General features: G+C 36.1%; 213 protein-coding genes, 2 tRNA genes, 1 pseudogene and 2 riboswitches. Of the genes and pseudogenes, 109 read left to right on the top strand and 107 right to left on the bottom strand.

Going from position 1 to position 227,242, the window contains the following annotated elements:
• From GWK10_RS16850 to GWK10_RS16840, 3 genes and pseudogenes are all read right to left on the bottom strand, one after another.
• Positions 1 to 543, bottom strand: a pseudogene (locus GWK10_RS16850) (hypothetical protein); the annotation flags it as partial.
• 85 nt (positions 544 to 628) lie between these two features.
• Complete coding sequence (locus GWK10_RS16845; RefSeq protein ID WP_164033564.1) at positions 629 to 2,449, bottom strand: M56 family metallopeptidase; 1,821 nt, start codon at positions 2,447 to 2,449, stop codon at positions 629 to 631.
• A gap of 2 nt (positions 2,450 to 2,451) precedes the next feature.
• The gene (locus GWK10_RS16840; protein WP_164033563.1) at positions 2,452 to 2,817 is read right to left on the bottom strand and encodes a BlaI/MecI/CopY family transcriptional regulator; all 366 of its coding nucleotides are present in this window, start codon (positions 2,815 to 2,817) and stop codon (positions 2,452 to 2,454) included.
• Positions 2,818 to 3,043: 226 nt separating this feature from the next.
• Between GWK10_RS16840 and GWK10_RS16835 the strand changes: the two genes are divergently transcribed.
• On the top strand, positions 3,044 to 4,633 hold the full coding sequence (locus tag GWK10_RS16835) for a DUF4139 domain-containing protein (protein WP_164033562.1): 1,590 nt from the start codon (positions 3,044 to 3,046) through the stop codon (positions 4,631 to 4,633).
• Positions 4,634 to 4,669: 36 nt separating this feature from the next.
• Here the strand turns inward: GWK10_RS16835 and GWK10_RS16830 are convergent, their stop codons facing one another.
• The 4 genes from GWK10_RS16830 to GWK10_RS16815 form a co-directional block, all read right to left on the bottom strand.
• On the bottom strand, positions 4,670 to 5,908 hold the full coding sequence (locus GWK10_RS16830; RefSeq protein ID WP_164033561.1) for a DoxX family protein: 1,239 nt from the start codon (positions 5,906 to 5,908) through the stop codon (positions 4,670 to 4,672).
• An 82-nt stretch (positions 5,909 to 5,990) separates the two neighbouring features.
• Positions 5,991 to 7,379 carry a dipeptidase gene (locus tag GWK10_RS16825; RefSeq protein WP_164033560.1) on the bottom strand — a complete coding sequence of 463 codons (1,389 nt, stop codon included), beginning with the start codon at positions 7,377 to 7,379 and terminating at the stop codon, positions 5,991 to 5,993.
• 4 nt (positions 7,380 to 7,383) lie between these two features.
• Positions 7,384 to 8,784: a pyridoxal phosphate-dependent decarboxylase family protein gene (locus GWK10_RS16820; protein WP_204263162.1), complete on the bottom strand. Its 1,401-nt coding sequence runs from the start codon at positions 8,782 to 8,784 to the stop codon at positions 7,384 to 7,386.
• Between the two features lie 66 nt (positions 8,785 to 8,850).
• Positions 8,851 to 9,534, bottom strand: a complete 684-nt coding sequence (locus GWK10_RS16815) for a helix-turn-helix transcriptional regulator (RefSeq protein WP_164033575.1) — start codon at positions 9,532 to 9,534, stop codon at positions 8,851 to 8,853.
• 137 nt (positions 9,535 to 9,671) lie between these two features.
• On the opposite strand from GWK10_RS16815, the gene GWK10_RS16810 reads away from it, so the two are divergent.
• Positions 9,672 to 9,753 (top strand) — tRNA-Leu (locus tag GWK10_RS16810).
• 192 nt (positions 9,754 to 9,945) lie between these two features.
• On the opposite strand, the gene GWK10_RS16805 is transcribed toward GWK10_RS16810, so the two are convergent.
• Positions 9,946 to 11,055 (bottom strand): LytTR family transcriptional regulator DNA-binding domain-containing protein, encoded by a 1,110-nt coding sequence (locus GWK10_RS16805; protein WP_164033559.1) that lies wholly within the window; start codon positions 11,053 to 11,055, stop codon positions 9,946 to 9,948.
• A 271-nt stretch (positions 11,056 to 11,326) separates the two neighbouring features.
• Between GWK10_RS16805 and GWK10_RS16800 the strand changes: the two genes are divergently transcribed.
• The 12 genes from GWK10_RS16800 to GWK10_RS16745 all read left to right on the top strand — a co-directional run bounded on the left by GWK10_RS16800 (position 11,327) and on the right by GWK10_RS16745 (position 22,326).
• The gene (locus GWK10_RS16800) at positions 11,327 to 11,692 is read left to right on the top strand and encodes a hypothetical protein (protein WP_164033558.1); all 366 of its coding nucleotides are present in this window, start codon (positions 11,327 to 11,329) and stop codon (positions 11,690 to 11,692) included.
• A 30-nt stretch (positions 11,693 to 11,722) separates the two neighbouring features.
• A complete protein-coding gene (locus tag GWK10_RS16795; protein WP_164033557.1) occupies positions 11,723 to 12,292 on the top strand; it encodes a YceI family protein in 570 nt (189 codons plus the stop codon).
• Positions 12,282 to 12,677, top strand: coding sequence for a hypothetical protein (locus GWK10_RS16790; protein ID WP_164033556.1), 396 nt, complete (start codon positions 12,282 to 12,284; stop codon positions 12,675 to 12,677). Before GWK10_RS16795 ends, GWK10_RS16790 begins: the two co-directional genes overlap by 11 nt.
• Before the next feature lie 22 nt (positions 12,678 to 12,699).
• Positions 12,700 to 13,548: a DUF5777 family beta-barrel protein gene (locus GWK10_RS16785; RefSeq protein WP_164033555.1), complete on the top strand. Its 849-nt coding sequence runs from the start codon at positions 12,700 to 12,702 to the stop codon at positions 13,546 to 13,548.
• 11 nt (positions 13,549 to 13,559) lie between these two features.
• Positions 13,560 to 13,853, top strand: coding sequence for a hypothetical protein (locus GWK10_RS16780; protein ID WP_164033554.1), 294 nt, complete (start codon positions 13,560 to 13,562; stop codon positions 13,851 to 13,853).
• Positions 13,854 to 13,967: 114 nt separating this feature from the next.
• Complete coding sequence (locus GWK10_RS16775) at positions 13,968 to 15,164, top strand: hypothetical protein (protein WP_239540785.1); 1,197 nt, start codon at positions 13,968 to 13,970, stop codon at positions 15,162 to 15,164.
• A 91-nt stretch (positions 15,165 to 15,255) separates the two neighbouring features.
• Entirely contained in the window at positions 15,256 to 15,681 is a 426-nt protein-coding gene (locus tag GWK10_RS16770; RefSeq protein WP_164033553.1) for an OB-fold protein, read from the top strand.
• A 20-nt stretch (positions 15,682 to 15,701) separates the two neighbouring features.
• Positions 15,702 to 16,226 carry a YceI family protein gene (locus GWK10_RS16765; protein WP_239540784.1) on the top strand — a complete coding sequence of 175 codons (525 nt, stop codon included), beginning with the start codon at positions 15,702 to 15,704 and terminating at the stop codon, positions 16,224 to 16,226.
• Positions 16,216 to 17,106, top strand: coding sequence for a DUF5777 family beta-barrel protein (locus tag GWK10_RS16760; RefSeq protein ID WP_164033551.1), 891 nt, complete (start codon positions 16,216 to 16,218; stop codon positions 17,104 to 17,106). Before GWK10_RS16765 ends, GWK10_RS16760 begins: the two co-directional genes overlap by 11 nt.
• A 93-nt stretch (positions 17,107 to 17,199) precedes the next feature.
• The gene (locus GWK10_RS16755; RefSeq protein WP_164033550.1) at positions 17,200 to 18,228 is read left to right on the top strand and encodes a ligase-associated DNA damage response exonuclease; all 1,029 of its coding nucleotides are present in this window, start codon (positions 17,200 to 17,202) and stop codon (positions 18,226 to 18,228) included.
• 31 nt (positions 18,229 to 18,259) lie between these two features.
• Entirely contained in the window at positions 18,260 to 19,861 is a 1,602-nt protein-coding gene (locus GWK10_RS16750) for an ATP-dependent DNA ligase (protein WP_164033574.1), read from the top strand.
• Positions 19,861 to 22,326 carry a ligase-associated DNA damage response DEXH box helicase gene (locus GWK10_RS16745; protein WP_164033549.1) on the top strand — a complete coding sequence of 822 codons (2,466 nt, stop codon included), beginning with the start codon at positions 19,861 to 19,863 and terminating at the stop codon, positions 22,324 to 22,326. The genes GWK10_RS16750 and GWK10_RS16745 overlap by 1 nt, the downstream gene beginning before the upstream one ends.
• Before the next feature lie 71 nt (positions 22,327 to 22,397).
• Here GWK10_RS16745 and GWK10_RS16740 read toward each other — a convergent pair whose 3' ends face one another.
• The 3 genes from GWK10_RS16740 to GWK10_RS16730 form a co-directional block, all read right to left on the bottom strand.
• Entirely contained in the window at positions 22,398 to 23,234 is an 837-nt protein-coding gene (locus GWK10_RS16740; protein ID WP_164033548.1) for a DUF4886 domain-containing protein, read from the bottom strand.
• A gap of 47 nt (positions 23,235 to 23,281) precedes the next feature.
• Complete coding sequence (locus GWK10_RS16735; RefSeq protein ID WP_164033547.1) at positions 23,282 to 23,800, bottom strand: GNAT family N-acetyltransferase; 519 nt, start codon at positions 23,798 to 23,800, stop codon at positions 23,282 to 23,284.
• A gap of 171 nt (positions 23,801 to 23,971) precedes the next feature.
• Positions 23,972 to 24,613, bottom strand: coding sequence for a DMP19 family protein (locus GWK10_RS16730; RefSeq protein ID WP_164033546.1), 642 nt, complete (start codon positions 24,611 to 24,613; stop codon positions 23,972 to 23,974).
• 166 nt (positions 24,614 to 24,779) lie between these two features.
• Between GWK10_RS16730 and pdeM the strand changes: the two genes are divergently transcribed.
• Positions 24,780 to 25,409, top strand: a complete 630-nt coding sequence (gene pdeM / locus GWK10_RS16725) for a ligase-associated DNA damage response endonuclease PdeM (protein WP_164033545.1) — start codon at positions 24,780 to 24,782, stop codon at positions 25,407 to 25,409.
• 1 nt (position 25,410) lies between these two features.
• On the opposite strand, the gene GWK10_RS16720 is transcribed toward pdeM, so the two are convergent.
• The 3 genes from GWK10_RS16720 to GWK10_RS16710 all read right to left on the bottom strand — a co-directional run bounded on the left by GWK10_RS16720 (position 25,411) and on the right by GWK10_RS16710 (position 29,228).
• A complete protein-coding gene (locus GWK10_RS16720) occupies positions 25,411 to 27,372 on the bottom strand; it encodes a tetratricopeptide repeat-containing sensor histidine kinase (protein WP_164033544.1) in 1,962 nt (653 codons plus the stop codon).
• 146 nt (positions 27,373 to 27,518) lie between these two features.
• The gene (locus GWK10_RS18310; protein ID WP_204263161.1) at positions 27,519 to 27,881 is read right to left on the bottom strand and encodes a hypothetical protein; all 363 of its coding nucleotides are present in this window, start codon (positions 27,879 to 27,881) and stop codon (positions 27,519 to 27,521) included.
• 105 nt (positions 27,882 to 27,986) lie between these two features.
• Entirely contained in the window at positions 27,987 to 29,228 is a 1,242-nt protein-coding gene (locus GWK10_RS16710; protein ID WP_164033543.1) for a 3-deoxy-D-manno-octulosonic acid transferase, read from the bottom strand.
• 59 nt (positions 29,229 to 29,287) lie between these two features.
• Here GWK10_RS16710 and GWK10_RS16705 point away from each other — a divergent pair, with 59 nt between their 5' ends.
• The 4 genes from GWK10_RS16705 (at position 29,288) to GWK10_RS16690 (ending at position 36,196) form a co-directional block, all read left to right on the top strand.
• Entirely contained in the window at positions 29,288 to 30,421 is a 1,134-nt protein-coding gene (locus GWK10_RS16705; RefSeq protein ID WP_164033542.1) for a DegT/DnrJ/EryC1/StrS family aminotransferase, read from the top strand.
• Positions 30,422 to 30,428: 7 nt separating this feature from the next.
• Positions 30,429 to 31,454, top strand: a complete 1,026-nt coding sequence (galE, locus tag GWK10_RS16700) for a UDP-glucose 4-epimerase GalE (protein ID WP_164033541.1) — start codon at positions 30,429 to 30,431, stop codon at positions 31,452 to 31,454.
• Positions 31,455 to 31,524: 70 nt separating this feature from the next.
• Entirely contained in the window at positions 31,525 to 32,799 is a 1,275-nt protein-coding gene (locus GWK10_RS16695; RefSeq protein ID WP_164033540.1) for a metal-dependent hydrolase family protein, read from the top strand.
• A gap of 124 nt (positions 32,800 to 32,923) precedes the next feature.
• Positions 32,924 to 36,196 (top strand): S41 family peptidase, encoded by a 3,273-nt coding sequence (locus GWK10_RS16690; protein WP_164033539.1) that lies wholly within the window; start codon positions 32,924 to 32,926, stop codon positions 36,194 to 36,196.
• A 9-nt stretch (positions 36,197 to 36,205) separates the two neighbouring features.
• On the opposite strand, the gene GWK10_RS16685 is transcribed toward GWK10_RS16690, so the two are convergent.
• The 5 genes from GWK10_RS16685 to GWK10_RS16665 all read right to left on the bottom strand — a co-directional run bounded on the left by GWK10_RS16685 (position 36,206) and on the right by GWK10_RS16665 (position 39,081).
• Positions 36,206 to 36,592, bottom strand: a complete 387-nt coding sequence (locus GWK10_RS16685) for a pyruvate kinase (RefSeq protein WP_164033538.1) — start codon at positions 36,590 to 36,592, stop codon at positions 36,206 to 36,208.
• Positions 36,593 to 36,743: 151 nt separating this feature from the next.
• Positions 36,744 to 37,244, bottom strand: coding sequence for a signal peptidase II (gene lspA, locus GWK10_RS16680; protein WP_204263160.1), 501 nt, complete (start codon positions 37,242 to 37,244; stop codon positions 36,744 to 36,746).
• A gap of 21 nt (positions 37,245 to 37,265) precedes the next feature.
• A complete protein-coding gene (gene fabD / locus GWK10_RS16675; RefSeq protein WP_164033537.1) occupies positions 37,266 to 38,159 on the bottom strand; it encodes an ACP S-malonyltransferase in 894 nt (297 codons plus the stop codon).
• A 35-nt stretch (positions 38,160 to 38,194) separates the two neighbouring features.
• The gene (locus tag GWK10_RS16670) at positions 38,195 to 38,677 is read right to left on the bottom strand and encodes a dihydrofolate reductase (protein ID WP_164033536.1); all 483 of its coding nucleotides are present in this window, start codon (positions 38,675 to 38,677) and stop codon (positions 38,195 to 38,197) included.
• The gene (locus GWK10_RS16665; RefSeq protein WP_164033535.1) at positions 38,674 to 39,081 is read right to left on the bottom strand and encodes a 2TM domain-containing protein; all 408 of its coding nucleotides are present in this window, start codon (positions 39,079 to 39,081) and stop codon (positions 38,674 to 38,676) included. The genes GWK10_RS16670 and GWK10_RS16665 overlap by 4 nt, the downstream gene beginning before the upstream one ends.
• 44 nt (positions 39,082 to 39,125) lie before the next feature.
• Between GWK10_RS16665 and GWK10_RS16660 the strand changes: the two genes are divergently transcribed.
• Both GWK10_RS16660 and GWK10_RS16655 read left to right on the top strand, forming a co-directional pair.
• On the top strand, positions 39,126 to 40,184 hold the full coding sequence (locus tag GWK10_RS16660) for an aminotransferase class V-fold PLP-dependent enzyme (RefSeq protein ID WP_164033534.1): 1,059 nt from the start codon (positions 39,126 to 39,128) through the stop codon (positions 40,182 to 40,184).
• A gap of 160 nt (positions 40,185 to 40,344) precedes the next feature.
• Positions 40,345 to 40,641 carry an isoamylase early set domain-containing protein gene (locus GWK10_RS16655; RefSeq protein ID WP_164033533.1) on the top strand — a complete coding sequence of 99 codons (297 nt, stop codon included), beginning with the start codon at positions 40,345 to 40,347 and terminating at the stop codon, positions 40,639 to 40,641.
• Positions 40,642 to 40,702: 61 nt separating this feature from the next.
• Here the strand turns inward: GWK10_RS16655 and GWK10_RS16650 are convergent, their stop codons facing one another.
• From GWK10_RS16650 to GWK10_RS16605, 10 genes are all read right to left on the bottom strand, one after another.
• Entirely contained in the window at positions 40,703 to 40,984 is a 282-nt protein-coding gene (locus tag GWK10_RS16650) for a DUF427 domain-containing protein (protein WP_164033532.1), read from the bottom strand.
• 10 nt (positions 40,985 to 40,994) lie between these two features.
• The gene (locus tag GWK10_RS16645; RefSeq protein ID WP_164033531.1) at positions 40,995 to 41,549 is read right to left on the bottom strand and encodes a hypothetical protein; all 555 of its coding nucleotides are present in this window, start codon (positions 41,547 to 41,549) and stop codon (positions 40,995 to 40,997) included.
• The gene (locus tag GWK10_RS16640) at positions 41,546 to 42,517 is read right to left on the bottom strand and encodes an L-histidine N(alpha)-methyltransferase (RefSeq protein ID WP_164033530.1); all 972 of its coding nucleotides are present in this window, start codon (positions 42,515 to 42,517) and stop codon (positions 41,546 to 41,548) included. The genes GWK10_RS16645 and GWK10_RS16640 overlap by 4 nt, the downstream gene beginning before the upstream one ends.
• A 13-nt stretch (positions 42,518 to 42,530) precedes the next feature.
• Positions 42,531 to 43,691: an ergothioneine biosynthesis protein EgtB gene (gene egtB / locus GWK10_RS16635; protein WP_164033529.1), complete on the bottom strand. Its 1,161-nt coding sequence runs from the start codon at positions 43,689 to 43,691 to the stop codon at positions 42,531 to 42,533.
• 84 nt (positions 43,692 to 43,775) lie between these two features.
• Positions 43,776 to 44,636, bottom strand: coding sequence for an energy transducer TonB (locus GWK10_RS16630; RefSeq protein WP_239540783.1), 861 nt, complete (start codon positions 44,634 to 44,636; stop codon positions 43,776 to 43,778).
• 9 nt (positions 44,637 to 44,645) lie between these two features.
• Positions 44,646 to 45,470, bottom strand: a complete 825-nt coding sequence (locus tag GWK10_RS16625; protein WP_164033528.1) for a thymidylate synthase — start codon at positions 45,468 to 45,470, stop codon at positions 44,646 to 44,648.
• A gap of 169 nt (positions 45,471 to 45,639) precedes the next feature.
• Entirely contained in the window at positions 45,640 to 47,406 is a 1,767-nt protein-coding gene (locus GWK10_RS16620; protein WP_164033527.1) for a NupC/NupG family nucleoside CNT transporter, read from the bottom strand.
• Positions 47,407 to 47,416: 10 nt separating this feature from the next.
• Entirely contained in the window at positions 47,417 to 48,037 is a 621-nt protein-coding gene (locus GWK10_RS16615; RefSeq protein WP_164033526.1) for a bifunctional nuclease family protein, read from the bottom strand.
• A gap of 80 nt (positions 48,038 to 48,117) precedes the next feature.
• Positions 48,118 to 49,086 carry an electron transfer flavoprotein subunit alpha/FixB family protein gene (locus GWK10_RS16610; RefSeq protein WP_164033525.1) on the bottom strand — a complete coding sequence of 323 codons (969 nt, stop codon included), beginning with the start codon at positions 49,084 to 49,086 and terminating at the stop codon, positions 48,118 to 48,120.
• Between the two features lie 22 nt (positions 49,087 to 49,108).
• Positions 49,109 to 49,855 (bottom strand): electron transfer flavoprotein subunit beta/FixA family protein, encoded by a 747-nt coding sequence (locus tag GWK10_RS16605; RefSeq protein ID WP_164033524.1) that lies wholly within the window; start codon positions 49,853 to 49,855, stop codon positions 49,109 to 49,111.
• 171 nt (positions 49,856 to 50,026) lie between these two features.
• Here GWK10_RS16605 and GWK10_RS16600 point away from each other — a divergent pair, with 171 nt between their 5' ends.
• From GWK10_RS16600 to GWK10_RS16580, 5 genes are all read left to right on the top strand, one after another.
• Positions 50,027 to 51,004, top strand: a complete 978-nt coding sequence (locus tag GWK10_RS16600) for a pyruvate dehydrogenase complex E1 component subunit beta (RefSeq protein WP_164033523.1) — start codon at positions 50,027 to 50,029, stop codon at positions 51,002 to 51,004.
• A 138-nt stretch (positions 51,005 to 51,142) separates the two neighbouring features.
• Entirely contained in the window at positions 51,143 to 53,665 is a 2,523-nt protein-coding gene (locus GWK10_RS16595; protein WP_164033522.1) for a DUF5686 and carboxypeptidase-like regulatory domain-containing protein, read from the top strand.
• Positions 53,666 to 53,798: 133 nt separating this feature from the next.
• On the top strand, positions 53,799 to 54,326 hold the full coding sequence (locus GWK10_RS16590; protein WP_164033521.1) for an inorganic diphosphatase: 528 nt from the start codon (positions 53,799 to 53,801) through the stop codon (positions 54,324 to 54,326).
• Positions 54,327 to 54,515: 189 nt separating this feature from the next.
• Positions 54,516 to 56,930 carry a sodium-translocating pyrophosphatase gene (locus GWK10_RS16585; protein WP_164033520.1) on the top strand — a complete coding sequence of 805 codons (2,415 nt, stop codon included), beginning with the start codon at positions 54,516 to 54,518 and terminating at the stop codon, positions 56,928 to 56,930.
• A 207-nt stretch (positions 56,931 to 57,137) separates the two neighbouring features.
• A complete protein-coding gene (locus GWK10_RS16580) occupies positions 57,138 to 58,148 on the top strand; it encodes an App1 family protein (RefSeq protein ID WP_164033519.1) in 1,011 nt (336 codons plus the stop codon).
• 5 nt (positions 58,149 to 58,153) lie between these two features.
• Here the strand turns inward: GWK10_RS16580 and GWK10_RS16575 are convergent, their stop codons facing one another.
• The 4 genes from GWK10_RS16575 to GWK10_RS16560 all read right to left on the bottom strand — a co-directional run bounded on the left by GWK10_RS16575 (position 58,154) and on the right by GWK10_RS16560 (position 62,673).
• Positions 58,154 to 58,768, bottom strand: coding sequence for a deoxynucleoside kinase (locus tag GWK10_RS16575; RefSeq protein ID WP_164033518.1), 615 nt, complete (start codon positions 58,766 to 58,768; stop codon positions 58,154 to 58,156).
• A gap of 176 nt (positions 58,769 to 58,944) precedes the next feature.
• Complete coding sequence (locus GWK10_RS16570) at positions 58,945 to 60,291, bottom strand: cytochrome-c peroxidase (RefSeq protein WP_164033517.1); 1,347 nt, start codon at positions 60,289 to 60,291, stop codon at positions 58,945 to 58,947.
• A 226-nt stretch (positions 60,292 to 60,517) separates the two neighbouring features.
• Positions 60,518 to 61,198 (bottom strand): response regulator transcription factor, encoded by a 681-nt coding sequence (locus GWK10_RS16565; protein WP_164033516.1) that lies wholly within the window; start codon positions 61,196 to 61,198, stop codon positions 60,518 to 60,520.
• An 8-nt stretch (positions 61,199 to 61,206) separates the two neighbouring features.
• Positions 61,207 to 62,673: a sensor histidine kinase gene (locus GWK10_RS16560; protein ID WP_164033515.1), complete on the bottom strand. Its 1,467-nt coding sequence runs from the start codon at positions 62,671 to 62,673 to the stop codon at positions 61,207 to 61,209.
• A gap of 126 nt (positions 62,674 to 62,799) precedes the next feature.
• Between GWK10_RS16560 and GWK10_RS16555 the strand changes: the two genes are divergently transcribed.
• From GWK10_RS16555 to GWK10_RS16460, 20 genes are all read left to right on the top strand, one after another.
• Positions 62,800 to 63,177 carry a hypothetical protein gene (locus GWK10_RS16555; RefSeq protein WP_164033514.1) on the top strand — a complete coding sequence of 126 codons (378 nt, stop codon included), beginning with the start codon at positions 62,800 to 62,802 and terminating at the stop codon, positions 63,175 to 63,177.
• Positions 63,178 to 63,194: 17 nt separating this feature from the next.
• Positions 63,195 to 64,031 (top strand): GLPGLI family protein, encoded by an 837-nt coding sequence (locus GWK10_RS16550; protein WP_164033513.1) that lies wholly within the window; start codon positions 63,195 to 63,197, stop codon positions 64,029 to 64,031.
• Between the two features lie 95 nt (positions 64,032 to 64,126).
• Positions 64,127 to 64,993, top strand: a complete 867-nt coding sequence (locus GWK10_RS16545; protein WP_164033512.1) for a GLPGLI family protein — start codon at positions 64,127 to 64,129, stop codon at positions 64,991 to 64,993.
• A 48-nt stretch (positions 64,994 to 65,041) separates the two neighbouring features.
• Complete coding sequence (locus GWK10_RS16540) at positions 65,042 to 67,723, top strand: outer membrane beta-barrel protein (RefSeq protein WP_164033511.1); 2,682 nt, start codon at positions 65,042 to 65,044, stop codon at positions 67,721 to 67,723.
• Positions 67,724 to 67,928: 205 nt separating this feature from the next.
• Positions 67,929 to 69,188 (top strand): methionine adenosyltransferase, encoded by a 1,260-nt coding sequence (metK, locus tag GWK10_RS16535; protein WP_164033510.1) that lies wholly within the window; start codon positions 67,929 to 67,931, stop codon positions 69,186 to 69,188.
• A 178-nt stretch (positions 69,189 to 69,366) separates the two neighbouring features.
• Positions 69,367 to 69,472, top strand: a riboswitch (SAM riboswitch).
• A gap of 106 nt (positions 69,473 to 69,578) precedes the next feature.
• Entirely contained in the window at positions 69,579 to 70,871 is a 1,293-nt protein-coding gene (locus tag GWK10_RS16530; RefSeq protein ID WP_164033509.1) for an O-acetylhomoserine aminocarboxypropyltransferase/cysteine synthase family protein, read from the top strand.
• Between the two features lie 50 nt (positions 70,872 to 70,921).
• Positions 70,922 to 71,905: an alpha/beta fold hydrolase gene (locus tag GWK10_RS16525; RefSeq protein WP_164033508.1), complete on the top strand. Its 984-nt coding sequence runs from the start codon at positions 70,922 to 70,924 to the stop codon at positions 71,903 to 71,905.
• A 23-nt stretch (positions 71,906 to 71,928) separates the two neighbouring features.
• Entirely contained in the window at positions 71,929 to 72,348 is a 420-nt protein-coding gene (locus tag GWK10_RS16520; protein ID WP_164033507.1) for an OsmC family protein, read from the top strand.
• 9 nt (positions 72,349 to 72,357) lie between these two features.
• Positions 72,358 to 73,524 (top strand): trans-sulfuration enzyme family protein, encoded by a 1,167-nt coding sequence (locus tag GWK10_RS16515; protein WP_164033506.1) that lies wholly within the window; start codon positions 72,358 to 72,360, stop codon positions 73,522 to 73,524.
• Positions 73,514 to 74,095 carry an O-methyltransferase gene (locus GWK10_RS16510; RefSeq protein WP_164033505.1) on the top strand — a complete coding sequence of 194 codons (582 nt, stop codon included), beginning with the start codon at positions 73,514 to 73,516 and terminating at the stop codon, positions 74,093 to 74,095. Before GWK10_RS16515 ends, GWK10_RS16510 begins: the two co-directional genes overlap by 11 nt.
• A gap of 152 nt (positions 74,096 to 74,247) precedes the next feature.
• Positions 74,248 to 76,344: a HEPN domain-containing protein gene (locus tag GWK10_RS16505; RefSeq protein ID WP_164033504.1), complete on the top strand. Its 2,097-nt coding sequence runs from the start codon at positions 74,248 to 74,250 to the stop codon at positions 76,342 to 76,344.
• Complete coding sequence (cobA, locus tag GWK10_RS16500; protein ID WP_164033503.1) at positions 76,331 to 77,113, top strand: uroporphyrinogen-III C-methyltransferase; 783 nt, start codon at positions 76,331 to 76,333, stop codon at positions 77,111 to 77,113. The genes GWK10_RS16505 and cobA overlap by 14 nt, the downstream gene beginning before the upstream one ends.
• A 12-nt stretch (positions 77,114 to 77,125) precedes the next feature.
• On the top strand, positions 77,126 to 77,698 hold the full coding sequence (locus tag GWK10_RS16495) for a precorrin-2 dehydrogenase/sirohydrochlorin ferrochelatase family protein (RefSeq protein ID WP_164033502.1): 573 nt from the start codon (positions 77,126 to 77,128) through the stop codon (positions 77,696 to 77,698).
• Positions 77,699 to 77,763: 65 nt separating this feature from the next.
• Entirely contained in the window at positions 77,764 to 78,819 is a 1,056-nt protein-coding gene (locus GWK10_RS16490) for an NAD(P)/FAD-dependent oxidoreductase (RefSeq protein ID WP_164033501.1), read from the top strand.
• Between the two features lie 184 nt (positions 78,820 to 79,003).
• Positions 79,004 to 79,107: riboswitch (SAM riboswitch) on the top strand.
• A gap of 170 nt (positions 79,108 to 79,277) precedes the next feature.
• The gene (locus GWK10_RS16485; protein ID WP_164033500.1) at positions 79,278 to 80,279 is read left to right on the top strand and encodes a homocysteine S-methyltransferase family protein; all 1,002 of its coding nucleotides are present in this window, start codon (positions 79,278 to 79,280) and stop codon (positions 80,277 to 80,279) included.
• A gap of 1 nt (position 80,280) precedes the next feature.
• Positions 80,281 to 80,562 carry an antibiotic biosynthesis monooxygenase family protein gene (locus GWK10_RS16480; protein WP_164033499.1) on the top strand — a complete coding sequence of 94 codons (282 nt, stop codon included), beginning with the start codon at positions 80,281 to 80,283 and terminating at the stop codon, positions 80,560 to 80,562.
• Complete coding sequence (gene metH / locus GWK10_RS16475; protein ID WP_164033498.1) at positions 80,562 to 83,267, top strand: methionine synthase; 2,706 nt, start codon at positions 80,562 to 80,564, stop codon at positions 83,265 to 83,267. The genes GWK10_RS16480 and metH overlap by 1 nt, the downstream gene beginning before the upstream one ends.
• A gap of 33 nt (positions 83,268 to 83,300) precedes the next feature.
• Complete coding sequence (gene metF, locus GWK10_RS16470; RefSeq protein WP_164033497.1) at positions 83,301 to 84,254, top strand: methylenetetrahydrofolate reductase [NAD(P)H]; 954 nt, start codon at positions 83,301 to 83,303, stop codon at positions 84,252 to 84,254.
• 72 nt (positions 84,255 to 84,326) lie between these two features.
• Positions 84,327 to 85,418, top strand: a complete 1,092-nt coding sequence (locus GWK10_RS16465; RefSeq protein WP_164033496.1) for an acyloxyacyl hydrolase — start codon at positions 84,327 to 84,329, stop codon at positions 85,416 to 85,418.
• Positions 85,419 to 85,450: 32 nt separating this feature from the next.
• A complete protein-coding gene (locus tag GWK10_RS16460; protein ID WP_164033495.1) occupies positions 85,451 to 86,206 on the top strand; it encodes a head GIN domain-containing protein in 756 nt (251 codons plus the stop codon).
• 5 nt (positions 86,207 to 86,211) lie between these two features.
• Here GWK10_RS16460 and GWK10_RS16455 read toward each other — a convergent pair whose 3' ends face one another.
• From GWK10_RS16455 to rsgA, 9 genes are all read right to left on the bottom strand, one after another.
• A complete protein-coding gene (locus tag GWK10_RS16455) occupies positions 86,212 to 87,189 on the bottom strand; it encodes a polyprenyl synthetase family protein (protein ID WP_164033494.1) in 978 nt (325 codons plus the stop codon).
• A 54-nt stretch (positions 87,190 to 87,243) separates the two neighbouring features.
• Positions 87,244 to 88,296, bottom strand: coding sequence for a 23S rRNA (adenine(2503)-C(2))-methyltransferase RlmN (gene rlmN / locus GWK10_RS16450; protein ID WP_164033493.1), 1,053 nt, complete (start codon positions 88,294 to 88,296; stop codon positions 87,244 to 87,246).
• An 87-nt stretch (positions 88,297 to 88,383) separates the two neighbouring features.
• Entirely contained in the window at positions 88,384 to 89,433 is a 1,050-nt protein-coding gene (queA, locus tag GWK10_RS16445) for a tRNA preQ1(34) S-adenosylmethionine ribosyltransferase-isomerase QueA (protein ID WP_164033492.1), read from the bottom strand.
• 116 nt (positions 89,434 to 89,549) lie between these two features.
• On the bottom strand, positions 89,550 to 90,794 hold the full coding sequence (gene aroA / locus GWK10_RS16440) for a 3-phosphoshikimate 1-carboxyvinyltransferase (RefSeq protein WP_164033491.1): 1,245 nt from the start codon (positions 90,792 to 90,794) through the stop codon (positions 89,550 to 89,552).
• Positions 90,795 to 90,866: 72 nt separating this feature from the next.
• Positions 90,867 to 91,193: a nucleotide pyrophosphohydrolase gene (locus tag GWK10_RS16435; RefSeq protein WP_164033490.1), complete on the bottom strand. Its 327-nt coding sequence runs from the start codon at positions 91,191 to 91,193 to the stop codon at positions 90,867 to 90,869.
• Positions 91,194 to 91,196: 3 nt separating this feature from the next.
• On the bottom strand, positions 91,197 to 93,137 hold the full coding sequence (locus GWK10_RS16430) for a DUF3857 domain-containing protein (protein WP_164033489.1): 1,941 nt from the start codon (positions 93,135 to 93,137) through the stop codon (positions 91,197 to 91,199).
• A 7-nt stretch (positions 93,138 to 93,144) separates the two neighbouring features.
• Positions 93,145 to 95,046 (bottom strand): DUF3857 domain-containing protein, encoded by a 1,902-nt coding sequence (locus tag GWK10_RS16425; protein ID WP_164033488.1) that lies wholly within the window; start codon positions 95,044 to 95,046, stop codon positions 93,145 to 93,147.
• Between the two features lie 55 nt (positions 95,047 to 95,101).
• A complete protein-coding gene (dtd, locus tag GWK10_RS16420; RefSeq protein WP_164033487.1) occupies positions 95,102 to 95,554 on the bottom strand; it encodes a D-aminoacyl-tRNA deacylase in 453 nt (150 codons plus the stop codon).
• An 11-nt stretch (positions 95,555 to 95,565) separates the two neighbouring features.
• Positions 95,566 to 96,516 carry a ribosome small subunit-dependent GTPase A gene (rsgA, locus tag GWK10_RS16415; RefSeq protein ID WP_164033486.1) on the bottom strand — a complete coding sequence of 317 codons (951 nt, stop codon included), beginning with the start codon at positions 96,514 to 96,516 and terminating at the stop codon, positions 95,566 to 95,568.
• 104 nt (positions 96,517 to 96,620) lie between these two features.
• On the opposite strand from rsgA, the gene GWK10_RS16410 reads away from it, so the two are divergent.
• Complete coding sequence (locus tag GWK10_RS16410; protein WP_164033485.1) at positions 96,621 to 97,076, top strand: hypothetical protein; 456 nt, start codon at positions 96,621 to 96,623, stop codon at positions 97,074 to 97,076.
• A 56-nt stretch (positions 97,077 to 97,132) separates the two neighbouring features.
• On the opposite strand, the gene GWK10_RS16405 is transcribed toward GWK10_RS16410, so the two are convergent.
• Genes GWK10_RS16405 through GWK10_RS16390 form a run of 4 tightly spaced genes read right to left on the bottom strand, consistent with a single transcriptional unit; the run spans position 97,133 to position 101,098 of the window.
• Complete coding sequence (locus tag GWK10_RS16405) at positions 97,133 to 98,215, bottom strand: bifunctional 3-deoxy-7-phosphoheptulonate synthase/chorismate mutase type II (protein ID WP_164033484.1); 1,083 nt, start codon at positions 98,213 to 98,215, stop codon at positions 97,133 to 97,135.
• Between the two features lie 13 nt (positions 98,216 to 98,228).
• Positions 98,229 to 99,086, bottom strand: coding sequence for a prephenate dehydrogenase (locus tag GWK10_RS16400; RefSeq protein WP_164033483.1), 858 nt, complete (start codon positions 99,084 to 99,086; stop codon positions 98,229 to 98,231).
• Positions 99,087 to 99,128: 42 nt separating this feature from the next.
• Entirely contained in the window at positions 99,129 to 100,274 is a 1,146-nt protein-coding gene (locus GWK10_RS16395; RefSeq protein WP_164033482.1) for a pyridoxal phosphate-dependent aminotransferase, read from the bottom strand.
• Positions 100,271 to 101,098: a prephenate dehydratase gene (locus GWK10_RS16390; RefSeq protein WP_164033481.1), complete on the bottom strand. Its 828-nt coding sequence runs from the start codon at positions 101,096 to 101,098 to the stop codon at positions 100,271 to 100,273. The genes GWK10_RS16395 and GWK10_RS16390 overlap by 4 nt, the downstream gene beginning before the upstream one ends.
• Before the next feature lie 320 nt (positions 101,099 to 101,418).
• Here GWK10_RS16390 and gldA point away from each other — a divergent pair, with 320 nt between their 5' ends.
• The 5 genes from gldA (at position 101,419) to GWK10_RS16365 (ending at position 105,522) form a co-directional block, all read left to right on the top strand.
• Positions 101,419 to 102,312 (top strand): gliding motility-associated ABC transporter ATP-binding subunit GldA, encoded by an 894-nt coding sequence (gldA, locus tag GWK10_RS16385; protein WP_164033480.1) that lies wholly within the window; start codon positions 101,419 to 101,421, stop codon positions 102,310 to 102,312.
• A 315-nt stretch (positions 102,313 to 102,627) separates the two neighbouring features.
• Positions 102,628 to 103,200 (top strand): RNA polymerase sigma factor, encoded by a 573-nt coding sequence (locus tag GWK10_RS16380; RefSeq protein ID WP_239540782.1) that lies wholly within the window; start codon positions 102,628 to 102,630, stop codon positions 103,198 to 103,200.
• Positions 103,187 to 103,897, top strand: coding sequence for a hypothetical protein (locus tag GWK10_RS16375; protein ID WP_164033479.1), 711 nt, complete (start codon positions 103,187 to 103,189; stop codon positions 103,895 to 103,897). Before GWK10_RS16380 ends, GWK10_RS16375 begins: the two co-directional genes overlap by 14 nt.
• Positions 103,898 to 104,000: 103 nt before the next feature.
• Positions 104,001 to 105,104 (top strand): coiled-coil domain-containing protein, encoded by a 1,104-nt coding sequence (locus tag GWK10_RS16370; protein ID WP_164033478.1) that lies wholly within the window; start codon positions 104,001 to 104,003, stop codon positions 105,102 to 105,104.
• Positions 105,105 to 105,162: 58 nt separating this feature from the next.
• Positions 105,163 to 105,522, top strand: a complete 360-nt coding sequence (locus GWK10_RS16365) for a hypothetical protein (protein ID WP_164033477.1) — start codon at positions 105,163 to 105,165, stop codon at positions 105,520 to 105,522.
• Positions 105,523 to 105,534: 12 nt separating this feature from the next.
• Here the strand turns inward: GWK10_RS16365 and GWK10_RS16360 are convergent, their stop codons facing one another.
• The 9 genes from GWK10_RS16360 to miaB form a co-directional block, all read right to left on the bottom strand.
• Positions 105,535 to 106,197 (bottom strand): DUF6090 family protein, encoded by a 663-nt coding sequence (locus GWK10_RS16360; RefSeq protein ID WP_164033476.1) that lies wholly within the window; start codon positions 106,195 to 106,197, stop codon positions 105,535 to 105,537.
• A gap of 276 nt (positions 106,198 to 106,473) precedes the next feature.
• Complete coding sequence (groL, locus tag GWK10_RS16355; RefSeq protein ID WP_164033475.1) at positions 106,474 to 108,105, bottom strand: chaperonin GroEL; 1,632 nt, start codon at positions 108,103 to 108,105, stop codon at positions 106,474 to 106,476.
• Between the two features lie 125 nt (positions 108,106 to 108,230).
• Positions 108,231 to 108,506: a co-chaperone GroES gene (locus GWK10_RS16350; protein WP_164033474.1), complete on the bottom strand. Its 276-nt coding sequence runs from the start codon at positions 108,504 to 108,506 to the stop codon at positions 108,231 to 108,233.
• A gap of 157 nt (positions 108,507 to 108,663) precedes the next feature.
• Positions 108,664 to 109,005 (bottom strand): preprotein translocase subunit SecG, encoded by a 342-nt coding sequence (gene secG, locus GWK10_RS16345; RefSeq protein WP_164033473.1) that lies wholly within the window; start codon positions 109,003 to 109,005, stop codon positions 108,664 to 108,666.
• 11 nt (positions 109,006 to 109,016) lie between these two features.
• Positions 109,017 to 109,976 carry a hypothetical protein gene (locus GWK10_RS16340; protein WP_164033472.1) on the bottom strand — a complete coding sequence of 320 codons (960 nt, stop codon included), beginning with the start codon at positions 109,974 to 109,976 and terminating at the stop codon, positions 109,017 to 109,019.
• A complete protein-coding gene (locus tag GWK10_RS16335) occupies positions 109,977 to 110,483 on the bottom strand; it encodes an LptE family protein (protein WP_164033471.1) in 507 nt (168 codons plus the stop codon). It abuts the gene before it with no gap.
• Positions 110,484 to 110,509: 26 nt separating this feature from the next.
• Positions 110,510 to 111,013: an LPS assembly lipoprotein LptE gene (gene lptE / locus GWK10_RS16330; RefSeq protein ID WP_164033470.1), complete on the bottom strand. Its 504-nt coding sequence runs from the start codon at positions 111,011 to 111,013 to the stop codon at positions 110,510 to 110,512.
• Positions 111,014 to 111,069: 56 nt separating this feature from the next.
• Complete coding sequence (locus GWK10_RS16325; RefSeq protein ID WP_164033469.1) at positions 111,070 to 112,344, bottom strand: sigma-54 interaction domain-containing protein; 1,275 nt, start codon at positions 112,342 to 112,344, stop codon at positions 111,070 to 111,072.
• 5 nt (positions 112,345 to 112,349) lie between these two features.
• Positions 112,350 to 113,795 (bottom strand): tRNA (N6-isopentenyl adenosine(37)-C2)-methylthiotransferase MiaB, encoded by a 1,446-nt coding sequence (miaB, locus tag GWK10_RS16320; protein WP_164033468.1) that lies wholly within the window; start codon positions 113,793 to 113,795, stop codon positions 112,350 to 112,352.
• A gap of 267 nt (positions 113,796 to 114,062) precedes the next feature.
• Between miaB and GWK10_RS16315 the strand changes: the two genes are divergently transcribed.
• From GWK10_RS16315 to porN, 7 genes are all read left to right on the top strand, one after another.
• Entirely contained in the window at positions 114,063 to 115,316 is a 1,254-nt protein-coding gene (locus tag GWK10_RS16315) for an LVIVD repeat-containing protein (RefSeq protein ID WP_164033467.1), read from the top strand.
• Between the two features lie 164 nt (positions 115,317 to 115,480).
• A complete protein-coding gene (gene topA, locus GWK10_RS16310) occupies positions 115,481 to 117,979 on the top strand; it encodes a type I DNA topoisomerase (protein ID WP_164033466.1) in 2,499 nt (832 codons plus the stop codon).
• A 36-nt stretch (positions 117,980 to 118,015) separates the two neighbouring features.
• Positions 118,016 to 119,170, top strand: coding sequence for a formimidoylglutamase (locus GWK10_RS16305; protein ID WP_164033465.1), 1,155 nt, complete (start codon positions 118,016 to 118,018; stop codon positions 119,168 to 119,170).
• Between the two features lie 175 nt (positions 119,171 to 119,345).
• A complete protein-coding gene (porK, locus tag GWK10_RS16300) occupies positions 119,346 to 120,701 on the top strand; it encodes a T9SS ring complex lipoprotein PorK/GldK (RefSeq protein ID WP_164033464.1) in 1,356 nt (451 codons plus the stop codon).
• Positions 120,702 to 120,748: 47 nt separating this feature from the next.
• Positions 120,749 to 121,414, top strand: a complete 666-nt coding sequence (porL, locus tag GWK10_RS16295) for a type IX secretion system motor protein PorL/GldL (RefSeq protein ID WP_164033463.1) — start codon at positions 120,749 to 120,751, stop codon at positions 121,412 to 121,414.
• A 31-nt stretch (positions 121,415 to 121,445) separates the two neighbouring features.
• Positions 121,446 to 123,005 carry a type IX secretion system motor protein PorM/GldM gene (gene porM / locus GWK10_RS16290; protein WP_164033462.1) on the top strand — a complete coding sequence of 520 codons (1,560 nt, stop codon included), beginning with the start codon at positions 121,446 to 121,448 and terminating at the stop codon, positions 123,003 to 123,005.
• A 21-nt stretch (positions 123,006 to 123,026) separates the two neighbouring features.
• Positions 123,027 to 123,911 carry a type IX secretion system ring subunit PorN/GldN gene (gene porN / locus GWK10_RS16285; RefSeq protein ID WP_204263159.1) on the top strand — a complete coding sequence of 295 codons (885 nt, stop codon included), beginning with the start codon at positions 123,027 to 123,029 and terminating at the stop codon, positions 123,909 to 123,911.
• Between the two features lie 69 nt (positions 123,912 to 123,980).
• Here porN and GWK10_RS16280 read toward each other — a convergent pair whose 3' ends face one another.
• A complete protein-coding gene (locus tag GWK10_RS16280; protein WP_164033461.1) occupies positions 123,981 to 124,652 on the bottom strand; it encodes a DUF4386 family protein in 672 nt (223 codons plus the stop codon).
• Positions 124,653 to 124,755: 103 nt separating this feature from the next.
• The gene (locus tag GWK10_RS16275) at positions 124,756 to 125,880 is read right to left on the bottom strand and encodes a serine hydrolase domain-containing protein (RefSeq protein WP_164033460.1); all 1,125 of its coding nucleotides are present in this window, start codon (positions 125,878 to 125,880) and stop codon (positions 124,756 to 124,758) included.
• A gap of 88 nt (positions 125,881 to 125,968) precedes the next feature.
• Here GWK10_RS16275 and GWK10_RS16270 point away from each other — a divergent pair, with 88 nt between their 5' ends.
• On the top strand, positions 125,969 to 127,015 hold the full coding sequence (locus GWK10_RS16270) for an NAD(P)/FAD-dependent oxidoreductase (protein WP_164033459.1): 1,047 nt from the start codon (positions 125,969 to 125,971) through the stop codon (positions 127,013 to 127,015).
• Positions 127,016 to 127,126: 111 nt separating this feature from the next.
• Here GWK10_RS16270 and GWK10_RS16265 read toward each other — a convergent pair whose 3' ends face one another.
• Positions 127,127 to 127,507 (bottom strand): DUF983 domain-containing protein, encoded by a 381-nt coding sequence (locus GWK10_RS16265; protein WP_164033458.1) that lies wholly within the window; start codon positions 127,505 to 127,507, stop codon positions 127,127 to 127,129.
• Positions 127,508 to 127,618: 111 nt separating this feature from the next.
• Here GWK10_RS16265 and GWK10_RS16260 point away from each other — a divergent pair, with 111 nt between their 5' ends.
• The 5 genes from GWK10_RS16260 to GWK10_RS16240 all read left to right on the top strand — a co-directional run bounded on the left by GWK10_RS16260 (position 127,619) and on the right by GWK10_RS16240 (position 135,687).
• Positions 127,619 to 129,529: an ABC-F family ATP-binding cassette domain-containing protein gene (locus GWK10_RS16260; protein WP_164033457.1), complete on the top strand. Its 1,911-nt coding sequence runs from the start codon at positions 127,619 to 127,621 to the stop codon at positions 129,527 to 129,529.
• Between the two features lie 134 nt (positions 129,530 to 129,663).
• Positions 129,664 to 130,839, top strand: a complete 1,176-nt coding sequence (locus GWK10_RS16255) for an efflux RND transporter periplasmic adaptor subunit (protein WP_239540781.1) — start codon at positions 129,664 to 129,666, stop codon at positions 130,837 to 130,839.
• A 5-nt stretch (positions 130,840 to 130,844) separates the two neighbouring features.
• The gene (locus GWK10_RS16250) at positions 130,845 to 134,135 is read left to right on the top strand and encodes an efflux RND transporter permease subunit (protein WP_164033456.1); all 3,291 of its coding nucleotides are present in this window, start codon (positions 130,845 to 130,847) and stop codon (positions 134,133 to 134,135) included.
• Positions 134,125 to 135,489 (top strand): TolC family protein, encoded by a 1,365-nt coding sequence (locus tag GWK10_RS16245; RefSeq protein WP_164033455.1) that lies wholly within the window; start codon positions 134,125 to 134,127, stop codon positions 135,487 to 135,489. Before GWK10_RS16250 ends, GWK10_RS16245 begins: the two co-directional genes overlap by 11 nt.
• A gap of 18 nt (positions 135,490 to 135,507) precedes the next feature.
• The gene (locus GWK10_RS16240) at positions 135,508 to 135,687 is read left to right on the top strand and encodes a CPXCG motif-containing cysteine-rich protein (protein WP_164033454.1); all 180 of its coding nucleotides are present in this window, start codon (positions 135,508 to 135,510) and stop codon (positions 135,685 to 135,687) included.
• A gap of 3 nt (positions 135,688 to 135,690) precedes the next feature.
• Here GWK10_RS16240 and GWK10_RS16235 read toward each other — a convergent pair whose 3' ends face one another.
• Positions 135,691 to 136,458 (bottom strand): XRE family transcriptional regulator, encoded by a 768-nt coding sequence (locus GWK10_RS16235; protein ID WP_164033453.1) that lies wholly within the window; start codon positions 136,456 to 136,458, stop codon positions 135,691 to 135,693.
• A 101-nt stretch (positions 136,459 to 136,559) separates the two neighbouring features.
• Between GWK10_RS16235 and GWK10_RS16230 the strand changes: the two genes are divergently transcribed.
• From GWK10_RS16230 to GWK10_RS16220, 3 genes are all read left to right on the top strand, one after another.
• Positions 136,560 to 137,822 carry a putative DNA modification/repair radical SAM protein gene (locus GWK10_RS16230; RefSeq protein ID WP_164033452.1) on the top strand — a complete coding sequence of 421 codons (1,263 nt, stop codon included), beginning with the start codon at positions 136,560 to 136,562 and terminating at the stop codon, positions 137,820 to 137,822.
• 11 nt (positions 137,823 to 137,833) lie between these two features.
• Positions 137,834 to 138,598, top strand: coding sequence for a TIGR03915 family putative DNA repair protein (locus tag GWK10_RS16225; RefSeq protein ID WP_164033451.1), 765 nt, complete (start codon positions 137,834 to 137,836; stop codon positions 138,596 to 138,598).
• A gap of 92 nt (positions 138,599 to 138,690) precedes the next feature.
• Complete coding sequence (locus GWK10_RS16220; protein WP_164033450.1) at positions 138,691 to 140,421, top strand: patatin-like phospholipase family protein; 1,731 nt, start codon at positions 138,691 to 138,693, stop codon at positions 140,419 to 140,421.
• A 9-nt stretch (positions 140,422 to 140,430) separates the two neighbouring features.
• Here the strand turns inward: GWK10_RS16220 and GWK10_RS16215 are convergent, their stop codons facing one another.
• Complete coding sequence (locus tag GWK10_RS16215) at positions 140,431 to 141,189, bottom strand: sulfite exporter TauE/SafE family protein (RefSeq protein ID WP_204263158.1); 759 nt, start codon at positions 141,187 to 141,189, stop codon at positions 140,431 to 140,433.
• A 91-nt stretch (positions 141,190 to 141,280) separates the two neighbouring features.
• The gene (locus tag GWK10_RS18585) at positions 141,281 to 141,412 is read right to left on the bottom strand and encodes a hypothetical protein (protein WP_262886666.1); all 132 of its coding nucleotides are present in this window, start codon (positions 141,410 to 141,412) and stop codon (positions 141,281 to 141,283) included.
• Positions 141,413 to 141,695: 283 nt separating this feature from the next.
• Here GWK10_RS18585 and GWK10_RS16210 point away from each other — a divergent pair.
• Positions 141,696 to 141,768: transfer RNA gene (locus GWK10_RS16210), tRNA-Met, on the top strand.
• 159 nt (positions 141,769 to 141,927) lie between these two features.
• Here GWK10_RS16210 and GWK10_RS16205 read toward each other — a convergent pair.
• Entirely contained in the window at positions 141,928 to 142,173 is a 246-nt protein-coding gene (locus GWK10_RS16205; protein WP_164033449.1) for a hypothetical protein, read from the bottom strand.
• 303 nt (positions 142,174 to 142,476) lie between these two features.
• On the opposite strand from GWK10_RS16205, the gene GWK10_RS16200 reads away from it, so the two are divergent.
• From GWK10_RS16200 to GWK10_RS16190, 3 genes are all read left to right on the top strand, one after another.
• Entirely contained in the window at positions 142,477 to 143,433 is a 957-nt protein-coding gene (locus GWK10_RS16200; RefSeq protein WP_164033448.1) for a hypothetical protein, read from the top strand.
• 474 nt (positions 143,434 to 143,907) lie between these two features.
• Positions 143,908 to 144,402: a hypothetical protein gene (locus GWK10_RS16195; RefSeq protein ID WP_164033447.1), complete on the top strand. Its 495-nt coding sequence runs from the start codon at positions 143,908 to 143,910 to the stop codon at positions 144,400 to 144,402.
• A complete protein-coding gene (locus GWK10_RS16190) occupies positions 144,402 to 144,911 on the top strand; it encodes a hypothetical protein (RefSeq protein WP_164033446.1) in 510 nt (169 codons plus the stop codon). The genes GWK10_RS16195 and GWK10_RS16190 overlap by 1 nt, the downstream gene beginning before the upstream one ends.
• A 259-nt stretch (positions 144,912 to 145,170) precedes the next feature.
• Here the strand turns inward: GWK10_RS16190 and GWK10_RS16185 are convergent, their stop codons facing one another.
• The 3 genes from GWK10_RS16185 to GWK10_RS16175 all read right to left on the bottom strand — a co-directional run bounded on the left by GWK10_RS16185 (position 145,171) and on the right by GWK10_RS16175 (position 147,532).
• Positions 145,171 to 145,392 carry a hypothetical protein gene (locus GWK10_RS16185; RefSeq protein WP_164033445.1) on the bottom strand — a complete coding sequence of 74 codons (222 nt, stop codon included), beginning with the start codon at positions 145,390 to 145,392 and terminating at the stop codon, positions 145,171 to 145,173.
• A gap of 404 nt (positions 145,393 to 145,796) precedes the next feature.
• Complete coding sequence (locus tag GWK10_RS16180) at positions 145,797 to 146,402, bottom strand: nucleotidyltransferase family protein (protein ID WP_239540786.1); 606 nt, start codon at positions 146,400 to 146,402, stop codon at positions 145,797 to 145,799.
• On the bottom strand, positions 146,402 to 147,532 hold the full coding sequence (locus GWK10_RS16175) for an NTP transferase domain-containing protein (RefSeq protein ID WP_164033443.1): 1,131 nt from the start codon (positions 147,530 to 147,532) through the stop codon (positions 146,402 to 146,404). Before GWK10_RS16175 ends, GWK10_RS16180 begins: the two co-directional genes overlap by 1 nt.
• Positions 147,533 to 147,615: 83 nt before the next feature.
• On the opposite strand from GWK10_RS16175, the gene GWK10_RS16170 reads away from it, so the two are divergent.
• On the top strand, positions 147,616 to 148,803 hold the full coding sequence (locus tag GWK10_RS16170) for a cysteine desulfurase family protein (protein WP_164033442.1): 1,188 nt from the start codon (positions 147,616 to 147,618) through the stop codon (positions 148,801 to 148,803).
• Here the strand turns inward: GWK10_RS16170 and GWK10_RS16165 are convergent.
• Entirely contained in the window at positions 148,800 to 149,912 is a 1,113-nt protein-coding gene (locus GWK10_RS16165; RefSeq protein ID WP_164033441.1) for an XdhC family protein, read from the bottom strand. The genes GWK10_RS16170 and GWK10_RS16165 overlap by 4 nt on opposite strands.
• A 123-nt stretch (positions 149,913 to 150,035) precedes the next feature.
• Between GWK10_RS16165 and moaA the strand changes: the two genes are divergently transcribed.
• The 7 genes from moaA (at position 150,036) to GWK10_RS16130 (ending at position 155,020) form a co-directional block, all read left to right on the top strand.
• A complete protein-coding gene (gene moaA, locus GWK10_RS16160; RefSeq protein WP_164033440.1) occupies positions 150,036 to 151,022 on the top strand; it encodes a GTP 3',8-cyclase MoaA in 987 nt (328 codons plus the stop codon).
• Between the two features lie 6 nt (positions 151,023 to 151,028).
• Positions 151,029 to 152,243, top strand: a complete 1,215-nt coding sequence (locus tag GWK10_RS16155; protein WP_164033439.1) for a molybdopterin molybdotransferase MoeA — start codon at positions 151,029 to 151,031, stop codon at positions 152,241 to 152,243.
• Between the two features lie 5 nt (positions 152,244 to 152,248).
• Positions 152,249 to 152,491, top strand: coding sequence for a MoaD/ThiS family protein (locus GWK10_RS16150; protein ID WP_164033438.1), 243 nt, complete (start codon positions 152,249 to 152,251; stop codon positions 152,489 to 152,491).
• Position 152,492: 1 nt separating this feature from the next.
• Complete coding sequence (locus tag GWK10_RS16145) at positions 152,493 to 152,909, top strand: molybdenum cofactor biosynthesis protein MoaE (RefSeq protein WP_164033437.1); 417 nt, start codon at positions 152,493 to 152,495, stop codon at positions 152,907 to 152,909.
• A gap of 4 nt (positions 152,910 to 152,913) precedes the next feature.
• Positions 152,914 to 153,387: a cyclic pyranopterin monophosphate synthase MoaC gene (moaC, locus tag GWK10_RS16140; RefSeq protein WP_164033436.1), complete on the top strand. Its 474-nt coding sequence runs from the start codon at positions 152,914 to 152,916 to the stop codon at positions 153,385 to 153,387.
• Positions 153,388 to 153,393: 6 nt separating this feature from the next.
• The gene (locus GWK10_RS16135) at positions 153,394 to 154,488 is read left to right on the top strand and encodes a HesA/MoeB/ThiF family protein (RefSeq protein ID WP_164033435.1); all 1,095 of its coding nucleotides are present in this window, start codon (positions 153,394 to 153,396) and stop codon (positions 154,486 to 154,488) included.
• A gap of 145 nt (positions 154,489 to 154,633) precedes the next feature.
• Entirely contained in the window at positions 154,634 to 155,020 is a 387-nt protein-coding gene (locus GWK10_RS16130; protein ID WP_164033434.1) for a rhodanese-like domain-containing protein, read from the top strand.
• Between the two features lie 69 nt (positions 155,021 to 155,089).
• On the opposite strand, the gene GWK10_RS16125 is transcribed toward GWK10_RS16130, so the two are convergent.
• Positions 155,090 to 155,779, bottom strand: a complete 690-nt coding sequence (locus GWK10_RS16125) for a DUF2490 domain-containing protein (RefSeq protein WP_164033433.1) — start codon at positions 155,777 to 155,779, stop codon at positions 155,090 to 155,092.
• Positions 155,779 to 156,354, bottom strand: coding sequence for a hypothetical protein (locus GWK10_RS16120; protein WP_164033432.1), 576 nt, complete (start codon positions 156,352 to 156,354; stop codon positions 155,779 to 155,781). The genes GWK10_RS16125 and GWK10_RS16120 overlap by 1 nt, the downstream gene beginning before the upstream one ends.
• Positions 156,355 to 156,552: 198 nt before the next feature.
• On the opposite strand from GWK10_RS16120, the gene GWK10_RS16115 reads away from it, so the two are divergent.
• On the top strand, positions 156,553 to 157,929 hold the full coding sequence (locus GWK10_RS16115) for an alanine/glycine:cation symporter family protein (protein WP_164033431.1): 1,377 nt from the start codon (positions 156,553 to 156,555) through the stop codon (positions 157,927 to 157,929).
• A 37-nt stretch (positions 157,930 to 157,966) separates the two neighbouring features.
• Here the strand turns inward: GWK10_RS16115 and GWK10_RS16110 are convergent, their stop codons facing one another.
• Positions 157,967 to 158,134, bottom strand: coding sequence for a Lacal_2735 family protein (locus GWK10_RS16110; RefSeq protein ID WP_164033430.1), 168 nt, complete (start codon positions 158,132 to 158,134; stop codon positions 157,967 to 157,969).
• 103 nt (positions 158,135 to 158,237) lie between these two features.
• On the opposite strand from GWK10_RS16110, the gene era reads away from it, so the two are divergent.
• The gene (gene era / locus GWK10_RS16105) at positions 158,238 to 159,119 is read left to right on the top strand and encodes a GTPase Era (protein ID WP_164033429.1); all 882 of its coding nucleotides are present in this window, start codon (positions 158,238 to 158,240) and stop codon (positions 159,117 to 159,119) included.
• A 3-nt stretch (positions 159,120 to 159,122) separates the two neighbouring features.
• On the opposite strand, the gene GWK10_RS16100 is transcribed toward era, so the two are convergent.
• Complete coding sequence (locus GWK10_RS16100; protein ID WP_164033428.1) at positions 159,123 to 159,647, bottom strand: GTP-binding protein; 525 nt, start codon at positions 159,645 to 159,647, stop codon at positions 159,123 to 159,125.
• Positions 159,648 to 159,791: 144 nt separating this feature from the next.
• Between GWK10_RS16100 and der the strand changes: the two genes are divergently transcribed.
• Positions 159,792 to 161,093, top strand: coding sequence for a ribosome biogenesis GTPase Der (gene der, locus GWK10_RS16095; protein ID WP_164033427.1), 1,302 nt, complete (start codon positions 159,792 to 159,794; stop codon positions 161,091 to 161,093).
• Positions 161,094 to 161,158: 65 nt separating this feature from the next.
• Positions 161,159 to 161,584, top strand: coding sequence for a DUF4174 domain-containing protein (locus GWK10_RS16090; protein WP_164033426.1), 426 nt, complete (start codon positions 161,159 to 161,161; stop codon positions 161,582 to 161,584).
• A 29-nt stretch (positions 161,585 to 161,613) separates the two neighbouring features.
• Here GWK10_RS16090 and GWK10_RS16085 read toward each other — a convergent pair whose 3' ends face one another.
• Positions 161,614 to 162,516 carry a Brp/Blh family beta-carotene 15,15'-dioxygenase gene (locus GWK10_RS16085; RefSeq protein WP_204263157.1) on the bottom strand — a complete coding sequence of 301 codons (903 nt, stop codon included), beginning with the start codon at positions 162,514 to 162,516 and terminating at the stop codon, positions 161,614 to 161,616.
• 100 nt (positions 162,517 to 162,616) lie between these two features.
• Between GWK10_RS16085 and GWK10_RS16080 the strand changes: the two genes are divergently transcribed.
• On the top strand, positions 162,617 to 163,354 hold the full coding sequence (locus GWK10_RS16080; RefSeq protein WP_164033424.1) for a bacteriorhodopsin-like: 738 nt from the start codon (positions 162,617 to 162,619) through the stop codon (positions 163,352 to 163,354).
• Between the two features lie 127 nt (positions 163,355 to 163,481).
• Here GWK10_RS16080 and GWK10_RS16075 read toward each other — a convergent pair whose 3' ends face one another.
• The gene (locus GWK10_RS16075) at positions 163,482 to 164,414 is read right to left on the bottom strand and encodes an alpha/beta hydrolase (protein WP_164033423.1); all 933 of its coding nucleotides are present in this window, start codon (positions 164,412 to 164,414) and stop codon (positions 163,482 to 163,484) included.
• A gap of 109 nt (positions 164,415 to 164,523) precedes the next feature.
• Here GWK10_RS16075 and GWK10_RS16070 point away from each other — a divergent pair, with 109 nt between their 5' ends.
• A complete protein-coding gene (locus GWK10_RS16070; RefSeq protein WP_164033422.1) occupies positions 164,524 to 165,030 on the top strand; it encodes a MarR family winged helix-turn-helix transcriptional regulator in 507 nt (168 codons plus the stop codon).
• A 1-nt stretch (position 165,031) separates the two neighbouring features.
• Here GWK10_RS16070 and GWK10_RS16065 read toward each other — a convergent pair whose 3' ends face one another.
• From GWK10_RS16065 to GWK10_RS16045, 5 genes are read right to left on the bottom strand one after another with little or no spacing between them, the layout of a single operon-like run.
• Positions 165,032 to 165,856, bottom strand: a complete 825-nt coding sequence (locus GWK10_RS16065; protein ID WP_239540780.1) for a TPM domain-containing protein — start codon at positions 165,854 to 165,856, stop codon at positions 165,032 to 165,034.
• Entirely contained in the window at positions 165,837 to 166,277 is a 441-nt protein-coding gene (locus tag GWK10_RS16060) for a TPM domain-containing protein (RefSeq protein WP_164033421.1), read from the bottom strand. Before GWK10_RS16060 ends, GWK10_RS16065 begins: the two co-directional genes overlap by 20 nt.
• Positions 166,278 to 166,279: 2 nt before the next feature.
• Entirely contained in the window at positions 166,280 to 166,882 is a 603-nt protein-coding gene (locus GWK10_RS16055) for a LemA family protein (protein ID WP_164033420.1), read from the bottom strand.
• Positions 166,883 to 166,898: 16 nt separating this feature from the next.
• A complete protein-coding gene (locus GWK10_RS16050) occupies positions 166,899 to 167,228 on the bottom strand; it encodes a MerR family transcriptional regulator (RefSeq protein WP_164033419.1) in 330 nt (109 codons plus the stop codon).
• Positions 167,228 to 168,202, bottom strand: coding sequence for a M23 family metallopeptidase (locus GWK10_RS16045; RefSeq protein WP_164033418.1), 975 nt, complete (start codon positions 168,200 to 168,202; stop codon positions 167,228 to 167,230). The genes GWK10_RS16050 and GWK10_RS16045 overlap by 1 nt, the downstream gene beginning before the upstream one ends.
• Before the next feature lie 130 nt (positions 168,203 to 168,332).
• On the opposite strand from GWK10_RS16045, the gene alaS reads away from it, so the two are divergent.
• Genes alaS through GWK10_RS16030 form a run of 3 tightly spaced genes read left to right on the top strand, consistent with a single transcriptional unit; the run spans position 168,333 to position 172,618 of the window.
• The gene (gene alaS, locus GWK10_RS16040) at positions 168,333 to 170,948 is read left to right on the top strand and encodes an alanine--tRNA ligase (protein ID WP_164033417.1); all 2,616 of its coding nucleotides are present in this window, start codon (positions 168,333 to 168,335) and stop codon (positions 170,946 to 170,948) included.
• 41 nt (positions 170,949 to 170,989) lie between these two features.
• Positions 170,990 to 171,943 (top strand): GSCFA domain-containing protein, encoded by a 954-nt coding sequence (locus GWK10_RS16035; protein WP_164033416.1) that lies wholly within the window; start codon positions 170,990 to 170,992, stop codon positions 171,941 to 171,943.
• A 54-nt stretch (positions 171,944 to 171,997) separates the two neighbouring features.
• Positions 171,998 to 172,618, top strand: a complete 621-nt coding sequence (locus tag GWK10_RS16030; protein ID WP_164033415.1) for a DUF4230 domain-containing protein — start codon at positions 171,998 to 172,000, stop codon at positions 172,616 to 172,618.
• On the opposite strand, the gene GWK10_RS16025 is transcribed toward GWK10_RS16030, so the two are convergent.
• The 5 genes from GWK10_RS16025 to GWK10_RS16005 all read right to left on the bottom strand — a co-directional run bounded on the left by GWK10_RS16025 (position 172,619) and on the right by GWK10_RS16005 (position 176,437).
• Positions 172,619 to 173,503 carry a hypothetical protein gene (locus GWK10_RS16025; RefSeq protein ID WP_239540779.1) on the bottom strand — a complete coding sequence of 295 codons (885 nt, stop codon included), beginning with the start codon at positions 173,501 to 173,503 and terminating at the stop codon, positions 172,619 to 172,621.
• A complete protein-coding gene (locus GWK10_RS16020; protein WP_164033414.1) occupies positions 173,451 to 173,768 on the bottom strand; it encodes a rhodanese-like domain-containing protein in 318 nt (105 codons plus the stop codon). The genes GWK10_RS16025 and GWK10_RS16020 overlap by 53 nt, the downstream gene beginning before the upstream one ends.
• A gap of 1 nt (position 173,769) precedes the next feature.
• Positions 173,770 to 175,530, bottom strand: a complete 1,761-nt coding sequence (locus GWK10_RS16015) for an aromatic amino acid hydroxylase (RefSeq protein WP_164033413.1) — start codon at positions 175,528 to 175,530, stop codon at positions 173,770 to 173,772.
• A gap of 98 nt (positions 175,531 to 175,628) precedes the next feature.
• Positions 175,629 to 176,201, bottom strand: a complete 573-nt coding sequence (locus tag GWK10_RS16010; protein WP_164033412.1) for a DUF4136 domain-containing protein — start codon at positions 176,199 to 176,201, stop codon at positions 175,629 to 175,631.
• Positions 176,202 to 176,284: 83 nt separating this feature from the next.
• On the bottom strand, positions 176,285 to 176,437 hold the full coding sequence (locus GWK10_RS16005; RefSeq protein WP_164033411.1) for a DUF5522 domain-containing protein: 153 nt from the start codon (positions 176,435 to 176,437) through the stop codon (positions 176,285 to 176,287).
• Between the two features lie 134 nt (positions 176,438 to 176,571).
• Here GWK10_RS16005 and GWK10_RS16000 point away from each other — a divergent pair, with 134 nt between their 5' ends.
• Genes GWK10_RS16000 through hemL form a run of 4 tightly spaced genes read left to right on the top strand, consistent with a single transcriptional unit; the run spans position 176,572 to position 179,924 of the window.
• Complete coding sequence (locus tag GWK10_RS16000; RefSeq protein ID WP_164033410.1) at positions 176,572 to 176,913, top strand: hypothetical protein; 342 nt, start codon at positions 176,572 to 176,574, stop codon at positions 176,911 to 176,913.
• Complete coding sequence (locus GWK10_RS15995; RefSeq protein ID WP_164033409.1) at positions 176,900 to 177,820, top strand: 1-aminocyclopropane-1-carboxylate deaminase/D-cysteine desulfhydrase; 921 nt, start codon at positions 176,900 to 176,902, stop codon at positions 177,818 to 177,820. The genes GWK10_RS16000 and GWK10_RS15995 overlap by 14 nt, the downstream gene beginning before the upstream one ends.
• Before the next feature lie 8 nt (positions 177,821 to 177,828).
• Positions 177,829 to 178,626 carry a glucosaminidase domain-containing protein gene (locus GWK10_RS15990; protein ID WP_164033408.1) on the top strand — a complete coding sequence of 266 codons (798 nt, stop codon included), beginning with the start codon at positions 177,829 to 177,831 and terminating at the stop codon, positions 178,624 to 178,626.
• Positions 178,627 to 178,631: 5 nt separating this feature from the next.
• Positions 178,632 to 179,924, top strand: a complete 1,293-nt coding sequence (hemL, locus tag GWK10_RS15985; RefSeq protein ID WP_164033407.1) for a glutamate-1-semialdehyde 2,1-aminomutase — start codon at positions 178,632 to 178,634, stop codon at positions 179,922 to 179,924.
• Positions 179,925 to 179,981: 57 nt separating this feature from the next.
• Here hemL and GWK10_RS15980 read toward each other — a convergent pair whose 3' ends face one another.
• The 4 genes from GWK10_RS15980 to GWK10_RS15965 all read right to left on the bottom strand — a co-directional run bounded on the left by GWK10_RS15980 (position 179,982) and on the right by GWK10_RS15965 (position 184,208).
• The gene (locus GWK10_RS15980; RefSeq protein ID WP_164033406.1) at positions 179,982 to 180,335 is read right to left on the bottom strand and encodes a hypothetical protein; all 354 of its coding nucleotides are present in this window, start codon (positions 180,333 to 180,335) and stop codon (positions 179,982 to 179,984) included.
• A 93-nt stretch (positions 180,336 to 180,428) separates the two neighbouring features.
• Entirely contained in the window at positions 180,429 to 180,887 is a 459-nt protein-coding gene (locus GWK10_RS15975) for a hypothetical protein (RefSeq protein ID WP_164033405.1), read from the bottom strand.
• 155 nt (positions 180,888 to 181,042) lie between these two features.
• A complete protein-coding gene (locus GWK10_RS15970; RefSeq protein WP_164033404.1) occupies positions 181,043 to 181,576 on the bottom strand; it encodes a hypothetical protein in 534 nt (177 codons plus the stop codon).
• Between the two features lie 139 nt (positions 181,577 to 181,715).
• The gene (locus tag GWK10_RS15965) at positions 181,716 to 184,208 is read right to left on the bottom strand and encodes a zinc-dependent metalloprotease (RefSeq protein WP_164033403.1); all 2,493 of its coding nucleotides are present in this window, start codon (positions 184,206 to 184,208) and stop codon (positions 181,716 to 181,718) included.
• Between the two features lie 247 nt (positions 184,209 to 184,455).
• On the opposite strand from GWK10_RS15965, the gene GWK10_RS15960 reads away from it, so the two are divergent.
• Positions 184,456 to 184,914: a hypothetical protein gene (locus GWK10_RS15960; protein ID WP_164033402.1), complete on the top strand. Its 459-nt coding sequence runs from the start codon at positions 184,456 to 184,458 to the stop codon at positions 184,912 to 184,914.
• A gap of 93 nt (positions 184,915 to 185,007) precedes the next feature.
• On the opposite strand, the gene GWK10_RS15955 is transcribed toward GWK10_RS15960, so the two are convergent.
• Positions 185,008 to 186,900: an alkaline phosphatase D family protein gene (locus GWK10_RS15955; RefSeq protein ID WP_239540778.1), complete on the bottom strand. Its 1,893-nt coding sequence runs from the start codon at positions 186,898 to 186,900 to the stop codon at positions 185,008 to 185,010.
• Between the two features lie 394 nt (positions 186,901 to 187,294).
• Between GWK10_RS15955 and GWK10_RS15950 the strand changes: the two genes are divergently transcribed.
• The 3 genes from GWK10_RS15950 to GWK10_RS15940 all read left to right on the top strand — a co-directional run bounded on the left by GWK10_RS15950 (position 187,295) and on the right by GWK10_RS15940 (position 189,505).
• Positions 187,295 to 188,167, top strand: coding sequence for an alpha/beta hydrolase (locus GWK10_RS15950; protein ID WP_164033400.1), 873 nt, complete (start codon positions 187,295 to 187,297; stop codon positions 188,165 to 188,167).
• Complete coding sequence (locus GWK10_RS15945; RefSeq protein ID WP_164033399.1) at positions 188,164 to 188,973, top strand: alpha/beta hydrolase; 810 nt, start codon at positions 188,164 to 188,166, stop codon at positions 188,971 to 188,973. The genes GWK10_RS15950 and GWK10_RS15945 overlap by 4 nt, the downstream gene beginning before the upstream one ends.
• A gap of 67 nt (positions 188,974 to 189,040) precedes the next feature.
• The gene (locus GWK10_RS15940; protein ID WP_164033398.1) at positions 189,041 to 189,505 is read left to right on the top strand and encodes a hypothetical protein; all 465 of its coding nucleotides are present in this window, start codon (positions 189,041 to 189,043) and stop codon (positions 189,503 to 189,505) included.
• A gap of 134 nt (positions 189,506 to 189,639) precedes the next feature.
• Here GWK10_RS15940 and GWK10_RS15935 read toward each other — a convergent pair whose 3' ends face one another.
• On the bottom strand, positions 189,640 to 191,136 hold the full coding sequence (locus tag GWK10_RS15935; RefSeq protein ID WP_164033397.1) for a hypothetical protein: 1,497 nt from the start codon (positions 191,134 to 191,136) through the stop codon (positions 189,640 to 189,642).
• Between the two features lie 164 nt (positions 191,137 to 191,300).
• Between GWK10_RS15935 and yiaA the strand changes: the two genes are divergently transcribed.
• The 3 genes from yiaA (at position 191,301) to GWK10_RS15920 (ending at position 192,697) form a co-directional block, all read left to right on the top strand.
• Positions 191,301 to 191,783: an inner membrane protein YiaA gene (gene yiaA / locus GWK10_RS15930; RefSeq protein ID WP_164033396.1), complete on the top strand. Its 483-nt coding sequence runs from the start codon at positions 191,301 to 191,303 to the stop codon at positions 191,781 to 191,783.
• 87 nt (positions 191,784 to 191,870) lie between these two features.
• Positions 191,871 to 192,287 carry a hypothetical protein gene (locus GWK10_RS15925; RefSeq protein ID WP_164033395.1) on the top strand — a complete coding sequence of 139 codons (417 nt, stop codon included), beginning with the start codon at positions 191,871 to 191,873 and terminating at the stop codon, positions 192,285 to 192,287.
• Positions 192,288 to 192,349: 62 nt separating this feature from the next.
• Complete coding sequence (locus tag GWK10_RS15920; protein WP_164033394.1) at positions 192,350 to 192,697, top strand: hypothetical protein; 348 nt, start codon at positions 192,350 to 192,352, stop codon at positions 192,695 to 192,697.
• A 59-nt stretch (positions 192,698 to 192,756) separates the two neighbouring features.
• Here the strand turns inward: GWK10_RS15920 and GWK10_RS15915 are convergent, their stop codons facing one another.
• The 4 genes from GWK10_RS15915 to GWK10_RS18665 all read right to left on the bottom strand — a co-directional run bounded on the left by GWK10_RS15915 (position 192,757) and on the right by GWK10_RS18665 (position 198,660).
• Positions 192,757 to 194,835 (bottom strand): hypothetical protein, encoded by a 2,079-nt coding sequence (locus GWK10_RS15915; protein WP_164033393.1) that lies wholly within the window; start codon positions 194,833 to 194,835, stop codon positions 192,757 to 192,759.
• A gap of 189 nt (positions 194,836 to 195,024) precedes the next feature.
• Complete coding sequence (gene lysS / locus GWK10_RS15910) at positions 195,025 to 196,713, bottom strand: lysine--tRNA ligase (protein ID WP_164033392.1); 1,689 nt, start codon at positions 196,711 to 196,713, stop codon at positions 195,025 to 195,027.
• 272 nt (positions 196,714 to 196,985) lie between these two features.
• Positions 196,986 to 197,501: a thioredoxin family protein gene (locus tag GWK10_RS15905; RefSeq protein WP_164033391.1), complete on the bottom strand. Its 516-nt coding sequence runs from the start codon at positions 197,499 to 197,501 to the stop codon at positions 196,986 to 196,988.
• A gap of 106 nt (positions 197,502 to 197,607) precedes the next feature.
• Positions 197,608 to 198,660, bottom strand: a complete 1,053-nt coding sequence (locus GWK10_RS18665; RefSeq protein WP_317164699.1) for a response regulator transcription factor — start codon at positions 198,658 to 198,660, stop codon at positions 197,608 to 197,610.
• A 102-nt stretch (positions 198,661 to 198,762) separates the two neighbouring features.
• Here GWK10_RS18665 and GWK10_RS15895 point away from each other — a divergent pair, with 102 nt between their 5' ends.
• The gene (locus GWK10_RS15895; RefSeq protein ID WP_164033390.1) at positions 198,763 to 198,921 is read left to right on the top strand and encodes a YqaE/Pmp3 family membrane protein; all 159 of its coding nucleotides are present in this window, start codon (positions 198,763 to 198,765) and stop codon (positions 198,919 to 198,921) included.
• Positions 198,922 to 199,000: 79 nt separating this feature from the next.
• Positions 199,001 to 199,711, top strand: coding sequence for a lipoyl(octanoyl) transferase LipB (gene lipB, locus GWK10_RS15890; protein ID WP_164033389.1), 711 nt, complete (start codon positions 199,001 to 199,003; stop codon positions 199,709 to 199,711).
• Here lipB and GWK10_RS15885 read toward each other — a convergent pair.
• The 6 genes from GWK10_RS15885 to GWK10_RS15860 form a co-directional block, all read right to left on the bottom strand.
• Positions 199,708 to 200,400, bottom strand: a complete 693-nt coding sequence (locus tag GWK10_RS15885; RefSeq protein WP_164033388.1) for a collagen-like protein — start codon at positions 200,398 to 200,400, stop codon at positions 199,708 to 199,710. The genes lipB and GWK10_RS15885 overlap by 4 nt on opposite strands.
• Positions 200,401 to 200,501: 101 nt before the next feature.
• Positions 200,502 to 200,972, bottom strand: coding sequence for a hypothetical protein (locus tag GWK10_RS15880; RefSeq protein ID WP_164033387.1), 471 nt, complete (start codon positions 200,970 to 200,972; stop codon positions 200,502 to 200,504).
• 112 nt (positions 200,973 to 201,084) lie between these two features.
• Complete coding sequence (locus tag GWK10_RS15875) at positions 201,085 to 201,660, bottom strand: hypothetical protein (protein WP_164033386.1); 576 nt, start codon at positions 201,658 to 201,660, stop codon at positions 201,085 to 201,087.
• A 31-nt stretch (positions 201,661 to 201,691) separates the two neighbouring features.
• Entirely contained in the window at positions 201,692 to 202,246 is a 555-nt protein-coding gene (locus tag GWK10_RS15870) for a hypothetical protein (RefSeq protein WP_164033385.1), read from the bottom strand.
• A gap of 112 nt (positions 202,247 to 202,358) precedes the next feature.
• Complete coding sequence (locus tag GWK10_RS15865) at positions 202,359 to 202,958, bottom strand: hypothetical protein (protein WP_164033384.1); 600 nt, start codon at positions 202,956 to 202,958, stop codon at positions 202,359 to 202,361.
• Between the two features lie 19 nt (positions 202,959 to 202,977).
• Positions 202,978 to 203,601: a hypothetical protein gene (locus GWK10_RS15860; RefSeq protein WP_164033383.1), complete on the bottom strand. Its 624-nt coding sequence runs from the start codon at positions 203,599 to 203,601 to the stop codon at positions 202,978 to 202,980.
• A 108-nt stretch (positions 203,602 to 203,709) separates the two neighbouring features.
• On the opposite strand from GWK10_RS15860, the gene GWK10_RS15855 reads away from it, so the two are divergent.
• Together GWK10_RS15855 and GWK10_RS15850 are read left to right on the top strand one after the other, a co-directional pair.
• Positions 203,710 to 204,270: an RNA polymerase sigma factor gene (locus GWK10_RS15855; RefSeq protein ID WP_164033382.1), complete on the top strand. Its 561-nt coding sequence runs from the start codon at positions 203,710 to 203,712 to the stop codon at positions 204,268 to 204,270.
• A 2-nt stretch (positions 204,271 to 204,272) separates the two neighbouring features.
• Positions 204,273 to 204,998, top strand: coding sequence for a tetratricopeptide repeat protein (locus GWK10_RS15850; protein WP_164033381.1), 726 nt, complete (start codon positions 204,273 to 204,275; stop codon positions 204,996 to 204,998).
• Here the strand turns inward: GWK10_RS15850 and GWK10_RS15845 are convergent.
• From GWK10_RS15845 to GWK10_RS15805, 9 genes are all read right to left on the bottom strand, one after another.
• The gene (locus tag GWK10_RS15845) at positions 204,995 to 207,676 is read right to left on the bottom strand and encodes a CHAT domain-containing protein (protein WP_164033380.1); all 2,682 of its coding nucleotides are present in this window, start codon (positions 207,674 to 207,676) and stop codon (positions 204,995 to 204,997) included. The genes GWK10_RS15850 and GWK10_RS15845 overlap by 4 nt on opposite strands.
• Positions 207,677 to 207,755: 79 nt before the next feature.
• Positions 207,756 to 208,406 carry a hypothetical protein gene (locus tag GWK10_RS15840; RefSeq protein WP_164033379.1) on the bottom strand — a complete coding sequence of 217 codons (651 nt, stop codon included), beginning with the start codon at positions 208,404 to 208,406 and terminating at the stop codon, positions 207,756 to 207,758.
• 67 nt (positions 208,407 to 208,473) lie between these two features.
• The gene (locus tag GWK10_RS15835) at positions 208,474 to 209,784 is read right to left on the bottom strand and encodes an OmpA family protein (protein WP_164033378.1); all 1,311 of its coding nucleotides are present in this window, start codon (positions 209,782 to 209,784) and stop codon (positions 208,474 to 208,476) included.
• A gap of 92 nt (positions 209,785 to 209,876) precedes the next feature.
• On the bottom strand, positions 209,877 to 210,416 hold the full coding sequence (locus GWK10_RS15830) for a hypothetical protein (protein WP_164033377.1): 540 nt from the start codon (positions 210,414 to 210,416) through the stop codon (positions 209,877 to 209,879).
• Between the two features lie 476 nt (positions 210,417 to 210,892).
• A complete protein-coding gene (locus tag GWK10_RS15825) occupies positions 210,893 to 213,700 on the bottom strand; it encodes an ATP-binding protein (RefSeq protein ID WP_164033376.1) in 2,808 nt (935 codons plus the stop codon).
• Between the two features lie 101 nt (positions 213,701 to 213,801).
• Positions 213,802 to 214,323 carry a hypothetical protein gene (locus tag GWK10_RS15820; protein ID WP_164033375.1) on the bottom strand — a complete coding sequence of 174 codons (522 nt, stop codon included), beginning with the start codon at positions 214,321 to 214,323 and terminating at the stop codon, positions 213,802 to 213,804.
• Positions 214,324 to 214,403: 80 nt separating this feature from the next.
• Positions 214,404 to 215,102: a TapB family protein gene (locus GWK10_RS15815; protein ID WP_164033374.1), complete on the bottom strand. Its 699-nt coding sequence runs from the start codon at positions 215,100 to 215,102 to the stop codon at positions 214,404 to 214,406.
• A 39-nt stretch (positions 215,103 to 215,141) separates the two neighbouring features.
• Complete coding sequence (locus GWK10_RS15810; RefSeq protein WP_164033373.1) at positions 215,142 to 217,550, bottom strand: hypothetical protein; 2,409 nt, start codon at positions 217,548 to 217,550, stop codon at positions 215,142 to 215,144.
• Positions 217,551 to 217,739: 189 nt separating this feature from the next.
• On the bottom strand, positions 217,740 to 218,339 hold the full coding sequence (locus GWK10_RS15805; RefSeq protein ID WP_164033372.1) for a ribonuclease HII: 600 nt from the start codon (positions 218,337 to 218,339) through the stop codon (positions 217,740 to 217,742).
• A 208-nt stretch (positions 218,340 to 218,547) separates the two neighbouring features.
• Here GWK10_RS15805 and GWK10_RS15800 point away from each other — a divergent pair, with 208 nt between their 5' ends.
• From GWK10_RS15800 to GWK10_RS15780, 5 genes are all read left to right on the top strand, one after another.
• Positions 218,548 to 221,607: a SusC/RagA family TonB-linked outer membrane protein gene (locus GWK10_RS15800; RefSeq protein ID WP_164033371.1), complete on the top strand. Its 3,060-nt coding sequence runs from the start codon at positions 218,548 to 218,550 to the stop codon at positions 221,605 to 221,607.
• A gap of 12 nt (positions 221,608 to 221,619) precedes the next feature.
• Positions 221,620 to 223,041 carry a RagB/SusD family nutrient uptake outer membrane protein gene (locus GWK10_RS15795; RefSeq protein WP_164033370.1) on the top strand — a complete coding sequence of 474 codons (1,422 nt, stop codon included), beginning with the start codon at positions 221,620 to 221,622 and terminating at the stop codon, positions 223,039 to 223,041.
• An 18-nt stretch (positions 223,042 to 223,059) separates the two neighbouring features.
• Entirely contained in the window at positions 223,060 to 223,857 is a 798-nt protein-coding gene (locus GWK10_RS15790; RefSeq protein WP_164033369.1) for a hypothetical protein, read from the top strand.
• A gap of 118 nt (positions 223,858 to 223,975) precedes the next feature.
• Complete coding sequence (locus GWK10_RS15785) at positions 223,976 to 224,632, top strand: hypothetical protein (protein ID WP_164033368.1); 657 nt, start codon at positions 223,976 to 223,978, stop codon at positions 224,630 to 224,632.
• A 132-nt stretch (positions 224,633 to 224,764) separates the two neighbouring features.
• On the top strand, positions 224,765 to 226,765 hold the full coding sequence (locus GWK10_RS15780) for a putative porin (RefSeq protein WP_164033367.1): 2,001 nt from the start codon (positions 224,765 to 224,767) through the stop codon (positions 226,763 to 226,765).
• Positions 226,766 to 227,242: the final 477 nt, after the last annotated feature.

Raw genomic sequence — 227,242 nt, 5'->3', positions numbered from 1 at the left:
GAATAGAATGTCATAGGAGTGTTTTTGCTTCACATGCTCGTATTCGTGTAATAGCAACTCTTCATTAATTTTATCTTGTTCATACTCCGCTTTATTTATAAAAATATAGTTTAAAAAAGTGTGCGGCACCAATGGTTTAAGCAGAAGAATAAGCGAAGCATTATTCCATTTCTTAATTGGGTTTTTACGAGTGCTATGCAGTAGAGTAATAACTCCAACACAAAACCTGATTGCCAGTATTAAAGCAATAGTCCAATACAAAGAATATAAAGTTAACTGCCAGTCGAAAACCTCTTTTTTAACTATTATTGGGTCAATGCTTTCTACAATTTCGACACTCGACCAATCGGGAATTTCTACAACAGGTTGTGGATCGACATAGGTAACGGTTTCAAACACAATACTTGGTGCCACTAACGAAAAAACGATGGACGCTAATAAGTAAAAGCGATTGAATTTAAACAGCTGTTCTTTAGACAACCAAAAGTGATAAACGGTCCAAAGGATACCCAAGCATAGAATTGATTTTAAAATGTAAAGCATAATAGTTAATATCTTATAGTTGTTTTCAATTGTCTTTTGAACGTGCTTAAGTTAATTTAAGTTGAGGTTTTTTTGTAGTTAGACATCATTTTTGGTTGGTGATAGGAGTATATTCAGGAAACGGTTCAGCATTTCTTTTTTGGACAATTGTCATATAACTATATACTCTTTCTAAAAACTGTAAATCCTTTGTAGGAATAACTCTGGACTCAACCTGTTGATTGTTGTATTTTCTGGCAAGTCTGTTGTACAGTTTTATTTGTTTTTGTGGTACTTTTTCTTTTTTCTCAAGATTAATAATTTTTGGAAAACCATATTTTACATGAGAGTTTATCTGTTGTTCTTTATTCATTTTTGATTGGAGTTTGTACATTAAATTCATTTCTTTGGCTAAAATCCTCGATTCGCCATAATGATTCTTTTTATACTTCGAGGCCAATTCATTATATACTAATAGCTGAGAATTAGTTAGTCCTATTCCGGTTGTTTTTTCATACAAATTAGTTGATGAAGGAGGTTTGATTATTCTTGAATAAGTTATTCCGTTTGAATCTACTAAAAGTCCATTTTCAATTTTGAATTTCCAAATGTCATGACCGTAACCAAAGAGAAAACCCTCTTCACTTTTTTTCGGATAATAAGAATTGGTTTTTCCGTTTTTAGTTATACTCCAGATAAATGCATCAGTATAATTTTCAATTTTTATCTTAATATATTCATCCGAACTTATCCAGTAACCTTCAAACTTATTTCTATGGCTATTCGTTTCTTTAACGTACCTTCTATTTCCAATAGATAAAAAACCAGTTTTTTTATTTAGTTGTAATGGAAAATCTAGTTTGTTTGTGATTGCGTAGTACCTGTTTCCAAATTTTTCAATTGGAAAACTTGTATAATGCCAATGGAGATATAGTTTATTGTTATTAGATAAAATTGAGAATCCAAAATCTTCGGTTTGCGCATCTAACCATACTCCTACTAATTCTGACGCTGGCTGCATTTCTCCGTTGTTATCTTTGAAAGACTTCTCTTTAATTATGCTTTGATGTGAACTAAAGGAATACAAAAGCACTGCAAACATTGGAACTAACAAGAAAGGGAATCCCCAACGTCTAGCTTTTGCTGTTGATTTTGACATCATTTCTAGTCGTTTTTTGGTAATGTTATAATTGATGGAACTACTTAAAAAAGTAGGATGTGCTAAGCCGACGGTTTTCAAAAGTAACTCTTGGTATTTCTGAATTTCTATATCCGTTTTTAAAACGGCATTATCGGCTAAAAATTCATGATTTAACTTGATCGATTTTTTGACTAGATGTAAGAAAGGATTAAACCAAAAGAACAGCTGTAAAAACTCTATGAATAGAATGTCATAGGAGTGTTTTTGCTTCACATGCTCGTATTCGTGTAATAGCAACTCTTCATTAATTTTATCTTGTTCATACTCCGCTTTATTTATAAAAATATAGTTTAAAAAAGTGTGCGGCACCAATGGTTTAAGCAGAAGAATAAGCGAAGCATTATTCCATTTCTTAATTGGGTTTTTACGAGTGCTATGCAGTAGAGTAATAACTCCAACACAAAACCTGATTGCCAGTAATAAGGCAATAGTCCAGTACAAAGAATATAGGGCCAATTGCCAATCGAAAACCTCTTCAGTTACTATGGTTGGATCGATGCCTTGCACAATTTCAACACCCGACCAATCGGGAATTTCTACAACAGCTTGTGGATCGACATAGGTAACGGTTTCAAATACAATACTTGGTGCCACTAACGAAAAAACGATGGACGCTAATAAGTAAAAGCGATTGAATTTAAACAACTGTTCTTTCGATAACCAAAAATGATATACCGCCCAAAGAACACCTAAGCATAAAACGGACTTTATAAGATAAGCAACCATAACTATTTCTTTTGAATTTGGTTATCAATTAGCTCACGAAGTTCTTCAAGCTGCTCTTTACTTAAATTGGTCTCCTCAGTAAAAAATGAAGCAAACTGTGTTGTTGAGTTATTGAAGAAATTCTTGATCAATCCGTTAAGGTGTTTAGAGAAATAATCTTTCTTTTTTACCAAAGGATAGTATTGTCGCGACTTACCAAAAACCGTATAGCCCACAAAACCTTTATCGGTCATTCTTTTTAATAAAGTTGCAATGGTGGTGTTTGCTGGTTTCGGATCTGGATAGGCATCTAAAAGGTCTTTCATAAAAGCTTTTTCCTGTTTCCAGAGGTGATTCATTAATTCTTCTTCAGTTTTTGAAAGCTGCATGTTCTACAAGATTAGAATTGTCTCTACAAACATAGAACAATAATTTTGATTCTACAAGTGTAGAGGCCAAATTACTGATAGAGGTAGTAAGTTGTTGGTTTGAAAAGATTCGATCCTCAATTAAATAAGTAGTTAACTATTGTTCTGTACATGTTTACTCATTTGTGTTTTGTGAGCCCCGGTCGCTGGGTTATCTTTGGAACTATTAATAACCTAAATTTCTATCATGCGACAACTACTTTTAATAATCTTTTTAGGAGTCTTTACCAATGGATATTGTCAGGAAAAAACAGTAGCCACCACTCCAACTGATGTTACGGTCTATCTGCGATCGGCCAAAGTTGCAGAGCAAGGTAAGGTGTCGTTGCTAAAGGGTAAAAATACACTGAAAATTAAGAACCTCTCTAACTATATCGATAGTAATACCTATCAAATCGGACTTTCAAATGGAGCTACACTTCTTTCAGTAACCCCTGCAACGGACTATTTGAAGGCTGATGAGTTTACTGATGAAGAAAAAGAGCTTATCAATCAAAAAGAGACGCTACAAGTATCATTAGAGATAAAGCAAGCTACCGAAAAGACCTTGGCTGGAGAGCTTAATTTAATAGAGGAAAACCGAAAAATCGGGAATAATGAACAAGGATGGACCAGTACCCAACTAGCCAACCTTGCCGATTTTTATGCAAAACGAACGCTGGAGATTCACAAAAAAAGAATCGGATTAAAAAAGGAAATCAGTGATTTGAAAAAGAAAATAGGAAAAATTAATAAACAACTACAAGAGACCAGTTCGCAACGCAATGAAAACCGTCAAGTTTTGACCTTAGAAGTAGAGGCCTCACGAAATACTACTGCAACGCTTTTATTGACCTATGTTGTCAATAATGCAGGCTGGCAACCCTATTACGATATCAGAGCCAAATCGCTTGAAGATCCTTTATCGCTTGTTGTTAAAGGAAAAATATATCAAAATACTGGAAAAGATTGGAATCAAGTAGCGATGAAAGTTTCTACCTATTTACCAAAGGCGAATCAAAATCGTCCCATTTTAAATCCCTTTTTTATTAGAGAACAGCCAATGTATAATAGGAGTGAAGACGATTTGGAAGAAGTAGTTATGGAAGCTCCGTCTGTTGCTAATTCCATGCAAATGCGAAAAGGAGCTGCTTTGGCAGATGTCGCAGTGACACAAGTCGTAGAGCAACAGTTTAATGTAGCTTACGAACTGAATTCTCCTCAGTCCATTGCATCTACAGGAAAAGGACAGACTATTATTCTTGACAAGAAAGAGGTGGCAGCCGACTATGTATATCATTCCGTACCAAAACTAACGGAAGAAGTATTTTTATTAGCGAATATTAAAAATTGGCAATCGCTTAACCTGATGCTAACAGAAGCCAATATTTATTTTGAGGGCAATTTTATAGGCAAGACGACAATTAATCCGAATTACACTAAAGATAAATATCCACTATCACTTGGTGTTGATGAGCGTATTGTTATTAAAAGACGCTTGTTGGATAATCTTTCTTCTAAAAGGACATTAAGTAGCAAAAAGGTGGATAATTTTGCCTATGAAATGAGTATTCGCAACAATGGTCCAAAAGCGATTGAATTGGAAATTTTAGATCAATTACCCATTTCCCAAAACAATAAAATTGAAGTAGGAAAGACGGAGCTTGCAGGTGGTGATTATGACAAAGGAACCGGAAGTATCCTTTGGAAAAAATCAATCGCGCGAGGAGGAACTGAAAAAATCCAATTTTCCTACGAGGTGAAGTATCCTAAAGAGATGGTGCTTCAGTACTACTAAGGAAGTTTTTCAAATCTAATACAAAATTGTGGAGTGCTATTTATTTCTAGGATATTCATTAATCCAATGAAAACCTCGATTACGCAGTTCGAACTTATGGTCCTTTCGAACAAAATGAATTTTTAGTGAATCGTAATAGAATGAGCCATCAAGAATTAAGGCGTTCTTTCCTTTTCTTTCATAAGAAAAGTAATGTCCATCCTCTCGATTATCAATGGTTAGTTTTTTAGATGTGGTGTCAATTTCAAAATTAAAACTGGTAACGCCACCATTCATCATTTTTGCTGAGGCTCGATCTTTAAAATCGACTACTAAATAGCGCCAACGTTTTTCATCAGTGATTAATGGAGGAAGTGTGTCGTTATTTTTGATAAAAGTGTGAGCCTCCCAAATTCCGTAAAGGGCGGGTTTTTCTCTTAGGTCTCCTCTAGATTTCTCCGTTTCATGCATTTGCCAGCTCAAACCCGCAAAGATTAATACTGTTAAGCCAATTTTCAACCAGAATATAACCTTGTGGTATAGCTTGTCATCAATGGGATTGTAATATTGATACGTGCGAGTTTCTTTATTCGTGATAAATACATTTATAAATCGCCTAGCATCGGTCATAAAAATGATAGCTGCAAATAAGATAAGGTGAACCGAAAATATTTTTACTGGAATATCGAACATAAAGTTCATTACCGCTACCTGTAGCATCACTCCCATAACAACCAAGGCACCCAAGGTTTGTGTACGTCGCGGAATTAGAAGCAATCCTCCAAGCACTTCCATACCACCTGCAAACAGGTTAAAGCCTTTAGAATAACCCATATAGGTCCAAGCTAATCCCATAGGAGAAAAATCGCCTAATGGTTGCAATAAGCGCATTAATGAAGGGCTAGGGAATTGGACCTTAAATACTTTTACAAACCCATAAAAAAACATGAATAGCACTAGATATATTCTTACAATAACCAGGAACCAATAGAAGAGTTTGTTGTATGCTGGTCGTTTTCTATCTAAAATTGACCATATAGTCCCAATAATTAATGCACCAACGAGGTTGATAAACAAAGTGACATATGCAAAAGTAGTATCGCCACTACCTCGGCCATTGGCTACAAATTCATAATTGATACCTAGTAGACCTTTACCAATTGAAACGATAACAGATTCTAGACTACTACTTAAAAACATCAAAATGATGTATAGCATGACATAACTAAAAATAAATCGAAATGTGATTTTAGTGGTTGCGTTCCAGTCAGATCGGTATTCTTGAGATAAAAGCATCGGTTAGTTTTTTTAATTAGAACAGCTAATACCTAAAATGTTACAAATCAGATGTTCTTTTTCACCGCGTTAGGGGAACGTCCTAATTACTCATCTCAGTAAAATACTGATAGAAATACGGGATGGTCTCAATCCCTTTTAGATAATTCCAAACTCCAAAATGCTCGTTCGGAGAGTGAATGGCATCGCTGTCGAGGCCAAAACCCATTAAAATAGTTTTACTTTTTAAATTTTCTTCGAATAATGACACAATAGGAATACTACCCCCGCTGCGTTGTGGAATTGGTTCTTTCCCGAAAGTTTGCTCATAGGCTTTGGCGGCAGCTTTATAACCGACACTATCAATTGGTGTGACATAGCCCTGACCACCGTGATGTGGAGTCACTTTAACTCGTGTGCCGGCTGGTGCGATGTTTTCAAAATGGGATTTAAATAGTTGGGTAATCTCTTCCCAATCTTGATTAGGAACCAGTCGCATTGATATTTTAGCATAGGCTTTGCTAGCAATAACCGTCTTTGCCCCTTCACCAATATATCCACCCCAGATTCCGTTTACATCGAGTGTTGGTCTAATGGAATTTCGTTCGTTGGTCGAATAGTCTTTTTCACCGTAAACAGCATCGATATCTAGAGCTTCTTTATACGCATCTAATGAGAAAGGTGCTTTTGCCATTTGAGCGCGCTCCCTGGCAGATAGTTCTTCTACTTTGTCATAAAATCCGGGAATGGTAATATGATTATTATCGTCATGCAACGAAGCGATCATCTTGGTCAAAATATTGATTGGGTTGGCGACTGCACCACCATATAAGCCAGAATGTAGGTCCCGATTGGGTCCGGTTAATTCAACTTCAACATAACTCAAACCACGAAGTCCAGTGGTGATACTTGGCACATCGTTAGCGATCATGCCAGTATCGGAAATAAGAATGACGTCGTTTGCTAATTTTTCTCGATTATTTTGAACAAAGGTTGCAAGGTTGGCGCTACCAACTTCCTCTTCTCCCTCGATCATGAATTTGACATTGCACGACAGTTGATTATTTGAGGTCATAAACTCCAGCGCCTTTACATGCATATATAGCTGGCCTTTGTCATCGCAAGCCCCTCTGGCAAAAATGGCGCCATCTGGATGTTTCTCTGTTTTTTTGATGATTGGTTCAAAAGGAGCACTGTCCCAAAGGTCTAATGGGTCGGGTGGTTGCACATCGTAATGCCCATATACTAGAACCGTTGGTAATTTTGGATCAATTATTTTTTCACCGTAAACAATAGGGTATCCTTCAGTTTCACAAATTTCAACTTTATCACAGCCGGCTTTTTCTAAGCTCGATTTAATGGCATTTGCCATAGTGGTCATGTCATTTTTATATGCGGAGTCTGCACTTATTGAAGGAATTTTTAAGAGTTCGACTAGCTCATTAATAAATCGATCTTTGTTGTTTTCTATATACTCTTTTATGGTGCTCATATTTTTATGTGGTAACTGTTTTGGTTAATTGTGATAGTGCTTTCTCAAAGATATTGATAGTTTCTGCAATATCGTTCTCATCCGTCATCCAGGAACAGACACTTAGCCTTATTGCGGAATTTCCTTGCCATATAGTGCCCCCACACCACATGTTGCCAGATTGTTGGACATTGTTTAAAATAGCATCGGTAGTTTCATCGTCGTGGTAGCTTACTAATACTTGATTAAAAACTACATCATTATGTATCGTAAATCCGATTTTTTCTAATCCCTGAGCCAATTGATTAGCTCGTTGATTAAATCCAGTTATCATCTCGTCAATTCCATTTTTCCCTAGATATTTCATTGCCGCCCAAAGTTCAACCGATCGGCATCTTTTTGACATTTCTGGACCATATAGATAGGGGTCCTTGTGTTCACTATGTATTAAGTAATCTCCTGTAGCATGAATGGCGCTTACAAGAGCATCTGGATGCTTACACAATACAATACCACTATCGTACGGGGCATTCAGCGTTTTATGCCCATCTACTGCCCATGAAGATGCTTTTTCCATTCCCTTAGTTAAATATGACATCGATTTTGTAGCTGCTGCCCATAGGCCAAAAGCCCCATCAATATGCACCCAGGCATTTACCTCATTCGCAAGATCACAAACGGCATCAAAATTGTCAAATGCTCCTGTATTTACATTACCTGCTTGAAGTAATACGATACAACTTTTATCTAATTTTGGCAGGGCTTCCACTATAACACGACCTTGATCGTCAGCTGGAACTCTTTCGACATTATCGGTGCCAAAACCGAGAATTGTCAAGGTTCTTTTAACGCTAGCATGTACTTGGTCATGGGCAATAATTCTGATTTTAGGAGCTCCATTGAGCCCTTTTTTATTAATATCCCAACCTAGGTTTTTTAGGATTTGAAAACGAGCTGCTGCTATCGCACTTAAATTGGCCATAGAGGTTCCGCTTACAAATCCTGCAACTGTACTTTCTGGCAAATTAAATAAGTCCTTTAGCCATTCCTCACATACTGATTCCAATTTCGAATTAATAGGAGAGGAGACATACAAGCCTCCAACCTGATCCCAAATATCTGCAAGCCACTTTGCACCCAATGATGCCGGAATAGCATTGCCATTTACAAATCCGAAATAGCGGCCTCCTGTTTGAGCAACGGTCGCTTGGGAACCATACCTATGGAGTTTGTTCAAAAGAATATCACCTGAACATCCATTATCATTTAATTCTTCATCAAATTGAATAAGATTTTTAAGGTTTTTATCAGAAGGAAATACATCCATTTCTTCAATCTGATCGATATATTCAAATGCATGATCTCGTGCTTGGTTGAGGATTTTTTTATCCTGCATTTCTGCCTTCATCTTCTTTTTTAGACTCATTATTTTCTTTGGTTTTTGACAAATATAGTACCCACCTGTGTCATGAGTATGTCATACCTTATCTTCTTATCCATATTTATTGAAATATTCCTGAAGGGTCATTTTATGCGGAGTGAAGCGTTCGTTCTTAAAACTGAACGATGTAATACAATCTACACGGAACTTTCGGTACTCCTTTCGCATCCTGCAAAAAGCAATTAATAACCAATTATCCTGCGTGCTATATACCGCAAAAGGCTCAATATCCCTTTTGGTAGTTTCATTTTGCAAAGAGTTATAGGTTAGATGAATTAAATCAAAATTGGTAATTGCGGTTTGAATTTCCATTACCAAATTACTAGTGTGGTTGTTTTCAAGATTATTTTTAAAGGTCAATCTATCGGCTAACAATTCAACTTTTTGTTTTTGGTCTAATTTAAGTATGGATTTGACTTTACTCATTGCCTTACCATAATAATCAACCAACGAAAGGTCCTTATTCTTATTAATAAACTGCTCAGCTGTAATTAATGCCAACGCTTCTTTTTCAGAAAAGGAAACTGGTGGTAAGTAATATCCTGGCATTATACTAAAACCTTTTCCTTCTTCGGTTATGATGGGGATTCCTGAATTTTCCAGTGTTCGAATATCACGATATACCGTGCGCGTACTAACCTCATATTTTTCGGATATTTCACGTGCTGTAATGAGTTGTTTTGATTGTAATTGTGTTAGGATAGCAGTTAATCGGGATAGCCGTGGTTTTTCCATAGTACTCATTTACTTTACTGGTATTAAAAGGACCTAAAATTATCAAATTATAGCTCTCTTTTTTGAATAGAAAAGAATTTGAAATTAAAAATGAATATGTATATTTGCACCCGCCTACAAATAAAGGCGATTCTATTGCGGATGTGATGGAATTGGTAGACATGCCAGACTTAGGATCTGGTGCCGCGAGGCGTGGGGGTTCGACTCCCTTCATCCGCACTTTAAAACCCTTCACTTTTAGTGAGGGGTTTTTCGTTTGATTCAGTGGTCGAACAGTCCCGATTGCTATCGGGACATCATCTGGCAGCACGCTACAAAAGGTCTACTAGACCTTTTTTCGTTCGCTCCCCTTCATCCGTAAAATGAGCTGTCAATATCTGAGGGGGTTTTTTTATGCTCGCAAAATATTAACTACATATTAAGCCATTGCTTAAACTGTGAAGCTCGATTTTTGCTAATTATAATAGCAGTGTCTGAATCGGGTTTAACTAATATCTTGAGCTGGTTATTCCCATATTTCACAATCTTATCAATACTTGAAATGGCAATAATAAATTGCCTGTTCGCTCTAAAGAAATATGATTCATCGAACTGAGAGAATAGTTCGTCAAGACTTAAATTAGTGGTAGAACGCTTCCCGTCAATACAAACTACATAGGTAATGGTGTTTTCCATATAGATATATGCTATTTCTTCGATAGGAATAGGGACCAACTCGTTTCTAATATAGGTCAGAATTCGTTTTTTAGGATTATTGACGTCTGTTTCTGTAACCGTTTCTTTTTCAATAACTTTTTGTTGATAATCTCCAACGGCACGATTTAGTTTTGAAAGGTTGATGACTTCGTCTTCTAACTTTTCATTTTTAAGTTCAAGGCGCTTTTCATATTTACTGCCTAATAGACGTAGCACCATTACCGATGATAGCACGACCAAAGCTCCCATCATCAAGAAGATGATTAAAAATTGCCGTTTAAAATCGCTCATCTGCTGGGCAATACTATCAATGTTCGCATGCGCAGCGACAATCCAATCAGAGTTTTCGACAGATGATAGCGCTATTACTTTTGAAGCTTCTAAATCGTTTTCACCACTATTTTGTTCACCTTTCTCAAGGTCTTCTAATAACAATGTATAAAATGATTCAGCGTCAAGATCATCAGTGACCGACGTCACAAAGGCATTGTTAGGACTTGCAAACTGACCAACGTTTTTAATATCGGGATGCGCGATAATCTTTCCAGACCAATCGTACATGCTTAAGAACCCCATTTTTAGATCGGTGCCCGTCAAACTTTGTTGAATATTTCCGGTAATGGAATCTTTTGCAATACCATAGGCCATTTGTTGACCAACCAAAATAGAAAAGGACTTGGCTTCTTTCTTGCTAAATTCTAGATGAGTCTCCAGCAAACGATAACTACTTTCCTTAACCAGATATTGAAATGCAATACTGGCTATTATGATATAAATAACCGTAATGGATAAAAAAGTGAAAAAATAGAGCCTATCCTTTCTCATAAATCGACCTGAAAATTTCGTCTAAGATAGCAAATAGCTTTTCAAAGTGCATCTCAATTTCCTCTTCAAGTCGAATCATTCCATTTTATCAAAAAGCGGGTTCCTTTCACATCAAAATATTCCCTTTTAAGTATCAAATTATCCCTTTCGCATAGGTTTTTAGTATAAAGCAGATTTTTTAATAGTTGCTTTGGGGTGTAGAAAGAACAAGGGATACAGCGATTTTAGAGATCTCTATTCTGCATAAAAACCTATTTAAAACTATTTAAACATGAAAAGCACATTAAAAACAATTTTTACTGTCTCAATTCTGCTACTAATTGGTTGTAGTAATGATAGTGAAAGCGATTTAATTGAGAGTATTGATGAAGAAACACCTGTTTCTTACAATGCTACTATTAGATCGATCATTAACAACAATTGTGTTGGTTGTCATTCTGACCCCACCCAAAATGGAGCACCATTCCCATTAATTAATTACGATCAAGTATTGGTTCGAGCTGAAAACGGACAATTGTTAAGAGCAATAAGTAGACAAACAGGAGAGGCTAGGGCTATGCCACCTTCCGGAAGATTACCACAGGCGACCATCGATGCAATTGATAAATGGATTCAAGAAGGAGCAATTGAACAATAACAATTAATCTAAAAACAAAACAACATAATCATGGAAAAAACTAAAAATCAAATCACACAATTCGTCATATGGTTCGCACTACTATTTGGTGTAGTTGTATTTACAACGGCAGTGGCACAAACTAAATATTTAGATAAAAACGGAGTCTTAATATTTGAAGCTTCTGAAAAGCTTTTTGAGGAAGTAAAAGCAGTTAACGAATCGGTTACTGTCATCTTTAACGAGGAAACAAATGAAATCGCTTCACTTGCGCTAATTAAAGGTTTTCGCTTCAAGAATTCGTTGATGCAGGAGCATTTTAATGAAAACTATATTGAATCTGGGAAGTATCCGAAGGCAATTTTTAAAGGAAAACTAGTTGACTTTAACCCGGATGCTAAAAAAGTTACGGTTAAGGGAACACTTGAAGTTCGAGGGAAGAAAAAAGAGATAGAGACCACTTTAAATATGCAAAAAGTTGATGGGATGATCTCCATGACAGGTGAATTTGTAGTAAGTCCTTCCGATTTTGATATTGAAATACCAAAAATAGTTCGAAATAAAATAGCAAGGGAAGTAAACGTGAAGTTGGACTTTAAGCTGGAGCGAAATGATACTTAGAAAAAAATATAGCATTGCAGGTTTTCTTGCGCTCTTATTCACCATTATAGGCATTGTTGCATACAATTATATGTATCAAGACCATCGGGACATCGCATCAGAAAAATTTGATTTTGAACTCAAACCATCGCTATTAAGTGTTGCTATGAGTAACACAAATGAAGCAGCGAATTATGTTGATAGGGTAATACAAACTGAAGGAATCATAACTGCTATCGAACAGAATTCGGTAATACTAGATGACGTAGTGCAGGTAAATTTTAGTGCTGATGATTTAAATGCATTGTCAATTAAAAAAAAGGTCACTATTAAAGGAAGATGTGTCGGTTATGACGATTTACTAGAACTAGTAAAAATTGATCAGGCAACCTTAGTAAATAATTAAATAACACTTAGTACCAACTAACATGAAAAAATTAGTAATCATACTATTAACAATTCCGTCGTTCATCATGGCGCAAGACGATCTATTAAATGAGATAGACACCTATGATACCGGAAATGACTTCGAAACAGCAGCCTTTAAAGGATTAAAAATCGTGAATTTTGAGTCGACAAAAATGGTCTCAAAGAAAGAGCTCTACTTCGTAGTTTCTCATAGATTCGGATCGATTGAAACAGGAATAAAAGACTTTTTTGGTCTCGACCAAGCTGTTACTCGATTGAACTTTATCTACGGTGTAAGCGACGGAATCAATATAGGTGTTTCAAGAAGTTCTTTTCAAAAAACATATGAAGCTTCGTTAAAGCTTCGACTTTTAAGGCAGAAAAAGGAAGGTATACCAATTAGTTTGGTGCTCTTTAATAGCGTTTTGATAAACACTTCGTTAGACAAAGACGAACTTCCAAAATTAGAGTTTGATAATAGGTTGGGTTATGCAGTGCAGGCCTTAATCTCCAGTAAGTTGAGTGATAATCTATCACTTCAATTAGTGCCAACATTATTTCACGATAATTTGGTTGCGTTTGAACCACAGGAAAACACACAGTATGCGCTGGGCTTTGGGGGCAGGCAAAAACTGACTAAAAGGTGGTCAATTAATGTTGATTATGGTCTGCATTTTAACAGAGCTTCAAACTCTCCGTTTACCAATCCCTTGTCAATTGGATTCGATTTAGAAACGGGCGGACATGTTTTTCAACTTCATTTTACCAATGCACAGCCAATGAATGTAAACACATTTTTAGGCCAAGCAACAGGTGATTGGAGCGAGGGCGATATTTTCTTCGGATTTAACGTTTCTAGAATATTTTAAAGCAGCTTATTATGAGAACAGGTATCGCAAAAATCCCAGTACAAAATGCATTCTGCGAACGGTGTGCAGATGTAATTAGAAATAGAATATTAAAAGATCAAAGTGTTCAAAATCTGATGCTATTTCCAAGTGAATCGATGATCACATTCAATTTCAATTGGGCAAATCAAGTTTCTGAAGTATTGAATATTCTAACAAGACTAGGGTATCCTCCAGAAGGAGATGAGGTTACTACATCAAGTTACACCCTTCCTTTTTGTAAATGCGAAAACAAGAACGAGAATTATGGTTTAATGGCATCTTAAAACACATAAACAGATTAGATAATAGATGGATGAATGAACTCGCCATCAACTCAAAAATAAGGCCAAAAAAATGGCTAGTATTAATTAAAACTTTAAACACTAATAAGAAAGATCATGAAAAATTTAATTCTATTTACATTAACCTTAGGGCTACTTTTTAGTTGTAGCGATGATGATTATGGTTCAGACCCAGTTGATCCACCTGTAGATCCGCCAGTGTCCGAAGCCAATGCTGTTCGATTGGCTAACAATGCAACTTTTGGCAGTGTAATGACCAATTCTGAAGGCTTCACCCTCTACTTTTTTGCACCTGACACCAAAGACGAGTCTAACTGTAACGGAACTTGTGAAGGCGCATGGCCAGCATTCTACGCTGAAACTTTAACACTAGACAACGGGCTAAATGCTAGTGATTTTGGCGAGATAACTAGAAATGATGGTTCTAAACAAACCACATACAAAGGCTGGCCAATGTACCTTTTTTCTAGTGATACTGCTGCAGGACAAATTAACGGTGATGGCTCTGGAGGTGTTTGGTTTGTAGCCAAGCCAGACTATACAGTAATGGTTGCGCGCTCACAACTAGTAGGGCGAGATGTCGATGGTAATGAAACGAACCTTACCAGTGCCTATGAAGAAGGCGAAGAAGATACGTTTTATATCACTGATGCAGAAGGCAACACCTTGTACAGCTTTATTAATGATAAAGAGGATACAAATACCTTTACTGCTGATGATTTTAGCAATAATGGTGCTTGGCCAATTTTTGAGGCAACTTTAGAAAGCCTACCAAGTATTCTTGATAATGCAGATTTTGGTAAGATTACCGTAGGCAATAGAGAACAATTAACGTATAAAGGTTGGCCATTGTACTTTTTCGGTCAAGATGTTGAAAGAGGTGATAACTATGGTGTAGGTTTCCCACAAGCTGGAGCTTGGCCGGTGTTATACATCGATTCTGATCCTGCTCCTGAAGCTGTTGAGCCTACAACCAAAAAGTATACTATTACAAACCAAGGTGCAACTGCCTATGTTTTTAATGGTGAAGGACTAACTGATGAGGTGAATCCAGACCTTACTTTAAAAAGAGGAGAAACGTATGAGTTTACAGTAAATACACCCGGACATCCGTTTTTTATTAAATCTGCCCAAACCACAGGAACGGGAGATCAGTATAACGCGGGTGTTACCGAGAACGGAGCTTCACAAGCAACAATTACATTTACGGTGCCTAATGATGCCCCTAATACCTTATTTTACATTTGTGAGTTTCACAGTCCGATGACAGGAACTTTTACAATTGTAGATTGAAAAAGAGAGAATTAGTTTGATTAGCTTAAGACCTAGGGTGTAAACTGCCCTAGGTTTTAGTAATTTTATAATCGGGAATCGCTAAAGAGAAATGAGAAAATTTAGATTTTTAATTGGTATTGTACTTTCGTTAATTGGAGTTTTGGCTCTTGTTTACGTAGCAATGTCTCATCTAAATAGTCCTGATTTCGTTGATATTGCCAAGGTAGAGCCCAATTATCGACTAGAAGCTAAAACCATTATAGATCTGGGCAAAAACCAGGATAGTAACTATTTGAGGACCGAGAATGTGGTCGAAATACGTGGGGTAGTCAAAGAAATAAATGACCTCAATGACAGAATTACCATTTTGTTAGGTACTAATAAAAACGAATTGTCTTGCATTATTTGTGATATGCAAAGCAATCAAAAAGAAAAAATAACCAAACTAAAACCAAACGACACAATTAAAATTAAAGGAGTTTTTAAAGGATTCCTGCAAGATGCGATTTTTTTAAACTGTGTCATTTCTGAATAAAGATGAATAAACTAGTAATTATGCTATTACTACCTTTCTTGATCGATCAACCACCTACTGAAAGGGTGATTGCTAGACAGGGTAAGGTATCTTTTTTCTCCTATACATCCGTTGAACATATTAAAGCAGAGAATAATCAGGTGTTTAGTATCATAGATTTAGATTCTGGAGAAATTGCAGTAAGTATGTTAATGAACGCTTTTGTGTTTGAAAAAGCCTTAATGCGTGAGCATTTTAACGAGAGTTATGTCGAATCGGATATTTATCCAAAGGCAACTTTTAAAGGAAAGATTGTTGATTTTGATCCCAATATGGAAGAGGTGCAGACCCGAATAGTTAAAGGTGTTTTCAAAATGCATGGGGCTACAAAAGAGTTGGAAATCAAAACTAAAATTGAAAAAACAGGGAACGATTTTGTTATAACCGGCACCTTCGAAGCAATGGTAAAAGATTATAATATTAAAATACCTCCATTATTAAGAGGAAATATAGCCAAAACCATTTCTATTGACTTTAACTTTAAATACGAACCTTATGAAAGCTAGAAAAATACTACTCTTTCTGTTTTTAGGTATGCTATCTTCGTATTTAAAAGCACAAGACTTATTAGATATACTTGATCAAGAACAACCGGATTCACCATTGTATGCAAACGCAACTTTTTCTTTCTCAAGAATTACTTTCGGGCAGTCAGTAGAAACACGAAAAACAGGGACACTTGATATTTTTACATCAAGTCGATTTTGGAATACGCCTGCACCTCGGTCTCAAAGTTTTGTTGCCGACCGAATGAGTTCAAGAATTGCATTAGAATATGGACTTTCAGATAGGTTATTATTTGGCGTTGGAGGGACAACATTCGATGGACGTTTTGATGGATTTTTGAAATTTAGATTAGTAAAACAACGTACTGATGGCAACGGATCGTCAGTTAGTATTTCATTGTTTCAAAATGCAGGCTATTTCAGTGAACGATTTGCTGGAGTGAATGTTGACCGTTCAACTCGACTTTCATACACATCTCAATTAATAATCGCTAAAAAGTTTTCACCCAATTTTTCATTACAAATAACACCCACTTTTGTTCATAGAGGTTTATTATATGATGATGAAGATTCTCAAAACCATATTGCAGTAGGTGTTGGTGGACGCTATAAATTGGGAGGACATGTTTCACTTGTTTCAGAATACTACTATGTTGCGAATCCGATCAAATCACAGACTACATTTGGTGCGTTTGCTTTAGGTATTAATTGGGAATTAAGCGATGTGATGCTTCAATGGATGTTAACCAATGCACGTAGCACTGTAGAAGACGCTTTTATTCTTGAGACGAGAAACAACTTCAATTTTAAGAATCCAAATTTTCATTTCGGATTTAATTTTACCTATACCTTTCATTTGAAGAATAGGTTGAAAAAGTAGGTTTAGAATTTCGCGTATAGAAAAATAGTAGAAAAGGCTTAACTTTTTTAGGTATCAATTGAAGTCCGTACCTTTAAAAGGAAAAATTCGCTATTGAAAACTCCACTTTTACAATTCACAAAAAAGGGCATTTACTGCAAAGAAGCCGATGTTTATCTTGACCCTTGGAGGCCAGTAGATAAGGCTCTAATTACACATGGTCATGCTGATCATAGCAGATGGGGACATAAACAGTACATTACTTACAATAAGAATGTACCAATTATAAAACATAGACTTGGTGATATCAATGTGTCTGGTGTCGATCACAATGAATCGATTCTTGTGAATAATGTAAAATTCTCATTTCATCCCGCAGGTCACATACCTGGTAGTAGCCAAATTCGTGTAGAGCATAAAGGTGAAGTTTGGGTGTTTACCGGTGATTATAAAACAGAAGATGATGGCATATCAACGCCCTTTCAACCTATAGAATGTAATACATTTATTACGGAATGTACTTTCGGGCTTCCTGCTTTTAAATGGATTCCGCAAGATCAGGTTATGAATGACATTAATCAGTGGTGGGCAGAGAATAAAGCTGATGGACAAACGTCAATTGTTTTTGCATATAGTTTGGGAAAAGCACAGCGTGTTTTAAAACATCTCGATCCTTCAATAGGAAAAATATACACCCATGGAGCTATCGAAAACATGACAAATGTGCTAAGAGAGCTAATCGATTTTCCGGAAACTGAATTGATAACTAAAGACACTAAAAAGGAAGCTATTAAAGGCAGCCTTGTATTGGCACCGCCAAGCGCACATGGTAGTACTTGGATTCGTAAAGTGGTGCCATATGTAACAGCTTCGGCAAGTGGATGGATGACTTTTCGAGGTGCACGAAGAAGGCGCGCCATCGATAAAGGCTTCGTGTTAAGCGATCATTGCGATTGGAATGGTCTTTTAGAAAGTATCGAAGCGACGGGAGCTGAAAAAGTGATTTGTACACACGGATACACTGATATTTTCTCAAGATATCTTAAAACCTTAGGCTACGATGCAAGAACAGAGGAAACCCAATATGAAGGAGAGGTGCCTGAGGGAGAAATTGCTAAAAATGATCTTTTAAATGTCGATTAAACATTCTAAGTCAATGAAAAAGCAAGGTGGTATGGCCATTTTTGCAGCCTTAATCAAGACACTAGACAGCACTAATAAAACAAATCTAAAAGTAAAAGCCTTGGCTTCTTATTTTAAAAGTGCTACGGACGAAGATAAGGTATGGACAATTGCCATTTTATCGCATAGAAGACCACCCAGACCAATAAACACTAAGTTACTTCGAGAATGGGCTAGTGAACTTGCCAATATACCACTTTGGTTGTTCGAAGAAAGCTACCATATTGTAGGTGATCTTGCGGAAACTATTGCATTGGTTGTTCCAAACGCAATTGAAGAAACGCCAAAGTCATTAACCGATTTCCTCCAGGAGATGATCTGGTTAAAAAAGCAGGAAGAAAATGAAAAGAAATACTATTTATTTAAAAATTGGTCAAAGCTAGATTACTATCAGCGTTTTGTTTTCACCAAACTAATTACTGGGGGTTTTCGTATTGGTGTTAGTCAAAAATTAATGACACGTGCATTGTCACAAGCAACAGGAATAGATGAAGACATTTTGGCTTTTAAATTGATGGGAAATTGGGATCCGAATAAAATAAGCTATCAAGAACTCATTTTAGAGGAGAATGAAGCCGACTATTTATCAAAACCCTATCCGTTTTATTTAGCATATGCAGTAGAGAGTGAAGTGAAAGATTTGGGCGATGTTACCGATTGGTACGTTGAGCATAAATGGGACGGAATCCGTTCGCAAGTCATCGTTCGAAAGGACGAATTATTTGTTTGGAGTCGTGGTGAAGAGCTGGTAACTGATAAGTACCCAGAATTTGCTGCTTTTATAAAAACCTTACCTTCAGGGACTGTTCTTGATGGAGAGTTACTGCCATATCCTAATAGACAAATTGGAACTTTTAATGACTTGCAGACCAGAATTGGAAGAAAGAATGTAAGTAAAAAATTACTCGAGACAACTCCTGTAATTTTAAAAGCATACGATTTGTTAGAGTGGGACGGAGTCGATATTCGAGATCGACCTTTTTCAGAACGCAGAGAAAAACTAGAGGCATTGTATGCCAAAGTGAAATCGGCTGATTTACCACTACATCTTTCAGAAAAAATGGAATTTAATTCGTGGGGTGAGGTTGAAAAAGAAAGAGCGTTATCTCGGGAAAAAAGATCTGAGGGATTAATGTTGAAACGGAAAGAGTCACCATATTTGGTAGGTCGCAAAAAAGGAGATTGGTGGAAATGGAAAGTAGATCCACTTACAATCGATGGTGTCTTGACCTACGCAATGCGCGGACATGGAAGACGAAGTAATTTATTTACTGATTATACTTTTGGATTATGGAATCAGGATAAAACGGAATTGGTCACTTTTGCAAAAGCCTACTCAGGTTTAACCGATAAAGAATTCAAGGAAGTTGATGCCTGGATTAAAAAAAACACTTTAGAGCGTTTTGGTCCAGTACGAAGTGTGACCCCACATCATGTATTTGAAATTGCTTTTGAAGGAATTGCGTTATCAAAAAGACATAAAAGTGGGATTGCTACTCGCTTTCCTCGAATTTTACGATGGCGAAAAGATAAAAAGATTGAAGAAGCGAATACATTGGAAGATTTAAAAAGTCTAATCCCGAATAAGGAGTAGTGAGAAGAACAGAACTACTTGATATAGCCAACGGTTGGTTTAAATCCCAACAATGGAAACCTTTCAAGTTCCAAAGAGATACCTGGAATGCATTTTTACAAGGTAAAAACGGTTTGCTCAATGCGCCAACTGGCAGCGGTAAAACCTATGCACTTTGGTTTCCTATTGTTCTCGATTACATCAAACGAAATCCTGAATATAAAACCAAACATAAAAAAGGCTTAAAAGCTATTTGGATTACACCGCTTCGTGCACTTTCAAAAGAGATTGAACTTTCAGCATTGCGTATTACGGAGGATTTGGGAACTCAAATGACGGTAGGCATTCGTACGGGAGATACTTCTCAAAAAGAGCGAGCTGCTCAAAAAAGAACCATGCCCGATCTACTTATAACAACACCCGAAAGTCTAATGCTGTTGTTAGCTTCCAAGGGATATGATAAAACATTTAAAGATTGCTCAGCGATTGTTATTGACGAGTGGCATGAATTATTGGGAACGAAAAGAGGTGTTCAAGTAGAATTAGCCCTATCTCGATTAAAAACAGTAGCACCACAGATGCGAATTTGGGGTATTTCTGCGACCATTGGTAATCTTGAGGTAGCTCGTCAAGTATTATTAGGTCCTTCTTCAGAAACTTGTGAAAATTCAGTTTTGATTCGAGCAAATATCAAAAAGAAGATTACCGTAAAAAGCATTATCCCCAAAGAAATGGAAACCTTCCCATGGCGTGGTCATCTTGGACTTCGTTTACTCGATGAGGTTGTCCCTATTATAAATAATAGCAAAACCACTTTGTTATTCACCAACACCCGAAGTCAATGCGAAATTTGGTTTCAAAAAATTCTAGAAAAGTATCCGGAATTTGCGGGTGAACTGGCGATGCACCACGGGAGCATTAATAAGGAAACTAGACTTTGGGTCGAGCAAGCTATTAGAAATGAATCACTAAAAGCGGTTGTGTGTACCTCAAGTCTAGATCTTGGGGTGGACTTTGCACCAGTTGAAACCATAATTCAGATCGGTGGACCGAAGGGAATTGCGCGATTTTTACAACGGGCCGGCCGAAGCGGACATCGACCAGGAAAAGAAAGTGTCATCTACTTTTTACCTACCCATGCAGTTGAGTTGATCGAAGCCTCTGCTTTGCAAACTGCCGTAAAAGAAATGGTAGTTGAAGATCGTATGCCGTATTTAAATAGCTATGATGTATTGGTTCAATATTTAAATACACTAGCAGTTTCTGATGGGTTTTTACCGGATGAGATTCTACCAGAAATTCAACAAACTTTTTGCTATCAAACATTGACCAAAGATCAATGGCATTGGTTATTAAACTTTATCACTTTAGGCGCGCAATCATTACAGGTGTATGATGAGTACAAAAAGGTTGAAGTCTTGGAGGATGGGAGATTTAAAATCAATAATCGAAGTGTAGCGATGCGGCATCGATTACAAATAGGTACTATAGTAAGTGATACTAATTTGATGGTAAAATATCAAAAGGGGGGCTATATCGGTATGATCGAAGAGTATTTCGTAAGCAAATTAGAACGAGGAGATGTCTTTACATTTGCAGGTCGTAATTTGGAGTTCATTCGTATAAAAGAAATGCAAGTGCATGTTCGAAATAGCAGTAAAAAAACAAGCAAAGTCCCAGCTTGGATGGGAGGTCGATTAACCTTGTCGTCCCAAATGTCTAAAATACTGCGTGAAGAAATGTATAAGGCAAATGCTGATTTTTCTAGACAGCCTCCTGAAATAAGAGCATTGAAACATATTTTTGATCAGCAACGATTAGAAAGTATTGTTCCTAATGAGAATCAATTTTTAATAGAATCTTTTAAGACCAAAGAAGGACATCATCATATTTTTTACCCCTTTGAAGGGCGGTTTGTACATGAAGCTATGGGGAGTTTACTTTCTTATCGTATTAGTCTTCTTGATCCCATTTCATTCTCAATTGCATTTAATGATTACGGGTTTGAGTTACTATCCGATAAACCAGTCGATATCCAACAAGTTATCGATAATGATCTTTTTACTACTGAATATTTATTAAGCGACCTTCAAAAGAGCCTGAATTCAACAGAGATGGCAAGACGAAAGTTTAGAGATATAGCTGTTATTTCTGGCTTAGTGTTTACAGGCTATCCCAAAAAGGTGATTAAAATGAAACACTTACAAAGCAGTTCTCAGCTTATTTTTGATGTTTTTCGAGATTATGAACCAGATAATATCTTGTTTCAACAAGCATTTACTGAGACTTTTGAGCACCAATTAGAAGAAGGTCGTTTGCGTATTGCGCTAGAGCGTATCGCCAAGCAAGAAATCGTTTGGAAACAATGTCAGAAACCAACGCCACTAAGTTTTCCTATAATTACCGATAGACTACGAGAAAAAATGAGCAGCGAAAAACTTGCGGATCGTATTCGGAAAATGACAGCTATTTTGATGAAGAACTAATCTATACCGAAGTTTGATCTTTATAACGCTCAAATTGGAGACAAACTAAATGCCGGGTTAAAAACCCTTTGTCAGTTATGTGCAAGTTTCTTTAAAGTTGTACTAATGTTCTGGTGTAGGTCTCTTTTGTAATCTAATTTTCTGCAATCGCGATTGGTCAACATTTCATAAAATATACACGCATTTAAAAAAGCACCATTTTTGTTAGGATGTATATCATCTTCATACAATTCGAGTTCAGGATTATTTTTTAAATTTTGATAGAACTTCTCACCGTTGTAAGAAATTTTAAGACTTAATTTCTTTCCAAGAATACTATAAGAATCGGAAATCAACTCATATTCCTGTTTCAAATTTTCAATAGTGGGCGAACAAGATTCAGTCTTTTCTAGAGACTTGTCGATAGATCTTGAGGAATAGCAATATTTCTTAGGGTAGGCTTCTTTCGATGGCCATGTTTGAAACAAAATAAACTCACAGTTGGGATTTGTAACCATTGATTTGATTTGCTCAATTGCTTTCATTGTTTTAAATGCTCTGTTTTCAGGAATTAAAACTGCCACGGTACCTGTTTGAAGAATAATTACATCCCAATTTTTCTCCACGATCTTTTTTTCCGTTTCTGTTAGTTCTCCTTCATACTTCATTCTTGTGCTAATACCGTTTTCCGTTCTCGATTTAATGATGTTTGTTAAATGAGAAGACAATGACATTCCAGGAAAGCTTATCTGCTCAATATTCATTTCAGGATTAGTTTCATTCGTCATTCCTTGCAGCATTTCTGGCATTTTATGAAAGTAGGTTAGACTGTTCCCAATGAATAGTATGTTCCTTACTTCCGAAGTTTTTTTCTGCGAGTTGCAGCTCGAGATAAGTAATAAGAATGAAATAAGAATAATTTTCCTCATGAATTATGGGTAACGGTTTTATACACTTTCTTGTGCTCTTGTACTTTTTATTTCAATAGTTTATTCATTACTAAGTTTTCATAAGTATTAAATTCCATTGGGAAATCCACATTGCCTATTGAGGTATAGCCTTGTCTTTGGTAAAAAGCTATTGCTCTGGCATTGTTGATATAAACTTCCAGATTAAATTCCGTGAATCCATTTTTCCGCACTTCTTTTTCCGCTTCATTCATAAGTTCGAATCCAATCCCTTTTCCATAAAATCTTTCTAAAACATACAATTTGCTCAATTCGGGAACGGCCTTTTTTCTTATAGGACAAGTACTGTCATAAATTATTTCGGCAACTCCTATTGGATTCCCATTTTGGTAAGCAATAATCAATCGACTTGGATTTTTCTCTATTATATTTTCAATACTTTGAGTGGAGAATCTTTTTGTAATAAAGTTGGCAAATTCAAAAGTTACGCCATCGACTGCGTACGTCTGGACATATACAGTTTTAAGTAAGACAGATATTCTTAGAGAGTCCGACAGTTTGGCTTTTCCAAATGAAATTTCGTTCATTTTTTTTATTACGATTATTTTTGGATTGACTATTATTATGTAGGACCCAGAACGGTCTCGGCTATTAGTTGTTGCGTGATTTAGCAGTTAATTTTGCAAGTACACACCAAACTGAAAATCTGTCAGAATTTTCAGAATTAGGCAAGGACAAGTAATTGCTTATAGCCATTGTTAGCTACTATTTTTTTTAGTTATAAATTCTTTTTTGTTTTCACGAATATATTTAATTCGTAATTCCCTTATACTTTCAATATCTCCCAAATCATAAAATTCATCATCAAGTTTGTTGAGAGGGTTGTCTTTGTAAGATTCGCTAAAGCTTTCAAGCGTACCATCGTCAAACTCTGCTAATCGTTCTTTATTTTCCTCATAAATTTTATTCGCTCGTTGAGTTAAATCAGCATATTTTTCAGCTCCTATTACTTTGAATCCGCTTTCAGCCATTTTCCAATATTGTCCGCTAGAATTGAAATAGAATTGATTAAATCCACCATTATTCACTTCTCCTTCAATTATCCAAGTCGACCAAAAGGATTGTTGCCCTTTTGATAGTTTCTCGACATTCGCCAACTCATTTTTATAGTCGTTGCCAATGATTTCGTAGATATTGTCAAAAATTGTTTGTTCAAGAATGTCATCAGAGACAGAATCTATAATTTCAGATGTCAGAACCTTATAAATTTTTCGATTATTCCATTCCTCGAAAGCCTTATCGATTTCTATTTCTTCATTGGACTTTTGGGGTTTCTGTTTGCAACTAAAAAAACTTAAAATTGATGATAGTGTCATTATTAAAAGTAGGTTCTTGTTCATTATATGTTCAACATTGTAGCTAACTCGTTATATCACCACTAAATATAATCATATCCCATTAAACACTTCCGGATAACAGTGTAAAACCTATAAGTTATTCGAGCGACCGCAGTCGGCGCCAGTTTTATAAAATGGCACTTGCTTAAATTCCCTATTTTTATCCCCAATGCAAATTAATATACTCGATAATACCTTTACATTACACCAACTAGGTGCGGCCTATTGGCACGAACGACAAATGCTATTGGTGGCTGATGTGCATTTTGGAAAAATTGCCCATTTTAGAAAGTATGGAAGTGCCTTGCCTAAAAAGGCCATCATTAGAAATTTTGAGCGCTTAAATGAATTATTACAGCTATTCAAACCAAAAAAAACCTGCTTTTTGGGTGATCTGTTTCACTCCGCTTTTAATATTGAGTGGTTTTATTTTGAAAATTGGGTAAAACAACAAACTTGCCAATTTTCGCTTATAGTTGGTAATCATGATATCATTTCGCCATTGCGGTTTGAAGCCATTGGTTTTTTGCTGTACGAAGAATTGATTATCGATAGATTTCTATTAACGCATCACCCTGAAGAACGAAAAAACTACTTTAATTTTTGCGGGCATATACATCCCGGAGTTAAACTTGCTGGACAAGCTAGACAAATCTTAAAATTACCTTGCTTTTTAAAGAAACCAAATCAGCTAATTTTTCCCGCTTTTGGCGAGTTTACGGGTAATTTTATAGTGCAGCCTGAAGATGATAATCAGGTGTTTGTGATTACGCCAGAAGAGGTTGTCTTAATTGAGTAGTCTATTTCATCGGTATACGCAACACAACCTTTGTTCCTGTAGGTTGTTGTGCATCATCAAAAAGATCGAGTATTGATAAGGAATGCATATTCTTAAAGTGCCTAAAGAAGTTACGTAAACGTTCCTTAGTCAAGTTAATTCCGATCGATTTTCTATTTTCGATACCATCTTTAATCTTGACAGTATTTTGACGACCTATCCCGTTGTCGATTATAGAAATCTCGATAAAATTCTCTTCTTCTTTACTAACATTAAGCTTTAATGATTTTTTACCATCTTTTGCTGAGAGTCCATGCCAAAGAGCATTTTCAATAAAAGGTTGTAAGGTTAATGAAGGTATCTTGACGTTTTCCAATGCTATGTTTTTATCTACATTCACTTCGTAATTTACCTCATTATTAAGTCGTATGTTTTCAATATTTACATAAAGTTTCATGGTCTCTAGTTCCTCTTTTAAGCTAATTTCTTTTTCAAGAGAGGTGGCCAAAATAGTGCGAACTAGTTTCGAGAATTTATTGAGATATTCTACCGCGCTATCTCGATCATTATTCAGCATATAAATCTTGATAGATAGCAGAGAATTAAAAATAAAATGCGGATTCATTTGCGTACGAAGCAACTTTTGCTCGATAGTAAGCAGCCTTTTTTGATGCTCTAACTTCCGCTGTCTATATAATAAAAAGGTCGATATAGCAACCATTAAAAAAAGTAGCGAACCGTAAAGAAAAATACGTTGATTTTGACTCAGCTTGATTTTTACAATCTCATTTTCTTTTTCTAATAATTCAATTTTAGCTTTTTGCTTATCGCTCTCATATTTTATAAGAAGATCGGAGATATATCTGCTGTTATTTTCATTAAGAACTTTGCCTTCTTCTTCCTGATAGTACTTGTTGTATTGCAATGCGCTGTTATAACGCTGCTGTTTTTCCATTAGCCTAGATAGCCTGTGATAGGCTTCTGCGGTCATTGTCTGTAAGCCGTGTTTTTGTGATACTCGAAGCCCCTCTTTGAGGTATTCTTCAGCTTTTGTGTAGTCGCCTAATTCGGTATAAGCCCAACCTGTGTTTATGGTCGCGATAGCGATATAAAAATGATCTCCTAGCTCTTTAAACTCATCAATTGTAGGAGATATTAACTTTAGTGCTTCTTCGGCATTATCCTGTTTTAAATACACTTGGCCAATACTGTTGTTACATATGGCTTTACCGAGTTTAGAGTTAATCTCCTTATTATAACCCATCGATTTTCGATAGTTTGTTAAGGCCTCATCAAAAATGCGACGTTGTTCATAGCAATAACCTATGTTTTGAAAGTTAATCGCTAATCCCAGCTTATTATCAAGCTCGCGCTCATATACCATGGCTTTTAAAAACTCTGCTTCGGCCAAGTCATATTGCTTTAGCGATATATAGATGTTACCAATACTATTTAAAGATACCGCAGTACTATATTTAATTTCGTTTGACTTATTCTCAATTTTTTCTGCAATTGTAAGTGCTTGTTGGTGGTAATCTAAAGCCGATCTTACGGCGTCCATTCGCCTGTAGACAACCCCCATTCCGTTTAAAGCTCTAATTTTTTGCGAATCATTATTAAGTTCTTCACTTAGTTTAATTGCTTTTTTATGATTTTCGATTGCCCGTTTGTAGTGCGATTTATCCCTAAAATAATAGCCCAGCGCATTGTGCCCATAAATTTGTCCGGGTAGGTAATTATTTTTAGCGCTTATTTCGATAAGCATTTGCATTTTTAATGTGTCTCGACGGTAGTCTCTAAACTTCTTTGCAACAGTGCCACCTGAAGTATCTCTTTTTTTAACAAACCCTTCAACAAATGATTTATACGGATCATTCTGCGCAGAAATAGTAAGGGAAAATAAAAATATAGGAAGCCCAATGACCATTAGGCGAATCCAAACAACCAAGTGTCTTTTGTAAATAGAAAACAAGTTAAAGGCCATAAAAAGTATTGTTGGCAGATAGTGTTCAGAGGAGGGTAAATATACTAAATTTCCGAGCCACTCAAATGAGATTTTGATAGCTTAAGTCATAGAAAAAGCCTCAGATAGTAATCTATCTGAGGCTTAATTTTGTTAGGAGGTTCCTCTTACTGCTTCACTTCGTTCTTAATGTCTTCAGCGGCGTTCTTAAGTTCTGTGCCTGTTTTTTTCACAGCATCTTTTGTTTTTTCAGCACCCTCTTTTAAGTTTTCGGCAGCTTCTTTAACTTCACCTTCCACTTTTTCAGCACCTTCTTTCAATTCCTCAATTGCGTCAGTGGTTGCTTCTTTCGCATCTTCTAAAGTCTCTCCGGCTTTGTTTGCAAGCTCCTCAGCTTTTTCAGTACCTTCTTCAATTACTTGCTCTGTACCATCTACTACGTCTTCAGCTTTCTTTTTCGTTTCTCTACAAGAAGTTACGCTTAAACCAATTGCCGCCACTAAAACAGCACACATTACTAGTTTTTTCATCTTACTAAGTTTTGTTAATTGTTATTTCATCAATATTATTAAACCTTCTCTTTTTTGTCATTTAAAAATATGCGAGAAAGTTAAAATGTCAATTTAATCGATGATTTACAGTAAAGTACGAGCGTAATCTGCTATTTGGATGACTGCCCCCTTGTTTTTTTGAACGTAGTTTTTAGTGATTAGCGATTTTTGCTGGTATTGTTCGTCAAAAATAGTAAGCGTGTTTAATGCATTATTAAATGAAGATTGATCGGATATAACCGTAATTCCATTCAGTTTTACTAAATCTAAAACCTCCTGAAACTTGCCATAGTTTTTTCCTATAATAATGGGAATTCCGAAAGTGGCCGGTTCTAAAGTGTTGTGTAAACCACTGGTTCTCATTCCGCCACCCACATAAGCAATATTAGCATAGCTATAAATTTTAGTAAGTAGGCCTATGGTATCAATTATCAATACATCTAGTGTTTTTAAGTCTAGTTGATCTTTTTCGGAATATAAACCTACTTTTTTAGTGATTGATTTTTTTAGTTGATTAATATTCTTTGGTTTCATCGTATGCGGTGCGATGATAAATTTTAAGCCTTCACCACCAATACCATTAATATAATTAACGAGTAAAGTTTCATCTTCTGGCCAAGTGCTGCCCGCCACAATGCAAGGAAGATCATTTTTAAAACTCTCAACAAAATCAAGTGTATTGTCTTGTTCCAATATTTTGGCAACACGATCAAAACGGGTGTCTCCGTTTATGGTGCTATTATCATATCCAATTGAGGTTAAGAGCTGTTTGGAAAGATCATTTTGAACAAAAAAGTGATTAAAAGTGTCTAATGATTTTCGCATCCAGCTGCCATACCATTTAAAAAAGGCTTGATTTTTCCTAAATATGGTTGAAATTGAAATAGTTTTTATCGACCTCTTTTTTAATTCCTTTAGCATGTTAGGCCAAAACTCATACTTTACAAAAACAGCCAAGTCTGGATGAACGACATTCAAAAAGCGTTTGGCATTCTTCTCGCTATCTAGCGGAAGGTAGGTTATGACATCTGCAACCTTGCTATTTTTTTTAACCTCGTATCCGGAAGGACTAAAAAAAGAAACCACTATTTTATGAGTAGGATAATCTGCCTTAAGAGCTTCAATTAGAGGTAAGCCTTGTTCAAATTCACCTAAAGAAGCACAATGAAACCAGATTACAGAATCGGCGGGCTTAATTTTGGTTGAAATATTATCAAAAACTTGCTTTCTTCCTTCGACAAATAATTTGATTTTTGGATTGAACAAAGCCACCAATTTTAGCAGTCCGCCAGCGATAAAAATCAGGATGTTGTAAAGTAAATACAAGCCTTAGTTTGTTTCATACAAACATACGTTTCTTTATGTTTATTTCGTAATTTCGTGACATGCGAAAAATTCAAATGGTCGATCTTCAAGGCCAATATCAAGATATAAAAGAACGAGTTGATGCCTCAATTATGGAGGTGATAAATTCGGCGGCATTTATTAACGGACCCGAGGTTCATGCGTTTCAGAAAGAGCTAGAGGATTATCTTAATGTCAAGCACGTAATACCCTGTGCAAACGGAACCGACGCCCTGCAAATTGCGATGATGGGTCTGGATTTAGAACAAGGTGATGAAGTAATTACAGCCGATTTTACATTTGCAGCTACAGTAGAAGTTATAGCACTTTTAAAATTAACTCCTGTATTGGTAGATGTCGACCCTGTTAATTTCAATATCGACCTAGAAGCACTAGAAAATGCCATAACACCAAAGACAAAGGCAATTGTGCCTGTACATTTATTTGGTCAGGTAGTCAATATGGAAGCCATTATGGAAATTGCTGAAAAACATAACTTGTATGTAATTGAAGATACGGCGCAAGGCATTGGAGCCGATTATACCTATAAAGATGGTTCGAAAAAGAAAGCTGGTACGATAGGTCATGTTGGCGCTACCTCATTTTTTCCATCTAAAAATTTAGGTTGCTATGGCGATGGTGGTGCTATTTTTACTAATGATGATAAATTAGCACATACCATAAGAGGAATCGTAAATCATGGGATGTATACTCGTTATTATCACGATGTCGTGGGGGTAAATTCAAGATTAGATTCAATTCAGGCAGCCGTTTTACGAGCCAAACTTCCAAAGTTAGATGATTACAATAAAGGAAGACAAGATGCGGCCAGAAAATACACAGCTGCCTTTGCTGATAGCGATAAGATAATCACACCTTTTATTTGTGAAAATTGCGATTGCCATGTATTTCATCAGTATACGTTGCGATTAAAAGATGTTGATCGTGATGCTCTGGTTCAGCATTTAAATGAAAAAGGAATTCCGTGTGGTGTTTATTACCCTGTACCTTTACATTCGCAAAAAGCATATGCGGACTCACGATACAATGAAGCTGATTTTAAGATCACCAATCAATTAGTAAAAGAAGTAATTTCTCTCCCAATGCATACGGAGTTAGATGATGAACAAATTGATTTCATCACTAACACCATACTAAATTTTATAAATAACTAATCACATAATGGCAAAAATTCTTGTAACAGGAGGACTTGGTTTTATTGGTTCTCATACTGTCGTAGAACTTCAAGCAGTTGGGTTCGATGTTGTAATTATCGATAACTGTTCAAACTCTTCAGAAGATGTTTTAGAAGGCATTACCAAAATCTCCGGTAAAACACCAGCTTTTGAAAAACTAGATCTTCGGGATAAATCAAAAGTGATTGATTTTTTCTCAAGATATCAAGATATTGAAGGAATTATTCATTTTGCAGCTAGCAAAGCTGTAGGGGAAAGCGTTGAAAACCCTTTATTATATTACGAGAATAACATAACAACATTGGTCTATATACTTCAGGAACTTCAAAAAAGAGATACATCTAATTTCATTTTTAGTTCGTCTTGCACAGTGTATGGTCAGGCTGACGAACTACCAATTACTGAAGATGCACCAGTTAAACCAGCTGAATCGCCTTATGGAAATACCAAACAAATAGGAGAAGAAATTATTTCTGAAACCTGCAAAGTAACACCAAGCTTAAATGCAATTGCATTGCGTTATTTTAATCCGATTGGCGCGCATGCAAGTGCTAATATTGGAGAGTTACCGCTAGGAGTTCCTGCTAATTTAGTGCCATTTATTACGCAAACCGGAATAGGATTGAGAGAGCAATTGGCCGTTTATGGTAATGATTACGACACTAGAGATGGAACCGCTATACGTGATTATATTCATGTTGTAGACCTAGCGAAAGCACATGTAGTGGCGCTTCAACGTATTCTTGAAGGTAAAAACAAGTCGAATTACGAAGTTTTTAATGTAGGTACCGGAACTGGTAGTACTGTATTAGAAGTAATCAATTCTTTTGAAAAAGTTTCGGGAGACTCACTAAAATATAAGATCGTCGGGAGAAGAGAAGGTGATGTTGTCGCTGCTTATGCTGATACACATAAGGCAAATAATGAGTTAGGTTGGAAAGCAGAATCCACCTTAGATGACGCCATGGAGTCTGCTTGGAAATGGGAAAAAAAAGTAAGAAATAAGAACTAGTTTGTAACCTATATAGTAAATTTTAAGTCTTAGACTTAAACCAATTAACCAATAATCTAAAACCAAAAGCATGAGAATGTTACTTCTTGGGTTGTCATTATTTATGATGACCATCTCTAATGCACAACAAAGTTATTTGCATTGCGGAAAATTAATTGACGTAAAAAATGGAAAAGTTTTAAAAGAACAAACCATTATTGTTGAAGGCAACATGATTGTTGATGTGAAAAAAGGATATTTAAATCCACGATCTAAAAACATCCAATTAGTCGATTTAAAAAAGAAAACTGTAATGCCTGGTTTTATTGATATGCATATTCATATTGAAGGGGAGACAGGACCCAACAAATATTTAGAGCCATTTACTTTAAATGATGCTGATGTGGCATACAATGCGGCAGAAATAGCAGAAAGAACCTTAATGGCTGGATTCACAACAGTACGTGATCTTGGTGGAAGTGGTGTAAACGTTTCACTTAAAAAAGCTATTGCTAGAGGAAAAGTTAGAGGCCCAAGAGTACTAACTGCTGAAAAAGCACTTGGAACAACCGGCGGTCATGCCGATCCTACCAATGGATATAGAAAAGAGTTAATGGGTGATCCGGGACCAAAAGAAGGAGTGGTAAACGGTGTTGACGATGCACGAAAAGCGGTCCGTCAGCGCTATAAGAACGGAGCGGATTGGATTAAAATTACAGCAACAGGTGGTGTTTTAAGCGTAGCGAAGAGTGGACAGAATCCGCAATTTACTGAAGAAGAAATTCTTGCAATTACATCAACAGCAAGAGAGTATGGAATGCAGGTGGCTGCACATGCTCATGGAGATGAAGGAATGCAAAGAGCAGTAAGAAATGGCGTAAAAACCATCGAACACGGAACCTTGATGAGTGACGAAACGATGGAATTGATGAAGCAGAAAAACTCCTATTATGTGCCAACAATTTCCGCTGGAAAGTATGTGGCAGAAAAAGCCAAGATCAAAGGTTTTTATCCGGAGATTATTGTTCCTAAAGCATTAGAGATAGGGCCCCAAATTCAAAACACCTTTAAAAAAGCATATAAAAAAGGTGTTCCAATTGCATTTGGTACTGACGCTGGTGTTTTTCCTCATGGAGAAAATGGAAAAGAGTTTGGTTATATGGTCGAGGCTGGAATGCCAGCAATGGAAGCATTACAATCAGCTACATTAACAAACGCAAAGGTTTTAAAAATGGAAAAACTAGGGCAATTGTCAGCTGGTTTTCTAGCGGACATTGTGGCTAGTGATGACGATCCTACCAAAAATATTGAGACTTTAGAGAATATCTCTTTTGTAATGAAAGACGGAAAAATTTATAAGCAGTAGTGATAGTGCTTACCTGCGAGGTTTAAAAACACTTGCAGATTCATAAACTTAAAGTTTGTCCCCATATTAAACGGTCTTCTAGATTGTATATGGGGATATTTATTAATCATCAAAATCAAAAAACATGAAAAAAATTGGCATTTTAATTATCTCCTGCTTACTTGGGTTATCATTCAGTTATGGGCAAGGAACGCGTCTATTAAGGCAGCCAGATATTAGTAAAAATAATATCGTATTTACCTACGGAAGTGATATCTGGATAAGCTCAATAAATGGTGGTAAAGCAACCAGAATTACAAGTACGCCAGCCGTCGAGAGCAATCCAACCTTTTCACCCGATGGGAAGTGGATAGCCTTTAGTTCGAATCGTTCTGGAGGTAATTCAGTATACATTGTTTCCATCGATGGAGGTACTCCAAAAAGACTTACTTGGCATCCAAGTTCTTCAAATGTTCGAGGGTGGACGCCAGATGGGAAGCATGTGCTTTTCGCATCTACACGCGAAACGGCGCCAAACGGTTACAATAGATTATGGACAGTCTCAGTAGAAGGAGGTCCAGCAAGTTTGCTCAATAAACAATGGGGTGCAGATGGTTCATTTTCTAAAGACGGCAAGCAAATTGTAGTAGATCGTGTAAGTAGATGGGATGGAGAATGGAGAGCATACAGAGGTGGTCAAAATACACCTTTGGTGGTTTTGGATCTTGAATCTAATGAAGAGCAATTATTTCCCAATCAAAAAACCACAGATATAAAACCTCTTTGGTTAGACGATACGATTTACTTTTTGTCAGATAGAGATTATGTTGCTAATATTTGGTCTTTTAAACCCACGTCAAATGAATTAAAACAAATTACAACTTATACCGGGTCGGATATTAAATCTGTTGCTGGGATAGACAAGATGCTCATTTTTGAAAGAGATGGATATTTACATCTTTTAGATCTTAATAATAATAGTACGAAGCAACTTTGGATAGAAGCAAAAGGAGATTTTCCGTGGGCTGAAACCAAATGGGAGGATGTCTCCGATATAGCACGTTCTGTTTCAATTTCGGCAACAGGTAAACGAGCTATTATGGAATCGCGAGGGGAGATTTTTACGGTGCCAGTGGAGTTTGGAGATGTGCGAAATCTTACCAAAAGTAATAATGCGGCCGATAGATCACCAATATGGTCTCCAAAAGGAGATAAGGTTGCATGGTTCTCGGATGCTGGAGGAAAAGCGTATTCTTTGATGATTGCAGATCAAGATGGACTATCAAAGCCTAAGAGCATTTCAATAGGAGAGTCGAAACTAGGTTGGAGCCCAGCTTGGTCGCCGGATGGAAAACACATTGCTTTTGTTGATGATGATGTTCGAGTTCGTGTATTAACTATTGCAAGTGGCACCGTTAAAACCGTTGATACAGGGAATACTAATATGGAACGCGGCCGAATGGGACTAACTTGGTCACCAGATTCAAAATGGTTGGCGTATTCTAAAAGTGCGACGAACAGTTTTAGGCAAATTACAGTTTGGTCTATGAATAGCGGTACTAGTACTTCGCTAACCAATAATTTCGCTGATTCTTTTTCTCCTTCATGGGATCGTGACGGCCGTCATTTATACTTTTTGTCAAGTACTGATCTTGCACTTAGATCGGGTTGGGCAAATACTAGTTCGATAACAGCACAGCCAGAGTATAGTGCTTATGTTATGAATTTAAGAAAGGATGATAAATCTCCGTTTGTTCCAAAAAGTGATGAAGAATCTACTCCTAAAAAGGAAGAACCTTCTAAAGAGAAAAAATCACCTAAGAACAAAAAGAAAAAGGAATCGGGTAAGAAAGAAGATAAGGAGAAGAAGGATGTTTTTGTAAAAATAGATTTTGATGGAATTGATAGAAGAATTATTCCATTGACGATTCCAGAACGAAACTATGCTTTTACTGTTTCTGGCCCTAAAGGAGTTGTCTTTGTTGCTGAGAGAATTCCTAATAGTCGAGGCTTGACAATCCATAAATATAATCTTGAAAAAAGAGAAGCAAAAGAGTTTATTTCAGGTGCTGGAGGAGTTTCCGTTTCAGCGGATGGAAAGAAAATGCTCGCTAGGGTTAATGGTAGTTGGAAAGTAATTGACGCTGGAGGTCCTAATGGCAAAAATGGGAAATCGGTTAAAGTTAACCTAAAAGTTAAATTAGATAGATCCGTTGAGTGGGCTCAAATGTTTGAGGACGCTTGGCGCTATGAGCGTGATTATTTTTATGATCCTAATATGCATGGTCGTGATTGGAACTTAGTTCACGAACGTTATGCTCCATTAATCCCATTTGTAAAACATAGAGCTGATTTAACCTATGTATTAGATCAAATGAATGGTGAGCTTTCGGTAGGTCATAGTTTTGTGTTTGGTGGAGATTATCCGGATACTGAACGATCTTATGTGGGCTTACTAGGTGCGGATTTGGTAGAAGAAAATGGTTACTGGAGAGTTAAAAGAATTTTTACAACGGAGAGCTGGAATCCAGGATTATCTAGTCCATTAGATCGACCGGAACTTAAAGTAACTGCGGGAACTTATATTGTAGGAGTAAACGGAGTTGAATTAAAAGGATCGGAGAATCCTTATAAGTTATTCGATGGTACAATGGGTGTTCAGACGACCTTACATGTGAATTCAAAACCAAGTTTTGAAGGATCTCGAAAAATTATTGTAGAGCCAATTCGAAGTGAAAATGCATTGCGACAACGCGCCTGGGTAGAAGATAACCGACGATTAGTGGATAAACTATCTAATGGGAAATTAGCTTATGTGTGGGTGCCAAATACCAGTACACCAGGCTTTGTATCATTCAATAGGTACTATTTTGCGCAACAAGATAAACAAGGTGCCATTATTGACGAACGCTTTAACGGTGGCGGCTTGTTAGATGATTATATGGTAGATTTGATGACGCGAAGTTTGAGAGCTGCTTTAACTAATGAAGTTCCAAATCCGAAATCAATGCGACTTCCCGCAGGAATTTTAGGACCAAAAGTATTATTGATTAATGAGATGGCAGGATCGGGAGGAGACTTCTTTCCATGGGTATTTAGACAACAAAAAGCTGGCCCGTTAATTGGCTCAACGACTTGGGGCGGATTGGTAAAATCGTCTGTGCATTATGGTTTAGTTGATGGTGGAGCCCTTACTGCTCCTGATAATGCAGTATTTGATCCTATAAACAATAAATGGATTGCAGAAAATGAAGGTGTGACCCCCGATATTGCAGTGCGTCAAGATGCAAAATCACTTGCTGAGGATCGCGACCCACAACTAGAAAGGGCTGTTAAAGAAGCGCTGAGATTATTGCAAGAGCAGGGTGAGATTAAAGTAAGTCCACCACCTTTTTCAACACCAGTTAAGAAAAATTAAGATTGAATTCTAACCTGCAAGGTCTTGCTGACCTTGTAGGTTTTCAAGGTTATCATTTTTTACGAAACTTCGATAAATGAGTTGTTTTTCTTCGAGGCTAAACTCTTTTGCCTCAAACCAATCGTGAGCAGCTATTTTCTCATTTTCTATTTGAGCTTTGCGTATGGCGTTAAGTGATACTAAATGCCAATGAACACCTTTTTTCCTAAAAACGTTGTACCCAATATCTTCTATAAGATAAGAAGGATATGGCCTATTATATAATCGGGTACCATCTTTCAAAATGGCTAAAGTCTTGGTTAGTCTAACTACTTCGGAAAAAGTATAACGTGCGAAATCGGCAAAACCATCTCGACTTACATTATACATTTTATCACCAACAACAAGTTCTCGCATATACTTTAAAAGCTTGCTAAAATAATTGGATTTTTAGGTTCAAAACGAAAAGTAGAAATTGATTTATTAACAAAACATGAGTTGCTTTGTTTCTATGCTTGTCGTTTATAAGAAGGCACTTTTATCTATCGAACTAGTGCCGTCTTCTGAATCAAAGTCCCAGGCTCTGCTTCTTAATAATCGAACTATATAGCACAAACCCCATTCCCACCATAACGGAAACATCGGCCATATTAAAAATGCCTGTTTTAAAAACACCGCCAAGATCTATGTGGAAAAAATCAATGACTCTTTTATGCATAAGACGGTCGTAAATGTTTCCGATACCACCTCCAAGCAAAAAGGCAAGTCCTATAACTGCTGTCATGGATAGGTCTTTTTTTACTAAAAGATGTCTAAAAACTAGAATAAGCACAATAGATGGCAAGATCAATAGGAAAATATATTTTAGGACAGGAGACATTTCAGAGCCCATACCTAAAAATGCGCCATAATTATACACATTGGTCATTACAAAATAATCACCAATCAATTCAATGTTGGCATTTTTATCAATATTGTCGCGAACGATGATTTTTGAAACTTGGTCGCAACCAATATTCAAAAACACCAGCAATAAAATAAATGGAATTCTATATTTTTTGATAGTCAATTAAAGTGATGTTTATAGATACTAACTTTCTGCTTCAAAAACAGCAGATGCCGTTTGTGCATCGCGATTGATTTTGCGAACTAGTCCTTGTAGCACTTTTCCTGGGCCGACTTCTGTAAAATGAGTAGCACCATCGGCAATCATGTTTTTAACGGACTGTGTCCACTTTACAGGAGCGGTTAATTGTGCCATAAGATTCGCTTTGATTTCATCGGCACTCGTAATTGCAGTGGTGGATACATTTTGATATATCGGACAAGTAGGTTCACTAAATACAGTTTCTTCTATTGCTGCTGCCAATTCCTCGCGCGCAGGTTCCATTAGTGGACTATGGAATGCACCTCCTACAGGTAAAACCAAAGCGCGTCTTGCGCCTTCTTCTTTTAAAGCTTCACATGCATTATTAATTGCATCAACCTCACCAGAAATAACTAGTTGCCCTGGGCAATTGTAGTTAGCTGCTACCACGATTCCCGGAGTAACTGCACATATTTTTTCAACAACATCATCATCCAGACCTAAAACGGCGGCCATCGTACTTGGCTGTAATTCACATGCTTTTTGCATGGCTAGTGCTCGTTTAGAAACTAGTTTTAAACCATCTTCAAAAGTCAAGGTGTTATTGGCGACCAAGGCCGATAATTCTCCTAATGAATGACCTGCAACCATATCTGGTTTGAATGAGTCGCCTAAGGTCTTTGCCAAGATTACTGAATGCAAAAATATAGCAGGCTGCGTAACTTTTGTTTGCTTTAATGCGTCAGCTTCACCTTCAAACATGATATCGGTAATATGAAATCCAAGTATATCATTTGCTTGCTCGAATAAGGCTTGCGCTTCGTGAGACTTTTCGTAAAGATCGAGTCCCATTCCTGTAAATTGCGCCCCTTGTCCTGGAAAAATATATGCGTTCATTAGGTTTAATATTGTTTAGTAGGCAAAAATAAAGATTATTTGCGGTGATACGTTAAATAGCTAAAATCAAAATCGTGCCGTTCGTCTTTTGGGTGAAATTCTTCTTTAACCAAATCCCATTTTGATTCATCTATTTCTGGAAAAAAGGTATCGGCTTCCACGGTGCCATGAACTCGTGTAAGCTCAATGGCATCAGCAACATCTAATCCCAATTTATAAATCTCTCCACCACCAATAATAAAAGGTTGTTTATCTTCTTTTGAAACTTCAAGTGCTTTCTCTAAAGAGTTAACTACAATGGTGTTTTCTGGTTGATAGTCTTTTTGACGTGTAATAATAACGTGTGTTCTATTAGGTAGTAATTTTGGGAAAGACTCAAAAGTCTTGCGTCCCATGATAATAAAATGTCCAGTAGTTAGTTGTTTAAAACGCTTAAAATCATTGGGTAAATGCCAAACAAGATCATTGTCTTTACCTAATGCATTATTCTCGGCCGCTGCCGCTATCATTGTGATCATTCTTTTTTTTTTAATCCCGCTTCAAAAGGAGGAGGGAATTCTTTTTCAACTTGCTCTTGAAGTTGAGCAATTTTCTTTTTTTGTTTTTCAACCAGTTTAGTACGTTGTTTTTCTTCCCACTGTTTTCCCATAAATTTTTGAGAAAACAAAACATTTAAGGCATGCACTAAAAACAAAAATGCCCATATTAAGATTGCCCAAACGAACCAAGGCGTATTGAATGGTGTAAATTCACTACCATATCCTAGAACGACATTGAGAACAATTAGAAAAACACAACCTACAAGAAAAAGGACAAAGTGTAGATTCAAGCGCTTTTTTTGGTTGATGCGTAATTGGGCGTGCTCAAAAAGTGCTTGTTGATCAGGATCTACTGTTGATTTGTCATCAGTTTTAGAAAACATCTCGTACTTTAGTTTCGCATAAAATTACACAATTTCATACTAGTATGTTTCTTGATCCAAAAGAAGATTTTCCCATTTTAAATAACACTACTTACTTGAATACCGCACGCTCTGGACTGCTTAGTAGATCGCTTAAAAAATGGCGAAGTGAACATGATGAATGGTTTTTAAATGAAGGAAGTGAGTACCGTAAAAACCAAGAAGATTTTTTAATCAGTGTTCGAAAAGACCTAGGAGGGTTTTTTAACTGTGCCTGGGATCAAGTTGCATTAACACCTAATTTTTCAATCGGATTTAATATCCTGCTTGATCGTGTAAGAACACCCAAGAAAGTATTGATGATTGCGGATGACTATCCGTCTATTAATAATGCCATTGAAGCTCGTAATTTTGAGGTTTCCTATATTCAACTTAGTGAAGATATAGAAGAGAAAATTGCCCAGACAGTAGAAAAGGAACAACCTGATATATTGGCTGTTGGTGTTGTTCATTATAAAACCGGATTGAAGATTGATCTTGAATTTATACGTAACCTAAAAAAACAATATCCAAACCTCTTGATTTTTGCCGATGGGACCCAGTTTTGCGGAACGGAATCTTTTAGTTTTGATGACTCTGGTATCGATATATTAGGTGCGAGTGGTTATAAATGGCTTTTAGCCGGCTATGGTAACGGATTTATGTTATACAGTGAAAAGGCGATAGATTTATTGTCTTTACATAATAACGACAGAATGAGCGAGACGTATAAACAACATGAAAGTTTATTACAATTCTATAACCAACCTGGTCATTTAGATACGCTGAACTTTGGTAGCCTACAGTTTGCGATAAAAAAACTAACTAGTCAAAATGTTGAAGAACAAATCAATCAAGTTTCAAACATAGCTAAAGAAAGACTATTGGAAAAAGGAGCGCTTCAGGATTTCGTTTCTAAGAGAAGAAAACACAGCAGTATTTTTTTACTTGAAGGCGGAGCAAAATTACATTCCAAATTAGAAGAAAATGGGATTTTAACGGCACTATGGGAAGATAAGGTTCGTATAAGTTTTCATTACTATAATACCGAAGAAGATGTTGATAGATTGTGTTCTTTTTTATAACACAAGATTGAGAAACTGTTATTTTTTCATAGCTCAAATTTAGATATTGCTTTTTTGTAACGCCTGTATTATCAAACTCATAATTCTTTAATCCATAATTGGTTGCCCCAATTTAATTGAGTTAGTTTACACTATAATTCAATCATTAAAACCTCAAATTATGGCAATTTCAAAGCAATATTTAAAATCGAAACCAGTTTGTAAAGTTACTTTTACTGTACCTGCAAAAGAAGCATCTAAAGTTTCAGTTGTAGGTGATTTTAATAACTGGGACACTAGTTCTGCTTCACTTCGAAAATTAAAAAACGGAACATTTAAAGGAATCATCAATCTTGCTAAAGATGTAGCATACGAATTTCGTTATGTGGTAGATGGGACTTATGTAAATGACGATCAAGCTGATCGTTTTCAGTGGAATGATTATGCTGGTGCCGAAAATGGAGTTTTAGAACTTTAATTTTTAGAACATAGAACAAGGAGAAAAGACAGTCTATTTTCTTTTCTCTTTGTTCTTTTTTCTATTCAACAACTTGGACACCCTTCCAGAATGCAACATAATTTTTTATGCCTTTAGCAAGCTCGCTTACTTCAGGATAAAACCAAGCAGCGTCTGTATTTTCTTTACCATTTACCTCCAAAGAGTAATAATGTGCCTGTCCTTTCCATGGGCAGACGCTATGCGTATTCGATGATTTATAAAACTCTTTTTTAATCGAGTCATGTGGGAAGTAATGATTGTTCTCTACTACAACCGTCTCATTACTTTCTGCTATTACTGTATCATTCCAAATTGCTTTCATAGTTATTTTATTAAACGTTGTTCTTTAAGTCGATATAGGTTAGTTTTCCTTCCAAATCAATATAAATTTGATGATCGGTATATCGATCGGCTATCGGATCATACATAGCATATTGTATCACTAGCTTTTCTTCTGAGGATGCCAGTTCGTCTAACCAAACGTATTGTAAGATCTTAGATCTGTTCGTTTTTACAATGGGCAATTCAAAATGAACTAGTTGATCATCATCTTTCAAAACTTTAATTGAAGAAGTGAACTTTCTGTAATACGTTTCATTACCGCCATTTATGATCAGGTCTTTTTTGACTATTGATCGGTCCATCAAGCTTTTATACTTTATAGTAATATGATAGCCGTTTGCTAAGGTTGTATCTGTAACACTTTCAGTGTATTCTTTTGGTAAGAATCGTACTTTTTTGAAAGCTTGATTAAGTTTTATTGGGTCAGCATCCAATTGCTTATGTTCGTTAGCGATAACCTCTTTTTTACCATCATTCATGATAAAAAATAAGCCTATTAATACGATTGTTATGGCGGCTATGTTTTTAAAAAATCGAATTTTCATTTTATTTTAAAAAGATAGTTAGTATAATAGTTTTTACTGTCAGAAAACTGATCTATTACTTGAAGCTCAGACTCGTCTGCAAGCCATTTAATAATATTGTGGTCGTATTTCTGAGAGATTTCCGTATGAATGCTTTCCCAAGCATCAAAGGACACCTTTAAATTAAGATTTTTAATAGTAACCTCCTGTTTTTCAGCACTCAATAAATAGCTTTTAGCTGTTCCAGTTTCAGGATCATATACTTCCCAATGTTTGAATTTGTCAGGATTAAAATCAGCATCTAGCTCCCGATTAATTCTGACTAGAACATTTTTATTAAATGCTGCCGTAATTCCATTGAGGTCGTTATAAGCATCTAGAATTGTTTGCGGATTCTTTTTAAGATCAAATCCCATAAAAAGCAGATCGTTTGGATTCATGGCTTCCTGAATGTTCTTCAAAAAATCAATGGCTTGAGGGTGTAGCAGGTTCCCGATATTCGATCCTAAAACCATGATCACTTTTTTGCGTGAGCTCATGGATTTTAGTTGTTTTAAAATATCGAAATAGGTGCCTCTTTCAGCTTCTACAATCAAACTCGGTATTTCCTCTTGTAATGATTTCTTAAGTCCGTCGAGGGCATTTTGACTTATATCGACGGGTTTATAATGAACATCATGATTGCCCGCAATAGCATGTTTCAACAATATTTTTGTCTTTAAGCCATCACCTGCGCCAAGTTCGATAAGATCGAAACCTTCTTTTTTAAGATCGAATGCCCCTAAAATAGCTTTTGTATGAGATGAAAGCACTTCATGCTCGCTATTGGTCAAGTAGTATTCTGGCATTGCCATAATATCTTGAAATAGCTGGTCGCCAGCTTTATCGTAAAAGTATTTTGATGAAAGGTGTTTTGGGAAGTCGGTTAAACCGTTATAAACATCCTCTTCAAATTGGGTGGTAAAGGTCACCGTATTGTCAGTATTCATTTGTGTTTTTTGATTATTTGGCCAGTCTAATTCCTGTAAACTGCCATCGTAGTTCTGGTTGAAAAAAGTTTCGATAGGTTGGGCGGGTATGTTTTATTGGTGTCGCAACCGATCCACCACGAAGAACTTTTTGATTCACCATAAATTTGCCATTATATTCGCCTAAAGCACCATCGGCTTTGGCGTATCCTGGGTAGGGGAGGTACGCACTTTCGGTCCATTCCCAGCGGTGTCCCCAGTTGAATTGGTTTTGCGCGATTTCCCATTCAAATTCTGTAGGCAATCGCAATCCTTTATATTGAGCAAAAGCAAAGGCTTCAAAATAGGAGATGTGTGTGACCGCAGCATTCATATTAATTGGCTGAAGTCCATTCAGGCTATATTGCTGCCATTGGTCATCGACTTTATGCCAATACATGGGTGAAGCAATATTGTTATTTTGTAGCCAATCCCATGCTTCAGCATGCCAAAACTTATGGTTTTTATAGCCGCCGTCTTTAATAAATTCAAGGTACTCCGAATTTGTAACGAGTCTATTGGAAATAAGAAAATCTTCTAAATAAACAGTATGTCTACCAAGTTCATTGTCATAGCAGAAATCATTGCTGTTATGACCTATTTCATAGTTTCCAGTTTCAATCTCAATCCAATGTTGATTCGTGTCAAGAGTTTTGTTTTCCTGGAAAGTGTCAGAATATACAGGAAGTAGCGGATTGTGCCCTAAAATATATTTTATATCGGTTAATAGCAGTTCTTGATGTTGTTTCTCATGATGAATTCCTGTTTCTATAACTTCGAGCAATTCATCGGTAATTTCTGATTCAAAAAGTTGCTGCATGGCCTGATCAATGTGAGAACGGTATGAATAGACTTCTTTTACTGTAGGGCGTGATAAATTACCACGATCGGTTCGAACAACCCTTTCGCCCATACTTTCGTAATAACTATTAAAAACGAAAGCGAAATTTTGATCGTATTGTTGGTAGTCCTTTAAGTATTTTTTCAGAATAAACTCCTCAAAAAACCATGTAGTGTGACCAAGGTGCCATTTAGGTGGGGAAACATCTACAATTGGCTGGACTACATAGTCTTCGGTTTGCAAAGGTTGACAAATTTCCTCCGATCTTTTTCTGGTTTCAAGAAACAAATCGAGCAGGGTATCGGTAACGACCATGTGTTGATTTTTGGCTTTCGTTACAAGTTACTAATTTTTAAGAAATGATGTTTTAAGTGAAGTTAAATGAGTGTTAAAGTGGGGTTATTGAAGGCGAAAAGTGATAGGGATGGAAAATGGCACTTTTACTGGTTCGCCATTCCGTAAACCAGGGCTAAATTTTGGAAGTAGTTCGATAATTCTTCTAGCTTCAGCTTTCAAAAATGGGTGTGGCCCTCTCATTCTAATATTTTCAATATCACCTTCTTTATTTATTAAGAAGTTAATATATACCCTGCCCTGAATTCCTAATTTTTGGGCCTCTTTGGGGTATTTGAAGTTCCTCCTAATGTGATTCTGAATCTTTAGTTGAAAACAGCTTGCTGATTTTTTTCGAGGAAATTCCGTTTCGCAACCGGGATACAAAGGAGTTCTTTCTATAAAGCCTCCTTCATAATGTTCGTTACCGTTTAGTAATGTGATTTTATTATCATTTTCAACATCGATCTTAAAAAGAAAATTAAGGCTATGGCGAGGTGCATATTTGTCTAGTTTCTTATTCAATAGTTGAACATTAGGAATTTCGAAAAGCACTTTTTTTATTTCATCTTTCAACAAATCAGCATGTTTTTTATATGCCTTTGCCTGATACTTTTTTGCATATATTCTGGCACTTCCGTACGAATCTTTGATGCTTAATTTGCTGTTAGATTTCATTTTTAATCCAAAATAAACGGAAATGGTATCGTTTACGGTAATATCACGAAAATGCCTTTTGAAGTTGAATGATTGCAGCTTTTTCATTGCTTCTTCTCGCAAAAATGTTTCTAAACAGTTGCTGTTCTCCATCTCTGCGCACTCAGCTAAAACAATTTTTTCTTGTGGGAAATATGGTATTTCTTCTTCAGTTTGTGCAAACGAAAGTGTTGAGCTTATTAGTATGCTCAATAAAAAAAGATACTTCATAGTTGCCTGTTAAACCGCAACAACCCCCTTAATATGAGGGTGTGGATTATAGTCAACTAAAGTAAAATCTTCGAAGGTAAAATCAAAAATATTCTTCACCTCTGGGTTTAAAACCATTTTTGGTAGTGGTTTTGGATCACGACTCAGTTGCGTTTCTAACTGCTCCATATGATTGTTGTAGATATGGGCGTCACCGAAAGTGTGAATAAAATCGCCCGGTTGGTAGCCACATACCTGCGCCATCATCATGGTGAATAATGCATAGGATGCAATATTGAAAGGAACGCCTAAAAAGATATCAGCGCTACGTTGATATAGTTGGCAAGATAATTTACCATCGGCTACATAAAACTGAAAGAATGCGTGGCAGGGTGGCAATGCCGCTTTACCATTCGCTACGTTCTCTGAAAATGAGACCGAAGTATCGGGCAGCACACTCGGATTCCATGCTGAAACCAACATCCTTCTGCTGTTAGGATTGTTTTTTAAGGCATTAATTACTTCCGTAATCTGGTCGATTTCATCACCATTCCAGTTACGCCATTGGTAGCCGTATACTGGACCTAAATCCCCTTTTTCATCTGCCCACTCATTCCAAATGCGAACGCCGTTTTCTTTTAGATACTCAATGTTAGTATCGCCTTTTAGAAACCAAAGCAGTTCATATATAATGGACTTTAAATGCAGTTTTTTGGTTGTAACCATCGGGAAACCTTCGCTTAGATCAAAACGCATTTGATATCCAAAAACACTCTTAGTTCCCGTTCCCGTGCGATCTCCTTTTTCATTTCCATGCGCCAACACATGCTTCACTAAGTCGTGGTACTGCTTCATTTTAATTGGAATTTAATGACTGGCAAAGTATTAAAATGCTAGAAAAAGAAAGCCTTTTTTAGGAGTGATTTATTCAGAGGTTATTAACTTTAGTTGACGGTTGACGGTTGACGGTTGACGGTTGTAAATGAAAGACTGCTTACTGAAGACTGAATACTGCTTACTAAATTTATCCAATAATCATTCCTGCAATAGTAGCTGAAAGTAACGAAGCAATCGTACCACCAATCATGGCTTTGATTCCGAATTCGGAAAGGGTTTTTCGTTGGCCTGGAGCTAATGAGCCGATGCCGCCAATTTGAATACCAATCGAGGCGAAGTTGGCGAAGCCGCATAACATATAGGTCGCCATAATAACTGATTTGTTATAGTTTAGGTGAATGGCGTTACCAAGGTTTTTAAGTTCTGCTAATTGAATATATCCAATAAATTCGCTTGCCGCTAGCTTGATTCCTAATAACTGCCCCATTAAGGCCATATCTTCCGTTGCTACTCCGATTAACCACATAAGCGGTGCAAAAACATATCCTAAAATAAATTCTAGCGATAGTCCATCATAAGGAGTATTGGCTGCTATAATCTCATTTAATGAAGTGAAATGCCAATTAATATCCCATTTTTCTATTACAATACCATCAAAGCCTGCAATTCCACCTAAAATCCCATTAATCATTGCTATAAAAGCAACAAATACTAACAGCATTGCACCTACATTCACAGCCAGTCTTAATCCTTCAGTTGTTCCGTTGGCAATGGCGTCTAGAATATTTGATCCTATTTTTTCTTGAGATACTTTAATGTCATTATTAATAGGTTCTGTTTGCGGATATAACATTTTAGAAATAACTATTGCTCCTGGAGCCGCCATTACCGATGCCGCAAGTAAATGTTTGGCAAAAGTTAATTGCAGCACTGGATCGTCTCCGCCTAAAAATCCAATATAGGCAGCTAAAACGGCACCAGCTACGGTGGCCATTCCGCCGATCATTACTAACAAGATTTCAGATCGATTCATTTTTTCTAGGTAAGCCTTGATTAGCAATGGTGCTTCAGTTTGGCCAAGAAAAATATTTCCGGCAACGGATAGACTTTCCATACCCGATATGTGCAATACTTTGGTAAGAATCCAGGCCATCGCTTTAACTATTTTCTGAATAATACCTAGGTAAAATAAAACAGAAGTTAAGGCCGAAAAGAATAAGATAGTAGGTAATACTTGAAATGCAAAAATGAATCCGTAGGTACTTACATCCATAAGACCTTCGAACAAAAATGTGCTACCTGCTCTTGTGAATTCTAGTACCTGAATAAATATTCCTCCAACAAATTCAAATACACTTTGAATAAATGGAATACGCAAAACCCCAATTGCAATAAGTAATTGAAATCCTAGTCCAAGTCCGACCGTTTTCCAATTAATCGCTTTTCGATTGCTGCTTAATAAAAATGAAATTACAATTAGAACAAACATACCAAGCATTCCGCGAAGTAAACTGTTCATTGTAAAACCCTGACTAGGGATCATGCCATCTGTTGTTCCTGATAGTTCAGTATTTGCCGAAGAAGTTGGAACTGCACTTGCATCACTTTTAAAACTATAAAAAGCTCCTTTTTCTTTAAATATTAAAGTAGAATCTGTGAGCTGTGTTATTTTGTAAGTGCGAACCGTATCAGAAGGTTGTTCGTAATAAAATAGCAATAATTTATTTTGATATAGGTAATTCCCTGAGGCTTTTAAGTTGTTTTTCGCAGCTAATTCGTATTGAAATTCACCATTTTCAAACGTAAGAAAATCAGTTTCTGGATTAACAGAAATAAGTGATTCACCTTGTTCATTTTCGATGGAATCAAAAATCCATTTCTTATTTATTTCTTGAGCATTAGTTAATGCGAGACCGCATATAACCATGAAAATGGATATTATTTTTCTAATCATCTAATGGGAGTTAGTTTTGTTCGCGACGAGATATTTCGTCTCGTATATTTGCTGCTTTTTCGTAATCTTCGTTAGCCACAGCACTATCCAAACTATTATAAAGTTCTTGTAGGGATAGTTTTTTATAGTCAGTAGATTCGGAAGTGCTTTCTGCAAAAACTTCGTCAACAACTAAGGCTTCGTCGTTTTCTTCCTCGCCCTCTTCTTTTTTAGGAGTTGCTTTTAAATAAATGCCTGCTTTGTCAAGTATTGTTTTGTAGGTGAAGATTGGAGCATTAAATCGCAATGCCAGAGCGATGGCATCAGATGTTCGAGCATCGATGATTTCTTCGGCTTGCTCATTTTCGCAAATGATACTGGAATAGAAAACACCATCAACTAATTTATGTATGATTACTTGCTTAACCTTGATCTTAAAGCGATCAGAGAAACTTTTAAAAAGATCATGGGTAAGTGGTCTCGGTGGTTTTATTTCTTTTTCTAATGCAATGGCAATAGATTGGGCTTCGAAAGCACCAATAACTATGGGCAATTTTCGTTCACCATCAACCTCGCTTAAAATAAGAGCGTAGGCTCCATTTTGAGTTTGGCTGTACGAAATTCCTTTGATGTTTAGTTTTACTAGACTCATTCAACATAAAAAAAAGGCTCGCAAAACTAGGGGGAAACCCGAATTTTGCAAGCCCCATTTACAGGCACAAGTTAGCAAATTTATGCGTTTTGCGCTTTAAATTGTTTTAATTTTTCAATTAGCGAGGGTACTATCTCAAAGGCATCACCAACAACACCATAATCAGCTGCTTTAAAGAAAGGAGCTTCGGCGTCATTATTAATAACAACTTTCACTTTTGAAGAGTTAATTCCCGCTAAATGCTGAATCGCACCAGAGATACCGATGGCGATATATAAGTTAGAAGCTACAGGTTTTCCTGTTTGCCCTACGTGCTCTCCGTGAGGTCTCCATCCCATATCAGAAACGGGTTTAGAACAGGCAGTCGCTGCACCAAGTACATCTGCTAATTCTTCGATCATTCCCCAGTTTTCAGGACCTTTCATTCCACGACCTGCTGATACCACAACTTCGGCATCGGCAATGGTTACTTTATCGGTAGCTTTATCAACTGAAGTTGTTTTTACGCCAAAATCACTATCCGCTACAGATGGCTCAAAAGCTTCTTCAGCAGCAGCGCCACTAGCTTCTACTAAACCAAAGGCATTTTTAGAAAGTCCGATTAATTTTACGTCGGTATTGATTTCTGTAAAGCTAAATGCTTTGTTTGTAAAAGCAGTTCTTTTAACAGTAAACGGACTTGCGCTTTCTGGGGCCGAAACAACGTTAGAGGCATATCCTGCGTTTAATCCAATTGCTAGTAGTCCAGCTAAGAACTTACTATCAGCACTAGAGCTGATAATTACAACTTTTGCATCTTCTTTTTGAGCAGCTTGTTTAATGGCATTTGCGTACGCTTTGGCATTAAAATCGCTTAACTGATCATTTTTTATATTTAACACTTTGTCTGCACCATAAGCTGCAAGATCGCCAGTACTATTGGCGTTAAATGCCACAGCAGTTACGGTAGTGCCCAGTGTATTTGCAACGGCTTTTGCATAAGACGCAACTTCAAAAGCTGCTTTCTTAAATACTCCGTTTTCTGTTTCTGTATATACTAAAACTGACATATTTCTTTTTCTTTTTATTGAGTTATATCACCTTTGCTTCAGTATGCAAAAGATTTACCAGTTCGTCTAAATTTCCAGCATCAACTAATTTGACAGCACCTTTAGGAGCAGGTTTTTCAAATTTTGTTGCGGATGAGTCTGCACTTGCATCAGTAGCTTCAACCACGTTTAGGGGCTTCTTACGAGCCATCATAATTCCTCTCATGTTAGGAATACGAAGATCACTTTCCTCAACCAATCCTTTTTGTCCGCCAACAACTAGTGGTAACGAAGTGGTCGAAGTTTCTTTTCCGCCATCGATCTCACGAGTAGCAGTTGCATTAGATCCATCAACTTCAAGACCAATACAGGTATTTACAAAGTTGGCACCAATTAGTTCTGCTAACATTCCAGGAACCATACCACCATTATAATCGATAGACTCACGTCCAGCAATAATAAGGTCGTAACCTCCGTCTTGCGCTACTTTAGCTAATTGTTTTGCTACAAAAGCCCCGTCGGTAGCTTCTGCGTTTACTCTTATTGCGGTATCCGCGCCAATTGCTAGTGCTTTACGAAGTGTAGGTTCAGTTTCTGCACCACCGACATTTACGACATCAACAGAGGCTCCTTGTTTTTCTTTAAACCACATTGCTCTTGTCAAACCGAATTCGTCATTTGGGTTTATAACAAATTGAACACCATTCGTGTCAAATTTGGTATCACCATCAGTAAAATTGATTTTGGAAGTGGTATCAGGAACATGGCTAATACAAACTAGTATTTTCATTATGCTCTTTATTATTAAATTGACAATTTTTGAGGTGGCAAATTACGAATTTATTTGCCAATTTACTATGCATGCATAATATTTTTTTAAATAAGTTGATTTCAATTCTTGTTGCATTAATTGTTATTTTTGCTTTTCGTTTTTTGACCGACTAATCTTTGAGAACAACGTATGAGAACAATACAATTTAGAGAAGCAATCGCTGAGGCAATGAGTGAGGAAATGCGCAAGGATGAGCGTATTTATCTAATGGGTGAAGAGGTTGCTGAATATAATGGTGCTTACAAGGCATCTAAAGGAATGCTTGACGAATTTGGCGAGAAGCGCGTTATCGATACGCCGATTGCTGAGCTTGGTTTCGCAGGAGTGGCTGTAGGGTCTACAATGACTGGTTGTCGTCCTATCGTTGAGTATATGACTTTTAACTTCTGTCTGGTTGGTATCGATCAGATTATTAATAATGCTGCAAAGATTCGTCAAATGTCCGGTGGACAATTTCCTTGTCCTATTGTATTTAGAGGGCCGACTGCTTCTGCAGGTCAGTTAGCAGCTACGCACTCTCAGGCATTCGAAAACTGGTTTGCAAATACTCCAGGTTTAAAAGTAATAGTTCCTTCTAATCCTTACGATGCAAAAGGGCTTTTAAAAGCGGCCATTCGCGATGATGACCCAGTTATTTTTATGGAGTCGGAACAAATGTATGGTGATAAGGGAGAGGTGCCAGAAGAAGAATATGTACTACCTATTGGTGTAGCCGAAATTAAGAGAGAAGGTAAAGATGTAACCATCGTTTCTTTTGGTAAGATTATTAAGGAAGCGTACAAAGCAGCAGATGAATTAACAGAAGAAGGAATAAGTTGTGAGATTATCGATTTACGTACTGTACGTCCGTTAGATCAAAAAACGATTCTTGATTCGGTTAAAAAAACAAATCGTTTAGTAATTCTCGAGGAAGCATGGCCATTTGGTAATATTTCTACCGAGATAACCTATCAAGTACAATCGCAGGCATTTGATTATTTAGATGCTCCTGTAGAAAAAATAAATACAGCTGATACCCCTGCTCCGTATTCACCGACTTTATTGGCCGAGTGGTTGCCAAATAAAGATGATGTGATTAAGGCGGTAAAAAAGGTATTGTATAAATAGTATAGTACAGACTGTTAACACGGTCATAAACTTCATTGGCATTGTTGTTGATGAAGTTTTTTGCTTTAACCGCATTGTATGTTTTCTTAAACGAATCGACTAAGGCGATATATTTAGCGGAAAACCAAAAACAATTACATGAGGCATAAACATTTTCTAACCTACTTGCTAATGCTCTTCAGTAGCGCCATACTTTTGGCTCAAACGAAAGTTAGCGGGTACGTTTTTGATGAGTTTAATGAGCCGGTTCCCTTTGCTAATATCTTATTCAAAGGCTCGACTGAAGGAACTACCAGTAATGAAAACGGCCGTTTTTACCTGGAGTCAGATAACACTTATAACACCTTAGTCATTTCTTTTATCGGGTTTGATACTCAAGAATTACCGCTTACAAAGAAGGTGAATTACGATCTAAAAATTACACTTACTGCTGGCGGAGAACAGTTAAAGGAGGTAGTTGTTTATAGCGGAAAACAATCTAAAAAGAATAATCCTGCGATCGATATCCTTCGAAAAATCTGGAAGCGAAAGCGGCAAAATGGACTTCGACAGTTCAATCAATATCAATACAACAAATACGAAAAAGTAGAATTCGATCTTAATACAATCGATAGCAGTGTTATTAAAAGTAAGCTCTTTAAGGGTATGGAGTTTGTATTTCAGCAAGTCGATACCTCAAGAATTACGGGAAAAACCTATTTGCCAATTTTTATCAATGAGGCTGCCAGCGAAGTATATGGAGATAATACAATTAATAAGGAGAAAGAAAATCTGATAGGAAACAAAAATTCTGGTTTCAGCAATAATCAAGTAATTATTGGTTTTATAAAGGATTTGTATAACGAATACAATGTATATGATAATTACATTAAAATATTCGATAAAAGTTTTACAAGTCCCATTTCCCGAACGGGAATCGATACCTATAATTATGTATTAACCGACAGCGCTTTTGTAGATAATAAATGGTGCTACAATATTACATACTACCCAAGGCGTAAAAATGAGCTGACCTTTAAAGGCGATTTTTGGGTGAATGATACTACCTATGCCATTAAAGAGATTAATATGCAAGCCAGTAAAAGTGCTAATATTAATTGGGTAAAGGAACTGTATATCGAACAAGAATTTGACGTCTTGAATGACTCTGTTTTTCTCATAAAACGTGATTATATACTTTCTGATTTCGTTTTGAATAAGAAGGAAAAATCGCGTGGTGTTTATGGTAAGCGTACTACCTTATTTAATAAGTACAAATTCGATGTTAAAAAGCCACGTAAATTTTATGAAGCCCAGATCGATCCTTATAATGAGACGGTCTATAATCGAGATGATGCCTTTTGGGAAACGAATCGGCTAGAGGAATTAAATAAGGACGAGCGAGGGGTTTATAAAATGCTAGATACCTTAAAAACTGTTCGCAAGTTCAAAAACTTATATAATATCGGGTCGGTTTTAGCATCGGGCTATATTGAGTTCGATAAGCTTAATTTTGATTACGGTCCCATATTTTCCACATTTGGTTTTAATGATGTAGAAGGTATTCGAGTTCGCGGTGGTGGTAGAACATATTTCGGTCCAAATGATCCTTGGCGTATAGAGGGCTTTGGTGCTTACGGTTTCAGAGATGATAAGTTTAAATATGGACTTTCGGGTAAATGGCTACTCGATCGTAAAACGAGACTAACTATTTCTGTGGGTACAAGGCGAGATGTTGAGCAAACGGCATTAAATCTAACACCTACTACCGATGTTTTAGGCCGAAGTTTTGGCTCATCTTCATTGTTTGCATCAGGTGACAACAGCCGACTTACGAACATCAACTTAACTAGGGCTCAAATCGACTTTGAACCTTGGAAAAACTTCCAAGTACAATTTGGTGGCTCATTTCGTAAATTAAAATCAGCATCGCCAAGTACATTTAGTTTAGATTATATTGATTCAAGTGAACCTTCAGGGATTTCATCGGAAATCAATCAAGGAGAGCTTACAGCTTCTTTGACATACACACCTGGTAGGGTGAATATTGGTTACGGTGTCGAGCGCAGAATTTCTGATGATGATTATCCGACAGTTTTTATCAATTATGCTAAAGGAGATCGTTCTTTGTTAGATAGCGATTTTGATTATGAGCGTTTGCAATTATTTTACCGACAGCCATTGTTAGTTGGTGGTTTTGGTCGAAGTTGGTTTACGCTGGAGGCAGGTAAGACTTTTGGAGATGTGCCTTTAGGGCTATTATCGGTAATTCCTGGGAATCAATCCTATTTTTCGGTATTCAATACCTTTCCTACGCTTAATTTTTACGAGTTTATAACAGATACATATACGACAGTCCATCTAGAGCATAATTTTAATGGACGACTGTTTTCTCGAATCCCATTTTTAAGAAAGCTAAATCTTCGAGAAATTGTTGGTATTCGTGGCGCGTGGGGATCTATATCAGATGCTAACATTGCATTGAATCAACCAGCTTTTAGCACTTTGGGATTAAACCCAAATTCAATAGCGCCCAATGATAAGATCTATTGGGAGTATTCAGTAGGCGTAGGGAATATTTTTAAGTTGCTGCGTATCGATGTCAACTTCCGTGGAAACTACTTTGACAATATTGATGCTAGAAGAGTAAGTGTCACAGGTGGTATCGGATTTTATTTCTAGTTTTTTATCTAAAACTAAACACTCTTTTTATTGCGTCAAGGACTACAAATATGTACTTTTGCACCCCTTTTAATAAAACAATTAAAGCGTTGATAATTAAGTAAGGACGCGCATAATATAAGATAGACATAACATGGCAAAAAAAGAGAGAAAGACCTTTGATGTGCTAATTGAGATTCCTAAAGGAAGTAGAAATAAATACGAATATGATTTCGTATTGAATAAAGTAAGATTCGACCGTATGTTATTTTCATCAATGATGTATCCAGCGGATTACGGTTTTATTCCTGAAACGTTGGCTCTAGACGGTGATCCTTTAGATGTATTGGTGTTGGGTTCTCAGCCTACTTTCCCGATGTGTGTTATGGAAGTAAAAGCTATTGGAGTATTCCATATGGCAGATGAAAAAGGTCCTGATGAAAAAGTAGTTTGCGTTCCGGTTTCCGATCCTATTTGGAATCAACTAAATAAATTAGATGATATGAATCCCCATTTAAAAAGGGAGATCACACATTTTTTTCAAGTATATAAAGATTTAGAGAAAAAGAAGGTAGATGTTGGTGCTTGGGGAGATGTTGACGAGGCTTATGAGATTTATTTGAAATGTAAAGATCGTTATGAAAATAGCGAGCACAAAGCAAAGCGTAGTTTTACAATATAAGCAAGCAGCTTTTTAAATAATAAGGTTACTAGAGATATAGTTGTTTCTAGTGACCTTTTTTGATTTAATAATTTAAGCGGTTTTGATTGAAAGATTAATAAAATGACACCTCTTAAATCATACTTTTTATATTCATATCGATTTTACTACATTTACGCCCACTATTAAAAAAATCTAACTAATTATTTTATGGAATCATATATGATTTGGATGCCAATTGTGTTGGCAGTATTAGGCTTAATTTACATGTTTATTAAGCAAAAATGGGTGATGAAGCAGGATGCTGGAGACGGCAAAATGAAAGAGATATCTTACCATATTTACGAGGGTGCATTAGCATTCTTAAATGCTGAATATAAACTACTAACAGTATTCGTTATTATCGTAAGTTTAGCGCTTACTGCAGTTTCTTTTATTGTGCCAACAACGCATTGGCTTATTGTTATTGCTTTCATTTTCGGAGCAATATTTTCAGCTTTTGCAGGTAACATTGGGATGAAGATCGCAACAAAAACAAATGTTCGAACGACCCAAGCCGCACGTACAAGTTTACCAAATGCACTTAAAATTTCTTTTGGTGGTGGTACCGTAATGGGCTTAGGTGTTGCAGGTTTAGCAGTATTAGGTTTAACGGCATTTTTCATATTTTTCTTTTGGTTCTTTATGGGTAGCGAATGGACAAGTACAATGGATATGACCATCGTTCTTGAAACATTAGCTGGTTTCTCCTTGGGAGCTGAATCAATCGCATTGTTCGCGCGTGTTGGTGGTGGTATCTATACAAAAGCTGCCGATGTTGGTGCTGATCTAGTTGGAAAGGTAGAAGCAGGTATTCCTGAAGATGATCCTCGTAATCCAGCTACAATTGCTGATAATGTAGGTGACAACGTTGGTGATGTTGCAGGTATGGGAGCTGATCTTTTCGGTTCATATGTTGCAACTGTATTGGCGGCAATGGTACTCGGAAATTATGTAATTAAAGATATGGGAGGTGCAATCGATGATGCATTTGGTGGTATTGGCCCAATTTTATTACCAATGGCAATTGCAGGTGCTGGTATTATCATTTCTATTATTGGTACCATGTTGGTGAAGATAAAAAATAACGATGCAAAAGAAGCTCAGGTAATGGGCGCTCTAAACTTTGGTAACTGGACTTCAATTGTTCTAGTGCTTGCAGCATGTTTCGCACTATGTAAGTGGATGCTTCCTGAAACCATGAAAATGGAATTTTTCGGTGAAGGTCTAGTGGAGATTTCTTCAATGAGAGTTTTCTACGCAACCTTAGTAGGTTTAATTGTAGGTGCTGTTATTTCTTCAGTAACTGAATATTATACAGGATTAGGTAAAAAACCAATCTTAAAAATTGTACAACAATCGAGCACAGGTGCAGGTACAAACATCATTGCTGGTCTGGCTACCGGTATGATTTCTACTTTTCCATCGGTATTGTTATTTGCTGGTGCAATCTGGGCGTCTTATGTATTTGCAGGATTTTATGGGGTGGCATTAGCTGCTTCTGCAATGATGGCAACAACAGCTATGCAATTGGCAATTGACGCTTTTGGTCCGATATCAGATAATGCAGGTGGTATTGCTGAAATGAGTGAGCAAGAACCAATCGTAAGAGAGCGTACTGATATTTTAGATTCAGTTGGTAATACAACAGCAGCAACTGGAAAAGGATTTGCTATCGCTTCAGCCGCCTTGACATCATTAGCATTATTTGCTGCCTATGTGACTTTCACAGGAATTGACGGAATTAATATTTTTAAAGCACCAGTACTAGCAATGTTATTTGTTGGTGGTATGGTTCCTGTTGTATTCTCTGCACTTGCTATGAATGCAGTAGGGAAAGCAGCGATGGAAATGGTTCAAGAAGTACGTCGCCAGTTTAGAGATATTCCTGGAATTATGGAAGGTACAGGGAAACCAGAATACGATAAATGTGTGGCAATTTCTACGCAAGCATCTTTAAAACAAATGTTACTTCCTGGTGTTTTAACAATTGGCTTTCCTTTGATAATTGCATTTGTTCCTATGTTATTTGGGATGGAGCCAACAGCAATTGCTGAAATGCTTGGGGGTTATATGGCAGGTGTGACTGTAAGTGGTGTTCTTTGGGCAATTTTCCAGAACAACGCAGGTGGTGCGTGGGATAACGCTAAAAAGAGTTTTGAAGCCGGTGTTGAAATTAACGGAGAAATGACTTACAAAGGTAGTGACGCTCATAAAGCAGCCGTTACTGGTGATACAGTAGGTGATCCTTTTAAAGATACATCAGGACCTTCAATGAATATTCTAATTAAACTTACTTGTTTGATTGGTTTAGTTGTAGCACCAATTTTAGGTGGTCATGAAGCTGAAACTGTAACTGCGAGTAATGAGATTAGAAAAGAAGTAAAGGTGGAGATGAATGCGGAAAATCAAGACTTTGCCCAAGCAACAGTAACGATAAGCAAAACCGATGAAAACGGAGTGGTTACTGAATCAGTTCAGGAGTTTAAAGGAACTGCAGCGGAAGTAAAAGCATCTTTAGAAGGACTTGAAGAAGATGTAAACGTAAAGATTGAAAAACTAGATATTACAAAAGAGAAAAAGTAAAAATTCTTTTAGTTTATATTGAGAAACCCGCTATTCATTTGAGTAGCGGGTTTTTTTGTTGTGAAATTCTAGATTAGTAACGGTTATATCAAATATGATTCGAATTGTAAGATGTATTTTCAAGTTCTAAATAATACAGTCTCTATACATCAAAGTAGAATAACTCATCAGCTTTAATATATTTGTGTTTTATTCGAACTTCGTTTAATGAGCCTTCTTAAAAAAGATCCATTACAAATTATAGCTTTTCAAAGCTATGGTACTCGTACGCATTTTTACTTAAGAGGAAGGGCTTTGGAAGATGAAAATATCGACCTGCAGCAGCAAGGTTTATTGCGATTACTAATCAACTCTTGGAAACGCATAGAATCGGATGAGATCAAAAATGTCGATGTCAATATAAAACTATCAGACGGAACAATTATTAGTACTAAGACTGATGACCATGGTTATTTTATTGCCGAATTCACACATAAAAACTTACTAGAACTTGCCAACGAAGAAGGTTGGGTGTTGGCTGAGGTTTCTTATGGCGAAATGAAAATGAAACGCACCATTCAAAAAGGGAATCTTTTTCCAGCGGAGGTTTTAATTCCTTCGCGAAAAGTAGAATTTGGTGTTGCAAGTGATATAGATGATACTATTTTGCATACAGGAGTTGTTTCTAGATTGAAATGGAAGCTTATTTATAATACCTTTTTTAAGTCGGCTAAAAAAAGAAAATCGCTTGAAGGTGCGGCAGAATTTTATCACTTATTGCACCGAGGAGTTTCAGGAACGAATGCAAATCCAATATTCTATGTGAGTCATAGTCCTTGGAATTTGTATCTGTATTTAGAACTCTTTTTAAGACAAAATAACTTTCCTAAAGGACCAATATTACTTCGTAGTTTTGAGTATTTCACAAGTCGAAAAAAGCGAAGAACAGGACCTAGAAAAAAGCATGAGATCACTAATTTATTAGAAACCTATGTCGATCTACCTTTTATATTAATTGGGGATGGTGGCGAACATGATCTTGATATTTATATGGAGCTTGCCAAGCAATACCCTAATAGGGTTAAAGCCATTTACGTACGAAGCGTTACGCATAGAAAGAAAATGCTACGCATTAAAAATTTAATTGATAATTATAAAGATGTACCGGTTTTAATTGTCGATAACAGTCAACAGGCAATGGATCATGCTCGAGAGCATGGGTTTATCAAATCACTTTAAAAAAATTAAAATAACCCGTGAATCTCAGCGTCAATTTTATTGATCACAGAACCTAGATCTTCAGGGTTGTCTACAAAGTTTAAATTGTCAACGTCAATCACCAATAACTTTCCTGTGTTATACTGATGAATCCAGGCTTCATAACGTTCGTTTAATCGACTTAAATAGTCAATACTAATAGAGTTTTCGTATTCGCGGCCTCGTTTGTGAATTTGCGAGACTAAATTAGGAATACTACTGCGCAGATAAATCAATAGATCTGGTCCTTTTACCAAAGACTCCATTAGCTGAAACAGCGAAGAATAATTTTCGAAGTCTCGATTGGTCATAAGACCCATTGCGTGCAAGTTAGGTGCGAAAATATGAGCATCTTCATAAATGGTGCGGTCTTGAATAATCTTTTTACCACTTTCTCGAATTTGCAAGACCTGTCTAAAGCGGCTGTTTAAGAAATATACCTGAAGATTAAATGACCAGCGTTCCATTTGATTGTAAAAATCGTCCAGGTAAGGATTATCAACAACATCTTCTAACTGTGCTTCCCATTTATAGTGTTTGGCTAGTAACTTGGTCAAGGTTGTTTTTCCGGCACCAATGTTTCCTGCGACGGCAATATGCATACAAATAAAGTTTAGTAGTAGTTTATTAAGCTACGGCTAATATACAAGGTTTGGTTGCCACGCCAAAATGGATTTTCACCCATTTTCGTTGAAGAACAACTTATTTAGCTAAACGTAAGAATAGCGTTGGGATGGCTTTGTTTTTTACTAATTGGATTAAAAGTTTAAGGGTTGTGTTAATCACAACCCATATCCTCTTTAGAGACGGTATCGTTATTTGGAATACAATTCCCCGACATTACTGAATCGGGGGTATATCGATTTATAGTAGCATCGTATAAACCGTTTTCAATGAAATCTGTTAATTGATCTATTTCCATTTCTGTAAGCCCTAGAGCAATGAAATTAGGATCTAACTTGTTAGCAGGTACATTCTGGTTTTCTGCAACTGCATTGTTTTTATATTCAATAATTTCTTTTACAGACGAAATTGATCCGCCATGACCCAGAAAACGTATGTTTTTTAAATTGTAGAGTTGTGGTACTTTAAATTTAAAATCGTCTAAGGGGTTTCCTGTAAACCCGCCTCTTCCTTTTTTTGTGGCGTCATTAACTGTTCCGAAAAAATCGTCTCCCTCAAGATCGGCAAGACCGATGCTATTAAAGTTCATGCTATTTAGGGCTGGGCCGGTATGACAAGTTGTGCATTGACCTTTTTCAAAAAATAAAAGTGCTCCTTCCTTTTGATCATTAGTGAGTGCATTTTTATCACCATTTAACCATTTCTGAAAGGGAGCTTGGTTAGCCAAAACAGTTCGTTCATAAGCTGCGATTGCCAAACCTGCGGTTACTTTCGTGTATCGTTCTGTCGCAGGAACATTAGAAAATGCGGCATCAAAATAAGCTGTGTATCCCAGCGAGCTTGCAAGTGTTTCAGTAACATCTAATCGATGCACGCCAAGTCCAGCAATCGCTTGAGTTTCTAATCCTTCAAATCCTAAATTATTAGTTTCTTTAGGGGTGCCGGCAGTCCATTGGGCTTCTGTTCCTATATTAACATCAGTTGCCCCAAATTGTCCATTCCAAAGCATTACTTTTTGAAAAGCACCGTTTAAAACTGTTGGAGTGCGTATATCTTGAATATCAAGATCCGCTACAATATATTCGCTGTGTTTTGCTCTTGTTTCACCAGCAAGTCCAAAGCCAATACCGCCTTCGCCTATACCTTGTTTCATTCCAGATTGAAAATCAGCCTGTGCATGATGACAACTGGCGCATGAATAAGTATTTCTTCCTGTTTCATTTTTAGGATTTACGCCTAATCCGGTCTCATGATAAAGTAGCTTACCTAAAAGCACTTTTTCTTGGGTAAGAGGGTTCTTAGGGTCTTGTGGAATATTAGCAAGATCATCAGATGATGGTATCTTAAAATAATCAAGGCTGTTGGTACTTGACTCTTTCAACAATACTTCGGTTAGCAGCTGATCAAGATCAGATTGCGGAACTTCGGTATAATCATCATTTTTACAACTTAGGAATAGGATAATGGTAAGGAATACTAGGAGGTATTTTCCGGTATTCATGTTTGTTTTTTGTTTGTTCGCGGCAAATGTGAGTATAGATAATGGGTTGCAGAACTATTTTAGATTAACGTCCAATTATTCTGATGATAGGAGGTAGTGTTTTATCGATACGATATGGAGTTATAATTTTTTTCAAAAATGCTGAACAAATTGAATGAAAAAGAACTATTATCATTTTATAGAACAACCACTTCAAAATTTTTTGGGATAAAGAAAAGACTTTTGTCTAGCAGATAAGTTTATAGCCATATCCGCGCACATTTACGATTTGTATAGCTATATCCTTTTTTAGTTTTTTCCGCAGTTTGGTAATAAATACATCCATACTTCGAGCATTAAAAAAATCATCATCACCCCAGATTTTTTTAAGGATGAACGATCGATCTAAAATCTCATTTTTCTTTTCTGTAAGATGAAATAACAACTCTGCTTCGCGGTGAGTTAAATTAATTATTTCTTCTTGAAATTGGAGTTGTTGTTTGGTGTAATTAAATTCGTAGCTGCTAATGGAAATGGTCTTTTTTTCTTCTTTTAAATAAGCACGGTCGAGTAAGGCATGAATTCTTATAATCAACTCCTCCATACTAAATGGCTTCTTTAAATAATCATTGCCACCGTGTTTAAAACCGTCAACGACATCGTTAGTTTGAGATTTAGCAGTTAGGAATATAATTGGGATTGTTGCATTTCCTTTTCTTATCTCTTTTGCTAAAGTAAAACCATCTTTTTTCGGCATCATGACGTCAAGAACAAGTACTTCAGGATTTTCTTCTTCATACAATTGATACGCTGTTTCGCCATCTTCACAAAAAATAACTTTGAAATCTCGCGTTTCTAGGCTCTCTTTTACGATTTGACCTAATGCAGGTTCATCTTCAGCAAGTAATATTTTTATTTTCTTATTCATTAAGTAAATTACAATGTGACTTTGAAAATAGTATTTTTTGAATCAGTAGCTAATTGAATGGACCCATCGTGTTTCTCGATAATTTTTTTTGTGTAAAAAAGGCCTATTCCAAACCCTTTTACATCATGCCTATTACCAGTGGGCACTCTGTAAAATTTATCAAATATTTTTTCTCGTTGCGATTTTTCAATCCCGTTACCATTGTCGCCAACAGATATCTCAACTTTGTCTAGTAGTGAATTGATATTCAATTCAACAGTATTACCACCATATTTAATAGCATTATCAATAAGGTTTGCAATGGCATTTTCAAAGTGAAATGCATCAACGGTAATTTCAAGTTCCGAAATGTTGGTCGTGAAATTAATCGTTTTTTCATTGGCAAGTAGCTGGTATTTTTCTACTAATCTTCTCATCATTGCAACAATATCAATATCTTCTTTATTTAAAATAAGTTTGTCGCTGTCTAAGGTGGCAGTTTCCAAGAGTTTCTCCACCATTTGATGCAGTTTTTTTAACTGCTGGTCACCAATATTGAGGTATTTGTTAGTTTTTTCTTTGTCGTTGGTCTCATTGAAATTTTTAATCCCTTCGATCGCTGTTGATACCGTTGCGATCGGCGTTTTAAATTCGTGAGTAATATTGCTTATCAAGTCGTTTTTAATCTCAGCCAATTCCTTTTGTTTACCTATTGTTTTAAGTAAAAATAACAAGCAAAAGATAATGGAGACGGATAGCATCAACGACAAGATAATGCCGGTTATGCTTCTTTTTAAAATGGCAATAGTGGGGTTAGAAAATAACAACTCTAACTTTTCATCACTTGGTAAATAGGTTGATTTTGAAAAGGTGGATAGCCATAAATGATTTTCTGAATGATCAGCATCTTCAAAAAACTTGACAATAGTATCTTTTTTAGTATGGATAAAACCAAAATCAACAGGAAGTTGTTTTCTGTCTAATTCATACACAAAAAAATCATCTAGCTTATTAAAATCAATAGAGTCGCTGCTGAATGATACTACTAATTTAGTTTTAAGTCCTTCTAAACGGTTAATACTGTCAACTTTTGGTTTTCCCTTAAAAACCTGAATCGAAGATATTTTAAGAGAATCACGATCTAGAGAGTCAATGGTAGTTTTAAAACTTATTTGACTACCACTTTTATTCACATTAAAACTGTCTTTGTCAATTTTGAAAAGTGAATCGAATTTAATTTGCTTGAATATATTTCCAATTCGATTTTTATCAGTTTTCTTGGTGGTGTCTGTGTCTATAAAAGCAATAGTGTTATTTTTGGTAATATCGGCATAATAGGCTTCAATTCCATTGTCAAGTGCAATTTGTACTTCGTTTATAAGGCGTTGCTTATTGGTCTTATAGTTTTCTACATTCCAATAGACCTGAATGCCTATAGTTGCAACAATGGTGATTGCAACAAAATAGACTATTCTTTTATAAAGTCGTTCGTTCATGGGTCAAATGTAATGGGTAATAATGGGTTTTTCTAAATCGGTTAACACTCGTTAACATTGGTTAACCTTGATTGTGCAATTGAATGTGCAATTTTGGAGTGTTCAATAATAAATAATCAAACAAAAATGGCAACAAAAATCACCTTATTCCTAGTAACCTTAGTGCTAACTACTTTCTCAAGCTTTGCTCAAGAATCTGAAACTGAAAAAGATCTATACACCAGTGACATTGAAATTTCAGTTGATAATGAAGACGATCTAGATCAAGATTTTGATAAAACGTTTAGAGATATATTCGACATGTTTAAAGAGAACACCGATTTATCAAAAGAGGTAAGTTTAAAGTTTACTGTTAAAGAAATAAAAGGTAACGAGGGTAATACGAAATTTAGCAACCTAAGTTTTAAAGTAAGTGGCCCTGCAAGTGAAGCAGATGCCTTATACAAAGAAACACTTAAACGCACTGATCGAATTAAGAAAATGGTTAAAAAATTATCAGAATAAAATAAATATCAATAAAAATGAACAGTTTAAGAATTTTACCAACCATCATACTTTTATTTACAATCCTGGGCGCTAGTCACGCCCAGGGTTTTCAGGGCGTTGCAACTTATAAAACGGATAGAAAGGTTAACATAAAATTAGATAGTACAACGGTTTCTAGCGATATGCAGAAAGACTTGATGGCTCGAATGCGTAAACAATTTCAAAAGGAATTTACACTTACGTTCAATCAATATGAATCGACCTGGAAACAAGAAGCCGCCCTTTCAACACCGAGCGCACCTACTGGAAATATTGTAGTAAATATTGTTGGTGGCGGTGGCGGATCTGATGTGTTATATAAAAACACAAAAGAAAGTCGGTTTGCTGAAAAAGCCGATATGTTTGGCAAAATATTTCTAATTCAAGACTCTCTTAGTAAGCCAGATTGGAAGCTAACCAATGAAACTAAAGGTATAGGGAATTACACCTGCTATAAGGCAACCTGGACCCAAAAAAGTAAAAAAATCACTTATGTAAATGGCGAAAAGGAAGAGTCTGACGAAGACGAAATACGCACAATAACTGCATGGTACACGCCCGAAATCCCTGTAAATAATGGGCCAGATGATTATTGGGGTTTACCAGGGCTAATTCTTGAGGTGAATGAGGATGGAGACCGCCTTATGCTGTGTAGCAAAATTGTTTTGAATCCCAAAGAAGCGGTTACTATTACTCCGCCTAAAAAAGGCAAAAAAGTTTCGAAAGCAGAGTATGAAAAAATAACAGAAAAGAAAGCTGAAGAAATGATGAAGCGTTTTCAGAACAATCGAAGTGATGGCGGTGACGGAATACAAATTAAGATTGGAGGCTAGTTTTACTCTTTATCTGCACAGATTAAGGAATTTTTAACATAGTTAGATTAAACTTAGTGGTAATATTAAAGTCCAATGACTTTATTAGCACCATTATGAAAACTACAATCACACTTTTATTAGCCTTTTTTTCAGTTACGGTTTTTTCACAAGACTTTCAAGGTAAAGCTTACTACTTTAGTAAAACAGGAGTTGATATGAATTTTGGCAACAGGCAACTATCACCAGAAATGCAAAAGCAAATTGCTGAACGAATGAAGTCAATGTTAGAGAAAACATACATACTTACTTTTGACAAATCATCATCCACCTATAAAGAAGAAGAACAATTAGATGCTCCTGGTTCAGGTGGAGGGGGAAGATGGAGAGGAATGATGAGTAGTTTTTCATCAGCTAATTATTACAAGGAAATAAAAGAAGGAAACTATTACGACCAGCGTGAGTTTTTTGGGAAGAACTTTTTAATTAAAGATACACTCCCGAAGTTACAGTGGAAGATGGTAAATGAAACAAAAAAAATAGGAAACTATACCTGCTTCAAAGCGACTGCAATGAAAAAAGTAGACGAGTTAGATTGGAGAAATATGCGCCGAAGACGAGGTAACAGAAATCGAAATGGGGGCGAGGTCAAAAATGATTCAGTTAAAAAGGTCACCGAAGAGATAGAGGTGCCTAAAGAAATTGAAGTTGTTGCATGGTATTCTCCAGAAATTCCAGTAAGTCAGGGTCCAGGAGAATATTGGGGATTGCCGGGGCTTATCTTAGAAGTACAGTCGGGTAGAACAACCTTATTATGCAGTAAAATTGTAATGAATAGTAAAGAGAAAGAGATTCTTGAAAAGCCATCAAAAGGTAAAGAAGTGTCTCAACAAGAATTTAATGACATTGCAAAACAGAAAATGCAGGAAATGCGTGATCAATGGGGAGGCCGGAATCGAGGAGGAGGCCGAAGAGGGTTTTAACCCGCGCTCATTTTAACATCAATCATATAATCAACTAAACTAAAAACATTGAAAAAATTACTCTTTTTAGCACTTGTGCTATGCACTACCTATGCCTTTTCTCAAGACATCACTATAAGCGGTTTTGTTAAAGATTCCTTAGGAAAACCACTAGAAGTGGCTAACGTTATCGCCTATAAAAAAGCTGATAACGCAATGACAGGATACGGCATTACGAATGATAAAGGGCGATACAAAATTGTGGTGCCAGCTAATGATATCTACGTTTTAAAAGTTAGTTTTATAGGGCTTTCAGCTAAGCCAAAGCAAGTAGAGGCAAAAGAAATTGATATCCAAGTTGATTTTACGATGACTGAAAAGTCAAATGAACTTGACGAGGTAGAAGTAGTTTACGAAATGCCTGTGGTGGTAAAGGGAGATACCTTGGTCTATAATACCGATTCGTTTACCAATGGTACAGAACGGAAGCTTGAGGACGTATTGAAAAAACTACCTGGTGTAGAAGTTAATGAAGATGGCGAAATTGAAGTTGAAGGGAAAGCCGTTAGCAAAGTCATGGTTGAGGGTAAAGATTTTTTCGATGGCGATTCTAAACTCGCCTCCAAAAATATTCCAGCTGATGCATTAGATAAGGTAGAAGTACTCCGGAATTATGATGAGGTTGGTCAAATGCGAAACCTTCGTAATAATCAAGATAATGTAGCGATCAATATCAAACTTAAAGAAGGTAAAAAGAACTTTTGGTTTGGTGATGTTACCGCAGGCGGATTTGATGAACGATATATTGTAAAGCCAAAATTATTTTATTACAGTCCTGAATACAGTATCAATATAATAACAGACCTCAATAATATTGGTGAAGTGCCATTTACAAGGCGGGATTATTTTAATTTCACTGGAGGTTTTAGAAATTTTGGACGTGGCGGAACCTCATTCAATGTTGGTGGAAATGACCTAGCATTTGCGACAATACAAAACAATCGTGCAAATGAAATAGATACAAAATTTGTAGCAGCTAATTTTAGTGCAACGGCAAGCAAAAAACTTGATATAAGCGGATTTGGGATTTTTAATTACAACAAAAATGATCTCATTACCAATTCAACCCGAACCTATATTGATGATAACGACAACCCCAATGATAATGTCGTCGAACAAACTTTTGATAACACCAATCAAGCTTCAAAATTAGGCTTGTTAAAGCTAAGTGCAACGTATAGACCCAATAGCAATTTTCGACTTGATTATGATGCATTTGGAAAGTTGTCTGATCAGCAGGAAGATGCTAATTTCCTTTCAGTCAGAGATGTTTCTGAAAATATTACAGAGCGATTAGAAAATACACCTTTTTCCATTCAACAGAATGCAAATGCTTATTATACATTGAATGAGAAGAATGTATTCGCCTTAGAAGCAGTTCATTTGTTGCAAGATGATGATCCTTTTTATCGTGCGATTAGAGATGAGCAACCCTTTCAATCTGCATTGCCCTTAGTTGATCAAAACCGATTTAATATTAATCAAAATAAACAAGTAAAAATAAGCAAGTTCGATTCTAAACTTGACTATTACTACGTTTTAAATAAAAAGAGCAATCTAAATTTTACATTCGGTTCTACCTTAAGTACGCAAAATTTTGACAGTAGTATCTTCCAGATTTTAGATAATGGAAATGAAAACAACTTTACGGAATCTAGTTTGACCAATGATGTAAAATTTAATTTTAATGATATTTATACAGGTCTTCATTATAAGTTTATAACTGGGATTTTTACTTTCAATCCCGGAGTTAGTTTACATAATTATTCATTAAAGGACACTCAGCTAGGGACAACTATCGATACTAACAAATGGCTTTTATTACCTGATGCGAATGTTCGTATTCAGCTTAAAAAATCAGAAAATATAAACTTAAATTATGCAATAACTGCACAGTTTACCGATATCAACCGATTAGCAGAAGGGTTCGTTTTCAATAATTATAACAGCCTATCACAAGGAAATAGAAATCTGGAGAATGCTTTTTTTGATTCTTATAGTTTGAATTATTTCAGTTTTAATATGTTCAACTTCACGAACATTTTTGCGAGAGTGAATTATAGTGTTCGGAGAGATCCTATTAAGACTACAACTCAATTTCAGGGTATAGATAGAATAAGTCTTCCTGTAAATTCTAATTTCGCTGATGAAACCTTTAGTGCTTTTGGAAATTTCACCAGAACGTTCGGGAAAATAAAAGGAACGGCCCGTGCTAATTTTAACTGGTCTAACTTCAATAATATTGTCAATAATCGTCCAAGTAAAAGTATTAGCACCACACAAGTGTATAGTGCAGAGGTCAATACCAATTTTAAGAAAGGACCTAACTTTGATCTCGGCTACAGCTTCACTAAAAACGATTATGATAACAACGGTACCGAAACTACTTTTTTTACCAGCAGACCTTTTGCTAGGTTAGATTGGGCATTTGCTAAAGGATTTCTTTTAAAATCAGATTATAGTTATTACAACTACCGAGATAATTCGACTACATTAAACGAGTACGGCTTCATGAATGCAGAGCTATTCTATCAAAAGGAAGATAGTAAATGGGAATATAAATTGGCCGTTACGAACTTGCTGGATACGGAAGCAATAAATAGAGACAGCTTTAGTGAACTTTTCAATAACACATCGAGCTATATAGTGCAACCTAGATATATTGTGGCTAGCCTTACTTATAATTTATGAAACACCTTCTTTTTTGATAAGAAAAAAATTAACACTTGTGTTTTAGCCGATTTTATTTTATAGAATAAAACTATTGTATACATTTGCAGCCTAAATTAATAAGAGGAAGGATTTGACTGATTGCAACCTCGGTAAAAAAATGCTAAAGCAGTGTAAACTTCTTTAAGCGCTTTCGTCGAATCCTCAGCAAATACAAAGCGAATTTATGGCATATTTATTTACATCAGAGTCGGTTAGTGAAGGACACCCTGATAAAGTAGCAGATCAAATCAGTGATGCGTTACTAGATAATTTTTTAGCATTCGATCCTGATAGCAAGGTGGCTTGCGAAACATTGGTTACTACGGGACAAGTGGTATTGGCAGGAGAGGTAAAAAGTAACACCTATTTAGATGTACAGACAATCGCTCGCGATGTTATCAATACTATTGGATATACAAAAGGAGAATATCAATTTAGTGGTGAATCGTGTGGAGTTATCTCATTAATTCATGAGCAATCACAAGATATTAATCAAGGTGTAGACCGGGCTAAGAAAGAAGAGCAAGGCGCTGGTGATCAAGGAATGATGTTTGGTTATGCTACTAAAGAAACGCATAATTATATGCCATTGGCACTAGATATTTCTCATAAGATTCTTCAGGTTTTAGCGGACTTACGAAGAGAAGGAAATGAAATTTCATATTTACGTCCAGATGCAAAAGCGCAAGTGACTATTGAATATAGTGATGAAAATGTACCACAGCGCATTGATACAATTGTAGTGTCAACACAACATGATGATTTTAATAATGATGATGCCCTGATGTTGGCCAAGATCAAAAAAGATATCATTAAGATCTTAATACCAAGGGTGGTAGCGCAATTGCCAAAACACATACAATCCTTGTTCAATAGCGATATACAATACCATATTAACCCTACTGGTAAGTTCGTAATAGGCGGACCGCATGGTGATACAGGGCTTACAGGTCGTAAGATTATTGTTGATACCTATGGCGGTAAAGGAGCACACGGCGGAGGAGCATTTAGCGGAAAGGATCCGAGTAAAGTAGATAGAAGTGCGGCATATGCATCAAGACATATTGCAAAAAATTTAGTAGCCGCAGGTGTGGCTAATGAGATTTTAGTTCAAGTAAGCTATGCAATTGGTGTAGTAGAGCCAACATCCATTTTTGTGGATACGTATGGTACTGCTCAAGTTGATTTGAATGATGGGGAGATTGCAGAAAAAGTAGCATCAATTTTTGATATGCGTCCGTTCGCTATTGAAGAACGTCTGAAATTGCGTAATCCTATTTATTTAGAATCTGCCGCTTATGGGCATATGGGTAAAGAGCCTAAAGTGATAACCAAAACTTTTGAATCGCCTTATAATGGTAAGATTGAAAAAGAGGTGGAGTTGTTTACTTGGGAGAAATTAGATTTCGTAGATAAAGTAAAACAAGAGTTTAGTCTACAATAGTAGTAGATTATTCTCATTTTTATAAAGATATTTTGAGAATCTGTGAATAATTGGCATTCTTAGAGTTTTTTAAGGATGCCAATTAGGATTTTAGAAATTTATAACTGAATATTTGTATCAGTAAGATAAGTCGGGAGTTAAATCTCGATTATCGAGTAAAGTTCAAATACATATTGAAATGTTATCAAGAAAGGCTGAGGGAATAGACCCTGTGAAGCCTTAGCAACCCTTCATTCTAAATGGAGAAGGTGCTAAATTCTACCGAAGCATCGGATAGATAACCAAACGTAATTGCCTTTCGGTGATTGCTATTTTCTTATAACATTTTTCTATTAAGTACACTTAAATAGGTGTGTTTTGACTATTTATTAATTTAAAAAGTAAAGAAAAATGAGTACACAAAAATTTTCAACCAACGCCTTGCATGCAGGACACGATGTAACAAAAAACGGAGGAACAAGAGCGGTGCCTCTTTACCAAAGTACTGCCTATGTTTTTGACAATGCCGATCATGCAGCAAATTTGTTTAATCTATCACAGCCTGGTTATATTTATACTCGGCTTAACAATCCTACCAATGATGTTTTAGAGCAGCGTTTAGCTGCACTCGAAGGTGGTATTGCTTCGGTAGTAACTGCATCTGGTACGGCGGCTATTTCAACAGCGCTTTTGGTGCTTTTAAAAGTTGGAGATCATATTGTAGCCTCTAATAGTTTGTATGGGGGGACCTATAATTTGTTAAGCGTAACCTTACCACGTTTAGGGATTACTACAACTTTTGTTGATCCTTCCGACCCTTCAAATTTTGAAAAAGCCGTTCAGGAAAATACAAGAGCATTTTTTATTGAATCTTTAGGAAATCCAAAACTGGATGTACTGGACATAAAGGCAATTTCTAATGAGGCAAAAGCGTTTAAAGTGCCGCTAATAGTTGATAATACCGTTGCCACACCGGCATTATTAAATCCAATAGAACATGGTGCTAACATTATTATACATTCCCTAACGAAGTATATCAATGGAAACGGTACTGCTTTAGGTGGAGCCATTATTGACGCTGGAACCTTTGATTGGTCAAATGGTAAATTTCCTGAGTTTACGGAGCCTTCTGCTGGTTATCACGGCTTGGTATATCATGATGCTTTAGGGCCAGCCGCATTTATTGCAAAAGTTCGTATTGAAGGACTTCGTGATCACGGAGCAGCTTTAAGTCCGTTTAATGCTTTCCAGATTATTCAAGGTCTAGAGACTTTAGAAGTACGTGTGAAAAAGCATAGCGAAAATGCCTTAGCGCTAGCGGAATGGTTACAAGAACAAGATGAAGTAGCTTGGGTTAATTATCCTGGATTAAAAACAAGTGCTTATAACGATCTTGCTAACCAATACCTGCCTAAAGGACAAAGTGGAATTGTGACTTTCGGTGTGAAAGGTGGATTTGAATCTGCTAAAACGGTAGCAGATGAAACCAAAGTTTTCTCATTACTAGCGAATATTGGAGATACCAAATCGCTAATCATTCACCCAGCGAGTACCACACATCAACAATTAGATGAAGCAGCACAAGAGTCTACAGGTGTAACTAAAGATCTGATTCGTCTTTCAGTGGGTTTAGAAGATATCTCTGATTTAAAAGCTGACCTTAAAGAAGCATTTGCCCAAATTGATAAAAAGGTATTGACCTAAGAAAACCACTGTCACCTCGAGCGCAGTCGAGAGGTCTGACCTTCGATAAAATGAAAAACGAACTACAACATATCAAAATCACCAATTTCCAAACTGAAAGCGGAGCGGTATATAATACAATTCCACTTTCATATCAGGTTTTTGGACCAACACTTGGCAGCGCTCCTGTTGTATTAGTAAATCATGCGCTAACTGGAAATTCTGAGGTTATTGGTGAACAAGGTTGGTGGAATGAGTTGATTGGATATGATAAGCTAATTGATACGACTGTTTATACGGTTTTAGCATTTAATATTCCCGGAAATGGTTTTGATGGATTTCTTGTTGAGAACTACAAAAATTTTAAGGCTAGAGATGTTGCTCAAATTTTTAATTTAGGTTTGAAGCAATTGAAGATAAACTCATTATTTGCCTGCATCGGTGGATCTGTAGGTGGTGGAATCGCCTGGGAGTTAGCTGCACTAAATCCCATTTTGATTGAGAATTTGATTCCAATTGCGTCAGATTGGAAATCATCTGATTGGATGCTGGCGAATACCTTATTACAAGATTTGATTCTAAATAATTCTTCAAATCCAGTTCATGATGCACGAATTCAAGCGATGTTGTGCTACCGAACTCCCGATTCGTTTAAAGGTAGGTTCAACAGAACGATCAATAATGAACTCGGTATTTTTAATATTGAAAGTTGGTTGTTGCACCATGGCAAAAAACTGAAAGACCGTTTTCAATTAGCGTCATATAAACTATTGAATCAACTATTAAGCAGCATCGATATTACAAGAGAGCGAAATGAATTCTTGGAAGTAGCGTCAAAGATTGAGGCGAATATTCATCTAGTTGGAGTGGATTCAGATTTGTTTTTTACTGCACAAGAGAATAAAGAAACTGTAGAAGAATTATCAACGGTAAAATCAAATGTGTTTTATTATGAAATTAAATCCATTCATGGTCATGATGCATTCTTAATTGAGTTTGGACAGTTAGAAAAATTATTGAAAAATGTATTCAATAAACAACTAGTTTCGCCTTGATGAATCATTAAAGAAATTAGAAAATGAAAATAAGTTTAGAACGAAAGAGTGAAGATTTCCATTTTGTAGCGATAAATGGGCGAGGTGACCAAGTTCATATTGATAATAGCAGTGTAGACAATCCAAAAGGCGCTAGTCCGATGGAGTTATTGTTAATGGGTGTTGCCGGTTGTAGTGCGATTGATGTGGTAGCGATCTTAAAAAAACAACGACAGCAAATTACCTCTTATAAGGCTGAGGTTAGTGGAGATCGAGTTGAGATTGATGGAGCGAAACCATTTAAAGATATTCATGTTACTATTTCCTTAGAAGGTGATATCGCACCAGAAAAAGCGCAACGTGCTGCAGCATTATCATTTGATAAATACTGCTCGGTTTCAAAAACAATGGAACCTGGGGTAACCATTCACTACAAAGTAGTTTTAAACGGAAAAGAAGTATAAAAACCAATAATGAACTTCGAAACAGAAGCAATTCGCACACAAATAGATCGTACCGATTTCCAGGAGCATTCCAGCCCATTATACTTAACCTCCAGTTTTGTATTTGAAGATGCGGAAGATATGCGCGCTTCATTTAGTGAAGAAAAACAGCGAAATATTTATAGTCGCTTTACAAACCCGAATACGTCAGAGTTTGTCGAAAAAATTTGTAAAATGGAAGAAGCTGAAGCGGGCTATGCATTTGCAACAGGCATGTCCGCTGTATTTTCGACTTTTGCTGCGTTGTTAGATAGTGGGGATCATATTGTTTCCGCTCGATCGGTTTTTGGTTCTACGCATACCTTATTTACCAAATTTTTGCCTAAATGGAATATTACTACTAGTTATTTCAAAATTGATGAGGTAGACACAGTTGAATCGTTGATCACACCAAATACAAAGGTCATTTATGCAGAATCTCCGACAAATCCAGGTGTTGACATATTAGATTTGGAAAAGCTGGGTGCAATTGCAAAAAAACATGATCTTATTTTGATTATCGATAATTGCTTTGCCACTCCTTATTTACAGAATCCGATTAAGTTTGGGGCTGATTTGGTGATACATTCGGCGACTAAATTAATCGACGGTCAAGGCAGAGTATTAGGCGGAGTAACAGTCGGTAAAGCCGATTTGATACGTGAAATTTATCTGTTTTCAAGAAATACAGGCCCAGCATTATCACCTTTTAATGCATGGGTACTTTCAAAAAGTTTAGAGACACTGGCAATCCGGGTAGATAGACATTGCGAGAATGCGTTGAAAGTAGCTGAATTTTTAGAAACACATGAGCAGGTCAACTGGGTAAAATATCCATTTTTAAAATCGCATCCGCAGTATGAAATTGCCAAAAAACAAATGAAATTGGGCGGAAACATTGTTTCTTTTGAAGTGAAAGGAGGGATAGATGCTGGTAGAAAGTTTTTAAATGCCATTAAGCTTTGTTCACTTTCAGCTAATTTGGGAGACACGCGCACCATTGTTACCCATCCAGCATCGACTACACATAGTAAATTAAGTGTTGAAGATAGGGAGCAAGTGGGTATTACGGATGGTATGGTGCGAATATCATTAGGCTTAGAGAGTGTAGAAGATTTGGTGGCGGATTTAAAACAAGCTTTAATAAATGAAAGATAGCGATATAAGAGATATTCCAAAAATCTATGATTCTCTTTTGGTGAGATCAAAAGAAATAGGATTTAACATGACCTCTGATAAGTATATCGGAACATTATTGAAAACATTGATCAGCTCAAAACCTAGTGGTAGGTTTTTAGAATTAGGCACTGGTATTGGTTTATCTTTAATGTGGATGATTGATGGACTAGGCGCTGATTCTTATATAATTTCAGTGGATAATGACCCTAAACTTGTTGAGATTGCAGAGCAGAATTTTGGTGCAGATAAGCGAGTTGAGATTGTCTGTGCAGATGGATCTGATTGGATTAAGGGTTATAAAGGATCAAAGTTCGATCTTATTTTTGCTGATTCTTGGCCTGGCAAATACAGTGAGATTGATGAGACAATGAACTTACTGAACGGGGGAGGGTTTTATGTAATTGATGATATGAATCGACAGCCTAATTGGCCCAACGGTCATGCAAGTAAAGCTTCCAGACTCATAAGCTCTTTAGAAGAACGGAATGATATCACCCTTACAAAGCTAAATTGGTCAACGGGGGTAATCATTGCAACCAAAATAAAGTAGTAGAATAAGAAAAAGTATAATTTAGAATGTTACAATATCCTACTTAACCTATAGAATAGTTAAATTAATGTAAACAATACCAAATAAAAGAATAATAGACTTACATTCGTCAATAATTCTAATAATCCATAGATTTAGTAGAATAATAAATTATGCAAAGCTTTAGAACTGAAATAGAAAATCCTGTTGTCGAAAAAGACATCGTTGAATTAGAAAAGAAAATTGCGCTCTTCAAAGACGGTAAAGTAGATGAAGAAAAGTTTCGGAGTCTTCGACTGGCAAGAGGGGTTTACGGACAGCGACAGCCAGGAGTACAAATGATTCGTATTAAATTACCGTTTGGTAAAGTTACCGGAGATCAGTTATTACGCATATCAGATGTGTCAGATGAGTTTTCTACAGGTCGATTGCATATCACTACAAGACAAGATATTCAAATACACTATGTAAGTCTTGATCGTACGCCTGAGCTTTGGGCACAATTAGAAAAGGACGATGTAACACTTCGTGAAGCTTGTGGTAATACGGTAAGAAATATAACCGCAAGTGAAACTGCCGGTATTGATGTTGATGAGCCTTTTGATGTGAGTCCGTATGCAGATGCAATGTTTAAATTCTTTTTGCGTAATCCTGTTAATCAGGAAATGGGTAGAAAGTTTAAAATATCATTTTCGGCAACTGACGAGGATACCGCACTTAGCTACATACACGATTTGGGTTTTATTGCAAAAATTAAAGATGGTAAACGCGGATTTAAAGTAGTGTTAGGCGGTGGGCTAGGATCGCAACCAAGGCATGCAGATGTACTTTATGATTTTTTGGAAACAGAACGAATAATTCCTGTGACCGAAGGAATATTGCGAATCTTTGATCGCTATGGCGAGCGTAATAGAAGACAAAAAGCGAGAATGAAATTCCTTTTAAAGGATATTGGATTGGATGCTTTCTTACAATTAGTAGATGAAGAACAGAAAGCACTATCTAACCATCAGTATCCCATCACTACTTCGGATTTTTTTATCGATTTTTCTAGCTTAAAACCAGAAATTCCTAAAGTTAATATTGAAAATGAAAGCGAGTTTGAAGCTTGGAAAAATTCCAATGTAATCAAACAAAAACAAGATGGTTTTTATGCTATCGGAATTCGAGTTCCACTAGGAGATTTTTATACTTATAAGGCACGTAAATTAGCCAATCTTATTAAAAAGTATGCCGCTAACGAGCTTCGTTTTTCGCTTCGTCAAAATATTTTGATTCGTCATGTGAAAGAGGAGTTACTTCCATTTTTCTATTTAGAATTAAAGGAACTAGGCTTTACAGTACTCGGTTACAACTCAACTGCCGATATTACTGCTTGCCCTGGAACCGATACTTGTAATTTAGGTATCGCCAGTAGCACAGGAATAGCATCTCAACTCGAGAAAGTATTGCGAGATGAATATCCGCAATACCTGAATAATAAAAATGTACTTATCAAAATTAGTGGATGCATGAATGCTTGTGGTCAGCATAATATAGCTCATATTGGTTTTCAGGGGATGTCTATTAAGTCAGGGAAGTTGGTTGCGCCAGCGCTACAAATTTTACTTGGTGGTGGAGTTGTAGGAAATGGTCAAGGTCGATTTGCGGACAAGGTATTAAAAGTGCCAAGTAAAAGAGGGCCTCAGGCGCTGCGATATATTCTTAATGATTTTGAGTTGAATAATGATGATGAAACTTTCTTAGAATATTACGATCGTAAAACGGAGAAATACTTTTACGAATTACTAAAACCCTTATCGGATATCACCAATTTGGCAGAAGACGATTTTATCGATTGGGGATATGATAAACCATACATCAAAGCTGTAGGAGTCGGTGAATGTGCGGGTGTAGTGATAGACCTTATAGCTACCTTGCTATTTGAAAGCGAAGAAAAAATAACCAATGCAAAAGATACCCTACAAAGCGAAAAATGGGCGGATAGCATTTATCATTCATATACATCTATAGTTAATACAGCAAAAGCATTATTGCTTTCAGAAAATAAAAAAACAAACACCCATGCAAGCATAGTAAACGGTTTTGATGAGGTGTTCGTGACAACATGCGATATCAATTTAGGAGGTAGTTTTTCTGATTTTGTATATCAGATAAATCAAAATGAACCAAGTGAGGATTTCGCGAATAAATATTTAAAAGACGCTCAAGCTTTTTATACGAAAGTTGATGCCTTCAGACAAAAAGAACTAGTACATGCAGACAAATAAAAATCCAAAATTAACATTAATTGGAGCTGGACCTGGAGATCCAGATCTATTAACCATAAAAGGAGCGAAAGCATTAGCCGATGCCGATGTCGTTTTATATGATGCATTGGTAAATACTGAAATATTGGATTATGCCGCTAGTGCTGAACATATTTTTGTCGGGAAACGAAAAGGCTGCCATTCATACCAGCAAGACCAGATAAATGAACTTATTGTTAGCAGAGCACTAAGTCATGGTCATGTGGTTAGATTGAAAGGCGGTGATCCATTTGTGTTTGGACGTGGTGCTGAAGAAATGGAATACGCTTCTAGATTTGGAATAGAAATCGCCCTAGTTCCAGGAATTTCATCATCCTTGGCAGTTCCTGCGCTGCAAAATATTCCAGTCACAAAACGCGGGACGTCCGAAAGTTTTTGGGTGATTACCGGGACCACAAGAGATCATAAATTATCTAATGATGTCCGTTTAGCTGCACAATCTACTGCAACTGTTGTAATTCTGATGGGGATGAGCAAACTAAGTGAAATTGTCAATGAATTTGTTGTAAATGACAAGTCAGAAACTCCTGTTGGTATCATACAAAATGGAACTCGTTATAACGAAGAGATGGTGGTTGGTACAATTGCTGATATCGAAGAAAAAGTACATCACAGCTCATTAAGTAATCCGGCTGTAATTGTTATTGGAGAGGTAGTAAATCATCGAAAAATCATCCACAGTTATAAGCATAAAAAATTGATCAAAGAGTTTAGTGCACTTACTTCATAAGGGAATGATAATATGAGTAAAAACGAATTATATCCAATTTTTTTGAAATTACATAAATTAGAAGTACTTATTGTCGGAGGTGGTAATGTGGCTGAGGAAAAATTGCATTTTCTTCTGAAATCGAGTCCTAATGCGCAAGTAACTATGATCGCACCGATGTATCGAAAACGTACTATTGATTTAGCTAGTAAGCACAACGTTACCATAATTACTGGCTTATATGATCCAAAATTTTTGGTTGGGAAGTACTTAGTGATAGCAACAACGGACAGTGAGGAAGTCAATGTTCAAGTCTATTACGATTGTAAGCAACGAAATATTTTAGTGAATGTAGCAGATAACCCACCCTATTGTGATTTTTATATGGGCGGGATTGTAACAAAAGGAAACGTGAAGATTGCGATATCTACTAATGGACAATCACCAACAACAGCAAAACGGTTAAGACAGTTTTTCGAAGAGGTTATTCCTGAAAAAATTGATGATCTCGTTCAGAATTTAAACCTTTTTAGAAAAACTATCAAAGGTGATTTTGAAGAAAAAGTGGAAAAGCTAAATGAACATACCAAAACATTAATTGAATAATCATTGTTAGAGCAATGCCCGGTTTTCGGGAAGACCTATTATGTCACATCTCAATCTAAATAGAAATGATCAAAACAGATATACTCATCATCGGAGCTGGTCCAACAGGACTATTTACTGTATTCGAAGCAGGTTTATTAAAACTAAAAACCCATTTGATAGATGCATTACCCCAACCAGGTGGGCAACTAGCTGAGATTTATCCTAAAAAGCCTATTTACGATATTCCAGGATTTCCAGAGATTAACGCTGGCGAATTAGTCGATAATTTAATGGAGCAAATCAAGTCGTTTGAGCCAGGATTTACACTTGGCGAACGAGCAGAAACAATTGAAAAATTAGAAGACGACGCCTTTGTGGTCACAACAAACAAAGGAACGCAGCATAAGGCACCGGTAATTGCCATAGCAGGAGGATTGGGATCATTCGAACCAAGAAAACCACCTATTGAAAATATCACTGAGTATGAAGATAAAGGCGTTGCCTACATCATTCGTGATCCAGAAGTGTATCGTGATAAAAGAGTGGTTATTGCTGGTGGAGGTGATTCGGCACTTGACTGGTCCATTTATTTGGCTAATATAGCTTCTGAAGTCTATTTGGTACACCGTCGTAATGAATTCCGAGGAGCTTTAGATTCAGTTGAAAAAGTTGCAGAGCTATCGAAGTTAGGCAAGATAGAATTAGTGACTGAAGCCGAGGTTAAACATCTACATGGTAAGAATGAGTTAGAGGCAGTTACTATAAAGCATCTTAAAAACGGTGAATCTCATATCGAAACCGATTATTTCATTCCACTATTCGGGCTTTCTCCTAAATTAGGTCCCATTGCAAATTGGGGATTAGAAATCGAAAAAAATGCCATAAAAGTGGATAATTCATATGACTACCAAACTAACATTCCAGGTATTTATGCCATAGGGGATGTTAATACTTACAAAGGAAAACTAAAGCTTATTTTATCCGGTTTTCACGAAGCTGCAATTATGTGTCAGAGCGCTTATCAACGTATTAATCCGGGAAAACGCTATGTCATGAAGTACACAACCGTAAGTGGGGTTAGTGGTTTCGATGGAACAAAAAAAGAAGCCAAAAAAGAAGTGGTAAAAGCTATTAGTTAATTGACTTAAAAACAGTCTCCTTGAGGAGAGCCCAATAGCAATTGAGACGGGCGAAGTTTTTTTTCAAAAACTTGAACAACTAGATTTATCGCATCCTTAAAAGATATCTCGCATTTTTATCAACATCTCATTTGCGCACCAGACAAATGCAACCTATATTTGCGCCAGTTCATTTACAAATCAAAAGTTATTGGGAAAGGTGTAGGGATTAGACCCGTTTAAACCTTAGCAACCCTCCTCTAGGAGAAGGTGCTACGTTCTACCGTACTGTGTATGGAAAGATAACAGCAAAGACATTGTCGTCTACAGTTTATTCTTTTACAATTTCTTGATATTATTTTGGGCGTTTCATGACTGAAAAAGTCATGACAGGGCTTTCCGTTCTTACCTCTCAGTTTTTCTAAGGCAAAACCTGCGGGGTAACCGCTGCAATCCCTAACGCGATCTAAAAAGGAAAAATGATTGACATAAAAGAAGAAATACAAAAACGAATATTGGTATTGGATGGAGCGATGGGTACGATGCTTCAACGTTATAAATTTGAAGAAGAAGACTTTCGTGGTGAGCGATTTAAAGATTGGAAATCACCTTTAAAAGGAAATAATGACCTACTATCAATAACACAACCTAAAGCGGTAAAAGAAGTACATGCTGCCTATTATGAAGCTGGCGCGGATATTGTAGAGACCAATACGTTTTCGGGAACCACAATCGCAATGGCCGATTACGGCATGGAAGAATTGGTATATGAACTCAATTACCAATCTGCAAAAATTGCAAAAGAGGTAGCAGACGAATTTACAGCGAGAGAACCAAACAAACCTCGTTTTGTTGCTGGCTCAATTGGACCAACAAATAGAACTGCTAGTATGTCGCCAGATGTAAATGATCCAGGCTTTCGTGCAGTGACTTTTGATGAGCTACGAATTGCTTATAAACAACAAGTCGAAGCGTTGGTAGATGGGGGTGCTGATATTCTTTTGGTTGAAACCATATTTGACACTTTAAATGCTAAAGCCGCCTTATTTGCAATTGAGGAAGTAAAAGAAGAAAAAGGAATCGATATTCCAGTTATGGTAAGCGGTACAATTACGGATGCTTCTGGGAGAACGTTATCTGGGCAGACTGTCGAGGCATTTTTAATTTCCATTTCTCATATTCCAATTTTAAGTGTTGGTTTTAACTGTGCTTTAGGTGCTGATCAATTGAAACCATATTTAAGCAGATTGTCAAAGGAAACAGAATTCTTTACCTCGGCACATCCTAACGCCGGTTTGCCAAATGCGTTTGGGGAATATGACCAAACTCCAGAGGAAATGCAGTCTTTGATTGAGAGTTACCTAAAAGATGATCTTATAAATATTATTGGGGGGTGCTGTGGGACCACCCCAGATCATATACAGCTAATCGCAGAAGTAGCTTCAAAATATGAGCCAAGACAAATCAATTTAGCAGTTTAAAATGATTTTAGAAGTAGCAATACTAAATATAAAACCTGGCTTATCTGGGGATTTTGAATTGGCATTCGAAAAAGCGAAGAAAATCATTTCATCAATGAAAGGGTATATTTCTCATGAGCTAAAAAAATGTATGGAAAAATCTGATAAGTACGTTTTATTGGTGAATTGGGAAACTATTGAACATCATGAAATAGGTTTTAGAAAGTCAAGTGAATATCAAGAGTGGAAATCGTTATTACATCATTTTTATGAGCCTTTTCCCATAGTAGAACATTATAGTTAATGAGCAAACAACATAAATACTTAACATTATCTGGTCTTGAGCCACTTATCGTAACTCCAGAAAGCAATTTCGTCAATGTTGGTGAGCGTACGAACGTTACGGGTTCGCGTAAATTTCTTCGTTTAATAAAAGAAGAAAAATATGATGAGGCACTAGAAGTTGCAAGACATCAAGTTGATGGTGGGGCGCAGATCATCGACGTAAATATGGATGAAGGAATGTTAGATGGAGTTTATGCCATGACTAAGTTTCTTAATCTTATTGCTGCGGAACCTGACATTGCTCGAGTTCCTATTATGATCGATAGTTCTAAATGGGAAATCATTGAGGCTGGCTTAAAGGTGGTTCAGGGAAAATGTGTTGTGAATTCAATAAGCTTAAAAGGAGGAGAAGAAGAGTTCATTCGCCAAGCAACTTTAGTAAAAAGATATGGCGCTGCCGTTATAGTAATGGCATTTGATGAAGATGGTCAAGCCGATAATTATGAACGTCGTGTTGAGATTTGTGAGCGGTCGTATAACATATTAGTCAATCAAGTAAAATTTCCTCCTCAGGACATCATTTTCGATCCGAATATATTTCCTGTGGCTACGGGAATGGAAGAGCATCGAAAAAACGCACTCGACTTTTTTAATGCCACAAAATGGATTCGCGAAAATCTGCCATATGCCAATGTAAGTGGCGGGGTGAGCAATGTGTCATTTTCTTTTAGAGGTAATAATGCCGTAAGAGAAGCAATGCATTCTTCTTTCTTATATCATGCCATTAAAAACGGGATGAATATGGGTATCGTTAATCCAGCAATGCTAGAAGTGTATGACGAAATTCCTAAGGATCTTTTAGATCATGTTGAAGATGTCTTACTAGATAGAAGAGATGATGCAACTGAGCGTTTATTAGATTTTGCCGAAACTGTAAAGGGAAATAAAAGGGAAGATGATACCAAAAAATTGGAGTGGCGATCAGAAGAACTCCAATCAAGAATTACACATTCTTTGGTAAAAGGTATTGATGAGTTTATACTAGAAGATATTGAGGAAGCACGTCTGTCAGTCGATAGGCCCATTCAAGTAATTGAAGGGCATTTAATGACAGGTATGAATGTAGTTGGGGATTTATTTGGAAGCGGAAAAATGTTCTTGCCACAGGTGGTTAAATCAGCAAGAGTAATGAAAAAGGCTGTGGCCTATTTAAATCCCTTTATTGAAGCTCAAAAGGATGGTTCTTCAGGAGCTGTAGGTAAGATTCTTCTCGCCACTGTAAAAGGTGATGTTCACGACATAGGAAAAAATATAGTCGGGGTTGTGCTAGCCTGCAATAACTATGAAATCATTGATCTTGGTGTAATGGTTCCGCCTGAAAAAATAATTCAAGCCGCGATCGAAGAGAAGGTAGATGCAATTGGATTAAGCGGCTTGATAACACCATCGCTTGACGAAATGGTATATCTAGCAGATCAGATGGAGAAAAATGATTTAGATATCCCTTTATTAATTGGCGGAGCAACTACATCGCGAGCCCATACAGCGGTTAAGATCGAGCCGAAATATTCTAATACTGTAGTACATGTAAACGATGCCTCAAGGGCCGTAACAGTGGTAGGGAACCTTTTACAGGAAAATAATGGGGATTTTAAGGTTCAAATACGCGAGGAATACGAAAAGTTTCGTGAACAGTTCTTAACCAGAGGAAAACGAAAAGAGTATATAAGTATAACAGAAGCACGGAAACGAAAATTTCAGATCGATTGGAATTCTTTTGAACCTACAAAACCCAATCTAGAAGGTGTTCAAGTTATACATGATCAAGATTTAGGAGAACTATTACCGTATATCGACTGGAGCCCATTTTTCCGGTCATGGGATTTACATGGAAAATATCCAGATATTTTGACTGATGAAGTGGTTGGTGAGCAAGCAACAAGCTTGTTCAAAGATGCGCAAGAAATGTTGGAGCAGGTTGTCTCTAAAAAACAACTAAAAGCAAAAGCGGTCTTTGGTATTTTTCCAGCTAACATGATTAATGATGACGACATTGAAGTAAACATTTCCAAGTCACCTAGAGCGGAGTCGAGAGGTTTAGGCTTAGATGAAAGATTCATTTTCAGAACACTCCGTCAGCAGCTTAAAAAACGAGAAGGAAAACCAAGTTTTGCCTTGGCAGATTTTATTGCTCCAAAAGAAACCGGAAAACAAGATTATATAGGGAGTTTTTGTGTATCAACTGGGTTTGGTACACAAGAACTAGCCGCTAAATATGAAGCTGCTCATGACGATTATAATTCTATTATGATAAAAGCATTAGCAGATCGTTTGGCAGAGGCTTATGCCGAGTTTCTTCATGAAAAGATAAGAAAGGAGTATTGGAGTTACTCACCAGAAGAAACTTTAAGTAATGAAGAATTAATCAAAGAAAGTTATAAAGGAATTCGCCCGGCGCCAGGTTATCCTGCCTGTCCCGATCATTTAGAAAAAGAAACTATTTGGAAGCTGCTAAATGTGAAGGAAAATATTGGAGTGGAGTTAACAGAAAGTTTGGCCATGTGGCCAGCTGCTTCAGTTTCAGGCTACTACTTTGCTAATCCAGAAGCACGGTATTTCGGACTGGGAAAAATAACTGAAGATCAACTTAAAGACTATAGTAAACGTAAAAATATCGATTTGGAAACTGCCAGAAAATGGCTTAATCCTAATCTAACTGAATAAAACCTGCAATTATAAGTTGCACTGCATATCACAATGAAGGTAACAGAACACATAAAAGAAGCAAAGGGTAAAACATTGTTCTCATTTGAATTGATCCCCCCGCAAAAAGGAAGAAGCATTCAGGAATTGTATGATAACATCGATCCGTTAATGGAGTTTAAACCTCCGTTTATTGATGTAACCACTTCGCGAGAGGAATACATTTATATTGACAGAGATGGACTTTTAGACAAAAAACTTACTCGAATGCGTCCTGGTTCCGTAGGTATTTGTGCCTCAATAACTCATAAATATGATGTAGATACCATTCCTCACGTACTATGTGGTGGTTTTACTAAAGAGGAAACGGAATATTTATTGGTCGATTGTCATTATCTAGGAATTGAAAATGTGATGGCACTTCGTGGAGATGCTATGAAAGAGGAAAAGTATTTTAAACCTACAAATGGCGGCCATTGTTATGCAAGTGATCTAGTAGAGCAGATTGTCAATATGAATAACGGTCAATTTTTGCACGAAGTAGTAGAAACTGATAACAAATCTGATTTTTGTATTGGTGTAGCAGGATATCCGGAAAAACATATGGAAGCCCCTTCGATGGATGCGGATATACGCCGATTAAAGCAAAAGGTAGATGCGGGAGCAGATTATGTTGTGACACAGATGTTTTTTGATAATAAACGTTATTTCAATTTTGTTGAGAATGCTAGGAAAGCTGGTGTTACGGTTCCAATAATTCCAGGAATAAAACCACTAGCGGTAAAAAGACATTTACAACTGTTACCACAAGTATTCAAATTAGATATGCCAGATGCCTTAGTGAAAGAGGTTGAAAAATGTAAGACCAATACCGATGCGAGACAAGTAGGTGTTGAATTTGCCATAGAGCAGTCTAAAGAGCTTATGGCAGCAGGTGTGCCGGTTTTGCATTATTACTCTATGGGAAAATCTAGCAATATACAAGCAATCGCAAAGGAGGTTTTTTAGTATAATTCTGCAGTAAGTTTTTGTTATATCATAAATTATAATAGGCATTTTGTTTACTTTTAACGCTTCGCTATGAAGCAATACCTGTCTTACTTTTTATGCCTGTTTACTTCTCTTGTTTTTTCTCAAGAGGATAGAACAAACTCCTATTTTGATATAAACTATTTCAAAGGAAATATTGCTCGACACAATGACGATATTCTTCATTTAATAGATGGACATCCTTCAGGTTTTATCGCTAGTTGGAATAAAAAAACTTTTGGTAAAAAAGCTTGGCAAGAACGATATGGCTATCCTGATTATGGCGTTTCTTTCGCTTATCAAGATCTGAAAAATGATATTCTGGGGGATACGTATTCTCTTTATGGTCATGCTAATTTTTACTTCTTCAAAAGAAATATTATTCTGAGAATAGGTCAAGGATTAAGTTATAGTACTAATCCGTATGATCGAGACACGAACTTTAGAAATATAGCCTATGGTTCTAGAGTTTTGAGTAGTACTTATTTGATGCTCAACTATAAAAAGGAACGTCTTTTCAATCGCATCGGATTGCAAGCAGGATTGTCGTTAATCCATAACTCCAATGCCAATGTAAAGGCACCAAATACAAGTATTAATTCTATCACATTTAATGTTGGACTGACTTATAATACTGATGAAACTGATACAGATTTTATCCAGAGTGAAGAAGACAAGAAATTTACGCAACCTATAAAATTTAATGCCGTCTTTAGAAGTGGAATTAACGAAAGTGATGTAATAGGAAGTGGACAATTCCCGTTTTATATATTTTCATTTTATGCTGATAAACGGATTAATCATAAAAGTGCCTTTCAACTAGGGACTGACGTTTTTTATTCTAATTTTTTAAAAGAATATATAAGATATCGTTTTGTTGCATTTCCAGAAGATGAACTTGAAGGCAATGAAGACTTTAAACGGGTGGGTGTTTTTGCCGGTCATGAGTTGTTTATTAGTAAGTTTTCAGTTGTCACTCAGTATGGATATTACGTATATTATCCGTTCGATTTTGAAGGGAGAACGTATATTAGAATAGGACTAAAGCATTATTTTAATGATAAAATTTTTGCGGCGATGACATTAAAATCACACGCAGCGAAGGCCGAAGCGGTTGAGTTTGGAATAGGAATACGATTATAAATTTCATTTCCGCGAAGGCGGAAATCTTTACCATGAGAAAAACAATATATCTTTTTGTAATAGCTGTGTTCACTTTTGCCTGTAACAATGAAGATGCGAATGATTGTTTCCAGACTACGGGAGATATTGTACGGCAAGAATTTACTGTGGCTGATTTTTCTAGAATACTAGTCAATGAAAATGTGACACTAGTTTTAAAAGACGAACCAACTGCCAAAGTGGTGATTGAAACAGGGAAAAATTTGTTGAGTGATATCACTGCAGAAGTGGTTGATGGACAATTGATCTTATCGGATAATAATGGCTGCAACACTTTTAGAAGTTTTGGAACGACGATTGCCTACGTTTCGGCACCAAATATCACAGAACTAAGAACAGCTTCTCAATATGAAATAAGGTCAGATGGTATTTTGACGTATCCAAGTATTCGTTTAATATCAGAGGATTTTAATTTCCCTGACAGCGTGACCATTGGCGACTTTCGTTTGGAGGTTGATAATCAATCTGTAACTCTGGTATTTAACAATTTGTCAAATTGTTTTATTTCTGGATCTACCCAAAGTTTGAATATTCAATATGTTGCAGGAAACGGACGTTTTGAAGGAAAAGACCTTCTTGCCAATGCAGTTAATGTAAATCATAGGGGAAGCAATGATATTATTATTAATCCACAAGTATCATTGACAGGGACAATTAGAAGTGTTGGAAATGTAATTAGTTATAATCGTCCTGAAACCATTGAGGTTGATGAAATATTTAACGGACGATTGATTTTTAGGGAAGATTAGACACTTTACTTCTTTCTTTCAATTACGTAATTGACCATTAGAATAAGCGCTTCTTTATAGATGGAATCAGGATATTGTGCTAGTAGCGATAGTGCTTCTTTTTGATAATCTAGCATTTTGGTAACTGCATATTCTAGTCCGCCTTTTTCTTTTACAAAAGCTATAACTTCTTTAACACGCTTTCTATTTTTGTTGTGGTTTTTGATAGAGTTTATAAGCCAATTTTTTTCTCTAGAGGATGAATTGTTCAGAGCATAGATAAGTGGCAAAGTCATTTTTTGCTCTTTGATATCGATACCCGTTGGCTTTCCAATTTTTTCTTCCCCGTAATCAAAAAGGTCATCTTTAATTTGAAAGGCAATACCAATTAGTTCACCAAACTTTCGCATGGTTTCAACATCATCAGAATCCGGTTTTACAGAGCAGGCTCCCATACTACAGCAAGCAGCAATAAGCGTTGCTGTTTTTTGGCGAATGATTTCGTAATAGACGTCCTCGGTAATATCAAGTTTCCTAGCTTTTTCGATTTGTAATAGCTCTCCTTCACTAATTTCTTTTACGGCAACGGAGATGATCTGTAGCAAATCATAATCACCATATTCAACTGAAACCAATAAACCTTTTGAAAACAAATAGTCACCTACTAATACCGCTATTTTATTCTTCCAAAGAGCATTGATCGAGAAGAATCCGCGACGCATATTACTATCGTCTACAATGTCATCGTGTACTAAACTAGCTGTATGAATAAGCTCAATGATAGATGCACCGCGATAGGTACGTTCGTTTACTTCGCCTTCAGAAACCATTTTGGCAACAAGAAATACGAACATAGGTCGCATTTGCTTCCCTTTTCGATTAACGATATAATGAGTGATTCGATTAAGAAGTGCCACCTTCGATGACATTGATTGAGAAAACTTATCCTCAAACAATTCCATTTCTTCTAAAATAGGGGCTTTTATTTGCTCGACTACTTTCATTCGGTTTATAAAGATAAGGTTTAGGCTATGAACCTATCCTTTGAAAATAGCTTTTTAGACAACAGCATCATTTTTATTGGCAAGCTGCCCACAGGCAGCATCAATATCCTTACCGCGTGATCTTCTAATGGTAACGGTAATATTGTTTCTTTCTAGTTTATCGACGTACATTTTGATTGCTTTCTCACCAGCTTGTTGAAAAATACCGTCATCAATTGGGTTGTATTCAATAAGATTCACTTTGCTAGGTGCAAATCGACAAAACTCGACCAGAGCATCAACATCTTTCGGTTGATCGTTAATCCCTGCCCAAACTACATATTCGTAGGTGATCATTTTTTTGGTCTTTGCATACCAATGTTGCAATGCTTCTCTAAGATCAGCTAATGGAAATTTGGAATTGAATGGCATAATCGAAGTACGTACATCATCTAATGCAGAGTGCAGCGATACAGCAAGATTGAATTTCACCTCGTCATCGGCCATTTTTTTAATCATTTTTGGTACTCCAGAGGTCGATACGGTAATTCGTCTTGGTGACATACCCAAACCTTCATCGGAGGTGATTTTATCGATTGCTTTTAAAACGTTGGGGTAATTCATTAGAGGTTCCCCCATTCCCATAAAAACAATATTGGTCAATTTTCGATCGTGATAATGTTTACTCTGATTATTAATGGCTACAACTTGATCATAAATCTCATCAGGATTTAAATTTCTCATCCTTTTTAATCGAGCAGTGGCACAAAATTTACAATCTAAGCTACAACCAACCTGAGATGAAACGCAAGCTGTGGTGCGATAATCTGTCGGTATTAAAACTGACTCTACAACCAAACCATCATGTAAGGTCACCGCATTTTTAATAGTACCATCATTGCTGCGCTGCATATGATCTACCCGAATATGGTTGATTACAAAATTGGCTTCGAGCATTTGGCGGGTGTCTTTTGAGATATTAGTCATATCGTCAAAAGAGTGAGCTCCTTTGGCCCATAACCATTCATAAACCTGATTACCACGAAAGGCTTTATCTCCATTCGCAACAAAAAATTCTCGCAAGGCCTCTTTGGTAAGAGCTCGTATGTCTTTCTTTTTATCAGTCATTGTATGAATTGCAAAAATACAACTTTGGGATATTAAAAAACCCAGACGATAATGCCTGGGTTTTTTGCTATTTCTATTATCTAGATCTTAGATGATCAACATGGCGTCACCATAAGAATAGAAATTGTATTTCTCTTTAATTGCTTCCGCATATGCTTCCTTCACAAAATCATGGCCTGCAAATGCAGATACCATCATCAATAAGGTTGATTTTGGTGTGTGGAAGTTTGTAATCATACTATCTGCAATAGCAAACTCATAAGGAGGGAAGATAAATTTATTTGTCCACCCTTCATATGCATTTAAAGTAAGGTCAGAAGAAACAGAAGTTTCCAACGCTCTCATTACTGTTGTGCCGACTGCACAAACACGTCGTTTATTTTTCTTGGCATTATTAACAACATCAGCGGAATGTTGCTCTATTGCTAGTTCCTCAGAATCCATTTTGTGTTTTGAAAGATCTTCAACTTCCACCGGATTAAACGTTCCTAAACCAACATGCAAAGTAACTTCAGCGAATTTCACTCCTTTAATCTCTAAGCGTTTCAGTAAGTGCTTAGAAAAGTGTAACCCGGCTGTAGGCGCAGCAACAGCTCCTTCATTTTTAGCATAAATGGTTTGATATCTGCTTTCATCTTCAGGTTCTACTTCGCGCTTAATATATTTAGGAAGTGGCGTTTCACCAAGCTCTCTTAATTTTAAACGGAACTCTTCGTACGATCCGTCATATAAAAAACGAAGCGTACGACCTCTTGATGTAGTATTATCTATTACTTCAGCAACTAGACTTTCATCTTCACCGAAATACAATTTATTACCGATTCTAATTTTACGTGCAGGGTCTACTAATACATCCCAAAGGCGACTTTCTCTGTTTAACTCTCTTAACAAGAATACTTCGATACGGGCACCGGTCTTTTCTTTATTACCAAAAAGACGAGCAGGAAATACCTTGGTATTATTAAGCACCATAACATCTTCTTCATCAAAATAATTGATAATGTCTTTGAACTGTTTGTGCTCAATTGTTTGCTTTGCGCGATCTAATACCATTAATCTGGCTTCATCACGATTTTCTGAAGGGTATTCAGCTAGTAAATCGTTAGGCAGATCAAAATTAAAATGGGATAACTTCATTTAGTAGTTTTTTTACAAGCGGCAAATATACAATCTCGAGATAGGGGTTGTCAAGTAAATTACTAGTAAAGTTTGATAAGTTGAAGAGCTTAGACCAGTCTGACCAAATATTTTCTCTAGTCTTCAATACTCTTAATCCCGACAGAACCCATATCCTTCCAAAAATCAGGGTAAGATTTTGAAACAACTTCAGCTTCATTTATTGTAATGGGAACTTTATAGGCTAATGGTGCAAAAGCCATTGCCATGCGGTGATCCTGATAGGTGTCGATAGCAATATTTTCTTTAATAGTATTGGTCGGCCTTAGATGAAGACTTTCGGCAGTAATTGAAACTTTACCTCCCAATTTTTCTATTTCTGTTTTTAATGCTGCAAGTCTATCAGTTTCCTTAATCGGAAGTGTATGTAGGCCATGTAAATCACAAGCTATACCTAAACCTAGACAAGTAACAGCTATAGTTTGTGCGATATCTGGAGCGTTATCCAACTTATAGTCCACAGTCTTAAGTTTACGGTCTGTAGTCTTTTTTAAGTTAATTGAATTTGATTGAAATGAGGTTTCTACTCCGAAGTCTCTATAGATTTCGGCTAATACTGAATCGCCTTGAAGACTATTTTGCTTATAACTGGAAAGTGTGATTTCAGAGCCAATTTCACTAAGTGCAGCAATACTGTAAAAATACGATGCTGAACTCCAATCAGATTCTACCACCATTTTTTTAGAGGCGACCTCTTTTTTAGGTTGAACAGAAATAACATTGCCCGCAAAACTCGTGTGAAGGCCAATTTCTTCAAGTAATGCCAATGTCATTTTAATGTAAGGCACGGATGTTATTTTTCCCTCCAAGTGTAATTCGATACCATTTTTAAGTCTACCACCTATAAGGAGTAAGGCCGAAATGTACTGGCTACTAACATTGGCTGCAAGTGTTACTTTGCCGCCATCTAAAGTTTTTCCTTGGAGTCTGATAGGTGGATATCCTTCTTCATTTTCATATGAAATATTTGCTCCGAGTTGTCTGAGTGCATCAACTAGAATTTTGATGGGTCGTTCTTTCATTCTTTTAGAGCCCGTAAGTACAGTTTCCTTTTCATTTTGAATAGAAAAAAATGCCGTTAAAAACCGCATAGCCGTACCTGCATGATGAATATCAACTACAGTAATCGCTTCCTTTTCAAGCTCTAGTGATTTCAATGCTTTTTGCATGTATTCCGAGTCATCGGAATTTGATATGTTGTCTATGCTGATTTGTGGATATAGGGATTGCAAAAGCAATAGCCTATTTGATTCACTTTTAGAACCAGTAATTTGAATAGAAACTGACGGATTAGTGTTTTTTGAGCTAAGGTGTATATTCATTGGTAAAAATAAATCCCGATAACAAAATGCTGTCATCGGGATTCAAAGATAATGAGTTTATAAATGAAATTGCTATTTCAACTTTTCATTATTATGATGCCTATCGTGATCTCTTTTAGTTTTTAAGTCGAGTTTTTTATCAAATGATTCTTGTAGATCGACACCTGTTTGATTGGCCAGACAGAGCACTACAAAAAGTACATCAGCAAGCTCTTCACCAAGATCCTTGTTTTTGTCACTCTCTTTTTCACTTTGCTCGCCATAACGCCTTGCTATAATTCTTGCCACTTCACCAACTTCTTCAGTAAGCTGCGCCATATTGGTAAGCTCGTTAAAGTAGCGAACACCGTGTTCCTTTATCCAATTATCAACTGCTTCTTGAGCGTTTTGAATGTTCATGCCTCATATTTTTTTCAAAACTACACGTTCTGTGTGTTTTTCCACCAAATTCTTATAAAATTGCTTTAATGCGGGGTAAAATTGTGCTGGAATTATCGGATAGTTCATACTTGTTTCAGCCGAAATACGCAGCATTCCACCTGTATTACTAATATTGTATCGAAATTTACCGATATCCTGCGGTAAGGATACAGAAACTGGTTCTGGAATGCTTTCAATTTCGTATCCATCAGGAATCACGACATTTACTAGAAATTTATCCTTCCAAGGATATCCAAATTCAATAGGATATTCTCTTTTTTCTGATTTAAATGGGTTTTCGTCCACGGCCATATGAAACAAAGGAGAAAAGTACAGCTTATCATTAATGGTTTCTGCAACATCCTCTTTGTAAAACTCATAGGTTTCCATTAGAGATTTGCCTAATTCTTTGTTATTAGAAATATTAAAGTTTGAGATTTCTAGATCATCCCGTCTTTCAGTCAACTTTTCTATATATTCCTCTTCGTTGGTTGAATTGTAATTACTGCGAACAATCATGGCGTTATGGTTGGTATAGACCTCTCTGCATTTACCTTCAATAGTGCCATCGTCACTTAAAGTTACATTCATAGTAATGTTCTCTAAAGCCTGCTTTTTTGGAACCAAAGGAAGAAAATTAGATACTTCTTCATTTTCAATTAAACGTCCTTGCCAATTTAATGCCCTTACTGGCAAAATACCTGGTGTTGTATAAGGTGATGTAGCATCTAATAAATAGCGATTGTTATTGATTTTAGCGGCGGCGACCACATAATTAAATCCTTGCAGTGTGGGAAATAATGGGATTCCATTTTGACGAGTACTAACGAGAACTGGGCTTGCATCAATTTTTGCATAACGCAACATCGATATTAGCATTAAATTAATGTCAGCAACATTTCCTACTCCATCCTTATATGCCTTTCGCAAGTTTTTTGCATAAACTCCACGCTTGTCATTCCATTTTACCTTTGACTTAACAAAAGCGAAGATGGCATTCATTTTATCCATTTCAGAAGGAGCTTCGGCTAAAATGACCTCAAGATCATCTTTGTAATAGCCTTCTTGTTCCATTTGTATTTTGAAGGATTTACTTTTATAAATACTTTTTGAAACATTCTCCCATGTAGTTGCGAAATTTTCAGTGTCACCATTTGGTGGCGAAACCGACTTTAATTCGAATTTGACAGCCGATCTGAAATTGTCAATATTAGAAACATAGTTTTCTTTTTTTAGTGCTGGCACATCAGTCATAGTATAGTGGTTTTTTACCACTTTAAAACCAGATGCGGCATCATTCAAGGTTTCTGTTCTTGGATTTATAGGTAAAAACCCTTTTTGTATTTGACCAAAACCAAAAATCCCATAAATAGACATGCTCGCGTCTACTCTTTTTGTTGGAATATCTTCTTGAAAGACGAATTCGTCAATATATTGATAGTATGGCGACGTAATGGTGTATTTATATTCTAAAACCGAACCTTTTTTTGCCTGTGGCATTGTAAATTTAAATTCGTTGAAGTTTTCAGAATATTCCGATTTAAAAATCCCATCTTTCCCTAGTTTGGTCTCGGCCAGTTTTCCGTTTTCTTCATTATAGGTATATGCCTTTAGGCCTGTAAGACTTTCTCGTTTGCCACCATCTTTGTACAAGCTGAATTCTTTTGTAGCATATTCCATTCCACTCTTATTGTAGATTTTAACACGTTCGTGTACATCGGTAATCAAATTGATACCTACACCTGAAACAATTCTGTAATATGATTTTCTGTTTTTGTAAAGAAAAACGGCGTTCGCAGTAGAATCTTTGTCATAAACAGTTTCTTGTACTTCATCAAGTGATACTTTTCTAAACTTATAATCTTGGGCAGTACCAATGCCAACAAATAGCATTAAAAATGCCGCTATTGCTTTTTTATTCATAATAGGGTTATTGTTTTAGGAGTAGTTTTAGTTTGTCATTTTTAGCAACTTTACGCCTAAAGTTGCGGTAGTCGTTATATTCTTCTTTAGGATACAATCCCTTTTTAATTAATACAGTGCGTTTGTAACTAAGCTTGTTTTCACCTTTTTTTTCGATGGTCATTTGGTAACTACCGTATTTGGTTTCTAGTGAGACAGGGGTAGGGGCTTGTTCTAGAGAAAAGCCTTCAGGAAGGGCAATTGTATATTCAGCAGTATCTTCATATCCCCTAGCAATTTCGAAAGGTTGTTTCCTGTTTTTGTAACGATCTGGCACAAAGGTATTGGCGTTAAAAGGGTTAATTTGAAAGATGATGCCTTCATCGGTAATTCTTGCAAAACTAGTAGCTGATAATTCTATAGTTTCTGTACCAAGAATGAACGGATTAGAAATACCTAAAGATGATGCCTCCTTAATTTTTAGATTCCCAATGTTTGACCAATAGTTTTTGTAATATTTTTCCTTTTTTTCATCGTCAAGTCCTGACACACGGTAGTACCTATTATCATACTGCATGCCCTTAGAAACGAGCGTTACCCTTCCCTCTATAGATCCATTTTTATTTAATTTGTAATTAGCTGTTGTTTTGAGGCTATTGTCTTTGTCAATATAGGATGCGGTGCGCTTTATTTCACCACCTTCTGGTTTTACAACGAGCACATCACGATCGTCAGTAAAATCACCTAAAAACCCGAATGGTGTTGTTTGACTAGTGCACTCCAACCAAATATCCTCTCCGTCAATAGGAACATTAAGTATTACGTGATTACCTTGCATGGATGCGAAATCAGATTCCATGCTCTTTTTTCTGTTTCCGGCATATACTACGCTATAGTAAGCATCAATTCCCTGCGACTTCAGTAGGGCTTTGGTGTAGTTAGTAAGCCCTTTGCAATCTCCATATTTTACATTATCAACTTCTTTTGCAGTAATTGGCATCCATCCGCCAATACCAAGTTGGACACTTATATAACGGGTGTTGTCTTGAACGTATTTGTAGATTTTTCTTGCTTTTGCTTTGGTATCTTTTTCGTCTTTCACAAGATTAGTAATAGTCTGAATTGTTTCTGGTGGAAGAAAATCACGTCCCAGCAATAGCTTTTGATACTGCCAATTCCCCATGCTTTTCCAATCTTCAGCGCTGCCATCGACACCTTCTAAATGAAAGTTACTCAATCCAAAAAGTACTTGAGGTTCTATAGTGTAGTAAGCTGGGCTAAGCTGCTCTCCTTTCTCAGCTTTAATATTGCTCATACTAAAAGTGTATCCTAACTGATTTTCATTTTTATCGAATTCATAAGCTTCAAGATTTTTCTCCTTTGTTCGCAACTTAAGATCGGCGGGAGCATTAATAGTATAGATACTTTTTGCAACACTAATATGATATTCATCTATTGGAAACCATGAAGGAATAAATGCGGTATTACTTGTTTGGGTTATGGTATTAAACACTACAGTGTATGGGTAGGAAGTGGGTGTGTAATCTAAGTATTTTACTCTAGAATCACCATATAAAGTGCCTCCATCGACAGCACTTACATCCTTGAAATCATTCTTCTTTATTCGTTTTATCTCATTCCCATTTTTATCGTAAATGTAAGCCACTAGAGACTTGATTTTTGTAGATGGATCATATGAACTCCCAGCCTTGACTGAGCTGTTTCCATCTTCTTTTAAAACCGTGACAATTCTTTTTTTGCTAAGGGTCATCGATTTTCTTGAAGTGATGTCTACATGTATGCTGTCTAACAAGACAATAGCATTGGCACCATCTTTTAGTTCTTGAGGAATGTCATCTACTTTAAATTGAGAAAAACAGATAAAAGGAATTAGTAAAAAGAAAATAGAGGGAAAATTTCTTACAGGCATTGTTTTAGTTTAGACGCATAAGATATAAATGTTAAGGAATTTAACAAAAAATATTCTATTCTTTACGCTTACTATCGATTATTATCGTAACCGGTCCGTCGTTAAGCAGCTGTACTTTCATGTCAGCCCCAAATTCGCCGGTCTGCACTTCTTTGCCTAAAAGTGTCTTAAGATGGGTCACGAAGTTTTCATATAATGGAATTGCGACTTCTGGTTTTGCAGCTTTTATATACGAAGGTCTATTTCCTTTTTTGGTCGATGCGTGCAAGGTGAATTGACTAACTACAATGACCTCTCCATCGATATCGAGAAGGGATTTGTTCATCACTTCATTTTCATCATTAAAAATGCGAAGATTGATGATTTTATTGCAGAGCCAAATAATATCTTGTTCAGTGTCATCATCTACAATACCAAGGAGTACCAATAATCCTGCTTTTATTGAAGCAACTTCCTTATTATCTATAGTGACTGATGCCTGAGATACTCGTTGTATAACGACTTTCATACCTATTACTACTATTCGTTATCGTAATGATCTTTTCTGTAATGTTCCTCATCGCCTTTTAATATTTGAACATAGCTTTTATAGCGAGACCAAGCAAGTGTTCCTTCATCTAAGGCATCCTTTACAGCGCATTTTGGTTCTTCAATATGTAAACAATTGTTGAATTTGCATTCCGATTTCAACTCAAAAAACTCCGGGAAATAATCACCGATCTCATCTTTATCCATATCAACAACTCCGAATCCTTTTATACCCGGAGTATCGATAATTCTGGCATTAAAATCTAGGTCGAACATTTCAGCGAAAGTAGTAGTATGCTGACCTTGTTTATGTTGTTGCGATATTTCTGAGGTTTTAAGAGCGAGCGTCGGGTCTATACGATTAATTAAAGTTGATTTGCCAACACCACTATGTCCAGCAAACATGCTTGTTTTACCCTTCATCATTTCCTTAACTTTCTCGACGTTTTTCCCATTTTTAGCCGATATGCCAATACAGGGATAGCCAATTTTTCTGTAAATAGCCGCTAGATATTTTATCTCTAAAAGCTCCTCTTCGTCATAAGTGTCTACTTTGTTAAACAATAAGACAGGAGGGACTTCATAGGCCTCGGCAGTCACTAAAAATCGATCTATAAATGCAGTAAAGGTTGGCGGATTATTTAGAGTAACTAATAAAAAAACTTGATCAATATTAGCCGCAATAATATGTGTTTGCTTTGACAGATTAACTGATTTTCTAACAATGTAATTTTGTCGGTCGTGTATATGGGTAATAACGCCTGTTACTTCATCGCTATCGGTATCGAGATCAAAATCGACTATATCACCTACTGCAACCGGATTGGTGCTTTTAATACCTTCAATACGAAACTTACCTTTTATTCTACAATTATAGATAGCATCTTGCTCATTATGCACAGTATACCAGCTGCCTGTAGATTTATAAACCGTTCCGGTCATGTATTTAATCACGTTTTTTTGTCGATTACAAAATAACAACATTTAGTTTCAAAATAACTGTTATCTTAATCGCTATTAACTAAAAACTTAAATACTTATTTACTATGAGAAAATTATTTTTCATTTTACTACTAGCATTAATTAGTGTTCCAGCTGTTCAAGCTCAAAGCTACGAATACCAAGTTGTGACAACAATCGAGTCCATTGTACCAAATGGGTTAGGGCGCTCTAGAATGATTTATACTGACGACAGTCGGGATTATCAAGAGTTTAGCTCGATGCGATCGGAGGACAAAAAAGAAGACAAACGAAATAAATCAAAGCGTAGTGAAATTCGTGTAAAGAATTTTGAAGAAACTAAACTGCTTAACTTTTTTAATTTAGGTGGAATTCGCTTTCAAAACATTGCAGCAAATGATGCATTGATTTCTTCTAAAATCAATACCATGTCAGCCAATGGCTGGGAACTTGCCCATGTGGCCAGCGGTGTAGAAAGTGCTGGGAAAGGAGATAATCAAGGAATATTTATTACTCGTTTTATATTTAAAAGAGCGAAATAAGAAATACTACTTTCTAAAATATAAAAGCCCGAAGCATTGCTTCGGGCCTTTTTTTATTAAGCCTTAATAATCTTTTCTTGATGATTAATAGACTCTTGGTGAATGGCTTTAAACATTCTTAAGATAAACTCTTCGCTAAGTCCACGATCATGACCTTCGAGAATCATCTTACCTAAAATTTCATTCCAACGTTTTGATTGTAAGACAGCTACATTTCGCTCTTTTTTAAGTGCACCAATGGAGTCAGCTACTTTCATTCGTTTACCCATTAAATCCAGTAATTGATTATCCACCACATCAATCTGCGCTCTTAAATTGCTCAAGCTTATTTTGTATTCTTCCTCTTGACTTGTTTCTTTACGAATACGAAGGTCTTGCATAATTTGTATTAAACTTTCTGGTGTTACTTGCTGGGCAGCATCACTCCATGCGTTATCAGGATCGATATGCGTCTCGATCATTAAACCATCAAAATTAAGATCGAGTGCTGTTTGTGATACATCTAAAATCATATCGCGCTTTCCTGTTATATGTGAAGGATCACAAATAAGAGGAAGATCAGGAAATTTATCTTGTAACTCAACTGCTAATTGCCATTCTGGAATGTTACGATATTTCGTTTTTTCGTAGGTTGAAAATCCACGATGAATCACTCCTAATTTATCAATATTGGCAGTATGAAGACGCTCAATCGCTCCTAACCATAATGCCAAATCGGGATTCACTGGGTTTTTTACTAAAACAACCTTATCCGTTCCTTTTAAAGCATCGGCTATTTCTTGAACTATAAATGGACTTACAGTGCTTCGAGCACCAATCCAAAGTAGGTCGATATCATGTTCTAAAGCAAGATCAACGTGGGCTTTGTTAGCAACTTCGGTAGCAGTTAGCAATCCTGTTTCTTGCTTTGCCCGCTGTAACCATTTTAAACCGATTGCTCCTACACCTTCAAAGTTTCCGGGGCGAGTTCTAGGTTTCCAAATTCCAGCTCTAAAATAGGTTACATCAGTATCCTTTAATCCATGGGCGACTTTTAAAACCTGATCTTCAGTTTCTGCACTACAAGGCCCAGCGATTACCAATGGGTGAGGTAGTTTATGGCTATCCAACCATGTTCTTAATTCTTTTTTATTTTCCATTTTTAGTTGTATTCTATGCGTTTATGGTAATTCCTTTTAATATTTCTTTTATGTGATTGGTGTTTTCCATTTCGTTGTAAATAGCTTGGAAATTATTGTCAATCAAGTGCTGTTTAAACTGTTCTAAATTGGCAATATATTCTTCTAAAGTCTCAACAACATTATCTTTGTTCTGCTCGAAAATTGGGGTCCACATGGCAGGTGAACTTTTAGCAAGTCGAACGGTACTTTCAAATCCACTACCAGCCATATCGAAAATGTCACGCTCATTCTTTTCTTTTTCGATCACTGTTTTCCCGAGCATAAACGAGCTGATATGCGATAAGTGAGATACATAGGCTATGTGCTTATCGTGCGCCACAGGATCCATATATCGAATACGCATACCAACATCAGCAAACAGTTTCAAGGCGCGTTCTTGAAGTTTGAACGCGGTTTTTTCAATCTCACAAATGATATTTGTTTTTCCTTTGTACAAATGTCGAATAGCCGCTGAAGGTCCAGAGAACTCCGTTCCTGCTATCGGGTGCGTAAGTAGTAAATTTCTTCTTTTAGGATGATCTTCAATCGCATTTACTATTTGGACTTTGGTTGAACCTACTTCTATAATGAGGGTATTGTCATCAATAAGATCTAAGGTTTTTTGAAGTACTTTGATTGAAGCATCCACAGGAATCGCAACTACAACAACATCAGCATTTGAGATGGTGTTAAAATCTGCAACTTCATCAATTACGCCCAACTTCTTCGCTTCAATTGCATTATCAGGATTTGCATCTATCCCGAATATGGACACATCAGGATTTGTAGCTTTTATATCTAATGCGAATGAGCCTCCTATTAATCCAATTCCTATTATATATATGTTCATACTTTCCTTTTCGGTTGATTTTTAACTTTCTAAATCGAACATCTAAAATCGACTTAATGCTTCTTCAATTTTTTCCTCATTCACACACAATGAAAACCGGATGTAACCTTCCCCATTACTCCCAAAAATGCTACCAGGAGCAACAAAAATGTTTTTTGATTCTAATAATTCGTTTATGTATGATTTTGAATCGCTAGAACTGTCGGGAAGCTTACACCAAACAAACATTCCGGCAGTATCTTTTTGATATTTGCATCCGAGTTTATCAGCAATTTGACAAATCATCTCTCTGCGCTTATGATAAATAGCATTCATTTTATTGTACCAATCATCACCTATATTCAAGGCAGCGATGGCCCCTTTTTGAATCCCATAGAACATACCAGAGTCCATATTACTTTTAACTTTTAGAATATTCTTGATATGTTTCTCATTACCTAAAACCATACCAACGCGCCATCCTGCCATATTGAAGGTTTTACTGAGCGAGTTGAGCTCTAAAGCAACATCTTTCGCGCCTTCGACGGCAAGAATACTCGTTGGGTTTTCATTTAATACAAAGCTGTAAGGATTGTCGTTAACGATCAAAATTCTATGCGTTCTAGCAAAAGCTAGTAAATCTTTAAACAGAGCTTTTGGAGCTTTTGTGCCAGTAGGCATATGCGGATAATTAATCCACATAATTTTGACTTTACTTAAATCTGTTTTTGATAAGTGGTCGAGATCCGGAAGCCAATTGGTACTATCGTTTAAGTCATAGTAAACGGGTTGCGCTCCTACTAATTTGCTTACCGAAGAATACGTTGGATAACCTGGATTCGGAATCAATACTTGGTCTCCTTCATCAAGGTAAGCCATACTAATATGCATAATACCTTCCTTGCTACCCATTAATGGAAGTACCTCGTTGTTGGGGTTAATAGCGACTTTGTATTTATTTTTATAGAAGTTGGCGAATGCATTTCTAAGCGATGGTAATCCTTGATAACTTTGATATTTATGTGCGCCCATATCCAACAAGGACTCCGCTATTTCCTTTAATACTAGAGCTGGCGGAACCAAATCAGGACTACCAATTCCCATATTAATTACAGGTTTTCCATCTGCAATAAGCTGATTTACTTCTCTTAGTTTTTGAGAGAAGTAGTATTCTTCAACTGTAAGTAAGCGGTTAGCAGTACTAATCATGACCTGGCATTTTTATATTCACCTAGTATTTTAAAATCATAGGTCATTAATTGTAAAATATTCTTGGCTTTATCATAGTCTTCATAATCATCAAAAGTGATATCTACAAAAAATGCATATTTCCAAGGGGTTTCGATAACGGGAAGCGATTGAATTTTTGTCAAATTCAATTTGCAGTCGCTCATGACATTTAAAACTGTGGCAAGACTACCTCTTTTATGGTCGGTCATAAATTTTAAAGACGCTTTGCTAATTTCTTTTTTAGGAATTACCGAATTACTAGTTTGAACTATTACAAATCGCGTCGAGTTATCCTGAATTGTTTGAATGCTTGGAGCTAAAATATCTAGCTCGTATAAACTAGCTGCTGCGTTTCCAGCAATTGCTGCAATGCCTTTAATTTGATTTTTTTGGATGCGTTGAGCAACCTCGGCGGTATCGGCATCTTCAACTAATTTAATATGTGGATGTTTCCTGAAGAAATCTTTACACTGCAAGAGTGCCATAGGGTGCGAACACACCTCTTTTATATCTTTAATCTGCTGACCTTTTAAGGCCAGTAGGTTGTGATGAATGTTTAAATAGTACTCGCCAATGATGTGTAGCTGATGTTTATCGATCAATGCGTAGTTGGGGATGATCGATCCTGCAATGGAGTTTTCAATTGCCATAACGGCTTGATGCGCTTGACCATCAATTAAGCTATCTACTAGTTTGTCAAACGACAAACATTCATCAACTAAAATATCGTTACGATAGTAGTCCTGAGCCACTTGGTAGTGGAATGAGCCTTTTACACCTTGAATTGCAACTGTGTTATTCATCAATTTAATGCATAAAAAAAGTCCTGAATTTTATCAGGACTTTTCATTTATCTTTTAGCAACAATACTTATTTGCATGATAGTCCCGTTCTCTCTTCAAAATAGAAGAAGAAAAAATAAAAACGGTTCCAGAAATAAGTGTTGTTAATCATTTGTATTTTTCTGATGGGGCTAATGTAGTAACAGTTTGATAAAAAACAAACACCCAGTCTTTATTTTTGTGAATTAACATTATTTATGTTGATATCATTTAAAAATTATCAATTTAAGCTGTAATTAATAACAAAAACAGCATTTATATTTGCTGAAGAATTTTGAAGTATGTCAATTAAAGTATCGGGAGTAAGCAAAAAATACAAAGAGCAACAAGCTCTTGACAATGTATCGTTTGCGATTGAAAAAGGAGAGGTAGTTGGATTTCTAGGCCCAAATGGGGCAGGAAAATCGACTATGATGAAAATATTGACCACTACAATTTTGGCAACTAATGGTGATGTTGAGGTCAATGAGCTTGATGTAAATACTCAAACTGACCAGGTTAGAAAGAGTATTGGCTATTTACCAGAACATAATCCTTTGTACTTAGAGATGTATGTACGAGAGTATTTACAATTTAATGCGGGTTTATTTAAAGTTGATAGAAAAAAGGTAGATACAGTTATAGAACAGACAGGTTTAACACCAGAAGCGCACAAAAAAATCGGACAGCTTTCTAAGGGATATAGACAGCGTGTCGGTCTGGCGGCTGCTTTACTACACGAGCCCGAGGTGCTTATTTTAGATGAGCCGACTACGGGATTAGATCCCAACCAACTAGTCGATATTCGTACGTTGATTAAAACTTTCGGAAAAGATAGAACGGTCCTATTATCGACACATATTATGCAAGAGGTTGAGGCTATTTGTGATCGCGTAATTATTATTAATAAGGGAAAGATTGTTGCTGATAAAAACCTGGTCGACCTAAGAAAAGGCCAACAACAGGTGGTTGAGGTCGAATTTGATTATCGTGTAGAAGAGGTGGCATTAAACCGTATAGAGCACGTACAGTCGGTAAAAAATGTAGAAGGTTTTTTATACGAGCTTACATTTGATACGAATACCGATATGCGATCGGTAGTGTTTGATTTTGCCCATGATAACCAGTTGAAGATATTGAAGCTCGATCAACAAAATCAGAATTTGGAGACTTTGTTTCGGGAGTTGACGGCTTAAAATTTACATCCTCACCCAACTTCTCCTTCAAAGGAGAGGAGCTACCTTTTTTAAAATTAAAATATCTGAGTTTCCATTTTTATTATTAAGAAGTCTCCCCTTGAGGGGAGATTTAGAGGGGTGTAAACCTTGAGAAAGACGAGGTTTGTATCGGAATTATTGGTCTTGATAGTTAACACCAATCCCCAGCCCTTCCCTCAAGGGAAGGGAGCTTTGTGTAATTGAATCACCTCATTTTTCAACTCACTTCAAAAAAATTTTCATCCTCAGGCAACCATGCGTAATTTAGTTTCGTCTATGTAAATAGAGAACCAAATGAAACTGTCGTTGAAAGTCATTCAACTTTATAAAAACGAAGCAAAGCTAATAAAGCATGTTGCGCAGGGCAATCGTATGGCCCAGCAATATTTGTTTGAACAGTGTGCGCCCAAAATGTTGAGTATTTGCAGGCAGTATATTAATGATGTTCATAAAGCAGAAGAGGTGATGCTTACCGGCTTTATGAAGGTGTTTAAAAACATTGATAATTTCAGGTCAGAAGGTAGTTTCGAAGGTTGGATACGTCGCATTATGGTAAGGGAATGTATTTCGTTCTATAGACAGCGAAAACAGCTAGAAGTAGTAGAGAATGAGTTAGAGATAGAAGATGTTGATTACTCAGTTACTGAAGAGTTTGATGTGGCATACATTCAACAATTAATCGATCAACTGCCGGAAGGTTATAAAGTAGTCTTTGTAATGTATGTGGTAGAAGGCTATAAACATCATGAGATTGCTGAGATTTTGGGTATTGCCGAAAGCACTTCGAAATCTCAATTATTTAAAGCACGGAAAATGCTTCAAAAACAGTTAACACAATTAAATGCAACCCAACATGGCACAGCATAGGTTTGAAGATCAAGTTAAAAAGCAGTTAGGCGATCGGGAAATAAATCCCTCAGCTGATGCTTGGCAGCGCTTGAGCGAGCAGTTAGATGGCGAAAATGACAAGAAGGGAATTGCATTTTGGAAATACGCTGTAGCTGCTTGTATGGTCGGTTTGCTGGGTACATTATTATGGTATCAATTTGATCAAAGAGAAGTTGAATTAATAGATCAGCAAATTGTAGAAGAAGAATTCGATATTAAAAAAGATGAGCCTATCAAAAATGTTGAAGATCAAGTAATCATTCCATTGGAAAAACAATCAAAAATCAATATAGTAGCAGTTCCAAAAAAGGTGAGTGAGGAACCAGCGCAATTAGCAAAAGAGGAAGTAAAAAATACTATTGAAGTCGCTAATCAGGATACTGAGACCATGAATTACTTTGACACTAAAGTAGCGGAAGTTGTTGCTGAGGTTCAACGCTTAAAAAATGAAAAAGATTCAATTACGGATGCTGAGGTGGAAGCACTTCTTGCATCAGCAGAACGAGATATACAATTACAATCTATAATGAATCAAAATACAAAAACAGTTGATGCCAATGCCTTGTTATTAGATGTTGAAGCTGAACTTGAGCGTACCTTCAGAGATCGGGTCTTTGAGGCTCTTAAGAACGGGTTCAACAAAACTAGAACTGCTGTGGCCAATCGTAACAATTAATTTATTGTTTTAATTATTTTAATCTTTCATCAATCAATTTGAGTTAGCTTTCCCTCTTCCATATCGAAGAGGGAAATAACTCAGATACAATCAACAATCAAACATGAGACATTTATTACTTATCGTCGTTAGCTGCCTCTTCATTGTAGGAGCAGTAGCTCAAGAACAGCCACAAGACAAGATCAAAACACTTAAAAAAGAGCGTTCCTTAGTAGCCTCAGAAGAGCGTGAGGCCTTAAAAAAAGAAGTTGAAGTAATTAACGAACGACTCAACAAGAAAGAAATTACTTTAGAAGAGGCCCAAGCTTTGAAAAAAGAAGCAGCCCGAGTTAGAGCACTCAATATTGAAAACAGAATTGCAATTCTTGATAATCAAATAGCATTGCTAGAAAGACAACTGCCAAGAACAGTAAGTCCTACAAAAGAATCGACTGGAGAGTGGGTGTATTTAAATGAGGAGAAAACATATACTAAAAAGAACAATTACGATAACGAACGTAGTGAACGTGTATATCGCTCAAATGATGATCGGTTTTGGAGTATTAATGGTAATAATTTTAGATATGATCGTCGCACCTATTCACAATTTGTAGTTGCGGTAGGATTGAATAATACCATTATTGATGGAGAAGAACTCGGCGATTCTCCTTATAAATTTGTTGGCTCTCGATTTTTAGAGTTGGGCTGGGCTTGGAGAACACGTGTGTTTGACAATACAAACTGGCTGCGATTTAAGTATGGAATTTCTTTTCAGTGGAATGGATTAAAGCCAGATAACAATCAATATTTTGTTGATAATAATGGAACGATTGCCTTAGAAGAATTTTCAGAGGAGCTAAATAAGTCGAAGTTTAGAACGGATAATTTGGTAGTGCCCGTCCACTTTGAATTTGGTAGTTCAAGTAAAAGGGAACGCGATGATTATGTACGCTACTACACACGCAGACATTTTAAAATTGGTGTTGGTGGGTATGCAGGATTCAATATCGGGACACGTCAAAAATTAAAATACCGTAGAGACGGTGATCGAGTAAAAGACAAGATCAAGCGTGATTATCAAGTGAACAAATTGGTCTATGGTTTAAGTGCCTATGCCGCGATCGGGACGGTGGGAGTGTATGCTAAATATGATCTGAACCCTCTTTTTAAAGATCAGGTAATCGAACAACGAAATATATCAGTTGGTGTCCGATTTGATATGGATTAAGAGCATAAAGCTGGAGCACCATCAAATGTTCCAGTTTTTAAACTATCAATAGAACTTAATGAGTCAACTAGCGAAAATTTCAAATATTTTTGGAGGTATATTCTTAATCATAATGGCACTATTTCATGGTAGCGGTTACTCTTATATTTCTGAAATGATTCACTCGTCGAATACCGAAGATTTTTTGAAAGATATTGTGCCAACATTATTTATTCATCCATCAATACATTTGCTTGGGCTTGCAGCTTTTGGGTTTTTGGCATTCTTTTTAGGTCCGGCTAGTAAAAAAGTCCTAGTAACAATAGCGATACTTGTATTTATCGACGCCTTATTAGGGTTTTTCATAGGCGGGATAGTGCCTGGGTTGTTATTGTCTTTAGCTGCTTTTTGTTTTTTGTTCGCGGGATTAAGTAAATAGATAATCAGGATTTTATTCTAACTCTTCTTTAAGTTTTTCTATCAGATTTTTACAGCTTTTTATACTTTCTTGAGCTCTTAGAATTTTGTATTTAACAGCATAAAACGTGCTATTAAAAATCCCCTTAAGTAAATTCTCATCTTTAAAAGTGAATTGTTTCCCCGATTCTATTTTTAAGGTTGCAAAATCATTATAAATAAAATAGTCAGCTAAATATTCTTTGTTGATATTTTCAACTCGAAAGTTGGCATTTTGAAACTGTGTATAGCTCTTGGTATAATGGTTGTCGATATCCTTTTTAAGTTCAATATCTTCTATGAGCTTAAGATCACCTGAGTTAACTAGGGTGTTAAAGGTTGCTTTTCTGGGAATAAATTGATGAATAATAGCTGCGCTCATAACATTTCTAATCAATTTTTGTTTTTCAGGTGCATTAGTGTCTAATTGGGTTAATAGGGGTTGTATGGTTTCTAACTTTTCTTGCATGGAACCAACTAATTCTGTGAGCTGTTTTTTATCAGCGTCCAAATCGCTAATTAGGCTTTCTATATATTGTTTTTTTAGCTTGTTGTCTCTGCTTTCTTCAGCGCATTTGTTCATGCTAAATGCAATAGAAATACCAAGAATGACTATTAAGATTTCACCAAAGGCATAACTCCACTTTATTTTTTTCATTGTTGAGGTTAGTTTGTTTAAAGCTAATAAATTATGATTTAATGAGAGGGACTCTAAAAATCTTTGGGTCTAGTTAATCCAAATTAAAAGCAGTCAAATTAAGAAATTTGGATTTTACCCCTTCCGAGCCCCGCCTATCGGCTGGCCCACCTTCCCCTAACAAGGGGAAGGAATTCTGAGAAAGATAAAAAACAAAAACCCCACAAGTACAAAATGACTTGTGGGGTTTGTAATATTGAAAGCTGACCAGCCCAATAATGCCTGTCGCGCCGCGACCTACATCATTCCTGGCATTCCGCCGCCGCCCATAGGTGGCATAGCAGGAGCATCTTCTTTAATATCTACTAAAGCACATTCGGTCGTTAAGATCATACCAGCTACAGAAGCGGCATTCTCTAACGCGATACGTGTTACTTTCTTAGGATCGATAATACCAGCTTTTAACATATCAACATATTCTTCTGTCTTAGCGTCGTAACCAAAGTCTTTTTTGCCTTCAGCAACTTTGCTAATTACAACACTACCTTCACCACCTGCGTTTTCTACGATAGTACGTAATGGCTCTTCAATAGCACGTGCTATAATTTGAATTCCTGTTGCTTCGTCAGCATTTTCGGTATCAACTTTATCTAAAACAGATTTAGAACGGACAAGTGCAACACCACCACCGGCAACGATGCCTTCTTCAACCGCTGCACGAGTCGCGTGTAATGCATCGTCAACACGATCTTTCTTTTCTTTCATCTCTACTTCACTTGCTGCTCCAACATAAAGCACGGCAACACCACCAGCTAATTTAGCTAAGCGCTCCTGAAGTTTTTCTTTGTCATAATCAGAAGTAGTTGTTTCTATTTGAGATTTGATCTGGTTTACGCGACCTTTGATCAATTCACCTTCACCAGCACCGTTTACAACAGTAGTGTTGTCCTTATCAATGGTAACAGTCTCAGCAGTACCTAACATATCGATGCTTGCATTCTCTAAAGTAAATCCTCTTTCTTCGGAAACAACAGTACCTCCAGTTAGGATTGCGATATCTTCTAGCATTGCTTTTCTACGGTCACCAAATCCTGGTGCTTTTACAGCAGCAATTTTAAGTGAACCACGAAGCTTGTTTACTACTAGTGTAGCTAATGCTTCACCATCAACATCTTCAGCGATAATTAATAATGGTTTTCCTGATTGCGCTACTGGCTCTAATACAGGAAGTAAGTCTTTCATCGAAGAGATCTTCTTGTCGAATAACAAGATATAAGGATTCTCTAACTCAGCAGTCATTTTCTCGCTGTTAGTAACAAAGTAAGGAGAAAGGTATCCGCGGTCAAATTGCATTCCTTCAACAACATCAACATAAGTGTCAGTTCCTTTGGCTTCTTCTACAGTAATTACACCTTCTTTGCCAACTTTTCCAAATGCTTCAGCGATTAACTCACCAATAGTATTGTCATTGTTAGCAGAAATAGCTGCAACTTGCTGAATTTTCTCGCTAGAGTTTCCAACCTCTTTTGTCTGCTTTTCAAGGTCTGCAACGATTCCTTCAACTGCTTTGTCGATTCCTCTTTTCAGATCCATTGGGTTTGCACCCGCAGCAACGTTCTTTAATCCTTCTTTTACGATTGCTTGCGCTAAAACGGTAGCTGTAGTAGTACCATCACCTGCAAGATCGTTGGTTTTAGAAGCAACTTCTTTAACCATTTGCGCACCCATATTTTCTAGTGCGTCTTCTAACTCAACTTCTTTAGCGACTGATACACCATCTTTAGTCACTTGTGGAGCACCGAATGATTTGCTAATAATTACATTACGACCCTTTGGTCCTAAAGTTACTTTTACTGCGTTTGCTAATGCGTCAACACCTCTTTTTAGGCCGTCTCTTGCATCTATATCAAATTTAATGTCTTTTGCCATTACTGAAATTTTTTAGAAAAAAATTAAATTTTCAATGTTCAAATTCCAAATCCCAACATAGTGGAATTAGAACTGACAATTAAAAAATTGGAATTTGTGTTTTTAGTTTTTTTTGGAAATTGCGATTAAATAATCGCTAGTATATCATCCTCTCGCATAATCATATAATCAGTGCCATCGAACTTTAATTCAGAGCCGGAATACTTTCCGTATAAAACAGTATCGCCAGGCTTAACAGTTAAAGGTTCATCTTTTTTACCTGGACCTACGGCAACAACTTTTCCTTTTTGCTGTTTTTCCTGAGCAGTGTCAGGAATATAAAGGCCAGATGCTGTTTGTGTTTCAGCTGGTAATGGTTCTACTACCACGCGATCTGCAAGTGGTTTAATGTTTAAAGCCATGTGTTATAAATTTTCGATTGTTAATTTTATTGTTTTCAACCAAGCAAGTCAGAAACTATGCCAAGTCACTGTAAGCAGCGAAAAACTGACATTTTGAAATAAAAAATGCCAGCACTATGACATGCTGGCATTTATTGGTTATCAGATTTAAAATCTGTTATTCTGCTCCGTCAGTATTTTCGTTATCCTCAAGCGGACTTGTTGGCGCTTCTGGAAGAACATTTTCATCACCATCTAGTAATTTAGATTCTACAGGTGCATCATTTTTTGGTAATGTAAAATTCGCTATTAAAATTAGTGCTAATAAAATAGCACCCAATGCCCAAGTACTTTTATCTAAAAAGTCTGTTGTTTTTTGAACTCCTCCTATTTGCGTTGATCCGCCACCTCCAAAAGAAGATGAAAGTCCGCCACCTTTAGGATTTTGTACCATAATTACAACTACCAACAAAAACGCAACGATCACTATCAACACCAAAAAAATTGTATATGTACTCATGGTTTAAAACCTTAATTATTTTTCTTTATATTTTTTATTTCCTGAATTCGGTCTGCAAAGAAACTATTTTTTTCTGGATATTTCAAACTTAAAATTTTGTAAGCTTGAATTGCTTTTTTATACTTCTTTTGAGCCAAATAAACCTTCGCTAAGGTCTCAGTTGCAAGCTCATTTCTGTCAACTAAATTACCCTCTGCCAAATTCTCCATAGGTATGGTTTCTTTAGCAGGTTTTATCTTAGGATTATTTTCAATAAATCGGTCGATAAGGGCCATTTTTTCCTCAAAACTTGGCGATTTAGATGAGGGTGTTTTTTCTTCTTCCGCAGATACTTTAGTCTTGGTTTCTTCTATCTTTCTAGTAGGTTCTTCAATCTCTTTTTCGGTGCTTTTTGCTGCCTCTCTGACGATGGGTTTTACTGATGATAATTGCAACCATTGATTAAAAGAAAAACGCTCATTCTTATCAAATTCTAACGGCTTATCGATCTCTAAAACGTCAGTTTCTGGTTTAGAAGTGGGGATTTCTTTTGAAACTTCAACTATTTCTTCTTCAATTTCGGGTTGACTTTCTACTGTCTTTTCAGTAATTCTAGTCGATTCTGAAATGGTTTTATCGACCACTTTATCTTCGGCACTAAGTTCTGTATATTCACTTGCAACTTCTTCGAAAGCTTGCACTTCAATTTGCATCGGATCTTTTTCCTTAAGCGAAGCCGAAATTACCGGTTTCTTAAAAGCATCGGAAGTAATAAAATCGAACAAAACAGTACGATCAGCAGAATGGGCAGCTGTAACCTTTAGTTGGTCATTATACCGAAAGCTCTCTTGATTCTTTAGCCCTTTTAAAAAAATAGCACGTGCCGCTTGAAAATAGGGGTATTGTTTGATGATCGATTCAATGGCTTCCGTTTGGTCTTCATTGATCGCATCGGGTTCTTTTAACAGATATGTAAAATCGGATATATTCATCTACCAATTTGAAAAAGCTTCTTGAAAGACATCCTGTGTAATACGCTCAAAAATTTCATCATGCAGCGTTTGTCTCACCGATGCGATACTCGTTGCAGCCGGAAAATCTGAAAAAAATGAGAATCGCTTTTCAAAGTCATATTCAGACTTAATCTTATTAAAGAATCTGATATTAACGGTCATTGTAAGCCTATTTTGTGCAGCCCCACGATTTGCATCAGCGATTGCTGAAAGTGGAGAAATTCGATACTCAACGATTTCACCTTCATACAATAAATCTGGATTACTGTTGGTCTGCGTCAAATTGGTTTGATCCTGAATTCGATCTTGCAATGCTGTGGTAAAATCCCTGTCTAGACCTGGAGTGAAAATAGGCGCTTCATTTCGAATAAATGTTACTTGAAATGACTTGGCATCTCCAGTGTCACCACCTGTAAAATTGTAGTATTTGCAACCTCCTAATAGGAATGTCGTTGCTAAGAAAAAATAGATGAGTTGCTTCTTCATACCGCAGTTTAGGGATTTTAAATTAATTATCGAACAAATGACTCTTGAAAAACATCTTGAGTAATACGCTCAAATATTTCTTCATGCAACGATTGCCTTACAGATGCAATGCTAGTAGCTGCTGAAAAATCAGAGAAGAAGGAAAAACGCTTCTCAAAATCATTTTGTTTTTTCAACTTGTTAAAAAATCGAATGTTGACTGTCATCGTTAATCTATTTTGTGCCGCTCCTCGATTTGCGTCTGCAATTGCGGACAAAGGAGAAATGTGATATTCAACTATTTCACCTTCGTATATGATGTCAGATTCATAATTATCTTGACTTAAAGTTGTTTGATTTTCAATGCGATTTTGTAGGGCGGTTGTAAAATCTCGATCTAAGCCTGGTGTAATAACTGGCGCTTCATTTCGAATATACAATACTTGAAATGTTCTAGCATCCCCAATGTTTCCATCCGTGAAATTATAATATTTACAACTATCGAAGATTAAAGTAGCTACAACTAAAACATATAAATACCGGAAATTCATGTCGCAGTTTAGCGAATTTTGGTTGATGACTGAAATTTTTTTGTAAAAATTAGGAGTTACAAATCGAATTGCTTGATCTTTCGATACAATGTGCGTTCCGAAATTCCTAATTCGTCCGCCGCAGCTTTTCGTTTGCCGCGATTTCGTTCCAATGCTTTTTTGATAAGCTCTAGCTCTTTTTCATGAAGGGATAATGTTTCTTCTTCTTCAATCTCTTCGGCAAAATGATATTTATCTTGCTGAGGTTCATGATATACAACCGTATCACTCACAGTGCTTTGTTGAGGAATATGTAAAACTTCTAACTCTTCATAGTCGTCGGCAGACTTTGTGGTCTGTTTTTCCTCACCATAAATTTTCTGAATCAAACCTTCATTTTCTTCCTGAACTTTTTCTGAATCCCCACCTTTCATCAACTCCATTGTCAATTTTTTGAGGTCATTCAGGTCGGCTTTCATGTCGAATAAGACCTTGTATAATATCTCGCGTTCTGAGCTAAAATCACTTTCTTTTTTATCAGAATTGATTACCGCAGGCAGGTTTTTTCCTGCATCAGGCAAATAGGTGCGAAGGGTCTCATATGAAATAGCTCTATTTTGTTCTAATACCGAGATCTGTTCGGCTACATTCCGTAACTGTCTAATATTCCCACCCCAGCGATATTGCAATAGCAGTTGCACCGCATTATCATCCAGCCGTATGGTTGGCATTTTATATTTCTGTGCAAAGTCAGATGCGAACTTTCTAAATAATAAGTGAATGTCTTCTTTGCGATCGCGAAGCGGCGGTAGGTGAATTTCTACGGTACTTAAACGGTAATATAAATCTTCACGAAATTTTCCTTTTTGAATCGCTTCGGACATTTGAATATTTGTCGCTGCAACAATGCGTACATCTGTTTTTTGCACCTTAGAGGAGCCAACTTTTAGGAACTCTCCATTCTCTAAAACACGTAATAAACGTACTTGAGTAGTCAGAGGTAATTCGCCTACTTCATCTAAAAAGATTGTTCCGCCATCAGCAACTTCAAAGTATCCACTTCGAGTAGAAGTAGCGCCCGTAAAAGCACCTTTTTCGTGCCCAAAAAGCTCACTGTCTATGGTTCCTTCAGGAATAGCACCGCAGTTAACGGCAATGTACTTTGCATGTTTTCTATGCGAAAGTGAGTGTATTATTTTAGGAATACTTTCTTTACCAACACCACTTTCTCCTGTAACCAAAACTGAAATATCAGTAGGAGCCACCTGAATCGCTTTTTCTATAGTGCGATTTAGTTTGGCGTCGTTACCAATGATTTCAAAGCGTTGTTTTATGGATTGAATGTTTTCCATTTTTTCTAATTATTGTCAGAATATCCAACCGCTTCCCCAATTAAGGTAGCACTTGTACATTCATTAATCTTTACCATTACAAAATCACCAACCTTATAATCGCCTTTCGGGAAAACGGTCATGGTGTTTTGTGAATTTCTACCGGCCCAATGTTTGTTAGAGCGTTTAGACTCTTTTTCAATCAAGACTTCCACAGTTTTACCTAAAAATTGCTCGGTTCGGTATTTACTGTGCTTTTGTTGCATATTGATAATCTCATTCAATCGATGTTTTTTGACGTCTTCAGGAATATCATCTTCCATTTTTCTAGCCGCTAGCGTGCCTGGTCTTTCCGAATAGGCGAACATGAAACCGAAATCATATTTCACATACTCCATTAAACTCAAAGTATCCTGATGGTCTTCTTCAGTCTCTGTTGGAAAGCCAGTAATCATATCTTGAGATATCGCACAGTCAGGAATGATTTCCCGAACCTTATCAATAAGGGCCATATACTCCTCACGCGTATGCTGGCGATTCATTTCTTTTAAAATACGCGTGCTACCACTTTGCACGGGCAAGTGAATGTAGCTGCAAATATTTCGGTGTTTTGCGATGGCATGTAGCACACTCTCATGCATATCTTGCGGGTTAGAAGTCGAGAAACGAATTCTCATTTTTGGCTGGGCAATAGCTACCATATCTAACAGTTTTGCAAAATCGACTGATGTTGCTTTTTGCATTTCCGAAGCGTTTTTAAAATCTTTTTTAAGTCCGCCGCCATACCATAGATAGCTATCAACATTTTGGCCCAGCAGTGTAACTTCTTTAAAGCCTTTGTCCCAAAGTTCTTGTACTTCTTCTAAAATAGATTGAGGATCACGGCTACGCTCGCGTCCTCGAGTAAACGGCACCACACAAAAAGTGCACATATTATCGCATCCTCGCGTGATCGATACAAATGCGGTTACTCCGTTACTTTGCAAACGAACAGGCGAAATATCACCATAGGTCTCTTCTTTACTTAAAATAACATTTACTGCATTTCTGCCTTCATCAACTTCAGCAATTAAATTAGGTAAATCTTTATAGGCGTCTGGGCCGACAACAAGATCAACGATCTTTTCCTCATCGAGAAACTTACTTTTTAGTCGCTCGGCCATACAACCTAAAACGCCCACCTTCATACCGGGATTAATGCGCTTAACACTATTGTATTTTTCAAGACGCTTACGAACAGTTTGCTCTGCCTTATCTCGAATCGAACAGGTATTTACCAACACCAAATCAGCTTCTTCTAATTGCTGAGTGGTATTAAAACCTTCTTTTGCTAAAATAGAAGCAACAATTTCACTATCACTAAAATTCATTTGACAACCGTAGCTTTCAATAAAAAGCTTACGGCCATTCTCGTTCTTATGCTCAGTTACAAGGGTTTCACCTTGTTTATGTTCATCAATGATCTTCTCCATAATTATATGCTAATGCAAATCACTCAAATAGCATGCAAAGATACGATTGAATTTAGAAATATGACAAGTTGGCAGGTTTAAAATTGCCTAATTCTTTTTGTTTAACAGTCTTTGGATTACGTTTTATTGGTGAAATAGAATAGATGTCGCACAAATACAGACAAAGTTTCTATTATTTTTAGGGGTTTATGATGATTCAAAAACATAAAGACGCAACCTAATCTCTTTTTTTGTATCAAATGATAGGAACTCAATAACTTAAACAAAATGAAATCAATCAAACTTATATTGTTGTCTTTAGTTGTATCTTTTGTAGGATGCGATGATAATGATGATGACGGACGTTATGCAGATTATGAAGTAGCCACTGCGATTACAATGACACGTGCTGAATTTCGTGAAAGTGTATCTATTGACCCTCCTCAAGCTATTGACGAATCGGGGAAGATTTATGCTTATAACAATTTTATTTTCGTAAATGATAATAGCCGGGGAATTCATGTCATTGATAATTCGAACCCTGTCTCACCTCAAAAAATTTCCTTTTTAAAAATTCCAGGCAATGTTGATATCTCGATCAAAGACGATGTATTATTTGCAGATAGCGTTACGGACTTAGTGGTTTTTGATATTTCAAATATAAAGGCGATTAAACAAACAAATCGCCTAGAAAACGTATTTCCGGGACAAATTATTTGGCCTTTTGAAGCGGATATTGTTGAAGGTATTGACCATTATTATTATAATACAGACCAAATTATTGTTGGTTGGGATATTAAAACCGAACGTCGCCTGATAGAAGAGACTCCGACAGATATATTTATAGATGTGGCTTTAAACGATTTTAACGCCGTCCCAGAAAGTGGGGGTACGGGCGACGGTGGTTCGCTGGCTAGATTCAAGATTGTAGGAGATTATTTGTATGCTGTTGACAGTCACAGTATAAACGTATTTGGTATTCAAGATCTAAATAATCCAACTGATTTGGATGATGTGTATGCAGGCTTTGATATAGAGACTATTTTTAATCGTGGAGACCAATTGTTTTTAGGGAGCAGGAGAGGTATGTATATATATGACATAAAAATTCCTGAAACACCCACTCTTATTTCTGAATTTGAACATGGAACTGCTTGCGATCCTGTCGTGGTTGACGGCGATCATGCTTTTGTGACATTAAGGGGTGGTAACAATTGTGGTGCTCTTGAGAGCGGACTTTTTATCGTTGATATTTCTGATATTGAAAATCCAATCTTACAAAAGGAATATCCTATGGACGAACCTTATGGTTTGGGAATAAAGGATGAAAAAATATTTATATGTGATGGCGACTCGGGCTTGAAAGTATATGACAAAACAGACGTTGATAATCTAAAACTATTAAATCACTTTAATGACATTAATACATTCGATGTGGTGCCCCTTCAAAATCATTTATTGATGATTGGCGATGGGGTTTTGTATCAATATACATATGAGCAAAACAGTATTTCTTTATTGAGCGAGTTTAGCTTGAATTAAGGTTTCATATAAACTGATAATAAAGACCACTTTTAAGTGGTCTTTTCTTTTTTATAATGTCTTCAAAGAGGACGAAATAAAATTTTTCACATACTTTTGCTCCTTCTAAAGCGTTAAAAAGAGAGTTTTTTTAACTTTAAAAAGACTTATTAGAAATATCTGCTATGCCAAAAAATCTTGTTATTGTTGAGTCACCTGCAAAGGCAAAAACCATTGAAAAATATCTAGGAAAAGACTTTCAAGTCGAATCTAGCTTTGGTCATATTGCCGATCTTCCATCAAAGGAACTAGGTGTCGATGTCGAAGGAAGTTTTAAACCGAAGTATGAGGTATCTGCTGATAAAAAAGCGGTCGTTAGAAAGCTAAAAGACTTAGCTAAGAAAGCCGAAATGGTTTGGTTAGCGAGTGATGAAGATCGAGAAGGAGAAGCAATTGCATGGCATTTGGCTGAGACATTAAAGCTCGATGATGAAAAAACAAAGCGTATCGTTTTTCGTGAAATTACCAAGAGTGCAATTCTAAAAGCTATTGAAAACCCGAGAAAGATCGATTACAATTTGGTAAACGCACAGCAGGCAAGACGTGTACTGGATCGTTTGGTTGGGTATGAACTTTCTCCAGTATTATGGCGAAAAGTAAAAGGCGGACTTTCGGCAGGACGTGTGCAGTCTGTTTCAGTACGATTAATTGTAGAGCGCGAACGTGAGATACAAGATTTTAAACCCGTAGCATCGTATCGTATTGATGCAGAATTCACCAATGAAGATGGTAAGCTTATAAAAGCCAAATTACCTAAAAATTTTAGTACGAAAGAAGAAGCAAATGCGTTTCTTCAAAAAAATATAGGAGCCAATTTTAAGGTTGCTGACCTAGTAAAAAAACCAGCTAAAAAAACACCGGCTCCACCATTTACCACATCAACCTTACAACAGGAAGCATCTAGAAAATTATACTTTTCTGTGAGTCGTACCATGCAAAATGCACAGCGCTTGTATGAAGCAGGTCTTATTACTTATATGAGAACAGATAGTACCAACCTTTCTAACGATGCGAAGGCTGGAGCGGAAAAGGAAATTACTTCAGCTTACGGCGATTCTTATAGCAAACCACGGGATTATAGAAGTAAAGCGAAGGGAAGTCAAGAAGCGCACGAAGCAATCAGGCCGACAGATTTTTCGAGACATACTGTAAATATGGAGCGCGATCAAGCGCGTTTATATGAGCTTATCTGGAAGCGTGCAATTGCATCACAGATGAGCGATGCGCAATTAGAAAGGACTAATGTCAAGATCGAAGCAAATACTCATCAAGAACAATTTAGTGCTAATGGTGAGATCTTAACTTTTGACGGATTTTTAAAGGTGTATTTGGAAGGAACGGATAACGAAGATGAAGAGCAAGAAGGAATGCTGCCGCCACTAAAGGTAAATGAATCTTTGGGAAATAAATATATTACGGCAACCGAACGCTACACCAGACCACCATATCGATTCACGGAAGCAGCTTTGGTTAAGAAATTAGAAGAACTTGGTATTGGTCGTCCTTCTACCTATGCGCCGACAATCACAACGATTGTAAATCGTAAGTATATAGAAAAAGGAACGGTTGATGGTAAAGAACGCGATTACGTTCAGCTAGTCTTGGAAGGCCAATCAGTAAAAGAAAATAAACTAACCGAAACGGTTGGTTCTGATAAAGGAAAACTTGTTCCTACAGATATAGGTATGATTGTGAATGATTTCTTGGTTAATAATTTCAAGAACATTCTCGATTATAATTTTACTGCTAAGGTTGAAGAGGATTTTGATAATATTGCGGAAGGCGAAGAAGAGTGGACCAAGATGATGAAAGACTTTTATAAAGATTTTCATCCGCAAGTGGAAAATGTACAGGAGAATGCAGAACGCGAATCAGGTGAGCGAATTTTAGGAAAAGATCCGAAAACAGGAAAAACTGTTTTAGTACGATTAGGAAAATTTGGTCCTATCGCTCAAATAGGAAGTCCAGAGGATGAAGAAAAGCAGTTTGCTAGCTTAACTCCTGATCAACAATTAACCAATATTACTTTAGAAGAGGCTTTAGAACTTTTCAAATTGCCAAGAAAGCTTGGTGAGTATGATGGGGAACAGCTTGAGGTAGCTATAGGACGTTTTGGCCCTTATGTGCGTTTTGGAAAACAGTTTGTATCCTTAGCTAAAGATGATGATCCTTTCGAAATTTCTATGGCTCGAGCCGTTGAATTGGTAGAAGCCAAGAAAAAGGCAGATGCACCTATATATAATTATGAAGGGCTCGATGTTCAAAAAGGCACAGGTCGTTTCGGTCCTTTTATAAAGTGGAATGGAATGTTCATCAATGTCAACAAAAAGTATGACTTTGATAATCTTTCGGATCAAGATATCGTCCAACTAATTGAAGATAAGAAGCAAAAGGAAATAGATAAGGTTATTCATAATTGGGAAGACGAAGGTATTCGTGTTGAAAAAGCTCGCTGGGGGAGAAGTAATATAATAAAAGGTAAAACCAAGATTGAATTACCTAAGACGGTCGATGCTGCGAAACTTTCGCTAGATGAGGTTAAAGCATTAATCGAAAAGAATGCACCCAAAAAGAAACCAGCAAAGAAAAAGACTGCGAAAAAGAAAACAGCTGCAAAAAAATAAAATCGTTTAGTCAAAAAAATATCCAACCAACCAAATATGGATTTTGAGTTTTTATTACCAGTGCAAGATGCGGTTTTGGCGCACAATCAATTATTGCCAAAACAATCTTTAGGTTGCACGATTAAAATTCATTCACAACAAGCAGGGCTTCCAGATCTTGAAGGAGCCAAAATTGCTATCGTCGGAATTAATGAAACTCGTAACGCTGTTATCCAGCATATTAATCCGTTACCTGTTTCTAAAATACGTCAGCAGTTATACAAACTTTTTCCTGGTAATTGGGGGCATACTATTGTCGACCTTGGCAACATAAATCAGGGGGCAACAGTACAAGACACATATTTTGCTGTACAAAGTATGTGCGAGTTTTTATTGAAAGAAGATATCATTCCTATTTTAATTGGTGGGAGTCAAGATGTTGTCTATCCGGCTTACCGTGCTTTTGATGAGGTAGGTAATATGGTGAATCTTGTATCGGTAGATAGTCGTTTCGATTTTGGGAATGCTGATGAACTTATTTCATCACAATCATATATGAGCAAGATTATTGTTGAAAAGCCTAATAACCTTTTCAACTTTAGTAATCTAGGATACCAGACATATTATAACGCTCAAGAAGAGGTTGACTTGATGGACAAGTTGTTCTTTGATGCATTTCGTTTAGGAGAAGTTATAAAGGACATTACGGTGGTCGAGCCAATTCTGCGAGACGCTAATATGGTAAGTGTTGATATGGGCGCGGTAAAAAGTCCAGGTCATGATGCAGGGGGAGATGTGCCCAACGGATTTGATAGTAGGGAAATCTGTGCCATAACACGTTATGCAGGTATTAGCGAAAAGGTACAGTTATTCGGAATTTTTGAGTGCCACGGTAAAAACTATTCTGCTGCTTTGATCGCACAAATGATATGGTATTTTATTGAAGGTGTTAACTACAGGATAGAGGAGGTGGCTATTGACGAAAAGGGTGCTTATCAAAAATATATAGTGCCGGTAGATGATGAAGAATTACACTTTTATAAAAGCAATAAAAGCGGAAGATGGTGGATAGAAATTCCTTTTATGATAAATCTTAATAATAAATTAAAAAGACATACGTTATTACCATGCACCTATTCCGATTATTTGGATGCGTGCAATCAAAAACGCCCTGAACGTTGGTGGAAGGCTTTTAAGAAAAGTATTGCCTAAGTAGGGTTTTTTGAGGTAAAGGTGTTTATATCCTTGTATTGTTGACTTTGACTAAAATTTCAGCAGGTCAACGATTTAGGGTAATAAAAAAGTGAAATAATTGTTTTTTAATCAATAAATAGATAGGTTTACAGCCTCAATCTTAGTAAAATTTAAACTTTAACCTATAGTTTCTATGAAGAAATTAACTGCGCTAATTGCCGTTTGTTCCCTAATCTTAGGTAGTTGTGGTTCAAAAAACCGAGGAGAGCTCACAGGAGTCACCGGTAAAAAATGGCATCCAGAAAAACCATACGGGATGGTTCTAGTTCCAGGTGGTTCATACATCATGGGTAAGCAAGATGACGACCGTGCAAAAATGAATAATGCACCTACACGTACTGTTACAGTGCGCGCTTTCTATATGGATGAAACTGAAATCACTAATAGTGAATATCGTCAGTTCGTTCATTGGGTTAGAGATTCTGTAGTGCGTACGAAGCTAGCAATCTTGGCTGATGAACTTGGTGAGACACCAGATAATGAAGGAATCGGAGAATTTGCATTTAAAAGTGCAGATACTACCGATATATCTGTTTACGAAAAATACATGCTGGATAACTATGCCGGTTTGGGCGAAACAGGTTATGAAGGATACAAGTTAAACAAAGATGTAGATTTAATATGGGAGCCACAAGAGTATCCTGATGAGTACTACGCTGAGGTTATGGATTCTATGTACTTATCTCCTGAAGAGACTTATAATGGGCTTCGTACTATTGATGTTACTAAATTAAAGTTCAAGTATACTTGGATGGATATTGAAGCAGCGGCTCGTGATAAAAAAGGCAGTCGTAAGGATTTCCTTAAAAATGAAATTACAGAGATTTATCCTGACACTACAGTATGGATCAAAGATTTTGCATACTCATATAATGAGCCAATGCACAATGATTACCTATGGCATGATGCATATAGCGAATATCCTGTTGTTGGTGTAAATTGGTACCAAGCAAAAGCATTTTGTGCTTGGAGACAAATGGAGAAAAACTCATATCAGAAGGATAGAAACAAACAACAAGTTGGTGTTTGGAGACTACCTAGTGAAGCGGAGTGGGAATATGCTGCCCGCGGTGGTATTGAAGGAGCTACTTATCCTTGGGGTGGACCTTATATCTTAAACGATAGAGGTTGTTTCATGGCAAACTTTAAGCCAATGCGCGGTGATTATGCCGCTGATCAGGCTTTATATACAGTAGAAGCTAAATCATACGATCCTAATGACTATGGTTTATACAATATGGCTGGTAATGTGTCTGAGTGGACAGATACGGCATACAGCTTAGGTTCGTACGAATTCGGCTCTACAATGAATCCGAATGTGGTTGATAATAGCAACCAGCGTAAAACCGTAAGAGGAGGTTCATGGAAAGATGTTGCTTACTTCCTTCAAGTTAGTACTCGTGATTATGAATATGCTGATTCTGCAAGAAGTTATATTGGCTTCCGTACGGTTCAGGATTACATGGGAACTAACATTACTCAAAACTAAAACAAACCCTAAATATTTAACTTAAACTTAAACTAAAACTTTTAATTATGGCACAATCTAAAGCAACCAAAAAAGTGTTCAACATGGCTTATGGCCTAGGAGCGTCAATTGTAATCCTTGGAGCACTTTTCAAAATCCTTCACTGGGAGATTGATCTTGGTTTTATCAAATTAAGTGGTGGATTCTTACTTGCGTTAGGTCTTATCACTGAAGCACTTATTTTTGCAATTTCGGCATTCGAGCCAGTAGAAGATGATCTTGATTGGTCATTAGTATATCCTGAATTATCAGGAGGTCAGCCAGGAAGTAAGAAGAAATCTCAAGCTGCAGAAGCTGCTGAGGCTGAAGGACTACTTTCTAAAAAATTAGACGAAATGCTTAAAGAAGCTAAAGTCGATGCTACTTTAATGAGTAGTCTTGGTGAAAGCATCAAAAACTTCGAAGGTGCTGCTAAAGGAATTTCTCCAACAGTAGATGCAATTCAATCAACTAAAAAGTACGGTGAAGAGCTTTCATTAGCTGCTGCACAAATGGAGTCTTTAAACAGTCTTTATAAAGTACAATTAGAAAGCGCTGAAAAACAAGCAACTGTTAACGAAGAAGTAGCAGCAAACGCTGGTAAACTGAAAGATCAGATGGAATCTTTGGCGTCTAATCTATCATCATTGAATGGTGTATATGGTGGTATGCTTTCTGCAATGAATAAAAACTAATTTAATTTTTAACTAACTAAATTAGTTCAACATGGCAGGAGGAAAGCAAACCCCTAGACAGAAAATGATCAACCTGATGTATCTGGTGTTTATCTCAATGTTAGCACTAAATATGTCTAAAGAAGTTTTATCGGCTTTTGGTCGTATGAATACTTCTATGGAAGAGAACACAGCGGCAACTTCAGAACGAAGTCAAGCATTATTGGCAGATTTAAACACTAAAGCTGGCGAAGCTCCAGAAAAGTTTAAAGAGCCAAAAGAAAAAGCGGAAAAGCTAAGCAACGCGACAAAAAGTTTCAGTGAATTCATGACCAAATTAAAGGCTGATATGCAAGGTAGTGTCGAAGATGCTACTGATTATCAGACGATGGATAATGCTGATTATGTAGATAACGAATTGTTTGCAGGCGAAGGTCTTGCCGAAAGAGGTAAGGAGTTTGTAAAGCAAATGGACGATTACCGTAATAGCGTATTGTCAGTACTTGGTGATTCGGAAAGTATGAAGAAAATTGCTGATGACGTTAAAAAGCGTTTCAGTACTGCTGAGGTAGAGAATCGCGATGGGAAAATGGTGAGTTATATGGATTATAACTTTAAAGGTTTTCCATTAGTTGCATCTATTACCAACGTTACAAAACTTGAGTCTGATGCTAAGAATACTGAAGCTGAAATTATTTCTGCTTTGTTATCAGGTGAGTTGAATGAGCAGGTAAGTATGAAAAACTACAGTACCTTACTTCAAACACCAAAATCAGCATACTACCAAGGTGAAACATTTAACGGTGAGATTGTTTTAGGTCGTACTGATGCTTCAACAAAGCCAAGTAAGGTAGAATTAACACTTGATGGTCGTAAGTTGAAAGAGACTGATTACGAATTAGACGGTGGTAAAGTAAAATTGAAAGTTGGCGCTGGTAACCCTGGAGATCATAAAATTGAAGGAAAGTTAATCTTCGTTCAAGATGGTGACTCATTAGAAGTGCCAGTAAGCAATACATTTGCTACGATTTCAAAACCAAATGCAGCGGTAATTTCTGCGGATAAAATGAATGTAGTATATCGTGGTGTAACAAACCCGATGACAATCTCGATTCCTGGTATTCCTAACAACCGCGTACGAGCATCTGCTCCTGGTTTAAAGCCAGTTAGCGGAAGTCGTTATGCGATGAATCCTGGTACGGGTCGTGAGGTTACTATTACGGCACGTGGTACATTGCCTGACGGTGCTCCTATTAGTACATCATCTAAATTTAGAATTAAAGACATTCCAAGACCAACAGGTACTTTACGTGGTGAAGATGGTTCATTAAAAATGTCTCGTAAAAATTTAGAAATAGCAACTGTAGGTGCTAAGCTTTTCGATTTCGATTTCGATTTGAATCTTAGAGTATCTCAATTTGATTTTAAGGTTTCAGGTCAACCAACGGTAACTGTAAGAGGTTCTCGTTTGAATGCCAAAGCAAAAAGTGCCCTAAAAAGAGCAAAAAGAGGTTCGTCAGTACAGGTTATGAATATTAAAGCGAGTATTGCTGGTAACAGTAGCTACCGTCTTAAGAAAATTAGCCCTGTAGTAATCGAACTTACAAATTAAAATTAACGAAAGAACTTAATCATGAAAAGGATTTTTGTAGCGATAATGGTCACTGTTGGATTTAGTTATACAGCAGTAGCACAATCTAATTTGCTAAACGCTAAAACTCCCGAAATGGTGGGAGTAAAGACTGCAGAGCAAGTAGAGGCCGATAACGACCAGCCATTGGAATATGGTTATGTCGATGATCGCGATATCTTATGGTCTAAAACCGTATGGGAAGTGATCGATCTTGACGAACGTATCAACTTTCCGTTGTACTATCCTATTGACACAGTTAATATTGGTGCGGATAGAAGATCGTTGTATCAAATTTTCATGAGAGAACTGAATGCAGGTCGTTTAGAAGTGTATGCTGATTCATATTTTACCGAAAAGCGTACTACTGCTGATATTGAGTCTGCTTTAGTAGCAAAAGATACGTTAGACGCTGGTTTTGATCAATTAAATGCAGGTGAAACATTATCTGCGGAATATGTTGATATTCGTGAAATAAGTGGTGCTGATATTGAGGCATTTCATATTAAAGGTGTTTGGTATTTTGACAAGCGTCAAGGTGAAATGAAATACCGTTTATTGGGTATTGCTCCTGTAGCGCCAGATGTTCAGACTATTAATGATGATGAGCCAGATATGATTGAATTGTTTTGGGTATGGTTCCCAACAATTCGTCCTGCACTTCACGATGCTAAAGTGTTTAATAAAAACAACACAGCGATGCCACTTTCATATGACCACCTTTTAAATTCTCGTAGGTTTAATGCGACAATTATAAAAGAAGATAATGAGTATGGTGACCGACAAGTAAACGAATATGTACGGGAAAACGCTCTCATGCAATTGTTAGAAGCCGAACGCATCAAAGAACGCATTCGCGATTTCGAACAAGACATGTGGAGTTATTAAAAGTCCATAAAGTAAAAGTAAAGCCCCGACAAATCGTCGGGGCTTTTTTTGTCTCCTATCTAAAAAATCTTATTCGCTGACCTGAGTTGGTTTTTGCTTTCTGCTTAACCCTATTAATAGTCCTCCGAGCCATATAAACCAGATGATTTGGCTAACACCAAATAGTTCAGCAAAGATTTCCGCTGGATAAATAGTCAAAATACCAACAAGGCCTACGAAAACTCCTAGATAATTAAACTTGAGAGAAAAGCTGCTACTTTTTAATGAAGTAATACTTAAAAGTAGTACCCATATACCTCCAACAATTTCATTACCTCCGCCTAAGCCTTCCGTAATAATGCTTACGCTAGACCATATTAACATTGCTTCATCAGGTGATGTTGCGCCATGTTTAATGACTTCATTTAGTCCAATATTACTAATCATGCCACTTGCAAGAACAAATCCGACCCACATGAGGCCAAAAACTGTAGTTATCTTCATTAGTTTTTGATGAGATTCTTTCAAATATTCATGTACTGCGGTAACAAGTACGGCTAGTAAAATCCCAAATAGTATATAACCAATGAGGTTCATTATGGATAATAGTAGATGGTTCTCATTTAAAAACTCAAGCTTTTGGGTCGTAGTTGAATTATGCGAGGGGTATTCTATAATAGCTCCATAAGTGATAAAAGCGATTATATAAATTAATGCTTCCGCAATTGCCGCAATACCGGCAGCTTTTAATAATTGGCGCATATTCTTATATTTTAGTTTATAAGAAGACGACTTAATCTAAATCATGTTACAATGCTCGTGAGTTTGACAGTTCGGGGGAATAGATGTTTACAGTATAAATAGGTTATTTTAAATACCCATATGCCTTCATTAGATCGAAACCTTTAACCATTATCTCTCTAAAAGATTTAACGGGTCGATTGAACAACGCAATGAAGATGATGTTTTGGTCAGGTATACTTATATGAAAAGCCCGAAACCCACCTTGAGAGCCTGTATGATGAACAATTTTACTGTCGGTAATGTTGACATTTCGTCTTAATAAGCCTATTTCATCCATCATCCAACCGTAACCTAAGAATGCAGTAGTTTCACTACCCCAGTTATCAGGTTGGTGTACTGTTCTTGATTTCTCTATGTACTTGCTACTTAAAAAAGTAGCGTTTTTATGCGCTAGTTCATATTTTGCAAGATCTTGAACAGTGCTCCAAATACCACCATTACCTGCGGCCGCAAAAGTTGGCACTTCACCATAGTCCGATTCTTCATACTTGCCCCTATTCACTACATAGGCATGGGCGACATCGGATGAGGGGTAGGATCCATTAGTTATTTTACTTCTCGACATACCCGATGGTTTAAAGACATTTTCAACAATAAAGTCTTGCCAGGGTTGTTTTGCTACTTTTTCAATTATTAAAGCTAAACCATTGTAACACGGATTCGAATACTGAAATTGATATCCTGGCTCAAAATTAAGCTTCTTCATTGCTTTTAGCGGTTCAAAATTTGCTGTATCCTTCGCCGTTAAATAGAAATCAGGATTATTTCTGACATCCCTTAGATCAGGTATACCGGACGTATGCGATAATAAGTTTTTAAGTGTTATGCTTTTTGCCAAAGCTTTATCTTCAAAATCTGGGAAATGATCTAGCAATGTATCATCTAGTGATAGTAGATTACGCTCAGCAAGTATTAAGATGCCGTTAGCCACCATAGTTTTCGAAATGGAGCCAGTATTGTAAATAGTGTTTTCTGTATTTTTTTCTCCAGTTTCTATGTCGGATATCCCATAGCTTTTTAAAAAAAGAATGTTGCCTCCTTTTTGAATTAACAAGCTTCCGCCTGGTTCATTTTCTTTAAACTCTTTGCTTAAAAACAAATCAAACTCTGAGGACAATGTTTTTTGAGCGTGTAATTGGCATATTGAAAATATAAAGAGACTAAAAAGGAGAATGTTCTTTCTCATCAGGTCGAAGTTTAGTTGTGTTCTAAAGATAGCATTTTGTCTAATTGCATATTCAATAGGCTGCTTATTTTAACCTATTTTAGCACTTGTGAAGGTAGATTACATTATTGTAGGTTTAGGTCTTGCAGGCATTTCTATGATAGAAAGACTGGAGCAAAATAATAAACGCTATTTTGTCTTTAATGATGATTCTCAACAAGCAACAAAAACAGCAGCAGGAATTTACAATCCTACAAACCTTAAACGATATACTGCCGTTTGGAATGCTATCGATCATCTAAAAGAAGTACCAGTCTTTTTTGATCAAATTGAAAAACGACTTGGTATAGTCCTTCGGAAAGACCTTCCTATTTACAGACGGTTCGCAAGCATCGAGGAACAAAACAATTGGATTGTAGCAAGTGACAAACCTAAATTAGCGCCATTCCTTAGTAATAATTTCATTCCTAATAGGAATAATCACCTGATTACTTCTCAAGATTTTGGCGAAGTACTGCAAACAGGAAGAGTCGATACCAATAAAATGATTCAGGCCTATCGCTCATATCTAGTCAAAAAAGACCGCTATAAAAACGAATTGTTTAATCATGCTGATATTGTTTTTAATGGAAATAGTTCCATTTCTTATAAAGGTATAGATGCCAGAACCATCATTTTTTGTGAAGGCTATGGCGCAGTTAAAAATCCATTTTTCAGCTATCTGCCATTACAGGGTAATAAAGGCGAGTATATAGTTATAGAATCCGAAGAATTGAAAATGGATTTCATTTTTAAAGCTGGCTTATTTGTTGTTCCATTAGGTAATGACCAATACAAAGTGGGTGCAACATTCAATAGAGAAGATAAAACCAATGGTACTACCCAGGAAGCTCAAGATGAAATTAGTGAAAAGCTGAAAAAAATAGTCAGCTGTGATTTTAAAATTGTTGGTCAGGTAGCTGGTATTCGACCCACCACAAAAGACAGAAAACCTTTTTTAGGAAGACATCCTGAACATCATCAACTGGCAATTTTAAACGGTTTTGGTAGTCGCGGAATTATGATGGCGCCAACCTTGTCAAAACAGTTGTTCGATCACTTAGAGAATAATACTTCTTTGGACAAAGAGGTAGATATTAATCGTTATTTAACCTAAAATTCTTATTTCTAAAACAGTTGCTCCTTCTCCTTGGGGAGAAGGCTGGGATGAGGGGTCAGTCTAACTCAAATTTCAAATTAAGCAAAATAAAGAATAGCACTCGAGTCCTTACTGCGCCAAACTCTCATCATAACTCATAAACATATTGATCCATATGTTACGAGAAAGTCGCATTATCACTGGCATAAAAACAACCATAGTTCCAACGATAGAGATAAAGGAGATTTTTAAACTCGCCCCCAAAATCAAATAGCTAATCACAAAAGCTGCTACAGCGAATGCGATCCCGACACCATAACTCACATACATTGCGCCGTAAAAAAAAGAAGGTTCAATCTTATATTTTGTACTACAATGACCGCAGCGATCATGCATTTTCAACGTTTGAGAAAGCTTGTACGGATTCTTTTCAACATACATGCTTTCTTGTTGACATTTAGGACAACTACCACTTAAAATACTTGAAATTTTACTGCCTTTGCCAATCATTTTTTTATCCTTTTATCTAAGTATAAATTTAATCATCTTTGCAAAATTATAAATAAGAAGTTCATAGGATATTCTTATATAACAATAGTGTAAAATTACTTTTTTCCGATTATGCTTAACATTCATAATTTATCAGTGTCATTTGGTGGCGAATACCTTTTTGAAGAAATCACTTTTCGATTAGGTGCAGGTGATCGTGTTGGCTTGGTCGGTAAGAATGGAGCGGGAAAATCGACCCTACTTCGCATTATTTCCAGAGAGCAGGAATACGATACAGGCCAGATCGCAACTGATAAAGAAATTACTATAGGGTTTTTAAAACAAGATCTTGATTTTATTCAAGGTCGAACCGTGCTAGAAGAATCTTATGAAGCTTTTGATGAAATTAGAAAGCTAGAACAGCAGCTTGAAAAAATTAACACACAACTAGCAGAGCGCACTGATTACGAAAGTGATAGTTATGCGCAGTTAATGGTCGATCTTAATGATGTACAACATCAATATGAGATTCATGGTGGTTATGAATATCAAGGTAAAACCGAACGTATTTTACAAGGTTTAGGTTTTAAAAGGTCCGATTTCGAGATGTTAACCGATACCTTTTCTGGTGGATGGCGAATGCGAATTGAACTAGCTAAGTTATTACTTCAGGATAATGATATTTTGCTGCTAGATGAACCTACTAACCACTTAGATATAGAATCTATTATTTGGTTAGAAGAGTTTTTAAAGTCGTATGCAGGCGCTGTGGTAATAGTATCACATGATAGGATGTTTTTAGATAATGTAACGAACAGAACGATTGAAATTTCATTGGGTCGTATTTACGATTATCCAAAGCCATATTCAAAATTTTTAATCTTACGTAAGGAATTGCGCGAGCAGCAACTGGCGACGCAAAAAAATCAGCAAAAACAGATCGAGCAAACCGAGAAGCTTATTGAAAAATTTCGAGCTAAAGCCAGTAAAGCAAGTATGGCACAGTCACTCATTAAAAAGCTAGATCGTATTGATCGTGTCGAAGTAGATGAAGAAGATAATTCGGTAATGACTTTACAATTCCCAGTGTCGGTCAATCCGGGTAAGGTGGTGGTCGAAGCATCAAATATACAAAAGCACTATGATGATAATCATGTGTTGTCTAATGTGAATTTAATGGTTGAACGTGGCACTAAAACGGCCTTTGTAGGTCAGAATGGGCAGGGAAAATCTACGCTAGCAAAAATCATAGTTCAAGAAATAGATCATGATGGTGAATTAGATCTTGGTCATAATGTAGAAATAGGGTATTTCGCGCAAAATCAAGCAGATTATCTTGATGGTAGTCTTACGGTTGAAGAAACGATGATTAACGCCGCAAATGAGAAAAACAGGAGCAAGGTTAGAGATATTTTAGGCTCTTTCTTATTTCGTGGTGAAGAGGTAGACAAATATGTTAGAGTATTATCTGGTGGTGAACGAAACCGCCTAGCCTTGGCCAAATTACTACTACAACCCTTTAATGTATTGGTGATGGATGAACCTACCAATCACCTTGATATTAAATCAAAAAATGTTTTAAAAGAAGCATTACTCAAATTTGAAGGTACACTTATCCTAGTGTCGCACGATAGAGATTTTCTTCAAGGTTTGACCAATCGCGTTTATGAATTCAAGGATAAAAAAATTAAGGAATATTTAGGCGACATTGATTTTTATTTAGAACAACGAAACCTGCTCAATCTTCGAGAAGCGGAAAAGCGAACCGTAGTTCAAGAAGAAGTTAACAAACCTAAAGAAGGCAAGCGCTCCTATGAAGATCAAAAGAAACTAAAATCACTTAACAATCGACTAAGTAAGGTTGAATCCCAGATTAATCAACTAGAAAGAGAAATCAAAGAGATTGATATTGAGCTTCAAGTAAATTACGATGCCACCGTAGCGAATCCTGATTTCTTTGATTTCTATCAAAAAAAGAAAGATACACTCGAGAAATTAATGGAAGATTGGGAAACGATCACCGAAGAGCTTGAGCGATTTTAATCCCTATTATTTAAGACTACTTTAACTAGAAGCTCAATTACAGATATTTACTTTTGTTTAACAATTGATAAACATCGTTAATCAAAGTTAAGTAATGGCTTTTTTGGCGACTATCCTCAAATTAAATAACCAAAATGATTAAAACAATTTTGCATAAGATCGGACTGGTAATACTCGGGCTTGTGTTAATAATTTTAGCTTGCATTTTTGCAGCTTGGCTAATTATAGGAAACGTTAAGATTCGACCGGTACCGCAAAAGGTGGTTAAAACTGTATTTGTAGATACTGTTCAAAATGGCTTAGTGCCAATCACCATAGAAGCCAAAGGTAATCTAGTAGCAAAGCGAAGAGTTGAACTGTTTTCTGAAGTGCAAGGTGTTCTTAAATCTGGATCTAAGCTTTTCAAACCAGGACAAGCTTATCAAAAAGGATCAGTTTTATTACGTATCAATGCTGATGAATATTTCGCCAGTGTAAAATCCCAAAAAAGCGCGTTGATTAATCAAATCACCGGTATTATGCCCGATTTGAGACTCGACTATCCAGAAGCGTATACTAAATGGCAAGTATACCTCAATTCAATAGATGTAAACAAGACATTGCCTAAATTGCCAGAAGTCACTTCAGAAAAAGAGCGCTACTTTTTGTCGGGAAGAAATATTTTTACTTCATTTTACAATGTGAAAAACCTAGAGCAAAGGTTGGTAAAATATAATATCAAAGCCCCATTTACGGGTATTTTAACGCAAGCCTTAGTCACCGAAGGAACTTTAATACGACCTGGGCAAAAATTAGGCGAGTTTATTGATACGGGTTCGTACGAACTAGAGGTGGCCATTAACAAATCCTATGCGGATTTATTACAGGTGGGAAAAACAGTTTTACTGAAAAATCTTGATAAAACTAAAGAATATAAAGGAGTTGTATCTAGAATTAATGGCAATGTAGATGTTGCCTCTCAAACTATAAATGCCTACATCGAAGTAAAAGATAATTCGCTACGCGAGGGGATTTATCTAGAGGCAATGCTAGATGCAAGGGAAGAAGATAATGCGATAATGATTAGTCGCAATTTGTTACAGCCCAATGATCAAGTATTTGCAGTTAAAGATTCTATCTTGACCTTGGTGCCAGCTACCCCAGTTTACTACACCGATAAATCAGTGGTCTTAAAAGATATACCTAATGAGACAGTCTTGATAAAAAGCCCCGTTCCTGGCGCTTATTCAGGCATGCTAGTAAAAATATTTAAAGGCGATAAACCTCAGGATACAAAGAAGAAAGTATCATCAGTCAATAACAATTCCTAAATAACATGCGAAAGCTTATATCTTATTTTATAAAGTACCATGTTGCGGTTAATGTAATTGTGATTGCTTTTGCGGTTTTCGGAATTTTTGGAGCACTTTCCTTAAACTCATCGTTCTTTCCGTTAACAGAGTCTAAGAATATTTCGATCAATATTGTATATCCAGGAGCTTCACCTCAGGAGGTTGAAGAAGGAATTGTTCTAAAAATTGAAGATAACTTAAAAGGACTCGAAGGTGTAGATCGGGTTACCTCTGTTTCACGCGAAAACAGCGGAAACATAAATGTAGAGATAGAAAAAGGGGAGGATATCGATTTTATGCTGCTAGAGGTTAAAAATGCAGTAGATCGCGTACCAACTTTTCCAACAGGAATGGAGCCTTTGGTAGTTTCTAAAGTAGAAGCAATTAGGCCGACTATTACTTTTGCCATAAGCGGCGAGAATATTCCGCTAGCTACCTTAAAGCAAATTGGTCGTCAAGTTGAAAATGATCTTCGTGCTGTCGATGGTATTTCGCAAATAAATGTGTCTGGTTATCCCGATGAGGAAATTGAAATTGCTGTAAACGAAGGTAGTTTGTTAGCCTTTAATATTTCATTTAACGAGGTGGCTCAAGCAGTAAGTCGCGCAAACATACTTACAACTGGGGGTACGATTAAAACGAATGACGAAGAGTATTTAATCAGAGCTAATAATCGTGCTTATTACGGTGATGAACTTTCTAATCTTATTGTCCGTGCTGATGCATCTGGTACTATCGTTAGATTAAAAGATGTCGCAACTATTCGCGATCGCTTTTCAGAGACAGCGAATGCCTCTTTTTATGATGGAAATCCTTCTGTAAGTATTACTATAACAAGCACAAATACTGAAGATCTTATTGGTTCCGCCGAAAAGGTAAAGGAGTATATTGAGGACTTCAATATTAAATACAACAACGTTCAATTAAACGTTGTTAGTGACGCTTCTACAACACTTACTCAGCGGACCGCTTTGCTAACCGAAAATGCGATAATTGGAATGCTCTTAGTACTTCTTTTTCTAAGTCTTTTCTTGAATACACGCTTAGCATTTTGGGTAGCCTTTGGTTTACCTGTAGCCTTTTTGGGAATGTTCATGCTAGCGCCATTTTTCAATGTCACTATTAACGTATTATCCTTATTCGGGATGATTATTGTTATCGGTATTTTGGTGGATGATGGTATTGTAATTGCTGAAAATATTTATCAGCATTACGAGAAAGGAAAAAATCCAATCGATGCAGCAATTGATGGTACTATGGAAGTGATTCCGCCAATTATTTCTGCTATTATTACTACTATTCTCGCTTTCGGTATCTTTCTGTTTTTAGATGGTCGTATTGGTGACTTTTTTGGCGAGGTTTCAGTAATCGTAATTTTAACCTTGGGAATATCCCTTATTGAAGCACTTATTATCTTACCTGCGCATTTAGCACATTCAAAAGCTATGCGTCAAACTGGTAAAAAGCCAACTACCACTATTGGAAAGATTTTTGGGAAATTGCGATATATCAACACCGTTGGTGATAAGATAATGAGATGGTTGCGGGATAAAATGTATAGTCCTACACTTCGTTTTTCTCTTGAAAATAAGTTCTTCACTTTCTCTTTATTTATTGTTTTTGTTATTCTGACTGTAGGTAGTTTTGGCGGTGGTATAATCCGAGGAGCCTTCTTCCCTCAGATAGCGAGTGATCGAGTGGCGGTAACGCTGAATATGCCAAATGGAACCAATGAAAAAGTAACGGACAGCATCATATCGTTTATAGAAGAAAAAGCGATTGAAGTAAATAAGGAGTTAACTGATGAGTTTCTATCTGGCACAGACAAAGTGCTTTTTGAGAATATTGTCAAAAATATTGGCCCTGGTTCTGCAGCGGCTTCTTTAAGTATTAATCTGCTTCCTGGTGAAGAGCGACCTGATAATTTGCCTTCTTCAGTAGTTACCAATCTACTTCGTGAAAAAGTCGGTCCCGTAATTGGTGCTGAAAGTTTGGTTTTTGGAAGCGGAGGTAATTTTGGTGGCAGCCCAGTTTCAGTTTCATTACTTGGTAATAATATAAAAGAACTGAAAGCTGCAAAAAAGGAATTAAAGGACCTTTTTGAAAGTAATGCTCAGCTTAAAGATATTGTAGATAATGATCCAGCGGGAATCAAAGAAATTAGAATTGAGTTAAAAGAGAATGCATATTTATTAGGACTAAGTCTTCGTGATGTAATGTCACAGGTACGAGCGGGCTTTTTTGGCTCGCAGGCGCAACGTTTTCAACGTGGTCAAGATGAAATTCGAGTTTGGGTGCGCTACGACCGTTCAAACAGATCATCAATTACCAATCTTGATGATATGCGTATTGTGACACCTGCAGGACAGCGTATTCCACTCACTGAAATTGCAAGTTATACCATTGAACGTGGTGATGTGGCCATCAATCACTTAAATAGTCAACAAGAAATTCAAGTTTCTGCGGATTTAAAAGACCCTAAAAACAGTAATCTAGCCGAAATTTTGGCAGAGATCAAACAGGTGGTAGAAGATGATATTTTGACTAAATATCCAACAATAACCCCTTCATTTGAAGGTCAAAATAGAGAACGCAATAAGTTAATGGATTCTTTAGGTCCGGTCGGGTTAATTGTTTTGCTACTAATTTATGTCACCATTGCATTTACTTTTAGAAGTTATAGTCAACCATTCTTACTATTGCTACTAGTTCCATTTAGCCTTCCGGCTGTGGCTTGGGGACATTGGATTCATGGATTTCCCGTTAATATCTTATCAATGCTAGGTATTATCGCCCTTATTGGGATTATGGTCAATGATGGGTTGGTATTAATAGGGAAATTCAACAGCAATTTAAGAAGTGGGATGACTTTTGATACCGCGATTTATGAAGCGGGGAGATCTCGTTTTAGAGCCATTTTCTTAACATCGATTACCACTATTGCAGGGCTGGCTCCTTTGATTTTTGAAACAAGTAGACAAGCACAATTCTTAATTCCAATGGCAATTTCAATTGCCTATGGTATCGGGTTTGCTACCGTTCTTACTTTGATTTTGATGCCTATTTTCTTGTCGTTTAGTAATTTTTGGAAACGAGAATACACCTGGTTGTTTGCTAATAGACCGATTAGTAAGGAGGAGGTAGAAAGAGCAATAAAAGAACAAAAAGAGGAGGAAGAATATCAACCTGAAACCTTAAATGGACATCTTGAAAAATCACAGATTCCAGGGAAGTCAATTGATAATGAAAAAACTGAAGAATTATATGAAGCTTAATAGTAAAACACTATTTCTAGTTCTTATTTGTAGTGTTATAGCCGAATTATCTTCTCAAGAAATTCCTGAAACAATACTTTCTAAAAAAGATGCGATCACTCAAATGTTAGAGAACAACTTTGGTGTTAAGTTGGCTAACAATCAGGTAGCTGTAGCTAAAAATAATAGTAGCATTTTAAATGCTGATTATTTGCCGTCAATAACAGGCAATGCGGGTGGAACGTTTGATCAAAATAACGCCGTCACAGATTTTAATGGAGCGCTTGATAGTGAAGGAAATCCCAGACCAAGTTTTGAAATTAATGATGCGGAAACGAAGCGGTATAATGCTTCGATTAATTTAGACTACACCCTGTTTGATGGTTTAGGTCGGCATTATAATTACAAGCAGTTAAAAGAAGAGTATAACCTTTCACAATTACAAGCTAGAGAAACAATAGAGAATACGATTATTCAACTTTTTAGTGTGTATTATGAAGTTGCACGTTTAACGGAGAATGAGGATGTTTTAAAACAAGCACTGGCAATTACGAAACAGCGTGAAAAAAGAGCTACCTATCAATTTGAGTATGGTCAGGCGAATAAACTTGCTATTTTAAATGCAAAAGTTGATGTAACCACGGATAGTATTAATGTTTTAAACGCTCAACAGCAATTACGGAACGCTAAACGTGATTTAAATGTTGTTTTAAATAGAGCGTTAGAAGAAAGAGCTACTGTAGATACTACTTTGGTGTTTGTAAATGAATTGGTAGTTGATAGTTTTTTGGAAACGGCTAACGAAAATAACGTCCGTTTGCAGCAGGTAGAGCAGGATATTAAAATAAGTGAATATGCTATTAAAAGCGCCAAATCGTTCATTTTACCTACGATAGGGTTAACTGGTAGTTATGGATGGAATCGATCTGAAAACCCGGCTTCAGCCTTTTTCCCGGGTACCACTCAAACCTCAAACAATTTAAATGTTGGACTTAATTTACGGTGGAATTTATTTGATGGAGGTCGTTCAATAGTCGCATTAAAAAATGTAAAGATTGCCAATGAAAGTCAACAACTTCTTAAAAAACAATTGCAGCAACAAGTTTATCGAGATATCGCAAATGCAAAAGACAGCTATAAAAATGCATTGACGATTTACAGATTACAAGAGCAAAATGTGCTAACGAGTAAAGATAATTTTGAACGATCAGAAGAGCGTTTTAAGCTAGGTCAAATCACTAGTGTGGAATATAGACAGGCTCAGCTTAACTTACTGAATGCGCAAACCACAAAAAACGCAGCGAAGTACACCGCAAAACTTGCGGAATTAGCTGTTTTACAATTAAGCGGACAGCTACTAAATGTGGAGTTTTAATTAAAAATGCCTGTAAATATGAACGAACACTTTTTTCAGTGTCCATATTGTTGGGAGGAAATTTCTATGTTACTCGACCCGTCCCTGTCTCAAACCTATATTGAGGATTGTGAAGTGTGTTGCAACCCGATTGAAATTGATGTTACTTTTGAAAATAATGAGTTAGTTAGCCTTACGGTTCGCGATATTGAGCAGTAATTGCTAATTCTTCAGCTCACTTATATCCTTCTTCAATAACTCAATTGAATTTTGTAGTTGCATTAAAGTTGTATTACTATTAGGGTTAGTGTCAATATCAAAACTCAATTTACTAGTTACTTGCCAAAGCTCTTGAATTTCCTTTTGATCGATTTGTACAGGCGGGTATTCTGTGTTAATGGAAATCAACATCAGTTTCGAAGGATCATTTGGTTGCTGTATTTTTTTAACTAGTACACTATCTTTTAAAACTACAACACAAATGGCATTTTTATCAATATCGGAAACACGTTCAATGGCTTTTCCCATAACCCATTCATTGGGATATAAACTAGGAACCATACTATCGCCTTCCACTTGAAAACCTCTAAAAGTTGCATTTCTAAACTCTGGTAGTGGCAAATCAAATGCAGGCAAATTTTGAAACCAATCGACATCCTGTAAGTTATGAGGATACCCAGCAGCAGCCTTTACATTTACCATTACCATATTATCTTTTTCGGCACTATCTACAGTAACCACTTTTGGCATTACGTTTTGATTGGTCTCTAAATGCTGCTCAAAACTTTTACCATACAGCCAAAGCGGATTGATGCGAAATTGCTTCAGGAGTTCGGCAACGACGCTTCCAGTAATTTTAGTTTTACCTCGCTCAATATCGGCCGTACTATTTTTAATACCCAATTGCTCAGCAAATTGTTGCTGTGTAAAACCAAGAGCTTCTCTGACTTTTTTAAAGCGCTGCGCTTCAGTAGTTAACTGCTTTTCCATATTCCAAAGTTACGATAATTAGGAATAATTCCAATTTTTTATTGGATTATTTCCATTTAAAGGGAATTATTCCATATATTTGGAAAAAATCCAAGTAGCGAATGTCATTCGATCGTATTAATGAGAAACTAAATATTCTAGCCGATGCTGCAAAGTACGATGTGTCTTGTGCATCTAGCGGCAGCGATCGTAAGAATAAAAATAAGGGTCTTGGTAATGCGTCCAAAATGGGAATTTGTCATTCATATACCCAGGATGGTCGCTGTGTTTCGCTACTTAAAATCTTATTGACGAATCATTGCATTTTCGATTGCGCTTATTGCGTGACTCGTAAAAGTAATGATGTACAACGAGCTGCTTTTAAAGTTCAGGAAGTAGTTGATTTAACAATCAACTTTTACCGCCGTAATTATATAGAAGGCTTGTTTTTAAGCTCTGGTATTTTCAAAAGTGCCGATTATACAATGGAGCGTTTGGTTGCTGTTGCAAAGAAGTTGAGAGAAGAAGAAAATTTCAACGGCTATATTCATTTAAAATCTATTCCAGGAGCTTCTGATGAGTTAATGTATGAAGCTGGTTTATATGCTGATCGATTAAGTGTCAATATAGAAATTCCAACTAAAAAAGGACTCAAGTTATTGGCACCAGATAAAAAAAGAGAGGATTTTTTGAAACCGATGAATAAGGTTAAAAATGAGATTGTTAAATATACCAATGAAAAGAAAGTACTAAAAAGCACACCAGTTTATGCACCCGCAGGGCAAAGTACACAAATGATCGTAGGCGCTAGTGGGGAAAGCGATAAAGATATTATGTATGCATCGAATTTCTTTTATAAGAATTATAAGCTTAAGCGGGTGTATTATTCTGGTTATGTGCCAATAAGTAATGATAGTAGACTGCCGTCTTTAGGGTCGCCAGTTCCTATGTTACGAGAAAACAGATTGTATCAGACCGATTGGTTGTTGCGATTCTATGGATTTGGGGTCCAAGAATTGTTAAATGAGCAGCATCCTAATCTCGATATTGCGATTGATCCGAAGTTGAGTTGGGCACTGAGGAATCTAAATCATTTTCCTATAAATGTAAATACAGCTGATAAGCATTTGTTAGCGCGTGTACCGGGATTAGGAATGCAATCTGTCTATAAAATAGTACAAGCAAGAAAGTTTAGGAGTTTGAATTGGGATCATCTCAAGAAAATAGGCGTGGCTCTTAACCGAGCCCGCTATTTTCTTATTTGTAATTCCAAGGATTACGAAAAAAGAGATCTAACAGTAGAACAAATACGAAGCCAAATTTTACAAAATACAAGTAGTAAATATCAAGGATATTATAATAACCAACTAAGTCTATTTAATTAACGATACATATTATGGAAGCAATTTATTTATATGACGGTACGTTTGAGGGGTTTTTAACCACAGTTTTTCAAGTTTTTGAAGAGAAACAATACAAAGCAAAGATTGTAAAGCCTAAACATTATCAGCCAGATATGTTTGTTAATACTTCTGATGTAGTAACCGATATGTCAAAAGCCAAAAGAGTTTGGCGATCGCTTAATTTGAAGGCGACAAAAATGGGCGCGAATCAGCTTAGAAAAGCGTTTTTAAGTGAAATTAAAGGAATTGAAAATGTATTACTTCGATATATAATTTATGCATATTCTACCGAGTCATTTATAAATATAGATTATTCTAATAAAGATGTATTAAGGGTATCCCAAATTGCACAAATGGTTGGTCGCGAAAAACACCGAATGGAAGCCTTTGTTAGATTTAAACTTACAAAAGATGGTTACTACTTTGCGGAGATAGAACCTGATTTTAATATAATTCCTTTAATTGAGAAACACTTTAAAGATAGATATGCTGATCAGGAGTGGGTGATTTACGATCGAAAAAGGAAATACGGAATCCATTATGATTTGAATAGTGTGCAGACAGTCGTGTTTGAAAATACTAGTTATCAAAGCGCAGAGGATGTGAACCTTTTAGATGAGTCAGAAGTGCCTTACCAAAAGCTTTGGAAGGATTATTTTGACTCCACAAATATAGAGAGTCGTAAAAATATGAAACTTCATAAACAGCATGTTCCGAAGAGGTATTGGAAGCATTTAAGTGAAAAACAGCCTAGCTAAAGGGGTGTTTTTTAGGTAAATTTTTAGGGAAAAGACCTGAATGAAGAGTGAAAGCTTGGTTGTATCTTCACATCAAATTAAACCATTCAGTCATGCCAGATCAACCTAAATTCAAGTTATGTATTACGATGGCCGGCGCCGTTTCTGCAGGTTCTTACACCGGCGGGGTTGTTGATTATTTATTGGAAACACTTGACCTTTGGGAGAAAGCAAAAGAGAAAAATAGAACTTTAGGAAAAGATCATCCTGATTATGATAAATCAATTCCTATGCATGATGTTGAACTCGATGTTATTAGTGGAGCATCGGCAGGAGGAATTACTGGAACACTTACCATGTTGTCGCTCTTAGACAAGAATCATCAACCTTATAACGAGAATAATCCAAATGGTATCAATAATAAGTTTTATGAAAGCTGGGTGACTATGGCTGATAATGAGGCTGGCGATACGCTGGAAAAGATGTTGCGCAATAATGACATAAAAAGTGAGGTTCGCTCTTTACTAAATACAGATGCTATTGAGGAAATAGCAGATAAAGCTTTAAAGGTAATCAAGGATCGGGATGATATATCCTTTCCTAATTATATATCGCCTGAATTGGATTTAGTATTAACAACAACCAATTTACGTGGTGTTAATTTTAAGGTTGACTTTAGTGGTACTAATAAAAGTGATAATGGGACTGTCATCACTACCCATGGAGGATTTTTTAGGTATAAAATTGCTAATGGAACGCTTCAAAGCGGAATTCCATCAGGAAGTGATGAGCTATTTTATGTAGTTGATCCCAAAAGTGAAAAAGATATTGGTGCACTACGTGATGCAACCTTAAGTACTGCGGCATTTCCAATAGGTTTGAAGTCTAGAGAAATTACTATTGCAAATGAATATATTAAGCGGTTTCCCAAATACTTATTTGGTGATAGTGAGGGTATAACAGCTGAAGTTGTAGAAGGGGATACTTATACATTTAATAGTATTGACGGTGGGCTTATTAATAATGAGCCTTATGGTATTGGTTTAAAAATACTTCGAGAGCGAATGGATGAAAAAGATTTTGATAATGGCAAATACGCTGTTATTATGGTCGATCCTTTCCCAAATAAAGATACTGATACCAGTTTAAAAAGTGGAAACGGCATTTTAGATGTCGCTAAGGGGATGTTTAAATCTCTAAGAAATCAAGTGATGTTTAATCAGGATGGGATTCTAGATGCTTTAAATTTAAAGAATAGAACGAAGTTTTTAATAGAGCCTGTTAGAAAAGTAGAGCAAAATGGTGTTTGGAAGCTGGCTAAGAATGTGTTGGCATCCGCACCAATAAGTGGGTTTGCTGGTTTTTTAAGTGCTGATTTACGGAAACATGATTACCAATTAGGGCGTTACAATTGTCAAGCGTTTTTGAGATATCATTTTTGTGTTGAGAAAAATGCAATTGCAAGTAGGTTGGGAGTTGAAGCTGCTCCTGAAGCTTTTAAACGATTTCGATTTTCGGATGTGCCAAAGGATGAAAGCGGAAATATGTTTTTTCCAATCATTCCAGATATGTGTGTACTTGAAAACTTTAGTGAACAGTTAGATGTTGCAAATCATGGATCAGACTCCAAAATAAAACTTCTTCCATTTCCCTCTGTTCGTTTTGATCGTTTCGAAAAACGGTATAAAAAAGGAATCAAAAAGAGACTGCAAAAGGTTAGCAATGGCTTAATAGATAATACGCTTTTTAGTATTGCAAATTGGCTTTTTCTTAGAGGTAAAATGTACAAGGCAGTTAGCAATATGATCAAGAAAGAACTAAAGGAAGGTGGACTGCTTAAATAAAGTTGGATATTATTTAATAAATAGGATTAGCGCACCAAGTGCCGTTAGAACAAGAATCATTTTTCTATAAAAATCATCTTTTATTCTTTTTACTAAACGAATGCCTATATACAGACCTGCAAGAACTCCGATTACTAATTTGAGGTTTACAACCAAAGAATCGACAGTAATGGTTTTCCAAACAAAGATGTGAAAGGGTAATTTAAATAGGTTGATAAGAAAAAACAACCAGGCTGCCGTACCTATAAATTGATTTTTTGGTAATCGCATAGCCAAGAAAAAGATGTTAGAAAATGCTCCAGCTAGATTACCGATCATAGTTGTAATACCTGCCATAATTCCCATAAAACCTGCGAAAGTAGGATGTGTAGGTACTGTTTTAGATTTTCTGCGATCCCACCAATACATCATAAGGACGCTTCCTAAAATTACTACCCCCATAAGTTTTTTAAACAAGGCTTCTGGAATGTCTTTGCCAGCGAACACACCAATAACAACACCCAGCATCATCCATGGTAAAAAACGTTTAAGAATTGACCATTGGGTGTGACGGTTGTAGTAAATAACTGCAAAAATATCGCCTACTATAAGTAATGGTACTATGAGACCAGTTGATTGTTTCGCTCCAAAAGCGATTGCCATAAGAGTAACAATAATGATTGCAATGCCCTTAATTCCTGATTTAGAAATACCAAGTACAATGGCTGCTATAAATGCTGCTAGCCATGCGGTATTAGAAATTTCAATAGTAGCAGGGAGTACGTACAAGTTGTTTGTCTTATCTGGAAGTTAAAGACAAAGATATTCTAAATTCGATTAAAACGAACCTAGGTATAATACAGGAAACTTTTTTAAACTCCTAAGTAACTGAATTGGAAATTGTAGTACTTTGTTTAGATGAATTTCGCTTCTGAACAACATCTTTTTGCTCAACTACATAAGCAAGAATAAGGAGAATACAGGCCAAAGTGGCGATTACATATTTTTTCATGGTCGAGATAATTTGGGGTTATCTATATCACAAGATTACTAATTTTTGTTAAAACACCAAATATTTCATTAATAATTTTTGTTTTTGTCGTTTTAAATAACTAGAAATTACATAGTTAATATTTCGTTTCATCTGAAAGGATATATGAAGCATTAGATATTCTAAATTAACTAAATCTACTATTGCTTAAATGTAAAATGGTTGTATATTTGCAATCCAAAATATGATAGTCGGCATTATGAACCGAAAGTTAAAAGCTAAGAATTGTATTTTGAGTTTACATCGCGGGATAGAGCAGTAGGTAGCTCGTCGGGCTCATAACCCGAAGGTCACTGGTTCGAGTCCAGTTCCCGCTACAACCGAAAGCCTTGCGTTAGCAGGGCTTTCAGCGTTTTTAAGACTTATTCTTGAAGAAGGAAAAAGCCGAATTAACGAAAAAAACAGTGCCAAAACAGTGCCAGTTTTTGTTATTTCCTTCAAAATCTTTAAAATTTAAACCCCTGATAAACAGCTGTTTACTGTTTTTGTTTTTTGCTTTTTTTAGGACCTTCGGGTTGACGACTTGAGTAGCCTACCGGTTTGTGAGAGTCTAATATACTCTTCATCAATTCCATATGAGATGGGATATTGTGTTTTTTCATATATGCAGATTTATAATCTGGACTATTCTTTACAATATGTTTAATGACTCTTACTTGGGTGTCTAGATCGCATGCCGATATTATACATGAGATAGATTCTATTGCTGATTTGTATGTCATAAATTTGATTTTAAACATTTGCCGAATATCTTTTATTAATTTGGCGACAATATTTGGAATGGATTACTAATTATTAGTATTTTTCCTCAACTAAAACTAGCTAGCAACTACCAGACTTTCAAATATATAAATTTTAAAAAATCAATATTTTATCTATTGTTACGAGGAGAAATCAGAATATATCCTTTTATTACAATTGTACGATTTTCGGTGATATCTTATTTTGATGTTTTATTCTTTGGATTTGATTTTAAATCAGAAATAACAAGATTATGAAAGGCTGCAATAGCAATAAATTTATGTATGGAGACTGATTTACAAAGATGGATTAAAAAAGTTAGAAAATTTCTTTACAAACATTTAGTTTGGATTAACATAATAATTAGTTTGGTTATGTTTTATTTGTCGACTAAGGCATTTATATCCTCTGATTGGCAAAGTATTTTAGAAAAGGCGGGTATTGCCGTTTTATCTACTGGTGTTTTTGCTGCCGTGCTGAAGTCATTGCAGTTTCTGGGATTGTTTAAAGAAGAGTTAGAAAAGATTATTTTAAGTAGCGATTTTGTAGAGCATAGGACTGATTTGGATAACTTATGGAAGAAAATTACTAGTGCCTTATATAAGCAGAAATTCCCTGATTTAAATCATCATATAAACAATGCTATTTTAAATACTTATTTACCAATTAATGAAGATTACTACTATAAAGAAGTTAGAGTTACATTAAATATTCATGAGTTAACAGAAGATTTCATGCTTAGTTTTACCCAAACAACTGAGATTGATGTTGTTGTCGAAAAAGGTGTGAAAGAATGCACTTTCACCCATACATTTCGGAGAGTAAAAGAGTCAGATGATAATATAATAAATGAAAAGGAATACTTTTATGTTGACGATGAAGATTTACTTGAGAAGATAAAAAAAGAACCTAAAGAAGATGAAAATGAGGTAGTAACAAAGTATGAATATACTGTGTCTGACAAAAAAACCTTTACTCTAAAAACGCAGGAGAAGAGGAAATATCCAATATTAAATGACAACTATAAAATTTTTCGCGTTGAAAAATTTACTAAGGAATTTGACGTTAGTATATCATACCCGGATAATGTTAGAGTTTCTTTTTTTAATGTAGGAGTAGCGGAACCATTTGAGAAAAAGCATACGATACATTCTAATACAATTAGTCGGGTACATAAAAAAGGTGTAATTTTGCCATATCAAGGTTTTGGCATCACATTTGCACAAAGAATTAATAGTTAAAGTTTTGTATAACCGATTGTTATTCTTTAATTTGAGGAATCAATCATTCAAATAAACTAGAAAATATGAAATGGCTTAATCCCTTTATTTCGGATCAATCTAATTACCAAATTATTAGAGACGAGGACCTAATGTAAAAGGATATTAATCCGAACTAGCATATAACCCGGTTTCCACCGGGTTTTTTATTCTCCACGATTAAGATGATACTGTTACATTTCTGCTGGATAACCGGAAAAACGGTTAACACTCTTAGACCTAATAGTCAATTTGTTGTTTTTAAGACTAAGGAAGTATTTGGTTTTTTAGACCCACAATGCCTTATTTTTCGTTGTAGGAATGCTAAAAACACCCCGTTAATCGATATTTGGTATAGATATTGTTATGTATTTAGTATCTTAAGGGAATAATTGTATTATCATTATATTTGACCATTAATCAACCAACTTTCTCCCAAATTAAGCATTTTTTGTTATGACTGAGTTAAACGATATTTCGCCTGATTTAAAAGAGCAGCGAATAGAGAACTGGTTTACTGAATTAGTGGGCGCTCTTCGTACTGATCAAATCAAAATTAACAATGGTATTATAGAACCTGAAAAAGAGGATTTTTATGATAAAATGATTTTCGGAGGTTTTGAAGAAATGGTACTTAAGCAACAAGAAGTTTCATCAAAGTTTTACATTGCAAAAATGTTAAATGACTACTTTACGGAATTTACTAAAAGAAAGGCGAAGCCATTAAGATTAGGACTGGATCTATCCAACTCTAAAATATTAGTCTGGGCAGAAATTAAAATGGATGATGAAGATACGGAAGATGCTTTAATTTTAACAGAAGCTGCCGTTAATTCTACATACTCCCAACATGGTTTTTTAATTTCTTCAACAATAGTAGAAGATTGTGATGCGCTTTTGCTCCCGCGGCACTACAAAGAAGTTGACCTTTCAGCAACAGAATCTCTTTAATGGCAAATTTCGATCAGCACATTATTCAGGCTAAGCGTAATATAAAATTCTTAGATTCTGTAGATAATTCAATTCCTGATTTTTGGGATTGGAAGGTTACTACTGTATTTTATGTGGGTGTTCATCTAATGAATGCTCACTTGGCTAAAACTCTTGGTTATACATATAGAACCCATAGAGAGGTTGAACAGGCGATAAATTGTAATAATACCACCTCATTAGGTAAAGTAGATGAAACGACTTATTTAGCTTATACTAAGTTGAGAAACTTATCCAGAAGATCCCGTTATTTGATTCATCATTCTGATAAAAATAGTCAAGTAGCCTGCATGACATACGACAAGCATTTTTCCAAATCATTAACTCATTTAGAAGATTTAATCAAATTTGTAGAAGAAGAGTATGACGTAGTTATACCTAAAATTGGAATTGACTGTATTGAAATAAGCAAGAAAAAACTACCTCATTTTGAATATGAACGGATGGCTGTTTCAATAGGTGACAAGTAGATTTAACTGCTTTTAATACAGTGTCCCAAACAGTGCCACATTTACATAAAATGGCTAGTTTTTGTGCGTTTAATCAACTAATAATCAGAACTATAAAAATGTCAAAAAAACCGACACAGGCTCATAACCCGAAGGTCACTGGTTCGAGTCCAGTTCCCGCTACTAAATAAATTAAGCCTTCACAGAAATGTGAGGGCTTTTTTACTTTAAAAGCCCCTAAATTAGGGGGGAGTTTATGGTAATAGCAGTAGAAGTAGGCCTATTTCCCTAGATCTGGTCGATCTTCATAAAAATCTTCGAACTCCTTCGTAGTTGTGTAGTTGTCTCGTAATACTCTATATACCGTAACAACCAACATGAACTGCCCGAGTACAGTAAAGAGAAATACCCATCCGAAAGAGAAGTTCATAGTTGCAAATATGGTCACCGTTATCAAAACCATAGTCGTTAAGGCCAACCATTGCATTGCTGAAACTTTCATTTTTTTATTTCTAAGTTACTCAAAATAATACATGAATTAATCTTGGATTTGATTCTATTTCTATTTAAAAATGATTAAATTTCATAAAATTTTGTTAACATAAATGATCAAAGGTTTTATTAAGAAGATAGGTGCCGCTAATTTCGTTTTATTAATAGTCGTATTATCTATCATTGTTGTTTCAGAATATATTTATATCGGCGGCAACAAACTTGATGCAATTTTTATAGGATTATGGGCTCCTACAATTTTGGGGTTTATGATTTATCTTAAAAAATCCAAATAATGGATATTGTAATTGTTTATTCAGCAGTGGTTGCCATTTTTTTTATAGGATGGGTCGTTACCGTCGTAAAGGCGTATAATGATACCTATCGAAACAATTAGCCACTTAAAACACTATATTAACCTACGCTATTTTTATAGTCTAGGCTCGTGTCAATATCCTTTACTACCACATCTTCTTGTATATCCATAGCCAAAACAGAGTCAGTGTATTTTTTTAAAAGTGGTTTGGCACCCTGCATAAATTCTAGCTTTAAAATTTCATTTTTAAAATGATGACTAAAAACTGTCGGGTTTCCCGGTTGTTCGTTGTAGAATGGTCGAACTATAAGGGGTTGATGGTTATAATTTTTATTGAATTCTTCCAATATCTTATTGTATGATTTAGTTTTTATAAACGGCATATCACTCAAGCAAATCATATATCCTTTCGTATTTCCAGCTGTGGCTTTAACCCCACATTGTATTGAAGTGGTCATTCCCTTTTGATAATCCGGATTGTGTACCAATCTGATCTTAGCATTTTCTTGAACAAGCTCTTTTATTTCTGATTGATAATGTCCCGTAACAACAATTATTTCAGCAACATCAGCATCGGATAATTGCTGAATAACTTCTTGTATAATAGTGTGCTTCGCAAATGGTAAATTTAGCTTGCAACGTTGCATCCTAGAAGAAAGTCCAGCCGTAAGTGTGATTGCTGTAACCCGATTATCCGCTTGCATCAAGATGTTGTTTTTGAAAGTAAGCTGGCAGCCAAATCCCGATCTTCTGCTGTATTTGCATTCATCAGTACGGATTCATCTTCTAATTTAACTATCGCCACATCCGTATTAATTAATACTTTTCTGGGGCAGGAATATCCCTGAGATAGATAATGCAATAAAATGGGATATGCCTTGGGTTCCCAAATAGTAATTAAGGGCTCAGGAAAGTCAGTTTCAGAATTGTAGAAGCAGGTTGCCACTTTACTAGTATCTCGTTTAGAAACTAATGTGTTAACTGTTTTTTTGTCTAATAGAGGAACGTCACAAGGGACACTGAACCAAGCTGAGTTTGGGTCTTTTTGAAAGGCCGATAATATTCCTCCATAAGGGCCTAAACCCATAAAAGTATCTGAAATAGTATTCTCGATTTCCTGATCATGCGCTAAGGAAACGAAAACCTGCTCGCATACGGGTCTCAAAAGTTCGTTTAGATAGTTTAATTGAGAAGTTCCATGGTAGTCCATCGTCAACTTATCAACTCCCATTCTAGTACTCTTTCCACCACCAAGTATGAGTCCGTTAATTTTTGGAATTTTTGTGGCTAAGAATTCTTTTGTAAAACTTGAAAGGGCTTGTTGATCTTCCTCAAGAAAAAGTGGTAGTTCATTGTAATTAGGTAGTACTTCTTTTATATAAGCGGGTATTTCCTCTGAATCAATACCAATTAGTGCAATCACATTGGTCAACGAATCCTTGCGTTTTATTAAAGAAGCTTCTTTTTTAGGATCAATAATGACTATTTGATTGTTAGCGCGTTCATGATTTCCATTGACAAAAACCAGATCACAATCTCCAAAAAAAGTATGTCTTTGCGTGACAGAAGATTTTGGGTGTGTATCGAATTGATGATAGGATATCTTATCGGTTAATTCTCGTTTAAAAATGGGATTATCAACTTCACCTTCATCATCATGAGAGGCATGGTCTGCATCAACATAACCTATATTGAACTGATTATTGAGTGAATTTGCAATACACTGTGCTATCTGCTGAATCCGATTACAATTACTGCCTAAAAAACTAATTTCATTCCGTGCAAAAAAGCCTTGATTCGGCTTTGTTAACTTCGCATGTTTCTGATGCTTCATGATTTCTCTAAAAATTAGAATAGCCAATAAAACAGCTATCTTTAAGGTTATCTAAAGTACTTTTTTTTGAGTAATTTTCTATTATGAAATCGAGCTATTCGCAGATATATCTTGACTATAATGCAACAACTCCTTGTAGTGAGGAGGTAGTGACGGCAATGCTGCCCTATTTTAGTGAGCATTATGGCAATGCATCTAGCGAGCATCATGCCTATGGCTGGCTATCAAAGGACGCATTAGAAGAAGCGACAAAAGATATCGCGAAACAGCTAGGAATTCAACCTAAAGAAGTCATTTACACCTCCGGAGCTACTGAAGGAATTAATGCAATCCTGAAAGGTTTGTTTTATAAGAGCCGAAAGGAACGCGACCATATTATTACAATAAAAACAGCGCATAAAGCGATGCTTGATGTTTGTAATTTTCTAGAAAAGGAAGGCGCATCAATCACCTATTTGGACGTCGATGCTGAAGGACATATCAACTTACAATCTTTGAAAGAAAGTATAACTGAAAGAACTTTAGTCGTCGCTGTTCTATATGGCAATAATGAAACAGGCGTATTGCAGCCTCTGGATTCAATTTCTGAAATATGTAGGACAAGTAATTGCCCTTTATTTGTCGACGGAACACAAACTCTTGGTAAAATCCCACTTGATGATTTCTTTTCGAAAGTCGATTTTGCATGTTTTTCAGCACATAAGCTATATGGGCCTAAGGGTGTTGGTTTTAATTATATAAGTGAAGAAAAACAGGGTTTGCTGGACGGTCTAATTCATGGTGGAGGACAACAACGCGGTATGCGGGGAGGTACTTATAATGTACCTTTAATAGTTGGTATGGCCAAAGCAGTCGAGTTGGCTATTCAAAATTTAAAAGTGGAACAGCAGCGTTTAAAGCAGCTTAGAGATCTTCTTGAATTGGAACTTTCTGAAATCGAAGCTGTTTCTATTAACGGTAATAATAATCCTAGATTGGCAAACACATCTAATATCTCATTTGATTTTGTAGATGGCCAAAAACTACTTCGTTCGCTTAGTAGGAAGATTGCTATCTCTAACGGGTCAGCTTGTAATTCAGCCGCCGTAGAACCTTCTCATGTATTGACTGCAATGGGGGTGTCACAATCAATGGCAATGTCAAGTGTTAGATTTAGTCTAGGAAGGCACACAACAGAGGATCATGTCCAAAAAACAGTAAAAATCGTCAAGGAAACGGTCGAGAAATTAAGAGCTGAAAACATCCTTTGGGAGCGCAGAGAACCTGTCTAATTCCTCTCATGAATAGGGCCATCTTTTACGCGTAGTTGTCCTCCTTTTTTACCAGAAAATGCACTTAGAATTTCCGAGAAAATACTTGTAGCAATTTCCTCAGGGGTATTGGCTCCAATTTCTAATCCGCAAGGAGCATAAACCCGATTTAAATCCGATTTATTAATACTAAAACCTGACTGATTAAGCTCGTTTTTCATTTTAATAAATCGCTTTTTAGGTCCTAAACAGGCAATATATGATGCATTCGTTTTTAGTGCCTTCTTGAGGTTATTTAGGTCGGTTTTGTAATCATGTGCCATTAAAATAATTGCAGTACGATTATCAATAGTCGACCATGAATTATCCTCTTTAGTGAATAGGCGGGACACAGTTTGCAATCGATCTTTTTTCAACTTTTGCAGATTTCCGGTCAAACTCACATCCCAATCTAAAACCTTGGCAAGATCGATCATTGGATATACATCATAATTATCTCCAAAAATGGCAAGGTGAAAAGGCGCAGGAATATATTCAATAAAAGCGCTTACTTCATGACCATCATATTGATAGTGATATATCCGTGATTTTTTTGTTTCTATTGTCTTTTCGATATCGGGAAGCACAAGTTTTTCAAGTGCACTATCCTTACAATTCTCTAATGTGTTAGTCGAGGTGTCATAATGAAAGGTGCCACCTAGGGAGATGTTTGAGTTTTTATTAGTTAGGGCGGTAATGGTAATGATTACATGAGATCTCCGATTATTGATACATTTTTCAAGCGCCTCTAAAGTGTAATTTTTAGAACTGAGAGGGGAGATCAATACATCGATAATGCCATTACATCCCAATCCTACACCAATCTCATTTTCATCATCTTTTGAGGTGTCATAGGTTACAATAGAGGGCGTATCCTTTAAAATGGCTATTTGTGAACGTTTCAAAGCATCGCCTTCTAAACAACCACCGCTAATTCCACCTTCAAAAATACCAGATTCATAAACTAGCATGCGGGCGCCCTCTCGTCTATATGACGATTCTTCAACGCGAACTACCTGTGCTATAGCACATTTTTCACTATTGTCTTTTTGAGAATTATAAAGTGATAATATGGATTTGATTTCCTTCATTATTTAAAAACTACAAATCTTATTTAACGAAAATATTAATAGCTGAGACAGCATAAAACGTAATAAATATCGTAAATTCATTCTTCGTATAAAAGTATGCTTTTATGCGAAGAAAGCGAATCAATGCATCTAAAAGATAGTTTTAACAGATCGATTAATTACGTGCGTATCGGGGTTACTGATCGATGTAATCTGCGCTGTTTTTATTGCATGCCTAAAGAAGGAATCCCTTATGAGCCAAGCGCCCAGTTGTTGAGTTATGAGGAGATCACTAGATTACTTCATGTTCTCGGAAACCTTGGTTTTAATAAGGTGCGATTCACAGGCGGTGAGCCTTTTTTACGAAGGGATTTCATGACTCTTTTAGAGCAAACACATGCTCTGAATCAGTATTCAGATATCAGGATTACGACCAATGGGACGCTAATGATCAAGCATATTCCCAAGTTAAAAGAAATGGGAATTACCAAGCTTAATTTAAGCTTAGATTCATTAGATGAAAAGCGATTTAAAGAAATTACCCGAAGAGATGATTTTAGTAAGGTAATGAACACTTTTGATACATTGTTAAAGGAAGGTTTTGACTTAAAAATAAATGCAGTGGTCATGCATGGTGTCAATACTGATGATATTTTGCCGCTGGTTAATCTTGCAGAAAAGAACCCAGTTTCTGTTCGATTTATTGAAGAAATGCCTTTTAATGGCGGATATAAAAAGAATGAAACCATTTTTACGGCATCGGATATTTACAATACCATTTTAGATACATATCCCAGTTTTGAAAAGAAGTCGGGGAAACATGGGGATACTGCTACAAATTATTCAATAAAAGATTTTAAAGGTGATGTGGGAATTATTCCGGCATTTTCACGAACTTTTTGTAACACCTGCAACAGACTTCGCATTACTGCAAAAGGAGAAATAAAAAGCTGTTTGTATGACAGCGGGGTTTTTAATATTCGCGATTTTATGCGATCGGGAGTTACCGATAAGCAATTAAAGGAAAAGTTCTTCGAGATTGTAAAACTGAAGCCAGAAAACGGTTTTGTTGCCGAGGATAACGCGAAAAAATCTTCGTCAAAAGAAAGCATGAGTGTAATAGGAGGCTAGTGCGATATGGAACGATCATTTATAAGCTATACAGAGGCATTAGACGTAATTGCTGATCATCAAAAAAGTTTCGCGGTAATCACAGTTCCAATTGTTGATGTAGGAGGTCATTTTCTGGCAGAAGATTTAATTGCTGATCGAGACTTTCCACCATATAACAGGGTCGCGATGGATGGAATAGCGATTAATCATAGCTCATTTGCAAGAGGAGTACGGTCCTTTCCTATTGAAAAGACAGTAGGAGCAGGTGCACCGCAAGTCGCTCTTGAAGATGTTAATAATTGTATTGAGATCATGACGGGCGGTATTCTCCCTAAAAATGTAGATACCGTAATCCGATATGAGGATTTGACCATAGAAAATGGGACTGCTGCTATCAATCTAGAGGAAGTTACTCGAAGGAAGAATATTCATTTTAAAGGAATGGATATTGCTCAGGGCACCATCATTAAAAAGGCTGGTGGGCGATTGTCAAGTGCTGAAATTAATGTAGCCGCATCAATAGGTAAGCATGAGTTGAAGGTATATAAAATGCCAAAAGCTGCCATTATTTCAACAGGAGATGAATTGGTTGATGTTCATGAAACGCCATTAGCACATCAGATAAGAAGGTCTAATGTGTACGGTATTAAAAATACGTTGCAGGAGTGGGGTATAAATTCAGATCTTAAGCATATCCCTGATGATAAAAATGAGATGGAGGTTATTATTGATAACCTCTTAAAAGACTATGATTTTTTAGTAATTACGGGGGGTGTTTCAAAAGGAAAATATGATTATTTACCTGATGTTCTTAAAAATCTTGGCGTTGTAAAACAGTTTCATAAAATTAAACAAAAGCCAGGAAAACCTTTTTGGTTTGGAGTATCAAATGAAGGAAAACCGGTGTTTGCATTGCCTGGAAATCCGGTTTCATCCTTTGTTTGTACTTATATTTATATTAGGCATTGGCTGCGGAGTTCTTTAAAAATGGATACTAATTTTACCTATGTTACTTTGGCTGAAGATATCCTATTTAAACCTGAACTCACTTTTTTTATAGAGTCCAAGATTAAGAATTTGGATAATGGAACTATAGTAGCCACAGCTGTATTTGGAAATGGCTCAGGTGATTTTATTAATTTGGTGAATACTGATGGGTTTTTAATACTTCCACCAGAGAAAGAAGTATTTAAGAAAGGAGAGGTATATCCTTTTGTGTATTATCGAAATGAAATTTAGTTAAAATGAATATACTGTTATTTGGTATAGCGAAAGATATTGTAGGAGAATCGGTATTAACTATTGAAGGAGAATTACAGCCACCTAAAACTGTAGGTGAGCTTAAAAATTACATCGTTCAACTACATCCTAAGTTTGGTGAACTGTCATCATTAGCTATTGCGGTTAACAGCAATTATGCAAATGATAGCATGAAAGTGAATGATGGTGATGAAATCGCAATAATTCCACCAGTAAGTGGAGGTTAGTATGAAAATTGATATTCAAATAGTATCGAAGATTGATACGACTATAGCATACGAGAAGCTTTCACATCCTGAAAGCGGTGGTGTTTGCGTGTTTATAGGTAGTGTCCGCAATGTGACTCAAAATGAAAAGGTAGAAGCCTTAGATTTTGAAGCTTATGAAAAAATGGCGATCAAAGAAATGGAAACAATTGCCAACGATGCATTAAAAAAATGGAAATTAAATAAAGTAATCATGCATCATGTTGTTGGGAAAAAGCAAATTGAAGATCCTGTAGTAATGGTTGGGGCATCATCTGCACATCGCGATGCTTGTTTTGAAGCCTGCAGGTATTTAATTGATACTTTAAAAGAGCGTGTGCCTATCTGGAAGAAGGAGTTTTTTGAAAATAAAACGGTGTGGGTGTCATCGCACCCCTAGAAGTATGAACAAGAAATTATCACATATAGATAAATCAGGAAATGCCAGCATGGTTGATGTTTCGAATAAAGAAATATCGACCAGAGTTGCATTAGCCTCGGGAAGAGTATTGTTTCCAGCTGAGGTATTTTCCACTTTGCAGGAACAGGAGTTTCTTAGCAAGAAAGGCAGTATTACTCAAACAGCTATTATTGCAGGAATTCAAGCCGTTAAACGCACTGCTGATCTGATTCCACTGTGTCATCAGTTGCCATTATCTAAAATCAATATTGAAATAGTCCCAATAGCTAATGGCTTGCAAATTAGCTGTGAGGTAAAATGCAATGAGCGAACCGGAGTGGAAATGGAAGCCTTAACTGGAGTTTCTGTTGCTGCATTGACAATTTATGATATGTGCAAGGCCCTTTCACATGATATCAAGATATCAGATATTCAATTAGATAAAAAAACAGGTGGCAAATCTGATTTTTCGCGTTAGCACATCATGGAGAAGGATCGATACATACGACAGACTACTTTGGTAAATTTTGGTCAAGAGGGGCAAGATAAACTCCAATTTTCAAAAATTTTAATTGTTGGTGCTGGTGGTTTAGGTGTTCCTGTCCTGCAATATTTAAATGCGATGGGTGTCGGTACAATCGGATTGATAGATAATGACGTGGTGAGCTTGAGTAATCTTCATAGACAAGTCCTATATACCGAAGCTGACATCGGAAAATCAAAGGTTCAGGTAGCCATTGAAAAATTGAAGGCGCAGAACAGCAATACGAATTTTGAAGGCTATGAAGCATTTTTAGATGCTACAAACGCGTTTGAAATCATTAAAAAATATGACCTTATAGTTGATGCTTCTGATAATTTTCCAACCCGCTATTTGGTAAATGATGCCTGTGTGATGCTCAAAAAACCATTTGTTTATGGCGCACTGCATAGTTTTGAGGGGCATGTAAGTGTCTTCAATTACAACAGTGGACCGACTTATCGGTGTTTGTTCCCTAATATACCAAAAGCTGATGAAATTCCTAATTGTAATGAACAAGGAGTGCTAGGCATACTACCAGGAATTATAGGCAATTTACAGGCGTTAGAAGCAGCAAAAATACTTGCTGAAATTGGGAATGTGCTTTCGGGAAAACTCCTAGTTTTTAATGCGCTCGATCAGCAGTACCATAAATTCAATATAGAAACTGTTCAGGATAATCTAGAAATCGGCAAACTTCAAGATTCCTATGAATTGGCATGTGATGTTGCGTTGGAAAGTATTGAATCGGGTGCTTTTCTAAAGTTACTGAAAAATGAAAATATTCAATGTGTCGATGTGCGTACAGAAGAGGAATATGATGATTTTCATTATCAAAACACTATTCATATTCCTTTAAACCGGATTGAAGAAAAACAAGATTTAATTGATTTTAAAAAACCAGTTTATTGCCTTTGTCAATCAGGAATCAGAAGCCAAAAAGCCATTCAGCAACTAAAAACCTCACATCCTGATGCGAAATTGATTAATGTCGAAGGTGGATATAATATATTGAAAAGCCAAGTGTCAGGTCGGGTGATTTCGACGAAGGAGAAATAGTATCGAGACCCTTGCTGATATGTAAGTTTTCTAAATTAGGAGTGATCTGGATACATTTTTTATTTCCTTATCAGTCATTAAAAAAAACACTCGATTTGACATGTAAACTAGAAGTTATAAATCAACTTTTAACTCAAGATTAATTATGAAAAAGCTATTTATTTTATTCATTACGGTGGTGTCACTGTCACTCCTTAGCTGTTGGCAAGAATCTGGTATTACTCTTATAAACGATATATCTGTTTTTGAAGAGGTGATACAGCAAGAAGGAATTCAACTTGTCGATGTACGGAGGACTGAGGAATTTAAGAAAGGAAGAATTGGAAATGCCCAACATATAGATTTTTTACAAGAGGCCAGTTTTCTTACAAAAATAGAAGAGTTGGATAAAAACAAGCCAGTATATCTTTATTGTCATTCAGGCAATCGAAGTAATAAAGCGGCACATCTTTTAATTGAAAAAGGTTTCAAGCATGTTTTTGATTTTTCGCCAGGTTATAAAGGTTGGTCGGCTGCAAAGGCGAAAAAATAAATTGTATGACACCTCTTACAGCGTAACCTTTTTTAAGGGACTGAGATAATTCCGAACTGATTGGAATAACTAAAGTATTCCATACCAATTTAGTACAAGCCAAAATCGTTTTCTAGATTCATTATTTAAAAAAGAATCGATTCGAGAATCTAAACCAATTTCGAGCCGGTTATTTTTGGTAATGCGATACCCTAATGCAGGAACTAATCTTATTTCTAGATCCTGCTCATCGCTTTGAAAACTCACTAGGTATTCGTTATTTAATTTAAGATAGAACTCTTTTTCATCAACGGCCAAACCCGATAGAGGTATTTCCGGGGCAATGCGATATCGAATACGAGTCTCAGGAGCATAATTTTTATTCAAAGTCAAGTCCGCACGAAACCGATGTGATAAACGAAAGCTATTGTAGTGGCTAACTATGGTAAATTGCTCAATAAATCGATGCGATGTACTACCCTTTTCAAACCGTACTAGGTAACCAGATGCAAGGGAATTATTTAATCCTGTTTTTTTGGCCGCAATTACTGATAAGTCAGTTAATAAGTATTCATATCCCTCTTCAATATTCAGTTTGTTACGAGCGAATTGTTGACGCCCTGTTACATTGAAATTTAGTTTCCAATCCTTTGCTAATCCTTTTCTTAAATTAATTGCCGATAGTGAACCAAATTGATTGTTTTGTCCTTTAAGAAAGCTACAAATAAATAGGAGCAATAGGACGGTAACGTATTTTCTGCTGATAATAAAAGAACTCATTAATACTCTAGATTATCAGAATTTCTAAAAATAATTTTTGATTTACGCTCTAAATCACCTGTATGCGAGAACAAAAACTCATATAAATGGACACCAGATTCATTTTTAGCCTTTATTACGATCTCGTATTTTTTTATTATTGATTTCTCCTTCGATAGCACCAAATAGTCTCGAATATCTTCCGGGTTTCCTGAATATTGAAGTTGTGTTTTTTTTATTCGATGTCGCTTATAATTGGATGTTAGATGATCAATAATTTGCAATTTGACTGGAGCAGGAATTGATTTAAAATCGATATCTATTTCTAAATCTTCTAAAGCCCCGTTTTTATCAAACTCAATGCTATATAGCCCTTTTTTTGTTTTGGTTTTTGCTTCAATAGTCATTGCAGTCAAACTTTCTTCCGCAAACCACTTTATCTTATTTACAAAGTTGAATGAAGCCACATAATCCAATGCTTTTTTGGGTATTTGTTGTTCGTTTAATCGATATTCCTTTTCTAACTTATCCTGAGATAGGAGAATGTAAGTGTTAAGAAGTAAAAAAATGAGGTAATAATATCTTCGAGATTTCAAGACTATAATAAATGAGTTGTTTAGGTAAAAATAACAATGATTTTTTGATAAAAGAAGACCAAGTACAGTCCGCTGGCGCACTTGGTCTTTCTTAGGCCAATTTAATTGCACTGGCTTGGATAAGAACCTTACTCAAAACTATATTGAGAACTGTACTTCGTGAATTGTAGCTTAATTTGTCTATTTTTAGATTGACTTATGAAAACAATTTCTGATGCTATCTCGGCACTTATTCCCTATGCGGAGTGGATCATGCTAATTTTTGTAGTAGGTGGAGGCTTGTATCTCGCCATTCATTCTCGATTACTGCCATATCGTTACTTTAGGCATGCTATCAATATTACAAGAGGGAAGTATGATGACCCTAACGATCCTGGAGAAGTAATTCATATTCAAGCTTTATCGGCTGCAGTGGCAGCAACTGTAGGGTTAGGAAATATCTCTGGAGTTGCTATCGCAATTTATAAAGGTGGACCTGGTGTAATTTTTTGGATATGGATTACTGCAATTATTGGAATGTGTGTTAAATTTTACTCATGTAGTCTTGCGGTAATGTATCGGGAAAATGATGAAGAAAAAGGTATTCTATCTGGACCCATGCACTATATTACTTTAGGAATTGGTAAGAAGGCGAGACCACTTGCAGTGTTTTTCTGTGTCGCCGGTCTTATTGGTTTTTTAGCGGTTTTCACCACTAATCAATTCACTCAAACTTTTATGAACGTAGTGAAACCCGATAGCACCATTGCCAGTATTGGAGATGCAAACTGGAAATGGATTGTAGGCTTGTGTTGTGCTGGAGCCACTTCGTTTGTGGTTTTCGGTGGTTTAAAAAAAATTACAAAGGTTACCACTGCAATAGTACCTTTTATGGTAATGCTATATTTAATTGCTGTACTAATTATTATGGCATTCAATGTAGATAAAATTTTGCCTTCGCTTCAGTTAATAATTACTGAAGCATTTAACTTAAACACTATGATTCAAGGTGGTTTTTGGGGAATGGTCATTCTGGGAGTTCGCCGGGCAGTTTTTAGTAATGAATCTGGTTTAGGTAGTGCACCTATGTATCACGGACAATCAAAAACAGATGAGCCAGTAAAAGAAGGTTTGGTAGCAATGCTAGGCCCATTTATTGATACAATTGTGGTATGTACGCTTACTGCCATAGTGATTATTTCAAGCGGCGCATATTTAGAAGCAGAAAGTAATGGAATTTTAATGACCTTAATCGCATTTAAGAAATCGCTATTTGGTTATGGCGACGTGTTATTAATGATCATCGTAAGTTCGTTTGCCTTATCTACCATGTTTACCTATTCGTATTACGGCACAAAATGTCTTTCGTTTTTATTCAAAACAAATATGTCAAAAGCGTACAACATTTTTTATGTTATAACAATCATTTGGGCAGCGGGAGCTTCTGTCGATTTTGTACTGAATTTAATAGATCTTTCGTATGCACTAATGTGCATTCCTAATATGATAGCGGTTATTTATTTAGCTCCTAGAATCACTAAAAGAATGAAAGCGTATACCAATACATTAAGGCAAAACAAGGTGAGGGCATCTTAGTATAAGTGCCTAGGAATGAATTAGAAAAAGAACTTAATTAACCACCTAATTTTTCAATGTCATCAAGAATGCGATAGGCATTTTGAGATTTTTGAGTACTCATATCACGATTGATTCTAGAAAAGGCAATAGCCTCTTTCATCAATGCTTTATAGCGCTTTAATAATCGTTCTTTTCTGCGGGCTTTGTTTTTGTCCAAAGTCATCGTCAGTAGTTTTAATACTTTAAAATTACAAAATTATTTGTCACGTTTACAGGTGATTATACAAAATAGAAGGTTAAATATTTATTAAGCGTATTTTTGTGGCATGGCACACAAAGCAGGTTTTGTAAATATTATAGGGAATCCTAATGTCGGAAAATCGACATTTATGAATGCGATGATGGGCGAAAAATTATCCATAATTACCTCTAAAGCGCAGACTACTAGACATCGCATTTTGGGAATTCTAAACGGTGATGATTTTCAAATGGTACTCTCAGATACTCCTGGAATTATTAAGCCGGCCTATGAGCTTCAGCAATCGATGATGCAATTTGTAAAATCGGCTTTTGAAGATGCCGATGTGTTAGTGTATATGGTTGAAGTAGGTGAGAAAGAATTGAAGGATGAACAATTCTTCAAAAAGATAACTAATACCAAGATTCCTGTTCTTTTATTGCTTAACAAAATTGATACTACAGATCAAGAGTTCCTTGATGCTCATATTGACCTATGGCAAGAAAAAGTTCCGAATGCCCAAATTTATGCCATTTCAGCTCTTGAGAATTTTGGAGTGGAAGAAGTAGTTCAGAAAATAATAAGCTTATTGCCAGAGTCACCACCTTTTTACCCAAAAGATCAGTTAACCGATAAGCCTGAGCGTTTTTTTGTAAATGAAGCAATACGCGAAAAAATCCTTATTAATTACAAGAAAGAAATTCCATATTCGGTTGAGGTAGATACGGAGGAGTTTATTGAAGATGATAAGATCATAAAAATAAGATCGGTCATTATGGTCGAACGAGATACCCAAAAGGGAATTATCATCGGACATAAAGGATCTATGCTCAAAAAAGTAGGTTCACAAGCCCGTGAGGATCTTGAGCAATTTTTCGGAAAGAAGATTCATTTGGAATTATATGTAAAAGTGAATAAAAACTGGCGTAGTAATCAAAATCAATTAAGACGATTTGGATATAATCAATAGTATCTAGATTACTTGCTCATTACTTTTTAAGTGAAGTTTTAGCGTATTCATCATAAATTCATGCAATAAATTCATTTGCTCCTTACCTTTTGCTTTACCAATTCTTCCGAAAATATAAAGTATAATCCAAAAAAGAATCATCACAAAACAAACTACTAGTTGCGGGAAGTAGGAGAATTTTAGACTCCAGTTACTATATGCCCAAATTCCAAAAATGATGAACAAAGTGCCAATGCCAAAGTGAAGAAATATAAAAAAGGTCCATAAGGTGGGATTCGGGCCAAAAAGGCCATATAACTTACTACCATTATTTTCAGTTTTATTAATTTCTAAATGGAGCTGAGGAGACCAAAAATGAGCCTCTTCCTCATTCATTTTTATAAATACATGATCGTCAATTCTCTTTAGTAGAAAACGAGATTTTTCATCCTTATCGCCTTCAAAAAGCGCTAGTAGCTCTTCCTTAGGGTGATCAAGTTCCATTTGAAACCTTGGTCTTAGTGCAATCTCATTGTTTGAAACTTGCATATACTGAGTGTTATTAAACCTTTAAAGTACCATTAATAGCCAACTCAAAAACTGAGTTTTATCATAATATGATCATTTAATTCATTTTTACTAATTCTTTTTTCCTTGATTGTTTCAACTATCTTTGCGCAAAATTTACAGTAAATGAGCATTGTAGCTATCGTAGGAAGACCTAACGTAGGAAAGTCCACACTTTTTAACCGATTAATTCAGCGTCGTGAGGCGATTGTTGATTCGGTTAGTGGTGTTACCCGTGATCGGCACTACGGTAAATCTGATTGGAATGGTAAGGAATTCACCTTAATTGATACTGGTGGATATGTCATAGGATCTGACGATGAATTTGAAGAAGAGATCGATAAGCAGGTTGAACTGGCAATCGAAGAAGCCGATGTGATCATTTTTATGGTCGATGTAGAAACCGGTATAACGGGAATGGACGAAGATGTTGCCAATTTATTGAGAAAAGCTAAAAAGCCGGTTTTTTTAGCTGTAAATAAGGTTGACAATAGCAAGCGAGCAGGTGATGCTGTCGAATTTTATAATCTAGGTTTAGGTGAGATTTATACTATTGCTAGTACAAATGGAAGTGGGACAGGCGATCTTTTAGATGCCGTAATTGAAAAAATTCCTGACACACAAGAAGAGGATGATGAAGAACTGCCTCGTTTTGCAGTGGTAGGAAGGCCTAATGCAGGTAAGTCATCTTTTATAAATGCGCTGATAGGGCAAGATCGATTTGTTGTTACCGACATTGCTGGAACCACGCGAGATAGTATTGACACAAAATATAATCGTTTCGGATTTGACTTCAAGTTAGTCGACACCGCAGGAATAAGACGAAAGAGTAAGGTAAAAGAAGACCTAGAGTTTTACTCTGTAATGAGAAGTATCAGGGCAATTGAACATGCAGATGTGTGTTTATTAGTATTAGATGCTACACGAGGTTTTGACGGGCAGGTACAGAACATATTTTGGTTAGCGCAACGAAATCGAAAAGGGGTAGTTATTCTGGTCAATAAATGGGATTTAGTAGAAAAGGATAATCATAGTACCAAGGAATTCGAGAGAATGATTCGTAAGGAGTGTGAACCGTTTACTGATGTGCCTATCATATTTATTTCAGCCCTCACCAAGCAACGAATCTTCAAAGCGATTGAAACTGCTGTTGAGGTTTATAAAAACCGTTCAAAACGCATACCGACAAGTAAGTTAAATGATATATTACTTCCTATTATTGAAAATAGGCCTCCACCGGCTTATAAAGGGAAGTATGTTAAGATAAAGTTTATTACTCAATTACCTACCAAACAACCACAGTTTGCTTTTTTCTGCAACCTGCCGCAATATGTTAAAGAACCCTACAAGCGTTTTCTTGAGAATCAGCTTCGGGAGCATTTTGATTTTCATGGTGTGCCGATTGATGTGTACATGCGTAAAAAGTAATTTTAACAATAATATAGGTTCGTAGGAGTTTATAAATTGGTACGCTTATTGCTTAATTTTACGGTATGAAGTATTTATTAATATTTTGTTTTTGTCTAGGTCTACAGGCGCAGGACGCTAATCCTTTATTACAATATCAAAAAGGAAAACGCCTAGTTATACTGCTTACTAAAAGTGTTACTTCAACAGACTACAACGCGCAGTTAAATTCATTTAATGATTTTAAAAAGGAAATGCGTGAGCGTGACGTGGTTCTTTTTACTTTGGAACAAGGACGGCTGGTAAATCATAAACGAGGTAAAGAGTACCAAGTAGATGAAGCCTCAGTTCGAAAAGCGTATAAATTATCAAAAGCTTTTAATGGCATTATCTTAATTGGAAAAGACACCCGCATTAAAATGTCTGAACCCTTTGGCGTATTACCCGATCGCATTTTCAGTAGTATTGATAAAATGCCAATGCGAAAGCGCGAGATGCGGAAAGGAGAATAGAAATTATTGTTTAGATTTCTAACACTCAACTACCCACCTTCATTTTTATCATGTAGTTTAAACATCACGATAACGTGTGGGAACGTAATCGCAGCTAGAAAAGCAAAAAATACTGACAGGAATAGGAGCTGCGAATCTTTTAAAAAGTAATAGATCAATAACAAGCCAATAATTGAAATCAACCAATAAATAAAGGATGATTTTAAATAGAGCAGCACCGTTTTACGATTGAAGTCACCATATAAATATTTAACTTGCTCAAATAAAGAGGGTATACTGTGCCACAAAATAAAGTAAATACAAAATGCCCATATTAAGGAGGCTAATTTGAAAACTACAAAAAATACAGCCAAATAAAATAACTCTTTAATAGTGTTAGTATTTGTACTGGAGGTATAAATTGCATAACCGATACTAAGTACAAATAACATTGAACTAACCGTAAATAGAAGACCTATATATAATGTAGGGGTTTTATATCCAGTGATATTGACTACAATGTTAAGCACTTCATTCTGATTAGTTATAAATAACATGCCTAAAACAACCAAACCATAAAATATATAAACAATATGTCTTATAGCTGTTTTCGTCTTGAATTGATGTTCCCAATGCTGTTCTCCAAAGTGATATGCACTAAATAAAATAAAAATTATAAGTGCAATGGCGGGGAAGTGGTAAAATAGTATTGCACCAACTACCACTATCAAAATATAAATTAAGAGAATTGATCGAGGGCTCTTCGATGGTGATTTCTCAAAGCTTTTCTTCAGTAGTTTAAAATCATTTGCTCCATGTAAGATGCCAAATGACAGTATTAATACAAAAGCTACAGTTTGCTCTATTTGCTCTTCAAAATTAACGGTAAACCATAAACAGAAGAAAGTGGAAACCAAGGTTAAATTCATCATTTTCTCAAAATTGAGCACCATAAATTACATTTTGTTTAAAAAATTATGAATAAAGTTAAACAAATTTGTTTAATAATTTGTAAATTTGATTAAACAAAATATCTTAAAACACAATTTTATTATGGAAATGTTTAGTAGTACAATGGGACTTGTTAGCAAAATGGCTAGCAATGACTATGTAGGTTTCACATTCTTCGTAGGATGTATGGCTATGATGGCCGCTTCAGTATTTTTCTTTTTCTCAATGAATTCTTATGATAGGAAATGGAGAACTTCAATTTTAGTCTCAGGACTAATTACATTTATCGCAGCAGTACATTATTGGTATATGCGTGATTATTGGGCAACAGTTGGCGAGTCACCAACATTTTTTAGGTATGTTGACTGGGTGCTTACCGTACCGTTAATGTGCGTTGAGTTTTTCTTAATTCTAAAAGTAGCTGGTGCTAAGAAAACGCTGATGTGGCGATTGATTTTCTTATCAGTAATAATGTTGGTTACTGGTTATATCGGAGAAGCTGTAGACCGTGACAACGCATGGCTGTGGGGTCTGGTTTCTGGTATTGCTTACTTTGTTATAGTATATGATATCTGGTTAGGTAAAGCCAAAAAACTAGCTCAAGAAGCTGGAGGAGCTGTATTATCTGCTCATAAAACATTATGCTGGTTTGTGCTGGTAGGATGGGCAATTTACCCTTTAGGATATATGGCGGGAACACCAGGATGGTATGACGGCCTTAACGGACTATCAATGGACGTAATTTATAATATTGGTGATGCCATTAATAAAATTGGATTTGGTTTAGTTGTATACAACTTGGCTGTGACTGCATCTTCGAACAACTCGCAGACGGCATAATCGAATTCACTGTTTAGTTAGTTGGTTAAAAAGGAATAGTTTGTAAGCAGACTATTCCTTTTTTTGTTTTTCCATCTTAAAAATAGTAACTCATAATTTCGATTCATTCCCCTTCTCTCTGTTGTATTCAAAACTTAAGTGTTCCAGCTTGTAATGAATCAATAATTGGCCTAGTTACGCCGTAATGACCGGCATCAATAGCAATGATTTTAGCATTTTTAGATTTTAGAAATTCAATTTCCTCATTGTCTAATGCGCCAACATTTTGGTCTTTTGTTCCGTAGCATACAACAAGGTTCGAAATGTCCTTATCTATTAGTTCCTCAGTAAACTTTCTGATTCCTAAGCCAGCCTTTAGCATTTCGCTCGCTTTGCGTATTTTGAAATAACGCTTAGTTCTAAACGGATTTTTACCACGGGTGGTATCGGGTTCTATAAGGGTTTTTCCATCTGAGGTAAACTTTGAGTTAAAACCTTTTAATTGATAAAATGTTTGAAGTGAGTCGGCATTTAGTCTGCCATTTAGCATAAAATACTTATCAGCAAGTGAAGGCCTAGTGGCTAAATAATGTGGAATTATAAATGCGCTATATGAATGTCCGACCACCACCACATACTTGCCTCGGTCTTTAAAGTACTTAATAGTCTGGTACATCATTTCAGAAGAATTGTCAATTTCTTTAATACCATCATCAAGATCAAAAGATATTTTCCAATTAAATATCTCGGGATTATAGGTCGTGGATTGGTGCAGGCTAACAAAATAGTAGTTTTTAAAATTGTTAAGGTAACTCCAAGATGTTTTACCATTATAATCATAGCCTAATTGATTTGTGGGGCCACCATCACCCATAATAAGCACGGTGTCATTTTCAATATTACCTTCGGCCATCCAGAGTTTAGTGGTATCCTTTGTAAAGATGGTAGGAGCATAGTTGCTATCTGGCACTGGTGCCGTTTCTTTCTGTTGATTTAATGGAGCGGTTTCATTCCTGCAGGATAAAATGAGTAAAAATATAAATGTGAATAAGGTTAGCGATTGTGAACTTGGACTTTTCATAATATTTCGATTTAAAAAAGTATCTTGATGTAAAGATATGTAGCAAATGTATGTAATTTATCTTTACATCAAGATATATTTTAATTATTTTTGAAACATATATTGAATTATGGCTAAGGAAGAGTACCAAGATATTATCGATAATCTTGTATCCGATTGGAATAAAGAAAGACCAGAGTTGGATGCTTCAGCAATGCAAATTGTTGGTAGAATTTTAAAGCTAGGAAAAATACTAGAGCGTCGTGCAGGGCAAGCGTTAAAAGAAAGCGGCATATACTATACCGACCTTGATGTGCTTGCAACACTTAGGCGTTCAGGACAGCCCTACGAGCTAACTCCAAAGCAATTAATGAAATCAGTTTTAATTACTTCCGGTGCAATGACTGCCTTATTAGAAAGGTTGACAAAACTTGAATTAATTTATAGAGCGTCAGATCCTAAAGATGGACGTGTTAAGCTTGCTGGTCTTACACAAAAAGGGAAAAAAGTAATAGATACAGCAATAGAAATTAGATTTCAAGAAGCGTCTAAATCTGTTGGAATGTTGACGGCTACACAACAAAAAATATTTGTTGCCCTACTCAAAACAATGCTAGCTGAAATTGAGGATGCTTAGCTTACCATCCTCCCGAGGCACCACCACCACCGAATCCGCCACCGCCGAAGCCTCCTCCGAAACCACCGCCACCGCCAAAGCTTCCTCCGCTGCCAAATCCACCTGAGCTACTACTAGAGCCGCCATAACTTCCGCGCCCCATATTACTTAGGATAATAATATCCCATAGGTCATAACTTGACGATCCTGCACCGCCATTTCCACCACGATTGCGGTTAATTCTTGATAGAATCACTAAAATGACGAAAAATATGAAAATCAAAAAAGGCCCGATAGGAATATTAGTACTTCTGTTTTGCTGTGGTGTGCCTTTAAAACTGCCTGTAAGTACTTGAAAAACGGCATCGGTACCTTTATTTAAACCTTGATAGTAGTTGCCTTGTTTAAATTGAGGAACGATGATGCGTTCAATAATCCGTTTGGCCAATGCATCCGTCAAATATTCCTCAACCCCATAACCAGTGCTGATTGCTATTTTCCGATCGTTTTGTGCCAATAAGATTAATACTCCATTGTCTTCGTCTTCTTGTCCTATTCCCCATTTTTGTCCCCACTGCGCCCCGAGATAATTAATGTTTTCTCCTTGGGTCGATGGAATAATAATCACCACAATTTGTGTTGAGGTACTGTCAGAATATGTTATTAATTTTCGCTCTAGTGAAGATTTTTGCCCTTCATTTAAAAGCCTGATGTAGTCATATACACTAGTTTGTATGCTCGGTTTAGGCGGAATATCATATTGAGCATTTGACTGGCTTGTTATTCCTAAAAAGCAAATGAGTATTAAGGTTTTTAAACAACGCATACTACCCTTTTGAGATTTCATTGGTTAACTCATCTATGTCATTATCATCCCATGGAAAATGAGCAGATAATTCTTTACCCGCTAATAAAATTCCACTAATTAGTCCCTGTTTGAATTCTCCTTTTACAAAATGTTCTTGAATTGTATTCTTGGTACTTTCCCAGAAATTTTTTGGAACGACCTTATCAATACCCTTATCACCACAAATAGAAAATGTGTGATCTTCAACAGCTACATAAATTAACACGCCGTTTTCTTCTTTGGTATTATCCATTTTAAGTTGATGGAAAAGGAGGGTAGCTCTGTCAAATGCCTTCAATTCACCAGATGATTTTTCGAGATGTACCCGTATCTCACCAGAAGTATGTCGCTCAGCCTGTCGAATAGCAGCAATAACCTCTTGCTCTTCGCTAGTGGTTAAAAATGATTCGACCTGTGACATGATTAGTTTTTGAAGTCAAATTCTACATCAGGCGCTTTTTCACTTCCTGCATCAGCTTTATAACGTTCCATAGGTTCAAAACCTACCCAGCCTGCGAATATATTGTTAGGAAAACGATTGATGTGTTTTTCATATTCTCCAACCTGCTCATTATAACGATCCCTCGCTACATTAATTCGATTTTCAGTACCTTCTAGCTGTGACTGAAGCTCTCTGAAGTTTTGATTTGCCTTAAGATCAGGATAGCGTTCTACGGTAACCAAAAGTCTAGATAATGCCGAAGTTAAACCGGACTGTGCTTGTTGAAATTGGGCCATATTTTCGGCATTAAGATTTGATGCGTCTATATTTACCGACGTCGCCTTTGCTCGTGCGCTTATTACACTTTCTAAGGTGCTTTTTTCAAAATCTGCAGCGCCTTGGACCGTTTTAACCAAGTTTCCAATAAGGTCACTTCGACGTTGGTAGGCACTTTCAACATTACTCCATTTGGTTTTTGCGTCTTCTTGATATTCTATTCCTGTATTGTAAAATCCTTTATAGGCATTGTAGCCCCATATCGCCACAATTAGAACAATTGCTACAGGGATTATCCATTTTTTCATACCGCTAGAGTTTTTGTTAGAGTTGGCTTTTGATCTTGACGAGTTCTGCTTTGATGCTTTCGAGCTTCCTAATAATTTCAAAATTGTTGAGTGTTTTTTTCTTGCCTTCTTTTAAATGAATCTTTGCGCCTTCGAGCGTAAAACCGCGTTCTTTTACTAAATGAAAAATGAGCTGCAGATTCTTAATATCATCAGGGGTAAATTTTCTGTTGCCTTTTGCGTTTTTCTTAGGCTTTAGGGCATCAAATTCTTTTTCCCAAAATCGGATTAACGAAGTATTCACATTAAAAGCCTCGGCGACCTCGCCAATACTGTAGTACCGTTTCTCTGGAAGTTCAACGTGCATTAATCTAATGAGATATTTTCTATCACAGACTTACCTAACATAATCTCATATTCTTCCGGAGTAAGGTCAGCGTGATAAAAGTTGATAGGGTTAATAGCTTTTCCGTTTTTGTGCACTTCGTAATGAAGGTGCGGTCCTGCTGATAAACCTGTATTACCTACATAACCTATGATATCTCCACGGGTCACTTTCTGACCTTTTTTAACTTCATACTTGCTAAGGTGAGCGTAGTAAGTCTCATAGCCAAAACCATGATCGATAATAATTAAATTACCAAAAGTACTACTTCGCACAGCTCTTTTTATAACACCATCTCCAGTTGCATAAATTGCTGCTCCACGTGGTGCAGTAAAGTCCATACCTTTATGCATCTTGCGGTATTTTAAGATGGGATGCATACGCATACCATAACCAGATGCCATTCTTTTTAAGTCTCTATTTTGTACTGGCTGTATTGCAGGAATTGCTAATAACAATTTTTCTTTATCCTCTGCCAATAATTTAATCTCATCTAAACTTTTTGATTGTACTACCAATTGCTTCGACAGGACATCAATACGTTTACTGGTATTAATGATCATACCAGAATTGTCAAACCCTTCTAATGATTTATAACGATTAATCCCACCAAAACCAGCTCTGCGCTGTTCTTCAGGTATTGGGTTCGCTTCAAAGTAAACTCTATATAAAGTGTTATCGCGTTCGGCGATATTCTCTAATACTTTTTCCATTTGATTCATCTTACGATTCATCAATTGGTATTGTAACTCGAAATTTTTAAGCTCGCGTGCTTGCGTTAATTCTTTTGGAGTTCTAAAAAGATTAGTGTTTAGCAATAAGGTGAGACCTAAGAATGCAAAAAGTACCGACGACAATAAAAAAAGGACAATATTACGAGCCTTTTTTCCCTTGGTTGGTTCAATTTTTCTATACGATAAGGTGTCTTGGTCGTAATAATATTTTACCTGAGACATAAGTCAAAAAATTCTATTTTTGCACAATTCTTAGTGAAGGCGAAAGACGGTGAAACCCTTCCCTATTCTCACAAAGATAAAAAAATGTTTGAGTTTTCAACAAAACGGTATAAAACCAAGAAAATTGCCCATGAAGTCACAAGATGTAAGAGCTCAGTTTTTACAATTTTTTCAAGATAAACAGCATGCTATAGTGCCATCGGCTCCAATGGTGATGAAGAATGATCCTACCTTGATGTTTACCAACGCAGGGATGAATCAGTTTAAAGAATACTTTCTAGGCAATTCAAAACCCAAAAGTAATCGCGCGGCCGACACCCAAAAATGTCTTCGTGTTTCTGGTAAGCACAATGATCTTGAAGAAGTAGGTATGGATACCTATCACCATACCATGTTCGAAATGCTGGGTAATTGGAGTTTTGGTGATTATTTCAAAAAAGAGGCAATTCAATGGGCATGGGAATTACTTACCGAAGTGTATAAAGTAGATAAGGATAGTTTATATGTGTCTGTTTTTGAAGGAAGTGCTGATGCAGATAATTTGAAAATGGATGCCGAAGCTTTCGATTTGTGGAAGGCCATTGTGCCTGAGGATCGAATAATTATGGGAAATAAAAAAGATAATTTCTGGGAGATGGGTGATCAAGGACCTTGTGGGCCATGTTCCGAGATTCATGTTGATATTCGTAGCGACGAAGAAAAAGCAAAGGTGCCTGGAAAAGACTTAGTTAACCAAGATCATCCCTTGGTGGTTGAGATCTGGAACTTGGTATTTATGCAATACAATCGAAAAGCAAATGGTAGTTTAGAAGAATTACCAGCAAAGCATATCGATACCGGAATGGGCTTTGAGCGTCTTTGTATGGTGCTGCAAGGTGTTAAGTCTAATTATGACACCGATGTTTTTACCCCGCTTATTCGTGAGATAGAAACAATCACTGAAACCAAATACGACCTTGATGAAAAGACCGATATAGCAATTCGCGTAATTGCCGATCATGTTCGCGCAGTTGCATTTTCAATAGCCGACGGCCAGTTGCCGAGTAATACCGGTGCAGGTTACGTAATTCGAAGAATTTTACGAAGAGCCATTCGTTACGGTTTTACGTTTTTAGATACTAAAGAGGCATTCATTTATAAGTTAGTCAATACGCTTAGTAATCAAATGGGCAAAGCTTTTCCTGAGTTGAAATCCCAGAAAAATTTGATCGAAAATGTGATTCGCGAAGAAGAGCAATCGTTCTTAAGAACGCTCGATCAAGGTTTAGGTTTGCTTGACACGGTGATTAAAGTTAATAAAGGAAAAGAAATTGATGGTGATAAGGCATTTGAACTATATGACACCTATGGATTTCCTATTGATTTAACGGAGCTTATCGCTAGAGAAAATGGGATGACGGTTGATATGAAAGGTTTTACTGAAGCCTTAGAAAAGCAGCGTCAGCGAAGCCGAAGTGCTAGTGAAGTGCAAACCGACGATTGGCAAGAATTATTAGATGACACCAATCAAGAATTTATCGGTTACGATTATTTGAAAGCTGATGTCAGAATCGCTCGCTATCGTAAAGTCGAGAGTAAAAAGTCTGGAACACAATACCAGTTAGTTTTTAACCTAACTCCTTTTTATCCTGAAGGTGGTGGTCAAGTTGGTGATAAAGGATATTTAGAATCGTCTAACGGAGATGTTACTTATATTGTAGACACCAAGAAAGAAAACAACCTAGTTATTCATATAACCGAGAGTTTGCCTACCAATGTAAATGATTCATTTAAGGCAGTGGTTGATGAACACCAGCGTCAACGAACAGCAAGCAATCATACCGCAACGCATTTAATGCATCAGGCGCTTCGTACTATTTTAGGAGAGCATGTCGAGCAAAAAGGGAGTATGGTACACTCTGGTTACCTACGCTTTGATTTCTCTCATTTTTCTAAAGTCACTACTGATGAATTAAAACAAATCGAGGACTTTGTAAATGCAAGAATTAACGATTCGATTAGTTTAGAAGAGAACCGGGCTATGCCGTATCAAGAAGCGATAGAAAAAGGAGCAATAGCACTTTTTGGTGAAAAATATGGTGATGTGGTAAGAGCAATTCGTTTTGGTGAAAGTATGGAATTATGTGGCGGTACACATGTGCAAAACACCAACGAAATATGGCATTTTATTATTACTTCAGAAAGTTCGGTAGCTGCCGGAATTCGAAGAATTGAAGCTATTACCAAAGATGCCGCTAAGGAGTATTTTGCAACTGAAACAGCTAAGTTTAATGAAGTAAAGGCGACTCTAAAAAATAATAAAGAGCCACTTAAGGCAGTAGTGAGTCTTCAAGAAGAAAATGCAAATTTGAAAAAGCAAATCGAGCAGTTACTCAAAGACAAGGCGAAAAATGTAAAAGGCGAGCTTAAAAATGAAGTGGAGCAAATAGGAGACATCAATTTTGTGTCTAAAAAACTTAACCTAGATGCAGGAGGTATAAAAGATCTTTGTTTTGAACTAGGAAATGAGATTGATAATCTTTTCGCTGTGTTTGGATCAGATGCTGGTGGAAAAGCGATCTTAAGTTGTTACGTTTCTAAGAACCTAGTTGAAGAAAAGTCGCTAAACGCGGGACAAATTGTTCGTGAGCTTGGTAAATACATTCAAGGTGGCGGCGGCGGCCAGCCATTTTTTGCAACTGCAGGCGGAAAGAATCCTGAAGGGATTGATGAAGCATTATCAAAGGCAAAAGACTTTATTAAATAATTCACTCCCTCTCCTGTGGGAGAGGGTTGGGGTGAGGGCAAATGCAACTACAAACCAAAATACCACTTTCAAAATCCAATAATCAAATCGATTATGACTCCAAGGTACTATTAATTGGGTCTTGTTTTGTTGAAAATATCGGGAACAAACTTTCCTATTTCAAGTTTCGATCAGTGCAAAATCCGTTTGGTATTTTATTTAATCCTGTAGTGATTGAAAATTTAATTGCGAATGCTGTAGGTGACGTTCAGTATACAAGTGATGATGTATTTCAATACAATGAGTTATGGCATTCGTTTGATGCGCATTCTGGTTTAAGCAGTCTCAAAAAGGAAGAATTACTTAACGGCCTAAATGCCGGATTAGGTCAGACGCGCGACCAATTGACCAATGCATCTCATGTCATTTTAACCTTGGGTACAGCCTGGGTATATCAATTAAAACAAACCAATCATATTGTTGCCAATTGCCATAAAATTCCACAACAAGAATTTGATAAAAAGTTATTGTCGGTATCTGAAATCCTAAGCAGTTTGCAAACGGTGGTTCAACTTATTCATCATCTAAACCAAAAAGCAGTAGTTTTATTTACTGTTTCACCTGTCCGTCATTTAAAAGATGGCTTTGTTGAAAATACTAGAAGCAAATCGCATTTAGTTGCAGCCATACACGAGTTAATACATCGTTCGCCACAAAACAATTTAAATTATTTTCCGTCCTATGAACTAATGATGGATGAGCTTCGAGACTACCGATTTTATACCGAGGATATGATCCATCCCAACAAGTTAGCTATTGATTATATCTGGGAAAAATTTCAACAGGTTTGGATTGATGAAAATGCATCTGCCACAATGAAAAAAGTGGAGAGCGTTCAAAAAGGTTTAGCGCATCGATCATTTAATGAGTCGAGTGACGCATCCATGCGATTTAAGGCTAAATTACAATCAGATATTGGTGTTCTGGTACAACAATATCCGCATATGCAGTTCTAGGCTTTTTACCATTAAACCAAAATTTTATCCTTAACTTTCTGCAAATCCTACACCATGCGGAAAGTACTTTTTGGAATTATTATCACTTTAACCTTATTACTATTTTTTCAATACTGCCAACATCAAAAAGAAGAACAGCAAACCGTTTTTAAAGGCACTCAGCTTATACAAGAACAGCTAACCAATGTGGGCAAATTAATTGTTACTGAGGGTCATTTTTCAGAAGTATATAACTATGCTGATGCAAAATCTTCATGGGGAGATTTAATGACATTTGAAAAGAAAGCACTTGTCATTATTAATGCTGATGTTGCAGTTGCCTACGACCTCAGTAAACTGACTTATGAGTTTGATGAAGATTTAAAAATCATCAGAATTACGGCTATTCCAGATGAAGAGATAACCATTAACCCAAAAATTGAGTTTTATAATATCGATCAAAGTGTCTTCAATCCGTTTACAGGAGATGATTACAATAAAATCCAGGAAAAAGTACGAGTAGATTTTAAAGAAAAAATTGAAAACTCCACTATTACAACAAACGCTAAAAATCGATTAATTAGTGAGCTTTCGAAGTTTTATATAATTACAAATTCAATGGGGTGGACGTTGGAGTATGATGAGTCAGTTGATAAGAAGTATAAGCTGACAAAAGGATCAGTTTTACTAGATTAATTACTTCAATTGAAAGTGAATATGGTCGTCATGCCGCACTGCTTGACAACCATGAAAACGAACTTTACTATTGTTCAATTTAAGCCGTTGTTTTAAATGAGGTTCTATAAATAGTTTTCCGACTTGTTTTTGTTTTAAAATACTATTTGCAAGATACCGTGTTCCATTTTTTGAAAGAATCAGGTCATCATTTATGGTTCCAAAAGTTAGATATTTCGGGAAATCATACTGCCAATTCCCTTTGTTTTTGCAAACTGCTATTTGATCGTATTCATTTTGTTCTGGTGCAGCATATGTCCCATATCCGCTGATTGATTTCTTTTTATTTGAAAGGATCTTTTCTTTCGTTTCATACACCAAACTAATATCAATCTTTTTACCATCATTATGACTTAGATGTGGCAGCAGTGGAAAGCCATCTATAAAAGGAAAATTGGCATCGAGGTAGACAAACTGCAATTCAGGATGCTTTTGATTTAACTCATTAGCAACTTGAAAAATGATCTTGTTCAATTCAGGCTCGACATAGTTTCTGTTGGCAAGTTTATAAAAGAAAGAGTGCGCCTTTACAGTTTTTGACTCCGCAATTTTCTCTCGACCAAAAAGAGGTGCTAAAACTGGTACTAATAAAAATGTGGTTAAAAAATATAATCCACAAAATAGAGCGACTTTTTTTAATCGTCGTTTAGTTGATCTTCTTTTTATTGAAAGTATCGCAATCAAATAAATAATTCCGCCAACTTGCGTTACTATAGTAAGTACAATAACGACTAAAAGATGAAGTAGGATTTTTAGGAAGCCTTTCAGTATGGTAGTTTTAAGATATAAAGTATTAAGCCTGTAATGTCTTTTGTAGTTTGCGTAACCCACCACCGTTAACAGCATCAATACCATTCTTCCTTAGTAAACCAACTCCAGCAGCACTTCTAACGCCACTTTGGCAATAGACTACTACAGGTTTTTTATGCGACTTGATCTTTTCGAGATGGTTACCAAGTTCACCAAGCGGGATGTGAATTGCTTGTTTGATGTGGTCTATCTTGTATTCATTTTCTGTACGTACATCAATAATAATATGTTTTTGAGTCAGGAATTGCTTTAACTTTTCTTTTTCCTTTTTAGACCCGAAAATAAGGCTTAACATTCCCATTCTATTGTGCTATTTTTTGAGATTCGATCAGTGAGATACCGCCATCAATTAAATGACCAACTTCTGGTCGATCCTGTTTAACGGTTTCTAAATGTTGTTTTATTTCTTCGGCAAAATCAGCATCGCCATTTGAGGATGCTAACTCAAAAAGTTCAATGTTTAGTAACCAATCCTCTGGGTGATTTTCTACCGCTTGCTCGAAGACTTTGTGCCTAGAAATAGTCTGATTTGTACCTTCTCTAAAATCACGAACTTGTTGGTATAGCATTTCAAGCTCTTTGCGTTTAGGAGATTTTTTGGTCTTTATGGTAGTGGAAGAAGTGGAGTGTGTCATTAAATCAAATGAACTAAGGTCGGCTGGTCCAGAGAAAGCGGAAACTATTTCTTTACCAACGGCCATGTCATAAACTCCCCATTCTGGTTTAAACAAGGTTTCACTCTTGTAAAGTACAGTGCAGTTTTTAAAGCTGATTAAGATGATCTTACCTTGAAGATTGCGAGTTCCTGTGATAATCTCACCTTTTACTTCAACACCACCCTCAAAAGTTAGATGTACCTGTTTCCCTTCATAAATCCCATAAGCATCTAAATCCCGCGGACTCATATCTTCAATGGCTAGATTAATACCTTTTAATTTGCCCACTGTTGTTCCGTAACCGTCAACATGTGTTTTGGTTCCGTGACCTACTAATTCTTTTTCACGATAGGAGAGGGCTGTGCCACCAATTGTTTGAATATAAACGGGTTTGCCATCGTCTTCTATTACTTTATTGAAGATTCCTGAGATTTGTAATCCGGTGCTTAATTCAATAGTACCAAGTGCTTTGGAAGTGATTAGTTTTTTAACTCCTGAAAGCCCACCTTTTCGCAATGCCATAGTGTTTGCAAATTCCTCTAGAATAAGACTTAAATGCGCAAAATCTGGTGTTACAAATAGTTGAGGCTGAGGTTTCGTAATGTCGAACTCTGTAAAAGTGGCTTCCTTGGTGTATGGTATTTTTTTAACCTTGTCTGTCATGCACCAAGCACTTTCACCTATGGAAGATAAAAGTCCAGCGCCGTATATTTTTGGATCATCTACTTCACCGATTAATCCGTATTCAACCGTCCACCAGTGTAAATTTCGAATAAGGGCCATTTCACTTGGCTCACCCATATTTTTTTGTAAATATTCAATCTTTTGCTCTGCTTCATCAATCTCGTTTTGTGGCGTCCCTGGTGCTTCTTTTATAATGCTTAAATGCCTAACGGCTTCATATAACTCATAATCCTTACCACTACTTATTGCTTTACAGCCTATCTCACCAAACCGTCTTAAGTATTCCGCATATTCCGGATTTGCAATAATAGGCGCGTGTCCCGCACCTTCATGAATAATATCGGGAGCAGGCGTGTATTCAATATGTTCTAATTGTCTAATGTCTGACGCAATGACGAGTACATTATAGGCTTGAAATTCCATAAAAGCACTCGGTGGAATAAAACCATCAACAGCAACGGCAGCCCAACCAATCTCCTTAAGAATACGGTTCATGCCGTACATATTGGGAATATGATCAATAGAAATCCCCGTTTTTTGAAGCCCTTCCAAATACGAAGAGTGCGCTACTTTACTCAAATAGTCAACATTTTTGCGCATAACATAGCGCCAAACTGCTTGGTCAATAGCCGAATAATCTGAATACTCCTGTGGTTTAATAAATTGACTAAGATGCTTGGGTAAACGATCTAGTATCTCATTTGATTCAATAATGGCGCTCATTAAAATCCCATTTTTTTGGTTTAGTAAAGTTACGAAATAGACTAAAAACAAAAAGCTGCAACAATGTTACAGCTTTGTTATAATTAAAAACAAATATCTTAATTAGCTTGTGCCAAAGGAGGATATTGTTTCATAATCTCTTGCACAAACTCTCGAATGCGTGCTTCTTTTTTCTCGATATTATTGTTGGTTACTAGGTTGCCAGTTCCTTTACCTTGCCATACCAATTCTTTTTCATCGGTATCGATTACGTCTATATATAATGACCCTTCAGTGCGAGTTGAGATATTATTAAGGCCGCCGCCCCAACCTGGACCCCAGCCCCAGCCCCAGCCTCCCCAGCCGAAACCACCCCAACCAAAGCCTCCCCAGCCCCAGTTGTTATATACGTCTACGCGTTCCTTTTCTTTGGTAAATATATTTACCAAAACATCGGGATTATCACTTTTCACAAAGCCTTTTGCAAGCATTTCAGACTCAATTGCACGTAGAATACGTTTTTTGTCGAGATCTGAAATCTCCGCTTTGTCGATACCTGTTTTGTAAAAGGCAAACGATTTGTATTCGTTGAAGTTTGCTTGTTGATCATAATCAGAGGCTACGCGTACGCTAACACAGGAGGTAAGCATTAAAACGAGAAGTAGCGGTAGTAGTACTTTTATTTTTTTCATCATAACAGCTTTTAAAAAATTAATATTCCCCAGAAATTCCAATTAAATTACCACAATAATTATACCGAAAATGACTGCAGTTATTAATTTTTTTTCTTGTCAAAGCCATACGGACAATGTCTGCATCCACTCTCGCAACAGTATCCTCTTTTTAAATGATACTGTTCAGTAAAACACCTATATCCTTCAGGTGTTAAATAGTAATCACCTTCTTCTACCGGAATTATTTTTTTCATAAAATCACTAATGTTAACAAAATCAGTCGATTCTGGTTATAACTTTTTCTTTTTTAGCACGTTTTAGATACACCGGTAGTATACCTTTATTCAAAGATAATCGAAAATGGTTTGATATTTGAGTACTTTAAGACATGATTCTAGTATTTAAACATATTTTTAGGAAAAATTATATAGGTCTTACCCTTTGGCCATTAATTATTTTACGCGATCCTGAATTGCGTAATGATGAGGTGCTACTAAACCATGAGCGTATTCATTTAAAACAACAAAAGGAATTACTAATTATACCTTTCTATATGTTGTATTTAGCTGAATGGCTGCTGCGCACAATACGTTATGGAAATGCTTATAAAGCTTATAAAAATATAAGTTTTGAACGCGAGGCTTATTACAACGAATGGGATTTAAACTATTTAGAAAACAGAAGATCATGGCATTTTATCAAGTATCTTCGCTGCCGTGAATCTCTTTAGTGACTTTAATAGCGTTAATCAAGAAATCGACTTGCCATTACTTCATGAGAAAGAAGTGCGACTGGTAATTAAACGGGAAGATTTAATTGACGATTTTGTTTCTGGAAATAAATTTAGAAAGCTTAAATACAATTTACTTCAAGCCAGAGATCAAGAATGCGAAACTATACTAACTTTTGGCGGTGGATACTCCAATCATATTGCTGCAGTCGCTAAGGCTGGTAAATTAAGTGGTTTTAATACTATCGGGATTATTCGAGGTGAAGAATTAGTTGATAAAGTGAAGGAAAATCCAACCTTGAGTTTTGCAGTTTCATGCGGAATGCAGTTAGTCTTTGTTTCGAGAGAAAAGTATCGGAGGAAGACCCAATCTGATTTTTTAGCTAATCTTAACAAGCGGTATCAGAATGCCTATATCATTCCTGAAGGAGGAACAAACAGCTTTGCAATAAAAGGATGCGAGAGAATTTTAAAAGACTCTGATTTCGATTTCACCCATATTGCGACCCCTGTAGGAACAGGTGGGACAATAGCGGGAATTGTTAATTGTTCAAAACTCGGTCAACAAGTTTTGGGATTTCCTGCATTAAAGGGGGATTTTTTAAAAGTTGATATTAGTAATTTTACCAAGAAGCGGAATTGGAGCTTAGTGTCTGATTATCATTTTGGTGGATACGCAAAAGTTGATGAAACACTCATCAATTTTATCAATACGTTTAAAAAAGATACTAAAGTACCCTTAGATCCTGTTTATACTGGTAAAATGATATTTGGTCTTATTCACATGATACGAAATGATCATTTTAAATCGGGTGCTTCTATTTTAGCTGTTCATACTGGGGGACTACAGGGTATTACTGGTATGAACAAACAGCTTAGGAAAAAAGGAATGGTCGAAATAAAGTAGGAAGAATAATGGTTAGGATTGTTATAGGCATCGTTTGTTGTATAGTATTGTTATCCAGTTGTGGTAACCAGCGCCGTACCGTCGAAAATGCACCCAAAAAAGAAAAGCCCATTATAAAGCAGTCACCCCGAGATACGGTGAAAATTTATGTTGCAAAACGGATGGCTAATTATGAGGAGTATATAGCGGCATTTAAGGATATTGCTATGGAAGAAATGACGAAAAGTGGCATTCCTGCAAGTATCACTTTAGCGCAAGGTTTATTAGAGTCCGGAGGCGGTAATAGCAATCTCTCACTAAGAAGTAATAATCATTTCGGAATAAAATGCCATAAAGGATGGAAAGGCTATCGCGTATATCACGATGATGATGAGAAAGGAGAGTGTTTTAGAAAGTATACGCACCCACGTCATTCATTTCGTGATCATTCAGTATTCCTAACAACAAGATCACGCTATTTATTCTTGTTTAGTTATCCAAAAGATGATTATAAAAAATGGGCCCGAGGTCTTAAGACGGCAGGATATGCAACCGATAGGCGCTATCCGCAAAAACTGATCGATCTTATAAAGAAATACGAGTTATATCGATACGATGCCTTGGTATTGGGTAAGGATAGTAGTGTAGCGGAAGTTGTAACTGATGGAAAAGATAAATACCAAGTGAAAAAAGGGGACACCTTGTATTCTATTTCGCGAAGATTTAAAATATCGGTTCTCGAATTGAAAAAACTAAATGGTCTAGAAACGAACGATTTGCATATAGGACAAGTGTTGTTTACCAAGCCACTTCCAAAAGATTTTTAAAATACATGTTATACAAACGCAGTAGTGCTTTATTTGCTGAAGCACAAAAAGTAATTCCAGGAGGAGTTAATTCTCCAGTTCGTGCCTTTAAAGCTGTTGGTGGTACTCCAATTTTTGTAAAAGAAGCTAAAGGAGCGTATTTATATGATGAAGATGATAATCGATTAATCGATTATATAGCATCATGGGGACCACTTATTTTAGGACATGCCTATGAGCCTGTGGTTGAAGCAGTAATTGAAAAAGCCAAAAAGGGGACTTCTTTTGGTATGCCAACGGCCATAGAGACCGAAATTGCGGAGTTAGCAGTTTCTTTGGTGCCCAATATCGATAAAATCCGATTTGTAAACAGCGGGACAGAAGCCTGTATGAGTGCAGTTCGTTTAGCAAGAGGATATACCAAAAAAGATAAGATTATTAAGTTCGCCGGCTGTTATCACGGTCATAGTGATTCGTTTTTAATACAAGCGGGTAGTGGGGCGGTGACTTTTGGTGCGCCGAATAGTCCTGGTGTGACTCAGGGTACAGCTAAAGATACCTTACTTGCAAGTTACAACGACTTGGACAATGTAAAAGAGTTAATCCAAGTCAATAAAGGTGAGATTGCTGCTATTATTATTGAGCCGGTAGCTGGTAATATGGGCTGTATTGTGCCGAAAGAAGGTTTTTTAGAGGGACTACGATCATTATGTGATGCACATGGTATTCTTCTCATTTTTGACGAGGTCATGACAGGCTTCAGATTGGCATTGGGGGGCGCACAAGAATTACTTAATATCAAGGCTGATATTGTTTGTTTTGGTAAAGTAATCGGCGGCGGATTGCCCGTTGGAGCATTTGCGGCAAATAATGAAATCATGGATTATCTAGCTCCAAATGGGCCTGTATATCAAGCGGGAACATTGTCTGGAAATCCACTTGCTATGAGTGCAGGACTAGCAATGTTAAGTGCGTTAAAAAATAAGCCAGAAGTATTTAGTAGCTTATCAAAAAAAGCAGCATACTTGCATGAGGGTATTTCAAAAGTGCTTACGAAAGAAGGAATCGAACATCGTATTAATCGACTAGGATCGATGATATCGGTTCATTTTACGAATCGAGATGTGGTTGATTTTGATAGCGCTGCAAGCGGCAATAACCCCATTTTTAATACGTACTTCCATGGCATGCTAAAAGAGGGAGTATACTTACCTCCAAGTGCGTTTGAGAGTTATTTCTTAAATGATGCACTATCGTTTGAAGATATTGATTTTACCATTAAAGCCCTAGAGAAAATTGCGCCTACATTGAAAAAATAGACTAGATATTCTACTTTGTTCCACTGTCAATTTAAGACTGTCAACTGTTGGTTTATTTTAATATCGCTCTTTAGGTTCTTCACTCATTTGCTTTTCTTTTCCTGAAGAACTTCCAGTAAGTTTTTTGAATTGCTCAGGAGTCAGAATAGCCTTGAGTTTAGCATCAACCATGGCGCGCTTACTTTGTAATTCTTTGACTGATTTTGGCTTTCTAGACATCATGTTTTTGTCAGAATAAAGTGCTATTAGCTTTTTTTCTTGCTCGTCTGTAAGATTGAGCATTTTATCCATTTCTTTCACTTTTGCAGCGGCAAGATCTTTACTAGATGCCTGATCTAATGGAATAGCTTTAGATTGTGCAGAGGCGAAAGTGATACTAACGATTGCCAAAAGGAGAAAAATCTTTTTCATAATAAGAGGATTAAGTAGGTTATACTCGGGTACAATATACATTTTAAAAAATAAAACGGCCTTTTTACTAAAAGCCGTTCTATTATCAATAAATTATCTTCTCGAATTTCTTTTTCGTTTCATACGTTCTTGACCAAGTCGCTTTTTTCGGTCTTTCATGTCCTGCTTCCAAATCTTGTATTGATCATCATCTAAAATGTTCTTCAAGCTATTTTGATATGCTAGTTGGCGATCTAGACGTTCGTTCGCTCTGTCAAAGTGATCCTTTTCGCTGATGGCTTTATCTGCATTTTCTTCTTTTTTGCGTTCTGCCATTTTTGATTTTTTGAATTTGGCCTTTTCCAACTCTAATGCTTCAACTTCCTTTTGTTGCTTGCTATTTAAATCAAGCCGCAATGCCATGCGCTTGCTGTTGATTGTTGCAATTTGTTCTGGTGTGTATTTTTCAAACACACTTGTTTTTTTCTGATGATTTGGCCCTTTTCTGTGTTGTGCCAAACCTATGCCGCTTACTAAAAGTAATGCGAGCATTAAATAGATCATTTTTTTCATTGTACTTGTGTTTTAGTTCATGGTTATGACTATTCAAGCATAAAATGGTTTAATTGATTCACGCTAAGACAATGTTAAAAAATGAAACAGAAGAAAAAAGCCGATCACATTTTTATGCGATCGACTTAATTGTTAGATTTCTATAGATGTACTTATTATAACACATCAACAGTAGCAGTAAGATTTAAGTTAATAATAACATCAAATATAACCGGTGTGTCACTTACAGTGCCTTCTAAGGTAGCAGTAACTGAGGCCGAACTTTTAAGAATAGCTGCGATATCACGAAGTTTAGTGCTATCAGTAATGGTATAGATAGTGTTTGCAGTATCGGCTTGTTGTAAATTAATATTTTCAATATCTATTCTTATCGTATCGAAACTTAATGATGCATTTGTTACTGTTGTATTTTCTGTACCTGCGAAGTTGCTAACTTCATATGTTAGAGAATTAATATTAATATCTTGAATAAGATCCAAGTTATCCTGAATATCCTGATTTGTTGAAATGTCAACGGTCACGGCCTCCGAAAATATTTGTGGTTCACTTGATTCACCAGTGACAGAAATGTTCATGGTGGTAGAGAAGCCATCGGTGACATCAAATTCAGTTAATTCATCAATTTTATTACAAGAGCATATCATAGTAATAACAATTAATAATAAGGTTGCTTGTTTGCTAGTTTTCATTGTTTAAATTTTAATGGATTTACCAGTTAGTGACAGCTTCCATCTTAAAGGTTAACATTTGTATCTGGTTTTTATCGAAACAAAAAGAGACTATCTTTTCAGATAGCCTCTTTTTCAAATTAATTGTTTCTATTCTCTGTTATTTTGGATCTAATATTAGATTAATGCGCTCAGCTAAATCCTGAAGGTGGTAGCGGCTCATACTGTCTCCAGTTCTTCCTATTGCACCTCGTACAGTACTTCTTAGGCTTTTCAACTCTTGACGTACAACAGGGCGAATATCACTTTGACTTACATTAACGTTTGTTCTTGCAACAAATCGTCTGAATGCAGCAGGAATTTCCGATTGCTCTTCAGTCATTAGGTGCTCCATTCGTTCAACATAAGCACGTTGTAAATTACGGCGATAGGTGTCAATTTTTCTACCGTTCGATAACTCACTAAAAATACCTCTACGCAATTCACGCATCATTTGAGGTAAGCTATAACTAGCGGTTCCATTAATGGTTTCATTTTCGATCATTCGACCCATTCTACCGAAATCGAGCATATTGTTCAATGTACGAACTTGGAAAGCTCGAATACGATCAACATTACCTGCTGATTCGATTTTATTAAAAATATTCTGATCAATTAACCATGTTGGCGTCTTGAATAGTTCATTTTGAACAAATTTCATCGCATTTTGCTGATGTGCTTTTGATACATGAGTATAAACGGCGCCTTCTTGATCATAGGTTTTGTAGTATTCATAAACACCACCAATATTGGACGCAACGTGCCCCATATAGCGGTTGTATTGACCAAGTACTTGACGATACATTGTTCCAAGATCTTCATAATTCTTACCATCTTCCGCTGTCCATTCTATTAGGTTAGGAACAATTCGCTTTAAATTGGCGATACCATAGTTGCTCGCTTTGATGGCATCATCGCCCAGATCTTCGGTCTGTGAACTAGGATCTATGACACCACGTTGTTGACGGCCGAAGCGGTACATTGGGTCATCAGCATGATCAAGAATCCACTTGTCTAATGTTTTCTTTTCATCAGCTGGTGTTTCAGCATCTAAAATTGGTCGATATCCCCAATTGATAGCATGCTTGTCATAAATACCAATATTTGGCATTAATGCAACGCCTTCATCTCCCGGTTGAGCAACGTAGTTAAAACGTGCATAGTCCATTATGGATGGTGCGGTACCATATTTTTTAGTGAAGCTTGCGGAGCGCAGTGAGTCCACAGGATATGCAACACTACTTCCCATATTATGTGGTAAGCCTAATGTATGACCAACTTCATGGGCTGATACAAATCGAATTAAGCGACCCATTGTTTCATCTTTAAACTGAACACCACGTGCATCAGGGTTTATTGCCGCAGTCTGAACAAAGAACCAGTTGCGTAATAAGGTCATTACATTGTGATACCAGTTAATATCTGATTCTAATATCTCTCCTGAACGAGGATCACTTACGTGAGGCCCGTTCGCATTTGGAATTGGAGATGCCAAATAACGCACAACGCTATAGCGTACATCTTCTGGGCTCCACTCAGGATCTTCTTCCTTCGTTGGCGGATCTTTTGCAATGATCGCGTCCTTAAAACCAGCTGCTTCAAAAGCAACTTGCCAATCTTCAATGCCTTGTTTTATATAAGTTCTCCATTTATGAGGTGTAGCACGATCTATGTAATAAACAATCTGTTTTTTTGGTACAACCAATTCACCGCGCTTAAATTTTTCGATGTCTTCCTCTTTTACTTCCAGTCTCCAACGATCTAAATAGCGTATTGTCTTGCTTTCTTGATTTGGTAATCCATAATCCGTTTGACCTCTTCCAAACCAGCCAACTCGTTGGTCGAAGATGCGACGTTTCATTGGCTCTTCGGGAAGCAAAATCATACTATTGCTCATTTCTAAAGAAATGGTACCTGTACTAGAATTAGAAGGAGGTCTTCCCGCGGCATAGGTTTTTACGTGTCTAGCTTCAACATTTAACGGATAGCTCTTTACGCTTTCAATAAAGGACTTTGAGTCATCTAAACGTGTAATGCGATATTGCTGGCGTCTTCGTTGCGGAAACCCTAAGGCCTTAACATCTTTAGTAAATAATGGTGAAACATCGATGACCGTACTAGTGCTATCCTTATTAAAGGCTTTTATAGGGAAGTTGTAGAGTACAGGCTCGAAGTTTGAATTTACCACGGCTTCGTGCACTGGCAAAGAATCTGCAGCAAAGATTTGATGAGATACTACTCGAAGTAATACTTTCTTATCTCTTTTTTCCCAACGTAATACTTGCGTATTTTGCTTACCACCACCAAAGCCAATACCGGAAGCGGTTTTTGCAATACGTGTTACCATTAACATCTCACGGTTAAAAAGCGAATCTGGTATCTCGTAAAAATATTTGTCATCTACTTGGTGAACATCAAAGAGACCTTCGTCAGTTTTTGCTTTTTTGGTAATTACCTTATTGTAAGGTTGAATCCCACCCTTCTTACTTGGTGGTTTGGCGGGGGTTTCTGTTTTGCCTTTTTTCGTTTTCTTTTTACGCTGTGCACTGGCGGTTTGAACCATACCCAAGCACAATAGCAACAGTAAAGATGCACTTAGTATTTTTTTAATCATAATCATTTTTGAATTAGTCGACCGAAAGGTACAACCAAGTAAGTGGCATTTTCTGTTAAGATAATCATAAGAAATTTCTTAAATGTTTGGGATGAGTACTCTTTATATATACACCGGTCTAAAACTCTTCTTAAAGCGTTCCTGTTTCTGTTAAACATTTCTAAATGACTGTAACAAAACTGTTTAGTAAACGTCTTTTAGGTGTATTCAATATTGAATGCCATCAATCAATCAAAATCAATCAAAAATGAACCAATTATTAATTTTAGGTAGCCTTGTATTCTGTATGAATGCTCCTACCGACACGACGACAACAGAAATTAGATACGTAGATGTAGAAACAGTATCACAAGTGTATAATCATGAAACCGAAAAGGTCGAAACTGTATTATACATAGAACAAGAAGAAGTACTAGAATTTGACTTTGATACAGCTGACTATTTGCCTGCCGTATTTGATCCTTATGAAGAAGGAGAACAACTTACTGTAGAAGAAATTGATGCATTATTTGAAGAAGAAATCGATCTAGGTTTCGATCCTAAAACGTATTTACCTAAAGATTTTGATCCTTATCAAGGTCTAGACTCAATTAGCGATGAGGCTGTAGATGCTTTGTTTGAAGAAGAAATTGAAATAGGATTTGATATAAGTAATTACCTACCCAGCGACTTTAATGCATATGCGGGTATGGAAACCGTAAAATAGTTTTTAGATAATTTAAAAATTATTTGAATTAGTCAACAAAAAAGCCACGTGTGCAAACGTGGCTTTTTTAATGTGTTTATGTTTTAGATGCCCTTAATCTATCTGCACCTTTTGAATATGCTGCGCGTCATCGGTAGATACTCGAATAAAGTAAGAACCTTTTTTAAGTTTAGGTAAGGTAATTTCGGTAAGTTGAACACCTGAAGCAATTTCTTTTTGAATACTATCCATTGCACTTTTTCCATTCTGATCGTAAATATCAAAAATGAGTTGTTGCGATTGGTATGCTACATGTTGCACTACTAATTTCGAGTCACCGTTTATGTTGTTTTGATGCACACTCATTACTTCTGACAAGTTTTTATAAAACTGCTTGTTGCGTTCAAATGCTGGCGATTTAGACGGCGCTAAAGCCGGCTGATTTGGTTTTGTGTTACTTGCACTCGCAGCCTTTTTTAAAGTGTTGTCATTAAAAGAAGTATACCAGCTTTCTCCGTGAGTCTCAGTAATATTTTTCTTTCTATAATCTGGCTTTTCTGTAATATCAGTGTACAGCCAATCAGCTTGTACGCTATTCGATTTTACATTTAAAATCATATAACCATGCTGCTGTACGTCGCTAAACTTCAACTCAGGGTTTTCATTGTTAGAAGCTAAATTGGCATCAAGATAATTGGCTGTTGCATTACCTTCTAACTCATTAAAATTGGCACTACTTATACTAGGTACAGCAAATTCTACTCCGATATTTTTTTGCTGCGCTTCGTGTTTAACCTCTAGGCCAAGTGAGGCATGCATGTCTCCAGAAAGTAAGACGGTATTATTAATATTGTTATCTGCCAGAAAATCGATTAGCTCATTTCGTTCAGCAGGATAACCATCCCAATGATCAAGAAAAGCACTTTCTAAAGCATCGGCATTTGTGTTAAGCTGATTTGCAGCCCATCCAATATTAAACTTAGAGAATAGCACTTGGCTACCTACAATTTTCCATTTTGCTGTACTAGACTGTAGCTCGTTTTTTAACCAAGCTTTTTGATCGGTTCCTAAAATAGTTCGATCAGCTGACGCTAATTTTTTACTGTTAACGTCAAATATTTGCTGTTGTCTGCCTTCTAAACGTGTATCTAACAAGATAATATCAGCTAGATTACCATAATTCAATGTTCGGTAAATCTGATACTTTTTCGTATCTCTTATTGGCATCCATTCGAAAAAGACTTTTTTAGAAACAGCTTTACGTGTTTCCCAGGACCCTTCACCTTTATTGTGATTGGTAGCACCATCTTTATATGCTTGATAGGCCGATTCATGATCATCCCAAATGGCTATAAACGGATGCTGTTGGTGCACTGCCTGTAAGTCAGGGTCTAGTCGGTATAACGAATAACGTGTGCGATAATCAGCAATATCTAATAGCTCCGTATTAGGTATGTTAATACGATCTACTCGTTCTTTTGAATATCCTTCACTTTCTTTTCCAGCTCCATATTCATTTATATAATCACCTAAATGAATAACAGCATCAAGATCTTTTCGTTTTGCTAATTGCGAATAGGCATTAAAATAACCCGATTGATAATTCGCTGCGGCAACAACACCAAATCGCAAATAGTTCGCTTTTGATGCAGGACTTGTTCTCGTGCGACCTATGATCGAATTTTTATCTAAGGCAGAGAAATAATAGTAATAAGTTGTTTTTGGATTTAAACCAGTAACATCAACTTTAACTGTATAATCTTTATCGCTATTCGTAATAACAGTTCCTGTTTTTACGATATTTTTAAATTGAAGGTCTGTTGCTATTTTCCACTTTACATTGACATTAGTATCTTCAGCAGTGGTAACCCGTGTCCAAATAATAACACGATCAGCCAATGGATCACCAGAAGCAACGCCGTGGTAAAAAGGTTTGAGTGCTGGGTCGAATGGTAGCACCTCATTTCCTACAACAAGCTGAGCATTTGTCGTAAAAAAGCAGGCCATAAAGACCAAGATTAGGTGGGAGAGACGCATGGGGGGATTGTCAGGTTTTAGGTGTTTCATTCGATTAATAGCGTGACGAATATAAAATTTTTTACCGATTAAAAACGCTTTTCATCTATTAAAAATTATCGATGAATGTTAAAAAATCGTTGCTAATCGAATATATCTACGTTTGATAGATGATTTTGGATTTTGGCATGTGGAGAAAATTTTATTGTAAATCGCTTGCGATGAGCTATTTACAAAAGCAGGTTTTGTAGTGTAGTAATTCATAGGTTGGGGTCAATGTTCAGCATGTTAAAACTCTTTTTTTTTCTAAAAATTGTGACATGCCCTGATAAAACATGAAATTTTTACATAAAAAGTTGTAGTTTAATCTAAAATATAAAGGATAATGCCTTATTGGTTGTATGTTTTAATGATCGTGATCTTGGTATATTTGGTCATTAGTGTGGCATTGTATTATCTGCAAGAATATTTCCTTTTTAAACCCGAAAAACTTCCAAAAGATTTTCAATTTAATTACGAAAATCAAAAGTTCGAAGAGTACAATATTACAACCAGAGATAATGCAGTAATTAATGGTATTTGGTTTCGTGCAAATGAACCCAAAGGCGTTGTGCTTTATTTAAAAGGGAACTCAAAAAGTATTAAGGGTTGGGGCAAATTTGCGGTGGATTTTACAAGAAACGGATATGATGTTATCATGGTCGATTATCGTGGATTTGGAAAAAGTACCGGAAGACGGTCTGCCAAAGCCATCAAGAGGGACTTGCAGCTAGTTTATGATAAAATTAAAAAGCGAGTGGCAGAAAAATATATCATTCTCTATGGCCGATCACTTGGTTCTGGTTTTGCTGCAAAGCTAGCCTCTATGAACAATCCTCGAATGCTAATTTTAGACGCGCCCTATTACAGTCTTACAAAAGTCACGGCACGTTATATGCCATTTATGCCACTTTCTATTTTACTTCGCTATCCTTTACCTACATACAAGTGGTTAAAGTATGTTGAATGTCCTATTCATATTATTCATGGTACTCATGATAAGCTTATTCCATTTAAAACAAGTGTAAAATTGTCTAGGATCAAGCCAAAATCGACGCGTTTGTATCCTGTAATTGATGGTGGACATAAAAACCTAAACAACTTTGAATCTTACCATAAAATGTTGACAGAGATCGTCAATTCTGATCTGGAAGAAATGGATTTAAGTAATTCTAGTATTAACGTAGCGCATAGTAAGAAAAAGAAGCGCCAGGCATGAAAATAATAAGAAAGCTGATGATGTGGGTTATAGGAATTTATGTATTAATTGGTGTATTGCTTTACTTTTTCCAGGAGAAGATGTTATTTCTTCCAGAGGTACTTCCAGTAAACTATCAATTCGAATTTACTACACCTTTTGAAGAGGTTTTCATGGACACATCAGATGGCGAACGCTTGAATGCACTTCATTTTAAAAATGAGAACCCGGATGGTGTTATCTTATATTTTCATGGTAATGCGGGAAGTTTAAAGCGATGGGGAACGTTAGTACAACCATTGGTAAACAAGAATTATGACGTATTGATAATGGACTATCGAGGCTATGGCAAAAGCACTGGGGATTTTGATGAGGATGATCTTTTAAAAGATGCAATAGATTGGTACGACTATGCGAAAAAGCATTTCAAAGAATCTGAAATCACGATCTACGGACGATCTCTAGGGACAGGCTTAGCGAGTTATGTGGCGAGTCATCATGAACCGAAACAGCTTATTCTAGAAACTCCATATACCAGTATTGGCGATGTCGCTTCTAGTCGTTTCCCCATATATCCAACGAATTGGTTAGTGCGCTATCAATTTGAATCTGTCGAGTACTTGAAGAAGCCGACGTTTCCAATAACAATTTTTCACGGTACAAGCGACGCAATAGTACCCTATAAATATGGAAAAAGACTTTATAATGCTCTAGATACGTCAAAAAAGGAACTCATTACCATACCAAAAGGACGGCATAATAACTTGATTGAGTTTGAGCAATATCATCGAGGGATTGATTCGATTTTATATGGGCTTCAAAAATGATTGAGAATTTTGATAATTAAATAAGAGCATTAAAGCCGAAATAAATGTAATATTTGATAGTGATTCCATGATACAAAGGGAGATAATTAAAATACCGATTGCCAATTCAGCGTATGCATATGGAGTCAATTTAGATAATACATTATTTACCGTTATTGACATCTATTCATCATTTAAGGGAATACCAGTACCAGAAATATTGAAGAACAAAATTCTTTTAACGAATGCTGTTCATATGGATATTGGTAAAAAAGATTATTCTTGGATTTCTTTAGGAAAATATGATGTGCCAACCGACCTACTTAAGCTTCCTACATTTTATATGCAGGACACCATTACTAAGACTAATTTCCATTTGGTTAAGCCGCCACTTTATGATCAGATGTTGAAAGCTGCAAAAAATGAATGCATTGGTTTAGAAAGGATGGTGGTTATGTCACCAGATCATTTAGTTGATAGGCTTAATAATCATTTCTTTGGGAAAAAAATGAAATGGCCAGAGTCTTTGCCTTTCTGGGTAGATAGTAAATAAGCATACTATTATTATTTCCTAATAATAAGATATTGTCAAAGTTTTTGTTATTGGAATCTAGGTTATTATCTTAAACGAGAACTGAATTTAGAAAATAAATCTTTAACTAGCACGACTCTAACACTCATAGAACGCTAAACATTTGTTCTAACGACCAACTCTAAAGTAGTTGCATATAAACCAGTCTTTACCATCTTCGATTTCAACCACGCATAAAAACTCATCACAAAAAGGTCTTCTTGCTCAACACCAATCCATTCAAATGATTGTTCTACTTTTTCTTTGAATGTACCCGTACTGGCTTTTTTATGATTACGATAGTATTCGCCAGCAAGGCTAACGAATTGTAGCGTTCGTGTTTCATTGGTGTTTTTAAGATAGGCTCTATGTGATTTTCTAAAACTATTAAAACGTGATGTCACAAGATCAATATCATCTAATTCTATAACGAGTAGCAATTCGATAATGTCTTTTTTTACAACCCATTCCCGCCCCATTTTTTTCTCGAAATAGCCGTTACTATGATTAAGAAAATTAAGCTCTCGAAAAGCCTGGCTGTAGTCTTCTTGTTGAAAGTAACACATAACTAAACTAAGCCGGGCATCGTATTGCAAGCGTTTTTGCTTTTTAGCAGTTTTTATTGTTTCCTTAATTAAGAGAATCGCCTTTTCGGAGTCACCTAGGTAATTACCGTTCAACCCTTGCAATAAAGTAAGCTGGCTTATAAAACGGGATTTATAAATGGCTTTTTTCTTGGATAATTCGGTCTCTAGGGTTTTTAAAAAAGCGTTTGATTCTCCAAAGTATTTATTCCGAAACAATGTGTTCGCCATAATAAACAGGGCTTTTATATGATAGAATAAATGCTTTTCGGTTTTTTCCTGTTGTAGCTCAATATGACTATAAAGAAATCGCATGGTGGGTAATATTTCAAAATAGTTATAATGAATCTTTGCGGTTGTATTGCAAATCTCCATAAGTTGATAAGTCGACTTAAAATCTAATCCATTGTTAGGAGTAATATCATATTTAAGCAAAATGCTATTGATTATTTCAAGTGGACTCTTATCTAGTTTTGTTTTGTCTAAATGAAGTTTTATTTGTGCATAGGCAATGTTTAATTGTTGTTGCTTGACATACTTTTTTCCGTTTTCACTTAGCTTTTTGGTAAGTGTTTCTAAATCGGTTTTTGGGTTGAGGTATGCATATTGAATTGAAGTATGGTATATCTCATTTAAGATGTTGTAAAGCTCATTTTCAATCGCAAGTTTTTCTGCTTTATTAATCGATTTGAAAGCCACTTTTAGTTGTTTTCGCTCAAATAGAATTCTTGATGCGAGAAGCAATTTTAAAATATTCATTTCTTCCGCAGTCTCACTTTCAAAACTCCTCGAAGCTAAAAAGTCAATTAAACTATCTGATAGTCTTTTTGTAAGTGCATGATAGGCACCATTTGATTGCTTTTGATAGAGCTTTTCTTTTATGATTGCGTCAGAAATGTTCTTGTCAAGAAGTTTAAAAAGTTCAATGTTTTTGGTGTCGATTCGTTTATTTTTTTGATGTAAGCTATTAACGAATAATCGCTTTTCTTCGTTGGTTAATGATTGTATAATTGATGAAATACTATTCATTATATCGTAATAAAATATTGATTACTTATTAATAAAAATAATATAATTGAAAGAAATTATAAATTTTATATCGTAAGTAATATTCGAATTTTGATTTTATTCAAAACCGCATCTGCTTGATATTTGCCCTGTGAAACGATCGATAGATCATTAAAAACAAACTAATGGAAAATCAGAATTTTAAAGTAAAAGATGAAATTATTGAGAAACCAAAACGTATTAAAAAGGAAAAGGAAGGCTATGATCAAAAACCAACAGCCGCATTTATATCAGCGTCATGGTCGGCCTTATTTATAGGAATGGTATCCTATTGTGTAGGACTATGGAATGCTGATATGTTATTAAATGAAAAAGGATACTATTTCACGATTTTATTATTTGGGTTGTTCTCGGCTGTTTCTGTTCAAAAAAGCGTCCGAGATAAATTAGAAGGTATACCAGTAACTGATATTTACCATAGCATTAGCTGGTTTACTACAATCGCGTCTATCCTATTATTGGTCATAGGACTTTGGAATGCCGATATGCTATTAAGCGAAAAAGGATTTTACGGCATGTCGTTTACTTTGAGTTTATTTGCTGCCATTGCAGTACAGAAAAACACGAGAGACACCAAGTTTATTGATGATAAGGAATTAGAAAAATAAGAATTAATAGCATTAAGCCGTTCCCTCTTCCTTTGGGAGAGGGTTAGGGTGAGGCGTAAGGCTAATATTAAATTATATATAGGGCGTATGAAAAAAATAAGATTACATAAAACACTAGTCATTGGAATTGGTATTTCATTTTTGATCTATGTCGGTTCGCTGTTTTTACCAATGTTCAGTGATGATAAGCATAGCAGCGGATTATTGGGATTGATGTTGGGTTGGTCGGGCTTTGTTGATCACAAACCTTTTATGGCGATTTCTTGGACGGCTAATATCACTTTTTTGCTGTCAATTTTATTATATGCAATGCCAACAAAAAGAAGGTTTATACTATCAATTATCACTTTTGGCCTATCCTTATTCGCCCTTGGGTTTGAGGAATTTATTTTTGGAGAAAAAGGAAACATTCCCGGAATTGCATTCTTTGTATGGATTTTTAGCTTTTTAACGATGATTGCTACGTTTTATATAAAGTGGCAACAGGAAAAATCCCTATTATAAAACCTACATTTCCACCTTGTCAAAACTATTGTTTGAAGCTAATTTTGAACAAAAGCAAAAAGATGGCAAGTAAATCGTTTTTAGTAGAGAATTTTACCGTACACCAATCACAGCGTATGGTATTTTGGAAAGGTGCAAGAGTAAACACTGTAGGGAACCTTACATGTGCAGGGTCAGATCATCGGTTTATCGTATATTTTTTGGCAGACAAACAATACGCACCACAATCTATGTACATACCTGAATTCAAATTAGGAGTACAGTTTGTTTCTAAAAGGGAGTTAGATTCATACCTAGAGCTACAGGAAATAGGAGCGCCTGTGTATGCTTATTTAGATACTGACAATCCAGAATGGAATGCACTTACGGTAAATGAGCCAGTCAGGTCGTGTAATTATGTAATGGCCTAAAAAAGACCGACAATAAATTGCCGGCCTTTTGGGGTTTGTTTTAGGGTAGTTGTAGGTATTTACATTCTAAAATATTGCCAGCCTGTCCAAGCTCCATTTATTTTTTTTCTCCATTGGCTATTTCTTGCTTCCCAAACCAGTTCATTATTTTCGTTAAAGCGATATGTTCCCTTTCGCCATTGGTATTCAGGACTAGTGGCATCGGTCTTCTTTAAATCGACATAATTTAAAATCTCTCTTTCATACATGATACCGTCTTTTTTTCTTACCAGCACCCTCTGTGTTTTCTTGGTGCCTTCGTAATAAAAATTTTGGTCCACTGTTCTATTATCTTTATCAAAAGACTTACTAATTTCAATCAACCCATCATCATTATAGGTGTACTCACGTATTCCTCCAAAAGGATTAATTGAAACTAAATATTTGTCTCCAATACGTTTTGATTTGTAAACATATTCATGCAAAATATTTTCAGGCTTATTTTTTTTACGTTGCTTATACATTATTTCTTTGGTGACGATGGTGTCTCCAACTTCTTCCATTGTTCGAATGGTGTGGGTCCATTTTCGGCTTCCTGTATTCCAATTTCTTATTATTTTAGAAATACGTAATCCATCATACGCCACGGTTGTCAGATAGTCAGTTCCTTCGCGATCGTATGTATTGCTAAATGCAATGGGGCGTTTATCACTGTCATAAGAAATATCAAAATTAAACTGACTTAAGCCAGGTGCATGTATGCGAGTTAATTGATTATTTATCCAATACAATGTTGTTTCAAAATCTTTCATTGTCGCACCGACTATATGATCGCCTTCAATGGTAAACAATACATCTGATTCGCGATTTTCATAGGCCTCATAATATTTGCGACCTATTATTTGCTTATTGCTTTGGTTGTATATGTATGGTCCAGGGTGAATGTAACTTGTCGTCCATATTTGTCTAGCAACATTAATAGAATAAAGTACTTTTTTTAATTGATCGTTGATCTGTTCTACACTACCTTGTAACACCAAAAAATCAGGATCTTTCTTTTCGATAATTATTGTTTTTACAATAGGTGCTTCCACTACTGCAGGTTGAAGGCTTGGATCATTTGATCTATCTTCTGTAACGACCTTAAAATGACGAGATTTCACTTGATTTTTGTCAAGGTCTTTTCTTAAAGCATTGGCATATTTAATCATTGATTTACCATCGCTTTTGTCATAATTATTAGCGATTAATTTTTCAGAATACTCAATTACTTTCTCAGGTTGATCTAGATAGTAATATAGCTGGGCTAGATTGTAGTAGCTGGCATATTTTAATTTTCTAATACGCTTTTTATCACCGGGATAATTAGCCGGAACGCTTTCGAAATAAGCAATCGCGGGGGCGAGTTCAAGTGCTAACTCATCAACCGCTAGATCAGATCTCATTTTAGAAAATGCAGTTTTCATCACTTCATACATTTCCTTGTGTTTTGGTGTTTCGGGATGTTTTTTAGAATCTAGTATCCAAAAGTAATCCTGTCCAGATTTTATCTTATAACCATAAAGACTATTAAGTCTTGTATTGGCATTGCTAACAACGGTATTGAAAAAAGAAGTATTAAAACCGTCCCTTAAATTGGTATAGTTGTTCTTGTAATAATCATTGGCAAGGGTGTTTGTTTTAAAGTCTTTACTTCTAAAAACTTCCGACTTGCCGTAATTAAATGATTTCGTTTCTCCAGAAATGGTGTTAAGAACGACCATTTTTCCATTGGTCTGGTAGGGGAATATAACATTGTAAATTCGGGTAATAGACTTCACATTACCTTCCTTATCCTTATTCTCAATCTCAGTTTTTTTAATTTCAACTTCTCCAATTTGCACAGGATTGATTTCTATTGCAATATCCAAGACTCCTTTATTAGGTAGTTTGGTATACCCCTGAATATTGATATCATTTCTCACAATATCCTTTCGAGCTTGCTTATCAATAGTGTTTAATACTCGTAAGTTATAAGTGCGATCCGCATCATTTAAAATAGGGTTTGATGGCAGCACCACATGAGATACATTAAAATATTCCCGATCTAAATTGGCACTTTGGGCTTTAATTACAATAGCGTTAAGGAGTAATACGGCTAGAATAAGGCATTTTTTCATAAGTAGGTATTCTTGACAAAATTTTAAAAGTCACTACTTTTAAAACAATCATTAAATGACAAACCCTACCTTAAATCGACGAAGTACATGAGAAAAGATAAACAACTACTTTCTTAAAGTATAATTCTGCATTTTATGAATAAAAAAAACCGGCATCTAGGCCGGTTTTTCACTTTATTCTTTAAAAAATTAATCTTGTAATTCAACCATCAAAATATCATCAACTTTTGCAACTTTAACAAGTCCATGTTTGGTAAGGCCTTTAATGCCTTTATCCCAGCCTTTATTGCTTAATCCGACTGTTTCTTTAAGACTGGTCAATTGAATATTTTTTTCTTTTTTAAGTATCTCGAAAATGGCTTTTTCATTCTCGCTTAATTCTACATGCTTCCGCTCTGGTTTCATTTGCGGGAAGAATAGGACATCCTGAATACTGGCTGTATTGGTCATGAACATTGTTAAACGATCAATTCCAATTCCAATTCCAGATGTTGGCGGCATACCGTATTCTAATGCGCGTAAAAAGTCATGGTCGATGAACATTGCTTCGTCATCACCTTTTTCTGATAGCTTTAACTGATCTTCAAAACGCTCACGTTGATCAATAGGATCATTTAACTCAGAATATGCGTTCGCTAATTCTTTACCATTTACCAATAACTCAAAACGCTCGGTAAGCCCCGGCTTGCTTCTGTGTTTTTTGGTAAGCGGACTCATTTCAACTGGATAGTCTATTATGAAAGTTGGTTGCACATAATGATGCTCGCATTTCTCTCCGAATAATTCGTCGATCATTTTACCAATTCCCATGGTATTATCTACTTCTACGCCTTCAGCTTTGCATGCTTCACGAATTTCATCTTCACTTTTACCATAAAGATCATGACCAGTATGCTCTTTTATTGCATCTAGAATTCCGATTCGCTTATACGGTGCTTTATAGTTGATGATCTTTCCATCTAGCTCTACTTCTGAAGTACCATGCAGATTCATTGCTACTTTTTCTAGTAGTTTTTCTGTGGTGTCCATCATCCAGTTGTAATCTTTGTATGCGGCATACATTTCCATTACGGTGAATTCTGGATTATGGGTACGGTCCATTCCTTCATTTCTAAAGTCCTTCGCAAATTCATAAACTCCGTCAAAACCACCTACGATCAATCTTTTCAAATAAAGTTCGTTCGCAATACGCAAATACAATGGGATATTTAATGCGTTATGATGTGTAACGAATGGTCGTGCAGCTGCACCTCCTGGAATTGATTGTAGGATAGGTGTTTCTACCTCAAGAAATTCCATATCATTGTAAAAATCACGAATTGTGCTCATGATTTTAGTGCGTTTTACAAAAACATCTTTCACTTTAGGGTTCACCACTAGATCAACGTATCGCATGCGATAGCGTTGCTCAGGATCGGTAAAGGCATCGTAGATAACTCCGTCTTTTTCCTTAGGTAATGGCAAAGGTCTTAGTGCTTTACTAAGCATACTAAAATCTTTCACCATAATGGTTTTTTCACCTACTTTGGTAGTGAAAAGCTCACCTTCTACACCAATAAAATCGCCAAAGTCTAGTAACTTTTTGAATACATCGTTGTATTTGGTTTTATCCTCACCAGGACAAATTTCATCGCGATTAAAGTATAATTGAATACGACCCTCGCTATCTTGAAGCGAAGCGAAGGATGCCTTTCCTTGAACCTTAACGGACATCAAACGACCTGCAACGATGACTTTTTTGCCTTCTTCAAAATCTTCTTTTAGCTGTTTAGAAGTATGTGAAACGGGATAAAGATCGGCAGGATATGGGTCGATACCCATAGCGCGAAGGTCATCTAATTTTTTACGGCGTATAATTTCCTGTTCAGAAAGTTGCATCTGCGTTCAATTTTAAGAGCGCAAAGATACGTTTCTTGATTTCAAATTGAAAGTTGATATTAAGTAGAGTGTTTGATTTCTTTATTTTCAAAAATACTTGCATACAAAAATTAGAAGTCTCCCCTAGAGGGGAGATTTAGAGGGGTGTAAGGCTAGTATGTCCCAAAACGATCTGAGGGTCCAAATTCATCAAGTAGAAACCCATCCCTCAAGGTAAGGGGTAATTGCCTCGATATCTAAATTTATGTGAGTTCTAGGAGTTTTTTGAAGATTTAATCCCCAATTATAGCCAACATATCTTCTTCTAATGAAACCGTTGGCCGCTCAATAATTCTCCCGATTTCCTTTCCTTTCTTGTATAATATAAATGTCGGTACGCGTTTTATATTCAATCCTTTTTCCTCGCCAGTAGGACTTTTCTTATAATCTTCCTTTGCGTTGCTTACACCTACTACTTCCAATTTGGTCATATCGTATTTTGCAGCTTCTAAAATTTTATAAAACCTTGGAACCTGACGTTTACTATCGCCACACCAAGTCCCCATGAAAATTTGAACTTTGTAATCATTCAAGTTTTTTTTGATGGTTTTAACGGCCGATTGGTTCAATTCATAATTATAATATTGTTGATTAAACCATGGGAGATAGGGTTCTTTGGTTAGTCCTTCCTTATTGATCTGCCCTACAAGAATAGGTCTGTCGTTTTTTGAGATGATTTCTTTGTTTAAATTCTGAGCATTACCAATTATTCCAGTAAGAATAAGAATTAGTGTAAGTGTTTTTTTCATTTTGAAGCGATATTGATTTATACTTCGAAAATGAAAAAATGCCTTTGTAATTAGCGGATGTTAGAGGTTGAAATAGGGTCTAGAACCTGGGTTGAATTTTTGCTTGCTAGTGTTTTAAAGCTTTGATTTCCTCTCTTGACTGCACATCTAATTTTTTATATAAATTATTAATATGCGTTTTGACAGTGCTAAGACTAACAAAAATTTCAGCAGCTATTTCTTTGTTGGTTTTGTCTTGATGAATTAAGGTAAGAATTCTTTCTTCTTGCTTCGTGAGTTTAGAAAGGGAAATAGCTTTCTTATTTCTTTTTTGCTTTAAAAGCTTCAATAACAGCAGTAAGTTTAAGATGATAGAAGCAAACAAGACGAAGTAAATAATACGATTCCATTTGAAATCAACATCCGTTTGATTTAGCGTTAATGAATAGTTGTCGGTTGCGATTTCTGAAATGTAGAATTGTGTAAAAGGGGCATTCGGGTATTGTTCTTGCAATCTGTTTTGAAGGGATTCGTAATAAGAATTGGTCGCAAGATCTTTTATGTAATAAGGATATGTATCATTGCGTTTATCTGATAAAAAATCATAGATATATAATTCAACTAGTGGTTCATTTGATTTTAATCCGAAATCCTGAAGTTGTCTAAACCAGTTTTTAGTATTGACTTTTCGGTTGGCTTCACTTCTAAACTCAGCGAAGTCATAACGCATTTCATCTTTTAATAATTCGACTTGCAAAAGTGCATCTGTGGCTGGATTGGTGGTGTTTATAGTGCAAAATATTTCTTCAATGTCATTTAAAGGAAATGTTATACTGTCGGAGTTGTTTGCTATGAAAAGAATTTCTTTGCGATCTTGACAACTGGTCTGCAAATGGTTAACCTCATTTTCATCAAAACTGCAACTGTCGGTATGCAATCGATATATTCTGTTTTTAATAGGAAGGTTTGTTCCTTTAAAAGAGAAAAAACCAGTGGAATCCGCTTCTGTTTTTCTGATAATTTGAGATAAAGAAACTTTTGAGAGTTTGCGGTAGTCTTCTACTAGAGAAAGATAGACTGTATTGTTATCGGAGTTCTTGTCGATATAACCACTAAAATCATATTGTGCACTTACTGAAAAACTAATAAGTAATAAGAGTGCGACAATAGATGATTTCATATAAGCAGAAGAGATATTTCAAATAAAATTAACAGATTTAAGTAACAAATCATATTTTTAGCTGACTTATAGATATCATCAATCATTAAAAAATCAATCACTATGAGTATTTGGAGAGTACTACTATCCATTTTATTTCCGCCCCTGGCTGTAATCGACAAAGGTTGCGGAAGTTTTATTATTACTTTAATCTTAACCCTTTGTGGCTGGATTCCAGGAGTAATCGCTGCATTAATTATTCTCAATAACCCTAAAAATTAAATAGACCACTCAGCAGGATATCTATTACTAATTGCTTGTCGAAGATTAAACTTTAAATAGGCATTCGTACCTTTGTTGCATGAATAAATTGGTGCACTTTGAAGATCTTGGTCTTAAAGATTACAAAGAAACATGGGATTATCAGGAACAGTTGTTTAAGACTGTAGTTGATTCTAAAATTCAAAATCGGCGTAATGAGACTTCGTTTGCGACTAATAATCATTTGTTATTTGTAGAGCACCCGCATGTATATACTTTAGGTAAAAGCGGCGATATTTCGAACTTATTAGTTAATGAGCAGCAGTTAAAAGAAAAAGGTGCTACCTTTTATAAGATTAATAGAGGAGGGGATATCACCTATCATGGCCCTGGGCAAATTGTTGGCTATCCTATTTTAGATCTAGAGAATTTCTTTACTGATATTCATAAATATCTTAGGCTATTAGAAGAAATGATCATTTTAACGCTAGAGGAGTATGGTTTAAAAGCCGAACGATCAAAGGGCGAAACTGGAGTTTGGTTGGATGTAGGGACGCCATTTGCTAGAAAAATATGTGCCATGGGTGTAAAAGCAAGTCGTTGGGTAACCATGCATGGTTTTGCGTTGAATGTAAATACGGACTTAGGTTATTTTGATAATATTATTCCCTGTGGAATTAAGGAAAAGGCTGTGACTTCATTGCATGTAGAAATGAGCGGGAAAGTTGATGAAAAAGAAGTAAAACAAAAACTCCTCAAGCATTTTGAGGAGTTATTTGAGTGTGAATCCGTTGAGAAAGCAACCATTTAGTAATCTAACTTTAGATAATCCATCACCTCTACGTAAGTCATTTTTGAGAAGTCGGGTTGCTTACCTTTTCCTGTAGCCGTTCCTGCAGGAATGATTACATATCTAAATCGACTACTTGTAGAAAATGAGATAAATTCTGGTCGAGGATCTGTACGGTATCGAATTTTCAAAGTGGTATTGGAAAAATAGTGGGTGAAGTAATGATCAGTGGTTCCGCCGCTTATTGTTAAAGGAAGTGGGCTTACATAATCAGTTGGCCAGACCTCGGACGCAAAATTGTCAAACTTGGCGTAAACGATTAAGGTGCCTGTATTAATGATGTTTGGATCTACATTTTCAATATCTCTTTCAAATTCTGCATAAGTTGTATATCCATTTGTAGTTTGTGATTGCCCATCAGGTCCAAACCAATCGGACGCAATAACATTGGCGTTTCCGTCTTCCCCGTCCTGACCATCAGTTCCATTTGTTCCGTCTTCCCCGTCCTGTCCATCTGTTCCATCTTGTCCATCCTGACCGTTTTCCCCGTCTTGTCCGTCAGCTCCATCTTGTCCAGCAGGACCTTGTTCCCCTTGAATTCCTGGTGCGCCGTCCAGTCCGTCGACTCCGTCTTCAGTATTACAGGATAATGCCAATATTGCGATGCTAGCAATAAATACATACTTGAGTTTTAAAAGTGTTGTTTTCATGTATTAACGTTTTATTGTTTTGTTATTAATGTAATATGTGAGATAAGGTTAACAACAACACATAAAAAAACCGAAGTCTTTACTTCGGTTTTTCCTCTAAATCATCTAACAGAGTAGCATCTGTTATTTGGTAGGACTTTATTTGCGATCCATTTGTAGAAACCCTCACCAATTCGAAATGTATTACTAAGTCTTATTTTATCGACTTTAGTATTATTGAAGCAAATTCTATTTCGGTTAAATTCTGATACTGTTCCAGAAATAGTCACTCTTCCTTTTGCATCGCGTCGGATTTTTCTTTTTAGGGTTACATGAGCAACAACGGTAACTCTACAGCCTTTAAAACCAATAGTTTCTACTTTATTTATGATTAACTTTTTTCTTCTGCTAATTTTGTAAACTTCGCCTCTTGTCTTGTCATTTAGTTGTCGCAGAATTAATTCTTTAGTGCCATTTCCAATGGCTTCAACAACCCTACAATCTTGGGCGTTCAATATGGCGGTTGGTAACATAAAAAGTAAACCGATTACTACTATTAGACTCTTTTTAATTTGTGTGTGTTTTGTTTTCATGATTTGTCATTTTAATGATTTACTTATTTATGTTATAGGTGATAAAAGGTTAACAAAAGCCATAAAAAAACCGAACGTAGAATCCGGTTCTTAAGTAAAGTGTACCATTTTATTAGATCAAACAAGTAGTTGGTACCAGGGCTATACTTACACCAAAGACAATTCCGTCAACTTCATAATTACCGGTTATAAGAATACCATGTGGTTTATATTGAACAGATACATTTTTGAGATTAAATGTGCGTAATTGAGATTCGGGAATACGCCAAGTAAGCTTAACCTGATTTTTGTTAACCAGTTTAGGGTTACGCCGATCGGGGTATATCAGGACTTCATAGTTATTTCCTTGGCTGCGGTTAAAGGTCTTATCACTTCGCAGCAAAAGCCCGTTTGTACGCAGATACGAACGTTCTACTTTTAAGTATTTTGTACTTGTGTAATAGGCATCAACAGCTTTTACCGGGTTAGGATATTTTGGAGCAAAAATAGCGGTAGAAGACACATTGACCGTGTAGCAAAATTTATTTGACTTAATATGATTTTTGATTTTTTCCAGATCCAAATTATTGTTTAAATCATACTTAGTAATAGGTGTCTTTTTAGGGAGCTTGATATCCCTTCTAATTTGAGCGTTAACAATGCTTATGGTAAATAGTAACATTAAGCAAATGGTAATGAAATTTTTCATAATTATACGTTTTTGTTATTAGTGTGATTAATTAAATAAGGCCTGAGCATTTTTGTTTGTAAAGTGCGATGGTTACGAATGTGAGCTTTCTTCCGTTATAATAGTTTCCAGAAATAAAGAATCCGTTAGCCCCTCTAAAAATTGTAGCATCTCTTAAAGTCTCAGTTCTATTACCCCAATCATGTTGTTTGATTTTTACGGTAAAAGCACGACTAGTGCAGCTAATTGTAAAAGATTCTTTAGTGGTTCTTCCTCTAAAAAGACCACGATCACTGAAATAGGTCTTTACATTTTTCATCTCGATAGTCGAGCTATTGACTTTTTTTACATCAGCTTGACCAAAGGTTGTAAATGCATGCTCTTCGCTACTGCTTTTTTTCTTAACATTATTTGATGTAGCTTCCATTTTATAGCACTTTCCACTGTTAAGATCTTTCATAAGTTCAGTCCAGATTGAATTGTCATAAGCGTCTTCAAAAGCAATACTATTTTCAGTATTTTTCACAAGCGTACTTGAGCTAATCAAGAGGCCTAGAATTATTAAGCTGAATAGTTTTGCGACTGTGAATTTTGTAATTGTTTTCATGATTAAAAGTTTACGTTTTCTTATTAATGCAGTTCATATATAAAGGTTAACATGAAAGCAAAAAAAACCGAAACAAATAGCTTCGGTCTTTTAAAATGATTCGTAGTTACAGCTACTCAAACCAGATTTTATTGATGGCCATATTACAGCCTGTCTTGCTGCGGCTGTCAAACTGAAAACGGATGTAGTCGATATCACTTAAAGTGAAGTCTTTATGTGTAGGCCTCAAATCTTTTAGCGGAATCTCTTTTACAAATTTTCCTTCACGGGCTCTGACGTGATCGCCATATGCCGCATATCTATTGCCAGTAAACATATTAATATTAATTCCGTTGATTGTACTCTTGGCTTCAAATTCAACTTTAAGTGTTTTGTAATCCTTTAAGTTGAGGTTCATCGGCATGTTTTCGCCGTTTTTGTCTACTCCATAATTAACGAAGGTTGTTCCACGAGTATCGTAGCCGTAGGACATAGTTAATAGCCCATTTTTTATCGATAATTCCATTCCGTGATCATTTGGGTTTTGCCGTATTTTGGCATTAATACTTCGTATGCCTTTTACAATGCCATTACCTTTTTGTGTACTGACAATTCCAGATCCAGTAGTGTAGGTTTTTTTATTAATGGTTCCTGTTTTAAAATCGTCAACTACTAGTTGAGCATTCGTAATTCCTGCTATTAGCAAAATGATTATTGTTATAATTTTTTTCATCATGTTAGTTTTATTCTGATTATTCAAAGTATATATTCTTGATAGTAAAGTTTAAGCCTCGCTTGTTCTGTGCCAGAAATTGAATTTTAATATGATCTACATCTTTTATTGTGAAAGCGTTTGTATTCTTATTGTCTTGTGCTTTTTGAAGTTCAACCAATGGGATTTTAAGAGTGAAGCCACGTTCTTTTCCTTCAAATAATGTTCTGTTTCCTCCACCTCGCCAAAAAGCTCTATTCGGTCCGTTGCTAAACATACTTGTATATACTCTTCCAAAATTGCTTTTAGCTTCATATTCAATGTTTAATGATTTGTATTTACTAAGGTTAAGATTCAAAGGTTTTGTTCGGTCATAACCATATCGAAGTTCGATTGCTCCAGTAATGTTATAACCCATACTAATGACCATACGTCCCTTTTCAATTTTTGACAGTATCAACTGTTTGTCATCATTCTTTTTAATCTTGACCAAAATATCTCGTTGATTATTAAGAATGTTACTCCCGGATTGAGTCAATTTGGATTCAGCTATCGTGCTGTGCTTTTTTTGGCTCATCGGTCCTGTAGAAAAATCGTCTAGTACAATCTGTCCATGCGCTATAAATGATACAAAGAGCGAAATCCCTAAAAAAATAGTTTTCATAATTCACGTTTTTAATGTTCAGTATTTAATGTTAAACACCTATGAAAGGTTAACATCATTCTAAAATTTTTATCTTTAAGTGTTTACTTTTTATCCCACTAACCATTAATGAATGATCTAGCGAACCAAGATCTTTTTAGTGCACTTAAAAATGGCTCTGAACTGGCCTTTAAAAAAGTGTATGAAGACAATAGAGAAAAGTTCATCTTGTATGCAAAGCGCTATGAGCTTACCGATGATGAGGTAATTGATATTTATCAAGATGCTTATATCGTATTTCATGAAAATATTGTTAGTGGAAAGATCAAGCAATTTACCAGCACCATAAGCACCTATTTATTTAGCATAGGCAAGTTTATGATTATGGATAAAATGCGAAAAAACAATAAAACCATCCGATCAGAAAAAGTGATGAATGTGGTAAAAGAAGAAGTCGATATTAATGATTTTGAAATTGATGCAACGGCACCAACTGAACGTCAGTTACTGCTTAAAAAATTCTTTTCAGCACTAGGTGAACAATGCCAAAAGATTTTGACATTGTTTTATTATCGCGGGCTCACCATTGACGAGATCATGGAGGTCGGAAATTATGCAAGTAAAAATGTGGTTAAAAGCCAAAAATCAAGATGTTTAAAATCATTGAAGGATAAAATAAACCCCCAATAGTAATGGATAACGAACTTTTAATAGAAAAATATTTTTCTGGCGAATTAAACCCCAATGAGCAGCAAGAACTGAACTCGCTTTTAGAAACAGATGCTGATTTTAAGGCAGAGTTTGAGTTGCAGCAAGATGTTCAAAAAGCCATTAAATTATCGGAACGGGAAGATAAAAAAAACCTACTGGAGCAATATGAAAAGGATCGAGACATTATAGATGGCACAAAGGCTTCAAAAAGAAAGTGGTTACCAATTGCAGCTGCTATCGCATTGTTATTTTCTTTAGGAATTTATATTGGGACCAATATCCAACCTGATGGTACGTCGCTATACGATGAATATTACGAGATGTATCCTAATACCGTGTATTCAATAACCCGAAGTGGCGGAGAAGAATCAATCGAACGTAGCGCATTTGAAGCTTATGAAGGGGGTGATTACCCTGGAGCAATTAATTATTTTAATCAGTTAAAAGAAGATAAAGACGCAAAAAATATTGATTTCTATATCGGTCAGGCTTATTTGGCAAATAGTGAATATGAAAATGCCATTCTAGCTTTTAATAAAGTCGTAAAAACCCACGAGGAATTTACACAAGAATCGCGTTGGTATTTAGCTCTTTCCTATTTAAAACAAGAAGATGTTAATAATGCAAAAAAGATACTGACAGAAATAGAACAGAAGAATACCTACAAAAAGGAAGCCGCTATTCAATTATTGAAAGCTTTAGACTAAGCAGCATTATTTCTTCTGCGTTTATTGCTGCTGATTACTAGAAAAACGGGAACTAATACCACTAAGAACCAAGCCCATTTTTTATTTGACGAAGTAACAGGAGTAGTATCACCACTAATTACAAAACCCGCCCAATAGTAGGGGTGCGATAAGTTGTTATCGCTATTGGCATTAATAAAATTGAGTTTTGCATTGCGCAAGGCCTCATTTTTTGGTTTTCCTTCAGATAACTCCTCATAAAACCCTTGCATAATTTGTGATGAAGAATTGTCATTTGCTTTCCATAACGTATGAGCGATACTCGACGCTCCCGCATAGAAAAAAGCTCTCGATAAACTGATCATTCCTTCTCCTTTTTGCAGTTTTCCAAGTCCAGTTTCGCAGGCGCTTAAGGTTATTAGCTTCGCATTCATATTGGTTGCGTACAAATCGTTTACATATAAAAATGAATCTTCTGTGTCGTCTTCAGTAAATGCGAGATATGAATATTCCGGGGTTTCATTATCAACAATAGCATGCGTGGCTAGATGAAGAATGTTGTAAGATTCTAAATTATCAGCAAAACTGGCTTTACTTGCTTGTTCTCCTTTAAAAATAGAGCCTCTAAAATATCCAGCAATGGTATTTGCTTCTTTCTCGTTATTTGGTAATGGTTGGAGTTGACTGTCATTTGATTTCTTCGAAAAACGGGGAGCAAAGGCTAGAAGCTTATTCTTTTTAATGGTAGGTTTTGATTTCAATTCTGATAATAAAGATGCCGAGTTTACATAACTACATATATATTGGTCAACAACATAGTTGCCGCCATTAAACAAGGCTTCGAATGGCAAATAGTGTAAAACGCCATCTGCAGCAATAATGATGTTAATATACTTATCCTGTATTACGGGTTTTAAAAGTTGCTCGTATAGTTTGGTAGAAATAACATTCAATTCCTTTATATCCGATTTAGGGTCACTTAATAGCTTGGTAAGCGCTATAATTTGATTGCTTAAATTTTCTGAATTCTCAATAGTGGTAAGTCGTTTTTTCTCTTTAGAAACTGATACAATGTGCATAGTGTTGTTGCCGGAAAAAAAGTTGAGAAATAACGTATTATTATCTAGTTCATTTTGTAGTTCCTTGACTGAAGGAATATTTTTTGCGTATTTCAACTGATAATACTTAGGATAATCACTCTCAAATAATTCGATTAGGTTATTGTAGTCATTTTTTACTTTAAACAGTTCCGCTTTACTTTCTTCAGATTTTTCTTTTTGCAGATTATTAATGGTTACCCGAAGTCGTTTTTCTTCTTCGAGCATGTCTTCCGGAATACCAGAAAAACTTGATGCTTTATTTCGTGTAAGTGCATCTAGCAAGATACTGTTCTTTGAATTTTCAATTAATTGAAACGCAGCTTCAAGATGGTTGTCATTTTCTTGTTTAGCATATAGTTTGTTCAATGCATCCAGACTATATTCAATACCACTAATTGATGCGTTGATGAGGTTCTGTTTGTCGCTATCATTAATAAATGATAGTTTTAATAAATCAATAGTCTTGACAAGTTCTTGGCCTTGCTTAACTGCCAGCTCTAATTTTTCATTTTCTCCTTCTTTAGAGAGTAGTTGGTTTGATTCACTTAGTAACTCAATCTTTTTAATGAGATAATTACTGCCTCTTAATTCTTCGTCATTAATTAGTGAAAGTCCCTTGCCATATATTTCTCGGGCAGCTTCGTTATCTTCTTTTAAGGTATAGAGCTTTCCTAGTCGCAGGTAAATGCGAATTTTCTCGAAGTGATTCCCCGTAGATTCTAAATTGGTAAGGATCTGCAAATACTCATTTTCCGCTTTGTCATACGCTTTTTGTTTGATGTAGAGATCGGCTTGTAAACGATTGAAACTATTTGCAAAACGCTTTCTTTTTTCTAGATATGGTTTTGTTTGGTTTATGAAATATTGGGCACTATCAAGTTGCTCAATTTCAAGATAGTTGTCTATTAAAAGTTGTGATGTGCTGATATAACTATTAAGTTGTTTTTCGGGACCTATTTCTTCATAGCGATTAACTGATTTTCGTGCTAAATGAATAGATTCTGAATTCTCGTTTCGAAGCAGTTTCAGCTCAGCAAGTAGATTCTGTGTTTCTAAAAAAGTCGTTTCGGTATCATTATTTAATTTGTGTAGACGAAGATTCTCGTTGTAAAACTCTTCTGCTACTTCATATTTTAATTCATCAATATACATTAAGGCCAAGTAACTGTTGGATACAGTGAGGAAGCTATGGTCTTTCCTGATACTAATATCATTGTTACTTTCTATACGTTCAATTATTTTAAAAAAAGCATCCCTCGCTTTGTCATACTGATTTAGCTTATAATGATATTTTCCCTGGTCATATAATAACATAGATCCAATATCAAAACCCTCTTGTGTATTTGATAAGGAGTCTGATAAATTATTGTATATATCCGCTTCTAAAGCTATGGTATTTTTTAAGGTTGTAAGATCTGAGTAATACCCGGCAACAAATGTTTTGTAGGTAATTGCTTCTAAAAGTTCTAAAGGTTCGTTTTTACCTTTTAATAAATTGATCTGTTTTTCGATGTAAAATAGGGAGGAGTCCTTATCACTGTATATAAAAGAAGCAGCTTTTTCAAGATAACCACTATCCTGTGCTAAGCCGATATTCATTATTCCTATTAAGGCTAGAAAAAACACCCAAAGCCCTTGATGAATATTCAAGGGCTTTGGGAACAACAATCTATATAGGTTATTTAACAACAAGGTCATAAGATTCCTTTAAGCCATTATTAAATATCCGCTTTACTCTAAAGGTAATAGGTCCTTTCGTTTTTGATTTCCAGTTAAAAGAAAAGGTTTTGAATCCGATATCCTTGTTGTGTAAGTCATGATTCTTTTTGAGCATTCCAATTGTTTGACCTTCTTTGTTTACAGCGACAATACGGATGTTCTTAACAGAAGTTGCAACTATTACGGTTTCAAGGTTTCGTAGCCAGTCGTTTCCGCAATCTCTTGGTCGAGGGCATGGAGGAATAGGTCCGATTTTCAAATAAATTTGCTCATTGAGTTTAGAAAATTTAAGTGCCTTTTTATAACGTGCATTAAGTTCAGACTCCTTGGTTTTTAAAACTTTCAAATCACGTTCCGCCTGCTTGTCACCTTTCTTGATTCTTTTTAGGATTACTTTTTTCTTAGCCTGAATATCTTTTTTTCCTTTTGGGTAATACATTTGAAACATATCTGCTTCATTGAATGCTATTGCGGTCTTTTTTTGTTGAATCTCTAGCTTGTTTTTGTTCTTAATTTGTGTTTTTCGATCCAACTTGAGATCAGCCTTTTGGGCGAAGGTCAAACCAATGCCGACACAGGTAATTATGAAATGTATTATTGAATTTTTCATTTTTTATAGTTTTTATTAAAAGGGGAGTAGCCTAAGTTATTAATTATTAGGTAAATGCCCCTAATGTTTAATTGGTCTTTACAAACTCAACTCTTCTATTTTGAGCTTTCCCCTCAGGCGAAGTATTATCAGCTACTGGCTCTTCTTCACCTTTACCTTCCGTTGTAATCAAACTTTCATCTACTAGAAATTGATTTACCAAAACCGATTTAACGGCTTGCGCACGTTCCTCGGATAATTGAAAATTCATATCATCATCTCCGTCAGCGTCTGTGTGACCAATTATGTTTATTGATATATCACCTTGTTGTAGCATATTAGCAATTCGTTTTAAAACTCCATGAGACTCTGCTTTAATTGAAGCCGATCCCGAATTGAATAAGATACCCGTTGTTGAGAACCGTCCCTCTTCCAATAATTGATTACGAAGATCCTGTCCACCTGCTGCCATTTTAAAATTAGTAATGAAAATGCGGTCAATTTCATCTCTCAAATTTCTAGGCTGTAATTTGAAATTCGTAATTCCTTCAGGTACTAGCCTCGGAATATCAACAACCTTATTTTCATTAATCCACATTCGAAAACGAGACTTATTAACAGCAATCGAAACATGCATTTGCTCTGGAAGGGCATTTCTGATGTCCTTTTGAATGGTATTTCGCATAATACGTTCGCTATCAATTCGTTTTTCTACTACAAAGCCTGGATCTATAAATAGACATAATGGAATTTCAACCCAAGCTCGATTAGGAGAACCTTGATACCCGCTGTTATCTTCTAACCAAACTTCCAGTTTTGCCTGTGAGCTTGTTTTTTTATCTAAACCTTCTGTTAAGAAGTCAAATTCTATGGTGTATTCTTCGGGTAATTCAGTTTCTAACATTGGTACGTAAACAGCTTTACTTACCAATCGGAACCATTTTTCTGAGCCTATTTCAACCAGCTCGCCAGATCCATTAGTATCCCATTTTGAGGGGAAGTCGCCTAATGCGTCGTCGGAGAAATCATCATATAACAATACCTCCTCTCCTGGGACAAAATCAAACTTCGAGTAGATTTCGAACCCTTCAATGTCGGTTTCATTTTGCATTTCCATCCCATTTTCCATATCTGTTTCTACAGACGGATCACCTTGGTTTTTACCACGACGTTTTTTTCTTTTCTTCCTCTTCTTAAGTCCAATAAATTTCCCGTCGCTGTTGAAAATAGAATCGAAAGCTTTGTCTGTTTCTTTTGCTGCTTTTTCGGCAACCTTTTCTTTCAAAGTTTCTTTTGCTGCTTCTTCAGCTCTTTTCTTTAGTTTTTTCCACAATTGTGCATTGGCCGTACTTATGCTGAAAACGGCTAATAGCATCATTGCAATTCTTGTTGTTTTCATGATGGTATATTTTTGTTATACCATTAATGAATTTGGAGATGAAAGGTTAACACTGCTATTTTATTTTCTTTACCTCATGTGTATTTTCTTCGTTATTCTACTAGGTATGACCTTATGATTTTATTATTGGCAAATACATTGACTTCAATTGAATAGACGTCGGTATAATTTTCAATTTTGAGGTTGGCTAAACTAATAAACCCTTTTGCTTCAGGCATCGGGGTAAATTCATCAATAGCTCCTCCACCTATGGTTTTATTATTCTGATCATGAAATAATACCTCAACACGGTCTGCATTACTATCTATCAATAAATATTCTAGCGCTTCATATCCACAATCTCTAGGCCTAGGACACGGAGGAATAGGTGGGATTAAATCAAGTCCTAGCTGTTCAAGATCGATAATATTGCTCAATTCTTTTTTCCAGAAGTTCAGTTGGTTATCACTTGCGTTATTGCCGTTTTGTTCTATCTGCTCCTCGAGATAATATTTGTAAAGATCACCTTCATAAACATAATTGGTAGCTGTAAATTCTGTTTCGTCAGGTATTTGACCCTGATAATCGGTAAGACATGATGTTAGTGTTGTAAGAAATAATAGACCTACAATTTTTGTAATGAGACGTTGCATAATAAATGGTTTGACGTTAATACTATTTTTAGTTTTGTTTTAATACTTCAACCTTTATGTAATTATTCTCTTAAAGTAAACTTGAGGGAGTGCATTTATGTAAGGAAACCAGAGAAAATGGTTTCCTTGAACCTTGTTGGGGAGGCAACTTAAAGCCTGCAGTAAACCGCTAGCTGATTGTAATCTTTAATATCTTTTATTCAGTTGTTTAATCTTTTTTAAAATGAACCACCTTGACAATTCTATGCTTATGAGAGATTTGTAATTGATAGATGCCGTTGTCAAGATGGTCCACGTTTAAATAAATAGTTGTTTTAGGTAGTGAGTCTAATATGCCGGTATATACACCTTCAATATTTTTCATTTTCATTTTGTTGGTGTAAAATTATGTTAGAAGAAAAGCGTAGACTATGACGTATGTAACAATACCTATGAATTATGTAACATAGCCTATAAATGAAGGGGTGAGGGGTCTTTTATTCAACCTTTTTAAGAAAATTGGTTGGGGTAAGCCCGTAGGTTTCTTTGAAGCATTTCGTAAAATAAGCGGGATCGCTAAAACCGACTGCGTAACCAATTTGCGAAATATTAGTGTCGCCTTTTTTAAGAAGTTGTGATGCCATTTTTAGTCGCTGCGATCTTATAAATTCAGTAGTGGAAAGACCGGTGAGAGCCTTTAATTTTCGGTGCAGTTGCATACGACTCATTTCAATTGCATTGGCAAATGCCTCGGCAGTAAATTCCGATTCAACCAAATTGTCATCTAAAACCGATTGTACTTTGGTTAAAAACTGTTCGTCAACTGAATTGACAGCAATGTCTTTAGGTTTTAAAACAATTTCTTGGCTATATCGCTGCTGTAGTCTTTTACGGTTAGCTAGTAAGTTAACTACCTTTGTAGCCAATATTTTTTGATTAAAAGGTTTGGTTATATAATCATCGGCACCGGTTTCAAGACCGAATAACGTGTTTTCGTCACCAGCTTTTGCCGTTAACAATATAATGGGGATATGGCTGGTGCGCTCATCTTTTTTAAGTTGTTCGGTTAATTGAGTCCCATCCATTATTGGCATCATGACATCGCTAATAATAATATCTGGTATTTTTTCATAAGCTATATTACATCCTTCTTTTCCGTTAAGTGCTCGTATTACTCGATATGAATTGCTAAAATTGTTTTGAAGCAGATTGCCTAAATCAGGATTGTCTTCTACAATAAGAAGAATTGGCAATTCGTCATTGCTTTCGTTCTCTACATTTATTATAGAGGTATCCTCGTGGGTGTTGGTTTTTATTTTTGATGTTGTCGGACTAATTTTTATAGTGGCATTTTTAATGTCGTCCTTGTTTAAAGCTATATTGAAGCTAAATTTTGTGAATTCATTTTCAACAGTATCCACTTCGATGGTTCCCCCGTGAAGTTTAACTAATTCATTGACTAAAGCAAGCCCAATTCCCGTACCTCCTTTTGCGTGCTGTGATTGATAGAATCGCTTGAAAATATTGGCTTTTTCCTCACTAGTTAACCCGTCTCCAGAATTTTTGATTTCAAAATACAGTTTGCTGTTTTTGGCATCTGCTCTTACCTTGATTTTTCCATTTTCCGGAGTGAATTTCAATGCATTTGAAAGCAAATTAGTTACGATTTTTTGCAAAGCATCTACATCCGTCCAACCAGTAACATTTTTATTATTAATATCAAGATCGAAGTCTATTTGCTTATGGTAGGCTGCGGCCTTGAAATCATGAACTATAGAATTTATAACCTCAATAGGCTTTACTTGACTAATAGAAAGCCCCATATTACCGGATTCTATTTTTGAAATATCTAGTATCTGATTAACAAGTTGGGCAAGCCGGTCGGTATTATTTAAAACTACTTGAAAATCATTTTTATCATTTTCTCCAATTTTTTTATCAGATAATTTATTTTGAATATGTCCTTTTATTAGGGTTAGCGGTGTACGAAGCTCATGCGAAATATTAGCAAAGAAATGAGATTTGGCAGTGTCAAGTTCTCTAAGTTTTGAAGTTGTTTTTTGACGATTTTTAAATAGAATGAAAATGAAAATTCCCGCCAAAGCAGTTAAAATAATACCGGCAGTATATAATCGTTGTTGACTTTCTTTCTGCTCCATAATAAGCTCGTTTTGAGTGCTCAAAAGCGTTATTTCTTGCTCGCTTTGTAGTGCTTTGTACTTAGACTCTACTTCTTTAGACCGTTTTCTGTTAGCCTTTTTAGTCAAATCATCCTTAAGGTCGTAAGCTTTTTGATAAAATTTGCTGGCTTTTTCATAATTACCCAATTCAATATGGCAGCTAGCTAAGTCGCGAAGCAACCTTTGATACAGTAGGGTTTCTTTTTCGTTTAAATTTTGATAAATGGCAAATGATTTGTCAAGCTGGACTAGGGCTTCCCGATAGTCTTTTAAGCGATATCTCTTGAAATATCCGTAGTAATAGTAGGTCTTCGCGAGGAGTAGGGGTTTGTTTTTATTATTTAAATATGCTAACTGGTTATTGAAATTTTTCGTAACATTTTTGTAGTCTTTTTTTTCTAAATAATAAGAATTAAGAATACTATGTAGTCTCGAAGCCATTTCAACATTTCCTTCTTTTTTGAAATAGGGAAGTGCTAAATCAATGTATTGTTTACATTCTTCTACTTTGCCAACATGACCACTTAAATCTGATAGATAAACATAAGTGAGATATTCACTTGCTTCATCATTTATGAGTTTAGCATCCTTTAGAGCGCTTCTAGCCAGATTGTACGCTTCCTCGACACTTTCCCGAGTAAATGTTAGTCTAGATATTTCCGATCGTTTTAAAACGCTTTTTATAGTAAGTGGGCTAATGTGCTCTTTTTGCTTAGCAATTGAATCTATCTCAATATAATGATGAAGTGCCTTGCTATATTCCTGAGCAGTAAAGTACCCATTGCCCATAGCCAGATTAATCTTTAATCGATCTTCCCATTTGGTTCTATTCTTATACGTTTTTATGAGATTTGGGTAGAAATCGGTTGTGTCCTTAGTTGCCGTTTTGGGCTGACTTTCAAAAAGGAGCAATGCTGATACTAGAGCAAGAGAGTCTTGGTTGTTTTTATGAAAGTTTGTGTAGGCCTTTTTCGAAAGGAAATAGGTGCTGTCATATTCTTTTTTTACGAAAAATGATTTTGCACTTGCCAGATATTCTAAAGGTTGAGATGACTGTTGACCATAGAGAAATTGTCCGCAAATAAAAGGAAGTGAAAAGATAAGATACTGAATAACCCGATGCATGAGTGTGGTTGGTATAGCACACTTAAAATTTAAGAAAATTCTTTCAGTAATTTACTATGCTCACGCCAAGTACCTAAAATATGGGATAGAATACTAGATCGCTACTGCAATACTACCTGATGCTTGTACTGTTTGGTCTCTTTACTGGTTGTGGGCCGGGTAATATTAAGGGTTACTTTTCCGAATACTTGATGTGTCCAAACAAAGTTATAAACTTTTATACCTGAACTAGCGTCTACAAATATTGGACTTACATTGAGTGTTGCTACTACATTGTCATTGCTGTCGACAATAGATGCATCAATGTAGCCTAGGTCCTTAGTAACTACTCCTTCTAGTTTATTGCTTCCACACACAACAGTATAATTGCAAGGAGGCATGGGGATTGGTATTTTTGAATCGAGTTGAGATGCATTATGGCGTAATAACTTACCTATCTCCGCAGCATCATCGTATGCCGCTTTACTGCCAACGTTGTTGTCTAGTTCTTTTTTTAGCTGATTAGCATATAGATCGCTTTCTAAAACATAACTGGTGCTAAAGGTATTTTCTTGAGCAACTGTAAATTGAAAGCAGCCCAATGCCGTTATTAGTAAAAGTCCACTTTTAAACATTGATTTCATGATCTCTTGTAATTTAGGGTGTTGCAATATATAAAAAACCCATTATTCGATATAATTAGATGGCTGCCAGCATCCTGTTGTTATTCTTTTATTTCGATTAATTCGGTATATCCCTGTAACTTTCCTTTTCGATTATAGGATTCGGAACGGACTAAAATTCGATTTTCAGTATACCAATCGGCTCCACTGCCTTGTACTTTAATTCCCGCTTTGGTGCTATAGTTGTATGTAATTTTCTGACAATCGAACGTTCCTGCTTTGGTGGTAATGGTCTCTTTATTTGCAACTTTTCGGTTTGTAATCTCAAAAGTAATCGTAATAAAAGTGGCTGTTTGATTGGCAATTTCTGCAGAAAATGAACCGTCATTCAAGTTGGATCCTTCTTCTAACTCACTTGGGAACTCGAGAACATCACCATCCATAGAAATCACAAAATCATCTGGGTTGTATTTCGCTAGTGTTGCACCATTAAAAAATCGAGCCATTTCGATACCGATTAAACCATTTTCACAACTGGCTTTGTACTCGGTTATAAAAGTATCGTCATTGGAGACTGAAATAACTTCCGCATCGATAGTAGCTTCACGCCAATCATTTTGAATATCTATAAACTTTGTGGTGTGGATTGTTTGGTTAAGTGCCTTTCCCTTTTTATTGTAGGAATTGTAAACAAGGGCATTACCTTCCTTCAAAAATAGTGCGTTGTCACAATCTTGTGCAAAAGCGGTAACAACTAATAATAAGCAAAAGATGCAAGCTATAACATGTTTAAATTTCATTGTTGCTTAGAATTGTATTATTTCTCTTTTCAAAAGAGCCTAATTAATCCCATAAATTAAAATCGAGTCTTCTTCACCTTGTACAATAAACTCAGGACTTCGGTCTTTATCAATGTTCTCCATGTCAATCATCGACGTGCCGTAAACAGGAAAGTTAGGGAGTAGCTTTGCATTGCTGTCAAATACATATACCTTTTTTGCTTGCGTGTCGGTTACTGATACATAGATTTTGTCATTAATATAGAAGATACTTGGTTTCGTGTACAATCCATAATCTAGTTTAACCTTTTTCTTTTTAATGGTTAGAGTGTTATCTGATAAACTGACTAGAGTTTTACTGGTGGTAACGATATCGTGTTCCTTTTCTAAACCTAGTTTTGCGACCTCAGTTTTACCATTAGTATTTATAATATGCATAAGACCATCGGTATCTGTAACTGTAAATTTATTTTGGTAGAAATGCACCGGATTGTTAGAAAAGTTAATTTTCTTATCGACCTTAATTCTATTTTGCCCACGTCTGTTTAAAATGTGCATAGTGCCATCAGTTGTAGGAAATACAATGTAATCTTTTCCAGCTGATCTAAAGTGCTTGGGTGCTTGCATCAAGTTAGAAGCTGCCTTTGAAAATTCAAAACCTTTTACGGTTTTCCCTTCAGCATTCAGCATTAATAAATTGTTGTTTTGAGTAATTATAAAGCGGTAATTTCTGCTTTTATCATAATCGAATACAGCTATAGATTGCGTGATCTCATCTTCAAAACTAATGGGGTAGGGAGCCACAACTTTTCCGTTTCGATCTAATACATGTAGTTGGTTAGGAGTATTGAAAATGAGTTGGAGCCTTCCATTTTTATAAAGATCAACTTGCTTAATATCGCCAACAATCTTACTCTCTAGTTGTTTTTTCCAAAGGATGTTCCCTTTATTAGAAATGAGATACAATACATTATTCTCATCTTGTACAACGATCTCTTTTTGTTTCGATCGGTGATTCGTTATCAATTGCATTTTACTTGAAATCTTGCTGTCAAGGGTAACGCTTGCCAATTGCGCAACAGTATTATTAGCGGTAGCACCTTGTTTCTTTTTAATAGTTGCATTGATGTAGCCAAAATCGTTTTGATAGTCTAACTGCAATGCAATCCATGGGTATTGGTTGAAATTGAGTTTGTCTATTTCCTTAACCTTTTTAGACAAAACGGCTGTTTTCAATACCGATTTGAATTGTTTCGTATTGGCAAGCCAGGTAAATGATGTTTCTTCGGAAAGTTGATTTTTACTATTCCGATAATTTTCATCTTTTGCAATGGTACTATTATTTTGATATGACGCAATGATATCTTGAAGTGTGACTAGGTTATTAGAAAAAACGTATAAATCATTGGATTTAAAATAATAAGTAACTTCAAATGGTGCGATAATTATCGGAGTGTTTTTTGCAAAGAGGTCACTTTTGCTAAAATTAAAAATGGATACATCTCTAAATGTTTTCGCTTTGTTTTTTTCACTTTCTAAATGCTGATTAGTGGCAATAACGTCTGTACTATGAAGAACAATCACATTTTGTTCTCCTATTTTAATATGTCCTATCTCATCGATATCAGAAAAAATGGGATTGAATTCTTTTTGAACTGGAGCTCCGGTATATGCTACTTGCTTGTTTATGTTAGCGTGCAGTGTGGTAAAATCCTCAAAGGTAAATGCTTTTAAAGAGGTACTATTGGTTGGTGTGATATTGATTGATTGGAGTGCGTGGCCACTTAATCCCTTAATAAGGTTAAAACGCTGATTTAATGAATCACTTGCCGTAACAATACCGTTGATTTGTAAATGATCATTGTTGATGTCAGTGTCAATAGCAATCCAATCTGCGAGGGAAGTAACCTCTCTTTTTTTTATATTGGGAAAAGCACTAGTAAAAAGATTACCGAAATCCTGCATATTTATGACAAGCGAGAAAGGTGCATTGGCATCAACACTTTTAAATAATTTTTTAAACGAATCGCTGGTAAAATGGCTTTCCGATTTATAATGACGAATGGTATTTTCAGATAATAGTTTAGAGGTTGATATTACAATAAGGTCATCCAATATTAAATGGTAGATTTCATCCTCATCAATTTTGATGGTGTTAATAGTGTTATTCAAATAAGAAGCAGTGCTAATATTCCATTTAGAATCCGAAAGACTTTTTTGAAGTGCTTCACTATTACTAGTAATTAAAGTGAATTCAAACTGCTTTTTTCCTTCATTAGAAATGCATAAAATAACATCATTGTCAAAATCAAGATCCCCTAGCAATTTAAATTTTGAAAGTATCTGATCATTAAGAGATGTATTGTTAAAAAGATTGAAAAAATCATGATTCTTAATGTTGCTTTTAAGAGTATTCAGGTCGTTGGCTTTGATAATAATTCCAGTGTTATGGGGAATTAGATTAACCATAGCCGTTTTTGTCTTTACCCCTTGATTACAATTAAATAAGAGTAGTGCTGAAAAAAATAGAAGTAAAAAACCTTTGTTCATCTTTAAATACTAAGCAATTAAAACGGGAAAATAGCTTTAAATATGAAGTGAAAGGAGTGGAGGTTGATGCTTTTTTCAACAAAAGAATAAACGTTTGTTGATAGTGTATCAAAGATCAAGCGATAGTTGCTCAGGAATTAATCTAAATGAGGTACGATGATATTTGCACGGACCGAATTTTTTAATTGCTTCCCGATGCTCTTTGGTTGGGTAGCCTTTGTTTTGCTTCCAATTATACATCGGGAATTCTTCATGTATTTGAAGCATATATTCATCGCGATATGTTTTTGCTAAAACCGATGCTGCCGCAATATTCATATATTTTCCATCACCTTTAATTACAGTTTCGAATGGAATATCCTGAAAAGGTTTAAATCTATTTCCGTCAACTGCTATAAATTCTGGAGTGGTGCTTAGTTGCTCAATGGATTGATGCATAGCTAAGATGGAGGCATTCAGTATATTAATTTCATCGATCTTTTTGGGGAAGATATGAGACACACCAAATGCTAAGCTTTGTTCTTCAATAATTGGTTTTAATGTCTCTCTCTTTTTTTCAGAAAGCTGCTTAGAATCGTTGAGAATTTTGTTGATAAAACCTTGGGGTAAAATAACCGCAGCTGCAGTAACTGGCCCTGCCAAACAACCCCTTCCAGCTTCATCAGTACCGCATTCCAGGGTGAGATTCGTAAAACTTATATTTAACATTTGAGTTATTAGTTGTGATTTAGTTAAAAAAACTAAATAATATTCATTAAAATATTATAATTATTGAGAAATTCTCATAAAATTAAAATATTGATTAGCAAATAGTTAGTTTAATCTTTTGCTTTCTTTGTTAAACATAACTATTTTTTTGCTTTATTAACTATTTATTAAGATGTTTGCGATTGACTAATTCAAATAATTTAAAAGTATGAGATCAAAGTTTACTTTGTTTCTAACGCTGTTATTGGCGTTGGTTACAAGTTTTTCCTTTGCACAGGAAAAGACGATTACTGGTAATGTTACAGCTGCGGCTGATGGACTTCCGTTACCAGGTGTGAGCGTTGTAGTTAAAGGTACTTCGCGTGGTGTACAAACTGATTTTGATGGTAATTATTCTATCAATGCTTCCTCAACAGAAAGTTTAGTTTTTTCCTATTTAGGTTTAAAAGAACAAACTATCGCTGTGGGAGGTAAGACAGTTATAAATGTTGTTATGGAGGAGGATGCAGAACTTCTCTCCGAGGTTGTAGTAACTGGTTACTCTACGGTAAAAAAGGAGAGTGTTACAGCAGCACAAACTACTGTGACAGCAGAGACTATTGAAAATGTTCCTATTCCAGCGTTAGATCAAGTGTTGCAAGGTCAAGTTGCTGGTCTAAGTGTAAATGCAGGTTCTGGACAACCTGGAGCTAGTGGTACTATTATCTTAAGGGGGCGAAGTTCATTTAATCCAAATGCGAACATTGAACCTTTATTTATTATAGATGGTGTTCCTGTTGATGAGGATAACTTTAGAAGTATAAATTCTAATGATATTGAAAATCTTACAGTTCTTAAGGACGCAAGTGCATCTGCGATTTATGGTAATAGAGGAGCTAACGGTGTGATCATAGTAACTACAAAAAGAGGTAGTTTTAATCAACCGCTAAGTGTTACATATAGATCACAATATGGATTTACTGATTTGATTGAGCCAAATATTAATTTCCTTAATAGTACACAGTTCTTAACATACCAAAGAGATTTAGGAGCTGGTGCAGGTAATGGCTTAACGGACGCCGAAATAGCTCAGTTTGGTCAGGTTAATACGAATTGGCAGGATATTCTGTTGCGTCAAGGGAAGACTTTTTCTCAGGAAGTTACCTTTTCTGGTGGAGGAGAAAACTCAAGATCATTTAGTTCTCTTCAATATTTTGAACAAGAAGGTACCTCTTTAAGATCAAAATTACAGCGTATATCATTACGATCGAACTTAGATGCACGCTCAGATAAACTAACGTTTTCATCAAACATCTCGTTAAATTTTACAAGAAATGATTTTGTGGTAAATGGTGCTGCAGGTGGTGGTTCTTTAGATAACCCATTTTTAGCAGCTTTTATAAGTTTACCTTATTATTCACCATTTAATCCAGATGGTTCTCTAAATGTTACCGGTTTGTCCAACGATCCAATTACGGGAGCTGCTTTAGGACCAACAGGATTCCAAAATACTCCATTCGTTACCCAAAATACAAACAGATTTAATACCAATCGTGAGGATGAGATTAGAGCTGTGATTAGCGTTAGTGGTAAGTATCAATTAGCAGATAATCTATCTATTGGAACGAATGCGGGTATTGATTATACTCAGGAAAATGATCTTGATGTAATTAGTCCTGTAAGTTTAAGAGGGCAGTTTAACGTCCCTAACGCCGCGGCACAGATAAGAGGTAGTAGACGAGAAGCTACACAACGTGTTTTGCGTGTTAATTGGTCTAACAATGTTACTTACACTAACACTTTTGCTGATAAGCATAATTTAGAAGTAGGTGCATTTACCGAATATTTTAAACAACAATTCCGTGATGCTGGTTTTACAGGTTTTGGTATTGATCCTAGATTGCCGAACTCAATTCTTGGGTTAACCAGCGGCCAGACTGCAGATCCTGATGGAACAACACCATACGTTCCAACTCTGGAGGGTAGAAGTGTTGATCTAGGTTTGTTTTCAGTTTTTGGACTTGTGCGATATGGTTATGATGGGAAATACAACATAGAGGCAAATATTCGTCGTGATGCTTCATCTCGTTTTTCTAGCGATAATGAATGGGGGACATTCTTTTCTGTTTCTGGACGGTGGAATATTTCTAAGGAAAATTGGTTAAGCAACTCTACTTGGGTTGATAATTTGGCTTTAAGAGCAGGTTATGGTGAAGTTGGAAACCAGGACATCGGATTTGGTCAAGCCAATATTTTTGCGACAAGAGATTTATTTTCTTCTGGAACAGGTTATGCTGGAAATCCAGGTGTATTTCCTTTCGCAATAGGAAATCCTGATTTGAGATGGGAAACGAAGAAAAGTATCAATCTTGGTTTAGATTTTGGTTTCATGAAAGGGCGGTTATCAGGTTCGTTAGATGTTTATCAAGAAGATACAGAAGATATTCTTTTAAGTGCACCAATCTCTGCTACGTCTGGATTCACAACTATATTGAGAAATTTAGGGGAGCTTAGAAATACTGGTGTTGAATTTGCAATGTCTTATGACGTGGTGCAATCTAATGACTTGGTAGTAAACTTATTTGCTAACACTGCTTACAATAAAAATGAAGTAGTATCAATTGACGGAGAGCAAGAATTTGTTGACAGAGGAAACACACAGTCTTTATCCGTAGGGGATCCGTTTGGTTCATTTTTTGACGTTCGTTATGCCGGTGTAAACCCTGCTAATGGTCGGCCTTTATTTTTAGATGTTGATGGAAATTTAACTGAAAGTTTTAGCTTAGACAATCGTGTTATTTTAGATAAAACAAGAGACCCTGAGTTTTCTGGTGGTTTCGGATTAAATGTAACTTACAAAGGTTTTGGCCTGACAAGTTTATTTAGTTATGCAACCAATGTTTGGAGAAACAATGGTACTTTGGCTGTAGTTGAGGATCCTTCATTGGTAGGGATTGCAAATCAGTCTACAAGGGTTTTAGATCGATGGACACAACCAGGTGATATTACCGATATTCCAGACCCTCAATTTTTTAATCGTTTTGCTGATGGTACGCGATATCTAGAGGACTCATCATTCTTAAGACTCCGTAACATAACTTTGGGTTATACTTTTAATTCTGATCAGTTGAAAAACCATTTCAAGAGTATTCAGATTTATGTTCAGGCACAAAATTTAGTGACCTGGTCTAAATGGAGAGGGTTTGATCCCGAAGATAATAATGCAGGTTCATTCTTTGATTTTCCAGTGGGAAGAACATTTACACTAGGATTTGATATTAATTTTTAATTAGAGTTGATTATGAAAAAATATAGTTTTTATTTAATAGCATCTCTATTTGTTTTCCTTTCTTGTGAGGATGCAAGGGAGATTGATCCTACTGACTTGATTGATTCCAATCAGGCATTTGGTACCGTAGGCGATATAGAACAAGGTGTTCAAGCTGCATATGGGTCTTACACTCCTGAAAATGTTATTGCATTTTCGTCCAGATTTGTTGACGATCTGCGAATAGGATCTAATAGTGGTGGGCAGGGTATCCCAGACCTCTCTCAGGTATTAGACCCAGGAAGTGGTAGCACCACAGGAATTTGGACTACAAATTACTCTGTGATCAATCTGGCTACACAAGTTATCTTGGCAATTGAAGCATTTGAAACCGATGACGAAAGTGAGAGAGTAAGATTAAATAGAGCTTTAGGTGAAATGTTAGCACTACGATCTTTAGCTCATATTGATTTAATGGCACTTTATTCATCGGATAATAATATTGCTCCAGGTGGGGAATTTGCTGCTGATGCGTTGGCAGTTCCTTATGTGAATAGCATCATTGTGTTCGAACAGCCCGTGAGAAATACGGTTGCTGAGTTTAGTGCCGCAGTTATTGCAGATTTGGATAGAGCAAGCTCTGTATTGGGTAATCAAACTGATATTAATAGGGTGACACCTGAGTTTATTACGGCAGCCAGAGCTAGACTTGCGTTATACACCGGTGACAATACTGGGGCTATAGCAAATGCAAATAGTCTAATAGCAGATATACCATTAGCGGATAAAGCTGATTATTTGGGAATTTTTAGAGACACAAACGACGAAGAGGTGATTTGGTCATTAATTCGTAATCAAGCAGCTGGAGGAAGTCCAGGTGGTTTGTTTGCATTTGGAACTCGTAACCCCTTTCTAGAAGTTTCTTTTGGTTTAGGTGATTTATTAGATCCAATGGATGCTAGACGAGAGGTTGTTATTGACTTAGTTACTAGCGAATCAGGAGAGACTCGTGTTGGTAAATATTTTGGTAGACCAGGAGAAGACCTTAGGAATAATGTGAAGGTTTTTAGAGTCGCAGAGCAATACTTAATAAAAGCCGAGGCGCAAGCGCGTTCAAATGATTTAAGTGGAGCAGCGGCTACAATTGATTTATTAAGAGACGCAAGATTCGGGTCTGATCAGCCTACCCCTTCATACGGAAGTTTGAGAGACGCTATTGAGGATATTCTTCTGGAGAGAAGATTGGAGTTGGCTTATGAAGGACATCGTTACATCGATTTTAGAAGGACCCGTGATATTCTAGGTAACGGCATTGTTCGTGATTCTCGGGATTGCGGTGCACAGGGTATTCCTTGTGGTATTCCTGTTGATGATCGTCGTTTTGCGATGCCAATCCCGAATGTTGAAATTGCTGGGAACACAGCGATCATCCAAAACCCTGGTTACGGGAACTAAAAATTTAAAATATATAAAATGAAAAAACTAGTTTATACTTTACTCATAGGTCTTATTATCTGTTCTTGTGATAAGGATTCGCAAGTGACTGCAGATTCTCAGGGTGATCAATTCCTTTTAGGCTTTGATGCAACCTCATTTGACCTTCCCGTTACGGTTGATGGTGTGTCAGAAATCAGCGTACCAGTGGGAATTTCTAATGTATCAGATACCGATAGATCTTTTACAATATCGGTTGATGAAAGTTCTACTGCGAGTTCAGCCGAATATACAATCCCGAGTACTTTTGTTGTTCCAGCTGGAGAAAATATTGGAACATTCGTAGTTACTGGAAACTTTGATGCGGTTCCTGATGCTGTTACAAATACTATTGTAGTTAATATCGACGAAGTAACTGGTGGTGTCTTGAATAGCAGACCAAGTGCGACGATCAGTATCTTTAGATTTTGTCCATCTGATTTAGCGGGGACATATGTTGCGGTTAGTTCAGGTACTTCCACAGATGGGGCACCTGTTAATAATCCAATAACAAACTTTGAGTATACCGTTGAGGTTACTCAAAATGAAGATGGTACATACTCAATTTCTGATGGAGTTGCAGGAGTTTATCAAGATTGGTATTGCGCACCATATGGTTATTGTTTCGAAACAGCTGGGAATTTTAAAGATGTATGTGGTCAGTTGTCCGGAAGTTGGGTAGAAGCTTTTGGCTCTACTGTTGTATTAACAGGTCAAGATAATGCTGATGGTACTTTAACAATTAGTTGGGAAAATGGTTTTGGCGATACAGCCACAGCTACATATACTAAGCAATAAGACTGAATGTGATTTATTCAAAAAGGCGGCAATTTGCCGCCTTTTTCATATATGTTACTTTTTTATTAAAATTTTAAACCTTTTGTAGTTTTTGTTATCTTAGTAAAAAATAATAACAATGAAAAGAATTCTTTCTATATTCCTAAGCCTTTCGGTCGGTCTTATTTACGCGCAAGGCACAATTAATTCTTCTTTTCGTAAAGTAGAATTTATTACTTTAAGACCGGCTAACTTGGAAGGAGTCAAAGGAACCCCTTATGTGCATGAAGAATTTCAGCCAGCATCAATTGAAGGGTTTAAAGGCAGTTATCTAGTTCGCTATAATGCTAGCGATGAACAAATGGAAGTGAAAGTGGGTTCAGGAATTAAAGTTGTCCCCGTTTCCAGTGTGAGTAGTGTTAAAATTGAATCTCTTAGACAAACGTATATTCCATTAGGTAATGATTTCAATAATGCATTCGGACGTGTAGTATGGGAGGATGATAAGGGTAATATTTTGCTCGCTCGAGATGTAATTGGTTTTCAAGAGGAACAGAAAGCAAAGAATGGTTATGGGAGTGATAAGCCGGCTAAGTATCTTAAGAGCCGCTCCACTTATTATTTAAAATCCAAAGGAGGATTAGCTTTAGAATTACCAGAAAAGAAGAAAAAGTTTCTGACGGTATTTTCAGATAAGAAAGAGGAAGTCGCCAAATTAATAAAGCAGCGAAAATTTAAATTAGATAAAGAGGAAGACCTCAAACAAATAGTTTCTTACTACTATCAAAAACAATAATATCAGAACCCTCCTTTTTGGAGGGTTTTTTATTTCACAAAACCTTACCATTTAAATTAATTCAAATACCATACCTTTAACCCGATATTAATCGGTACCATGTGACCGCTGTATAATCATCAGCAATAATACATGAAATACACATTTTTCTGTTTTTTCTTCTTAAGCATAAGTGCGTTTGTCCTAGGGCAAGATTTACCACCAAAACCAGATAACAATACTGATCCATTTAATCAGAAACCTCGGGATACAGCTAAACAGAAAAAAGGTGGCCGCACCTTCGATCCAGAAGCATTAGCTCGAAATAAAAAAGTAAAACCTACAATCGATTTATATCAAGTCATTTCCCATGGTCGTGATACTACTCAAATCGATACTACACTAAGTATTCAAAAAGAATACAAATACAACTATTTACGTAAGGACAATTTTGAGTTGTTGCGTTTCTCAAATATTGGGCAAACATACAATCGACTAGGGTATTCATTTAAACAAAAAAGGCTGTATCCGGAATATGGAATCAAGGCCAAGCACTTTCCATATAAAGAGTTGGATGATATAAATTATTATAGAGTTCCAACTCCAGTAACAGATATTCTGTTTAAAACTACAATGGAGCAAGGGCAGCTGTTGGAAACGATGATTACTGTAAACCCGGCCCCTAATTTTAATATCTCTTTGGCGTATAAGGGTCTTAGATCCTTAGGTAAGTATCAAAATATTTTAAGTAGTAACGGGAATTTTATAATTACTTCAAACTATAATACAAGTAATGATCGATATAATATGCGCTGGCATATAGCCGCTCAAGATATTACCAATCAAGAAAATGGAGGTGCGTCTAATCTTGAAGAAGAATTCACATCAGGCGATGACGAGTTTAAGGATAGATCGTTAGTGCAAGTTCAATTTCAGGATGCTGAGAATAGACTGGATGGAAAACGATATTTCCTAGACCACGATTTCAGTATATTTAGAAAGAATGATTCGTTACGAAGATATAATCTCAAATTAGGACATGTTTTCAATTATGAAACCAAATCGTATCGCTTCGAAAAAAATTCATCAACTGACAACTTTTTCGGAACCGCCTTTGTGTCCGGTTCGGTCGATGACCGCTCCAAGCTTCGCGCTATGAATAATCAACTGTACCTAAGTTACGATTCGAAGCTAACAGGCGAACTCAAATTCAACAGTACCTATTATAACTATAATTATATTCACGGCAGTACTTTTATAAGTGATGGTCTGACAATACCCAATAATTTAAAAGGGAGCACGGTAGGCGCTGGTGGAAGCTGGAAACATAGAATAGGTCAGTTTGATATTGGCGCTAGTCTAGAAACTATTATTGCTGGTGATTTAGAAGGAAACAGCCTTAATGCAAACACAGGCTTTCAATTTTCTGAAGACTTATCTGTCAAAGCTGAAATACAATCCGCGTCTAAAGCTCCCGATTTCAATTTTATAATGTATCAAAGTGATTATACCAAGTATAATTGGTTCAATGACTTCGATAATGTAAAAACTCAAACCGCTCAATTTAATATCAAGTCAAAAAAGTGGTTCGATTTAAATCTTAGTTACTCCATTATCGATAATTATGCATATTTCGGTAAAGAAACTCTGCCAGAAGGCTCCACGGATTTTGCCCAAGCACAGCCATTACAATTTACAAATACCATTAATTACTTAAAGGCCACATTAGAACACGAAATTAGCTGGCGCGGTTTCGCACTTCATAACACAGTACAATATCAAAATGTAACACAAGACTCGCAGGTAATTAATGTGCCAGAAATTGTCACCAGAAACACCTTTTATTATTCAGGGTTTTTGTTTAAAAAGGCCATGTATTTTCAAACCGGTGTCACTTTAAAATACTTTACTGAATATAATGCCGATGAATACAGTCCGTTACTCGGGGAATTTTACACTCAGAACCAAACAAAAATCGGCAACTTCCCGGTGCTCGATTTCTTTTTTAATGCAAAGGTTCGCCAAACACGTATTTATTTAAAAGCCGAACATTTCAATAGTAGCTTTACAGGCTATAATTTCTTATCGGCACCAAACTATCCATATCGAGATTTTATAGTGCGCTTTGGTCTAGTTTGGAATTTCTTTACTTAAAACCATTAGGGCGTTCCCATGACAGAAAAAGTCATGGTCGGGCTTTTCACTATATCTTTTTATTGTTTGTAAGGGTTATTAGTTATAATCGGTTTATTATTCAGTCTTATTCTTCGCGCTCATTATATAGTATAAATAACAATAAAAAGGATGCCGTTGCAATCCCTAACGCAAGTATTGTCATTACATATATAATGTAGTTTGTAAAATAACAATAGCACTTTCTTATTTTTTATCCTACTTGTAAATCACTAAACACCTATAAACAAAGGCTTTGTTTGTGTGCATTAAATAGCTTCGAAAAAAAAATGAAAAAAAACACAAAAAGCATTGTGGTAACCATTAACTCGTTTTATATTTGCAGCCGCTTAGACGGGGAACGTTTAGGGGTGATTTGGGAGTTCATTTTTTATTGGGAGTTAGGGTCGAAAAAAAGTTTAATTTTTTTGTTGTGTGAATTAAAAATTGGTTTTATAT

The organism is Spongiivirga citrea, from assembly GCF_010671565.1.
In the GTDB taxonomy this organism is placed as follows: Bacteria; Bacteroidota; Bacteroidia; order Flavobacteriales; family Flavobacteriaceae; genus Spongiivirga; species Spongiivirga citrea.
The sequence above is the reverse complement of the archived record's forward strand: the minus strand, read 5'-3'. Positions and strand labels throughout refer to the sequence as shown.

Excerpts from the sequence above, each read along its gene's own strand:
- GWK10_RS16190 (WP_164033446.1), top strand. The coding sequence starts at position 144,402 with ATGGCAAATTTCGATCAGCACATTATTCAGGCTAAGCGTAATATAAAA.
- GWK10_RS16390 (WP_164033481.1), bottom strand. The coding sequence starts at position 101,098 with ATGAATAACACAGTTGCAATTCAAGGTGTAAAAGGCTCATTCCACTAC.
- GWK10_RS15850 (WP_164033381.1), top strand. The coding sequence starts at position 204,273 with ATGGATAACGAACTTTTAATAGAAAAATATTTTTCTGGCGAATTAAAC.
- GWK10_RS16525 (WP_164033508.1), top strand. The coding sequence starts at position 70,922 with ATGAAAAACGAACTACAACATATCAAAATCACCAATTTCCAAACTGAA.
- GWK10_RS16195 (WP_164033447.1), top strand. The coding sequence starts at position 143,908 with ATGACTGAGTTAAACGATATTTCGCCTGATTTAAAAGAGCAGCGAATA.
- GWK10_RS16815 (WP_164033575.1), bottom strand. The coding sequence starts at position 9,534 with ATGGAAAAACCACGGCTATCCCGATTAACTGCTATCCTAACACAATTA.
- GWK10_RS16805 (WP_164033559.1), bottom strand. The coding sequence starts at position 11,055 with ATGAGAAAGGATAGGCTCTATTTTTTCACTTTTTTATCCATTACGGTT.
- GWK10_RS16460 (WP_164033495.1), top strand. The coding sequence starts at position 85,451 with ATGAGAAAAACAATATATCTTTTTGTAATAGCTGTGTTCACTTTTGCC.
- porN (WP_204263159.1), top strand. The coding sequence starts at position 123,027 with ATGAAAAGGATTTTTGTAGCGATAATGGTCACTGTTGGATTTAGTTAT.
- GWK10_RS16245 (WP_164033455.1), top strand. The coding sequence starts at position 134,125 with ATGAAGCTTAATAGTAAAACACTATTTCTAGTTCTTATTTGTAGTGTT.
- GWK10_RS16560 (WP_164033515.1), bottom strand. The coding sequence starts at position 62,673 with ATGAACGAACGACTTTATAAAAGAATAGTCTATTTTGTTGCAATCACC.
- GWK10_RS16820 (WP_204263162.1), bottom strand. The coding sequence starts at position 8,784 with ATGAGTCTAAAAAAGAAGATGAAGGCAGAAATGCAGGATAAAAAAATC.
- GWK10_RS16315 (WP_164033467.1), top strand. The coding sequence starts at position 114,063 with ATGAAATCAATCAAACTTATATTGTTGTCTTTAGTTGTATCTTTTGTA.
- GWK10_RS16380 (WP_239540782.1), top strand. The coding sequence starts at position 102,628 with ATGAAACTGTCGTTGAAAGTCATTCAACTTTATAAAAACGAAGCAAAG.
- GWK10_RS16070 (WP_164033422.1), top strand. The coding sequence starts at position 164,524 with ATGGCTAAGGAAGAGTACCAAGATATTATCGATAATCTTGTATCCGAT.
- lysS (WP_164033392.1), bottom strand. The coding sequence starts at position 196,713 with ATGCAACTTTCTGAACAGGAAATTATACGCCGTAAAAAATTAGATGAC.
- GWK10_RS16625 (WP_164033528.1), bottom strand. The coding sequence starts at position 45,470 with ATGAAGCAGTACCACGACTTAGTGAAGCATGTGTTGGCGCATGGAAAT.
- GWK10_RS16275 (WP_164033460.1), bottom strand. The coding sequence starts at position 125,880 with ATGAGAAAGAACATTCTCCTTTTTAGTCTCTTTATATTTTCAATATGC.
- GWK10_RS16545 (WP_164033512.1), top strand. The coding sequence starts at position 64,127 with ATGAAAACTACAATCACACTTTTATTAGCCTTTTTTTCAGTTACGGTT.
- GWK10_RS16585 (WP_164033520.1), top strand. The coding sequence starts at position 54,516 with ATGGAATCATATATGATTTGGATGCCAATTGTGTTGGCAGTATTAGGC.
- GWK10_RS16145 (WP_164033437.1), top strand. The coding sequence starts at position 152,493 with ATGAAAATTGATATTCAAATAGTATCGAAGATTGATACGACTATAGCA.
- GWK10_RS15950 (WP_164033400.1), top strand. The coding sequence starts at position 187,295 with ATGCCTTATTGGTTGTATGTTTTAATGATCGTGATCTTGGTATATTTG.
- GWK10_RS16430 (WP_164033489.1), bottom strand. The coding sequence starts at position 93,137 with ATGAATAAAAAAGCAATAGCGGCATTTTTAATGCTATTTGTTGGCATT.
- GWK10_RS16665 (WP_164033535.1), bottom strand. The coding sequence starts at position 39,081 with ATGTTTTCTAAAACTGATGACAAATCAACAGTAGATCCTGATCAACAA.
- GWK10_RS15975 (WP_164033405.1), bottom strand. The coding sequence starts at position 180,887 with ATGAAAAAAATGATCTATTTAATGCTCGCATTACTTTTAGTAAGCGGC.
- GWK10_RS16135 (WP_164033435.1), top strand. The coding sequence starts at position 153,394 with ATGGAGAAGGATCGATACATACGACAGACTACTTTGGTAAATTTTGGT.
- GWK10_RS16240 (WP_164033454.1), top strand. The coding sequence starts at position 135,508 with ATGAACGAACACTTTTTTCAGTGTCCATATTGTTGGGAGGAAATTTCT.
- GWK10_RS16580 (WP_164033519.1), top strand. The coding sequence starts at position 57,138 with ATGAGCCTTCTTAAAAAAGATCCATTACAAATTATAGCTTTTCAAAGC.
- GWK10_RS15860 (WP_164033383.1), bottom strand. The coding sequence starts at position 203,601 with ATGAAAACTATTTTTTTAGGGATTTCGCTCTTTGTATCATTTATAGCG.
- GWK10_RS16175 (WP_164033443.1), bottom strand. The coding sequence starts at position 147,532 with ATGAAGCATCAGAAACATGCGAAGTTAACAAAGCCGAATCAAGGCTTT.
- rlmN (WP_164033493.1), bottom strand. The coding sequence starts at position 88,296 with ATGACTGATAAAAAGAAAGACATACGAGCTCTTACCAAAGAGGCCTTG.
- GWK10_RS15865 (WP_164033384.1), bottom strand. The coding sequence starts at position 202,958 with ATGAAAAAAATTATAACAATAATCATTTTGCTAATAGCAGGAATTACG.
- lptE (WP_164033470.1), bottom strand. The coding sequence starts at position 111,013 with ATGAATTTCCGGTATTTATATGTTTTAGTTGTAGCTACTTTAATCTTC.
- dtd (WP_164033487.1), bottom strand. The coding sequence starts at position 95,554 with ATGAAAGTCGTTATACAACGAGTATCTCAGGCATCAGTCACTATAGAT.
- GWK10_RS15805 (WP_164033372.1), bottom strand. The coding sequence starts at position 218,339 with ATGTTAAATATAAGTTTTACGAATCTCACCCTGGAATGCGGTACTGAT.
- GWK10_RS16045 (WP_164033418.1), bottom strand. The coding sequence starts at position 168,202 with ATGTCTCAGGTAAAATATTATTACGACCAAGACACCTTATCGTATAGA.
- GWK10_RS16825 (WP_164033560.1), bottom strand. The coding sequence starts at position 7,379 with ATGAGCACCATAAAAGAGTATATAGAAAACAACAAAGATCGATTTATT.
- GWK10_RS16550 (WP_164033513.1), top strand. The coding sequence starts at position 63,195 with ATGAACAGTTTAAGAATTTTACCAACCATCATACTTTTATTTACAATC.
- GWK10_RS16735 (WP_164033547.1), bottom strand. The coding sequence starts at position 23,800 with ATGAACGAAATTTCATTTGGAAAAGCCAAACTGTCGGACTCTCTAAGA.
- GWK10_RS16400 (WP_164033483.1), bottom strand. The coding sequence starts at position 99,086 with ATGAACATATATATAATAGGAATTGGATTAATAGGAGGCTCATTCGCA.
- porL (WP_164033463.1), top strand. The coding sequence starts at position 120,749 with ATGGCACAATCTAAAGCAACCAAAAAAGTGTTCAACATGGCTTATGGC.
- GWK10_RS16050 (WP_164033419.1), bottom strand. The coding sequence starts at position 167,228 with ATGCACGTTGAACTTCCAGAGAAACGGTACTACAGTATTGGCGAGGTC.
- GWK10_RS16485 (WP_164033500.1), top strand. The coding sequence starts at position 79,278 with ATGATTGACATAAAAGAAGAAATACAAAAACGAATATTGGTATTGGAT.
- GWK10_RS15920 (WP_164033394.1), top strand. The coding sequence starts at position 192,350 with ATGGCAAGTAAATCGTTTTTAGTAGAGAATTTTACCGTACACCAATCA.
- galE (WP_164033541.1), top strand. The coding sequence starts at position 30,429 with ATGGCAAAAATTCTTGTAACAGGAGGACTTGGTTTTATTGGTTCTCAT.
- GWK10_RS16025 (WP_239540779.1), bottom strand. The coding sequence starts at position 173,503 with ATGCTGTTAACGGTGGTGGGTTACGCAAACTACAAAAGACATTACAGG.
- GWK10_RS16060 (WP_164033421.1), bottom strand. The coding sequence starts at position 166,277 with ATGTCACAGGTCGAATCATTTTTAACCACTAGCGAAGAGCAAGAGGTT.
- GWK10_RS16640 (WP_164033530.1), bottom strand. The coding sequence starts at position 42,517 with ATGAATACTGACAATACGGTGACCTTTACCACCCAATTTGAAGAGGAT.
- GWK10_RS16530 (WP_164033509.1), top strand. The coding sequence starts at position 69,579 with ATGAGTACACAAAAATTTTCAACCAACGCCTTGCATGCAGGACACGAT.
- GWK10_RS16835 (WP_164033562.1), top strand. The coding sequence starts at position 3,044 with ATGCGACAACTACTTTTAATAATCTTTTTAGGAGTCTTTACCAATGGA.
- yiaA (WP_164033396.1), top strand. The coding sequence starts at position 191,301 with ATGGAAAATCAGAATTTTAAAGTAAAAGATGAAATTATTGAGAAACCA.
- GWK10_RS16115 (WP_164033431.1), top strand. The coding sequence starts at position 156,553 with ATGAAAACAATTTCTGATGCTATCTCGGCACTTATTCCCTATGCGGAG.
- GWK10_RS18310 (WP_204263161.1), bottom strand. The coding sequence starts at position 27,881 with ATGAAAAAACTAGTAATGTGTGCTGTTTTAGTGGCGGCAATTGGTTTA.
- GWK10_RS16255 (WP_239540781.1), top strand. The coding sequence starts at position 129,664 with ATGATTAAAACAATTTTGCATAAGATCGGACTGGTAATACTCGGGCTT.
- GWK10_RS15795 (WP_164033370.1), top strand. The coding sequence starts at position 221,620 with ATGAAAAAATATAGTTTTTATTTAATAGCATCTCTATTTGTTTTCCTT.
- GWK10_RS15845 (WP_164033380.1), bottom strand. The coding sequence starts at position 207,676 with ATGAATATCGGCTTAGCACAGGATAGTGGTTATCTTGAAAAAGCTGCT.
- GWK10_RS16565 (WP_164033516.1), bottom strand. The coding sequence starts at position 61,198 with ATGAATAAGAAAATAAAAATATTACTTGCTGAAGATGAACCTGCATTA.
- GWK10_RS15800 (WP_164033371.1), top strand. The coding sequence starts at position 218,548 with ATGAGATCAAAGTTTACTTTGTTTCTAACGCTGTTATTGGCGTTGGTT.
- GWK10_RS16645 (WP_164033531.1), bottom strand. The coding sequence starts at position 41,549 with ATGAAAATTCGATTTTTTAAAAACATAGCCGCCATAACAATCGTATTA.
- hemL (WP_164033407.1), top strand. The coding sequence starts at position 178,632 with ATGTTATACAAACGCAGTAGTGCTTTATTTGCTGAAGCACAAAAAGTA.
- moaC (WP_164033436.1), top strand. The coding sequence starts at position 152,914 with ATGAACAAGAAATTATCACATATAGATAAATCAGGAAATGCCAGCATG.
- GWK10_RS15980 (WP_164033406.1), bottom strand. The coding sequence starts at position 180,335 with ATGAAAAAGATTTTTCTCCTTTTGGCAATCGTTAGTATCACTTTCGCC.
- GWK10_RS15895 (WP_164033390.1), top strand. The coding sequence starts at position 198,763 with ATGAGTATTTGGAGAGTACTACTATCCATTTTATTTCCGCCCCTGGCT.
- GWK10_RS16780 (WP_164033554.1), top strand. The coding sequence starts at position 13,560 with ATGAGAACAGGTATCGCAAAAATCCCAGTACAAAATGCATTCTGCGAA.
- GWK10_RS16150 (WP_164033438.1), top strand. The coding sequence starts at position 152,249 with ATGAATATACTGTTATTTGGTATAGCGAAAGATATTGTAGGAGAATCG.
- GWK10_RS16335 (WP_164033471.1), bottom strand. The coding sequence starts at position 110,483 with ATGAAGAAGCAACTCATCTATTTTTTCTTAGCAACGACATTCCTATTA.
- GWK10_RS15960 (WP_164033402.1), top strand. The coding sequence starts at position 184,456 with ATGAACCAATTATTAATTTTAGGTAGCCTTGTATTCTGTATGAATGCT.
- GWK10_RS16360 (WP_164033476.1), bottom strand. The coding sequence starts at position 106,197 with ATGAAAAAAATAAAGTGGAGTTATGCCTTTGGTGAAATCTTAATAGTC.
- GWK10_RS16185 (WP_164033445.1), bottom strand. The coding sequence starts at position 145,392 with ATGAAAGTTTCAGCAATGCAATGGTTGGCCTTAACGACTATGGTTTTG.
- GWK10_RS16465 (WP_164033496.1), top strand. The coding sequence starts at position 84,327 with ATGAAGCAATACCTGTCTTACTTTTTATGCCTGTTTACTTCTCTTGTT.
- GWK10_RS16830 (WP_164033561.1), bottom strand. The coding sequence starts at position 5,908 with ATGCTTTTATCTCAAGAATACCGATCTGACTGGAACGCAACCACTAAA.
- GWK10_RS16595 (WP_164033522.1), top strand. The coding sequence starts at position 51,143 with ATGAGGCATAAACATTTTCTAACCTACTTGCTAATGCTCTTCAGTAGC.
- GWK10_RS15925 (WP_164033395.1), top strand. The coding sequence starts at position 191,871 with ATGAAAAAAATAAGATTACATAAAACACTAGTCATTGGAATTGGTATT.
- GWK10_RS16305 (WP_164033465.1), top strand. The coding sequence starts at position 118,016 with ATGGATTTTGAGTTTTTATTACCAGTGCAAGATGCGGTTTTGGCGCAC.
- GWK10_RS16230 (WP_164033452.1), top strand. The coding sequence starts at position 136,560 with ATGTCATTCGATCGTATTAATGAGAAACTAAATATTCTAGCCGATGCT.
- GWK10_RS16520 (WP_164033507.1), top strand. The coding sequence starts at position 71,929 with ATGAAAATAAGTTTAGAACGAAAGAGTGAAGATTTCCATTTTGTAGCG.
- GWK10_RS15955 (WP_239540778.1), bottom strand. The coding sequence starts at position 186,900 with ATGGCCTGCTTTTTTACGACAAATGCTCAGCTTGTTGTAGGAAATGAG.
- queA (WP_164033492.1), bottom strand. The coding sequence starts at position 89,433 with ATGAAGTTATCCCATTTTAATTTTGATCTGCCTAACGATTTACTAGCT.
- GWK10_RS18585 (WP_262886666.1), bottom strand. The coding sequence starts at position 141,412 with ATGAAAAAATATGTAATCGCCACTTTGGCCTGTATTCTCCTTATTCTT.
- GWK10_RS16555 (WP_164033514.1), top strand. The coding sequence starts at position 62,800 with ATGGCAACAAAAATCACCTTATTCCTAGTAACCTTAGTGCTAACTACT.
- GWK10_RS16605 (WP_164033524.1), bottom strand. The coding sequence starts at position 49,855 with ATGAAAATACTAGTTTGTATTAGCCATGTTCCTGATACCACTTCCAAA.
- GWK10_RS16760 (WP_164033551.1), top strand. The coding sequence starts at position 16,216 with ATGAAAGCTAGAAAAATACTACTCTTTCTGTTTTTAGGTATGCTATCT.
- GWK10_RS16685 (WP_164033538.1), bottom strand. The coding sequence starts at position 36,592 with ATGCGAGAACTTGTTGTTGGTGATAAAATGTATAATGTAAGTCGAGAT.
- GWK10_RS15825 (WP_164033376.1), bottom strand. The coding sequence starts at position 213,700 with ATGCATCGGGTTATTCAGTATCTTATCTTTTCACTTCCTTTTATTTGC.
- GWK10_RS16200 (WP_164033448.1), top strand. The coding sequence starts at position 142,477 with ATGGAGACTGATTTACAAAGATGGATTAAAAAAGTTAGAAAATTTCTT.
- GWK10_RS16425 (WP_164033488.1), bottom strand. The coding sequence starts at position 95,046 with ATGCCTGTAAGAAATTTTCCCTCTATTTTCTTTTTACTAATTCCTTTT.
- der (WP_164033427.1), top strand. The coding sequence starts at position 159,792 with ATGAGCATTGTAGCTATCGTAGGAAGACCTAACGTAGGAAAGTCCACA.
- GWK10_RS15830 (WP_164033377.1), bottom strand. The coding sequence starts at position 210,416 with ATGCAACGTCTCATTACAAAAATTGTAGGTCTATTATTTCTTACAACA.
- GWK10_RS16655 (WP_164033533.1), top strand. The coding sequence starts at position 40,345 with ATGGCAATTTCAAAGCAATATTTAAAATCGAAACCAGTTTGTAAAGTT.
- GWK10_RS16000 (WP_164033410.1), top strand. The coding sequence starts at position 176,572 with ATGATTCTAGTATTTAAACATATTTTTAGGAAAAATTATATAGGTCTT.
- GWK10_RS16395 (WP_164033482.1), bottom strand. The coding sequence starts at position 100,274 with ATGATTAGTACTGCTAACCGCTTACTTACAGTTGAAGAATACTACTTC.
- GWK10_RS16410 (WP_164033485.1), top strand. The coding sequence starts at position 96,621 with ATGAGAAAATTATTTTTCATTTTACTACTAGCATTAATTAGTGTTCCA.
- GWK10_RS16660 (WP_164033534.1), top strand. The coding sequence starts at position 39,126 with ATGTTTCTTGATCCAAAAGAAGATTTTCCCATTTTAAATAACACTACT.
- GWK10_RS16375 (WP_164033479.1), top strand. The coding sequence starts at position 103,187 with ATGGCACAGCATAGGTTTGAAGATCAAGTTAAAAAGCAGTTAGGCGAT.
- GWK10_RS15965 (WP_164033403.1), bottom strand. The coding sequence starts at position 184,208 with ATGATTAAAAAAATACTAAGTGCATCTTTACTGTTGCTATTGTGCTTG.
- GWK10_RS16365 (WP_164033477.1), top strand. The coding sequence starts at position 105,163 with ATGAGTCAACTAGCGAAAATTTCAAATATTTTTGGAGGTATATTCTTA.
- GWK10_RS16265 (WP_164033458.1), bottom strand. The coding sequence starts at position 127,507 with ATGATTGGCAAAGGCAGTAAAATTTCAAGTATTTTAAGTGGTAGTTGT.
- gldA (WP_164033480.1), top strand. The coding sequence starts at position 101,419 with ATGTCAATTAAAGTATCGGGAGTAAGCAAAAAATACAAAGAGCAACAA.
- GWK10_RS15880 (WP_164033387.1), bottom strand. The coding sequence starts at position 200,972 with ATGAAAACAAAACACACACAAATTAAAAAGAGTCTAATAGTAGTAATC.
- lipB (WP_164033389.1), top strand. The coding sequence starts at position 199,001 with ATGAATAAATTGGTGCACTTTGAAGATCTTGGTCTTAAAGATTACAAA.
- metH (WP_164033498.1), top strand. The coding sequence starts at position 80,562 with ATGAGCAAACAACATAAATACTTAACATTATCTGGTCTTGAGCCACTT.
- GWK10_RS16170 (WP_164033442.1), top strand. The coding sequence starts at position 147,616 with ATGAAATCGAGCTATTCGCAGATATATCTTGACTATAATGCAACAACT.
- GWK10_RS16740 (WP_164033548.1), bottom strand. The coding sequence starts at position 23,234 with ATGAGGAAAATTATTCTTATTTCATTCTTATTACTTATCTCGAGCTGC.
- GWK10_RS15875 (WP_164033386.1), bottom strand. The coding sequence starts at position 201,660 with ATGAAAAATTTCATTACCATTTGCTTAATGTTACTATTTACCATAAGC.
- GWK10_RS15970 (WP_164033404.1), bottom strand. The coding sequence starts at position 181,576 with ATGAAAACTAGCAAACAAGCAACCTTATTATTAATTGTTATTACTATG.
- GWK10_RS16620 (WP_164033527.1), bottom strand. The coding sequence starts at position 47,406 with ATGATTAGAAAAATAATATCCATTTTCATGGTTATATGCGGTCTCGCA.
- GWK10_RS16155 (WP_164033439.1), top strand. The coding sequence starts at position 151,029 with ATGGAACGATCATTTATAAGCTATACAGAGGCATTAGACGTAATTGCT.
- groL (WP_164033475.1), bottom strand. The coding sequence starts at position 108,105 with ATGGCAAAAGACATTAAATTTGATATAGATGCAAGAGACGGCCTAAAA.
- GWK10_RS16515 (WP_164033506.1), top strand. The coding sequence starts at position 72,358 with ATGAACTTCGAAACAGAAGCAATTCGCACACAAATAGATCGTACCGAT.
- GWK10_RS16510 (WP_164033505.1), top strand. The coding sequence starts at position 73,514 with ATGAAAGATAGCGATATAAGAGATATTCCAAAAATCTATGATTCTCTT.
- GWK10_RS15815 (WP_164033374.1), bottom strand. The coding sequence starts at position 215,102 with ATGAAATTTAAACATGTTATAGCTTGCATCTTTTGCTTATTATTAGTT.
- GWK10_RS16505 (WP_164033504.1), top strand. The coding sequence starts at position 74,248 with ATGCAAAGCTTTAGAACTGAAATAGAAAATCCTGTTGTCGAAAAAGAC.
- GWK10_RS15885 (WP_164033388.1), bottom strand. The coding sequence starts at position 200,400 with ATGAAAACAACACTTTTAAAACTCAAGTATGTATTTATTGCTAGCATC.
- GWK10_RS15905 (WP_164033391.1), bottom strand. The coding sequence starts at position 197,501 with ATGAAAAAAACACTTACACTAATTCTTATTCTTACTGGAATAATTGGT.
- GWK10_RS16455 (WP_164033494.1), bottom strand. The coding sequence starts at position 87,189 with ATGAAAGTAGTCGAGCAAATAAAAGCCCCTATTTTAGAAGAAATGGAA.
- GWK10_RS16615 (WP_164033526.1), bottom strand. The coding sequence starts at position 48,037 with ATGAGTCTAGTAAAACTAAACATCAAAGGAATTTCGTACAGCCAAACT.
- cobA (WP_164033503.1), top strand. The coding sequence starts at position 76,331 with ATGCAGACAAATAAAAATCCAAAATTAACATTAATTGGAGCTGGACCT.
- egtB (WP_164033529.1), bottom strand. The coding sequence starts at position 43,691 with ATGGTCGTTACCGATACCCTGCTCGATTTGTTTCTTGAAACCAGAAAA.
- GWK10_RS16130 (WP_164033434.1), top strand. The coding sequence starts at position 154,634 with ATGAAAAAGCTATTTATTTTATTCATTACGGTGGTGTCACTGTCACTC.
- moaA (WP_164033440.1), top strand. The coding sequence starts at position 150,036 with ATGCATCTAAAAGATAGTTTTAACAGATCGATTAATTACGTGCGTATC.
- GWK10_RS16235 (WP_164033453.1), bottom strand. The coding sequence starts at position 136,458 with ATGGAAAAGCAGTTAACTACTGAAGCGCAGCGCTTTAAAAAAGTCAGA.
- aroA (WP_164033491.1), bottom strand. The coding sequence starts at position 90,794 with ATGAATATACACCTTAGCTCAAAAAACACTAATCCGTCAGTTTCTATT.
- GWK10_RS15785 (WP_164033368.1), top strand. The coding sequence starts at position 223,976 with ATGAAAAGAATTCTTTCTATATTCCTAAGCCTTTCGGTCGGTCTTATT.
- GWK10_RS16405 (WP_164033484.1), bottom strand. The coding sequence starts at position 98,215 with ATGGAAAATAAAAAAGAATTAAGAACATGGTTGGATAGCCATAAACTA.
- GWK10_RS16610 (WP_164033525.1), bottom strand. The coding sequence starts at position 49,086 with ATGTCAGTTTTAGTATATACAGAAACAGAAAACGGAGTATTTAAGAAA.
- topA (WP_164033466.1), top strand. The coding sequence starts at position 115,481 with ATGCCAAAAAATCTTGTTATTGTTGAGTCACCTGCAAAGGCAAAAACC.
- GWK10_RS16205 (WP_164033449.1), bottom strand. The coding sequence starts at position 142,173 with ATGACATACAAATCAGCAATAGAATCTATCTCATGTATAATATCGGCA.
- GWK10_RS16165 (WP_164033441.1), bottom strand. The coding sequence starts at position 149,912 with ATGAAGGAAATCAAATCCATATTATCACTTTATAATTCTCAAAAAGAC.
- metF (WP_164033497.1), top strand. The coding sequence starts at position 83,301 with ATGAAGGTAACAGAACACATAAAAGAAGCAAAGGGTAAAACATTGTTC.
- GWK10_RS16670 (WP_164033536.1), bottom strand. The coding sequence starts at position 38,677 with ATGATCACAATGATAGCGGCAGCGGCCGAGAATAATGCATTAGGTAAA.
- GWK10_RS16370 (WP_164033478.1), top strand. The coding sequence starts at position 104,001 with ATGAGACATTTATTACTTATCGTCGTTAGCTGCCTCTTCATTGTAGGA.
- GWK10_RS16435 (WP_164033490.1), bottom strand. The coding sequence starts at position 91,193 with ATGAACATTCAAAACGCTCAAGAAGCAGTTGATAATTGGATAAAGGAA.
- GWK10_RS16630 (WP_239540783.1), bottom strand. The coding sequence starts at position 44,636 with ATGAAGTATCTTTTTTTATTGAGCATACTAATAAGCTCAACACTTTCG.
- GWK10_RS16495 (WP_164033502.1), top strand. The coding sequence starts at position 77,126 with ATGAGTAAAAACGAATTATATCCAATTTTTTTGAAATTACATAAATTA.
- GWK10_RS16225 (WP_164033451.1), top strand. The coding sequence starts at position 137,834 with ATGGAAGCAATTTATTTATATGACGGTACGTTTGAGGGGTTTTTAACC.
- pdeM (WP_164033545.1), top strand. The coding sequence starts at position 24,780 with ATGCAAATTAATATACTCGATAATACCTTTACATTACACCAACTAGGT.
- GWK10_RS16075 (WP_164033423.1), bottom strand. The coding sequence starts at position 164,414 with ATGAAAAGTCCAAGTTCACAATCGCTAACCTTATTCACATTTATATTT.
- miaB (WP_164033468.1), bottom strand. The coding sequence starts at position 113,795 with ATGGAGAAGATCATTGATGAACATAAACAAGGTGAAACCCTTGTAACT.
- GWK10_RS15840 (WP_164033379.1), bottom strand. The coding sequence starts at position 208,406 with ATGAAAAATTCAATAATACATTTCATAATTACCTGTGTCGGCATTGGT.
- GWK10_RS16840 (WP_164033563.1), bottom strand. The coding sequence starts at position 2,817 with ATGCAGCTTTCAAAAACTGAAGAAGAATTAATGAATCACCTCTGGAAA.
- GWK10_RS16090 (WP_164033426.1), top strand. The coding sequence starts at position 161,159 with ATGAAGTATTTATTAATATTTTGTTTTTGTCTAGGTCTACAGGCGCAG.
- GWK10_RS16705 (WP_164033542.1), top strand. The coding sequence starts at position 29,288 with ATGCGAAAAATTCAAATGGTCGATCTTCAAGGCCAATATCAAGATATA.
- GWK10_RS16020 (WP_164033414.1), bottom strand. The coding sequence starts at position 173,768 with ATGGGAATGTTAAGCCTTATTTTCGGGTCTAAAAAGGAAAAAGAAAAG.
- GWK10_RS16785 (WP_164033555.1), top strand. The coding sequence starts at position 12,700 with ATGAAAAAATTAGTAATCATACTATTAACAATTCCGTCGTTCATCATG.
- GWK10_RS16260 (WP_164033457.1), top strand. The coding sequence starts at position 127,619 with ATGCTTAACATTCATAATTTATCAGTGTCATTTGGTGGCGAATACCTT.
- GWK10_RS16695 (WP_164033540.1), top strand. The coding sequence starts at position 31,525 with ATGAGAATGTTACTTCTTGGGTTGTCATTATTTATGATGACCATCTCT.
- GWK10_RS16010 (WP_164033412.1), bottom strand. The coding sequence starts at position 176,201 with ATGAAAAAAATAAAAGTACTACTACCGCTACTTCTCGTTTTAATGCTT.
- GWK10_RS16085 (WP_204263157.1), bottom strand. The coding sequence starts at position 162,516 with ATGGTGCTCAATTTTGAGAAAATGATGAATTTAACCTTGGTTTCCACT.
- fabD (WP_164033537.1), bottom strand. The coding sequence starts at position 38,159 with ATGAACGCATATATTTTTCCAGGACAAGGGGCGCAATTTACAGGAATG.
- GWK10_RS15820 (WP_164033375.1), bottom strand. The coding sequence starts at position 214,323 with ATGAAATCAATGTTTAAAAGTGGACTTTTACTAATAACGGCATTGGGC.
- GWK10_RS15810 (WP_164033373.1), bottom strand. The coding sequence starts at position 217,550 with ATGGTTAATCTAATTCCCCATAACACTGGAATTATTATCAAAGCCAAC.
- GWK10_RS16480 (WP_164033499.1), top strand. The coding sequence starts at position 80,281 with ATGATTTTAGAAGTAGCAATACTAAATATAAAACCTGGCTTATCTGGG.
- GWK10_RS15780 (WP_164033367.1), top strand. The coding sequence starts at position 224,765 with ATGAAATACACATTTTTCTGTTTTTTCTTCTTAAGCATAAGTGCGTTT.
- era (WP_164033429.1), top strand. The coding sequence starts at position 158,238 with ATGGCACACAAAGCAGGTTTTGTAAATATTATAGGGAATCCTAATGTC.
- GWK10_RS16720 (WP_164033544.1), bottom strand. The coding sequence starts at position 27,372 with ATGGCCTTTAACTTGTTTTCTATTTACAAAAGACACTTGGTTGTTTGG.
- GWK10_RS16100 (WP_164033428.1), bottom strand. The coding sequence starts at position 159,647 with ATGCAAGTTTCAAACAATGAGATTGCACTAAGACCAAGGTTTCAAATG.
- GWK10_RS16570 (WP_164033517.1), bottom strand. The coding sequence starts at position 60,291 with ATGAATACCGGAAAATACCTCCTAGTATTCCTTACCATTATCCTATTC.
- GWK10_RS16220 (WP_164033450.1), top strand. The coding sequence starts at position 138,691 with ATGCCAGATCAACCTAAATTCAAGTTATGTATTACGATGGCCGGCGCC.
- GWK10_RS16750 (WP_164033574.1), top strand. The coding sequence starts at position 18,260 with ATGGCCATTTTTGCAGCCTTAATCAAGACACTAGACAGCACTAATAAA.
- GWK10_RS15870 (WP_164033385.1), bottom strand. The coding sequence starts at position 202,246 with ATGAAAACAATTACAAAATTCACAGTCGCAAAACTATTCAGCTTAATA.
- GWK10_RS16775 (WP_239540785.1), top strand. The coding sequence starts at position 13,968 with ATGAAAAATTTAATTCTATTTACATTAACCTTAGGGCTACTTTTTAGT.
- GWK10_RS16845 (WP_164033564.1), bottom strand. The coding sequence starts at position 2,449 with ATGGTTGCTTATCTTATAAAGTCCGTTTTATGCTTAGGTGTTCTTTGG.
- GWK10_RS16730 (WP_164033546.1), bottom strand. The coding sequence starts at position 24,613 with ATGAACAAGAACCTACTTTTAATAATGACACTATCATCAATTTTAAGT.
- GWK10_RS16770 (WP_164033553.1), top strand. The coding sequence starts at position 15,256 with ATGAGAAAATTTAGATTTTTAATTGGTATTGTACTTTCGTTAATTGGA.
- metK (WP_164033510.1), top strand. The coding sequence starts at position 67,929 with ATGGCATATTTATTTACATCAGAGTCGGTTAGTGAAGGACACCCTGAT.
- GWK10_RS15935 (WP_164033397.1), bottom strand. The coding sequence starts at position 191,136 with ATGAATAGTATTTCATCAATTATACAATCATTAACCAACGAAGAAAAG.
- GWK10_RS16790 (WP_164033556.1), top strand. The coding sequence starts at position 12,282 with ATGATACTTAGAAAAAAATATAGCATTGCAGGTTTTCTTGCGCTCTTA.
- GWK10_RS16065 (WP_239540780.1), bottom strand. The coding sequence starts at position 165,856 with ATGAAATCTCAAAAGGGTAGTATGCGTTGTTTAAAAACCTTAATACTC.
- GWK10_RS16765 (WP_239540784.1), top strand. The coding sequence starts at position 15,702 with ATGCTATTACTACCTTTCTTGATCGATCAACCACCTACTGAAAGGGTG.
- GWK10_RS16250 (WP_164033456.1), top strand. The coding sequence starts at position 130,845 with ATGCGAAAGCTTATATCTTATTTTATAAAGTACCATGTTGCGGTTAAT.
- GWK10_RS16690 (WP_164033539.1), top strand. The coding sequence starts at position 32,924 with ATGAAAAAAATTGGCATTTTAATTATCTCCTGCTTACTTGGGTTATCA.
- GWK10_RS16030 (WP_164033415.1), top strand. The coding sequence starts at position 171,998 with ATGCGGAAAGTACTTTTTGGAATTATTATCACTTTAACCTTATTACTA.
- GWK10_RS16800 (WP_164033558.1), top strand. The coding sequence starts at position 11,327 with ATGAAAAGCACATTAAAAACAATTTTTACTGTCTCAATTCTGCTACTA.
- porM (WP_164033462.1), top strand. The coding sequence starts at position 121,446 with ATGGCAGGAGGAAAGCAAACCCCTAGACAGAAAATGATCAACCTGATG.
- GWK10_RS16590 (WP_164033521.1), top strand. The coding sequence starts at position 53,799 with ATGGCAAAAAAAGAGAGAAAGACCTTTGATGTGCTAATTGAGATTCCT.
- GWK10_RS16575 (WP_164033518.1), bottom strand. The coding sequence starts at position 58,768 with ATGCATATTGCCGTCGCAGGAAACATTGGTGCCGGAAAAACAACCTTG.
- GWK10_RS16080 (WP_164033424.1), top strand. The coding sequence starts at position 162,617 with ATGGAAATGTTTAGTAGTACAATGGGACTTGTTAGCAAAATGGCTAGC.
- porK (WP_164033464.1), top strand. The coding sequence starts at position 119,346 with ATGAAGAAATTAACTGCGCTAATTGCCGTTTGTTCCCTAATCTTAGGT.
- GWK10_RS15835 (WP_164033378.1), bottom strand. The coding sequence starts at position 209,784 with ATGAAAACAACAAGAATTGCAATGATGCTATTAGCCGTTTTCAGCATA.
- GWK10_RS16035 (WP_164033416.1), top strand. The coding sequence starts at position 170,990 with ATGCAACTACAAACCAAAATACCACTTTCAAAATCCAATAATCAAATC.
- GWK10_RS15790 (WP_164033369.1), top strand. The coding sequence starts at position 223,060 with ATGAAAAAACTAGTTTATACTTTACTCATAGGTCTTATTATCTGTTCT.
- GWK10_RS15990 (WP_164033408.1), top strand. The coding sequence starts at position 177,829 with ATGGTTAGGATTGTTATAGGCATCGTTTGTTGTATAGTATTGTTATCC.
- secG (WP_164033473.1), bottom strand. The coding sequence starts at position 109,005 with ATGAGTACATATACAATTTTTTTGGTGTTGATAGTGATCGTTGCGTTT.
- GWK10_RS16180 (WP_239540786.1), bottom strand. The coding sequence starts at position 146,402 with ATGCAAGCGGATAATCGGGTTACAGCAATCACACTTACGGCTGGACTT.
- GWK10_RS16055 (WP_164033420.1), bottom strand. The coding sequence starts at position 166,882 with ATGAAAAAATGGATAATCCCTGTAGCAATTGTTCTAATTGTGGCGATA.
- GWK10_RS16650 (WP_164033532.1), bottom strand. The coding sequence starts at position 40,984 with ATGAAAGCAATTTGGAATGATACAGTAATAGCAGAAAGTAATGAGACG.
- GWK10_RS16015 (WP_164033413.1), bottom strand. The coding sequence starts at position 175,530 with ATGAGCGCCATTATTGAATCAAATGAGATACTAGATCGTTTACCCAAG.
- GWK10_RS16125 (WP_164033433.1), bottom strand. The coding sequence starts at position 155,779 with ATGAGTTCTTTTATTATCAGCAGAAAATACGTTACCGTCCTATTGCTC.
- GWK10_RS16280 (WP_164033461.1), bottom strand. The coding sequence starts at position 124,652 with ATGCGCCAATTATTAAAAGCTGCCGGTATTGCGGCAATTGCGGAAGCA.
- rsgA (WP_164033486.1), bottom strand. The coding sequence starts at position 96,516 with ATGACCGGAACGGTTTATAAATCTACAGGCAGCTGGTATACTGTGCAT.
- GWK10_RS16350 (WP_164033474.1), bottom strand. The coding sequence starts at position 108,506 with ATGGCTTTAAACATTAAACCACTTGCAGATCGCGTGGTAGTAGAACCA.
- GWK10_RS15940 (WP_164033398.1), top strand. The coding sequence starts at position 189,041 with ATGATACAAAGGGAGATAATTAAAATACCGATTGCCAATTCAGCGTAT.
- GWK10_RS16325 (WP_164033469.1), bottom strand. The coding sequence starts at position 112,344 with ATGGAAAACATTCAATCCATAAAACAACGCTTTGAAATCATTGGTAAC.
- GWK10_RS16600 (WP_164033523.1), top strand. The coding sequence starts at position 50,027 with ATGAGAACAATACAATTTAGAGAAGCAATCGCTGAGGCAATGAGTGAG.
- GWK10_RS15855 (WP_164033382.1), top strand. The coding sequence starts at position 203,710 with ATGAATGATCTAGCGAACCAAGATCTTTTTAGTGCACTTAAAAATGGC.
- GWK10_RS16340 (WP_164033472.1), bottom strand. The coding sequence starts at position 109,976 with ATGAATATATCCGATTTTACATATCTGTTAAAAGAACCCGATGCGATC.
- GWK10_RS16005 (WP_164033411.1), bottom strand. The coding sequence starts at position 176,437 with ATGAAAAAAATAATTCCGGTAGAAGAAGGTGATTACTATTTAACACCT.
- GWK10_RS18665 (WP_317164699.1), bottom strand. The coding sequence starts at position 198,660 with ATGAAATCATCTATTGTCGCACTCTTATTACTTATTAGTTTTTCAGTA.
- GWK10_RS16795 (WP_164033557.1), top strand. The coding sequence starts at position 11,723 with ATGGAAAAAACTAAAAATCAAATCACACAATTCGTCATATGGTTCGCA.
- GWK10_RS16110 (WP_164033430.1), bottom strand. The coding sequence starts at position 158,134 with ATGACTTTGGACAAAAACAAAGCCCGCAGAAAAGAACGATTATTAAAG.
- GWK10_RS15915 (WP_164033393.1), bottom strand. The coding sequence starts at position 194,835 with ATGAAAAAATGCCTTATTCTAGCCGTATTACTCCTTAACGCTATTGTA.
- GWK10_RS16490 (WP_164033501.1), top strand. The coding sequence starts at position 77,764 with ATGATCAAAACAGATATACTCATCATCGGAGCTGGTCCAACAGGACTA.
- GWK10_RS15945 (WP_164033399.1), top strand. The coding sequence starts at position 188,164 with ATGAAAATAATAAGAAAGCTGATGATGTGGGTTATAGGAATTTATGTA.
- alaS (WP_164033417.1), top strand. The coding sequence starts at position 168,333 with ATGAAGTCACAAGATGTAAGAGCTCAGTTTTTACAATTTTTTCAAGAT.